At 39.1% G+C, this 230,686-nt stretch carries 213 protein-coding genes, 1 tRNA gene, 1 other RNA gene, 17 pseudogenes and 7 other annotated features (2 of these 239 cut by a window edge); of the genes and pseudogenes, 35 read left to right on the top strand and 197 right to left on the bottom strand.

The window, feature by feature from the left end:
• From alaS to cymR, 8 genes are all read right to left on the bottom strand, one after another.
• Nucleotides 1–1,650 carry the 5' portion of an alanine--tRNA ligase gene (gene alaS / locus NSQ61_RS01980; protein ID WP_340805774.1) on the bottom strand. It extends 987 nt beyond the left edge of the window, so 1,650 of the gene's 2,637 nt are visible here — the first part of the coding sequence; the start codon lies at nucleotides 1,648–1,650; its stop codon lies beyond the left edge, outside the window.
• Between the two features lie 72 nt (nucleotides 1,651–1,722).
• Nucleotides 1,723–1,929: a binding site (T-box leader), on the bottom strand.
• 49 nt (nucleotides 1,930–1,978) lie between these two features.
• On the bottom strand, nucleotides 1,979–3,040 hold the full coding sequence (locus NSQ61_RS01975; protein WP_339230370.1) for an AI-2E family transporter: 1,062 nt from the start codon (nucleotides 3,038–3,040) through the stop codon (nucleotides 1,979–1,981).
• A gap of 72 nt (nucleotides 3,041–3,112) precedes the next feature.
• Nucleotides 3,113–3,298, bottom strand: a complete 186-nt coding sequence (locus NSQ61_RS01970) for a hypothetical protein (RefSeq protein WP_094246265.1) — start codon at nucleotides 3,296–3,298, stop codon at nucleotides 3,113–3,115.
• 199 nt (nucleotides 3,299–3,497) lie between these two features.
• Nucleotides 3,498–5,873 carry an SF1B family DNA helicase RecD2 gene (gene recD2, locus NSQ61_RS01965; RefSeq protein WP_339196909.1) on the bottom strand — a complete coding sequence of 792 codons (2,376 nt, stop codon included), beginning with the start codon at nucleotides 5,871–5,873 and terminating at the stop codon, nucleotides 3,498–3,500.
• A gap of 21 nt (nucleotides 5,874–5,894) precedes the next feature.
• Complete coding sequence (locus tag NSQ61_RS01960) at nucleotides 5,895–6,548, bottom strand: tetratricopeptide repeat protein (RefSeq protein WP_063388167.1); 654 nt, start codon at nucleotides 6,546–6,548, stop codon at nucleotides 5,895–5,897.
• A gap of 81 nt (nucleotides 6,549–6,629) precedes the next feature.
• Complete coding sequence (gene mnmA / locus NSQ61_RS01955) at nucleotides 6,630–7,745, bottom strand: tRNA 2-thiouridine(34) synthase MnmA (protein WP_339210153.1); 1,116 nt, start codon at nucleotides 7,743–7,745, stop codon at nucleotides 6,630–6,632.
• A gap of 15 nt (nucleotides 7,746–7,760) precedes the next feature.
• Nucleotides 7,761–8,906: a cysteine desulfurase family protein gene (locus tag NSQ61_RS01950; RefSeq protein ID WP_063387988.1), complete on the bottom strand. Its 1,146-nt coding sequence runs from the start codon at nucleotides 8,904–8,906 to the stop codon at nucleotides 7,761–7,763.
• A gap of 18 nt (nucleotides 8,907–8,924) precedes the next feature.
• A complete protein-coding gene (gene cymR / locus NSQ61_RS01945; protein WP_063387987.1) occupies nucleotides 8,925–9,344 on the bottom strand; it encodes a cysteine metabolism transcriptional regulator CymR in 420 nt (139 codons plus the stop codon).
• A 135-nt stretch (nucleotides 9,345–9,479) separates the two neighbouring features.
• On the opposite strand from cymR, the gene NSQ61_RS01940 reads away from it, so the two are divergent.
• Nucleotides 9,480–10,757, top strand: coding sequence for a replication-associated recombination protein A (locus tag NSQ61_RS01940; RefSeq protein ID WP_340805773.1), 1,278 nt, complete (start codon nucleotides 9,480–9,482; stop codon nucleotides 10,755–10,757).
• Nucleotides 10,758–10,888: 131 nt separating this feature from the next.
• Here NSQ61_RS01940 and NSQ61_RS01935 read toward each other — a convergent pair whose 3' ends face one another.
• From NSQ61_RS01935 to NSQ61_RS01915, 5 genes are all read right to left on the bottom strand, one after another.
• Nucleotides 10,889–11,656 carry a tRNA threonylcarbamoyladenosine dehydratase gene (locus NSQ61_RS01935; protein ID WP_063387985.1) on the bottom strand — a complete coding sequence of 256 codons (768 nt, stop codon included), beginning with the start codon at nucleotides 11,654–11,656 and terminating at the stop codon, nucleotides 10,889–10,891.
• Between the two features lie 42 nt (nucleotides 11,657–11,698).
• Nucleotides 11,699–11,891, bottom strand: a non-coding RNA gene (gene ssrS, locus NSQ61_RS01930) — 6S RNA.
• Between the two features lie 66 nt (nucleotides 11,892–11,957).
• The gene (gene aspS / locus NSQ61_RS01925; protein WP_066250519.1) at nucleotides 11,958–13,733 is read right to left on the bottom strand and encodes an aspartate--tRNA ligase; all 1,776 of its coding nucleotides are present in this window, start codon (nucleotides 13,731–13,733) and stop codon (nucleotides 11,958–11,960) included.
• A gap of 15 nt (nucleotides 13,734–13,748) precedes the next feature.
• A complete protein-coding gene (gene hisS / locus NSQ61_RS01920; protein WP_063387983.1) occupies nucleotides 13,749–15,017 on the bottom strand; it encodes a histidine--tRNA ligase in 1,269 nt (422 codons plus the stop codon).
• Nucleotides 15,018–15,078: 61 nt separating this feature from the next.
• Nucleotides 15,079–15,297 (bottom strand) — a binding site (T-box leader).
• 59 nt (nucleotides 15,298–15,356) lie between these two features.
• Nucleotides 15,357–15,524: a hypothetical protein gene (locus NSQ61_RS01915; RefSeq protein WP_158640147.1), complete on the bottom strand. Its 168-nt coding sequence runs from the start codon at nucleotides 15,522–15,524 to the stop codon at nucleotides 15,357–15,359.
• Between the two features lie 139 nt (nucleotides 15,525–15,663).
• Between NSQ61_RS01915 and NSQ61_RS01910 the strand changes: the two genes are divergently transcribed.
• Entirely contained in the window at nucleotides 15,664–16,398 is a 735-nt protein-coding gene (locus NSQ61_RS01910) for an SH3 domain-containing protein (RefSeq protein ID WP_340805772.1), read from the top strand.
• On the top strand, nucleotides 16,323–17,336 hold the full coding sequence (locus NSQ61_RS01905) for an N-acetylmuramoyl-L-alanine amidase (protein WP_340805771.1): 1,014 nt from the start codon (nucleotides 16,323–16,325) through the stop codon (nucleotides 17,334–17,336). Before NSQ61_RS01910 ends, NSQ61_RS01905 begins: the two co-directional genes overlap by 76 nt.
• A 30-nt stretch (nucleotides 17,337–17,366) precedes the next feature.
• On the opposite strand, the gene dtd is transcribed toward NSQ61_RS01905, so the two are convergent.
• From dtd to NSQ61_RS01875, 6 genes are all read right to left on the bottom strand, one after another.
• A complete protein-coding gene (gene dtd / locus NSQ61_RS01900; protein ID WP_066250512.1) occupies nucleotides 17,367–17,807 on the bottom strand; it encodes a D-aminoacyl-tRNA deacylase in 441 nt (146 codons plus the stop codon).
• 15 nt (nucleotides 17,808–17,822) lie between these two features.
• Nucleotides 17,823–20,006 (bottom strand): RelA/SpoT family protein, encoded by a 2,184-nt coding sequence (locus NSQ61_RS01895; RefSeq protein ID WP_063387980.1) that lies wholly within the window; start codon nucleotides 20,004–20,006, stop codon nucleotides 17,823–17,825.
• Between the two features lie 226 nt (nucleotides 20,007–20,232).
• On the bottom strand, nucleotides 20,233–20,745 hold the full coding sequence (locus tag NSQ61_RS01890; protein WP_063387979.1) for an adenine phosphoribosyltransferase: 513 nt from the start codon (nucleotides 20,743–20,745) through the stop codon (nucleotides 20,233–20,235).
• A gap of 20 nt (nucleotides 20,746–20,765) precedes the next feature.
• Entirely contained in the window at nucleotides 20,766–23,144 is a 2,379-nt protein-coding gene (recJ, locus tag NSQ61_RS01885; RefSeq protein ID WP_094246271.1) for a single-stranded-DNA-specific exonuclease RecJ, read from the bottom strand.
• A gap of 524 nt (nucleotides 23,145–23,668) precedes the next feature.
• Nucleotides 23,669–25,891, bottom strand: a complete 2,223-nt coding sequence (gene secDF, locus NSQ61_RS01880) for a protein translocase subunit SecDF (RefSeq protein WP_066249528.1) — start codon at nucleotides 25,889–25,891, stop codon at nucleotides 23,669–23,671.
• 45 nt (nucleotides 25,892–25,936) lie between these two features.
• On the bottom strand, nucleotides 25,937–26,230 hold the full coding sequence (locus NSQ61_RS01875) for a post-transcriptional regulator (RefSeq protein WP_066249531.1): 294 nt from the start codon (nucleotides 26,228–26,230) through the stop codon (nucleotides 25,937–25,939).
• A gap of 99 nt (nucleotides 26,231–26,329) precedes the next feature.
• Here NSQ61_RS01875 and spoVB point away from each other — a divergent pair, with 99 nt between their 5' ends.
• Both spoVB and NSQ61_RS01865 read left to right on the top strand, forming a co-directional pair.
• Nucleotides 26,330–27,910: a stage V sporulation protein B gene (gene spoVB, locus NSQ61_RS01870; RefSeq protein ID WP_340734015.1), complete on the top strand. Its 1,581-nt coding sequence runs from the start codon at nucleotides 26,330–26,332 to the stop codon at nucleotides 27,908–27,910.
• A 123-nt stretch (nucleotides 27,911–28,033) separates the two neighbouring features.
• A complete protein-coding gene (locus NSQ61_RS01865) occupies nucleotides 28,034–28,423 on the top strand; it encodes a TIGR04086 family membrane protein (RefSeq protein WP_066249537.1) in 390 nt (129 codons plus the stop codon).
• Nucleotides 28,424–28,467: 44 nt separating this feature from the next.
• Here the strand turns inward: NSQ61_RS01865 and yajC are convergent, their stop codons facing one another.
• The 14 genes and pseudogenes from yajC to nadB all read right to left on the bottom strand — a co-directional run bounded on the left by yajC (nucleotide 28,468) and on the right by nadB (nucleotide 41,097).
• A complete protein-coding gene (gene yajC, locus NSQ61_RS01860) occupies nucleotides 28,468–28,737 on the bottom strand; it encodes a preprotein translocase subunit YajC (RefSeq protein WP_063387973.1) in 270 nt (89 codons plus the stop codon).
• Nucleotides 28,738–28,758: 21 nt separating this feature from the next.
• On the bottom strand, nucleotides 28,759–29,904 hold the full coding sequence (gene tgt / locus NSQ61_RS01855; RefSeq protein ID WP_063387972.1) for a tRNA guanosine(34) transglycosylase Tgt: 1,146 nt from the start codon (nucleotides 29,902–29,904) through the stop codon (nucleotides 28,759–28,761).
• 39 nt (nucleotides 29,905–29,943) lie between these two features.
• Nucleotides 29,944–30,972 carry a tRNA preQ1(34) S-adenosylmethionine ribosyltransferase-isomerase QueA gene (gene queA, locus NSQ61_RS01850; protein WP_063387971.1) on the bottom strand — a complete coding sequence of 343 codons (1,029 nt, stop codon included), beginning with the start codon at nucleotides 30,970–30,972 and terminating at the stop codon, nucleotides 29,944–29,946.
• A gap of 23 nt (nucleotides 30,973–30,995) precedes the next feature.
• Nucleotides 30,996–31,196 (bottom strand): DUF2905 domain-containing protein, encoded by a 201-nt coding sequence (locus NSQ61_RS01845; protein WP_063387970.1) that lies wholly within the window; start codon nucleotides 31,194–31,196, stop codon nucleotides 30,996–30,998.
• Nucleotides 31,193–32,194, bottom strand: a complete 1,002-nt coding sequence (gene ruvB, locus NSQ61_RS01840; protein ID WP_066249540.1) for a Holliday junction branch migration DNA helicase RuvB — start codon at nucleotides 32,192–32,194, stop codon at nucleotides 31,193–31,195. Before ruvB ends, NSQ61_RS01845 begins: the two co-directional genes overlap by 4 nt.
• Nucleotides 32,195–32,204: 10 nt before the next feature.
• Nucleotides 32,205–32,813, bottom strand: coding sequence for a Holliday junction branch migration protein RuvA (gene ruvA / locus NSQ61_RS01835; RefSeq protein WP_066249544.1), 609 nt, complete (start codon nucleotides 32,811–32,813; stop codon nucleotides 32,205–32,207).
• A 100-nt stretch (nucleotides 32,814–32,913) separates the two neighbouring features.
• Entirely contained in the window at nucleotides 32,914–33,423 is a 510-nt protein-coding gene (locus NSQ61_RS01830; RefSeq protein ID WP_235600442.1) for a BofC C-terminal domain-containing protein, read from the bottom strand.
• Between the two features lie 237 nt (nucleotides 33,424–33,660).
• Complete coding sequence (locus NSQ61_RS01825) at nucleotides 33,661–34,386, bottom strand: YebC/PmpR family DNA-binding transcriptional regulator (protein ID WP_144597700.1); 726 nt, start codon at nucleotides 34,384–34,386, stop codon at nucleotides 33,661–33,663.
• Nucleotides 34,387–34,496: 110 nt separating this feature from the next.
• Nucleotides 34,497–35,165: a YhcN/YlaJ family sporulation lipoprotein gene (locus tag NSQ61_RS01820; RefSeq protein WP_339230345.1), complete on the bottom strand. Its 669-nt coding sequence runs from the start codon at nucleotides 35,163–35,165 to the stop codon at nucleotides 34,497–34,499.
• Nucleotides 35,166–35,260: 95 nt separating this feature from the next.
• Entirely contained in the window at nucleotides 35,261–36,001 is a 741-nt protein-coding gene (gene nadE / locus NSQ61_RS01815) for an NAD(+) synthase (RefSeq protein ID WP_066249550.1), read from the bottom strand.
• Between the two features lie 1,158 nt (nucleotides 36,002–37,159).
• Nucleotides 37,160–37,307: pseudogene (gene safA, locus NSQ61_RS20200) on the bottom strand (SafA/ExsA family spore coat assembly protein); the annotation flags it as partial.
• Nucleotides 37,308–37,604: 297 nt separating this feature from the next.
• Complete coding sequence (nadA, locus tag NSQ61_RS01805) at nucleotides 37,605–38,717, bottom strand: quinolinate synthase NadA (protein ID WP_340805769.1); 1,113 nt, start codon at nucleotides 38,715–38,717, stop codon at nucleotides 37,605–37,607.
• Nucleotides 38,714–39,559: a carboxylating nicotinate-nucleotide diphosphorylase gene (gene nadC, locus NSQ61_RS01800; RefSeq protein ID WP_340805768.1), complete on the bottom strand. Its 846-nt coding sequence runs from the start codon at nucleotides 39,557–39,559 to the stop codon at nucleotides 38,714–38,716. The genes nadA and nadC overlap by 4 nt, the downstream gene beginning before the upstream one ends.
• A complete protein-coding gene (gene nadB / locus NSQ61_RS01795; RefSeq protein ID WP_340805767.1) occupies nucleotides 39,556–41,097 on the bottom strand; it encodes an L-aspartate oxidase in 1,542 nt (513 codons plus the stop codon). The genes nadC and nadB overlap by 4 nt, the downstream gene beginning before the upstream one ends.
• 154 nt (nucleotides 41,098–41,251) lie before the next feature.
• Here nadB and NSQ61_RS01790 point away from each other — a divergent pair, with 154 nt between their 5' ends.
• Both NSQ61_RS01790 and NSQ61_RS01785 read left to right on the top strand, forming a co-directional pair.
• Nucleotides 41,252–42,340 carry an IscS subfamily cysteine desulfurase gene (locus tag NSQ61_RS01790; RefSeq protein WP_063388165.1) on the top strand — a complete coding sequence of 363 codons (1,089 nt, stop codon included), beginning with the start codon at nucleotides 41,252–41,254 and terminating at the stop codon, nucleotides 42,338–42,340.
• Between the two features lie 22 nt (nucleotides 42,341–42,362).
• Nucleotides 42,363–42,902, top strand: coding sequence for a transcription repressor NadR (locus tag NSQ61_RS01785; RefSeq protein WP_063387960.1), 540 nt, complete (start codon nucleotides 42,363–42,365; stop codon nucleotides 42,900–42,902).
• Nucleotides 42,903–42,943: 41 nt separating this feature from the next.
• On the opposite strand, the gene pheA is transcribed toward NSQ61_RS01785, so the two are convergent.
• From pheA to NSQ61_RS01730, 11 genes are all read right to left on the bottom strand, one after another.
• A complete protein-coding gene (gene pheA / locus NSQ61_RS01780) occupies nucleotides 42,944–43,798 on the bottom strand; it encodes a prephenate dehydratase (RefSeq protein WP_063387959.1) in 855 nt (284 codons plus the stop codon).
• 22 nt (nucleotides 43,799–43,820) lie between these two features.
• Nucleotides 43,821–44,264 (bottom strand): ACT domain-containing protein, encoded by a 444-nt coding sequence (locus NSQ61_RS01775; protein WP_063387958.1) that lies wholly within the window; start codon nucleotides 44,262–44,264, stop codon nucleotides 43,821–43,823.
• Nucleotides 44,265–44,331: 67 nt separating this feature from the next.
• A complete protein-coding gene (obgE, locus tag NSQ61_RS01770) occupies nucleotides 44,332–45,627 on the bottom strand; it encodes a GTPase ObgE (protein ID WP_327856489.1) in 1,296 nt (431 codons plus the stop codon).
• A gap of 28 nt (nucleotides 45,628–45,655) precedes the next feature.
• On the bottom strand, nucleotides 45,656–46,204 hold the full coding sequence (locus NSQ61_RS01765) for a Spo0B C-terminal domain-containing protein (protein WP_340805766.1): 549 nt from the start codon (nucleotides 46,202–46,204) through the stop codon (nucleotides 45,656–45,658).
• Nucleotides 46,205–46,324: 120 nt separating this feature from the next.
• Complete coding sequence (gene rpmA, locus NSQ61_RS01760; protein ID WP_063387955.1) at nucleotides 46,325–46,615, bottom strand: 50S ribosomal protein L27; 291 nt, start codon at nucleotides 46,613–46,615, stop codon at nucleotides 46,325–46,327.
• Between the two features lie 12 nt (nucleotides 46,616–46,627).
• Nucleotides 46,628–46,966: a ribosomal-processing cysteine protease Prp gene (locus NSQ61_RS01755; protein WP_063387954.1), complete on the bottom strand. Its 339-nt coding sequence runs from the start codon at nucleotides 46,964–46,966 to the stop codon at nucleotides 46,628–46,630.
• 15 nt (nucleotides 46,967–46,981) lie between these two features.
• Complete coding sequence (gene rplU, locus NSQ61_RS01750) at nucleotides 46,982–47,290, bottom strand: 50S ribosomal protein L21 (protein ID WP_063387953.1); 309 nt, start codon at nucleotides 47,288–47,290, stop codon at nucleotides 46,982–46,984.
• 13 nt (nucleotides 47,291–47,303) lie between these two features.
• Nucleotides 47,304–47,379, bottom strand: a sequence feature (ribosomal protein L21 leader region).
• A gap of 51 nt (nucleotides 47,380–47,430) precedes the next feature.
• Nucleotides 47,431–48,897 (bottom strand): Rne/Rng family ribonuclease, encoded by a 1,467-nt coding sequence (locus NSQ61_RS01745; protein ID WP_130156087.1) that lies wholly within the window; start codon nucleotides 48,895–48,897, stop codon nucleotides 47,431–47,433.
• Between the two features lie 59 nt (nucleotides 48,898–48,956).
• Entirely contained in the window at nucleotides 48,957–49,823 is an 867-nt protein-coding gene (locus NSQ61_RS01740; protein WP_117016766.1) for a M50 family metallopeptidase, read from the bottom strand.
• On the bottom strand, nucleotides 49,816–50,610 hold the full coding sequence (locus tag NSQ61_RS01735) for a M23 family metallopeptidase (protein ID WP_066249572.1): 795 nt from the start codon (nucleotides 50,608–50,610) through the stop codon (nucleotides 49,816–49,818). Before NSQ61_RS01735 ends, NSQ61_RS01740 begins: the two co-directional genes overlap by 8 nt.
• Nucleotides 50,611–50,944: 334 nt before the next feature.
• Complete coding sequence (locus tag NSQ61_RS01730) at nucleotides 50,945–52,183, bottom strand: Nramp family divalent metal transporter (RefSeq protein ID WP_130156089.1); 1,239 nt, start codon at nucleotides 52,181–52,183, stop codon at nucleotides 50,945–50,947.
• A 406-nt stretch (nucleotides 52,184–52,589) separates the two neighbouring features.
• Here NSQ61_RS01730 and NSQ61_RS01725 point away from each other — a divergent pair, with 406 nt between their 5' ends.
• Nucleotides 52,590–53,141: a nitroreductase family protein gene (locus tag NSQ61_RS01725; protein WP_063387948.1), complete on the top strand. Its 552-nt coding sequence runs from the start codon at nucleotides 52,590–52,592 to the stop codon at nucleotides 53,139–53,141.
• 184 nt (nucleotides 53,142–53,325) lie between these two features.
• On the opposite strand, the gene minD is transcribed toward NSQ61_RS01725, so the two are convergent.
• From minD to NSQ61_RS01675, 10 genes are all read right to left on the bottom strand, one after another.
• Nucleotides 53,326–54,129 (bottom strand): septum site-determining protein MinD, encoded by an 804-nt coding sequence (gene minD, locus NSQ61_RS01720; RefSeq protein ID WP_063387946.1) that lies wholly within the window; start codon nucleotides 54,127–54,129, stop codon nucleotides 53,326–53,328.
• Nucleotides 54,122–54,826 carry a septum site-determining protein MinC gene (gene minC / locus NSQ61_RS01715; protein WP_082829524.1) on the bottom strand — a complete coding sequence of 235 codons (705 nt, stop codon included), beginning with the start codon at nucleotides 54,824–54,826 and terminating at the stop codon, nucleotides 54,122–54,124. The genes minD and minC overlap by 8 nt, the downstream gene beginning before the upstream one ends.
• 58 nt (nucleotides 54,827–54,884) lie before the next feature.
• A complete protein-coding gene (mreD, locus tag NSQ61_RS01710) occupies nucleotides 54,885–55,403 on the bottom strand; it encodes a rod shape-determining protein MreD (RefSeq protein WP_063387944.1) in 519 nt (172 codons plus the stop codon).
• Entirely contained in the window at nucleotides 55,400–56,284 is an 885-nt protein-coding gene (gene mreC / locus NSQ61_RS01705) for a rod shape-determining protein MreC (RefSeq protein WP_311066364.1), read from the bottom strand. Before mreC ends, mreD begins: the two co-directional genes overlap by 4 nt.
• Before the next feature lie 16 nt (nucleotides 56,285–56,300).
• Nucleotides 56,301–57,323 carry a rod shape-determining protein gene (locus NSQ61_RS01700; RefSeq protein WP_340734025.1) on the bottom strand — a complete coding sequence of 341 codons (1,023 nt, stop codon included), beginning with the start codon at nucleotides 57,321–57,323 and terminating at the stop codon, nucleotides 56,301–56,303.
• Between the two features lie 1,509 nt (nucleotides 57,324–58,832).
• Nucleotides 58,833–59,510, bottom strand: coding sequence for a RadC family protein (gene radC / locus NSQ61_RS01695; RefSeq protein WP_130156096.1), 678 nt, complete (start codon nucleotides 59,508–59,510; stop codon nucleotides 58,833–58,835).
• An 18-nt stretch (nucleotides 59,511–59,528) separates the two neighbouring features.
• A complete protein-coding gene (locus tag NSQ61_RS01690) occupies nucleotides 59,529–60,095 on the bottom strand; it encodes a Maf family protein (RefSeq protein ID WP_094246292.1) in 567 nt (188 codons plus the stop codon).
• A 199-nt stretch (nucleotides 60,096–60,294) separates the two neighbouring features.
• Nucleotides 60,295–61,230 (bottom strand): SPOR domain-containing protein, encoded by a 936-nt coding sequence (locus tag NSQ61_RS01685; protein ID WP_340734092.1) that lies wholly within the window; start codon nucleotides 61,228–61,230, stop codon nucleotides 60,295–60,297.
• A gap of 126 nt (nucleotides 61,231–61,356) precedes the next feature.
• Nucleotides 61,357–62,640 carry a bifunctional folylpolyglutamate synthase/dihydrofolate synthase gene (locus NSQ61_RS01680; RefSeq protein WP_340734093.1) on the bottom strand — a complete coding sequence of 428 codons (1,284 nt, stop codon included), beginning with the start codon at nucleotides 62,638–62,640 and terminating at the stop codon, nucleotides 61,357–61,359.
• A gap of 106 nt (nucleotides 62,641–62,746) precedes the next feature.
• The gene (locus NSQ61_RS01675; protein ID WP_340805765.1) at nucleotides 62,747–65,389 is read right to left on the bottom strand and encodes a valine--tRNA ligase; all 2,643 of its coding nucleotides are present in this window, start codon (nucleotides 65,387–65,389) and stop codon (nucleotides 62,747–62,749) included.
• A 53-nt stretch (nucleotides 65,390–65,442) separates the two neighbouring features.
• Nucleotides 65,443–65,665, bottom strand: a binding site (T-box leader).
• Between the two features lie 146 nt (nucleotides 65,666–65,811).
• On the opposite strand from NSQ61_RS01675, the gene NSQ61_RS01670 reads away from it, so the two are divergent.
• The gene (locus NSQ61_RS01670; protein ID WP_327847811.1) at nucleotides 65,812–66,003 is read left to right on the top strand and encodes a hypothetical protein; all 192 of its coding nucleotides are present in this window, start codon (nucleotides 65,812–65,814) and stop codon (nucleotides 66,001–66,003) included.
• An 18-nt stretch (nucleotides 66,004–66,021) separates the two neighbouring features.
• Here NSQ61_RS01670 and ysxE read toward each other — a convergent pair whose 3' ends face one another.
• The 8 genes from ysxE to hemA form a co-directional block, all read right to left on the bottom strand.
• Nucleotides 66,022–67,035: a spore coat protein YsxE gene (gene ysxE / locus NSQ61_RS01665; protein WP_340734095.1), complete on the bottom strand. Its 1,014-nt coding sequence runs from the start codon at nucleotides 67,033–67,035 to the stop codon at nucleotides 66,022–66,024.
• 73 nt (nucleotides 67,036–67,108) lie between these two features.
• The gene (gene spoVID, locus NSQ61_RS01660) at nucleotides 67,109–68,251 is read right to left on the bottom strand and encodes a stage VI sporulation protein D (protein WP_327847813.1); all 1,143 of its coding nucleotides are present in this window, start codon (nucleotides 68,249–68,251) and stop codon (nucleotides 67,109–67,111) included.
• A 133-nt stretch (nucleotides 68,252–68,384) separates the two neighbouring features.
• Nucleotides 68,385–69,668: a glutamate-1-semialdehyde 2,1-aminomutase gene (gene hemL / locus NSQ61_RS01655; protein ID WP_063387472.1), complete on the bottom strand. Its 1,284-nt coding sequence runs from the start codon at nucleotides 69,666–69,668 to the stop codon at nucleotides 68,385–68,387.
• A gap of 16 nt (nucleotides 69,669–69,684) precedes the next feature.
• Complete coding sequence (gene hemB, locus NSQ61_RS01650; RefSeq protein WP_144597681.1) at nucleotides 69,685–70,668, bottom strand: porphobilinogen synthase; 984 nt, start codon at nucleotides 70,666–70,668, stop codon at nucleotides 69,685–69,687.
• 3 nt (nucleotides 70,669–70,671) lie between these two features.
• Nucleotides 70,672–71,469, bottom strand: coding sequence for a uroporphyrinogen-III synthase (locus NSQ61_RS01645; RefSeq protein ID WP_094246299.1), 798 nt, complete (start codon nucleotides 71,467–71,469; stop codon nucleotides 70,672–70,674).
• Complete coding sequence (gene hemC / locus NSQ61_RS01640; RefSeq protein ID WP_063387469.1) at nucleotides 71,466–72,407, bottom strand: hydroxymethylbilane synthase; 942 nt, start codon at nucleotides 72,405–72,407, stop codon at nucleotides 71,466–71,468. Before hemC ends, NSQ61_RS01645 begins: the two co-directional genes overlap by 4 nt.
• Nucleotides 72,408–72,430: 23 nt before the next feature.
• Nucleotides 72,431–73,252: a cytochrome C assembly family protein gene (locus tag NSQ61_RS01635; RefSeq protein WP_339193181.1), complete on the bottom strand. Its 822-nt coding sequence runs from the start codon at nucleotides 73,250–73,252 to the stop codon at nucleotides 72,431–72,433.
• A 20-nt stretch (nucleotides 73,253–73,272) separates the two neighbouring features.
• On the bottom strand, nucleotides 73,273–74,610 hold the full coding sequence (hemA, locus tag NSQ61_RS01630) for a glutamyl-tRNA reductase (protein WP_339193182.1): 1,338 nt from the start codon (nucleotides 74,608–74,610) through the stop codon (nucleotides 73,273–73,275).
• Nucleotides 74,611–74,805: 195 nt separating this feature from the next.
• Here hemA and NSQ61_RS01625 point away from each other — a divergent pair, with 195 nt between their 5' ends.
• Nucleotides 74,806–75,279 (top strand): hypothetical protein, encoded by a 474-nt coding sequence (locus NSQ61_RS01625; RefSeq protein ID WP_063387466.1) that lies wholly within the window; start codon nucleotides 74,806–74,808, stop codon nucleotides 75,277–75,279.
• Between the two features lie 70 nt (nucleotides 75,280–75,349).
• Here NSQ61_RS01625 and yihA read toward each other — a convergent pair whose 3' ends face one another.
• From yihA to ilvB, 13 genes are all read right to left on the bottom strand, one after another.
• Nucleotides 75,350–75,934: a ribosome biogenesis GTP-binding protein YihA/YsxC gene (gene yihA, locus NSQ61_RS01620; protein ID WP_340805764.1), complete on the bottom strand. Its 585-nt coding sequence runs from the start codon at nucleotides 75,932–75,934 to the stop codon at nucleotides 75,350–75,352.
• Complete coding sequence (gene lon / locus NSQ61_RS01615; RefSeq protein ID WP_340805763.1) at nucleotides 75,931–78,255, bottom strand: endopeptidase La; 2,325 nt, start codon at nucleotides 78,253–78,255, stop codon at nucleotides 75,931–75,933. The genes yihA and lon overlap by 4 nt, the downstream gene beginning before the upstream one ends.
• 187 nt (nucleotides 78,256–78,442) lie before the next feature.
• Nucleotides 78,443–80,101 (bottom strand): ATP-dependent protease LonB, encoded by a 1,659-nt coding sequence (gene lonB, locus NSQ61_RS01610; RefSeq protein WP_063387463.1) that lies wholly within the window; start codon nucleotides 80,099–80,101, stop codon nucleotides 78,443–78,445.
• Nucleotides 80,102–80,302: 201 nt separating this feature from the next.
• Nucleotides 80,303–81,568, bottom strand: a complete 1,266-nt coding sequence (gene clpX / locus NSQ61_RS01605; protein ID WP_066249773.1) for an ATP-dependent protease ATP-binding subunit ClpX — start codon at nucleotides 81,566–81,568, stop codon at nucleotides 80,303–80,305.
• Between the two features lie 274 nt (nucleotides 81,569–81,842).
• Nucleotides 81,843–83,129 (bottom strand): trigger factor, encoded by a 1,287-nt coding sequence (gene tig, locus NSQ61_RS01600; protein WP_063387461.1) that lies wholly within the window; start codon nucleotides 83,127–83,129, stop codon nucleotides 81,843–81,845.
• 204 nt (nucleotides 83,130–83,333) lie between these two features.
• Entirely contained in the window at nucleotides 83,334–84,314 is a 981-nt protein-coding gene (locus NSQ61_RS01595; protein WP_339193186.1) for a tetratricopeptide repeat protein, read from the bottom strand.
• Between the two features lie 90 nt (nucleotides 84,315–84,404).
• Nucleotides 84,405–84,998 carry a 3-isopropylmalate dehydratase small subunit gene (gene leuD, locus NSQ61_RS01590; RefSeq protein ID WP_063387459.1) on the bottom strand — a complete coding sequence of 198 codons (594 nt, stop codon included), beginning with the start codon at nucleotides 84,996–84,998 and terminating at the stop codon, nucleotides 84,405–84,407.
• Between the two features lie 16 nt (nucleotides 84,999–85,014).
• Nucleotides 85,015–86,430: a 3-isopropylmalate dehydratase large subunit gene (gene leuC / locus NSQ61_RS01585; protein WP_340734101.1), complete on the bottom strand. Its 1,416-nt coding sequence runs from the start codon at nucleotides 86,428–86,430 to the stop codon at nucleotides 85,015–85,017.
• An 84-nt stretch (nucleotides 86,431–86,514) separates the two neighbouring features.
• Nucleotides 86,515–87,627, bottom strand: a complete 1,113-nt coding sequence (gene leuB, locus NSQ61_RS01580; RefSeq protein WP_063387457.1) for a 3-isopropylmalate dehydrogenase — start codon at nucleotides 87,625–87,627, stop codon at nucleotides 86,515–86,517.
• Between the two features lie 23 nt (nucleotides 87,628–87,650).
• A complete protein-coding gene (locus NSQ61_RS01575) occupies nucleotides 87,651–89,195 on the bottom strand; it encodes a 2-isopropylmalate synthase (RefSeq protein ID WP_339193188.1) in 1,545 nt (514 codons plus the stop codon).
• Nucleotides 89,182–90,240, bottom strand: coding sequence for a ketol-acid reductoisomerase (ilvC, locus tag NSQ61_RS01570; protein WP_257790183.1), 1,059 nt, complete (start codon nucleotides 90,238–90,240; stop codon nucleotides 89,182–89,184). The genes NSQ61_RS01575 and ilvC overlap by 14 nt, the downstream gene beginning before the upstream one ends.
• 13 nt (nucleotides 90,241–90,253) lie before the next feature.
• Nucleotides 90,254–90,772: an acetolactate synthase small subunit gene (ilvN, locus tag NSQ61_RS01565; RefSeq protein WP_063387454.1), complete on the bottom strand. Its 519-nt coding sequence runs from the start codon at nucleotides 90,770–90,772 to the stop codon at nucleotides 90,254–90,256.
• Nucleotides 90,769–92,493 carry an acetolactate synthase large subunit gene (gene ilvB / locus NSQ61_RS01560; protein ID WP_063387453.1) on the bottom strand — a complete coding sequence of 575 codons (1,725 nt, stop codon included), beginning with the start codon at nucleotides 92,491–92,493 and terminating at the stop codon, nucleotides 90,769–90,771. Before ilvB ends, ilvN begins: the two co-directional genes overlap by 4 nt.
• 87 nt (nucleotides 92,494–92,580) lie before the next feature.
• Nucleotides 92,581–92,832 (bottom strand) — a binding site (T-box leader).
• A gap of 540 nt (nucleotides 92,833–93,372) precedes the next feature.
• Between ilvB and NSQ61_RS01555 the strand changes: the two genes are divergently transcribed.
• The 3 genes from NSQ61_RS01555 to NSQ61_RS01545 all read left to right on the top strand — a co-directional run bounded on the left by NSQ61_RS01555 (nucleotide 93,373) and on the right by NSQ61_RS01545 (nucleotide 95,029).
• The gene (locus tag NSQ61_RS01555) at nucleotides 93,373–93,732 is read left to right on the top strand and encodes an MmcQ/YjbR family DNA-binding protein (protein WP_063387491.1); all 360 of its coding nucleotides are present in this window, start codon (nucleotides 93,373–93,375) and stop codon (nucleotides 93,730–93,732) included.
• A 750-nt stretch (nucleotides 93,733–94,482) separates the two neighbouring features.
• Nucleotides 94,483–94,662, top strand: coding sequence for a hypothetical protein (locus NSQ61_RS01550; protein WP_008880476.1), 180 nt, complete (start codon nucleotides 94,483–94,485; stop codon nucleotides 94,660–94,662).
• A gap of 34 nt (nucleotides 94,663–94,696) precedes the next feature.
• The gene (locus tag NSQ61_RS01545; RefSeq protein WP_035499421.1) at nucleotides 94,697–95,029 is read left to right on the top strand and encodes a hypothetical protein; all 333 of its coding nucleotides are present in this window, start codon (nucleotides 94,697–94,699) and stop codon (nucleotides 95,027–95,029) included.
• A gap of 656 nt (nucleotides 95,030–95,685) precedes the next feature.
• Here NSQ61_RS01545 and NSQ61_RS01540 read toward each other — a convergent pair.
• The 4 genes from NSQ61_RS01540 to NSQ61_RS20195 form a co-directional block, all read right to left on the bottom strand.
• Nucleotides 95,686–96,894, bottom strand: a complete 1,209-nt coding sequence (locus tag NSQ61_RS01540; RefSeq protein ID WP_034769956.1) for a cytochrome P450, cyclodipeptide synthase-associated — start codon at nucleotides 96,892–96,894, stop codon at nucleotides 95,686–95,688.
• A 21-nt stretch (nucleotides 96,895–96,915) separates the two neighbouring features.
• A complete protein-coding gene (locus tag NSQ61_RS01535; protein ID WP_340805762.1) occupies nucleotides 96,916–97,026 on the bottom strand; it encodes a tRNA-dependent cyclodipeptide synthase in 111 nt (36 codons plus the stop codon).
• A 7-nt stretch (nucleotides 97,027–97,033) separates the two neighbouring features.
• Nucleotides 97,034–97,612, bottom strand: coding sequence for a tRNA-dependent cyclodipeptide synthase (locus tag NSQ61_RS01530; protein WP_340805761.1), 579 nt, complete (start codon nucleotides 97,610–97,612; stop codon nucleotides 97,034–97,036).
• Between the two features lie 336 nt (nucleotides 97,613–97,948).
• The gene (locus tag NSQ61_RS20195; protein WP_081912311.1) at nucleotides 97,949–98,077 is read right to left on the bottom strand and encodes a tRNA-dependent cyclodipeptide synthase; all 129 of its coding nucleotides are present in this window, start codon (nucleotides 98,075–98,077) and stop codon (nucleotides 97,949–97,951) included.
• Nucleotides 98,078–98,289: 212 nt separating this feature from the next.
• On the opposite strand from NSQ61_RS20195, the gene NSQ61_RS01525 reads away from it, so the two are divergent.
• A complete protein-coding gene (locus NSQ61_RS01525; protein ID WP_034769954.1) occupies nucleotides 98,290–98,757 on the top strand; it encodes a MarR family transcriptional regulator in 468 nt (155 codons plus the stop codon).
• Between the two features lie 12 nt (nucleotides 98,758–98,769).
• Nucleotides 98,770–99,942, top strand: coding sequence for an MFS transporter (locus NSQ61_RS01520; RefSeq protein ID WP_328189306.1), 1,173 nt, complete (start codon nucleotides 98,770–98,772; stop codon nucleotides 99,940–99,942).
• 156 nt (nucleotides 99,943–100,098) lie between these two features.
• On the opposite strand, the gene NSQ61_RS01515 is transcribed toward NSQ61_RS01520, so the two are convergent.
• From NSQ61_RS01515 to NSQ61_RS01460, 12 genes are all read right to left on the bottom strand, one after another.
• On the bottom strand, nucleotides 100,099–101,268 hold the full coding sequence (locus NSQ61_RS01515; protein ID WP_339230019.1) for an ISL3 family transposase: 1,170 nt from the start codon (nucleotides 101,266–101,268) through the stop codon (nucleotides 100,099–100,101).
• Nucleotides 101,269–101,559: 291 nt separating this feature from the next.
• Nucleotides 101,560–101,636 (bottom strand) — tRNA-Arg (locus NSQ61_RS01510).
• Between the two features lie 125 nt (nucleotides 101,637–101,761).
• The gene (locus NSQ61_RS01505) at nucleotides 101,762–102,274 is read right to left on the bottom strand and encodes a metallophosphoesterase family protein (RefSeq protein WP_144597669.1); all 513 of its coding nucleotides are present in this window, start codon (nucleotides 102,272–102,274) and stop codon (nucleotides 101,762–101,764) included.
• Nucleotides 102,252–102,869 carry an XTP/dITP diphosphatase gene (locus NSQ61_RS01500; protein ID WP_066252188.1) on the bottom strand — a complete coding sequence of 206 codons (618 nt, stop codon included), beginning with the start codon at nucleotides 102,867–102,869 and terminating at the stop codon, nucleotides 102,252–102,254. Before NSQ61_RS01500 ends, NSQ61_RS01505 begins: the two co-directional genes overlap by 23 nt.
• Nucleotides 102,866–103,636 carry a ribonuclease PH gene (gene rph, locus NSQ61_RS01495; protein WP_063387450.1) on the bottom strand — a complete coding sequence of 257 codons (771 nt, stop codon included), beginning with the start codon at nucleotides 103,634–103,636 and terminating at the stop codon, nucleotides 102,866–102,868. Before rph ends, NSQ61_RS01500 begins: the two co-directional genes overlap by 4 nt.
• Before the next feature lie 104 nt (nucleotides 103,637–103,740).
• Entirely contained in the window at nucleotides 103,741–104,823 is a 1,083-nt protein-coding gene (locus tag NSQ61_RS01490) for a GerMN domain-containing protein (RefSeq protein ID WP_063387449.1), read from the bottom strand.
• A 101-nt stretch (nucleotides 104,824–104,924) separates the two neighbouring features.
• Nucleotides 104,925–105,743, bottom strand: a complete 819-nt coding sequence (gene racE / locus NSQ61_RS01485) for a glutamate racemase (protein ID WP_066252185.1) — start codon at nucleotides 105,741–105,743, stop codon at nucleotides 104,925–104,927.
• Nucleotides 105,744–105,753: 10 nt separating this feature from the next.
• On the bottom strand, nucleotides 105,754–106,188 hold the full coding sequence (locus NSQ61_RS01480) for a MarR family winged helix-turn-helix transcriptional regulator (protein ID WP_340805760.1): 435 nt from the start codon (nucleotides 106,186–106,188) through the stop codon (nucleotides 105,754–105,756).
• 236 nt (nucleotides 106,189–106,424) lie between these two features.
• Nucleotides 106,425–106,649, bottom strand: a complete 225-nt coding sequence (locus NSQ61_RS01475; protein WP_063387446.1) for a helix-turn-helix domain-containing protein — start codon at nucleotides 106,647–106,649, stop codon at nucleotides 106,425–106,427.
• A gap of 247 nt (nucleotides 106,650–106,896) precedes the next feature.
• Nucleotides 106,897–107,661, bottom strand: coding sequence for a succinate dehydrogenase iron-sulfur subunit (gene sdhB / locus NSQ61_RS01470; protein ID WP_063387445.1), 765 nt, complete (start codon nucleotides 107,659–107,661; stop codon nucleotides 106,897–106,899).
• Nucleotides 107,662–107,690: 29 nt separating this feature from the next.
• On the bottom strand, nucleotides 107,691–109,442 hold the full coding sequence (sdhA, locus tag NSQ61_RS01465) for a succinate dehydrogenase flavoprotein subunit (RefSeq protein WP_066247775.1): 1,752 nt from the start codon (nucleotides 109,440–109,442) through the stop codon (nucleotides 107,691–107,693).
• Nucleotides 109,443–109,478: 36 nt separating this feature from the next.
• Nucleotides 109,479–110,087, bottom strand: a complete 609-nt coding sequence (locus tag NSQ61_RS01460) for a succinate dehydrogenase cytochrome b558 subunit (protein WP_063387443.1) — start codon at nucleotides 110,085–110,087, stop codon at nucleotides 109,479–109,481.
• Nucleotides 110,088–110,388: 301 nt separating this feature from the next.
• Between NSQ61_RS01460 and NSQ61_RS01455 the strand changes: the two genes are divergently transcribed.
• Nucleotides 110,389–110,838: a YslB family protein gene (locus NSQ61_RS01455; RefSeq protein ID WP_066247777.1), complete on the top strand. Its 450-nt coding sequence runs from the start codon at nucleotides 110,389–110,391 to the stop codon at nucleotides 110,836–110,838.
• A gap of 59 nt (nucleotides 110,839–110,897) precedes the next feature.
• Here NSQ61_RS01455 and uvrC read toward each other — a convergent pair whose 3' ends face one another.
• The 12 genes from uvrC to zapA all read right to left on the bottom strand — a co-directional run bounded on the left by uvrC (nucleotide 110,898) and on the right by zapA (nucleotide 125,080).
• Nucleotides 110,898–112,670 (bottom strand): excinuclease ABC subunit UvrC, encoded by a 1,773-nt coding sequence (gene uvrC / locus NSQ61_RS01450; RefSeq protein WP_066247779.1) that lies wholly within the window; start codon nucleotides 112,668–112,670, stop codon nucleotides 110,898–110,900.
• Nucleotides 112,671–112,787: 117 nt separating this feature from the next.
• A complete protein-coding gene (trxA, locus tag NSQ61_RS01445) occupies nucleotides 112,788–113,102 on the bottom strand; it encodes a thioredoxin (protein WP_063387440.1) in 315 nt (104 codons plus the stop codon).
• Nucleotides 113,103–113,284: 182 nt separating this feature from the next.
• Nucleotides 113,285–114,265 (bottom strand): electron transfer flavoprotein subunit alpha/FixB family protein, encoded by a 981-nt coding sequence (locus tag NSQ61_RS01440; protein ID WP_063387439.1) that lies wholly within the window; start codon nucleotides 114,263–114,265, stop codon nucleotides 113,285–113,287.
• Nucleotides 114,266–114,295: 30 nt separating this feature from the next.
• Entirely contained in the window at nucleotides 114,296–115,069 is a 774-nt protein-coding gene (locus tag NSQ61_RS01435) for an electron transfer flavoprotein subunit beta/FixA family protein (protein ID WP_340805759.1), read from the bottom strand.
• A gap of 38 nt (nucleotides 115,070–115,107) precedes the next feature.
• Nucleotides 115,108–115,698 (bottom strand): TetR/AcrR family transcriptional regulator, encoded by a 591-nt coding sequence (locus tag NSQ61_RS01430; RefSeq protein WP_063387437.1) that lies wholly within the window; start codon nucleotides 115,696–115,698, stop codon nucleotides 115,108–115,110.
• Nucleotides 115,699–115,818: 120 nt separating this feature from the next.
• On the bottom strand, nucleotides 115,819–117,495 hold the full coding sequence (locus NSQ61_RS01425) for a long-chain-fatty-acid--CoA ligase (RefSeq protein WP_094246314.1): 1,677 nt from the start codon (nucleotides 117,493–117,495) through the stop codon (nucleotides 115,819–115,821).
• Nucleotides 117,496–117,657: 162 nt separating this feature from the next.
• On the bottom strand, nucleotides 117,658–118,917 hold the full coding sequence (gene ltrA, locus NSQ61_RS01420; RefSeq protein ID WP_340808025.1) for a group II intron reverse transcriptase/maturase: 1,260 nt from the start codon (nucleotides 118,915–118,917) through the stop codon (nucleotides 117,658–117,660).
• Nucleotides 118,918–119,602: 685 nt separating this feature from the next.
• Nucleotides 119,603–120,013, bottom strand: a complete 411-nt coding sequence (locus NSQ61_RS01415; protein WP_063387435.1) for a DUF350 domain-containing protein — start codon at nucleotides 120,011–120,013, stop codon at nucleotides 119,603–119,605.
• Nucleotides 120,014–120,036: 23 nt separating this feature from the next.
• Nucleotides 120,037–122,397, bottom strand: a complete 2,361-nt coding sequence (locus NSQ61_RS01410) for an endonuclease MutS2 (protein ID WP_066247785.1) — start codon at nucleotides 122,395–122,397, stop codon at nucleotides 120,037–120,039.
• Nucleotides 122,398–122,426: 29 nt separating this feature from the next.
• Nucleotides 122,427–124,145, bottom strand: coding sequence for a DNA polymerase/3'-5' exonuclease PolX (polX, locus tag NSQ61_RS01405; protein ID WP_327847822.1), 1,719 nt, complete (start codon nucleotides 124,143–124,145; stop codon nucleotides 122,427–122,429).
• 120 nt (nucleotides 124,146–124,265) lie between these two features.
• Entirely contained in the window at nucleotides 124,266–124,814 is a 549-nt protein-coding gene (locus NSQ61_RS01400; protein ID WP_063387432.1) for a CvpA family protein, read from the bottom strand.
• 8 nt (nucleotides 124,815–124,822) lie between these two features.
• Nucleotides 124,823–125,080, bottom strand: coding sequence for a cell division protein ZapA (zapA, locus tag NSQ61_RS01395; protein WP_340805758.1), 258 nt, complete (start codon nucleotides 125,078–125,080; stop codon nucleotides 124,823–124,825).
• Nucleotides 125,081–125,231: 151 nt separating this feature from the next.
• On the opposite strand from zapA, the gene rnhC reads away from it, so the two are divergent.
• On the top strand, nucleotides 125,232–126,131 hold the full coding sequence (rnhC, locus tag NSQ61_RS01390; protein ID WP_340805757.1) for a ribonuclease HIII: 900 nt from the start codon (nucleotides 125,232–125,234) through the stop codon (nucleotides 126,129–126,131).
• 127 nt (nucleotides 126,132–126,258) lie between these two features.
• On the opposite strand, the gene pheT is transcribed toward rnhC, so the two are convergent.
• From pheT to NSQ61_RS01375, 3 genes are all read right to left on the bottom strand, one after another.
• A complete protein-coding gene (gene pheT / locus NSQ61_RS01385; protein WP_340805755.1) occupies nucleotides 126,259–128,670 on the bottom strand; it encodes a phenylalanine--tRNA ligase subunit beta in 2,412 nt (803 codons plus the stop codon).
• A 14-nt stretch (nucleotides 128,671–128,684) separates the two neighbouring features.
• A complete protein-coding gene (gene pheS, locus NSQ61_RS01380) occupies nucleotides 128,685–129,719 on the bottom strand; it encodes a phenylalanine--tRNA ligase subunit alpha (RefSeq protein WP_063387428.1) in 1,035 nt (344 codons plus the stop codon).
• Between the two features lie 46 nt (nucleotides 129,720–129,765).
• Nucleotides 129,766–129,996: a binding site (T-box leader), on the bottom strand.
• A gap of 49 nt (nucleotides 129,997–130,045) precedes the next feature.
• Nucleotides 130,046–130,798: a TrmH family RNA methyltransferase gene (locus tag NSQ61_RS01375; protein WP_094246319.1), complete on the bottom strand. Its 753-nt coding sequence runs from the start codon at nucleotides 130,796–130,798 to the stop codon at nucleotides 130,046–130,048.
• A gap of 97 nt (nucleotides 130,799–130,895) precedes the next feature.
• Between NSQ61_RS01375 and sspI the strand changes: the two genes are divergently transcribed.
• Nucleotides 130,896–131,120, top strand: coding sequence for a small acid-soluble spore protein SspI (gene sspI / locus NSQ61_RS01370; protein WP_063387425.1), 225 nt, complete (start codon nucleotides 130,896–130,898; stop codon nucleotides 131,118–131,120).
• A 14-nt stretch (nucleotides 131,121–131,134) separates the two neighbouring features.
• On the opposite strand, the gene NSQ61_RS01365 is transcribed toward sspI, so the two are convergent.
• Nucleotides 131,135–132,220 (bottom strand): M42 family metallopeptidase, encoded by a 1,086-nt coding sequence (locus NSQ61_RS01365; protein ID WP_063387424.1) that lies wholly within the window; start codon nucleotides 132,218–132,220, stop codon nucleotides 131,135–131,137.
• 49 nt (nucleotides 132,221–132,269) lie between these two features.
• Complete coding sequence (locus tag NSQ61_RS01360; protein WP_063387423.1) at nucleotides 132,270–132,758, bottom strand: dUTP diphosphatase; 489 nt, start codon at nucleotides 132,756–132,758, stop codon at nucleotides 132,270–132,272.
• Nucleotides 132,759–132,880: 122 nt separating this feature from the next.
• Between NSQ61_RS01360 and NSQ61_RS01355 the strand changes: the two genes are divergently transcribed.
• Complete coding sequence (locus tag NSQ61_RS01355; protein WP_063387422.1) at nucleotides 132,881–133,291, top strand: hypothetical protein; 411 nt, start codon at nucleotides 132,881–132,883, stop codon at nucleotides 133,289–133,291.
• A gap of 277 nt (nucleotides 133,292–133,568) precedes the next feature.
• On the opposite strand, the gene NSQ61_RS01350 is transcribed toward NSQ61_RS01355, so the two are convergent.
• From NSQ61_RS01350 to infC, 4 genes are all read right to left on the bottom strand, one after another.
• The gene (locus tag NSQ61_RS01350; RefSeq protein WP_130156128.1) at nucleotides 133,569–133,760 is read right to left on the bottom strand and encodes a hypothetical protein; all 192 of its coding nucleotides are present in this window, start codon (nucleotides 133,758–133,760) and stop codon (nucleotides 133,569–133,571) included.
• Nucleotides 133,761–133,908: 148 nt separating this feature from the next.
• Nucleotides 133,909–134,268 (bottom strand): 50S ribosomal protein L20, encoded by a 360-nt coding sequence (gene rplT, locus NSQ61_RS01345; protein ID WP_063387420.1) that lies wholly within the window; start codon nucleotides 134,266–134,268, stop codon nucleotides 133,909–133,911.
• 34 nt (nucleotides 134,269–134,302) lie between these two features.
• Entirely contained in the window at nucleotides 134,303–134,503 is a 201-nt protein-coding gene (gene rpmI, locus NSQ61_RS01340; protein WP_063387419.1) for a 50S ribosomal protein L35, read from the bottom strand.
• 15 nt (nucleotides 134,504–134,518) lie between these two features.
• Nucleotides 134,519–135,040, bottom strand: a complete 522-nt coding sequence (gene infC / locus NSQ61_RS01335) for a translation initiation factor IF-3 (protein ID WP_222422773.1) — start codon at nucleotides 135,038–135,040, stop codon at nucleotides 134,519–134,521.
• 68 nt (nucleotides 135,041–135,108) lie between these two features.
• Nucleotides 135,109–135,239: a sequence feature (ribosomal protein L20 leader region), on the bottom strand.
• A gap of 179 nt (nucleotides 135,240–135,418) precedes the next feature.
• Between infC and NSQ61_RS01330 the strand changes: the two genes are divergently transcribed.
• Nucleotides 135,419–135,598 (top strand): H-type small acid-soluble spore protein, encoded by a 180-nt coding sequence (locus NSQ61_RS01330; RefSeq protein ID WP_063387416.1) that lies wholly within the window; start codon nucleotides 135,419–135,421, stop codon nucleotides 135,596–135,598.
• Between the two features lie 20 nt (nucleotides 135,599–135,618).
• On the opposite strand, the gene coaW is transcribed toward NSQ61_RS01330, so the two are convergent.
• From coaW to dnaE, 26 genes are all read right to left on the bottom strand, one after another.
• Nucleotides 135,619–136,422 (bottom strand): type II pantothenate kinase, encoded by an 804-nt coding sequence (coaW, locus tag NSQ61_RS01325; protein ID WP_327856511.1) that lies wholly within the window; start codon nucleotides 136,420–136,422, stop codon nucleotides 135,619–135,621.
• Nucleotides 136,423–136,477: 55 nt separating this feature from the next.
• Nucleotides 136,478–138,409, bottom strand: coding sequence for a threonine--tRNA ligase (gene thrS / locus NSQ61_RS01320; protein WP_066247800.1), 1,932 nt, complete (start codon nucleotides 138,407–138,409; stop codon nucleotides 136,478–136,480).
• Nucleotides 138,410–138,760: 351 nt separating this feature from the next.
• Entirely contained in the window at nucleotides 138,761–139,588 is an 828-nt protein-coding gene (gene ytxC, locus NSQ61_RS01315; RefSeq protein WP_063387414.1) for a putative sporulation protein YtxC, read from the bottom strand.
• Between the two features lie 86 nt (nucleotides 139,589–139,674).
• Entirely contained in the window at nucleotides 139,675–140,610 is a 936-nt protein-coding gene (gene dnaI, locus NSQ61_RS01310) for a primosomal protein DnaI (protein ID WP_327862620.1), read from the bottom strand.
• Between the two features lie 18 nt (nucleotides 140,611–140,628).
• On the bottom strand, nucleotides 140,629–142,023 hold the full coding sequence (locus tag NSQ61_RS01305; RefSeq protein WP_340805752.1) for a replication initiation and membrane attachment family protein: 1,395 nt from the start codon (nucleotides 142,021–142,023) through the stop codon (nucleotides 140,629–140,631).
• 45 nt (nucleotides 142,024–142,068) lie between these two features.
• The gene (nrdR, locus tag NSQ61_RS01300; protein ID WP_063387411.1) at nucleotides 142,069–142,530 is read right to left on the bottom strand and encodes a transcriptional regulator NrdR; all 462 of its coding nucleotides are present in this window, start codon (nucleotides 142,528–142,530) and stop codon (nucleotides 142,069–142,071) included.
• A 430-nt stretch (nucleotides 142,531–142,960) separates the two neighbouring features.
• Nucleotides 142,961–143,341 carry an adenosylmethionine decarboxylase gene (gene speD, locus NSQ61_RS01295; RefSeq protein WP_063387410.1) on the bottom strand — a complete coding sequence of 127 codons (381 nt, stop codon included), beginning with the start codon at nucleotides 143,339–143,341 and terminating at the stop codon, nucleotides 142,961–142,963.
• Between the two features lie 261 nt (nucleotides 143,342–143,602).
• Nucleotides 143,603–144,628 carry a glyceraldehyde-3-phosphate dehydrogenase gene (locus NSQ61_RS01290; RefSeq protein ID WP_063387490.1) on the bottom strand — a complete coding sequence of 342 codons (1,026 nt, stop codon included), beginning with the start codon at nucleotides 144,626–144,628 and terminating at the stop codon, nucleotides 143,603–143,605.
• Between the two features lie 152 nt (nucleotides 144,629–144,780).
• On the bottom strand, nucleotides 144,781–145,380 hold the full coding sequence (gene coaE / locus NSQ61_RS01285) for a dephospho-CoA kinase (RefSeq protein WP_094246326.1): 600 nt from the start codon (nucleotides 145,378–145,380) through the stop codon (nucleotides 144,781–144,783).
• A 20-nt stretch (nucleotides 145,381–145,400) separates the two neighbouring features.
• A complete protein-coding gene (gene ytaF / locus NSQ61_RS01280; protein WP_340805749.1) occupies nucleotides 145,401–146,045 on the bottom strand; it encodes a sporulation membrane protein YtaF in 645 nt (214 codons plus the stop codon).
• Between the two features lie 92 nt (nucleotides 146,046–146,137).
• Nucleotides 146,138–146,962, bottom strand: coding sequence for a DNA-formamidopyrimidine glycosylase (gene mutM / locus NSQ61_RS01275; RefSeq protein ID WP_063387407.1), 825 nt, complete (start codon nucleotides 146,960–146,962; stop codon nucleotides 146,138–146,140).
• Between the two features lie 62 nt (nucleotides 146,963–147,024).
• Nucleotides 147,025–149,655, bottom strand: coding sequence for a DNA polymerase I (gene polA / locus NSQ61_RS01270; RefSeq protein WP_327856513.1), 2,631 nt, complete (start codon nucleotides 149,653–149,655; stop codon nucleotides 147,025–147,027).
• Between the two features lie 89 nt (nucleotides 149,656–149,744).
• Entirely contained in the window at nucleotides 149,745–150,659 is a 915-nt protein-coding gene (gene hflC, locus NSQ61_RS01265; protein ID WP_340805744.1) for a protease modulator HflC, read from the bottom strand.
• Nucleotides 150,646–151,656, bottom strand: a complete 1,011-nt coding sequence (gene hflK, locus NSQ61_RS01260; protein ID WP_340805742.1) for an FtsH protease activity modulator HflK — start codon at nucleotides 151,654–151,656, stop codon at nucleotides 150,646–150,648. Before hflK ends, hflC begins: the two co-directional genes overlap by 14 nt.
• Nucleotides 151,657–151,863: 207 nt before the next feature.
• On the bottom strand, nucleotides 151,864–153,621 hold the full coding sequence (gene pnpS, locus NSQ61_RS01255; RefSeq protein WP_340805740.1) for a two-component system histidine kinase PnpS: 1,758 nt from the start codon (nucleotides 153,619–153,621) through the stop codon (nucleotides 151,864–151,866).
• Complete coding sequence (locus tag NSQ61_RS01250) at nucleotides 153,614–154,336, bottom strand: response regulator transcription factor (RefSeq protein WP_063387489.1); 723 nt, start codon at nucleotides 154,334–154,336, stop codon at nucleotides 153,614–153,616. Before NSQ61_RS01250 ends, pnpS begins: the two co-directional genes overlap by 8 nt.
• A 243-nt stretch (nucleotides 154,337–154,579) precedes the next feature.
• Nucleotides 154,580–155,518, bottom strand: coding sequence for a malate dehydrogenase (gene mdh, locus NSQ61_RS01245; protein ID WP_063387488.1), 939 nt, complete (start codon nucleotides 155,516–155,518; stop codon nucleotides 154,580–154,582).
• 95 nt (nucleotides 155,519–155,613) lie between these two features.
• Nucleotides 155,614–156,885, bottom strand: coding sequence for an NADP-dependent isocitrate dehydrogenase (gene icd, locus NSQ61_RS01240; protein WP_327856517.1), 1,272 nt, complete (start codon nucleotides 156,883–156,885; stop codon nucleotides 155,614–155,616).
• A gap of 96 nt (nucleotides 156,886–156,981) precedes the next feature.
• Nucleotides 156,982–158,100: a citrate synthase gene (citZ, locus tag NSQ61_RS01235; RefSeq protein ID WP_063387400.1), complete on the bottom strand. Its 1,119-nt coding sequence runs from the start codon at nucleotides 158,098–158,100 to the stop codon at nucleotides 156,982–156,984.
• Nucleotides 158,101–158,400: 300 nt separating this feature from the next.
• A complete protein-coding gene (locus NSQ61_RS01230; protein WP_340788129.1) occupies nucleotides 158,401–158,790 on the bottom strand; it encodes an FxsA family protein in 390 nt (129 codons plus the stop codon).
• A 136-nt stretch (nucleotides 158,791–158,926) separates the two neighbouring features.
• Nucleotides 158,927–160,687 (bottom strand): pyruvate kinase, encoded by a 1,761-nt coding sequence (gene pyk / locus NSQ61_RS01225; RefSeq protein ID WP_130156149.1) that lies wholly within the window; start codon nucleotides 160,685–160,687, stop codon nucleotides 158,927–158,929.
• A 49-nt stretch (nucleotides 160,688–160,736) separates the two neighbouring features.
• On the bottom strand, nucleotides 160,737–161,696 hold the full coding sequence (pfkA, locus tag NSQ61_RS01220; RefSeq protein WP_063387397.1) for a 6-phosphofructokinase: 960 nt from the start codon (nucleotides 161,694–161,696) through the stop codon (nucleotides 160,737–160,739).
• Between the two features lie 179 nt (nucleotides 161,697–161,875).
• Nucleotides 161,876–162,850 (bottom strand): acetyl-CoA carboxylase carboxyl transferase subunit alpha, encoded by a 975-nt coding sequence (accA, locus tag NSQ61_RS01215; protein WP_311066383.1) that lies wholly within the window; start codon nucleotides 162,848–162,850, stop codon nucleotides 161,876–161,878.
• Nucleotides 162,844–163,707: an acetyl-CoA carboxylase, carboxyltransferase subunit beta gene (gene accD, locus NSQ61_RS01210; RefSeq protein WP_066247816.1), complete on the bottom strand. Its 864-nt coding sequence runs from the start codon at nucleotides 163,705–163,707 to the stop codon at nucleotides 162,844–162,846. Before accD ends, accA begins: the two co-directional genes overlap by 7 nt.
• Nucleotides 163,708–163,899: 192 nt before the next feature.
• The gene (locus NSQ61_RS01205; protein WP_066247817.1) at nucleotides 163,900–165,132 is read right to left on the bottom strand and encodes an NAD(P)-dependent malic enzyme; all 1,233 of its coding nucleotides are present in this window, start codon (nucleotides 165,130–165,132) and stop codon (nucleotides 163,900–163,902) included.
• A 107-nt stretch (nucleotides 165,133–165,239) separates the two neighbouring features.
• Entirely contained in the window at nucleotides 165,240–168,578 is a 3,339-nt protein-coding gene (gene dnaE / locus NSQ61_RS01200) for a DNA polymerase III subunit alpha (RefSeq protein WP_339230295.1), read from the bottom strand.
• Between the two features lie 213 nt (nucleotides 168,579–168,791).
• Between dnaE and NSQ61_RS01195 the strand changes: the two genes are divergently transcribed.
• Nucleotides 168,792–169,130, top strand: coding sequence for a YtrH family sporulation protein (locus NSQ61_RS01195; RefSeq protein ID WP_063387392.1), 339 nt, complete (start codon nucleotides 168,792–168,794; stop codon nucleotides 169,128–169,130).
• Complete coding sequence (gene ytrI / locus NSQ61_RS01190; RefSeq protein WP_066247820.1) at nucleotides 169,127–169,630, top strand: sporulation membrane protein YtrI; 504 nt, start codon at nucleotides 169,127–169,129, stop codon at nucleotides 169,628–169,630. The genes NSQ61_RS01195 and ytrI overlap by 4 nt, the downstream gene beginning before the upstream one ends.
• Before the next feature lie 46 nt (nucleotides 169,631–169,676).
• Here ytrI and NSQ61_RS01185 read toward each other — a convergent pair whose 3' ends face one another.
• The gene (locus NSQ61_RS01185; protein WP_144597843.1) at nucleotides 169,677–170,615 is read right to left on the bottom strand and encodes a DHH family phosphoesterase; all 939 of its coding nucleotides are present in this window, start codon (nucleotides 170,613–170,615) and stop codon (nucleotides 169,677–169,679) included.
• A gap of 88 nt (nucleotides 170,616–170,703) precedes the next feature.
• Between NSQ61_RS01185 and NSQ61_RS01180 the strand changes: the two genes are divergently transcribed.
• A complete protein-coding gene (locus tag NSQ61_RS01180) occupies nucleotides 170,704–171,003 on the top strand; it encodes a YtpI family protein (RefSeq protein WP_063387389.1) in 300 nt (99 codons plus the stop codon).
• A gap of 47 nt (nucleotides 171,004–171,050) precedes the next feature.
• Here the strand turns inward: NSQ61_RS01180 and NSQ61_RS01175 are convergent, their stop codons facing one another.
• From NSQ61_RS01175 to NSQ61_RS01155, 5 genes are all read right to left on the bottom strand, one after another.
• Nucleotides 171,051–172,370 (bottom strand): CBS domain-containing protein, encoded by a 1,320-nt coding sequence (locus tag NSQ61_RS01175; RefSeq protein ID WP_066247825.1) that lies wholly within the window; start codon nucleotides 172,368–172,370, stop codon nucleotides 171,051–171,053.
• Between the two features lie 142 nt (nucleotides 172,371–172,512).
• Nucleotides 172,513–173,193 (bottom strand): metal-dependent hydrolase, encoded by a 681-nt coding sequence (locus NSQ61_RS01170; protein ID WP_340805734.1) that lies wholly within the window; start codon nucleotides 173,191–173,193, stop codon nucleotides 172,513–172,515.
• A 69-nt stretch (nucleotides 173,194–173,262) separates the two neighbouring features.
• Nucleotides 173,263–174,024 carry an SDR family oxidoreductase gene (locus tag NSQ61_RS01165; RefSeq protein WP_063387386.1) on the bottom strand — a complete coding sequence of 254 codons (762 nt, stop codon included), beginning with the start codon at nucleotides 174,022–174,024 and terminating at the stop codon, nucleotides 173,263–173,265.
• Between the two features lie 229 nt (nucleotides 174,025–174,253).
• A complete protein-coding gene (argH, locus tag NSQ61_RS01160; protein WP_063387385.1) occupies nucleotides 174,254–175,624 on the bottom strand; it encodes an argininosuccinate lyase in 1,371 nt (456 codons plus the stop codon).
• Nucleotides 175,621–176,826, bottom strand: coding sequence for an argininosuccinate synthase (locus tag NSQ61_RS01155; RefSeq protein WP_063387384.1), 1,206 nt, complete (start codon nucleotides 176,824–176,826; stop codon nucleotides 175,621–175,623). The genes argH and NSQ61_RS01155 overlap by 4 nt, the downstream gene beginning before the upstream one ends.
• A 172-nt stretch (nucleotides 176,827–176,998) precedes the next feature.
• Between NSQ61_RS01155 and NSQ61_RS01150 the strand changes: the two genes are divergently transcribed.
• The gene (locus tag NSQ61_RS01150; RefSeq protein ID WP_422386928.1) at nucleotides 176,999–177,295 is read left to right on the top strand and encodes a hypothetical protein; all 297 of its coding nucleotides are present in this window, start codon (nucleotides 176,999–177,001) and stop codon (nucleotides 177,293–177,295) included.
• 12 nt (nucleotides 177,296–177,307) lie between these two features.
• On the opposite strand, the gene NSQ61_RS01145 is transcribed toward NSQ61_RS01150, so the two are convergent.
• The 9 genes from NSQ61_RS01145 to sppA all read right to left on the bottom strand — a co-directional run bounded on the left by NSQ61_RS01145 (nucleotide 177,308) and on the right by sppA (nucleotide 185,942).
• A complete protein-coding gene (locus NSQ61_RS01145) occupies nucleotides 177,308–178,129 on the bottom strand; it encodes an EcsC family protein (RefSeq protein WP_340805731.1) in 822 nt (273 codons plus the stop codon).
• A 75-nt stretch (nucleotides 178,130–178,204) separates the two neighbouring features.
• A complete protein-coding gene (locus NSQ61_RS01140; protein ID WP_340805729.1) occupies nucleotides 178,205–179,659 on the bottom strand; it encodes an alkaline phosphatase family protein in 1,455 nt (484 codons plus the stop codon).
• A 310-nt stretch (nucleotides 179,660–179,969) separates the two neighbouring features.
• Complete coding sequence (locus NSQ61_RS01135) at nucleotides 179,970–181,160, bottom strand: acetate kinase (protein ID WP_063387378.1); 1,191 nt, start codon at nucleotides 181,158–181,160, stop codon at nucleotides 179,970–179,972.
• 364 nt (nucleotides 181,161–181,524) lie between these two features.
• Entirely contained in the window at nucleotides 181,525–182,514 is a 990-nt protein-coding gene (locus tag NSQ61_RS01130) for a class I SAM-dependent methyltransferase (protein ID WP_144597838.1), read from the bottom strand.
• Nucleotides 182,515–182,604: 90 nt separating this feature from the next.
• On the bottom strand, nucleotides 182,605–183,105 hold the full coding sequence (gene tpx, locus NSQ61_RS01125; protein WP_340805723.1) for a thiol peroxidase: 501 nt from the start codon (nucleotides 183,103–183,105) through the stop codon (nucleotides 182,605–182,607).
• Between the two features lie 101 nt (nucleotides 183,106–183,206).
• Nucleotides 183,207–183,674: a GerW family sporulation protein gene (ytfJ, locus tag NSQ61_RS01120; protein WP_066247839.1), complete on the bottom strand. Its 468-nt coding sequence runs from the start codon at nucleotides 183,672–183,674 to the stop codon at nucleotides 183,207–183,209.
• Nucleotides 183,671–184,375: a DUF2953 domain-containing protein gene (locus NSQ61_RS01115; RefSeq protein WP_063387374.1), complete on the bottom strand. Its 705-nt coding sequence runs from the start codon at nucleotides 184,373–184,375 to the stop codon at nucleotides 183,671–183,673. Before NSQ61_RS01115 ends, ytfJ begins: the two co-directional genes overlap by 4 nt.
• A 68-nt stretch (nucleotides 184,376–184,443) precedes the next feature.
• On the bottom strand, nucleotides 184,444–184,929 hold the full coding sequence (locus NSQ61_RS01110; RefSeq protein ID WP_063387373.1) for an RDD family protein: 486 nt from the start codon (nucleotides 184,927–184,929) through the stop codon (nucleotides 184,444–184,446).
• Between the two features lie 11 nt (nucleotides 184,930–184,940).
• Entirely contained in the window at nucleotides 184,941–185,942 is a 1,002-nt protein-coding gene (gene sppA / locus NSQ61_RS01105) for a signal peptide peptidase SppA (protein WP_063387372.1), read from the bottom strand.
• A 136-nt stretch (nucleotides 185,943–186,078) separates the two neighbouring features.
• On the opposite strand from sppA, the gene NSQ61_RS01100 reads away from it, so the two are divergent.
• Complete coding sequence (locus NSQ61_RS01100) at nucleotides 186,079–186,879, top strand: NAD kinase (protein WP_094246343.1); 801 nt, start codon at nucleotides 186,079–186,081, stop codon at nucleotides 186,877–186,879.
• A 53-nt stretch (nucleotides 186,880–186,932) separates the two neighbouring features.
• Here NSQ61_RS01100 and NSQ61_RS01095 read toward each other — a convergent pair whose 3' ends face one another.
• The 6 genes and pseudogenes from NSQ61_RS01095 to ezrA form a co-directional block, all read right to left on the bottom strand.
• Nucleotides 186,933–187,151 carry an alpha/beta-type small acid-soluble spore protein gene (locus NSQ61_RS01095; protein WP_063387370.1) on the bottom strand — a complete coding sequence of 73 codons (219 nt, stop codon included), beginning with the start codon at nucleotides 187,149–187,151 and terminating at the stop codon, nucleotides 186,933–186,935.
• A 92-nt stretch (nucleotides 187,152–187,243) separates the two neighbouring features.
• Nucleotides 187,244–188,461, bottom strand: coding sequence for a tRNA uracil 4-sulfurtransferase ThiI (gene thiI / locus NSQ61_RS01090; protein WP_117017222.1), 1,218 nt, complete (start codon nucleotides 188,459–188,461; stop codon nucleotides 187,244–187,246).
• Between the two features lie 2 nt (nucleotides 188,462–188,463).
• On the bottom strand, nucleotides 188,464–189,612 hold the full coding sequence (locus NSQ61_RS01085) for a cysteine desulfurase family protein (RefSeq protein ID WP_117017221.1): 1,149 nt from the start codon (nucleotides 189,610–189,612) through the stop codon (nucleotides 188,464–188,466).
• Between the two features lie 172 nt (nucleotides 189,613–189,784).
• Nucleotides 189,785–189,873 (bottom strand): annotated as a pseudogene (locus NSQ61_RS20190) (ATP-binding cassette domain-containing protein); the annotation flags it as partial.
• Between the two features lie 679 nt (nucleotides 189,874–190,552).
• A complete protein-coding gene (locus tag NSQ61_RS01075) occupies nucleotides 190,553–191,452 on the bottom strand; it encodes an aldo/keto reductase (protein WP_311067361.1) in 900 nt (299 codons plus the stop codon).
• A 504-nt stretch (nucleotides 191,453–191,956) separates the two neighbouring features.
• On the bottom strand, nucleotides 191,957–193,657 hold the full coding sequence (gene ezrA, locus NSQ61_RS01070) for a septation ring formation regulator EzrA (protein WP_340805718.1): 1,701 nt from the start codon (nucleotides 193,655–193,657) through the stop codon (nucleotides 191,957–191,959).
• A gap of 184 nt (nucleotides 193,658–193,841) precedes the next feature.
• Here ezrA and hisJ point away from each other — a divergent pair, with 184 nt between their 5' ends.
• Nucleotides 193,842–194,639 carry a histidinol-phosphatase HisJ gene (gene hisJ / locus NSQ61_RS01065; RefSeq protein ID WP_340805715.1) on the top strand — a complete coding sequence of 266 codons (798 nt, stop codon included), beginning with the start codon at nucleotides 193,842–193,844 and terminating at the stop codon, nucleotides 194,637–194,639.
• Here hisJ and refZ read toward each other — a convergent pair.
• Nucleotides 194,636–195,271 carry a forespore capture DNA-binding protein RefZ gene (gene refZ, locus NSQ61_RS01060; protein WP_063387364.1) on the bottom strand — a complete coding sequence of 212 codons (636 nt, stop codon included), beginning with the start codon at nucleotides 195,269–195,271 and terminating at the stop codon, nucleotides 194,636–194,638. The genes hisJ and refZ overlap by 4 nt on opposite strands.
• A 124-nt stretch (nucleotides 195,272–195,395) precedes the next feature.
• Between refZ and NSQ61_RS01055 the strand changes: the two genes are divergently transcribed.
• The gene (locus NSQ61_RS01055; protein ID WP_063387363.1) at nucleotides 195,396–195,875 is read left to right on the top strand and encodes a GAF domain-containing protein; all 480 of its coding nucleotides are present in this window, start codon (nucleotides 195,396–195,398) and stop codon (nucleotides 195,873–195,875) included.
• Nucleotides 195,876–196,020: 145 nt separating this feature from the next.
• Here NSQ61_RS01055 and NSQ61_RS01050 read toward each other — a convergent pair whose 3' ends face one another.
• Nucleotides 196,021–197,826: a sensor domain-containing diguanylate cyclase gene (locus NSQ61_RS01050; RefSeq protein ID WP_063387362.1), complete on the bottom strand. Its 1,806-nt coding sequence runs from the start codon at nucleotides 197,824–197,826 to the stop codon at nucleotides 196,021–196,023.
• A gap of 385 nt (nucleotides 197,827–198,211) precedes the next feature.
• Between NSQ61_RS01050 and rpsD the strand changes: the two genes are divergently transcribed.
• Nucleotides 198,212–198,814 (top strand): 30S ribosomal protein S4, encoded by a 603-nt coding sequence (gene rpsD / locus NSQ61_RS01045; RefSeq protein WP_063387361.1) that lies wholly within the window; start codon nucleotides 198,212–198,214, stop codon nucleotides 198,812–198,814.
• Nucleotides 198,815–200,252: 1,438 nt separating this feature from the next.
• Here the strand turns inward: rpsD and NSQ61_RS01040 are convergent.
• From NSQ61_RS01040 to NSQ61_RS01015, 7 genes and pseudogenes are all read right to left on the bottom strand, one after another.
• Nucleotides 200,253–200,576, bottom strand: a complete 324-nt coding sequence (locus tag NSQ61_RS01040; RefSeq protein ID WP_144597833.1) for a hypothetical protein — start codon at nucleotides 200,574–200,576, stop codon at nucleotides 200,253–200,255.
• Nucleotides 200,577–200,663: 87 nt separating this feature from the next.
• Entirely contained in the window at nucleotides 200,664–200,987 is a 324-nt protein-coding gene (locus NSQ61_RS01035; RefSeq protein ID WP_311066393.1) for a hypothetical protein, read from the bottom strand.
• Nucleotides 200,974–201,129 (bottom strand): hypothetical protein, encoded by a 156-nt coding sequence (locus tag NSQ61_RS01030; RefSeq protein ID WP_327856530.1) that lies wholly within the window; start codon nucleotides 201,127–201,129, stop codon nucleotides 200,974–200,976. Before NSQ61_RS01030 ends, NSQ61_RS01035 begins: the two co-directional genes overlap by 14 nt.
• Nucleotides 201,130–201,895: 766 nt before the next feature.
• Nucleotides 201,896–202,161, bottom strand: a pseudogene (gene tnpA, locus NSQ61_RS01025) (IS200/IS605 family transposase); the annotation flags it as partial.
• The gene (locus NSQ61_RS01020; RefSeq protein WP_130158291.1) at nucleotides 202,162–202,953 is read right to left on the bottom strand and encodes a hypothetical protein; all 792 of its coding nucleotides are present in this window, start codon (nucleotides 202,951–202,953) and stop codon (nucleotides 202,162–202,164) included.
• Between the two features lie 142 nt (nucleotides 202,954–203,095).
• Nucleotides 203,096–203,185, bottom strand: coding sequence for a hypothetical protein (locus tag NSQ61_RS20185; protein ID WP_420534713.1), 90 nt, complete (start codon nucleotides 203,183–203,185; stop codon nucleotides 203,096–203,098).
• Between the two features lie 26 nt (nucleotides 203,186–203,211).
• Nucleotides 203,212–203,478 carry a hypothetical protein gene (locus NSQ61_RS01015; RefSeq protein ID WP_327856531.1) on the bottom strand — a complete coding sequence of 89 codons (267 nt, stop codon included), beginning with the start codon at nucleotides 203,476–203,478 and terminating at the stop codon, nucleotides 203,212–203,214.
• A 116-nt stretch (nucleotides 203,479–203,594) separates the two neighbouring features.
• On the opposite strand from NSQ61_RS01015, the pseudogene NSQ61_RS01010 reads away from it, so the two are divergent.
• The 4 genes and pseudogenes from NSQ61_RS01010 (at nucleotide 203,595) to NSQ61_RS00995 (ending at nucleotide 207,117) form a co-directional block, all read left to right on the top strand.
• Nucleotides 203,595–204,734: pseudogene (locus tag NSQ61_RS01010) on the top strand (IS3 family transposase).
• A gap of 163 nt (nucleotides 204,735–204,897) precedes the next feature.
• A pseudogene (locus tag NSQ61_RS01005) lies at nucleotides 204,898–205,679 on the top strand (transposase); the annotation flags it as partial.
• Between the two features lie 383 nt (nucleotides 205,680–206,062).
• Nucleotides 206,063–206,569, top strand: coding sequence for a hypothetical protein (locus NSQ61_RS01000; RefSeq protein WP_327856370.1), 507 nt, complete (start codon nucleotides 206,063–206,065; stop codon nucleotides 206,567–206,569).
• A 110-nt stretch (nucleotides 206,570–206,679) separates the two neighbouring features.
• Nucleotides 206,680–207,117, top strand: a complete 438-nt coding sequence (locus tag NSQ61_RS00995; RefSeq protein ID WP_327856371.1) for a hypothetical protein — start codon at nucleotides 206,680–206,682, stop codon at nucleotides 207,115–207,117.
• A gap of 182 nt (nucleotides 207,118–207,299) precedes the next feature.
• Here the strand turns inward: NSQ61_RS00995 and NSQ61_RS20180 are convergent.
• Nucleotides 207,300–207,556, bottom strand: a pseudogene (locus NSQ61_RS20180) (IS1634 family transposase); the annotation flags it as partial.
• 79 nt (nucleotides 207,557–207,635) lie between these two features.
• Between NSQ61_RS20180 and NSQ61_RS00985 the strand changes: the two are divergent.
• Nucleotides 207,636–208,864, top strand: a protein-coding gene (locus NSQ61_RS00985; protein ID WP_327856373.1) for an IS3 family transposase whose coding sequence is annotated in 2 segments (ribosomal slippage) — nucleotides 207,636–207,924 and nucleotides 207,924–208,864 — 1,230 coding nt in all. Because the reading frame shifts where the segments join, the coding sequence is not laid out codon by codon here.
• Between the two features lie 349 nt (nucleotides 208,865–209,213).
• Here the strand turns inward: NSQ61_RS00985 and NSQ61_RS00980 are convergent.
• The 18 genes and pseudogenes from NSQ61_RS00980 to NSQ61_RS00900 form a co-directional block, all read right to left on the bottom strand.
• Nucleotides 209,214–209,630, bottom strand: a pseudogene (locus tag NSQ61_RS00980) (IS1634 family transposase); the annotation flags it as partial.
• Between the two features lie 468 nt (nucleotides 209,631–210,098).
• Nucleotides 210,099–210,398 carry an Imm8 family immunity protein gene (locus NSQ61_RS00975; protein WP_327856375.1) on the bottom strand — a complete coding sequence of 100 codons (300 nt, stop codon included), beginning with the start codon at nucleotides 210,396–210,398 and terminating at the stop codon, nucleotides 210,099–210,101.
• Nucleotides 210,399–210,417: 19 nt separating this feature from the next.
• Nucleotides 210,418–211,329: pseudogene (locus NSQ61_RS00970) on the bottom strand (RHS repeat domain-containing protein); the annotation flags it as partial.
• 351 nt (nucleotides 211,330–211,680) lie between these two features.
• Entirely contained in the window at nucleotides 211,681–212,166 is a 486-nt protein-coding gene (locus NSQ61_RS00965; RefSeq protein WP_340805704.1) for a hypothetical protein, read from the bottom strand.
• Nucleotides 212,167–212,259: 93 nt separating this feature from the next.
• Entirely contained in the window at nucleotides 212,260–212,496 is a 237-nt protein-coding gene (locus tag NSQ61_RS00960) for a hypothetical protein (protein ID WP_066246758.1), read from the bottom strand.
• Nucleotides 212,497–213,419, bottom strand: a pseudogene (locus NSQ61_RS00955) (RHS repeat-associated core domain-containing protein); the annotation flags it as partial.
• Between the two features lie 71 nt (nucleotides 213,420–213,490).
• Nucleotides 213,491–214,216, bottom strand: a complete 726-nt coding sequence (locus NSQ61_RS00950; protein WP_340805702.1) for an immunity 26/phosphotriesterase HocA family protein — start codon at nucleotides 214,214–214,216, stop codon at nucleotides 213,491–213,493.
• Nucleotides 214,217–214,220: 4 nt separating this feature from the next.
• Nucleotides 214,221–215,380 (bottom strand): annotated as a pseudogene (locus NSQ61_RS00945) (RHS repeat domain-containing protein); the annotation flags it as partial.
• Between the two features lie 223 nt (nucleotides 215,381–215,603).
• A complete protein-coding gene (tnpC, locus tag NSQ61_RS00940; protein WP_445659444.1) occupies nucleotides 215,604–217,181 on the bottom strand; it encodes an IS66 family transposase in 1,578 nt (525 codons plus the stop codon).
• A gap of 64 nt (nucleotides 217,182–217,245) precedes the next feature.
• Entirely contained in the window at nucleotides 217,246–217,602 is a 357-nt protein-coding gene (tnpB, locus tag NSQ61_RS00935; RefSeq protein ID WP_048622526.1) for an IS66 family insertion sequence element accessory protein TnpB, read from the bottom strand.
• Nucleotides 217,596–217,922, bottom strand: coding sequence for an IS66 family insertion sequence element accessory protein TnpA (gene tnpA / locus NSQ61_RS00930; protein ID WP_327848417.1), 327 nt, complete (start codon nucleotides 217,920–217,922; stop codon nucleotides 217,596–217,598). The genes tnpB and tnpA (NSQ61_RS00930) overlap by 7 nt, the downstream gene beginning before the upstream one ends.
• A gap of 252 nt (nucleotides 217,923–218,174) precedes the next feature.
• On the bottom strand, nucleotides 218,175–218,594 hold the full coding sequence (locus tag NSQ61_RS00925; protein WP_340805695.1) for a YxiG family protein: 420 nt from the start codon (nucleotides 218,592–218,594) through the stop codon (nucleotides 218,175–218,177).
• Nucleotides 218,595–218,613: 19 nt separating this feature from the next.
• Nucleotides 218,614–219,359, bottom strand: a pseudogene (locus tag NSQ61_RS00920) (RHS repeat-associated core domain-containing protein); the annotation flags it as partial.
• A complete protein-coding gene (locus tag NSQ61_RS00915; protein ID WP_340805694.1) occupies nucleotides 219,356–220,285 on the bottom strand; it encodes a hypothetical protein in 930 nt (309 codons plus the stop codon). The pseudogene NSQ61_RS00920 and the gene NSQ61_RS00915, both read right to left, overlap by 4 nt.
• 61 nt (nucleotides 220,286–220,346) lie before the next feature.
• The gene (locus NSQ61_RS00910) at nucleotides 220,347–220,778 is read right to left on the bottom strand and encodes a hypothetical protein (RefSeq protein ID WP_445659468.1); all 432 of its coding nucleotides are present in this window, start codon (nucleotides 220,776–220,778) and stop codon (nucleotides 220,347–220,349) included.
• Between the two features lie 69 nt (nucleotides 220,779–220,847).
• Nucleotides 220,848–220,898, bottom strand: a pseudogene (locus NSQ61_RS20175) (hypothetical protein); the annotation flags it as partial.
• Nucleotides 220,899–221,040: 142 nt separating this feature from the next.
• The gene (locus NSQ61_RS00905; RefSeq protein ID WP_044743943.1) at nucleotides 221,041–221,403 is read right to left on the bottom strand and encodes a YxiJ-like family protein; all 363 of its coding nucleotides are present in this window, start codon (nucleotides 221,401–221,403) and stop codon (nucleotides 221,041–221,043) included.
• 276 nt (nucleotides 221,404–221,679) lie between these two features.
• Nucleotides 221,680–222,405: pseudogene (locus NSQ61_RS00900) on the bottom strand (RHS repeat-associated core domain-containing protein); the annotation flags it as partial.
• 537 nt (nucleotides 222,406–222,942) lie between these two features.
• On the opposite strand from NSQ61_RS00900, the pseudogene NSQ61_RS00895 reads away from it, so the two are divergent.
• A pseudogene (locus tag NSQ61_RS00895) lies at nucleotides 222,943–223,096 on the top strand (ISNCY family transposase); the annotation flags it as partial.
• A 402-nt stretch (nucleotides 223,097–223,498) separates the two neighbouring features.
• On the opposite strand, the gene NSQ61_RS00890 reads toward NSQ61_RS00895, so the two are convergent.
• The 10 genes and pseudogenes from NSQ61_RS00890 to NSQ61_RS00835 all read right to left on the bottom strand — a co-directional run bounded on the left by NSQ61_RS00890 (nucleotide 223,499) and on the right by NSQ61_RS00835 (nucleotide 229,641).
• On the bottom strand, nucleotides 223,499–223,876 hold the full coding sequence (locus NSQ61_RS00890; RefSeq protein WP_327856379.1) for a DUF2750 domain-containing protein: 378 nt from the start codon (nucleotides 223,874–223,876) through the stop codon (nucleotides 223,499–223,501).
• Nucleotides 223,877–223,880: 4 nt separating this feature from the next.
• A pseudogene (locus tag NSQ61_RS20170) lies at nucleotides 223,881–224,545 on the bottom strand (RHS repeat-associated core domain-containing protein); the annotation flags it as partial.
• 52 nt (nucleotides 224,546–224,597) lie between these two features.
• The gene (locus tag NSQ61_RS00875; RefSeq protein ID WP_144597829.1) at nucleotides 224,598–224,945 is read right to left on the bottom strand and encodes a hypothetical protein; all 348 of its coding nucleotides are present in this window, start codon (nucleotides 224,943–224,945) and stop codon (nucleotides 224,598–224,600) included.
• A gap of 40 nt (nucleotides 224,946–224,985) precedes the next feature.
• A pseudogene (locus NSQ61_RS00870) lies at nucleotides 224,986–225,583 on the bottom strand (RHS repeat domain-containing protein); the annotation flags it as partial.
• 202 nt (nucleotides 225,584–225,785) lie between these two features.
• The gene (locus NSQ61_RS00865; RefSeq protein WP_327856380.1) at nucleotides 225,786–226,214 is read right to left on the bottom strand and encodes a YxiG family protein; all 429 of its coding nucleotides are present in this window, start codon (nucleotides 226,212–226,214) and stop codon (nucleotides 225,786–225,788) included.
• An 18-nt stretch (nucleotides 226,215–226,232) separates the two neighbouring features.
• Nucleotides 226,233–226,874: pseudogene (locus NSQ61_RS00860) on the bottom strand (RHS repeat-associated core domain-containing protein); the annotation flags it as partial.
• Nucleotides 226,875–227,521: 647 nt separating this feature from the next.
• Nucleotides 227,522–228,178, bottom strand: coding sequence for a hypothetical protein (locus NSQ61_RS00850; protein ID WP_327856382.1), 657 nt, complete (start codon nucleotides 228,176–228,178; stop codon nucleotides 227,522–227,524).
• A gap of 148 nt (nucleotides 228,179–228,326) precedes the next feature.
• The gene (locus NSQ61_RS00845) at nucleotides 228,327–228,488 is read right to left on the bottom strand and encodes a hypothetical protein (protein WP_327856383.1); all 162 of its coding nucleotides are present in this window, start codon (nucleotides 228,486–228,488) and stop codon (nucleotides 228,327–228,329) included.
• Between the two features lie 447 nt (nucleotides 228,489–228,935).
• Entirely contained in the window at nucleotides 228,936–229,169 is a 234-nt protein-coding gene (locus NSQ61_RS00840) for an Imm32 family immunity protein (protein ID WP_063387347.1), read from the bottom strand.
• Between the two features lie 58 nt (nucleotides 229,170–229,227).
• Nucleotides 229,228–229,641: a hypothetical protein gene (locus NSQ61_RS00835; protein ID WP_327857047.1), complete on the bottom strand. Its 414-nt coding sequence runs from the start codon at nucleotides 229,639–229,641 to the stop codon at nucleotides 229,228–229,230.
• 595 nt (nucleotides 229,642–230,236) lie between these two features.
• Between NSQ61_RS00835 and NSQ61_RS00830 the strand changes: the two genes are divergently transcribed.
• Nucleotides 230,237–230,686 (top strand): IS3 family transposase gene (locus NSQ61_RS00830; protein ID WP_445659443.1). Its coding sequence is split into 2 segments (ribosomal slippage): nucleotides 230,237–230,498 and nucleotides 230,498–230,686, totalling 1,158 coding nucleotides; it runs 707 nt beyond the window's last position; the frame shifts between segments, so codons are not numbered across the junction.

Below are 230,686 nucleotides of genomic sequence, written 5' to 3'. Positions count from 1 at the left end.
AACTGCTGCTCCTTTTGTCAAAACGCCTTTTTCGATGACAGCCCGGTGCAAGTGTTGGCCGTTCGGCGCTTTTTGCACATCTTTTACGTTTAAGACCACATCATCATTTTTGATGATTCCTTTGTCAGCAATTTGACCTCCGCTTTCAGCATAAAAAGGCGTCTCGTCCAATATAATTTGGACCTCTTCCCCGCTCTCGGCTTGATCGACTAATTCCCCATCTTTTATGATCACAAGCACCCGTGCATTTGCTTCTAGGGTATTGTAGCCGACAAATTTGCTTTCCTCTTTTAATTCCACAAGAATTCCGCTTTGCACTTGCATCGAGTCGACATCCTGTCTGGCTTTTCTTGCACGTTCTTTTTGATGCTCCATTTCTCGTTCAAAGCCTTCATAATCCAGCTCCATGCCTTCATCTTGTGCGTATTCCTCCGTCAATTCCACTGGAAAACCATATGTGTCGTAAAGCCGAAACACATCTTCGCCTGGAATTATTCGTCTACCCTGTTCTTTCTGCTTTTTGATTACATCCGCTAAAATGGCAAGCCCTTCATGGAGAGTCTCATGGAAACGCTCTTCCTCATTTTTAATTACCTTTTGAACAAAGGATGCTTTTTCTTTTACTTCCGGATAGTAATCGTTCATAATTTCCGCTACAACCGGAACTAATTCATACATAAACGGGCGGTCTATGTTGATCGTTTTTGCATACCGAACCGCTCTGCGGATAAGACGGCGAAGTACATACCCTCTGCCTTCATTAGAAGGTAGCGCGCCGTCTGCAACAGCAAATGTAACCGTGCGGATATGGTCGGCAATCACTTTAAAAGCGACATCTTTCTCTTTGTCGGTTCGATAAGCTTCCCCTGAAATCTTTTCGGTAGCTTGAATGATCGGTAAAAAGAGATCTGTGTCAAAGTTGGTCGGCGCATTTTGAATGACAGAAACCATTCGCTCTAAGCCCATGCCTGTATCAATATTCTTTTTTGGAAGAGGAGTGTAAGTTCCATCAGGATTATGATTAAATTGAGAAAAAACAAGATTCCAAACTTCCAAATAGCGTTCGTTTTCACCGCCGGGATAAAGTTCCGGATCATTTGGATCGTTTCCAAATTCTTCTCCACGATCATAAAATATTTCAGTATTTGGTCCGCTTGGCCCTTCACCAATATCCCAAAAATTCCCTTCCAAACGGATAATTCGTTCTTCCGGCAACCCGATTTTATTTTTCCAAATGTCATACGCCTCTTCATCTTCCGGATGAATAGTAACTGATAATCTATTTGGGTCGAAGCCAATCCATTTTTCGCTTGTTAAAAATTCCCATGCCCATTCAATCGCTCCTTCTTTAAAATAGTCGCCGATTGAGAAATTTCCGAGCATTTCGAAAAATGTATGATGGCGCGCTGTTTTTCCGACATTTTCAATATCGTTTGTTCGGATTGATTTTTGTGCGTTAGTAATTCTCGGATTTTCAGGAACAACCCTTCCGTCAAAATATTTTTTCAATGTTGCGACACCGCTGTTGATCCACAATAGTGACGGATCATCAACCGGAATTAAAGAAGCGCTCGGTTCAACCGAATGTCCTTTTTCCTTAAAAAAATCTAAAAACATTTGACGAACTTGTGCTGAAGTGAGCTTTTTCATGGCATTCCTCCTAAAATGTCTTCATTTTTCTCGCAAAATAAAAACTCTCGCCTATGTAAATGCTCTGATTTACACAGGGACGAGAGTTACTCGCGGTACCACCCTGATTATGAGCCAATTGCTCATCACCTTCATTTGCCGTAACGTGGCAATTTCGTCAGGTTTTGCCTGCACTCAGAATTAGCGTTCTGTTGCCCTTCATCTAGAGCTTCTTTCAGCCTCGGAAGCCCCTCTCTTTTAAGATGGACTGCAACATACTCGATTCGTCATCGCTTTCATGCACTTATTCCATGTCTATCACGAATTATAGACAAGGAAAAATCGCTTGTCAATGCGCTTTCCTCAGACGGATGATATGCAGCAATATCTCTTTCAGAACAGTGATAAAAGGCACAGCTAAAATTAAACCGATCACTCCGCCGATTTCTCCGCCCGCCAAGAGCGCCATAATAATCACCATCGGATGCATATGCAGGCTTTTCCCAACGATGAAAGGGCCAAGAATATTACTTTCAATAAATTGCAGCCCAAAAATGATGAAAAGCACTACAATTATTTTGTTAATGGAGAGCGTTGCAGCGACCATCAAAGCAGGAACCGCCCCGATAAATGGACCGAAATAAGGAATAATATTGGTCATTCCGATAATCGTCCCTAAAATTAACGGATATTTAATTTTAAACAGCCAAAACAAAATCGAAGCCGCCAGCCCGATCAGAAAACAAACAAATAGTTGCCCCCGCAAATAACTTCCGAGCGACTCATCGACGTTTTCTAAAAAACGTCTCCCTTCACGTCTCCATTTCTTCGGGGTGAAGTACCAAATGGCCTTTTTCATTTTCTCATAATCTTTCAACATATAAAAAACGAGAAAGGGAATGACACCAATAATAACAGCATAATCAATAATTGACTTCATGCTTGAAAGCATCCGTTCAAGAAAGGCAGCGACGGATGTTTCCATTCCAGCAATAAAAGATTCAATTCGATGATGAATTTCTCCAGGTAAATTGGTTGTTCCGTCATGAATTTTATCCGTCCAGCTTTGGTAATATTTTGTAAACATAGGGATATTTTCGGAAAGGTCTTTCATTTGTTCAACAAAAATTGGGACACCTTTATAAAAGCTAAAACCGACTCCTCCGAAAAAAATAAAATAGATGATGAGAATCGAACATGTTCTTGGAACACCTGAACGGTAAAGTTTTTCCACTACGGGATGAAGCAAGTAGGTAATGAAGACGGAAAGCATAAAAGGAATTAAAACAGCTTTTAACATTTTGAAAATAGGAAACCAAATGACTTTTAGCTGAAGAACCATATATACAAACAATGATAAAATGAGAAAAAAAATGATTCGGAAAAGCCATTTCCGCTCTCGCTCATTCATCCCGCATCCCTCCTCTTTTTATTTTGAGGAATGCTCACGAAAATATGCATGAAGGCGCCCATTTTAGGCGCCTCAAATCGCACGATCTTCTTCAGGAAACAAGTCATCTAAAGAACTTAGTGTTCCGTCTTCTTCTACTTGATGTGTGTGAATAATACCTTTTGTAACGGTAAGCTCAATAAAACAATGCCAACAATAATACTGATTGACTCCGATTTTTCCAATATCTTTGCTTTTACAATTCGGACATGTTAACAAACAGGGACACCTTCTTTATTCATTTATTTAATTATTTATTAATCCGGTATATTCTCGCTATGCACACTACTATTTGTTACCATTTTCCAAAAAATTATACGTCTCTATAAAGCATGCTTTTTTATGCTTAAACAATTTGTCCCCTGTTTGTAGCATCATCTGTCAATCGTTATCGATCTTATGGAAAGGAACAAATTTATTATCCTTCGCCCTCTTCCATAAAATCATATGGAGTGATGTTCTCCATCCCAATGTTGGCATCTTCTAGTGGAAAAGGAAGCTCCTCTTTCAGCTCGGCAAGTTCAGACGTTTTCAGCCTCTCTTTTAAGGTTGTCTGCCTCATCGACTCCTGATTGTTGTATACTCCCATTTTTAACGCTTCCCATTCTCCGCACATAATTAAAAATTGCTTGCTCCTTGTAACAGCTGTATAAATCAAATTTCTTCTCAACATCCGAAAGTAGCCTTTTACTACCGGCAAAATGACAATCGGAAATTCGCTTCCCTGCGCTTTATGGATGGAGCAGCAGTAAGCATGAGTAAACTGATTAAAATCTTGCTTCGTATAGGTTACTTCGATACCGTCGTAAGAAATGACCACCATATCTTCTTTTTCGACATTTTCTTTTGCGTAAAAAATAGAAACAATCTCCCCAATATCGCCATTAAACACGTTTTGATCAGGCTGATTGACGAGCTGCAGCACTTTGTCCCCAATTCGGTAAATAACGTTACCATGCTTGATCTCTCTTTTTTCTTTTGAAGGGGGGTTTAACATTTCCTGAAGCATTTCATTCAACTGATCAATGCCGGCAATCCCTCTGTACATCGGTGCCAACACCTGTATATCCTTCGCAGAATATCCTTTTTTCAAAGCGTTCTCAATTACTCTCGTTATAACTTCTTTTATTTGTGATGTTGTACAAGGAATAAACGATCTGTCTTGTGTCGTTTGCAAAAGGTTCGTTGGAAGAGTTCCTTGGCGGATTGAATGGGCCAAATCAATAATTGTAGATCCTTCTGCTTGTCTATAAATATCTGTCAGCGTAACAACTGGGATTCGTCCGGATTGAATCAAATCGCGAAGCACTTGGCCGGGTCCAACGGACGGAAGCTGGTGTTCGTCTCCGACAAGAACAATTTGTATGTCCGAAGGAAGCGATTTAAACAATTGATGCATGAGCCAAATATCAACCATAGATACTTCATCAACAATCAGAAGCTTTCCAGAAATCGGATGATCTTCATTGTGTTCAAACCCTTCTGAACCATTCCATCCTAAAAGGCGGTGGATTGTGACGGCAGGAAGACCGGTTGCTTCTGCCATTCTTTTTGCAGCTCGTCCAGTAGGTGCCACCAGTACAATGGGAAACGGCTCTTCCTTCTTTTGATATTCTTTTGGGTTCAATGAAAGGCCATGGAGGTTCGCATAAATTTCAACGATGCCTTTGATAACGGTTGTTTTTCCCGTTCCAGGCCCGCCGGTCAGCAAAAGAATCGGCGAATGAATAGCCCGCTGAATGGCTTCTTTTTGAGAGGGGGCATACTGAACATTCATTTTTTCTTCCAGTTTTCCTAACTCCAGCAAAAATTCTGATTCAGGAAACATATCTTGAAATTGGTTTTGGGTTAAAATTTCTTCAATGTTATTGGCAAGTCCCACTTCAGCATAGTAAAGAGAGGGTAAATAAATTCGATCTTCCTCGACGATAATTTTTCGATCTTCTTCCAATTCAAGAATGATTCTTTCAATATCCTGATCAGATATGTCTTCTCCATTTTGGGTGAGCAATTTTTTCGCTTTTTCCATCAGCTGAACTTTTGTAACATATACATGTCCTTCTTTTACAGCATCTTGTTCAATAGTGAACAAACAAGCCGCCTTCAGCCGGTCGGGATGATTGCCGGAGATCCCAAGCTCTCTCCCAATTTCATCCGCTCGAATAAAGCCGATCCCTTCAATATCTTCCACCAATTGATATGGGTTTTTTTGAATGATTTTAAGCGTATCCTCCCGATATAGCTGATAAATTTTCATCCCAAGTGCAGGCCCAATGCCAAGCTGATTTAATCCGATTAAAACCCCTTCTAAACCTTGATGTTCCTTCAGAGTTTCAGCCAGTATTTTGGCTTTTTCCTTTGAAAGCTTCTTCACTCTTTTTAATGAATCGGGATCCTCCAAAATAATCGAAATCGCATGTTCGCCCAGTTCATTCACGATCGCTTCCGCTGTTTTTTTGCCGATTCCTTTAAAAAGCCCGCTTGATAAATATTGAATAACTCCTTCTTTCGTAGTTGGAAGCTCCTTTTGAAAACGCTCGGCTTGAAATTGTACGCCGAATTTTGGATGGTATTTTTTCGCGCCAAAAAACGTATAGCTGTCATGTAATTGGAGAAGAGGAAAAAAACCCGTCACGGTCACTTGATCTTGCTCAAACTGTTCATTCGTCTCTTCAATTTTCACTTTAATAACAGTATAAAAATTTTGCTCATTCTGGAACACAATATGTTTAATGACTCCGCGAACAAAAGGAGTACTTTCCTCATGAAACAAACTCTCCTGTTGACCGCCCATCCTCTTTCCTCCTAATTTCGTTTAAATCATTTCTTCTAACAGCCTTTTCCCGTTGCCCGCAAGCAAATGATCCGGTTGAATGGAAAGCGCCATATCAAACATTTTTAAAGCTTCTTCTCTATTTTCTTCAAATGCGTACGCAACACCTAAATTATAATAAGCATCTGCGTGATGTTGATCGAGGTCGATCGTTTTTTCAAACTCTTTTTTTGCTTCTTGAATGTGGCCTGCTTGTGCTAAACATAAACCATATTGAAAGTGAGCGCTGGCGTCTTGTTCATCCAGCTCAACCGCCCGCAAAAAATATGGAAGTGCAAGACGGGGCTGTTCAAGCTGGTAAAGAGACATTCCAAGCATAAAATAGACATCTTTATGAGCAAGCCCATACTTTTCCGCCTGATCAAAAAATGTTTTCGCTTTATGATAATCTCCCGCATTATAATGAACGGTTCCAATGCCGTAATACGCAGTAGCCGTCCCTTTATCAATCTCAATCGCCTTTTCATAAAATTTCAATGCTCTTTCTGCATCACCTGAAGAGGCAAGCAAATTCCCAAAATTTACGTATAACACAGGGTCGTTTGGATTTTCTTCCAATGCTTCTGCAAAATATTTCGCTGCTTCTTCCCATTTCCCTTCTTTTATTGCTTCTAAAGCCAGTTGATTTTTATGCATCCATTTCATCCTTTCACATCCAAAGGCAAAGAGGCTGCGCCAAGTTAACAAATCTCATTCCGATCGGTACAGCTTAACTCTTTAACCGACATACCACAGTTTTTCGCCGTTGCGAAATACTTTATCGATAATGCCGCCTCCCAGACATTCCTCTCCATTATAAAAAACGACAGCTTGTCCTGGTGTAACGGCACGGACCGGCTGTTCAAACGAAATTTGTGCAGTTTGATCACCGATCATTTTCACTTTTACTGGCTGATCAGGCTGGCGGTAGCGAAATTTTGCGGTGCAAACAAGCTCATCTGTTGGTTTTACACCGGTTATCCAGTTTACATTTGTTGCGATAATGGAGTCTGAATATAAATGTTCATTATGAAATCCTTGTTCAACATATAAAATATTATTTTTTAAATTTTTTCCAACCACAAACCAAGGATCGCCATTTCCTCCTATTCCGAGTCCATGGCGTTGACCGATCGTATAATACATAAGCCCGTCATGCTTCCCTTTTACCTCACCAGACAACGTCTCCATTTTGCCGGGTTGAGCAGGTAAATACTGGCTTAAAAATTCTTTAAAGTTCCGCTCGCCAATAAAGCAGATGCCTGTTGAATCTTTTTTCTTTGCTGTTGCCAAGTTTGCTTTTTTCGCAATTTCTCTAACTTCTTTTTTTTCAAGATGCCCGATGGGGAACATGACCTTTGACAGCTGCTTCTGATTCAGCTGATTCAAAAAATACGTTTGATCTTTGTTTGGATCCTTTCCTCTGAGCAATTTGTACACACCATCGCGGTATTTTACCCGTGCATAATGACCTGTTGCGATATAGTCCGCGCCTAAGTCAGCTGCATGCTCCAAAAAAGCTTTAAATTTAATTTCTTTATTGCACATGACATCGGGATTTGGCGTTCTTCCAGCTTTATATTCCTCTAAAAAGTAAGTGAACACTTTATCCCAATACTCTTTTTCGAAATTCACTGCATAATAAGGAATCCCAAGCTGATTGCATACACGGATTACATCATCATAATCTTGCGTTGCCGTACATACGCCATTTTCATCCGTATCATCCCAATTTTTCATAAAGACCCCGATGACTTCGTACCCTTGTTCTTTTAGGAGCAAAGCAGTTACAGATGAATCTACTCCGCCAGACATCCCGACTACGACTCTTGTTTCATGCGGCGCCTTTTCCATCTCTCTCACCTCTTTCTATTTTGACGTTAACCTTTTAACAATCTCGGCTGTTTTTTTGGCAGCCGATTCAATTTGTGCCTCCGTATTTCCTAAGCCGAAGCTGAATCGAACCGATGAAGTTATTTCTTTTGAATTTTTGCCAAACATTGAAACGAGCACATGCGACGGTTCAACTGATCCTGCTGTACAAGCTGAGCCGCTTGATGCCGCAATTCCCGCCAAATCGAGGTTGACAAGAAGCGATTCAACATTTGTTCCCGGAAAGAAAACGTTTAATATATGAGGCAGGCTGTTGTCAATCGAGCCGTTCACAGCGAAGGAAATGCCCTCTTGTTCAAACACATCGATCATTATTTGTTTAAAATGCACATATTGCTCTGTTTTTTCCTTTCTTGTTTGTTCTGCAATTTTTGCGCTTTCCGCAAACCCGATAATCGCTGGAACATTTTCCGTTCCGGCTCTTCTCTTCAATTCCTGCTCACCGCCATGCATGCGCGGAGTGAATTTCACCCCAGCTTTTGCATATAAAAAACCGATCCCTTTCGGCCCATTTATTTTATGACCGGAAACCGACAGCAGATCGACATTCAGCTCGCGAACATCAATTGGAACGAGTCCGTATGCTTGAACTGCATCGGTATGAAAATACGCTTGATGGTTTTGTAATAAGCTTCCTATTTCTGAAATAGGCTGTAAGGCACCTACTTCATTATTTCCATACATGACTGTGACAAGAATCGTTTCATCTTTTAAAGCTTTTTTAAGATCCTCGACAGAAATAACTCCCGATTGATTGACAGGCAAATACGTAACGTGAAATCCGTTTTTTTCTAGATAGCGGCAAGATTGGAGGACAGCCGGATGCTCAATTTCTGTTGTGATAATATGGTTTCCTTTTTCTTTATTAGCAAGCGCTGTTCCAATCACCGCTAAATTATCTGCTTCTGTTCCTCCGCTAGTAAATATGATTTCTTTTGGGTCGGCATGAATACTTTTGGCAAGGAGCTCTCGAGCCTCATCCACTTCTCGTCTGCTTTCTCTGCCAAAAGAATGGATGCTAGACGGATTGCCGAAATAATCCTTCATAAAGGTTGTCATTTTATCCAAAACTGCGGGATGGACTGGCGATGTTGCCGCATGATCCAAATATATCCGTTCCAAAGTTAATTCCTCCCGACTTTAAATGTAAAACATGTAAGCGTCCTGCTCATTATCTCCTGTATGGCTTGCTAAATCATCAAGTGTCGTGTTGTCAAGAACGTCCTTCACCGCATCGCGGATTTTTAACCATAGATGCCTTTGAGCAGGCGGTTCATCTTCAATTCCTTCAACAGGGGTGATCGGTCCTTCCAACACACGGATAACGTCACCAGCCGTTATTTTGGACGGATCGTTCGCTAAAATATATCCGCCATAAGCTCCGCGAATGCTTTTGACAAGTCCGGCATTGCGGAGAGGAGCAATTAATTGTTCCAAATAATGCTCTGATAAATCATGAGATTGTGCAATACTTTTCAAAGATGTCGGTCCTTCTCCGTACTTTCGCGCCAATTCAATCATAATCGTTAAACCATAGCGTCCTTTCGTTGAAATTCTCACGTTTCTACACTCCTATTTTTTAGTTTTTTTCAAGATTTTCACCATCTTGGTTCTACTTTAAACTTTAGACATTATAGCATATTATTTTATTAGTGGGTAAATGAGATGATATGATTTTTATTTGGGAGCGATAAAATGGAACCTTTAGCGTATAGAATGCGTCCAACCAAAATAGAAGATATTATTGGACAAGAACATTTAGTTGGAAAAGGAAAGATTATTGAACGAATGGTGCGAGCTAAATATTTAAGCTCGATGATTTTATACGGACCTCCTGGAATCGGAAAAACATCTATTGCAACAGCAATAGCAGGCAGCACTAACACGCCTTTTCGAAAGCTGAATGCGGTTGTCCACAATAAAAAAGATATGGAAATTGTTGTAGAAGAAGCAAAAATGCCAGGGCAAATCATTCTCATTTTAGATGAAGTGCACAGACTTGATAAAGGGAAACAAGATTTTTTGCTTCCATATTTAGAAAACGGCATGATTATTTTAATCGGTGCAACGACAAGCAATCCGTATCATGCCATTAACCCGGCGATTCGGAGCCGCTGTCAAATTTTCGAATTGCACCCTCTTTCTCCAGATGACATTATGATTGCCCTGAAAAGAGCTCTTACAGACCCAAGAGGACTGAGCGACTTTCCTGTTCAAATCAGCGACGAAGCTCTAAGACATTTTGCCGAAAGCTCCGGCGGAGATGTGCGTGCGGCGTTAAATGGATTAGAACTCGCCGTTTTATCAACAAAGGAAGATGAGAATGGGAACATTTGCATTACGGTTGAAATTGCTGAAGAGTGCATGCAAAAAAAGAGCTTTTCCCACGATAAAGACGGAGATCATCATTACGATGTTTTATCTGCTTTTCAAAAGTCTATTCGCGGGTCCGATGTAAACGCAGCGCTTCACTATTTGGCCAGATTAATTGAGGCAGGGGATCTTTCTTCGATTGCAAGGCGTTTAACGGTCATCGCCTATGAAGATATTGGTCTTGCAAATCCGCAAGCGGGACCTAGAACTCTTTCGGCTATAGAAGCAGCTGAGCGCATCGGTTTTCCCGAAGCACGCATCCCTTTGGCCAATGCGGTGATTGAACTATGTTTATCCCCTAAATCAAACTCTGCTTATAAAGCGATTGATGCAGCTTTAGCCGACATTCGCTCAGGAGTGACAGGCGAGGTCCCTTCCCACTTGCGGGATGCTCATTATAAAGGAGCAAAGCAGCTTGGCAGAGGCGTGAACTATTTATATCCGCACGATTATGAATCAGGCTGGGTAAACCAGCAATATTTGCCTGACCCCATCAAGCATAAAAAATATTACAAGCCAAAAAGAACGGGCAAATTCGAGCAGGCTTTAGCGCAAATATATGAAAATATCGAGAAAAAGAAAAAAGAAAAGGACGAATAGGAAGCTTCGGTCATGTCCGTGTCATCTTGAAAATATAAATAGGATTGTCCAAAATGTCAAAACCCCATGGAAAACGTAAATAAAAGGGGGCGTCAATAAGCCGAAAAACGGCTTATTTGACACCCCATTTTTTAATCGTCGTCGCCGACACGATAAATTTTTATATCCTTCAGCAATTCATTAATCACATGACCAGCCATAATCAATCCGGCTACGGATGGCACAAAGGCATTTGATGACGGGGGCATTTTTGCTTTGCGGATCGTTGATTCGTTATTGCCGACTTCTTTTCTGACATCTTCTCTAATAACAACAGGGCGTTCATCAGAAAATACGACTTGAATTCCCTTTCGGATCCCTTCTTTTCGCAGTTTCGTTCGAATCACTTTGGCAATCGGATCTGTATGTGTTTTTGAAATATCTGCTACTCGGAAACGGGTTGGATCCGTTTTGTTGGCTGCCCCCATGCTTGAAATAATAGGAATATTCCGTTTCAGGCATTCCTTCATTAAATGAATTTTATAGCTGATCGTATCGCTGGCGTCAATCACATAGTCAGGGTTTAGCTTAAAAAAGTCTTCATACGTCTCTTCCGTGTAAAACATTTTTAATGCAATTACTTCACAATCCGGATTAATGTCAGCAATTCTTGCTTTCATTAAATCCACTTTCGGTTTTCCAACTGTCGACAAAAGCGCATGGATTTGCCGGTTAATATTCGTAATATCGACATCATCTTTATCGATCAAAATCAATCGCCCGATGCCTGATCGTGCAAGAGCTTCGACGGCAAAAGATCCAACTCCGCCAACCCCTAAAACGGCTACGGAGCTGTTTTTCAATTTATGTAAACCTTCTTTTCCAATCGCTAGTTCATTTCGGGAAAACTGATGAAGCAAAAAAAATCACTCCAATTTGTCAAAATTCAGTGTACAAACTAAAAAAGTCCCAATTGTGCCGTCGCCGTTTCCTTCGTTTTGAACCCGCTCTCAGCAGGTGGGTGCCCTGTTCTAAAGCTTTGTAAGTCCTCGTGCCATATGCATATGAGGCATTTACTCACTTTAGAAACTCCGGGCTCCCATTTAAATCGTTGTTCGGTCAAAACTAGGTGTACGACGCACACATCAGGACTTAAATTTTGAATAAAGAATATCATAATTAGCATGAGATTTCAAGATAAAAAACAAATAATGGAAATTATTACCTTGAGCTATGTTTCACTTCAAGATGCAGTTCATCCAATTGCTCTTTGCTTACTTGGCTTGGTGCCTCCGTTAACAAACAGCTCGCACTTGCTGTTTTCGGAAAGGCAATCGTATCCCGTAAATTTGTTCTTCCTGCCAAAAGCATTACAATCCGATCCAATCCTAGTGCAATTCCACCATGCGGCGGCGTACCGTATTCGAAGGCTTCCAGCAAAAATCCGAACTGTTCTCTTGCTTGTTCCTCTGTAAAACCAAGAAGTTTGAACATCTTTTCTTGAACGTCTTTTTCAAAAATCCGAATCGACCCTCCGCCAAGTTCATATCCATTTAACACTAAGTCATATGCTTGAGCCCGCATTTTGAGAGGGTCTTTCTCAAAGTACTCCAAGTCCTCACGAAACGGCATAGTAAACGGATGATGCAATGCATAATAGCGGCCGTCTTCTTCATTATATTCAACGAGCGGCCAATCCGTAATCCATAAAAATTCAAGTTTATCTTCTTCGATCAGCCCTAAATCTTTTCCTAGTTTTAATCTGAGAGCCCCCAACGAATCAGCAACAACATTCGGCTTGTCGGCAACAAACAGAAGCAAGTCTCCATTCTGTCCTTCAGCTGCTTGCAAAATACTATTTTGTTCATTTTCTGATAAAAATTTTGCAATTGGGCCTTTTACTTCATTTTCTTCTACTTTAAGCCAAGCCAAACCTTTCGCTCCATAATTGTGAACATACTCTTGGAGAGCATCTAGATCTTTGCGTGAAAATTCGTCTTTTTTTCCTTTTACATTGATTAGCTTTACTTGCCCTCCACCTGCAACTGCTTGACTGAAAACTTTGAAAGCGGAGTTTTTCACAATTTCAGATACATCAACAAGCTCCAGGCCGAATCGAACGTCCGGCTTGTCCGACCCAAAGCGCGCCATCGCCTCATCATATGGCATGCGTTGGAATGGAAGAGTAAGCTCGATTCCTTTCACTTCTTTTAACACATGAGCCATCATCTTTTCGGTTAGATTCATAATATCTTCTTGGCTCATAAAAGAAGTTTCTATATCTATTTGGGTAAATTCCGGCTGTCTGTCTGCGCGCAAATCCTCATCGCGGAAGCATCTTGCAATTTGATAATATTTATCAAATCCTGAAACCATTAGAAGCTGTTTGAATATTTGCGGCGATTGCGGGAGCGCATAAAATTCCCCCTCATGGACGCGAGAAGGGACAAGATAGTCCCGTGCTCCTTCCGGTGTGCTTTTTGTTAAAATGGGGGTTTCCACATCAATAAATCCATTTTCATCCAAAAAGTTGCGAATCGCTCTCGTAATTTGATGCCGCATTTTTAACGTTTCAAACATGACTGGACGGCGCAAATCTAAATAACGGTATTTTAAACGAACCTCTTCGGAAATGTCCGCTTTTTGATCCGCAAGTGAAAAAGGAGGAGTTTTGGCGCTGTTTAAAATGGTTACCGATTGAACAACCACTTCCACTTTTCCTGTTCGAATGTTCGGATTAATCGTCTCTTCCGATCTTTTCACCACTTCGCCTTCAATGTCCAATACATACTCGCTGCGGATTTTTTCAGCTATTTCTAACGCTTCCTTTGAAACTTCAGGATTAAAAACAATTTGGACAACTCCTGTCCGGTCGCGCAAGTCGATAAAAATAAGTCCTCCTAAATCGCGGCGTCTTTGCACCCATCCTTTTAAAACGACCTTTTCGCCGATTGCTTTTTCGGAAATTTCTCCACAATAATACGAACGTCCAAACATCCTACATACTCTCCTTTACTTTCTCTCTTTTATATACTCTGCAAGTCGTTCAAATGCCACCGCATCTTGTTCGCCTGTTGCCATGTTTTTTACGTTCGCCACGCCTTTTTCTAATTCCTCATCACCTATGATGATGACAAATTTGGCTTGAAGCCTGTCCGCTTGCTTCAGTTGTGCTTTCATTTTCTTATTTTCATAATCTTTGTCTGCAGAAATGCCGGCTTTCCGCATTTCCTGCAATAGAGATACCGACCGTTCCTTCGCCCGATCTCCCAGTGCCACAATATAACAATCTAGACCTTTTTCAATCGGAAGAGCGATGTTTTCAGCATCAATTGCTGCTAACAGGCGTTCAATGCTTAAAGCAAAGCCGATCCCCGGCGTGCTTGGCCCTCCGGCTTCTTCGACCAAGCCGTTATATCTTCCGCCGCCGCATAAAGTCGTAATCGCCCCAAACCCTTCCGCATTGCTCATGATTTCAAATGCTGTATGGTTATAATAATCCAATCCGCGGACGAGATTTGGATCGATTTCATACTCAATGCCAAGCTCCGTTAAATATTTTAACACTTGATCAAAATATTGCTTTGATTCATCGTTTAAAAAGTCAATGATGGAAGGGGCGCTTTTCATCAATTCATGCTCGCGGTCTTGTTTACAATCAAGTATTCTTAACGGATTTTGCTCAAGCCGCTTTTGGCAATCAGAGCAAAATTCTCCAATTCTCGGCTTAAAATGGTTGACTAAAGCAGCACGATGTGCAGCTCTGCTCTCTTGATCTCCCAAACTGTTAATGGCAAGCTTCAATTTTTTTAAGCCGAGCGATTGATAAAACGCCATCGCCAAAGAAATAACTTCAGCATCCAGCGCAGGGTCGTCCGAGCCGAGAGCCTCCACACCGAATTGAACAAATTGCCGAAAACGCCCTGATTGCGGTCTTTCATACCGAAACATCGGACCGATGTAAAAAAGCTTTACAGGCTGGTTCGGATCGGCGTACATTTTCTTTTCAACAAAAGCGCGGACGACTGCTGCAGTTCCTTCCGGTCTTAATGTTAAACTTCTTCCTTTCCTGTCGGAAAAAGTGTACATTTCTTTTTGGACAATATCGGTTGATTCGCCTACACCCCTTTGAAATAATTCCGTATGTTCAAAAATGGGGGTTCGAATTTCTTGAAAGCGATAAAGACGGCATATTTCCCTAGCTTTTTTCTCAACATATTGCCATCTTGAAGCCTCCGACGGCAAAATATCCTGTGTACCTCGCGGGATTTGAAAAGCCATTGTCGATTCTCCTCCACTTATAAAATAAATTCCATAAAAAAACCCGTCCCCTGACGATTCCCGTAGGGACGGGAGAGTCTCCCGTGGTGCCACCCTAATTGAAGCAATGCTTCCACTTAAAAGTTAACGCCTATTTACGTTTCCTCCTACTTTTACACCTTTCAGAGGAAAACCTCCGGAGTGTTCTTCACTAAGCGATCATGGGGAAAGGCTTTCAGCCTAAGGCCTTTCCTCTCTGTCCATGTGCATCCCAGCTACTTGTCTCCGTCATCGGTTGTTTATGTACGTTATTTTTAAATCTAGAATTTTATATTATCATACGAACAATACTGTGTCATGTCAAGAACGGCTGAGCCGATCACGGAGCTTTTTCGCCTCCTCTTGATTTAAACCATGCTCAAACGAAACCTCTATTAAAATATCCTGCATCGTACGATCACTGAAAGAAATACCAAACTGGTCATGAAAAATTGATGCGGAGAAAGAATGTTTTTCACTGGACCGCATATTTTTCCCCTTTCTTTTTCATCAGAATTTGCGTCTTAGTCTTCCCGTAAAAAAATGAAAAAATACTCAATGTAAAAAAGGAAATGCCGAAATAAAAATAGAAATAGTTTTTTGCATGAATGTGAAAGGAGCATGGCCATTGCGAAAAAAATGCTTTTTAATCGTTCTGTTGCTTTCACTGCTTTTTACTTCTACCGCTCCAGTTTTTCATTCAGCCCAAGCGGATACGCAATATGCAGTCATTAAGCAAGATAAAGTAAATGTCCGGACAGGTCCCGGTTTAAGCTATCCCGTAATGAAAAGCGTTCGGTACGGTGAAAAATACCCGATTGTCGCAAGGAAAGGAGATTGGGTGAAAATTCAATTAAAACAGGGCTCTTCCGGGTGGGTAGCCGATTGGCTTCTTTCAGTAGAAACCGAGCTTCAAAAAAAGGATTATGTCGTTTCTACGACTACCGGGTTAAGAATCCGTTCTGGCCCCGGGACAAACTATAAAGTTGTTGGACAGTTTCCTAAAGGGGAAAAAGCGCATGTGTTGATGAAACAGGGGAAATGGGTGAAAATTTCCTATAATGGCCGGCAAGGATGGGTCTCTTCGGCATATGTAGCTCCAGCAGCCAGCAAAACCCCTTCGAATCAGAAGCATAGCCTCGGTACGGTTACAGCCACTATATTAAATGTTCGTTCAAAACCAAATGCACAATCATCAATTACCGGCAAGCTGACAAAAAACATGAAAGTTGAAATCATTTCGGAACAAGGCAATTGGTATAACATTCGCTACAACAATGTGACGGGGTGGGTGTCGAAGCAATATATTACCAAAGCAGCAGCACTTCCCCGCAAAAAGGAAGGATTACAGCCAGTTCGTTAAATGTTAGAAGCGGCCCGTCTTTACACTCAAAAATTGTCGGTACCATTAAAAAAGGAACAGAGGTAGAAATCATAGGTGCAAACGGAGATTGGTATCAAATTAGATATGCGAAAAACAAAACAGGCTGGGCATCCAAAAGATATATCGAAGCTGGCTCAAAGAAAACAAACGGCGCTCAATCAGTTGTCCTTTTATACGACGGAACAAATTTGCGCAGTGCACCTTCCACTTCTGCAAAAATTGTTCAAAGAGGAAACAAAGGGCAGACTTTTCCAATTGTAGGGATTTATAATAATTGGTATAAAATTCAGCTCCGAAACGGTCAAACAGCTTATGTAGCAAGCTGGGTCGTCACAACAACAAGCGAAAACAATTCCAATAAAGGGACAAGCATACCGTCAAACGGTAAAAAAGTCATTATCGATCCGGGCCACGGAGGCTATGACAGCGGGACGATCGGTGTCAGAGGGACGCTGGAAAAACATTTAACCTTAAAAACAGCTAAACTTGTGTACAACAAATTAAAAAGAGCAGGTGTAAATGCAGTTTTAACTAGAAGCGACGATACATATATCAGCCTGCAATCCCGTGTAGGAATTTCTGTAAAAAACAACGCAAACGCCTTTGTGAGCATCCATTATAATAGCTCAATCATTCCAAGCGCAAATGGAATCACAACTTTTTATTACAATTCTACAAAGGATAAAGCATTAGCAAATGTAATTCACAAAGAGATGGTGAGGCATGTCAATTTAAGAAACCGCGGTGTTCAATTGGGAAATTATTTTGTGCTGCGTGAAAATAAACGTCCTGCTGCTTTGCTTGAACTAGGTTTTTTGAGCAATCCTATGGAAGAGTGGACAGTCAGCACAAACGCTTACCAAGAGAAAATCTCACAAGCGATTTATAAAGCGGTCGTCAAATATGTAAACTCATAAAAAAATCGTGAGCAGCTCGCTCACGATTTTTTATTTGCTTTCGATAATCAATGTTACTGGGCCAACATTTGTAAATTCAACAGCCATCATCGCTCCGAAAGAACCCGTTTCAACACGTACGCCTTTTTCTCTCAGTTTGTCGTTGAAAGATTCATATAGTTTTTCAGCAATATCCGGTTTGGCTGCTTGCATAAAATTTGGCCTTCTTCCTTTCCGGCAATCGCCGTACAGCGTAAATTGGGAGACGGATAAAACTTCGCCCCCAACATCTAAAAGAGATAAATTCATTTTCCCTTCTTCATCATCAAATATGCGCAAATTGGCTACTTTATCCGCTAAAAACTCTGCATCCTTTTCCGTATCCTCGTGTGTAACACCGACTAGCACCATTAAACCGAACTCAATCGAACCAACAACTTGTCCATCTACTTTGACATTTGCATTCCTTGCTCGTTGTACTACAACTTTCATCATGTATTTCCTTTCTTAATTCATAATTCTCCGCACTGAATATACATCCGGTATTTGCTTGATCCGATCCACAACTTTTTGAAGATGGCTGACATTTTGAATCGAAATTCCTAAATGGATGTTCGCTACTTTGTTACGGTCCGTTCTTCCCGAAATTGTCGTAATGTTTGTCTTCGTCTCTGTTACAGACTGGAGCACTTCATTTAATAAGCCGCGCCGGTCAAAACCTAAAATCTCAATTTCCACATTGTATTCCTTCCGGCCGTCCAGCTGATTTTCCCATTCCACTTCAATTAACCTGTCTTTTGCATCCTCTTTATTGACATTTGGACAATCAGACCGGTGAACAGATACCCCTCTTCCTTTTGTAATAAATCCGACAATATCATCGCCAGGGACTGGGTTGCAGCAGCGGGAAAGCCTGATTAACAAATTATCAATACCCTTTACAGACACTCCTGCATCACGGCGCTTCGGCCGCCTTGCACCTTGTTGAACCACCTTTTCCATCAATTTTTCCTGCTCTTCTATATCCCGCTGTTTGCGAATTTTTTCGACTAGGCGGTTTGCAACCTGTAAAGCAGTAATGCCGTTGAAGCCAACCGCCGCATACATATCGTCCTCATTTGAAAAATTAAATTTTTCCGCGACACGTTTTATATTTTCCTGAGTAAGGACTTCTTTCACATCAAAATCCATCGCTTTAATTTCTTTTTCAATTAATTCTTTTCCTTTTTCAACATTCTCCTCTCGGCGCTGCTTTTTGAAAAATTGGCGAATTTTATTTTTCGCTTGAGAGGTCTGCGTCAATTTAAGCCAATCTTGGCTCGGACCGTAAGAATGCTTCGACGTCAATATTTCCACTATATCTCCGGTTTTTAATTTATAATCAAGAGGCACTATTTTTCCGTTTACTTTTGCTCCGATCGTCTTATTGCCTATTTCAGAATGAATTCTGTAGGCGAAATCAATCGGAATCGACCCGGCGGGAAGCTCAATGACATCTCCTTTTGGAGTAAATACAAACACCATGTCAGAGAACAGATCAACTTTCAATGCCTCCATAAATTCTTCGGCGTTGGAAGAATCGTTTTGAAACTCCAATATTTCTCTAAACCAGCTCAGTTTTTTATCAAAAGATGTAATGCTTTTTCCTTCTTTATAAGCCCAATGGGCGGCAATCCCGTATTCAGCGATCGCATGCATTTCGTATGTGCGAATTTGAACCTCAAGGGGATCCCCCTTCGGACCGATGACAGTCGTGTGAATGGATTGATACATGTTTGTTTTCGGCATTGCAATATAATCTTTAAATCTGCCAGGCATCGGCTTCCAGCATGTGTGAATGATGCCAAGCACTGCGTAGCAGTCTTTTATGCTGTTCACAATAATTCGCACAGCCAGCAAATCATATATTTCGTTAAATTGTTTATTTTGGAGAACCATTTTTCGATAAATGGAATAAATATGCTTCGGCCGGCCGTACAGCTCTGCCTTTATCTTTACTTCTTCAATTCGCTTCTTTAAATCTTCAATTACCTCTTCAACATACTTTTCCCGTTCTGCACGTTTCTTTTTCATCAAATTGACAATTCGGTAGTATTGCTGCGGATTTAAATACCGCAAGGCTGTATCTTCAAGTTCCCATTTGATTTTTGAGATTCCGAGGCGATGGGCGAGAGGAGCAAATATTTCCAACGTTTCATTGGCGATTCTTCGCTGCTTTTCCTGCGGCAAATGTTTTAACGTACGCATATTGTGAAGACGGTCTGCCAGTTTAATTAAAATGACCCGAATGTCCTTCGCCATAGCGACAAACATTTTCCGGTGATTCTCCGCCTGCTGCTCTTCTTTTGATTTATATTTAATTTTTCCCAGCTTTGTTACTCCATCCACAAGCATAGCGACTTCATCGTTAAATTCTTGTCGAAGCTCGTCTAATGTCACATCCGTATCTTCCACAACATCATGTAAAAAGCCGCCTGCAATCGTTGTAGGATCCAGCTCCAAATCTACTAGAATCCCGGCAACCTGCACCGGATGCATAATATATGGTTCGCCTGATTTGCGATATTGCCCATGATGGGCGTTTTTTGCAAACTCGTATGCTTTTTTTATAAACTCTATATCGTCAGGCGGAAGATACTTCTCCGCTTTTTCGAAGATCTGTTCAGCTGTCAACATTTGTTCGTTTGCCATGGGATCACCTTTAATTGTATATACGTTATTGTTTTTATTATTAAATAAAATTAACAAACATGTAAAGAGAAGAATACGATCCTTTTGAAAAGGGGGAAAAAAAAAATAGAGCTGCTGCAGCTATTTTGCGAGTGGATGGAAAATATTACAACTTCTAAAGTTTTTCATTTTATTGTTTTAAAAAAAAGCACCCATTAAGAGTGCTTCATTTATAGATTTGCGCCGATTAATATTTAATCAATGCTAATATATCATAGCCTTCAAGCCTTTTTCTGCCCTCAAGATAAGACAATTCAATTAAAAAGGCAATGCCGGCAACCTCTCCGCCAAGCTGTTCCACTAATTTAATGGTAGCTTCAATCGTCCCTCCAGTCGCCAGCAAATCATCGGTTATTAACACTCGCTGGCCAGGCTTAATCGCATCTTTATGAATGGTTAATGCATCTTTTCCGTACTCAAGCCCGTATTCCACCTTGATCGTTTCGCGCGGAAGCTTGCCTTCTTTTCGAACAGGTGCAAAACCAACTCCGAGAGAGTAAGCAACTGGACAGCCGATGATAAACCCTCTTGCTTCTGGACCGACAACAATATCAATCTTCTTTTCACGCGCATATTGAACAATTTGGTCTGTTGCATATTTAAATGCTTCCCCGTTGTCCATTAATGTTGTGATATCTTTAAAAGAAATGCCCGGTTTTGGAAAATCTTCAACAATTGTCACGTATTTTTTTAAATCCATCACTCGTCCTCCTCGGTTGTTTACCATTCATGAACTTGTAAAAATTTATCGGCATCTCGTTTCAAGACTGCCTTTTCAAACCATTCCTTCAGTTCTTGATAAGAAGAATAGAGAAGCTGCTGTTCCAGTTTCATTTGATCCAGCTTCTGCTGATATGTTCCGGATTCTGATAAATCCCGTTTTTTCACCTTTTTGTTTAATGTAATCACACCATTGTTTATTGTAACAAATTCAAGTTCAAAAAACACCTTTGTCATAAAAAAGATCGTTTCTTTTGTCCAGCCACGGTATTTGGCTAAATCTTCCCCATATTTTTTGTAATCGAAAGAATTTTTTTTCGTTAAGAATGCGTAATACCATTTAAAATGCTCTCTTGTCGGCATTGTTTGAAAAAAGTGGTCTGCATGCTGATAAAAAATAGCATAAATTCTTTCAGGCATTCCTTGCTCAAATGCTGAAACAAGAAATTCGATTGCCGGGGGCATATCGAGAAATACAACATACTTATTGGAAACATCTATATTTTTGTAATCCTTTATTTCTGATATTATATGAATTTCATGAATGTACGGTTGATCTTTATATAATTTTATAGATTCTTCATGAAAGGCGATCAGCAATCGTTTTTCAGCAGGAAGTTTAGAGAGCAAAGCCTCCGTTCCTCTTGAACCTCGCCAATCAAAAAGCTGCCACGCTGGCACGGCAAGGTCTTGAAGCAATAGCTGCGGCTTTTTTACATAATTCCATTCGTTGATCGCAAGCTCACCGACAATAGAAACGTTTGCGAAAGGAGATATTTCTTCTGCCAATTCTCCCTGTCCAAAGCCGACGACATCTAATTCAAATTCCTTCTCCTCAATCTTCATTTTCAAATGATTTCCGTTTACCCCAATTTTTCTAACATCTGCCGCATTGACATTTTCTAGTAAAAAGAGCGGCTTCGGATTATCGACTCCGAAAGGGGCAAGCTTCTCCAGCTCTTCGACTGCTTTTATTGTGACATGCTCCAATGAACAGGCACATTCAATGTTTTTTACAGGAATAAAATCTTCATCTGAAAGCTGACTATTTGCAAGATCGATCATTTTTTGGCGCAGCTCGTCAATATGCTCTGCTTTCAGCGTCATGCCAGCAGCCATCGTATGGCCTCCAAAATGAGGGAGAAGCTCCCTGCATTCCGATAAGTTTTTAAATAGATCAAACCCTTGAATGCTTCGCGCAGACCCTTTGGCAAGACCTGTCTCACGATCAATGCTCAACACGATGGCAGGACGGTAAAATTTTTCGACCAATCTGGAAGCAACGATTCCGATCACTCCAGAATTCCAGTTTTCTTTTGCAACGACTAAAACAGGATTGTCTTCGATTGGAAAATTTTTTTCAATTTCCTTAATCGCTTCGTCCGTTATCTCTTGTACAAGCTTCTGCCTTTGTTTATTTAATTGATCGATTTCCTTAGCAAGCATATCAGCTTTTTCTTCATCATCTGTCAACAACAATTCAACGGCAGGATCGGCTTCTTTCAGCCTCCCTGCCGCATTGATTCTCGGTCCTAAAACAAATCCTATCGTTTCCTCATTTACGGAAGATTTGTCCACTCCAGCAATGGAAAGAAGCGAATTTATGCCAGGTCTTGTCGTCGTTTTTAATTTTTCAATCCCTTTTTTCGCAAGAAGCCGATTTTCTCCGTATAGAGGTACTAAATCAGCAATTGTTCCAATGGCTGCGATCTCTATCAGAGATTCTGGAACCTTGCCATAAAGGGCATGGGCCATTTTAAAAGCAACGCCTACACCTGCCAGCTCCTTAAAAGGATATGTTGAATTTGGCAATTTCGGATGAATGATCGCATACGCATCAGGCAAAACAGGCCCCGGTTCATGATGGTCTGTGATAATGAGGTCGATTCCAAGCCTTTTGGCTAAATCCGCTTCATTGATTGCCGCGATGCCGGTATCAACTGTTATAATCAGCCTGCATCCTTTTTCATGAATCATTCGGAAAGCATGTTCGTTTGGCCCGTATCCTTCTGAAAATCGATTCGGTATGTAAAAATCGACGTTTGCCCCCAATTCCTTTAATGCCGTCAACAGGACGGCAGTGCTGGAAACGCCGTCCGCATCATAATCACCGTATACGACAATCTTTTCACCAGCGCGGATTGCTGCAAAAATACGCTCACATGCCCGCTCCATCCCATCCAACAAAAAAGGATCATGAAATGAAGGTTCCTTTATATGTAAAAACTCTTTTGCTTCTTCAACATTTTGAATGCCGCGATTCACAAGTAATCGAGCAGTCAAATATGTAATATTCAAAGAGTCGATTAATGCTCGAACAGCCTCTTCGTTGGACTCATCCCTATATAAACGATTCCAACGAAATTTAGATCTCAGCATGATTTCACCCCTCAACTTCTCCTATTATACAGAACGAAATGAAATGTTTTCAAACACTATTTTTAAGGTTATGTTTCTTCATAAGAAAGAGAGGGGCTGTCCGATGAGTTCCTAAAATGAAGGAGTTTGGAGAAATACATTGTGAAGGACAAAAATAATCGAATAAAATTTGTAAATGTCCTTCATAGAAGCAATGAAGTCCAACTGGAATAAATTGTATGCACTGAATGTCCGTCATAAAACTTTTGGAGAACGTAATGAAGAAAGAGAGCATAAGAAAAGGGGGATGTCTAATAAGTCGTTTTTACGGCTTATTGACGCCCCCATGAATGTTTTAGAAACGTTGATATATCGGTGTTTATGATTTTTTGTTTTCAATGGCGATTTGACTTTCAAAGACAGCCCCTAAACACAAGATAGGAAAAATAGTCTGTCCGATAAATCCCTAAAATGAAGGAGCCCCAAAAAGTCAGTTAACCCTGACTTTTTGGACAGCCCCTTCGAACTTTTACAGCGGCTGTTCACTAGTTTTCTTTTACAGAACGTTTTTCAATTTGCTTCCATTTCCAAACGAGCCAAAGCTGGCTGGCGATAAACAAAGAGGAATAAACGCCTGCGATCAATCCAACCAACAAAGCAATCGAGAAATTTAAAATGGACGAGCTTCCGAATAAAATGAGAGCGACAACAGCAAAGATCACGGTTAAAACGGTGTTAATCGATCTTGTAAAGGTTTGCCGCAAGCTTTTGTTGACAATTTCCGCAAGCTGCTCAAATGTTTTTATTTTTTTCGCTTTTCCCATGTTTTCTTTTATACGGTCAAACGTAACAATCGTATCGTTGATCGAGTAACCAATAATCGTCAACACGGCCGCGATAAATGTAATGTCTACTTCAAGACGGGTAATGCTGAAAAAGGAAACGATAAAAAAGGCATCGTGCAATAGGGCAAGCACAGCTGCAAGCGCCATATAAAATTCAAAGCGGATGGATACATATATGATAATCCCAATGGAAGCAATTGCAACACCGATGAGAGCATTTCGCGCCAGCTCTTTTCCGACTGTTGGCGAAACCGTGCTTATATTTGGCTCTATCCCATACAGCTCTGTGAAATGTTCTTTTACATTTGAAATCGTTTCTTTATCAAATGCGCCTACAAATCGTACAACTGCTGTGCTTTTATCATTACCAGATAATACAATTTCATCCGGCTTAAGCCCGATTGATTTGAATTCTTTTTCGATTGTATCAGCCGATAGCGGCTCATTTGTCGCTAGCTCGACCCGCGTTCCGCTCGTAAAATCGATGCTTAGATTCAATTTAGCAACAAAGAGGATGATAATGCCTGCGACAATTAATACACTTGATAAAACGAAAAACTTTTTCCGATGTTTAACAAAATCAATATGATCAAAGCGAGTTGGGACATCGGTATCTTTATTCGTTTTCGTAATATCCAAAATATCGCTTTTCCTCACGCCAAACCAATGCGGCTTTTTGTCAAATGCCCGGCTCTCCACGAGCAATCCGAGCAGCAATCTGCTTAAATAAATCGCCGTAAGGAAGGATATAATAATGCTGACAATGAGCATTGTCGCAAATCCTTTTACAGAGCTTGTTCCAAAAATAAACAAAACAACAGCTGCGAGTATTGTCGTAATATTGGCATCAAAAATGGTTAAAAGCGATCTTTTGTTTCCTGCTTTAAAAGCAGATCGGACACTTTTTCCAAGCTTTAATTCATCCTTAATTCGTTCGTCTGTAATAATGTTCGCGTCAACTGCCATCCCAACCCCTAAAATAAGGGCGGCGATCCCCGGCAATGTAAGCACCGCATGCATCCAATTGTACACAACTAAAATGAGGTATATGTATGAAACAAGCGTGATAGATGCGATCAATCCCGGCAAGCGATAGTAAAAGATCATGAACAGCATAATGAGGCCTACGCCGACGTAACCCGCATAAATGGTTGATTGCATCGCTTGTTCCCCATATTTTGCCCCGACAGAAGTTGAATAAATTTCGTGCAGCTTCACTGGCAATGCACCAGCATTCAGCAAACTTGCTAATTGCTGCGCTTCTTCTACCGTAAATTGTCCTTCAATCGTGACCGTAGTCGTATCAAACACTTCATTTACGTACGGATCGGACAAAAATTTCGGATTCGCTTTTGCTGCTTCTTTTTTATACGAGTCGCCTTCTTCCCAATCAAGCCATATGATCAGCTTATTTTCAGGCGCCATTTTTACTATTTTCTCTGTCACTTCTTTAAATTTTTTCGCATCCTTTAGCTCAACGACAACGTTCGGTTTACCGTTTTGGTCAAATGATTGCTTGGCACCGCCTTGCACTAAGTCTGAACCGTTTAGTAATTCTTTGTCATTGACATCACGAAAGGTCAGCTCTGCCTGCGTCGACAAAATTTTCCGAGCTTCAGTCTGATCCGTCACGCCTGCAAGCTGAACGCGAATTCGGTCATTCCCTTCTATTTGGATATTTGGTTCGCTCACTCCAAGAGCATTCGCCCTTTTGTCCAGCGCTTCAACTGCACTTAAAAGGGCTTGACGGTCAATTTTATCTCCTTTATTTACCGGCTTCACTTCATATAAAACTTCAAAGCCGCCTTTTAAATCAAGACCAAGCGTAATGCCTTCTACGATTGGTTTTGTCGTTGCGCCAGTCAAACCTAAAAGGGCGAAAACAATGATAAAAAATGATATAATTCGGCCTTTTTTTGCCATGTTGATCCTCCTCAAGCTTATGTGCGAAACATCGCCTTATCATCTTTAGGTTAATTCTTTTAATATTTCTTGTCCTTCTTTACTATCTAACCATTTTGCATCTTTCATAAACTCAATGGTCGTATAATTCATGAAATCGGACACTTTCACTGACATAATCCCTTCTACTAACCGATGTACTCTGACACCCTCAATTTTTTTCCATTTTTTTCTTTTCAAAAAAGCCCACAATTCATCCTCTGTCATTTTATCGTATCCATACAGCCGGAATTCTTCGAGCTTGCTTTTCAAAAACGGCCTTAAATACTTGCGATAGGCATCTACCGAATAGTTCTCCACTTTTATGCTCCTTTCTTAAAAGGTTGTCATGCCTGTACTTCGAGTCTGCATATAGTAATTGTATATGATATCAAGTTTTTTGAGAAGGCAGGGAGAAAAATGCCGAAGCAAACCTTTTTAAAAGGAATGCTCATTTTAATGACGGCAGGCCTCATCACAAGAATTCTCGGTTTTATTAATCGAATTGTCATAGCCAGAATGATTGGAGAAGAAGGGGTTGGCCTCTACATGATGGCGATGCCTACGTTTGGCCTTGTCGCAGCAGCTACACAGCTCGGTTTGCCGGTTGCCATCTCCAAGCTGGTCGCGGAAGCGGATGCAATAGGAGACAGCAAAAAGGTAAAAAAAATACTGGTTGTATCTTTAACAATTACGTGCAGTTTAAGCATTATCATCGCACCGCTTGTGTTGTTTTCCGCCTCATATATTTCTGAAACATTGCTTACAGACCCAAGAACATTCTTTCCTTTGATTTCCATCACTCCTGTAATTCCTATTATTGCTGTATCCTCTGTTTTGAGAGGCTACTTTCAAGGAAAACAAAACATGACGCCTGCGGCATTCTCCCAGGTGCTTGAGCAAGCGGTCAGAATCGCCTTTATCGCCGTTTGTACAAAAGCTATGCTGCCTTACGGAATCGAATATGCAGCCGCTGGCGCCTTTGTTGCGGCAGCAATTGGAGAACTTGCTTCCTTACTTTACTTACTAATAGCGTTCCGTTTCAAAAAGCAAATTCGAGTGAGAAAATCGTTTTTCCGTTCGTTAAAAAAGGGAAAAGAAACATTCAGTCAGCTCATGAAAATTGCCCTGCCGACAACCGGCAGCCGATTTATCGGCAACATTTCATGGTTTCTCGAACCGATCGTTGTTTCACACAGTTTACTGATCGCCGGAGTTCATTCATCTTTAGCTACAAAACAATATGGGGAATTGACGGGGTATGCGCTTCCTTTATTAATGCTTCCCTCTTTCATCACTTTTTCGCTGTCAACATCATTAGTGCCCGCATTAAGCGAAGCGATTGCCCAAAAAAGGATTCGATTAGCAGAATATCGGCTGAGGCAAGCTTTAAGGCTCTCGCTTGTTACAGGCGGACTAGCAGTTGTTATTTTATACGTGTACGCTGAACCGATCATGATCTTTATGTATGGAAATGCTCAATCTGCCATCTATGTGAAAGTTATGGCTCCTTTTTTCATCTTTTATTATTTCCAAGGTCCACTGCAAGCAGCATTGCAAGCATTAAATTTAGCAAAAGCAGCGATGACCAACAGTTTAATTGGTTCCATTTTAAAAACAGCGCTCATTTTTGTTTTCGCAACTAGGCCGCAGCTCGGCATTATCGGCGCAGCTCTTGCCATTATAAGCGGGTTTATGATCGTTACTCTTCTTCATTATGCAACGGTGCTGAAAGTGTTTAAGTTCACAATTTATTTAAGAGACTATGTTCTATCTTTTGCAGCCATATTCTTAACAGGTTGGATCTCCTATCATATTTACGATATCTTATTGGAACAACTGCATTTGCTGCCAAAGTTAATGTATGCATGCATGATCACAACAGTTATTTACAGTCTGTTTCTCATCATCTTTCGACTAGTCGAAAAGGAAGAAGTAAAGCGAATTCCCCTAATCGGTCCGTATATAGCAATCTTTATTCCGATGCAGAAAAATCGTTAAAATCTATCCGTTTCATTCCTTTCACCCTGATCTGGCAATTTTAATTCTAAATCTTTTTTTTATGAATATGCTTGTATAAAAGTGATTACCCTTGTACGGGTGAACATGGGAGGAGATGAATGGATGATTGAAGCAAAGCGGTGGGGGAAAGCTGTATTTTACGGTGTTTTTACCATTTTGATCATTGCTTTGATTTCCAGTTTTCTTTTATCTATTTTATTACGATTTACTAGTTTAACAGAAGATTCGCTCTTTTGGGTCATCACATCTATAAGTTTTTTAGCCGTTTTTATCGGAGGTTTTATAGCTGGCGGAAAAGGTAAAGAAAAAGGGTGGCTTTTAGGCGGTGCGACAGCGGTTGCTTACACGGGAATTGTGTTGTTGTTTCAATTTTTAGGTTACGGAAAAACGCTTTCGCTAGAATCGCTATTATATCACGGTGGATTTTTAATCACTTCAATAGTTGGAGGAATGCTGGGAGTCAATATTTCGTCGCCAAAACGGCAGGCTTAAAAAGAAAAAGGCTGACATTTAAGTCAGCCCTGTTTTTTGTAGAACTATGATTGTTCTACGACTTCTCTCACAGCATTTCGGTCAAAAGTTAAGCGGGAGCCGTCTCCCGTACGGATGACGATTTTATCTTCATCCAATGAATCAACCGTCCCATGCAAACCGCCAATCGTTACGATTTTATCACCCTTCTTCAAGTTTGCCTGCATGTCACGGATTTGCTTTTGCCTTTTTTGCTGAGGTCTGATCAACAAAAAGTAAAAAATAGCAATCATCAGCACAAAAGGCAGCACTGTTGCTACAAAATTCTCCGACATTTCTTCACCCCTTTCTAAGCATTAAAAGTTTTTCGCATTTGGTTTATTGAATCCGTACCGTTCAAAAAATTCTTCTCGGAAATCTCCTAAACGGTCTTCACGGATTGATTCCCTAATCTGCTCCATTAATTTTATCAAAAAATAGAGATTATGGTAAGATGTTAATCGAATCCCAAATGTTTCATTGCTTTTAATTAAATGTCTGATATAAGCACGTGAATAATTTCGGCAAACGTAGCAATCACAAGATTCATCCAATGGACCGAAATCGCGCGCATATTTCGCATTTTTTACGACAAGCCGACCTGTTGATGTCATTAAGGTGCCGTTGCGCGCAATTCTAGTAGGAAGCACGCAATCAAACATATCAATGCCCCGAATCGCTCCATCTATCAGTGAATCTGGAGAACCGACCCCCATCAAATAACGAGGTTTGTCGCTTGGCAATAAAGGCACGGTAAATTCTAGCACACGATTCATCACTTCTTTCGGTTCACCGACAGAAAGACCACCAACCGCATATCCCGAAAAATCAAGCGAGACAAGATCGCGTGCGCTTTGCTTCCGCAAGTTTTCATATTCGCCGCCTTGTACAATTCCAAACATCCCTTGTTCATTTTCTCTTTTGTGAGCTGCTAGACAGCGTTCAGCCCATCTGGAGGTTCGTTCTACAGATTGTTTCATATAATCAAATGATGCCGGGTAAGGCGGGCATTCGTCAAATGCCATTATAATATCTGATCCGAGAGCATTTTGGATTTCAGTTGCTTTTTCTGGAGATAAAAACAGCTTGTCCCCGTTTAAATGATTGCGAAAATATACTCCCTCTTCTTCAATTCGCCGGAATTCGCTTAAGCTGAACACTTGAAATCCGCCGGAGTCGGTTAAAATCGCTCCATCCCAATTCATAAAAGAATGGAGACCTCCTGCCTCCTTAACGATATCTTCCCCTGGTCGGAGCCATAAATGGTATGTATTGCTCAAAATGATTTTTGCGCCAATTTCTTTTAATTCCTCCGGTGACATAGTTTTGACGGTCGCCAATGTTCCCACAGGCATAAACACCGGAGTTTCAAACGAACCGTGAGGTGTATGTACGATTCCAAGGCGGGCGCCTGTTTGTTTGCATGTTTTGATCAATTCATATCGAATAGGTGGCTTATTCAATGAAAGCCCCTCCTTTATTCAGTGTACCTCTATTCTGTTTCAAATAATCAGCATGGCATCTCCAAAGCTGAAAAAACGGTATTTTTCCTTTATAGCCTCCTCATACGCGCGAAGAATTGTTTCTCTTCCAGCCAGCGCACTGACAAGCATGATCAGAGAAGACTTAGGAAGATGAAAATTTGTAACGAGTCCGTCTATTCCTTTAAAATTGTAGCCCGGATAAATAAAAATGTCTGTCCAACCGCTTTCTTCGACAAATTTGCCTCCATGTTTTCCAGCAATTGTTTCCAGCGTTCTAGTTGAAGTCGTACCGACTGCGATAATACGTCCTCCCTTTTCTCTTACTTCATTTAATAAGCGGGCCGTTCCCTCTGTCATTTGATAAAATTCCGCATGCATTTTATGTTCTGTAATGTTTGTGCTGCTGACTGGACGAAATGTCCCAAGCCCGACATGCAGCGTTATAAAAGCGATATGAATCCCTTTATTTTTTATATTTTCGAGTATTTCATCTGTGAAATGCAAACCTGCAGTCGGTGCAGCTGCTGAACCAATTTCTCGGGAATAAACGGTTTGATATCGTTCTTTATTATCAAGCTGCTCTTTAATGTATGGGGGCAATGGCATTTCCCCAAGCTGATCCAAAATTTCCAAAAAAATGCCTTCGTATTGAAATTCAATGATTCTACCGCCGTGTTCAAGAGTTCCTACACATGTTCCTTTTAAAAGGCCGTTTCCGAAATTTAATGTTGTCCCTACTTTGACTCGCTTTGAAGGTTTTACAAGGGTTTCCCAAACATTCCCTTCTTTTTCTTTTAGCAATAAAACTTCCACTTTGGCCCCGGTTTCTTCTTTCACCCCGTACAATCTGGCCGGCATGACCCGCGTATCATTTAAAACAAGGCAATCACCCGGAGATACATACTCAATTAAGCTTTTAAATCTGCTGTGCGTAATATCTCCGCTTTTTTTATCAACAATCATTAATCTTGAAGCATCCCTCTCCTTCAACGGAGTTTGGGCAATCAGCTCCTCTGGCAATTCGAAGTCAAATAATTCGATATTCATCCTGTTCACCTAGCTTCTGTCCATTATTTAAACCGTCCTAAAAAAGAAAAAATGAACGTTAAAAGCAAACTAATGACAATGCATGTGACAATCGGAAAGAAGAAGGTGAAATTCCCTTTTTTTACCACGATATCTCCTGGCAGTCTGCCGACAACTTGCATAAATAAGCCGATAAAAAGCAAAATACCGCCAAGCACCATCAATAGCTTTGGAAATTCCGTCATCTTTTCGGCACCTCCATTTGAAAATGTTTATACACAAGATCTGTTACTATTCTTCCCCTCGGTGTTCGCCGAATAAAACCGATTTGCAATAAATACGGTTCATAAACATCTTCAATTGTGTGCGCTTCTTCACCGATTGTCGCTGAAATGGTCTCAATTCCAACGGGTCCTCCTTGGAATTTTTCAATGATCCCTAAAAGAAGTTTATGATCGATATGATCCAATCCAAGTTTATCCACTTGCAAACGCTCCAAGGCGTCTTCAGCAAGATGGGCGCTGATTTTTTCAAATCCGAGCACTTGCGCAAAATCCCTGACCCTTTTAAGAAGTCTGTTCGCAATTCTTGGCGTTCCCCGCGATCTTCTGGCTATTTCAACGGCTGCCTGCTCTTCAATCTCGATATTTAACAGATTGGCCGTTCGTTTGACTATCTTTGAGAGCTCGTGCTCTTGATAATATTCCAAGCGGCTTAACACACCAAATCGATCCCTTAAAGGAGCAGTTAATAAGCCAACTCTAGTTGTTGCACCAACAAGTGTAAACGGTGGCAGATCCAACCTGATCGTACGGGCGCTTGATCCTTTTCCAATGACGATATCTATACAAAAATCTTCCATCGCTGGGTACAAGACTTCTTCGATCGAACGATGCAGCCGGTGAATTTCATCAATAAATAAAACATCCCCCGGTTCTAAAGAAGTGAGAATAGCCGCTAATTCTCCCGGCCGTTCAATCGCGGGCCCTGAAGTATGGCGGATATTCGTCCCCATCTCATTTGCGATAATCGTTGCAAGTGTTGTTTTCCCGAGCCCTGGAGGTCCATATAAAAGAACATGATCCAACGTTTCTTCTCTAATCTTTGCCGCTTCAATAAATATTTTTAAGTTTTCCTTAATCTTTGATTGACCGATATATTGATCGAAAGATTGAGGACGAAGGCTGAATTCAAAATCTTTTTCTCCCGCTTCAGCTTCGCCTGCAACAATTCTTTCCTCCATTGCTATCACCTTATTTCAAAAGCAGTTTCAATGCTTTTTTCACATATTGATCAGTTGAGAGCGATTCACCTTCCAATGACGGCTTGATTTTTGCTATCTCTTTCTCACTGTATCCTAAAACTTTCAGTGCATCGATCGCTTCCATAAGCGAATGATTGCTATGTTTTTGGTCTGTTTGTACCTGATTAGCTAACATGTTGGAAGACGGTTCTGAAACGAATTCGACGAGCTTCCCTTTTAAATCTAAGATGATTTGCCTCGCTGTTTTCTTTCCGACACCAGGAAATTTTACTAAAAATGCTTCATCTTCATTTTCAATGGCCTCCACTACTTGCTTTGCATCCCCATAAGCCAGGATCGCCAGAGCACCCTTCGGACCGATTCCTGTTACGTTTAAAAGCTTGGAAAAGAGAGTCTTTTCTTCACGGCTTGAAAATCCGTACAGAGCGAGGAGATCCTCCCTTACATATTGATATGTATAAACTGTCACTTCTTTTTTTATATGTTTTTGATAGCTGAAAGGATTGGGAGTGAAAATTTGAAAGCCGATTCCGTTCCGATCGATCACAATTGAATCTATTGATATATGATCTACAACTCCGCGGATAAACTCAATCACTGCGTTCACCTCTCATCACTTAACCTATTTTAACATAAAGAACTCGCTCCGTCAGGGAAAGAACTGCAAAAATAAACCGATGCCAAAAGCATCGGTCCTTTTATTTGAATTCATCAGCAGAATAAGCTTTAAAGGTATTGATGACATTTAAATAATTCTCTTTATTTTTTACGGGAATTCCTCTTTTTAGTTGCAGGTGGCGATAGCTTTCCAGTTTTTTTATATCGATCTGGAAAAAAGACTGAATGACTTCATTGTCTGCGTCAGGCTTCCCGTTAAAAATCGACAAAGTCCCGTCTTCCATAATACCGAAAAAACCATTTGTTTTTAATAAAGGAGAGAGGTCATCAATTTGCTTTTGAAAGACAATTTCGTCGCCATCCTGACGAACAACCTGCCAATCTTGATATTTCGCAATTACATCTGCGATAGAATGATGATGTTCTGTTTTGACCTCTTCGCTCACTTCGCCATCAAGATAAACTCTTCTCAAGATGACTTCAACTGTCGAGGAATGATGATTCGCATTTGCGAAAGATGCTTCAGGATGGAAATGACAAAAAGCTAAGATCATCAAAGTATAACAAAAGAGGCAAAATACCTTTTTCACATGCCACCACTCCTGAACTTATAACACATTTGTTTTTATTTAGTGTAGCCATCATGAGAAGTTTTAACCCTTAGTCCTGATTCTTCATCTTATTACATATTATGGCAACTACCTTGTATATCATGGCATGCTTGTATATTAATACGTTTCAATTAGAAAAAGTAAAATGGATAACTTAACAATTTCATTTTTTTCGGCTGTTAGATTTTTTAATCGTTAATATCAATAAATTTTCAATCACTCATCTTCCTGCATATTATGGAAGACTTCTTGGACATCGTCGTCATCTTCAAGGACATCGATTAATTTGTACATTTTTTCAGCTGTTGTTTCATCTAGTTGCGTGTACGTTTGAGGAATCCATGTGATTTCCGCTGTTTCCAGTTTATATCCTTTTTCTTCTAAAGCGGTTTTTACATTATTCAAATTTTCAGGAGCGGTATAAATTTCAAACGCCTCACCAGACGCTTCTAATTCTTCTGCTCCAGCGTCAATTGCTTCAAGAAACAAGTCATCCTCTTCAATTCCGTTACCATCAATAACAATATATCCCTTTCGTTCGAACATATAGGATACACAACCAGTTTCTCCTAAGTTTCCTCCGTTTTTATTAAAGGCAGTGCGAACACTTGTTGCTGTACGGTTTTTATTGTCCGTCAGACATTTTACCATTACAGCGACACCGCCGGGGCCATATCCTTCATATGTAATTTCTTCATAGTTGGCTCCATCTTGGCTGCCGGTCGCTTTTTTAATTGCTCGTTCTATATTATCGTTCGGCATGTTGGCAGCTTTAGCCTTGTCAATGGCAAGTCTGAGGCTCGGATTCGCGTCAGGATCTCCTCCGCCTTGTTTAGCCGCAACATAAATTTCTTTTGCCAATTTCATAAAAATTTTGCCCCGCTTCGCATCTTGGGCATTTTTTCTTCTTTGAATATTTTTCCATTTAGAATGTCCTGCCATTCTAAAAATCCCCTCTCATTAACAAATCTCGATTTTTAATATAACATATTTTATTTAGCGGGAAAAATTGTTCTTCACAAAAGAAACAGGGAGGAGTTCTCCCTGTCTCGTTAGCGGTTATTTCCGTCAAAAGGCTCTGTTACTGCTTCTCCAATATCATTGAATAGACGTTGGATATCTTCCCCTACATCCGTACCGTTATTCAAGTTATTATTAATGTTTCGCACGCGAGTAAAAGTTTCCTCGTCTGTTACAATATGGATGCTTTTATTTCCAGCCAGTCTTGATACAACTCGTTTGGCTCGATTTTTTACGTCCTGTTCGTTTCGATCAGTTGTATTGATCGCTACTACAACCCTGTCATTTGTTACGAGCGTATCAACATCCTGCACGTTTTTGAGCCGGCTTACCTGATCAGAAATTCGTTCGGCTAATTGAGCATTATTCGAGCCCACATCCCGTAAATGATTATGATAATTGACATCGCTTCTTTGGAAGCCGTTGTTTCTTCTATCGTTGACTGTCAGCGAGCGGTCTCTATTGCGGTCATTTGCATCGCGGAGCATATCATTGTCATCCATTCCGCCGTCAAACATTTCAGTGATCGGTCCATCATTATCAACGTAATCAAAATTGCGATCCCGATCAGCTGAATAGTAGCCAATTGGTGCTGCACCATTTCGATCACGGTCATCCAATGCACCATTATTGTTGTTGCACGCCGCAAGACCAATTGTCATAAAAGAAAGGGCAATAGCTGCGGAAACTGATTTTCTCAATGAAAAAACCCCCTGAAAAACAATTTGAGCATAATAGCTCATCAATAGCTTGTTCTATCAGGGGAGGTTTATTGCTGTTAGTTCCCGGCAATTAATTAAAATTTTGGCGGTGCTGCCGCTAAATTTCGTTTATGCTCAGAACGTCTATGCAGCGCTTCAATGATTTCTTTATCTTTCTCAGGAATTTCCTCTCCCTTTAAAAATCTGTCAATCATATCATATGTTGTTCCCATTTCGTTTTCATCCGTTTGTCCTTCCCACAAACCGGCGCTTGGAGCTTTATTAATAATTTCATCCGGAACTCCTAAAATTTTTGCCATTTCCCTTACTTCGCCTTTTGTAAAATGTACAAGAGGAACAAGGTCTACACCGCCGTCTCCGTATTTCGTAAAATAGCCCGTATACCATTCAGCTGCATTATCTGTGCCAACAACCATGTAACGATAATTGTTTGCCACAGCGTATAATGTTGTCATTCTGAGCCGCGCGCGCGTATTCGCGTCGCCTAATCTTGCTGCTTCTTCATTCCAATCGTTTTTAGCTTGAATATTTTTTTGAATGGCGTGAAAAAGCGTTTCATGAGTTTCGGTCAAGTCGATCACCATATAATCAATGTTGCAGCTTTTCACTACTTTTAAAGCATCTTCTTGATCTTTCGGATTGCTTTTACATGGCATGATTAGGCCAAGCGAATGCTCAGGAAACGCTCGCTTAATGAGATGAGCAACTACGGCGGAATCTATTCCCCCGCTTATTCCGACAATTGCACCGTTTAATCCTGCGTTTTTTACTTGATTTTGAAGCCATTCGATTAATTTTGCAATTTTTTCCTGCATTATGTCATGCACCTTCCTTAGCATCATTTCTTTTTATTATCTATTGTATCATATTGTGTTTTACGAAAAATAAATCATGTCATGAAATTTTCAAAGAAAAAAGAGACGATTTTTATCATCGTCTCCAATAAAATTAATCTTCATCTTCTTCATCTTGCGGTGCAACGAACTGGTTATAATCATAGTAAGGCACAGCATAAGGGTAATGCGGTATTCCATATGGTACAAATGGAGCCGCTCGATATCCATAAGGTACAGGACCTCCGCAGCCGCAGTCATCCTGATGACTCGGAAAAGCTCCAGTATGAGGTATATTCTCTGCAAATTCTTGATTTTCCGCCGCCTCCGGGCTTACCCATTGACCGTGCGGCATTCCATAAGGTGCAGCATAAGGTGTCGGCGCCAATCCTGATCCTGGATATACAGGAGATACCGGATGGCATCCTAAGAATGGAAACGGTGGACAAAGAACAGGATATGGTACATATGGAACTACGGGTTGCGGACTGTATTGTATTGGTGAAACGTTTGGCGGAATGTTAGGTGCAACATTAGGCGGAATATTGGGCGGAATATTAGGTGCAACGTTTTCGTAACCATGCGCTTCATCATATTCATCATCATCAAAATCTTCGCCATATTGTTGTGGGCTTACAAATTGATTCGGGGCAGGGTTCGGAATATTTGGCCAGACAGGCGCGTAATAAGGCTGCCATTGGGCTCCATAATATGGATTGACATTCGAAAATTGCGGATTCGTCATATCTTTGTTGTCCTCCTCTTTATTTTCTTCTCCTTTACCCAAAACTTCATGAAACACATTTTCAGGCTTTTTCGGAAGCTGCGGTTTGGAATCTTTTGAAGCATAGGGATGCGTTGGAGCCTTTTCCGCTTCTTCATGGATATTCATCATCGGCATATTGAGCATAAAATAATTGCTTACATCAGTTTTTTTCGGATAGTAAGGCTGATAAACTTTTGGAACGGGAGGCACATATGGCTTAGACGGCTTCTCCTTTGCTTCCGGTTCCTCCGTCTCAATAGGAGCAACAGGTTTTTCCTCTGCAAAAGGATGTTCCTTTGCTTCCTTTTTAAAAGCTACTTTTGGCACTTCTTTCTTTAATTCATGTTTCACTTCCTTTTTAATTGGCACATCACCAGTTGGAATTTTTATTTTCATTCCTGGCATAATAAGATCAGGATTGCTCAATTGGGAATTCAACTTTTTTAACTCCTGGAAATCGACTCCATATTTTTGAGCAATTTTCCATAGTGTATCGCCTTTTTGAACAATGTGGATTTTCACTGTTTCCCCCTCCTGTGAAAACGTACTGCCTATACAACTTTCGAATCAAAACATTCATAAATCTTCTTCATCACAACTTATGCAAATTTTAGTGGGATTATGATTTAAAAATGAAGGCTAAGAAAAACGATCCTCTTTTTTAAAAGCCAATTGATATCGATATCAGTACACAGCTGCTGATTTATGCTGCAAAAATTACAAAAATAAAAATACCCGAGGAGGACCCCAGGCATTCAAATTGTTCTTCGTACTTTTGCTATCCCGCATGCATATGGGCAATTGCAATATTTTTCCTTTTTATGAGCTATGATCCAGCATGCGATTTAATGCAAGAACTGCATACTCTTTAATTGATTCATCCACAATGATTTGATTAATTATTTTTCCTTTATCGATTGATTCCAGCGCCCAAACTAAGTGGGGCAGATCAATTCGATTCATTGTTAAACACGGACACATATATGGATTTAAAGAAAGAATCTCTTTGTCGGGATTATTTTGTATTAACCGATTCACTAGATTCATTTCTGTTCCGATTGCCCACTTGCTTCCTTTCGGGGAGTTTTGAATCGTATCAATAATATATTTCGTGGATCCCGAATAATCGGCCATCTGAACAACCTCAAATGTACATTCAGGATGAACGATAATTTTCATGTCGGGATATTTACTGCGAATATGTTCAATATTTTTTACTGTAAATTTCTCATGCACTGAGCAATGGCCTTTCCATAAGATGATGGCGACATCTTCCCTTTTTCCATCATAATGCAGCTTTTGTTCAATCGGATCCCAGACAGCCATCTTATTAAGGGGAATACCTAGTTTAAAGGCAGTATTTCTCCCTAAGTGCTGATCAGGTAAAAACAAAATTCTCTTTTTTTGCTTCAGCGCCCAAGCCAGCATCGTTTCAGCATTTGAGGAGGTTACCGTTGCTCCGCCATTTTTACCGACAAAAGCTTTAATCTCTGCTGATGAATTGACATATGTTAATGGCAAAATCGTGTCGTCAAAAAGCTCTTGTAGCTTGCTCCAAGCGGCTTCTGTTTGTTTAATATTTGCCATATCCGCCATCGAACAGCCAGCTCTCATATCCGGAAGAATCACCTTTTGATAAGGCGATGTCAGCATGTCTGCTGTTTCTGCCATAAAATGAACACCACAAAAGACAATATATTCGGCATCTTTTGTTTCTTGCGCTATTTGTGCCAGCTTTAACGAATCTCCTGTTACATCGGCAAATTGGATCACTTCGTCTTTTTGATAATGATGACCTGGGATCATCAGTCTTGTTCCGAATTTCTTTTTAATTTCTGTCACACGTTTTTCCAATTCTTCCACAGATCGATGTTTATAATCTTCAGGCATCATTTCTGTTTTTGAAGCATCCAACAATTCAAAAAGATTCATAGCTCATTCCTCCCCGAAAAAGATAAACTAATGTCTATTGAAGGTGCTGAATGGGTAATAAACCCAAGCGATATAAAATCAACATTTGTATCTTTGTAATCCGCTAAATTTTTTAACGTAATTCCGCCTGAAGCTTCTGTGATAATATCAGGCGGAGTCATATCAACAAATTTTTTCACTTGTTCAGGCGGGCAATTGTCAAACATGATAATATCGGGATGTACTGAAATTGCTTCTTTCAATTGCTCTTCCGTTTCAACCTCCACCTCAATTTTTACCATGTGACCGACCCGATTTCTTGCCCTTTCAACTGCTTTTGTAATCGAACCGCAAAAGGCAATATGGTTGTCTTTAATCATCACCCCGTCATATAAACCAAATCTGTGATTATATCCTCCCCCTATGCGGACAGCATACTTTTCAAACATTCTCAGCCCAGGTGTTGTTTTTCTTGTATCACAAATTTTTGTATGCGTTGAATTTAACGTCAGCACCGCTTGTTTTGTCAAAGTTGCGATCCCGCTCATTCGCTGTAGCAGATTTAACACTACTCTCTCTCCTTGTAAGATGGAACGAATAGAACCTTTTATGACGGCAATCTTTTCCCCCGCTGTCAGCTCATGTCCATCTTTTACAAACATGTGAACTTCAAGGTTGGGGTTTAACATCGAAAAAGCGGTTTTCACCACGTTTTCTCCACAAAAAACTCCGCTTTGTTTTGCTTTTATGACGCCCGATCCTCGGTCGTTTTCTGAGAAAATCGCATCGCTGGACAAATCATTGTCTCCTATGTCTTCCATAAAAAATTGCTTCAATGCCTGCTCGAGTTTTATTTGATTCATGTTTCAACCGCCCCTATCCTTTGCTCGTTTGTTTGTACAATTCGTTTTTCCAGCCATTCAGGTTTTTCCCCTGGATAATCGATCCTGAAATGGCCGCCTCGGCTTTCCTTTCGTAAAAGAGCTCCTTTAGCTATTAAATATCCGGCTGTGATCATGTTAATCCGTTCGATTTCTTCAATTGAATAGCTTATAGCATTTAATGGAAAATATTTGACATATCGCTTCAGCCATGAAACAGCCCATGACAGTTCTCCATGCGTCCGTTCGATTCCAACCCATTTTGTCAATATTTTGCGTATTTCTCCTTTTTCTGGAACCTCTGTTTTTTCATGTTCGTTCCAATGGAAATCCCCAAAACTCTCCTGTGAAGACAGCCGCTGATCCAGTATAAATTTTGCAATCCTTTTTCCGAATACAAGACCTTCTAAAAGAGAATTTGATGCTAGACGATTTGCCCCGTGGACACCAGTACACGCCAATTCGCCTACAGCATAAAGCCGATCGATATTCGTTCTGCCGACTAAATCGGTTTCAATTCCGCCCATTAAAAAATGCATGCCAGGCACTACAGGAATTTTCTTCTCGCTCAAATTTACCCGATTTTGCCGACACATCTCAGCAATCGTCGGAAAACGTTCGGAAAAAAATTGAATTTCTGAAATATCCAAATAAACTTGATGTCCATCCCGATATTTACGATAAATTGCGCGGGCAACAACATCTCGAGGAGCCAAATCACCTAATGGGTGAATTTCGCTCATAAATCTTTGCCCCGTTTCATCGATCAATACAGCGCCTTCACCCCTGACCGCTTCAGAAATCAATCCTCTGCATGTCCCGTTTATATAAAGCATTGTTGGATGAAACTGTGTAAACTCCATATCGATCAGCCTGCATCCAGCCCGAAAAGCAATGGCAAGTCCGTCTCCCGTTGCGTTCGGATGATTGGATGTCCATTCATAAGCTTGACCGCAGCCGCCGGTTGCCAAAATAATATGGGAGGCTGTATAGACATGTATATTTTCATCTGCTGTTTTGGTAATAATGCCAACTGCCCTTCCGTCCTTTACAACGACATCACAAACAAACTGATATTCATTGATTGTTATCCGGTTTGTTATTTTTTTCAAAAAATGCTCTACCATTTTCCTTCCCGTCGCATCTCCTCCTGCATGGAGAATGCGGCGAAAGGAGTGCGCCCCTTCATTTCCTAAATCCACATTTCCTTGCTCGTCCTTGTCAAATGGAAAGCCCTCATCCATAAGGGATGAAATAATTTCCTTTCCTTCTTGTACGAGCAGCTCAACTGCTTCCTTTTTATTGTGGTAGCGCCCAGCATATAATGTATCTTCATAATGAAGGCAGCTATGATCATTTTCATGTATGGCACATGCAATTCCACCTTGAGCTAAATGAGAATTAGAACTAGTTTTCATCGTTTTTGTAATCATTAATATGTTCATTTTTTCACATAATTCGCTTGCAACCGTTAATGCGGCAATACCGCTTCCGACGATGATGACATCATAATGGGTCATCAACAACCCCCCTTGTAAATTTACACATGTCTTGACACATATATTTACACAAAAATACAATATTGACAAGAGGAATTTTTCACAAAATTTTTAAGGCTTGAATAGAGAGGGGCGAAAACAATTGATATACTTTGATTTTGCAGCAACGACCCCCATGAGTGAAAAAGCGATTGCTTCATACACCGAAGCGGCAAAATTTGCTTACGGAAACTCAAGCAGTCTGCATGATATCGGCGGCAAAGCGTATGAACTATTGACAGCGTCAAGGAAAGCATTTGCAGCGTTATTAGGAGGAGATCCAAACGGTGTTTATTTTACTAGCGGCGGTTCTGAAGGCAACATACTGGCCATCCAATCATTATTAAATAGCACGCCAAACAAAAAGCATATTATTGCTTCTTCACTTGAACATGCATCCATTGACCATTATTTGTCTTTATTGCGTGCGAAAGGATATGACATTACATTTTTAAAGCATGATCAAAATGGAAATATTTTAATGGAGCATCTTGAAGAAGAAATCCGTGAAGATACGGCCCTTGTCACCATCCAGCACGGCAATTCCGAAATCGGAACAATTCAAAATATAAAGGAAATTGGCTTGTTTTTAAAAAAGAGGAAAATATACTTTCATACCGATTGTGTGCAAACGTTTGGAAAACTGTTGATTCCCGTCGATGAGATGAATGCTGATGCCTATACATTTTCTTCACATAAAATTTACGGTCCAAAGGGCGTAGGAGCAGTGTATATTCATCCAGCAGCAAGCTGGTCGCCAGTGATTCCCGGAACAACACATGAGGACGGATTTCGTCCAGGCACTGTCAACGTTCCAGGCATTTTTTCCTTTGTCACTGCCGCAAATGAGTTTTATAATCAAAGAGAGAAGCATTTTAACCATTTCATCAAGCTCAAGCAGCATTTGATCAGCCAATTAAAGACACAGCTGCCCACGATAACGATTGTCAATGAAACGAAAAAAGAGGTTCTCCCAAATATTGTTGGTGTTGTCACAAACAGTTTAGAAGGTCAATTTGTAATGCTCGAATTGAACCGAAAAGGATTTGCGGTCTCAACTGGAAGCGCCTGTCAAGCTGGAAATAGTCATCCTTCTAAAACCCTTCTTTCAATCGGCTTTGACAAAGATTCCGCTCATCAATTTATTCGTATTTCCTTTGGAATTACAAATACAATCTCGGAAGTCGATGAGCTTATCAATGCGATTCTATCCATCGTTCGATAAGAGTTTTGAAAGGTTGGTGTTTATGGAAAAAATATTAGGGGACAAGCGGAGGGAAGTGATTCTCGAATGGTTAAAAAATGAAAATCGGCCGATCACGGGAGGGGAATTGGCCTCACGGACGAATGTCAGCCGTCAAGTCATCGTTCAAGATATTTCTCTTTTAAAAGCACTCGGAGAACCGATTTTAGCCACAAGTCAGGGATATATGTATTTAAAAGAAAGAACGAATGAGGCAAAAAAAGCGAAACGTCTTATTGCCTGCAAGCACGCTCCGGAAAAAACAAAGGAGGAATTGAACATTATTGTTGATTACGGAGCGACCGTAAAAGATGTAATCGTTGAACATCCAGTGTATGGGGACTTGACCGCATCGATTATGGTAAGCAATCGAAAAGAAGTAGATGAGTTCATAAAAAAAATCGAAACAACAAACGCCTCTTATTTGTCGGAATTAACGAACGGCATTCATTTGCACACCATTCTTGCCGACAATGAAAAAACTTTAAATGAAGTTTGTGCAGCTCTTGATCAAGCAGGATTTTTAATTCGTGACGATCATTGATTAATCAAGCCAGGCATCCTGCAATGGATGCTCGGCTTTTTTTATAGTTTATAAGCCGGAAAGCTTCCGAGAATCTTGACGCCGCAGCCTAAAGCCTCCAGTTCTTGGATTGCCCCGGGTATTAAAACATCATCCATTTTTGATTCTATATCTATAATAAACAAGTAATCTCCTAATCCCGTTTTCATTGGACGAGATTCAATTTTTGATAAATTCAGTTTTCTCCATGCAAATGCAGACAATACTTGATGCAGGGCGCCTACATGGTCTGTCGGCAACGTTACAACTAATGTCGTCTTTTCACCGACTTTATTATGGTGGTTATTTTCTATTTGAAAATCTTGATCCGGATGTAAAATAACAAATCGTGTATGGTTGTAATCATAATCGTGAATATTATATTTCACAATAGCTAAATCATACTCTTTTGCCGCCAACTCATTGGCAATGACAGCCATATTTTCTTCCGGATGTTGATGGATATATTCTGCAGCGGCTCCTGTCGATGTGGCATATTCGATCGAAACATCCGGCATATGCTCATGTAAAAATTTATGGCATTGTGCAATAGCATGTGAATGAGAAAATACTTTTTCGATTTTTTTCCAATCATCCTTCCTGCAAGGATGAACCATTAAATGCTGCTTGATTGGAACAACAATTTCACCGACAATATGCAGTGTATTTTCATGAATTAAATAATCAATTGTAAGATTGACCGACCCCTCAAGCGCGTTTTCAAGCGGAACAACGGCAATGTTTGTTTCTTGCTTGACGACTGCATCCATGACATGTGGAATCGTTCGGTAAGGGACTAGTTTTACATCGTTTTCAAAAAATTTTGAGACGGCCAAATGAGTAAATGTTGCTTTCGGTCCCAAATAGCTGATTTTCATCTGTATATCTTCCTTCCTAATTCTATGCACCTGAACTTAATAGTTCGACCTTTTCTACAAATTCTAGCTTCCGCAATTTTAATAATAAAACGTTCATATCTTCTTTCATTCCGTTCGTGTTTAATGATAAAGTCACATTGGCTCTTCCTTGAATTGGAATGGTTTGGTGAATTGTCAGCACATTGCAGCCTGCTTCAGCCACAACTTTAAGCAAATGCGACAGCGTTCCGGAACGATCTTCTAAATGGAAAAACAACGTAATGATTTTTTCTTTGACAACAGTATGAAAAGGAAAAACCGCGTCTCTGTATTTATAAAACGCACTTCGGCTCAAGTCAACGAGCTGCACTGCTTCTTGAACGGACGAGACTTTGCCTCGTTCAAGAAGCTTTTTCACTTCGAGCGTTTTTTTCATTGCTTCCGGCAGCACATCTTCCCTTACCAAATAAAAAATTTCGTCTTTCATCTACCGTCTCCTTTCCCACCCATATGCGATGAAGCATGAAGGACACAGATTTTATGTGCAAAATGTTTTATTCAATGAATTCAAATTCAAATTCCAGCAGCCTTACTGTATCCCCATCTTTTGCACCGCGCTCTCTTAATGCGTCGTCTACCCCCATTTTGCGAAGCTGTCTTGCAAAACGGCGAACGGATTCGTCTCTTGAAAAATCGGTCATTTTAAACAGCTTTTCAACTTTTTCACCTGATAAAATAAACGCTCCATCGCTGTCACGGCTGATGGTAAAGCTCGGCTTTTCATCCTTTAATGTATACACGACGCGATTCGGAGCAGATGTTTCCGTTTCGTCAAAGTAAAGAGGGAATTCCGGTGTTTTTTCCAGTAAATCGGCAATAGCAAATAACAGCTCGCGAATTCCTTGGCGTGTAACGGCTGATATTGGAAAAATGCTGACATTTTTGTCTTGCAGCTTTCTTTTAAATTGTGAAAGATTTTCAGCAGCATTTGGCATATCCATTTTGTTGGCGACAACAATTTGCGGCCGCTCCGTCAGCCTTAAATTATATTGTTTTAATTCTTCATTGATCGTCAGGTAATCCTCATACGGATCACGGCCTTCCATTGCGGACATATCAATGACATGAACGATGACTCTTGTTCTTTCAATATGACGCAAAAATTGATGTCCAAGACCTACTCCTTGATGAGCGCCTTCAATAAGACCCGGTAAATCTGCCATCACAAAACTGCGTCCGTCTTCGGTCTCAACAACACCTAAATTCGGCACTATCGTTGTAAAATGGTAGGCAGCGATTTTTGGTTTAGCACTTGATACAACTGATAAAAGAGTGGACTTTCCAACGCTCGGAAATCCGACAAGCCCGACATCAGCCAAAAGCTTTAATTCCAATGTTACATATCGTTCTTCGCCCGGCTCTCCTTTTTCGCATATTTCGGGCGCCGGATTCGTTGGCGAGGCAAATCGGGTGTTTCCTCTGCCGCCCCGTCCTCCTTTGGCAATCACGCTTCTTTGCCCGTGCTCGGTTAAATCTGCGATCACTTCTTTTGTATCATCATCTATTACAACAGTACCGGGAGGAACTTTCACAACAAGGGGGTCGGCATTTTTCCCGTGCTGATTTTTTGACATCCCGTTTTCGCCTTTTGGAGCTTTAAAATGTTTTTTATAGCGAAAATCCATTAACGTCCGGAGACCTTCATCCACTTCAAAAATCACATCTCCGCCCTTTCCGCCGTCACCCCCTGCAGGGCCTCCTTTCGGAACATATTTTTCACGGCGGAAAGCAACCATGCCGTTCCCGCCATCTCCGCCCTTCACATATACCTTCACTTGATCGACAAACATTGAGCTTCAGCCTCCTTTCATTGTTTCATCACGACTTACTGACCATCAATGTAAATTCATATGTATCAAAATGTATTTGTTGAACGGTGATTGCATCTGATTGGTACTGCTCTAAAAATGTTAAAAGAGTCTTATCATCCGTTAGTATACCATTAAAATCATAAAAGAACCGGACATTGTTTTCTGTTTTAAAGAGTTCTAATGTAATGGTTATATGATTTTCTTGTTTTTTATCAATATTTTGATTAAGGATTTGAAAAAGATCTGTTGTAAAATGGAACATTTCCTCATCTAGACCAGAACAATCCATCGCTTCCCCTAGCACTTCATAATCCAAAATGAGAAGGTGTCCTTTCCAGTTATATGTTAAAAGCAGCTCTGCAAAACTGGGCATGTTTAAATTGCAAAGTTTTGATTCTTGCTTTGCTTCCACGACAATTTCATCAATAATTTCCTTCACCCGATCGTATTTTTTTAATGATAAATGGCCTTTAATTAATTGCAATTTATTCATCCAATCATGTCTGGAGTGGCTTAATGCGTCAACAATACTCCATCTCTCTCTTTGATCAGCCATGGTTCCACTCCCATCAAGCTATCTTTTTAAACATGTACAAAAATTATATCAACTTTCCATTAAAAAAACACCGAAAAAGAAAACTCTAACCAAAAAGGCTAGAGTTTTTCAAGTGTTTGCTTATGCTTCTTTTGCTATCGGATACACGCTGACTTTTTTCTTGTCGCGTCCATATCGTTCAAAACGGACGATGCCGTCTACTTTCGCATAAAGCGTATCATCCCCGCCGCGGCCAACATTCAAACCAGGATAAACTTTTGTACCTCTTTGACGATAAAGAATGGAGCCGCCTGTAACAAATTGGCCGTCCGCACGTTTTGCACCTAATCGTTTTGCGATGGAATCACGTCCGTTTTTCGTGGACCCAACTCCTTTTTTCGATGCGAAAAATTGAAGATCCAATTTTAGCATGAGTGCCACCTCCTAATCTTTTTTTGTAACGATTCGAATAAACTTTCCATACCCTCGCTCGATCGTTTGTAATGAAACAAGCATTCCTTCAAGCAATAATTGGATTTTTTCAAATGAATCCGTGTCAACTTGATCAGGAACCTGTACGTGCAAAAATCCGCCTTCTTCCGATTGTTCAACATTCATATCGACATTGGCTAAAGCTTTGATCGCATTTACTGCTCCAAAAGAAACAGCTGAAGCGCCTGCACATACGATGTCCTTCCCGTGCTCTGCGAAGTCCGCATGCCCTTTCATTGTAAACGACCGGATGAATCCTTCTTTCGAACGATGGATGGTCACATGTATCATATGAAACAGCCTTTATTATGCATTAATTTTTTCAATGACAACTTTTGTGTACGGTTGGCGATGACCTTGTTTTCTACGGTAATTTTTTTTCGGTTTATATTTAAAAACGATAATTTTCTTACCTCGGCCATGCTTTTCAACTTTTGCCGTAACCGTAGCTCCTTCTACCAGCGGGTTACCTACCTTTACGTTGTCTCCTCCAACGAAAAGCACCTTATCAAAAGTAACTGTTTCACCTTCTTGAGCGTCTAATTTTTCCACATAAATGGCTTGACCCTCTTCAACTTTCACTTGTTTCCCGCCAGTTTCAATGATTGCGTACATATTCTGCACCTCCTATTTAACTAAGACTCGCCAGATTAGGGTGTCGGATAACCGAGCTTCTAACCCAAACTGAGCGGTTGTAGCACGGGTGCTACAAAAAACAATAACAAATTGATCTTAACAAAATATGAATGTATATGTCAATACATTTTGGAGATCCGTAAAGCCACTTCCTCTTTTGTTCCCCATTGGCGAATTTCGAATCCTTTTACATGATCGGAAGGACTGAAGAAAATCTTCATGCCTATTAGTTCTTCAAGCTTTTTTAAATGTTTCTCATATTCACATGTAAAAAAATCGCAAACTTCTGGGGCCGCTTCTACAAGGACGGCTTCGTCATCTGATCCAGCATGTTCAAGAAGGGTTCTTTCAAGTTCAAAAGCAATGCTTTCAACCGTCCTTTTTCTTCCTGTTCCGCCGCATGCTGGACATGGTTCGAGCAAAAGCTCGGAAAGAGATTTTCGAGTTTTTTTCCTTGTTAATTGCAATATATTTAATTCGGTAAAACCGATGACTTTTGTGAAAATGCGGTCCTTTTCCAATTCTTTTTGAAACAATCTCAAAATCCGGCTTCGATCTTCCTTCTCCATATCAATAAAATCGATCAAAATGATTCCGCTCAAATTTCTTAATCTTAACTGCCGGGCAATTTCTTTTGCCGCTTCCTCATTGGTTTTTAAAACCGTATCTCGGTACGTATTTTTCCCCGAAAATTTCCCTGTATTAACATCAATGACAATCATTGCTTCCGTTTCTTCAATTACGATAAACGCGCCGTTTTTTAGCCAAACAATTTTTTTCAGCGCCTTTTCGATTTCATGTTCGATTGCATAATAAGAAAAAATATTTTCGTTTTCGGAATAAAAATCAATGGAAAATGGGAACAAATCTCCGTAATTTTTTTTCAATTCTTTTACAGTGCTTATGTCATCAATGACAATTTCATCCAATACATGCGGTGAAATTTCAGCGATAATTTGCTCTACAAAACTTTCTGAACCGAATAATAAGCTTGGCACTTTTTTGCTTTTCAGCTGTTGTTCAAAACTGCTCAGCATGTCATCGAACCATTTTTTTATTGTTTGGTCATCCGCTCTTTCAGCAGCAGTTCGGAAAACGATGCCCCCTTTGTTTGAGCATAACGTTTCCCCGAGAAGCTGCAATCTTTTTCTTTCTTCCTGGGAAATAATTTTTTTGGAAATTGCTACCGAGCGGCCAAAGGGCTGATATACAAAAAAAGGGGATCGCAATTCAATATTCATTGTGACTTTAGGGCCTTTAAATTCTCCTGATTCTTTTACAACTTGAACGATTACCTCTTCACCTTGAGAAATAAAATGTCGGACATTTTTATTTTTTAATGCCTCATTCGTTCGGGACGTCTCAAAATATGACATAATGTCATTCCGGTGAAGATAGCCGTTTCTTCCCTGACCTAAATCAACAAAAACAGCCTCCATACCAGGAAGGACTTTTGTTACTTTTCCTTTATAAATGTTGCCGACAATCGTGTTTTTTTCTTTTATCCATACTTCCGCCAGTCGTCCGTTTTCCAACAATGCAATGCGTTCATCATCCGTTTTTTTATTTATAATTAATTGCCGCAACCCAACAACCTCTTTTCATGTATTGTTTCCTATTTCAATATCATGTTTTCCTGCAGGCGTCAATAAACGTACTGTAAATCGCCCATTTTTCTGTCCGTCTTTTTTTCCGAAAAAAAACTGTGCAGCAGCTCATTTTCATCAAGCTGAAAAAGTTTTTTTCCATCGTCCTCCACAATAATAGGGTGCTTGCAACCCCGCTGAAATTTCAGCAGCACGTGGTAAATCAAATCATCGCGATCAACAATGATCGGCTTTAACACTGTAAACGCTTGATGATTTCCATAATACCTTTCCATCAAGAAGCGAATATATACAAATTGTCTTTGTTTATATTCCGTATAAATGGAGTGGACGATAAAGGCTGCGATAATCCACCCGCTTAAAAGAGTAGGGTTAAAAAAAAGCAAAAAAAGGAACAAACATGAAAAAACAACTGCAGATATGCGAAGCATTTCCTTATGAGCAACTGAAAAAGGTTTTTGTTTGCTCAGCAAAATAAAAAGAAGCTTTCCTCCATCAAGGGGCCAAATGGGAACAAGATTAAAAAGGAAAATAGACATATTAAAAAAAATAAACATTTCATATGTAGAGTCGTTTATGAAATTCGCTTCCCAAAAAATCCATGCAGCTATTTGCATCCATAAATGCTGAATCGGTCCAGATATAACAACAAACAGATCTTCTTTCAAGGGACGATTTCCATGCTCCTCCATTTCCACTACACCGCCAAAAGGAAGAAGCTGAATGGACTTGATCCTCCATGAAAAAAAACTGGCGCAAACAGCATGCCCCATTTCATGAATAAAAACTATTGAGAAAAGGATGCAAAGAGCTTTAAATTGCGCTGTCATTGCTCCGATTGCAATCAACACCCAAAAGATAGGATGAATATGTATTTTCGACAATAAGGAAAAATATTTATTCAAATGAGATCACCTGACTCGGGTCAATAAATGTGTCGCCCTTTTTTATGGCAAAATAGTATGTTCCATGCTGGTTTTGGCTTTGCTTTACTTTGCCTACAGGTTTTCCTGTTTCGACAAAGTCATACAGCGCTACATTTAGCTCTTCCAGGTTCCCATACCAGGTTTCTATTCCATCAGCATGTTGAATCACCACAGTCAGACCAGTATCCTCCTTCTTTCCAGCTTCAATAACAATTCCTTCATTCATGGCCTCTACCGTTTTATTATTTGTTTCGATCATCACGCCTTGCCCGGTATCTTTAAAGCTCTGAAGCACCTTTCCTGATGCCGGAACCGCATATTGACTTTCTTTAGATCCACTTTCTTCTTTCGATTGTTTTTTCAAAAACGCTAATGGATTCCCAAATTGTTCTTCGTACCATTTGGAAACATATGCAAAGTTAAACTCCTTTTCCATCACATGGCTGACGAAATCTCTAGCTTTCAGAAATTCTGCCCGGTCATTTTTAAAAATAATACCGATCATCAGGACGATGCAGGCAGAGATTAGCAATTTTGTTATAAAAACGTCCGAACGGAACAATGGATGAAAATTTTTACTTCCTTCTGCCTCTACATAAAGAGGGGAGTCCGCGTCAACTTGCACGTTTTCTTGTGTGATTTGATTGATAAATGGAACAGATGTATCATCACTGCTGCTTGAACTGCTCGAAAGCATGCTGTTCATTCTTTTTCGTTTACGCTTTGCTATTCGTTTTTTTATTTCTTTTGCTCGACGATTCATCATCCATCATCCTTTTGCAATTTTGTACAAGTTTATGCCCTGTCCTTACCGTTTATGACAATAAAGCCATTTTGCATTTCTTAAAGCGATATCTAGGCAAATGTTTATCTTTGACCTTGATAAAGAACTTTTACCTACAACCTAGTAAGTAGGTTCTTCACTGTTTTCTGGTTCAAAGGAATACTGGATGAAGCAAAATAAAATATGGCGCTATCCGAGAAAAGCAAAATTTTGAAATCAAAAAGAAGACCACAAAATGCTTTTGTCGTCTTCTTTTTGAAATAGTAGTATATGGTGAATTAACACAAAAGCTAGACTGCCTTTTATTTGAAGCCGCTTAACGAAATAGGTTGACTAGTTCATTGATCGATAAAATGAAAAATAAAACAATATTTAAACTCAAAAGTACGTTGAAAAACCATTTATTTCGATCTTCCTTATGAGGAAGATGCTTTTTACTATTAAGCAAATAGATAAGGGTCAGCGCCAGAAAGGGCATAAATAGCGCACCAAGGGCACCATACAAAATAATGAGGCTCACAGGTTTTCCTATAAAATGCAAGAGCATTGGCGGGAATGTTAACCAAAAAACAAAAAATTTATAAGCTTTTGTCTTACTTAATTGTTCTTTATTCACATCATGTTTTTTAACTGTATAGACAAAATCAGCAAATAAATAAGAGACGCCATTCCAAACACCTAATACTGATGTAAAGGAAGCTGACCAAAAACCGATGAGAAATAAGATACGTACAGTTGGGGACAGCTCGTTTCCTAAAATGGTAGCAAATGATATGAGACCTTGCTCACCGTTAATGTTTGTATTCGTTCCATATAGTAATGCAGCCCCTAAAATTAATAAAGAAATTGTAAAAACTGCTGTAGTAATATAGGCAATCATGGAGTCAAATCTAACGTAGCGGAGGTAGGATCGATCCTTCCAATTGTTTTCCTGCAGCCAATAGCCATAAGACGCCATGGTAATGGATCCGCCAACTCCCCCAATTAATCCGAGTGCGTAAAGCAGTGACCCTTTCGGCAACGCCGGAACAGCAGTGTCCATGATATCAGAAAGTTCCGGCAGAACAATAACAGCTGAGCCGACAACCGAAATAAACATAAGTAGAATTAAAAGATTCATAACTTTTTCAAATAGCTTATATTGCCCCATCCATGTTAATAAAAAACCTAACAAACCGCTTATAACCGCCCATACCCATAAAGGCAAGACAGGAAATAATGCAGACAGAGCCAATGCACAAGATGAAGTCGCAGCCGCTCCATAAACAAATCCCCAAATAACCGAATAAACGCCAAAATAGCTTGTTGCCCATAATCCCATAGAATGCCAGCCTTCTAAAATAGTTTTTCCAGTCAGCAAATGATATCGGCCAACACCCTCATTTAAGGCAAATTTTAAAATAGCCCCGATAATGATTGCCCATAAAAAGACAAGTCCAAAATTTGTACCGGCAACTAAGGCAGCAACTAGATCACCGGCTCCGACGCCCGTTGCTGCGACAATTAACCCCGGACCAACGGCCGGCCACTTTTTTGTGGATTTGCCATGTTCCATCACTGTCACCTTCCATCTGAGATTTGAACGTAGAAATGAGTCATCTAATATTTCTTATGAATGATCTTTCTCATTAGGGAATATAAATGTGCATGAATCAATTGCTGGATGAACATATTTTCGCATCATGCTGTTATATCTAGTTTTAGCAATTGTTCATCCATGCGAAACTTTCTCATTTATAGTTCTTATGTAAAGAATTCATATTTTATTAATTGAATATTCTGTATTTTTAAGTCGATCGTTTTCATTGCTCTTGTATCAGCTGTTTGAAATGATTTCTCGCACCTGTCTCCTTCCCTTTGTAAACGATTACGACTGTAGAAATAAACATTTACATATCACTTCAATTTTGAAATAATTCTAATTGAAAATCATTATTATTAAGGAGGCATCAGAAATACCAATGGAAACATACAAAGTAGCCAATATAATTAAAGAGCGTCGATCGATTAAAGAATTTAAGAAAGATCCAATCCCTAAAGAAGTAATATGTGAATTATTAAATACGGCTGTTTGGGCTCCTAATCATGGATTAAGAGAGCCATGGCGGTTCGTGCTGTTTATGAATGAAGGAAAAGAAAAATTAGTTGCTGCTATTGCACAAGAAACGAACAATGGAAAAAATATCGATCGATTACGAGAAAAGCTGCTGCCGATTCCAGCACATTTATTGGTAATCATGAAAGAGGATCCGCGTCAAAAGCAGTGGGAGGAGGATTTAAAAGCGACAAGTGCATTAATCCAAAATTTTCAACTAGCTGCATGGGAAAAAGGTATTGGCGTTATATGGAAAACAGGTGCTTATATTTATTCACCATCTTTCCGACAAAAAGTTGGAGTAGAACCAGGAGAAAAAATTGTCGGCCTTCTACATATTGGCTATCCTGCCTCAATCCCAGAACCAAAACAGCGGACAAACGCAGAAGAAAAATTGACGATTATTGAATCATATTGAAAGGGAAAAGATTCAAGAGGAAATATTTTGTACAGCCTTCAAAAAATCTCCCACCTCAAGAGATAGAAGAAAAAAACGATCAGCAGGTGGGAGATATATCAGTGTGATGGCAGTGATTCTAATGTGTGCAAAGAAAAAAGCTAATGCTTTATTCAAGGAAGTGTGATTTTTAAATTGATTAGGATTAAGCACGTACTCCAAAAAATTTTTTGATTTTTGCGATAACACCTTTTTCAGGCTCATCTAATGATTGAAGCGGAACCGCTTCACCTAAAATTCTTCTCGCAATATTGCGGTAGGCAATGGAAGCACGATTGTCAGGGTTCATTACAATCGGTTCACCATTATTAGACGCTTTTATTACCTCATCATCATCAATTACAATCCCCAACAAATCAATAGAAAGATGGCTGACAATTTCATCGACATCCAGCATATCACCGTTTTTCATTAAATGATTTCGGATCCGATTAATAATTAATCGTGGCGGCTCAATATCTTCCTTCTCCAGCAAACCGATAATTCGATCCGCATCTCTCACAGCGGAAACTTCTGGTGTTGTCACGACAATCGCTTGATCCGCACCGGATACGGCATTTTTATATCCTTGTTCAATCCCGGCAGGACAGTCGATAATAATATAATCAAAATCTTGTTTTAGCTGATCAATTAATTTTTTCATCTGCTCAGGTGTTACGGCAGTTTTATCGCTAGTTTGCGCTGCAGGCAGCAAATAAAGAAAATCATTAAAGCGTTTATCTTTTACGAGAGCTTGATGAATTTTGCATCGTTCTTGGACAACATCAACTAAATCATAAATAATCCTGTTTTCCAATCCCATGACAACATCGAGGTTCCGCAAGCCGATATCTGTATCAACTAGACAAACTTTCTTTCCCATAATGGCAAGGGCTGTACCAACATTTGCAGAAGTTGTTGTTTTGCCGACCCCGCCCTTGCCAGAAGTGACCACAATTGCCTCACCCATTCATTATTCCCCCTTCAAGCCTAGTTAAATTGGGTCTCAGATGAGCTAATTGTTGAATCCGTTCAATAATGATTGTCCCATTTTCATCAATATATGCGCATTCCATATCATTTCGAAATGATGGCTCCTTCTGATCGGGTGGCCTACTTAAAATATCGGAGATCCTCAGCTGTGTCGGCTTCATCAAGGAGGCGGCAATCACTGCATTTCGATTCCCTTCAAAACCAGCATGAGCTATGCCTTTTAAAGCCCCCATGACAAAAATATTGCCCGTTGCCATGACTGTCCCGCCAGGGTTGACATCTCCTATCAGCAACAAATCCCCTCTAATTTTCAACACTTGCCCAGAACGGACGACTTTAGCAACTGAGATAACATCTGCTTCCTCTTTCCACTTCAACGCCTCTTCCTTTGAGATGACATTTGAATCAATTGCATCGACAATTAAATTTCTTTTTTTTCTTATTACGTCTTTTATTTTCTCTTCTTGTTCCTCCGTCAAAAAACGATTTCCAGCCTTTATCGTCACCCTGATCATCGGTTCATTTTCCTGAACATACTGCCTTTTGGAGAGCATCGAATCCAGTTCATTCACAATATCATGAAACGAACAGGAATCATCTAAATATAATGTCAATCCATCCTTTGTGCCTTTAATCGTTACATAATATGGTCTTTGAGCTTTCACGAAGTTCACCCCAACAAAAATCTATTTCGACAGCAATAACAAAAACTCCTCTATCAAACTTTAAAACTTAATCGTTGTGTTCACCTATTTTCAAGCCCAAAACGAATTTCTTTAAAGGATAGATTAACACACAAGCTAATACAAAATTCAGAGCAAGTGTCGGTAGCAGGCGATCAATTGTAAACAATTGCAGAGGAACAGCTGTCATCCCGATTAGTAAATAAATACCGTATGTGAAAAATTCAAGCAATGCAACGGAAAGCTCAGTTAAAAAAATTAAAACAAAAATATTGGGATTGAGCACCCGCAAAGCTTGCATCACTAAATATGCCAAGGTCGGAAATGCGAAAGCATATATGCCGATAACTTGCGTGTAAACAACATCGAACAATAAACCGAAAACAATTCCATAAATGACGGCAATTTTCCGAGAGCCGTACGCCGCCAAGATGACAATCATCAATAGTAAAAGATGGGGAACTGCCACTTGATGATCTGAAAGAAAAGGGATCGGAACAAGATCAACGATGATGCTTTCCAATACGAAAATAAACATAACCATTACGGGGAGGAAAAATGTTCTCAAGAGTCTTCCTCCTCTTCCAATTGATTGATATCAACTGTTGGAAGAACCCGCTCGATGATCATGACACGATCTATATCATAAAAGTCAGCTGATGGGGTTATATAAGCTATCTTTGTTAATCCGTACGAATCAAGTTCGACTTTTTTTACTTTTCCGATCACTAAACCTTCAGGAAACACTCCGCCAAGGCCAGAAGTCGCTACAATTTGATTTTCTTTTATTTGGGCATTTGATTCAATGATGTTCATTTCAAGAGCATTTTCCTGCTCACTGTAGCCGACAATGAGGCCGAATACCTTTCCGTTATTCGTATGAACCATTGCTGAAATCCGGTTTTTTCTGTCGGAAGCACTTAAAAGCTGAACGGTGGACGTAAATTCAGAAGTATTTTTCACTTTCCCGATCAATCCTTTTGCCGTTATAACCGCCATGTCTTTTTTGATTCCGTGCTGTTCGCCTTTATCAATTTTGATATAATCATGCCAACGATCAGGATTTCTTGCGATGACTGTCCCTTGGATCGACTTATATTTTCTTATATCGTTATCAGCAGATAATTTTAATTCTTCTTTTAATTGTCTGTTTTCCTGTTCTAATTCCTGCAGCTTTTCCTCCAATTGAATATAATTATTCAGTTGTTTGCGAAGCAGCTCGTTTTCTTCGTATGTATTTTTTAAATGATTCAAATTCTCAAAGAAGCCCGCAATATATTGTGCGGGCTGATGAAATACCTTCTGGACTAGTCCAACCGAATCTTGAATAAACTTCTCCTGCCACGAAAGATTGCGGTCTTCCTTTAGGGAAAAACCAATCAATGCCACCAAAATAATGATCCCGACAAGGAGCACAATTAATCGTTTATTTAGAAAAAATTGTGGCATGATTTACACCTCTAACTTATCTGTGGTCTTTTGCACGATTTTTGAATAGGTGGATATGTTCAAGAGCTTTTCCTGTTCCGACCGCTACACAATCAAGAGGATTTTCCGCAATGATTACAGGCATTTTTGTTTCGTCGCTTATAACTTTGTCTAAATTGCGAAGAAGGGCGCCCCCACCCGTTAAAACAATTCCTCGATCCATAATATCCGCCGCAAGTTCAGGCGGAGTTTTTTCCAAAGTAATTTTTACAGCATCTACGATCGCATAGACAGTATCGCGTAATGCCTCTGAAATTTCTGTCGCAGTAATTTCAATCGTTTTCGGAAGGCCTGTTAACAAATCTCTTCCGCGAATTTCCATGTTTTCAACACCTTCCGGAGCGCTTGCAGAACCGATTTCAAGCTTCACCGCTTCCGCTGTCCGATCACCAATCATTAAGTTGTAGGTTTTACGGATATAGTTAATGATGGCTTCATCCATTTCATCACCGGCAACACGGATAGATTGGCTTGTCACAATTCCGCCGAGAGAAATGATGGCAACTTCCGTTGTTCCCCCGCCGATGTCTACAACCATGCTTCCGGTCGGTTCCCAAACTGGAAGGTTGGCTCCAATAGCAGCCGCAAATGGCTCTTCGATCGTATACGCATCTCTAGCGCCTGCTTGTCTCGTTGCATCAATGACCGCACGTTCTTCAACCGCAGTTATTCCCGAAGGAACACAAACCATCACATAAGGTTTTCGCGAAAAAATACCTGCATTTTTTGTTGCCTGTTTTATGTAGTATTTCATCATCGTAGCAGTCGTTTCATAATCAGCAATCACTCCGTCTTTCATTGGTCGAAGTGCTACAACATTTCCAGGCGTACGCCCGATCATATTTTTTGCATCATTACCAACTGCAACAATTTGCTTTGTATCAGTTTGCAAAGCAACAACAGATGGTTCACGCACTACAATACCTTTTCCCTTCACAAACACTAACGTATTGGCTGTCCCTAAATCTATTCCAAGGTCTCTCGTACCAATTCCAAACATAGCTGTTGTATCTCCCTTTCTTCCAAAATAAATACGTTTTTATATTCATGTAAATGTCTAATCATTATTGAAAAAACCCATAAATTATATTATAACGTAATTTTTCAAAAAAAAAAGTGCTATCAATACCCTGCGTAAAATAAAAATTTGCGAGGTATTTTTCATGAAACTTGATGAAAAGCTGATCATTGTGTTGGACGCCTCAAAAATTTTTACTAAAAAATTTTCCTAGTGGAGAATAGAGGATGAAAAATAGATGTCACAGCATATACCGCCCGTATGAAAACCTTGATTTAATTTATCCATTGAGAATAATAACTTAAAAATATTACAAGTCCATACAAAAAATATTATTTTATGTTTACAAATCCCCCCTTTGCACTCTTTATTAGCGACGGTTTAGAATGTCATAAAAAATAATGGTTTTTTCAGTTGATTGTGTTTCAATTCAAATGACTCCAATAAAGTATTACATAACAATTCTGCCGAAGTTTCAAGTTCATCTATTATTGAAAATCACTAAAATATGAGCTTTTTCTCCAACTTTGGCTCTTCTTATGTCGCAAACCCTTTGTAATGCGGACATCATTTGGAGCCCGCGAGGCCGTGCAAATGTTTTTTGAAATTCCTTTTATCATGCACTTATGCGTTGTAATAACGTCACTGCCCCGCTTCAAGCAGCTTTTTATCGTACTTTGCGAGACTGGTCAGTATGTTATATACCGTTGTGCTGTCTCCCATCTGTCCCCCTGCAAATTCAGCAAGACGGTGGTTGTTCGCATTACGTGTCTAGAAGCGCAAAAATCTGTCCGAAAAAGCGCTAGCAGTTCAGAATCCAAAGCTATTAACTGTAATACGTGTTAGGATTGATTTTAAATGAAGGCATACTTTTTCACCCATTTATAACTCGGGAAAATAAGTTTTTTAACCATATAAAGTGTGTAAAAATAACTCCTTTTTCGCAATGACAAAATTTTGGGTGAAATGTAATGATTATACATATAAGTGGTTTTCATAAAACTTTGTTGCTGGAACTGAGGTAGAATGACTAGAGTAAAATGAATTGTTATTTTTCAATAATAAGTTAGCTGGTCTGATGCAGTTGCCAAAAAAAGAACATCAATACAAATTCAAGTGCACAATCACATAGGCAGCAGTGCGACGAGGATCTTAACTTCAGAAGTCTGTAATCTTAAATGAAAACATGCTTCCTTACAATTCATTATAAAAGACAGGAGCATCATATGAGTAATATAAAATAGAACCTTATATATGAAAGTTTTCCAATAAAGTAAAGGGATGCTATTGATTATATATCAAGCCATTCTCCATCAGCAATAGATATTCAAAGATAAAAATTCATAAAACTGCGAATGTCATTTTTAAGCTTAAAAAATTGGAAGTCATTTATCAATAATTTCATAGATCTAATCTTCACACATCATAAAAAGAGGTGCACTTCATATCCAGTGCACCCCAACAATTGACATAGAACCTTTTAAAAAAACGTTATAAATATCCCTTTTCTTTTAAACTGACGTATTTACGCTCTCCGATTATGATATGATCTAAAAGTTCAATCCCGATCAACTTTCCGCATTCGGACAAGCGCCTCGTGACTTCGATATCCTCTTTGCTTGGGGAGGGATCTCCTGATGGATGATTATGGATACAAATAAAAGATGCAGCTGAACATTTCAATGCCTCCTTGAAGACTTCTCTTGGGTGAACAATTGATGTATTTAAACTGCCAATGAAAATCGTTTGCTTATGCAGCACTTGGTTTTTTGTGTTTAAATATAAACCTACGAAATGCTCTTGTTTTAAAAAGCGCATTTCTTCCATGACATAATTGGAGGCATCTTGCGGAGAACGAATGACATACCGATCTTCGTATGCGAGCTGATGAATTCTTTTTCCCAACTCTAATGCTGCTATAATTTGCACCGCTTTTGCTTTTCCAATGCCGGGTATGCCCATAATTTCCTGAACTGACGCCTCTTTTAACATTCTAAGACCGCCGAATGTTTTTAAAAGCTTATTCGCCAGTTCAAGCACTGATTCTCCCTTTGTCCCTGTTCTCAATAAAATTGCCAGCAGTTCATGGTTGGAAAGGCCTTTTGGTCCGTTGTGTATCAATCGTTCCCTCGGTCTTTCTTCTTCTGGAAAATCTCGAATAGCGAGCATATCTTTCCCCCTTGTTTGTTACCAGTGAAATCCAAAATTTTTTAATTCTCTGTACAGTCTTGAAACAGGAAGACCGACAACTGTAAAATAATCGCCATCAATTTTTTTCACTAGCAATGAGCCGAAATGTTGAATTCCATAAGCACCCGCCTTGTCCATCGGTTCGTTTGTCTCAATGTATTCCAGGATTTCATCGTCTGAAAGCGGCCAAAAAGTAACTTTTGTTGATTCAGAAAATGTTGTATGCTTTTCACCATGAATAATCGAAACTGCTGTTAAAACAGTATGTGTTTTCCCAGAAAGTGATTTTAACATGTAATAGGCGTCACGGCGGTCTTTCGGTTTTCCTAGTATTCGATTTTCGAGGATCACCGCCGTATCTGCTCCGATGACATATGCATCTTTATACCTTTCGGCTACATGAAAGGCTTTTTGAAAGGCAAGTTTTTGAATGGCTTTTTCGGGTTCAGCTTCTTCGTCCAGCCTCTCTTCCAAATTGCTTTCAATCACAGCAAATGGTATTCCTAACAGCTTGAGGAGTTCTTTTCTTCGCGGAGAGCTTGATGCAAGTATGAGGCGTTCCATTTTTATTTCATCCTTTCAACCAATACTATCCGTATGTTATCAAAAAAGGCTTTTGCAAACAATTTTTCAAAAAAGAATTATCTAATCGCCATTAATAAAAACATTTATTCAATTTACAGAAAAAACTACATTATCTAAGGAAAACTGCTTGTGAAAATAAAAAAAGAAAACGAATGCTCGAGCAAACGCTTTCCCGTTATCAAGAAAGTTTTTCAAAAAAATCTAGCAGCGACTGCTGCAGGCTCCATAGCTGTTCATTTGCCGATTTTTCTGTTTGCAGTTTTTTTACTGCTGCCAAAATTGAATCGTCTTTTATTTGACCAGCCTCATTTAATAATGACTCTACTTTCTCTTGTTCCGGGGCGGTTCCATTCACAAAAGACGAAGACAGCTTCAGCATCTCCTCAACGACCGTTTTTGTTTTTTCGTTTTCCACCTTTCCTTCCCATTTCATCTTTTTCACAAACGTTTCAATTTGATGTGATTCAGCCATGTTTTTCAACTCTTCTGCTGTCTTTTTATCCAACGCTGCCCCAACGAATACGTAATGATCGCCGCCTTGTGAAACGATAACAGAAGGCAATCCTTTAGCCTTTATCTGCCCGCTGACGGTTTCCGCCCCTTCTTTTTTTGTAAATTTTCCGGCTTGTACCATATAAACTTCAAAAACGATGTTTTCCGCACCGCTTGGCGCTGAAGCATTGCTAACGTTCTGTCTGTGAGGAGACTTTGACACATCCTTCAATTCAGATGATACAGGCATTGAATCGTTTGAAATAAATTGCAGGGCTAAAACCCCAAAACTCAGTCCAAGAATAACAGCAAATATGATCGATATCACATAATTTTTTATTTTAGGAGGCAGCGTTCTGCTATGGTTCTTTGAGAAGGCTATTTTCGGGTTTTCTTTCTTATCCTCCTCATCATCCGGCAAAATCCAAGGAAAAGATGTCTCCTCTTCGTTCTTATCCTCTGATGCTGCCATTTCTTTTTCAGCCTTCACCTTTTCCTCCCAGCTGGATACTTTTAATTGTTTGCCAGTTTCACTTGGTTCAGCAGAAACATCCGTATCGTTGGAAAAATTGTTTTCCTGACCGTTGATTTTAATGGTTATTTTCGATGATGGCTTGTCCAAAATGATCACCGCCCTTTTTATGCTGGACAAACTTTTTTTTTATGCTAACATATGTAAAATAAAAAAGAACGAGACATTTGTCGCCTCGTTCATAATTGTTGTCGTTATTTTTCGACATCCTCGTACTCATGAGCTATGTTTTATATGTTTTCTCACTTCACCGATAAAATAAAGGGAACCTGTAATAATGAGAACCGTTTCGTCATCCATTGTGTTGATAATCTTTTCATAGGCAAGCTCCCAATTGTCTTCATACTCTTTATCCTTCATGTCGCAAGCCTCGTATAATTCTTTCGCATCAGCTGCTTTCGGGAAATGAAAGGTTGTAAAAATGATTCGATTTGCTATTTGTGCAGCCTGCTCGATCATTTCTTTATATTGCTTGTCCTTCACACAAGAAAATAACATGATGATTTTCTTATCAGGGTAAAACTTTTGTACAGTTTCTTTCAACGCTGCCATTCCTTCCGGATTATGTGCTCCGTCCAAAATGACTCTCGGTTTTTCCTTTACTTCTTCAAACCGCCCTTTCCAAAAAGTGCGCTTCAGTCCTTCCTGTATATGCTCCTCCTCAATGATAAACGAATAATAAACTCTTAAATAATCAAGCGTCATGACACTCAGTGCAGCATTGATCGCTTGATGGTTTCCTTTCATCTGTAATGAAAGGCTGTTATATCGTTTAAAGGGGGTTTGTACAAAAAATTCATCAAAATCTCCTGCGTGAAAATCCCTAGTAAGCCAATAATGCTTTGCTTTTTTTTCTTTTGCAACACGCTCAATGACATCAAGGGCTTCCTTTTGTTCCACAGCTGTAATGACAGGAACTCCGTTTTTAATAATGCCTGCCTTTTGCTCTGCAATCTCTTCTATCGTTGAGCCAAGGATGTTTAAATGATCATGTCCAATCATTGTAATCACTGAAAGAATAGGATTCGCAATATTCGTAGAATCCCATTTTCCCCCGAGTCCTGTTTCTAATAAAACAACATCCGGCACGTTGATTTTACCAAAATAATAAAACATCATCGCAGTAATGACTTCAAACTCTGTCGGTGCTCCAAGCTCCGTTTTCTCAAGCTCGTCAACAACCGGTTTGATCACATTGGATAGCTGCAATATTTCCTCTTCAGAAATGGGATTGCCATCTATCGTAATTCGTTCATTGAATGATTCCAAATAAGGCGAGATGAAAGCACCTACTTTATATTCAGCGGCTTTTAACACCTCTTGCATAAAAGCAATCGTTGATCCTTTCCCGTTTGTTCCGGCTACATGAATGAAGCGGCATCTTCTTTCCGGATGATCAAGCTTTTCCATCATCCATTCCATTCGCTGGAGACCAGGCTTTATTCCAAAGGTTAGGCGGGAATGTATCCACTTGAGTGCTTCTTCATATGTTTGAAACATATAAATTCCCCTCCTTGAACTCTCGAACATTTTCAATGAATTTGAATGGCCGGATGTATCATAAACGTTTTGATGGAAGAAAATCCGGGGCATACCCGGATTTGTTTTAGCCTTTCAGCTCCTGAAGTCGTTTTAACACCGCCTGCTGTTTTTCTAAATAGTCCTTTTCTTTTGCCCTCTCTTCTTCTACGACTTCTTTCGGTGCTTTTTTAATAAATCCTTCATTGGCAAGCTTTTTCTGAACGCGCTCGACTTCTTTATTCCATTTCTCTAATTCTTTTTCAAGCCGTTTGATTTCTTCTTCCACATTAATGAGTCCTTCAAGAGGAAGAAATACTTCTGCCCCGCTCACAACAGCTGTCATAGCCTTGTCAGGAGCTTCAATGTTTGTATCAATTGTTAATGAGCTAGGATTGCAAAATCTCTCTAAATAGCTGCGGTTTTTCTCCAACTGGTTTTTAACTTCTTCACTATGAGCATGAATGATCATATTCACCTGCTTCTTCATCGGCGTGTTCACTTCAGCGCGAATATTACGGACTGAGCGAATCACATCAACTAAAAGCTTCATTTCGTTTGCAGCTTTTTCATCAGAAAGCTCCTGACGTACAACCGGCCATGATGCAATTGTAATCGATTCTCCCTGATGAGGAAGGTGCTGCCAAATTTCTTCTGTTATAAACGGCATAAAAGGATGAAGGAGTCGCAATGTTTGATCTAACACATATGCCAAAATGGAACGAGTTGTCTTTTTCGCTTCCTCATCATTTCCGTACAGCGGAATTTTTGCCATTTCAATATACCAGTCGCAAAAATCATCCCAAATAAAATTGTACAGCACCCGACCGGCTTCGCCAAATTCATATTTTTCCGCAAGTCTTGTGACAAGCTCAATCGTTTCATTTAACCGTGTGAGAATCCATTTATCTACCACTGATTTTTTTCCGTTTAAATCAATTTCTTCATATGTTAAACCGTTCAAATTCATCAGTACAAAGCGGGAGGCGTTCCATATTTTATTGGCAAAATTCCACACGGCTTCTACTTTTTCAAAGCTGAATCTTAAATCCTGCCCTGGGCTTGAGCCGGTAGCTAAAAAGTAGCGCAAAGAGTCCGCACCGTATTTGTCAATAACATCCATCGGATCGACGCCATTGCCTAATGATTTGCTCATTTTTCTTCCTTCTGAATCGCGTACAAGTCCATGAATCAAAACATCTTTAAACGGTCTTTTCCCAGTAAACTCCAATCCTTGGAAAATCATCCGTGAAACCCAAAAGAAAATAATGTCATACCCGGTAACAAGGACATCTGTCGGATAATAGCGTTTATAATCTTTTGCCTCTTTATCAGGCCAGCCCATTGTTGAAAACGGCCATAAAGCAGAGCTGAACCATGTATCTAACACATCTGGATCCTGCTCCCAATTTTCAATATCTTTAGGCGGCTCATGATCAACATAAACTTCGCCTGTTTCCTTATGATACCAAGCTGGAATGCGATGTCCCCACCATAACTGACGGGAAATACACCAGTCGCGAATGTTTTCCAGCCAATGCAAATACGTTTTTTCAAATCGTTCAGGAATAAAATGAACTTTCCCTTCTGTTTTCTGAAGGTTCAAAGCAGCTTCGGCCAAAGGCTTCATTTTCACAAACCATTGAGTTGATAAATACGGCTCGATAACTGCTCCGCTTCGTTCACTATGGCCTACGGAATGGATATGCTCTTCAATTTTAAATAAAATTCCTTCCTCCTGCAGGTCTTTCACCAACTGCTTCCGGCATTCAAAGCGATCCATTCCTTCATATTTTCCCGCTTTTTCATTCATTGTCCCGTCTTCATTCATGACTAATATTCTTTCTAAATTGTGGCGGTTTCCGATTTCAAAGTCGTTCGGATCGTGTGCAGGAGTTATTTTTACTGCTCCTGAACCGAATTCCATATCGACATATTCATCTGCGACGATCGGAATTTCCCGTCCTGTTATTGGCAGCTTCACTGTTTTTCCGATTAAATGCTTATACCTATCATCATCAGGATGAACTGCCACTGCTGTATCCCCAAGCATCGTTTCCGGGCGAGTGGTCGCGACTTCAATATATCCGGATCCATCAGCCAGCGGATATTTTAAATGATAAAGTGCCCCTTTCACTTCTTTATAAATGACTTCGATATCGGAAAGGGCTGTTTTTGTCACCGGATCCCAGTTAATAATGTACTCTCCTCGGTAAATAAGACCTTTTTTATAAAGCGATACAAAAACCTCTCTTACAGCTTTTGAAAGACCTTCATCAAGGGTGAACCTCTCTCTTGTGTAGTCAAGACCTAGGCCTAATTTTGCCCATTGTTTGCGAATATGGTCTGCATATTCTTCCTTCCATTTCCATGTTTCTTCTACAAATTTTTCCCGCCCGAGATCATACCGACTTTTCCCTTCTTCGCGCAGTTTTGCTTCCACCTTGGCTTGTGTGGCGATTCCCGCATGATCCATCCCTGGCAGCCACAAAACATCGTACCCTTGCATTCGCTTCATTCGGGTAATAATATCTTGAAGAGTTGTATCCCATGCATGTCCAAGGTGAAGCTTACCGGTGACGTTTGGCGGAGGAATAACGATCGTGAAAGGAGTTTTCCCCTCATCATCTTTTGCTTCAAAAAATTTTCCCTCGAGCCAAAATGCATACCGATCCTCTTCAACCGTTTTCGGATCGTATTTTGGGGAAAGAGTGATTTGTGAATTCGACATATTTATGAAAACCTCCTTATTTTCATTCTAAAATATAAAAACTCCTTCCATCCTAAAAGGACGAAAGGAGATGTTTTCGCGGTACCACCTTTTTTCACAGATACGTCTGTGCACTTCTTTCAGGTAACGGCTAATGCCGGCTCCCTTTACTAAAAGCTTTCAAGGAAGCTGCTCCAGGGCGACTTTCCAACGGGATCTCCTAGGAAATCTTCCAGCTTGCGATTTCCCTCTCTGGAAGGAGTCGTTCGTTGTACTACTCCCCTTCAACACATTTTCACAAACTATATAAATTTCTATATTTAATAGTACTAAAAAATTGTTTTTTTCGTCAATATTTTCCCCATCTTCCTTAACCTTTAAACAAAAATCACAAAATGTTCTTTATTTCATAATATAAATTAACAAAGTTGAAGGTGATCAACATGAGAAAAAAAATAAAACCATACTATATTCAATCGTTTATTAAACAATTCCGATCTACTCTTGAACAGTTCATCGTTCCTTTAATGATTTTTCAGGGAATTCGAACAATCCTTTTACCAACTATGTTTGATATTATTTTATTAGCCATTTTACTATTTCTAGCAGCCGCGTTGTATATGGAACGGGGTTAAAGCTGACAGATCCCCCATTCATTCTGATGCCAATGAATCGTTTTCTAGTTTTTCATTCCATTTTAAAGCAATGTACCCGGTATTTTTCATTTGCCAGTATGCTCTTAACAGCTGTTTGCAATATTCTAATTCTCCCTTTTCGCTTTTCTTTTTTTGATATTGCCGGACAAGCTTTAATAATTTGGCTGGATAAGATAAATAGCTTACCAACAGCAATCTCTCAGTTTTTGTTAAAGGAAGCACTTTTTCGTAATCTGATATATATTGCACATTTTGATCACTAACGGTTGGTTCCGCTTCGGAGAGGTTCATAAACATTAAGAAAAGGTCATAAATTGGAGTAGCAAATGCTGCATCTTCCATATTAATAAAATAAATTTTCCCTTTTGGATCTAACAGAAAATGAGATAAGGAGACATTTACTTTGTTCAGTGCAATTCGCATGTGAGGGGATTGCTTTATTTCGTTATACCACTCATCAAGCTTCGCTTCAGCAAATAAGATGGCTTGCCTCGTTTCAAAATAATAACTGAAGACCGCCAATTCAAAAGGCGACATATACCATTTTTTTTCGATTTGTTCCATAAATGCTTCCAGCAGGTTGAAATTTCTCTTCCACTTGTTCTGAATCTGTTGATACACTTTTTCGAGCTGAACTTCAGGTATGTTGATTTCCTGTTTTGTTTTTTTATGGAGTTTCGCTAAGTGGTAAAAAAGGATTGAGGCATTTTTTTCATCAACGATTGAACCTTCCATCCAAGGCATTAAATAAAACGATTGCGTTGAGTCATTAACAAACACATTTCCGTTCGTTGTCCTATAAATCGGCACGATTCCTAAATATGGAAAGTCGTGAAAAATTGAATATAATTTTAGAATGTTTCTTTGCTTTTTAATCGTTGTTCGTTTTAAAGCATATGTTCTTTTTTCACAATGAATTTTCAAGACATTTTTTGTTTTTTTCTCTAAATAAATCGGTTTGATTGGATAATGCTGCAAAATCCTCATGGCCGTTTTCAGATCATCGCTCATCTTCCCACTCGCCTTTAAAGAAAATAAAGAAAAGCTTGAGCTGGTTTGATCCCTCTCAAGCCGCTTGCAAAAATTACGTTTGTTGTGTTTCAAGAACCGGGATATATAAAATGTCTCCTTCACTAATCTCTTTATCATGGTGAAATTGATTTACTCGATTGAGCTGCTGGAGCGTAATGTTGTAGCGTTCGCAAATATTTTCGAGCGAGTCTCCCTGCTGGACAATGTACATTCTTAATTTAGAAAATTCTTCTTCTTCATTTTTCGTAAACAATTTTGTTAAATATAAGGTGTTATCATTTTTCCTTACAGATTCTTTTTCTTCATCGTCTTTTTCGACATAATTGGAAATTTTATTGATCACTGGCTTTTCTTCTTCAATGCGGCCTTTCTCTTCCAAACTGACTTGATTTTTCTTCGCTTCAACAGTGAATGTATCGTAATCCGTTTCCGTTTCTTCTTCTCTCTTTAATGGCATCATAAAAACAATGTCTGCCGTCTCTTCATTGTCATCCTTTTGAACAGCATCACGATCATGTTCGATTTGCTCATTTTGATCGCGTTCGGCTGTATCGAATTCGAAATATTCATTAAGACTTTTCTGTTCATTGTCTTTTTCAATATTTTCCGCTTTGTTGATTGGTTCATCGTTGAAACGATTTTCTTTGATCGTTGATTCGGTTTCATCTTCTTCCCTTTCATCAGACTGTCGAACGGATGAGATTTCCGCTTCAGCATCTATGATCTCGTCCACTTCATTTGCAGCAGTTTCTTCCGCCTGCTCTTCTCGAATTCCGTAAATGGATAGATCAGCTATAAGCTTTAAACCATTTGCTTCCGGAAAATCATAATCAAATGATTCAATCGCCACAAACACCTCTTCTAAATTGGCAATTCTTTTTTTCGGTATTGTAATATCGACCGGAAGCTCGTGTCTAAATTCCATTACACCGTCATTTCTCGCTTCTACATTTTGTATATAACGGGCGATGGAGGAGGTTTGAAGAAGTTTATCATTCTGTTGCTCCTCTCCATCGAATTTGTATTCTCCGGAAAGCTCTAGAGCACCTTTTATCGTTACATATCCATCATGTTCTTCAATTGAGATGTCAGGTTCCAGTGAAATGGACAATAGTTCAGAAGGTTGAAAATGATGGCGAAACAAGACCGATTCCTCTACCGAAAATCGTAAAACGGACGTTTCTTCAATGGACATGCGGACTTCCTCCTTTCTCCAATCAATCTAATTTATCGTGCCATTAAAGATGTATGAAGGAGGATGACAAAATATGCACGGGAAACAAAAATAAAAGGACCAGCTTCAATCAGAAGCTAGTCCTTTTAGCTCGTTATCTCAAAACCGAAAAAGCTTTTTCACATGCTTCTATTGTTTTTTCAATATCTTCATCCGAATGCTCTGTTGACAGAAACATTCCTTCAAATTGGGAAGGAGGCAAGTAAATGCCTTCATCCGCCATAACACGATAATACTTTGCAAAAAAATCAAGGTTTGATGTTTTTGCTTTTTCGTAATTGACAACATCTTCATTTGTAAAGAAAAATCCGATCATTGATCCCGCTCTATTAATTGTATGAGGGATTTCATATTTTTGAGCAGCTTTGCGCAATCCTTCCTCTAATTTATCCGCTTTTCTTTTAAATTCTTTATATGTGTCTGGTGTAAGCTGAATGAGTGTTTCATATCCGGCTGTCATCGCAAGCGGATTTCCTGAAAGTGTCCCCGCTTGATAAATAGGACCGACAGGAGCGATTTTTTCCATGATGTCCGCCCGTCCGCCATAGGCGCCGACTGGAAGTCCTCCTCCAATGACTTTTCCTAAACATGTCAAATCCGGAGTCACTCCAAAGTATCCTTGGGCGCAATGATAGTCAACGCGAAAACCGGTCATCACTTCGTCAAAAATCAGAAGCGATTCGTATTGTTTGGTGATCTCGCGCAAGCCTTCTAAAAAGCCTTCTTTAGGCGGTACAACACCCATATTTCCGGCTACTGGCTCGACGATCACGGCAGCTATGTCTTCGCCAAATTTTTCAAAAGCAAAGCGGACGCTCTCTAAATCATTATATGGAACAGTAATCGTATGCTGGGCAATTCCTTCCGGCACCCCTGGACTATCCGGAAGCCCTAATGTGGCCACTCCTGATCCAGCCTTAATGAGCAGCGAATCTCCATGGCCATGATAACATCCTTCAAATTTTAAAATTTTATTTCTTCCCGTATATCCGCGGGCAAGGCGCAATGCGCTCATTGTCGCTTCCGTACCAGAGTTCACCATCCGCACAATTTCAACGGAAGGAACCCTCTCCACAACAAGCTCCGCCAGCTTATTTTCAATCAAGGTCGGCGCCCCAAAGCTCGTTCCTTGCTCCGCTATTTTCTTTAATGCTTCAACAACTCTGTCATTGGCATGTCCTAAAATTAACGGTCCCCATGAAAGAACATAATCAATATATTCGTTGCCATCAATGTCATACACTTTAGAACCTTTTCCGCGCTCAATAAAGATCGGATTCATTTGAACGGATTTAAACGCGCGCACAGGGCTGTTGACCCCGCCGGGCATCAATGTCTTCGCTTTTTCAAATGCTTTTTTCGAACGTTCATATTTCATGAAATGAGCCCCCTTTTCAATAATCAGACTGTTCATCTAACCAACGGGCAACATCTTTTGCATGGTACGTAATCATTAAATCCGCGCCGGCTCTTTTCATGCTTGTAAGCATTTCAAGGACAGTGCCTTTTTCATCAATCCATCCATTTTCAGCTGCCGCTTTAATCATTGAGTACTCGCCGCTTACATTATAAGCAACGACAGGAAGGTTAAAATGATTTTTAACATCACGGACAATGTCTAAATAAGAAAGCGCCGGTTTCACAATTAAAAAATCGCATCCTTGTTCAACATCTGCTTCTGCTTCCCTTAATGCCTCCAGCCTGTTAGCCGGATCCATCTGGTACGTCTTCCGATCACCGAATTTCGGCGTGCTTTCAGCTGCTTCCCGGAACGGTCCGTAAAAAGCACTGGCATATTTGACCGCATATGACATAATTGGAATATGAACAAATCCTTCTTCATCAAGCGCTTCCCGAATGGCTGCGACAAATCCATCCATCATATTGGATGGAGCAATTATATCCGCCCCGGCTTTTGCCTGGCTGACAGCTGTTTTGGCTAATAATTTTAACGAAGCATCATTTACAATTTGCCCGTTTTCCACAACTCCGCAATGACCGTGATCAGTATATTCGCATAGACAAGTATCTGCGATAACGACAAGATCAGAATGCTGCTGTTTAATTTGAGCGATAGCCCGCTGCACGATGCCATGATCATGGTATGCTCCTGAACCGACTTCATCCTTTTCATGAGGAATGCCGAATAAAATAACTGATTTAATTCCCAGCTTGACAACTTCTTCAATTTCTTCATTTAACAGGTCCAATGAAACTTGAAAAACTCCCGGCATCGATTGCACTGGATTTTTTTGATTTTCTCCTTCGACAACAAAAATCGGATATATTAAATCTTCTTTATGAAGGCGGGTTTCCCTGACCATAGCCCGCAGATTAGCTGTATGCCGCAATCGTCTGTGCCGTGCAAAATTCAGCATGATCTATTCCTCCCTTTTTTCTGCGTATGTACACATTTTTTCCAGCATTCCATCAATTGTATATTTTTCCGGCATAATGCAAGTACACTTTATTTTATAAGACAACAATTTATCTCTTGTTATCGGTCCGATGCAAACAAACACAATATCCCGAACCCTGTTTTCCAGCCCGTTTCTTTTGACAATTTGCATAAATGCAGAAGCTGTGGAAGAACTCGTCAGCGTAATAAAATCAATCGTTTTATTTTCAAGCAAATGCAACACTTCTTTTTCATTTTCCAACAATTGTATTGTTTCATAAACAACAAAATCAAAGAAAAAAATCTTTTTTTCTGTTAATACTTCACGTAAATAAGTGCGTGCCAAATTCCCGCGGGCAATTACTATTTTGCTGTCTTGCCGAACATGATCGATTAATTCTTCCGCTAAGCTTTCGGCACGAAACTCTTCAGGACATAAAGATACCTTCCATCCTATTTTCTCCGCAGCTTTTTTTGTCTTTATACCGACACAAGCAACGTTGACGTTTTTCAGATCTTCTAATTCCAATGACAAGTCTTTTACATGTTCGGAAAAATATTGAACGCCGTTTGCACTAGTAAAAACAATCCAGTCTTTAGATGTTAACTGTTTTAAAACGGGGAGGGCATTGAAATCCGTTTCTGTTTTCCTCGTTGCAATTAACGGAACTTCTATAGGACAGCCTCCCGCCGCTTGAATTTTCTTTGAGAATTCGGCAGCCTGGCTGTTCGCTCTCGTCACTAACACATTAAAACCATTCAATGGTTTTTCAGCACTCATTCATGGTTTAGCTCCTTTCTCACTTGTTCGACCAGCTCTTTGGCGCCTTGAGACGATAGAAGTGCTGCCATATCCTTTCCAAGTAAATTCGGATCTTTTCCAGTTTTCGTCTCTTTATATACCGTTTTTCCATTCGGAGATGCAACAAGTGCTGTCAACACAATTTCTTCATTTTCATCAACTTGAGCTAAACCGGCAATAGGCACTTGACAGCTTCCTTCCATATCATGCAAAAAAGCCCGCTCTGTCAAAACGGCTTTCTCCGTCCGTTCGTCATTTAGTTTTCTTAAAGCTGCAAGCAGTTCATGATCATCTTCTCGGCATTCTATCGCCAAAGCTCCCTGACCGACTGCAGGAACGCACATATCAGGCGGTAAAAAGTACGCTTTTTCCAATTCGTCTTTCCAGCCCATTCGTTTAAGACCTGCTGCTGCTAAAATGATTGCATCATAATCGTTGCCTTCCCGCAGCTTCTTTAGACGCGTATCAATATTTCCGCGAATCCAACGGACGGTTACATCGGGGCGGACGGCTAAAATTTGGGCGCTCCTTCTTAAGCTGCTCGTTCCAACAACAGCGCCAGCTTTCAAATCTCTTAAAGTTTGGCAATCCTTCGAAATCAAAACATCGCGGTAATCTTCTCGTTTAGGAATGCAGCCGATCGTCAAGCCATTCGGCAAGACAGACGGCACATCCTTCATGCTGTGCACGGCCATATCAATATCACCGTTTAGCATAGCCTGCTCAATTTCTTTTACAAAAAGGCCTTTCCCGCCTACTTTTGAAAGAGTGACATCAACTATTTTATCACCTTTTGTGACAATTTCTTTTATTTCGAATTCAAATGGGGCTCCAAGCTCTTTTAATCTCTCGATCACCCAATTTGTTTGGGCGATTGCTAACCGACTTCGCCTTGACCCGACAATAATTTTTCGCATAAACATCCTCCTGAGCACATGCATTAATGGAAATTCGATAAGCTTCCAAATAAAAAGAAATTAACTAACAGCACTAAAAATGAGGCAACGTTTAAAAAGGCAATTCTTTTCCATTGCCACTCTTTTACTACTCTGGCATACAAATAAAAACTGTATATGCCTAAAACAGAAAATGAGCCGATCACTTTTGCATCATACCAGTTCAAATTTGGCACCTTTAAATAAGCCCATATTATTCCTAAAATGAGAGCTAATAGCAATATAGGTACACCGATCATATTTAAAACATATGTCATATAATCCAGTTTTGCCAAATCTTGAATGCGATGAAGCCTTTTCCCCCATTTTTTCTTTTTTAATAAGTTGTGCTGTATCAAATAAAGAATGGAAAAAACAAATGAAAGCGAAAACGCTCCGTATGATAGTATCGCCATCGTGATATGGATCAATAACAGTTCTGAAATTAACCTGCTGGATACTTCAGTCGATACTGCCTCTGAAGGAGCAAACGTCCGGATGGCCATAATGATAAAACCAATGACATTCGTAAAGAAGACAATAAAATCGACTCGAAGCAGCCGATTGATCACAAGAGAAAGAGTGACCAATACCCATGCATAAAAATAAAGACCTTCCGCTATGTTTAAAACCGGAAATCTGCCCGTTTGCGCCATTTGCGAAAATAAAAAAAAGGATTGTAAAACCCAGACAATAGAAAGTAACCAGAAGGCTATTTTGTTTGCCTTCCGGTTATGATGCAAAAAATCTATAAAATATAAGAAAACGCTCAATGCATATAAAACAATCATCAATTCGTTTAATCTAATGATATTCCAATCAAACATATAGTAGTTTTTCCTTTCACTTACATTTCAAGTGAAACATTTTTTGAATGCGTTTTTAATTGAACGGAAGGAGTTTGTTCTATTAATTCTTCATCTAAATCTAAATTAAAAATCTCTTTAAATAAATCCAAAGATTGTTCGCCATTTGGAAGAGCAGCCAGCTCTTTCACTTTTAATATCGGATCTCTCAACATTTGATTGACAATGCTTTTCGTATGTTTATTTAATATTTTTCTTTCGCGTTCTGTCAAATTCGGCAGCTTCCGTTCAATACTTTTCATTGTTTCCGATTGGATAAGAAGAGCTTTTTCCCTCAATGCAGCAATAACCGGAACAACCCCTAATGTATTCAGCCATTTCGAAAACTCCAAGACCTCTCGCTCGATCATGATTTCAATTTGTTCAGCCGCTTCTTTTCTTTCCTGCAAATTCGCTTCGACAATTCCTTCCAAATCATCGATGTCATATAAAAAAATGCTGTCTATTTCACTCAATGCAGGATCTAAATCGCGTGGAACCGCAATATCCACCATCAGAAACGGGCGGCCTTTTCTTAACTTTTCAACATCTAACATCATGTCTTTCGAAATCACAAAACTCTTTGCACCTGTTGAACTAATTAAAATATCTGCCTCAATAAGCGCACACTGAAGCTCAGACATCATTTTTGCTTGTCCGGAAAAACGCTTCGCCAATTCATTCGCCTTTTCAAATGTGCGGTTCATAACCGTAATTTGTTTGACTCCGCTGCCATGTAAATTTTGTACGGCAAGCTCTCCCATTTTTCCTGCGCCTAAAATAAGCACATGCTTGCTGGATAGGTCGCCGAAAATTTTTTTTGCCAATTCTACGGCAGCATAGCTGACGGAAACAGCATTTGAACCGATTTCCGTTTCCGAATGGGCTTCTTTAGCCAATGTTACTGCCTGTTTAAACAGTTGATTAAAAATCGTTCCGATCGTGTTATGTTCTTGAGCTAATAAAAAGCTTGAACGGACTTGTCCTAAAATTTGCGTTTCGCCTAAAATCATAGAATCCAGGCCGCATGCCACCCGAAACAAGTGCTGGACAGCCTGTTCATTTTCAAAGTATTTTAGATACGAATCGAACTCCTCAATGTCCATATTGAACCATTCAGCTAAAAATGCTTTTATATAATAACGCCCTGTATGAAGCTGATCAACAACTGCATAGATTTCTGTCCGGTTGCAGGTGGAAACGATCACGTTTTCCAAAATGCTTTTTTCATTCTTCAACCGTTTCATTGCAGAAGCTAAATCATTGCTGCTAAAACTCAACCTTTCGCGAATTTCAACAGGGGCTGTTTTATAATTTAACCCAACAGCTAAAATATGCATCTCCGACCCCCCAAAAGCAAATACATACTGACTTTATTATAACAAAATATCGACAAAAAAATGTGAACAGTATATGAAACTGTATGATATGATGATAAAGTAAGAAACAGATATAAATTATATTAATTATTACATTAAAAATATTATCAAAAAAGAGAGCCGGAATCAAGTCATCAAAACAGAGGTGATCGTTAAGTGCGTTGGACGTTTGTTGCTATGATTATGCTGGAGATCGGGCTTTATTTCTTGTTGAAAAATTTCGATCTCTTTTTCAATATGAACATGAACACTTTGCCTTTCTTTTTTATCATGTTTGGCATCGCCTTTATGGTTCAGGCAAAAGCGGAAAAGGATGACCAAGCAATCGTTCCTGCCGTTCTGCTGCTTGGCCTTGGCATCCATTTTTTATGGGGAAAATCATTCCCGTTCTGGCCTGATGATTTAACCGCAATGATCTGGATCATTGCCCTTGCTTTCATTATTCGGTCTGCTCAAGCAAAAAGCGGATTTGCACAAGGATTTATCCTTCTTTTGATCGGAAGTTTCCTTTACTATTTTCCTTCCGCTTTGACATCTTTTATTCAAAAGAGCGTTTCCAATTGGCAAGCCTTTTGGCCGATTCTTTTTGTTATTGCAGGTTTGTATTTATTGTTTTTCAGAAAAAAATAAAAGGAAACAGCTCGAAGCGGTTAAGCTTCTCGAGCTTTTCCTTCTGTATCCAGCCTAAAGCAATTTCATTTTATGATAGGAATGGATAAATGGCTGACCATGCATCCTCTTTTCCGTAACCAGTTTCTGCTGAAAAAAGAATAAGCGGATCATTTTTTTCCATTTTTAGCGTTTCCTTCACTACTTTTAAGTGTTTTTGCCATTTTCCTTTAGGAATTTTATCCGCCTTTGTGGCGACAATTACAGCAGGAATTCCATGATATTTTAAAAATTCGTACATCATGACATCATCAGATGTAGGTGCATGGCGGATGTCTATGATAAGAATACATGCTTTAAGCTGTTCTCTTTTGAGCAAATACGCTTCGATCATTTTCCCCCATTTTTCCCGCTCCCTTTTCGACACTTTGGCAAATCCATATCCGGGAACATCAACGAAATAAAATTGATCGTTAATTAAATAAAAGTTTAACGTTTGCGTTTTCCCAGGCTTTGAAGAGGTTCTCGCCAAATTTTTTCTATTGATCATTTTATTAATAAACGAAGATTTCCCGACGTTAGACCTTCCTGCCAGAGCGATTTCTGGAATATCGGTTGATGGATATTGATCAGATTTAACCGCACTTATGACAATTTCTGCTTTTGTTACCTTCATTCTTTTTCTCCTGCCAATGCATGTTTTAATACTTCATCCATATGTGAGACAAGAACAAAAGTCAATTCTTTTCTCACGCTTTCTGGTATATCATCTAAATCCTTTTCATTTTCCTTCGGCAAAATAATTTTCTTTAAACCGGCACGATGGGCGCTTAATGTTTTTTCTTTTAAACCGCCTATCGGCAGAACGCGACCTCTTAAAGTAATTTCACCTGTCATTCCGACTTCTTTTCGAACCGGTCTTCCAGTTAATGCTGAAATAAGCGCCGTTGCCATCGTAATGCCTGCAGACGGTCCATCTTTTGGAACAGCTCCTTCAGGCACATGAATATGGATATCATATTGTTCGTGGAAATCTGGATCTATCTTTAGTTCTTTTGTTCTAGATCGAATATAGCTGAAAGCGGCTTGAGCCGATTCCTTCATGACATCTCCGAGCTTTCCGGTTAAAATCAGCTTGCCTTTACCCGGAGAGATGGACACTTCAATGGACAGCGTATCGCCGCCGACCGTCGTATATGCGAGACCGGTCGCCACACCGATTTGATCCTGCAATTCTGCCTGACCGTATCGAAACAATTTTTTGCCCAAAAAGTCTTCAAGAGTTTTAGCGGTTACAACAATTCTTTTTCTTTCACCTGTTACAATCGTTTTCGCTGCTTTTCGGCATATTGCTGCGATTTGGCGTTCTAACCCTCTTACCCCTGCTTCGCGCGTATAATAACGAATTATATTTAAAATTGCTTCTTCTCTTATTTGCAAGTGACCTTTTTTCAGTCCATGCTCTTTTAATTGTTTTGGAAGAAGATGATCTTTGGCGATATGAACTTTTTCTAATTCGGTATAACCGGCAATTGTGATAATTTCCATTCTGTCGCGCAGCGGACCTGGAATAGTTGCTAAATTATTGGCTGTCGCAATAAACATGACTTTTGATAAATCATATGGCTCTTCAATATAATGATCGCTGAAATTATGGTTTTGCTCCGGATCCAGCACTTCAAGAAGAGCAGCTGAAGGATCACCGCGAAAATCGCTGGACATTTTATCAATTTCATCCAGCAAAAATACCGGATTAATCGTTCCCGCTTTTTTCATCCCTTGAATGATCCGACCCGGCATCGCACCGACATATGTTCTTCTATGGCCTCTTATTTCCGATTCATCCCGAACGCCGCCAAGAGAAATTCGAACGAACTTTCTATTTAATGATTTTGCAACAGAACGGGCAAGAGATGTTTTCCCAACGCCAGGCGGTCCCACTAAACATAAAATAGGGCCTTTAAGCGAATTTGTTAATTTTTGCACTGCTAAATATTCAAGCACCCGTTCCTTTACTTTATCTAGTCCGTAATGCTCTTCATTTAAGATCACTTCCGCCAGCTTTATATCCAGTCTGTCCTCTGTTGCCTTGTTCCACGGCAAGGAAATAAGCCAGTCTAAGTAATTGCGGATCACCGCACTTTCAGCGGATGTTGAAGGGATTTTTTCATATCGGTTGAGCTCTTTCATAGCCGTTTTATAAACATGTTCCGGCATTCCCGATTTTTCGATTTTTTCAGTCAAATCTTCTATTTCGCCCGTTTTCCCTTCCTTTTCTCCGAGCTCTTTTTGAATGGCCTTCATTTGTTCGCGCAAATAATATTCTTTTTGCGTCCGTTCCATTGATTGACGGACCCGCTGGCCTATTTTCTTTTCAAGCTGCAAGACTTCCTTCTCATTATGGAGCATTTGAATAATTTTATTTAATCTTTCTTTCACATCAAATGTTTCTAATATTTCTTGCTTATCTTTCAGCTTGATCGGCAAGTGGGAAGCAATAATATCGGCCAATCTTCCCGGTTCATCTATATCCAAAACGGTTGCAAACGTCTCACTTGAAATTTTTTTAGACATTTTTATGTATTGCTCAAAATATTCAAGCGCAGTTCGCATCAAAGCTTCTTCTTCAACATCTTTTTGAAGCGGTTCTTCATAAGTATCAACTTGTACAGAAATATATGGTTCCTTGCTTTCAAAACTTTTGATTTCGCCTCTTTTTTGTCCCTCGACAAGCACTCGAATGGTGCCGTTCGGCAGTTTGAGCATTTGCTTAATTTTCGTCAGCGTTCCAATATGGTATAAATCATCCTCTTTTGGATCATCTATTGAAACTTCCTTTTGTGTTGTTAAAAATATCATATGATCATCCATCATCGCCTTCTCAAGCGCCTGTACAGATTTATCGCGTCCTACATCTAAATGTAGCACCATCGATGGATAAACTAACAAACCTCGAAGCGGTAGGAGGGGGACGATTCTATTCTCTTTTTTCGCCATATTTTTACACCTCCATCATGTGAAAAATAGATTATACAGCGTCCTTGTTCAATTCTATCCTATTCTTTCTGCACTGTCTATTTTCAAACTTATCTTTATTGAAAGGAATAAATAACTGCCTCAATAAAAATAAAGGTTCAGTGCCACGGCCTGAACCCTGTTAGGCATTTGGAATAAAGACGCTGCTTTAAACCGATTTTTTCTCTATGATTGTCTCTGGATAAATTTGCTCCGTTGGAGGATTGATGAGCGCACAATCTAACACTTCCTGAAAGCTTCGAACAGGAATAATTTCAATGTCTTCAATCGTTTTTAAAATTGACTGCATATTCTCCTCTGGTATGATCACTTTTTTTGCACCTGCCATCTTGGCAGCTTTTATTTTTGGAATAATTCCGCCAATCGGTTTTACATTCCCATGAATGCTGATCTCTCCAGTCATCGCTACGGTATTATCAACAGGAATTTTGTGGATGGCAGAAAAAATGCCGGTTGCCATCGCTATTCCTGCACTCGGTCCATCAACAGGTACCCCGCCGGGAAAGTTTACATGAATATCATAATCATGGGCATTAACTCCCATTGATCGTAACACTGTTATGACATTTTCAACGGAGCCTTTGGCCATGCTTTTTCTTTTGATGGATTTTCCGCGGTCGCCAATGTTTTCTTCTTCTACAATACCTGTAATGTTGATCGTTCCTTTTTCTTTTGCCGGAATAACCGTCACTTCCACCTCTAATAAAGAGCCGCTGTTTGGTCCGTAAACAGCAAGACCGTTCACCAGTCCAACTTTAGGTTCATTTCCAATTTTCTTTTCATATTTTGGTGTAAGCTGGCTGGAATGGACAATCCATTCAATATCTTCGACTTTCACTTCATTTCGGTCCTCGGTGATGGCAATTCCAGCAGCAATTTGCATCATATTGGCAATTTCTCTTCCATTGCGGGCATAAGAAGTTAAAATGGATATTCCTTTTTCTGAAATTTTTACATTTACTTTTTCAGCCGCTTTCCGAGCAACGACCGCGAGTTCATCGGCCGTTAAATCTCTAAAAAATACTTCAAGGCAGCGCGAGCGAATGGCGGGCGGTATTTCAGATGGTGTTCTTGTAGTTGCCCCGATCAAGCGAAAATCAGCCGGGAGACCGTTTTGGAAAATATCATGAATATGACTTGGAATTTGAGAATTTTCTTCACTATAATAGGCGCTTTCTAAAAAAACTTTTCGGTCTTCAAGTACTTTTAACAGTTTATTCATTTGAATGGGATGGAGTTCGCCAATTTCATCAATAAACAACACGCCGCCGTGTGCATGAGTCACTGCTCCTTGTTTCGGCTGTGGAATTCCGGCTTGTCCCATTGCCCCAGCACCTTGATAAATGGGATCATGAACAGAACCTATTAAAGGATCAGCTATTCCCCGTTCATCAAATCTCGCTGTTGTTGCATCCAATTCAACAAAAACAGCATTATGTTGAAAAGGAGACTTTTTATTTCTTTTCGCTTCTTCAAGAACGAGCCTTGCAGCAGCCGTTTTTCCTACACCAGGAGGTCCGTAAATAATAACATGCTGGGGATTCGGCCCGCATAAAGCCGCTTTTAATGCTTTGATGCCATCCTCCTGTCCGACGATGTCAGAAAAGCTTTTTGGACGAATTCGTTCTGAAAGCGGCTTTGATAATTGGATAGCTCTCATTTTTCTCAATTGTTCCATTTCTTTTTTCGACTCGCGGTCAATGGAAATTTTTTGCGTCCGCTGATTCCGCAATAAATTCCAAAAATAAAGACCGACAATGACTCCGAAAATTAATTGTATGAAAAGGGCAATCCCTGTCCAGTTCATCCTGAGTTTCCTCCTCAACAAATGTTTATCCCCTATTATCTCCTTTGCATATACGGATTAAACATATGTTGAGGACGGATTTTCATGAAAAGAAGGATCGAGTTGTATGAACTCGATCCTTCTTATTTTTATGAGAACAACTATCCTTTTACAAAACTAAACTGCTGCAAATTCAGACTAAAAAGCCCGTCAAAACGTGTCTTATGCGGAAGTTTTCGTATCTTCATTTATAATGGTTCCATCATTTGCAATCAGCTTCGGAGGAATTTTTTCTCTTACAGTGTTTGCCGTGATGACACATTTTGTAATATCATCACGAGACGGCAATTCAAACATCACATCAAGCATAATGCCTTCAATGATAGAACGAAGGCCGCGCGCACCTGTTTTTCGTTCAATTGCTTTTTTCGCAATTTCTGATAATGCTTCTTCTTCAAATTCCAGCTCAACGCCATCTAGCTCGAGCATTTTTTGATATTGTTTAACAAGCGCGTTTTTCGGTTTTGTTAATATTTCGACAAGTGCTGCTTCATCAAGCGGTTCAAGGCTGGCAATGACAGGCAAACGCCCGATAAATTCCGGAATTAACCCGAATTTTAATAAATCCTCAGGTAGCACCTTTGAAAGCAGTTGCTTTTGATCAAGCTCTTTGTTTCGGCTATCTGCTCCAAATCCAATGACCTTTTGCCCTAATCTGCGCTTGATGATTTGCTCTATGCCGTCAAATGCTCCGCCGCAAATAAATAATATATTAGTCGTATCGATTTGGATAAATTCTTGATGCGGATGTTTTCTTCCGCCTTGTGGAGGAACACTTGCTACAGTTCCTTCCAAAATTTTCAGAAGTGCTTGTTGGACGCCTTCACCAGACACATCTCTTGTAATGGATGGATTTTCTGATTTTCTAGCAATTTTGTCAATCTCATCGATGTAAATAATTCCTTTTTCCGCTTTTTCCACATCGTAATCAGCAGCTTGGATTAGCTTCAGCAAAATATTTTCAACATCTTCCCCAACGTATCCAGCTTCCGTTAGCGACGTTGCGTCAGCAATTGCAAATGGAACATTCAAAATGCGTGCAAGCGTTTGTGCAAGCAGCGTTTTTCCGCTTCCTGTCGGCCCGATTAACACAATATTACTTTTGGACAGCTCAACATCATCAATTTTATTGTTTGAATTAATCCGCTTATAATGGTTGTAAACTGCAACCGCCAAAGATTTTTTTGCCTGCTCCTGCCCGATTACATATTCATCTAGGATGCTGAGAATTTCTTTCGGTTTCGGAACATCCTTAAATTCAGCCTCTTCTTCTGTGCCAAGCTCCTCTTCTACAATTTCTGTGCAAAGTTCAATACATTCATCGCATATATAGACGCCAGGACCAGCAACCAGCTTTCTCACTTGATCTTGAGTTTTTCCGCAAAACGAACATTTTAACTGTCCCTTTTCATCGTTAAACTTAAACATGATATCACCCCTTAATTTCCTTCATTGCCTCCCCACCCATATATAAACCGCACGCATGAATCGGGGAACAATGCTTTTCAAACAAAAGAAAAGTATGTATCGCATTTTATCATAAAACAAAAGAAAAGCGGTAATGAAAAGTATGTATAGTTATGTGACAATTATTATGTACAGTTTCGAACGATTTAACGCTTTTCATTTTATAAAACAAGGCACGATCAAATCGCGCCTTGTTATCAACTTTATCAAAGATCATGATGTTCCTGTAACTATATTATGCAACATCTTTTCTATTTTCTACAAGAAAATCGACCGCTTTTTTAATTTTTAAATCTTCTTTTATTCCTTCTGTTGAACCGAGTGCTCTCTTAACGCTTTCAACTGGCATATTGTACATGTCAGCCATTTTTTGCAGCTCTTCATTTACTTCTTCTTCTGTCACATCAATGTTTTCAGCTTTCGCAATTGCTTCTAATGTTAAGTTATATTTCACGCGCTTTTCAGCGTCTTTTCTCATTTGTTCACGCAATTCTTCTTCGCTTTGGCCAGAGAATTGGTAATACAGTTCTAAGTTCAAGCCTTGCAATTGCAAGCGTTGTTGAAATTCATTCATCATTCTTTCAAGTTCATTGTCAATCATCACTTGCGGAATGTCCACTTCAACATTTTCTGCAGCTTTTTCAACAAGTTCATCACGAAGTTTATTTTCAGCTTGTGTGTTCTTTTGCTCTTCTAAACGCTCTCTAATTTTCGCCTTTAATTCTTCAAGTGTTTCAACCTCATCGTTTACATCTTTTGCAAATTCATCATCCAATGCAGGGAGTTCTTTCGTTTTGATTTCATGAATTTTCACTTTAAAGACAGCCGGTTTTCCAGCAAGCTTTTCCTCATGATATTCTTCAGGGAACGTTACTTCTACATCCTTTTCTTCGCCTGCTTCAAGCCCGATCAACTGATCTTCAAAACCAGGGATAAATGTGCCGGAGCCGACTTCCAAAGAATAATTCTCAGCTTTTCCGCCTTCAAACGCTTCGCCGTCAACAAAACCTTCGAAGTCGAGGACGACTGTATCTCCCTCTTCCACTTTTCCTTCTTCTTTCACAACCAATTCAGCATGCCGTTCTTGAAGCTGTTTTAATTCGTTTTCCACATCTTCATCCGTAACGGTTGTATCTTCTTTTTGGACATCCAAACCTTTATATTCGCCAAGTTTCACTTCTGGTTTGACCGTTACTTTAGCCGTAAAAATAAGCGGTTTATCTTTTTCAATTTGTTCAATATCAATTTCAGGACGGTCTACCGGTTCAATTCCAGCTTCTTCAACCGCTTTTGGGTAAACTTCTGGAAGCAAAATATCAAGCGCATCTTGATATAGCGCCTCAACACCGAATCTCTTTTCAAAAATAGGGCGCGGCACTCTTCCTTTGCGGAATCCTGGAACAGCTACATTTTTTACAACTTTTTTAAATGCTCGATCCAGCGCTTCTTTAAATGTTTGTGCATCTACTTCAACGGTTAAGACTCCTTCGTTTTTCTCTAATTTTTCCCATTTAACTGACATTTGTTTCCCTCCAACAATCTATAAATATTATTCGTGAGTACACGATAAAAATTTTTTATATGCCTTGTCCGTAAAGAAACAAGCCATAAAATAAATATGTCAAAAAAGGATAACCGGCACCAATAGCAAGAAAGGTGCATACAAAAAATATACATTTTACAACCATTTTATTATACCATAGGATTCAATCCTTTCAATAGGACTCTACCATCTAATGTTTGAAATTTCTTCAATTTGTCTAATTTTATCGCAAACTGAAATAAACTCAGCACTTTTTATGTTGTAAATCCGCTCAACTTCCGTCAGCTTGATGACGATCCCAAAAATTTCGTAGCCAACGTAATGAAGCGCTGCTGCCCAAATATTTGCATTTTCCGGTTTAGGATGAAAAGGATACATGACATATAAATGACGAATCCATATATCTTTTACAGCTTCGAAAAGGGTTGGATTTTCATTTCCTAAAAAATCGTCCAAAAGATTGAGCACTTTTTTGGCAAACGTCATTTCTAATAAATCTTGAAGATGGATAGGATTTACAGCGGTAGTTTCCCCGAATTTCTCAACGGTCATTATTCGTGCTATTTCATGATCTCGCAATATTTGCAGCAGCATTGTTTTCACAACCGGATGGACCGTTTTTGACTGAAGCATCTCTTCAATCGTATGTAAATTTTTTTTAACATTATTATTATTTTTGATCGAATGTATGTAGGAAATTTGCTTGTCCAGCCTGCTGAAAAGATCATCGTCATTCGGTTCTGGACTGATTTGCTCTTCGCTCATCCTCCGGCTAAAATGAAGCAGCTTGTAAAACTGTTCTGCATGTGCTGCCGGAAGTTTATTTTCTTCCAAAACCGCTTCAATCGTCGTTTTTACCTCATCATATTGTCCAAGCTGTACTAAAATCGTTAAATACATCTGCAATATTTCAAAATAATTTCCTTTTGCTTCGTGAAGCATTTTTTTACAAATTTGTTTTGCTTCCTGATATTCTCCAAGCTCCATTAAGCATAAAGCAATTCCTATTTCAATATCAGGGTGATTTGAATTCCAAGATCTCGCCTCTAAAAAAAGGTCGAGCGCTTGTTCAAATTGTTTATTATGTAACGCATTCATTCCTTTTTCAATCAATCGTTCATTAAGTCGGGGAAAGGGAATGATTTTTCCATTCGCTTTTTTCATTGTAGAAAACCTCTTTATGATTTTGCTACAAGTTTACCAGCTGAGCAACGAGAAAACAAGAATCAAAAGAAAAAGCGGAGGATGCAATCATCATCCCCACGCTTTTGCCTTTTGTTCAAATTGGCTGATCTGCTCTTCATATAATAATGTAAATCCTATTTCGTCGCGTCCATTTAAAAGCATTTCCTTCCAATGCTCATTAATGTCAAAATGAAACTCAAATCCTTCTTGATCAAATACTTTTTGCTGCTCTAAATCAATCGTGCATTCGTACACATTTCCTTCCGCTTTTTTGAGCAATGTTTCAAACACTTCTTCATTGACCCGTATCGGCAGGATTCCGTTTTTTAAACAGTTTTGATAAAAAATATCTGCGAAGCTAGGCGCGATAATTGCGCGGAAACCAAAGTCTGCTAAAGCCCATGGAGCATGCTCTCTTGATGAACCGCAACCGAAATTTTCGCCAGCTAGCAAAATTTGTGCGCCTTTGTAGACTGGCTGATTTAACTCGAATTGTGGATTTTCCTCACCATTATCTAAATATCTCCAATCAAAAAAAGCAAATCTTCCATAACCTGTCCGTTCAATTCGTTTTAAAAATTGTTTCGGAATGATTTGGTCCGTATCCACATTTGTTCTATTTAATACTGCAATATGGCTAGTTAATGTTGTAAAAGGCTGCATGCTGCTTCTTCCCTCCTCATTTTACTGCTTCAAGCTTCTCTGTCCGAATATCAACAAACTTACCATAAATTGCTGCCAGTGCTGCCATTGCAGGACTCACTAAGTGAGTTCTTGCCCCTTTCCCTTGACGTCCTTCAAAGTTGCGGTTGGAAGTAGACGCACATCGTTTTCCAGGAGGCACGACATCGTTATTCATGCTTAAACACATGCTGCATCCAGAATCTCTCCATTCAAAACCAGCATTGATGAAAATTTCATGCAATCCTTCTTGTTCTGCTGCTTGTTTTACTTTTTGGGAGCCTGGAACTACGATCGCTTTCACATTTGGAGCAACCTTTCGTCCTTTAATTACATTCGCCGCTGCACGCAAATCAGTTAGTCTTGAGTTTGTACATGATCCAATGAATACATAATCGATTTCAATGTCTTGAATGTTCGTTCCCGGTTCAAGTCCCATGTACTCATACGCCCGTTTGAAGGAAGCTGCTTCATTTTCATTGCGTGCATCCTCAAGTGTCGGAATCGAATGGTCAACAGGCAGCACCATGCTTGGATTTGTACCCCAGGTAACCATCGGTGCGATGTCTTCCCCGCGGATTTCAATCGTTTTATCAAATGTAGCTCCTGGATCAGATCTTAAAGATTTCCAGTAAGCAACTGCTTTTTCGAACTCTTCCCCTTTCGGAGCATATTTTCTTCCTTTTATATAATTAAAGGTTGTTTCATCCGGAGCTATTAAACCGGCGCGGGCACCTGCTTCGATTGACATATTGCAAATAGTCATCCGTTCATCCATTGATAAGCTTTCAATCACTTCACCCGAATATTCAATAACATAGCCTGTACCGAAATCAACACCAAATTTTCCAATAATGTAAAGGATGACGTCTTTGGCCGTGACTCCTTCTGACAAAGATCCTGTCACTTTCACTTGCAAAGTTTTCGGACGGTGCTGCCATAATGTTTGAGTGGCCAAAACGTGTTCTACTTCACTTGTTCCGATTCCAAATGCCAGCGCCCCAAAAGCGCCGTGTGTCGATGTATGGCTGTCTCCGCATACAATAGTCTTTCCTGGAAGAGTAAGCCCTAATTCCGGACCGATAACATGGACAATTCCTTGATCATCGCTGTCTAATCCTGCCAGAGTAATTCCAAATTCTTGGCAGTTTCTTTCTAAAGCACTTATTTGGTTTTTAGCTACATCATCTTCAATGACAAAGCGGTTCACGGTTGGGATATTATGATCCATTGTGGCAAAGGTGAGATCAGGACGTCTCACTTTCCGTCCGTTTTGTCTCAATCCTTCAAAAGCTTGCGGTGATGTAACTTCATGTATGAGATGAAGGTCAATATAAAGCAGATCCGGTTTTCCCTCTTCCCTTACGACCACATGATCATCCCAGATTTTTTCTATTATGTTTCGAGGCTTCATTTTCTTTTTCCCCCTATTTCCTGTTTTGTATCTATTAAGAAAACGGTGAGCTTCTCCTCCCGGAAAAGCCCACACCCCCCCATTTTATTCGTAGGAATCGATAATATTTAATAGTGCATAATCGTTCGCAAGCACTTCTTTGATTTCTTCCACCATTTCAGTTGTATGAATAAATGCACCTTCATTATTTGTTAAATCTCTCGTGCACTTTCCGGAATCCAACACGTGTTTAACCGCTTTTTCAATGGCTCTAGCTTCTTCATGAAGATCAAAGGAATAGCGGAGCATGAGCGCACCAGATAAAATCATTCCGACAGGGTTTGCCAGGTTTTGGCCGGCAATGTCAGGAGCCGATCCATGCACTGGTTCATATAAGTGCAATCCACTGTTTGATAAGCTTGCTGAAGGAAGCATGCCCAACGATCCAGTAATCATGGATGCTTCATCGCTTAAAATGTCACCGAACATATTTTCCGTCACAATCACATCAAACTGGCTTGGCATGCGGATCAATTGCATGGCCGCATTATCAACAAGCATATGCTCCAATGTGACATCAGGGTATTTAGAAGCCAATTCTTCGGCAATTTCACGCCAAAGCTTGCTAGTTGTAAGCACGTTTGCCTTATCAACAGACGTTACTTTTCCTCGGCGTTTTTGCGCCATTTGAAAAGCTGTTTCCAAAATGCGTTCAATTTCTTTCCGTTTATAAAAAAGCGTGTCAACCGCTGCTTCTTCTCCGTCTGAAACGATTCTTTCACTCGGTTTCCCGAAATAAAGTCCGCTTGTCAATTCGCGTACAATCACCAAGTCAACATCTTCTATTTTTTCTCCCTTTAACGGAGATATTTCTTGAAGGGCTTTATAAGTTTGAACAGGGCGGATATTTGCAAATAAGTCCAACTCTTTTCGAATGCCTAGCAATCCTTTTTCCGGACGGAGTTCAGGAAGATTTTTATCCCATTTCGGACCGCCTACAGCTCCTAATAAAACCGCATCGCTTGAACGACATAATTCAATCGTTTCTTCAGGAAGAGGTGTCCCGCACTTATCTATCGCTTCTCCGCCAATTAAGCCGAATTCAAATTCAAAATCATGTTTGTAATATTGTCCAATAGCCTTTAAAACCTCAATAGCTCCGTTCGCTACTTCTTTTCCAATGCCGTCTCCCGGCAAAACAGCGATTTTTTTCTTCATCACGTTCCACCCCTTTCATGATTTTATACAGTCGCCTGATGTTTTTCCTTCGCTGTATGTTTGAGTAATATCGCCCTGTTGACAGCATTTAGATAGGCTTTGGCAGATGCTTCAAGCACATCCTGGGCAATGCCGCGTCCTCCCATTTCAATTCCGTCCACGTTAACTTTTACATATACTTGCGCTAACGCATCGCGTCCTCCTGAATTAGATTGGATTCGGTAGTCCAGCAAAGTGACGGACTGCTTCAAACAGCGTTCTAACGTATTGTAAATAGCTTCTACGCTTCCATTTCCTGTCGCAGCCTCTTGAATTTCCTCGTTTTCTTTCGTTTTCAGCGTCACAGTGGCAGACGGGACTCCAGTCGTACCATATGTTACCTGCAGCGCACAAAGTTCATATGTTCCTTCTTCACCTGTTAATTGTTCTTCTAATACAAGAGCTACAAGATCATCTTCCGTCAATTCTTTTTTCTTTTCAGAAAGTTCCTTAAAAGCAGTGAATAAACGATTTGTCGCTTCTTCATCCATTGTAAAGCCTAATTCCTTGAGCTTTACCCGAAATGCGTGACGACCAGAATGTTTTCCTAATACTAAACTGTTGGACTGTACCCCAACAAGTTCAGGAGATATGATCTCATATGTTGTTTTTTCTTTCAGCACACCGTCTTGATGTATGCCAGATTCATGGGCAAAAGCGTTTTTCCCGACGATCGCTTTGTTTGGCGGAACTATCATTCCTGTCAATTTGCTCACTAAATCACTTGTTCTCTTAATTTCATTTAAGCGGATGTTTGTTTCAACTTTGTAATAGTCTTTTCGAATGTACAGAGCGACAGCCACTTCCTCTAAAGCTGAATTGCCCGCACGCTCTCCAATTCCGTTAATCGTACCTTCAATTTGTCCTGCTCCATGTTCTACAGCGCTGAGAGCGTTCGCTACTGCCATTCCTAAATCGTCGTGGCAATGAGCGGACAAAATGACTTGATCAATGTTTTTCACATTTTGTTTTAAATATTCAAATATTTTGCCATATTCAATCGGAGTGATATAGCCTACAGTATCAGGAATATTGATGACTTTCGCGCCGGCTTCAATCACTTTTTCAACAATTTCCGCCAAAAAATCGAGTTCAGTGCGGCAGGCATCCTCTGCAGACCATTGTATAATAGGAAAAAATTTCGCTGCATATTTGACGGATTCTACTGCACGCTCGATCACTTGCTCCTTCGTCATTTTCAATTTATATTCCCGATGAACAGGCGATGTTGCAATAAACGTATGAAGTCTTGGCTCCGCCCCGTCTTTCAATGCTTCCCACGCCGCATCGATATCTCCTTTAACAGATCTCGCCAATCCTGTAACAGAAGAATTTTTGATTGTTCTGGCAATTTCCTGTACTGAGCGAAAATCTCCTGGAGAGGAGGCAGGAAAGCCTGCCTCAATAATGTCCATTCCAACTCGTTCCAGCTGTTTTGCGATTTCTAATTTTTCTTTTAAGTTTAGGTTTACTCCAGCGGATTGCTCGCCATCTCTTAAGGTTGTGTCAAAAAAGTTAATTTTTCGCACCAGTTACCACCGCTTCCTTATTTTTAGGCTTTACAAACGGCATCATGTCTCTTAACACTCTTCCGACCTGTTCAATTTGATGCTCATTTTCACGATTGTTGATCGCGTTAAACTGCGGTCTTCCTACTTGGTTTTCCAAAATCCATTCTTTCGCAAATTTTCCAGTTTGAATATCATTCAATACAGCTTTCATGTTTTCTTTTACATGCGCATCGATTACGCGCGGTCCAGATACGAAATCACCCCATTGAGCTGTATCGGAAATGGAGTATCTCATGTTGGAAAGTCCGCCTTCATACAGTAAATCCACAATTAATTTTAGTTCGTGCAAACATTCAAAATATGCAACTTCAGGCTTGTAACCTGCTTCAACAAGCGTTTCAAATCCAGCTTTCACAAGGGATGTTAACCCGCCGCAAAGCACTGCTTGCTCACCGAAAAGATCCGTTTCTGTTTCTTCTTTAAACGTTGTTTCAAGAACGCCGGCACGTGCGGATCCGATTGCTTTTGCATATGCTAAAGCCAATTCTTTCGCTTGACCTGTTACATTTTGCTCAACAGCAATCAATGCCGGAACCCCAGCTCCTTCAGTGTAAGTTCTTCGCACAAGATGACCTGGGCCTTTAGGTGCAACTAAAAATACATCCACATCGCTTGGCGGAACAATTTGATTGAAATGAACGTTAAATCCATGGGCAAATACGAGAGCATTTCCTGCTTTTAGTCCCGGCTTCACTTCATTTTCATAAAGTTCTCTTTGCTTTTCATCCGGAACAAGCACCATAATAATGTCTGCTTCTTCAACAGCTTCACGAACTGTTTTAACTTCCAATCCATCCTCTTGAGCTTTTTCAAATGATTTACCTTTTCTAACGCCAACTACTACATCTACGCCGCTTTCTTTTAAATTTAAAGCATGCGCGTGACCTTGAGAACCATATCCTAAAATCGCTACTTTCTTCCCTTCTAATACAGCTCCGTTAATATCTCCGTTATAGTATACTTTTGTCATTTGTACATCTCCCTTTCTTAAATGTTTTACTATATTTAAAAATGTATTAGACGATTGAAAAAGTTTTTTCGGACTGCTGCAGCTTTTGTGTACCGCGAGGAAAAGCTGTCAGTCCTGTTCTTGCTATTTCCTTGATGCCGTACGGTTTCAATAAGTCAATCAGCGCTTCAATTTTGTTCGGCTCACCTGTTACCTGTACGACAACGCTGTCTCTGCTAACATCAATGATCGATGCGCGAAACGGTTCGATCACACCGTATATTTCCATTCTTGTCGATGGATTTGCAACAACTTTAATTAATGCTAGTTCTCTTGCAACAATTGATTGATTTGTGATATCCATCACTTTCAACACATCAATTTGCTTATTTAATTGCTTTGTAATTTGTTCAACTTCTTTTTCTTCTTTAACATTTACAACAAATGTAATTCGCGAAACGCCTTCTATTTCCGAATGGCCGACAGAAATGCTTTCGATATTATAGTGTCTTTTCGTAAACAGGCCAGTAATTCGGTTTAAAACTCCTGATCTATTCATGACAGTCAGCGTAATGATTCGCTTCATTTCTTTATCCCCACCATTTCATTCAGTCCTTTGCCAGGAGCAATCATTGGATATACGTTTTCTTCCGGTGCTACGACGATTTCAATCAGCTCCGGCTCTCTGTTTGCAAAGCTTTTTTCCAACACTGTCTTAAGATTTTGATGATTTTGGATTCTTACTCCTTTTATTCCAAACGCTTCTGCCAATTTAATAAAATCAGGCTGCGTTTGAAAGACGGAATGAGAATAACGTTTTTCATAAAAGAGTTCTTGCCATTGGCGAACCATACCGAGCGAATTGTTGTTCAGAACGATTACTTTGATTGGCAAATTGTGCTCTTTGATTACCGCAAGCTCTTGGAAGGTCATTTGGAACCCTCCATCACCCAATATCGCGACAACCGTTCTGTTGCGGTCAGCAAATTGCGCGCCGATAGCTGAAGGGAGTCCAAAGCCCATCGTTCCAAGTCCGCCCGATGTCACCCATCTGTTTGGCGAATTAAAGCGATAATATTGCGCAGCCCACATTTGATGCTGGCCTACATCTGTTGTAACAATTGCTTCTCCTTTTGTTTGTTTATAAATTTCTTCGATCACTTCTTGAGGTTTGATTTCATTTTCAGATTTTTCATACCATAATGGATATTCTTTTTTATATTCAGCAAGATGCTGAATCCACTCTTGATGATCGCCTTTATTTCCTTCCTGCTCGATCAAAAGCTTCAATACTTGCTTCGCGTCGCCGACAATCGGAATTTGTGTGGGAACATTTTTACCAATTTCGGCAGGATCAATGTCAATATGTGCTACAGTTGCATTAGGCGCAAAATGTTTAAGATTTCCTGTCACTCTGTCATCAAAGCGGGCTCCGATGCTAATCAATAAGTCGCATTCATAAAGAGCCATGTTAGCCGCGTATGTTCCATGCATTCCTGCCATTCCTAAAAATAGAGGATGATCCGCTGGGAAACTTCCTAATCCAAGTAGAGTGTTTGTGATCGGAATTTGCTGCTGTTCAACATATTCTCTCAGTTCATTCGCAGCATTGGCATGAAGAACGCCGGCACCAGCTAAAATCACCGGTTTTTTTGCACTGCTGACCGATTCCACCAGCCTGCGGATTTGCAAGTAATTCGGCTCTAATTTCGGCTGGTAGCCAGGCAATGACAATTCCATATCATATTCGAAATTGCCTTCCGCCTGTGAAATATCTTTTGGAATATCGATCAATACAGGTCCTGGTCTTCCAGTTGTTGCGATATGAAACGCTTCTTTAACAATTCTCGGTAAATCATTTATATCCCGAACTTGATAATTATGTTTTGTAACGGGCATGGTAATTCCGATCACATCTGCTTCTTGGAAAGCATCAGAACCGATCACAGTTGTTGCTACTTGCCCTGTAAAGACGACGAGCGGCAAAGAATCAATTAATGCATCCGCAAGCCCTGTCACTAAGTTGGTTGCACCAGGTCCTGAAGTGGCAATGACGACACCCGGTTTTCCGGATATACGTGCATATCCTTCAGCAGCATGGATTCCTCCTTGCTCGTGTCTTGTTAAGACGTGAAAGACTCCAGAATTATATAGCTTATCATATATTGGCAAAACGGCTCCACCGGGATAGCCGAAAATGACTTCTACATTTTCCCTTTTTAAGGCTTCGATGAGCATTTCCGACCCCGTCATGGTTGTTGTTGTACATTTGGTTTTCAACTCATCCAACTGTACATTCGCAGTCATGAATATATCCTCCTTTTAAACAGATGTGATAGAATTTTTAGATAATGAAAAACCTTCCCGCCCCTATGAAACCCACTTATAGCAGGCCAAAGGGGCGAGAAGGTTGAATTCCCGCGGTACCACCCTTCTTCGTGATCAAATCGATCACCTCATGAACGGAATATCCGTTCTTTTCCTAACGAGTGCATTGGGATGCACCCGGCCAATCCTACTCGCTGTCCGCTTTCGAAAAGGCACTCGGAGGCGAGTTCATCCTTGGTGATAACGCCGGTTTTCAGCTCCCCCGGCTCTCTGGAGTTATCTTAACCAAAGATTACTAATCCTCTTCATCGTTTTCATCTATAAATTTTTACATTCAATTCTTCTACGAAAATTTATGTTTGAGCCTTATAATACGCTGATTTTTCAAAAGTGTCAACACCATTTTTATGAATTATTTGATTATTTTTATGAAACAGTTTTTTTGGTAACGTTTACAAACTCATTATTTCAACATTTTATAATACAATGAAAATTTTTTATGCTCTAAATTGAAATAAATATCGATTCCAAGCCATTAGGCAAAATGTGCGTAATATTTTATTTAAATTAATTTGAATAGCCAACGTTTTCAACAAATGCGGCAAAAGAAAAAACATCCATTTTATTCGAAATTACACCAGTTTTTCTTAAAGGCTCGGCAACCCGAACACTTCAGAAAGAGGGCTGTAATCTGTTTTAAACAGTAATGCAGCATATGTATGTTCTAAAACCTTGAACGTTATTCGATTTTAAATAAAAGCCCTTCACTTGAAACGAGCAATTTCGGAAGAAGGAAAAAAGACAAAGTATGTTGTATAAAAAATATTTGGAACAATATATGGTGGAGGAGATTATATGATGAACAAACAAAAGCTTGAATCTTTCTGTCTCAAACTTCCCGGTTCTGTTCATGATTACCAAATTGATTGGGAAGCAGACCGATATAAAGTGGGAGGCAAAATATTTGCGATTATAGGATGTGATTCTGAAGGAAAGCCAATCATCACGTTAAAATGTGATCCGCATCATTCTGAACAATTAAGAGAAAATTACGATGGCGTCATTCCAGGCTACTATATGAACAAAAATCATTGGATCTCAATATATTTTAACACGAACATCCCGGAGGAAATTTTGGAAAACCTGATTTTTCGTTCCTACGAACTTGTTTTTCAAAAATTGCCGAAGAAAATACAAAAGCAAATAAAACTGCAATAACTTAGGAAATAATGACATTGCTGTTTTGGGCGTCACTTATTAGATGTGAACTCCTCCTCAGTGAAAAGCCTCAAATCTTTTTAAATGGAGCTTAGAATTGGATTTGCATCCACGGATTTCGCTTATACACATGCTAGTCTTTTAATGCATAGAAACCATAGGCCTGCAGCAATAAATTTTTAAACATTGAAACGATAAAAAGCAGAGCAAGCTAAATCCTTACTCTGTCTAATAAACTGTATTAATTATTTTTTTAAATTACTAATTGTTCAAACTCTTTATCAGAAAAGCAAAAATTAAAAGCTCATAAATATTGACATATCAATATCTATGAGCATTATGTAATAAATTCATCCTATTCAAAATTAACATAAATGGCGTCCCAACAGGGATAACAACCACATCACAAAATTATTGATATTTCAAGGATGAATAGACATGCTCGTTCATCCCATGCAAAATTTGTGCAAAATTATTTTCAGCTGCTATCCCGTACAAAAAAGGCGGATTCCTCCGCCTTTTTTAATTGCACTTTTGAAAAACTCGTGCATCGCAGTTGGTACAACCATGATTGGCAGTACATTAAAAGATCGGATTATTCAGCCAACAAAAAAAGAATTTTCTGATAATATAATGTGTATTGTAATGTTTCTTTAGTGTAGTTTTTATCTTCCTAAATTTAGGTAAAAATCACTTCTGTAATAACTTAACAAAATAAGTTATAATTACCTTTGAAGGAGGTATACCTTTATGAAAGCCAATGTAATCATCAAAGCGATCTTATCAGCGACACTGACGGCAATAGGCTTTTTATTGCTGGATTATTTATTTGTGGGATTTGAAGACAGAAATATGGTCATCCAATTTATCCTTTATTTAATTATAACCCACCTTATGATGTTTTCTATTATGCGTAAAAACTATATATAAAGTTAGGACGTAAAATAGTGAAAAAGATATCCCTTTGTGCAATGACTCTAGTATTAGTACTTGGTTTACATCAGAAGAAGTACAAGCTAAAGGGAACTCTCCTTATGTCGGACAGATTAAAATTGTCACATATAAAGTTCATAAGTCCAAATTAAAAAGATATTATCAAGCATCCAAAATTACAAACCAGACCCTTGAATATGTTAATGAGTTTGTTGCCGGCGGACTAGGAGCAACAGCAAAAAATTTCCTTCAAAGAGGACTTATTGCGTTAGGAACATACAGTCTAGCAAAAATAATAGGACTTGGCTCCAAACCCCAAATGAATGAAACTAAAAAAATCTTAGAACGAATGAAAAAGGGATAAGCTAATTATCTGATTGTTAAGTAAAAATATCGTTATTCCTATATAAGTGGTTCTGGAACAAGATAGTATCCATATGGAAAAGCTGATATAAGTTACTCCAAGTAATGCCTCTCCAAAAACAGATAATGAGTTGTCCGAAAAGTTAAGCATCTCTCGTTTTAACTTTTTGGACAATCCCCTTATGTAAGTATCCTTTATCTCCATCATCTTTTTTATAAAAAAGGGATACTTCAAAATCCAGGATTAACCATCCGAACCTTCGAAATCAAACTAAGCACAGCCACGAGACTCTCCAGAATGAATATATATGCTCTTTTATTCCATACAAAATTCTGTTTGGCTGCTATTTCAAGCAAAAAAAAGCAGAGAAATCCGCTTTTTCTCCTTCCAACATTTCGTTCTATCCTGCCTATACGATCTACACAAAATTGAAGAAGATATGAAAAAAGAAGAGAGAGCTAAATAGCTTTCTCATTTTTATATGCAAACAAATAAGCTCTAAGGTAAAGTGAAAATAACATCAGATTCAGGAAAGAGAAAGTTGATTTGATTTCCAAACAGTATGATAAAGCCAAAAAAGAGTTGTCCGAAAAGGAACAACTCTTGATTCTATAAATTTATTGATATATTTGAATCTCAGAAAAGTCTCGAGTTCACTATGTAGTGAACTTTAAAACTAAAGAAACTGGACCTCTAGTATATAATCCTTTTTCTTCATACGAAAAAGACTCGTCCAACTCAATGTTTTTAAAACTGTCTAAAATAATATTTGCTACAAGTTCTAATTGCATAAGCGCTAAGGAAGCCCCTACACAAGTATGTGTTCCATACCCAAATGCTAGATTTTGTGAGTGACTAGTGAAAGCTTTATTATCTTCAATGCTTCTATAAATATCAAATTTATCTGGATTTGAAAAGGCTTTAGGATCCCTATTAGCAGCACCAATCATATTTATAATTACTGCATTTTTAGGAATCAAAACTCCTTTGATAGTCACTTCTCTAGAAACTTGTCTAGGAATAAATTGAACTGGAGGTTTAAAACGCAATGTTTCATTAATAGCATTCTTCAAAAGCTTGCGATTATTTTTTACATCCTCGAATTGTTTTGGATTTTGAAGTAGATTGTAAAATAGCAAAGCTAAAGTTTTATCGACAGGTTCAGTTGCAGCCAATAAAATATTCAATGTTAGGGCAAGAATCTCCTGAGAAGTCATTTTTATGCCATTAAATTCTGAACGTTGTAGTATAGATATTAAATCGTTTCCAGAAGAGTCTTTTTTACTTTCTATGATTGGAAGTAAATATTTTTCTAACTGTTCACTGCACCAAAAGCAATACTCAATTTCTTCATCAGAGAGATTGAAAGAAGTAATAAATTTTGCTATGCCTTTGTGCCATTCGGCAATTTGCTCTTGATCCTTTTTATCTAAGCCCAACATATCCATTGTTGATTGAACAGCAAATATCTTGCCAAAATCATTTACTAAGTCTATTTTTCCACGATTAAGATAAGGTTTTAAGACTTCAATAGCATTTTGTTTGAATAAAGAAAGTAATCGTTTGAGATTTTCACCTGTGAGCCCTTTCATTATCATTTTCTTTTTTTCTTTATGCTCTTTTCCAGTCATTTGGGCTAAAACTCTATCACGCATAACTGGTTGAGCTCGTTTCGCTAACGTTTTAGTAGTAAATATTTCTTCATTTTCTAAAACATATTTTACATCTTCATAATTACTAACAAAATAACAGTCAATAGATTCTTCATAAAAAACAGGCTCTTGTGTTCTAAAATAAGGGAAAAACTTGTAAGGATCTTTTGAGTAAGCTTCTGAAAAAATACTTATTTTACTTTGTTGCAGCATATATAAAACTCCTTTCAAATATTAATTAATTTGTTTCAAGATGATATAGCCTTGGTTGTCACTCATCTTAATATAAAATTCTGAATTTTTTATTTTCTCTCCTAATTTCCATGGTCTATGATATGCAAGCACGGACTCTTTATAGCCTAGAATTGAAGCACCCTGATAGAAAGAAAGGTAGTTCTGCTAATACGTATTTTACAGCGTGAAATAACATATTATCTGTAATTTCTATATCTTCCATATTTAAAGACTTCGCTCGGCTAGAAAGTGCATCATGAGACATTGCCAAACAAGATTTCCTAAATTTTTCATCTTTTTCAAAGTAATAAATTACGTTTTGATAAACTTCATTATAAATTTTGTTGTTTTTAAAATCTGAAAAAGTATATATATCAATCTCTCTACCATTTTTCCTTAATGCTTCTTCGCTAAAACGGAAATGACGTCTGATTTCCTTTCTGACTTTTCTTTCCGCTTTTGTTGTAGGAGTTCCGAGGGCTTCAAGTAAGTTCTTAGCTTCATCTCCAGCTAATAAAACGGTCACATTTTTAAAATTTTTTGATGACCAATCAATAAGTTGGTGAATATAGTTTTGTGAAAACTTACTGTTAAAGGGACTGATACCTAAAAGTATGTGAGTCTTATTCTTATAAATTTTCTCACAATTTCTAGATAGTGGAACAACATAGAACAAATCTTTAATAACTTGTTGCATTTAAAAACCCCTTTCCCCAATTATAATTAACCAGTTAATATTAACCGGTTAATATTAACTGGTTAACGATAATATAACACACCCCAAAAATATTGTCAAACATTATCGAATTGAACAAATTATTATTCGAACCCCCTTGACAACACACGAAAATTCCTTTAGTATTATTGTTAACCAGTTAACAATAAGATAGAAAGCACTAAAGGGAAAGTTTTAAAAGCATCCATCACAAGAATTCATCACAACTAGAGAATCGATCAGAAGAACTGAATCGAGTGATAATAAGAATGTATTGTTTGGCGTTTCATGGATATTGACACAATTTCACATTGTTGTTTATCTAACCCGTTGATGAATATAGTTTTGGGAAAACTTATTGTTAGAGGGACTGATACCTAAGAGCATGTGAGTCTTATTCTTATAAATTTCCTCGCAATTTCTAGATGGTGGAACAACATGGAACAAATCTTTTAATAACTTGTTGCATTAAAAAAACTCCTTTCCCTAACTATGATTAATAAGTTAACATTAAACATTTAACATAATATAACACAACTCAAAAACATTATTGAGTTATGCGAATTATCATTTAAATATTTTTCCTTTATTTCTTGACAACACGTAAAAATTCCCTTACCATTATTGTTAACTGGTTAACTATCGTAAGGAGGATAAAAATGGAAAGCACTAAAAAGAAAGTTCTAAAAGCATTACAAGAATTCATCACAACTAGAGAATCGATCAGAAGAACTGAATCGAGTAATAATAAGAACGTATTGTTCGGTGTTTCATGGACATTGACACAATTTCACATTGTTGCCCTTCTGAAAGAAAATGAATTAATGAATAATACAACCTTAGCTAAAGAACTTAATATATCTAAACCAGCGGTAACTAAAGCAACAAAAAAATTACTGGAGAAAGGTATTATTAAGGAAAAACAAAATGAAGGAAATAAAAAAGAAATTTTCTATGTTTTAACTGAAAAAGGGGAAACAATGGCCGCAATTCATGAGAAGCTGCATAAGGAGGCTGAAGAACAATATTTATCACTTTTAGATAACTTCAATAAGGAACAACTTGAAACAATCATATTATTTTTAAATACGCTTACTAATCATTTGAAAAATGAAAATATGAAGTAGGAGGGAAGAGCTTTGGATAAAGCCCTTCAACAAAAAAGCAAAGTTCTGGTTCTTCTCCTAAGTATTTCAGCTTTTTTTGCGTCATTAAATCAAAATATTTATTCCCCTTTGATTCCTCTTATTCGAGATACTTTTGACACAACGATTTTTTGGGTGGATTTAACAGTTAGTGGTTTTATCTTTATTATTTCTATCATGCAAGTAATATTAGGAACATTTATTGATTCTGCTAATCAAAAAAAGTTAATGATCACTAGTCTTTTGATTACAAGTATCTCAACCTTATTTTGTGCATTTACAACAAATTTTATGGTATTTTTTGTTGCACGAATGTTTCAAGCCATCGGTACAGGAATGATTCCGTTGATTGCAGTGAATGTCATTGCATATTTATTTGAAGGGGCAGAACGGGGCGATGCAATGGGAACATATCAAATCTTATTGACATTAGCCCCCGCACTTGCGCCGATCTTGGGAGGATTCATTGGACAATACTACAATTATTCAGGTGTATTTTTATTTCTATTTGTCATTTCAATGACATTGTTGATTTTTTTAGGATACAAACTTCCAACATTAAATAGTAAACAATTATCCGATAATAAAAATAAAGCTCAAACACTTCTAAAATATCAAATTTTATGGGCAAATAAAAAAGGCATGAGTGTTATCGGAATTGGTTTTTTCGTCTTTCTGGTATATTTTTCAATATTGACATATTTACCTGTTTTATTGCACGATCACTATCAAATATCTTTACAGATTATCGGATTATTATATTTGCCTTTGACAATTAGTATGATTATAGGTAGTACCCTATTTAAAAAGTTACAAAGAAGATTTAATTTAGAAAAGTTATATCGTGCAATTTTATACTTAATGCCATTTTTCATTATATTATTTGGTTTAATGATGAAAAAGAACATTATCATATTAAGTATTATTTTATTCATTTATGGTGTTTTACTAGGATTCTCTCCACCATTATTTTCAACAATCATTAGTAGTCAATATACAAATGAAAAAGGATTGGCATTAGGAATATTTAATTTTGTACGATATTGTGGAATGGCAATAGGAGCAGGAATTGTCGGAATTAGCTTTCTGAGTTCCTCTTCCTTATTTCTTATTCTAGGAATCGTGTTTTTAGTGATTTCGTTCATGATTAATCAGATTTTAAAATAAAAAATGGTTTCTTCATCCTTTATTTACAATAAAAACTGAAGGCGGATTAATCCGCCTTTTTCTTCTGCTGTTTATATCGGACCTTTTCTAATCGGTTCTATGTCAATTGTTGGGGTGCACTTGATGTGAAGTGCACCTCTTTTATATGTATGAAAGTTAAATAAGTGAGCATAATACCTTATTTCTAAGTCGTTGAAAGTTGCGAATACCATAAGACATTCGTTTAATGACTTTCATTTTATTGTTAATCCCTTCTAAATAACCGTTAGTGTAGGGATACATAAACGAATTGATGATTTCTTTCTCCCAGCTTTTAAAGGTTCGTTTCATGTACTGATATTCGTCCAGTCCTGATTCGTCAATCGCTTGATACAGTTGTTCTAAGTTCAACCTTACATTGCGTTCATTGCTTTGTGTCATCCATTTTTTAAAGACTTCTTTCACTTGGTAAGCTTTCTTTAAATCGGGGGACAACTCTAAATAATATTGCAGGAGCTCCTGTTCTCTTGTGGTTAACTTCTCTTTCGGTTTATGTAAGAGAAAACGTAACTTTTTCATCGATTTTCGATCTTTGTCTTGGAACGACTTTTGTACTCTCTTTCGTACTCGTTCAAGTGCCCAGAAGTTATGACGAGCATAATGGAATTTGTCCACGATGATAATTGGATTTTGAAAGAGTTGTTGAGCCAATATTTTATACGGCTGCCACATATCCATGACCACCATTTGAACACGATGAGTCGGTAAAGAACGAAAATAATCTTTTAGCGTGGACAACTTACGGTCTTGAATCACATCAAATACCTTGAAGCCTCGAGGGTCTCCGATGACACATTGATATTTTCCTTTTTCGGTTGTCCCCTTAAACTCATCAATGGCTAAAATTTGTGGTAATGAGTGGTTCTCATAAGTATAATAACGGTCAAACCATCGAATCACCGTTGAGTGTCCCAATCCAAGCTCTTTCGCCACTTCCTTAAAATTGGCCGTTCTCACTTTGATAAGAAGGGCTTGAAGGACACGTATCGTATGACGTTGATAGCGCTCTAAGAAGGGATATCGTTCATAGAAACGCTTTCCACAGGATGTACATTTATAGCGACGCTTTTTTAGAATGAGATACGTATACATTTCGCGAAATTTGACATCTCGAATCTTCTGCAGGCGATAATCATGAATAGATCTTGTCCTTTCCCCGCACTGAGGACAACTTTGATGACAAGGTTTGGTTTCGATAAAAATTTCTAGGTGCGTATCCGTTTCTACAATATTTGACACAATGACATTTTCTAATCCAATCAGTTTTGTGATACAATAGTCTTGCATTTACGAAGTCTCCTTTTAAATGAGGTTTGGTCACTTTCATTATAAAAGAGAGCACTTCGTAAATGCTTTTTTATTTTATGAAATTCTTTACCCCAACATTTAGTATAGAACCTTAAATTACTAATTGTTCTAAAGCATGTTCATTGTATTTATTAAGATCTACAATATCAAACCCGATAAAATGTTCAAACTCTTTATCAGAAAAGCAAAAATTAAAAGCTCATAAATATTGACATATCAATATTTATGAGCATTATGTAATAAATTCATCCTATTCAAAATTAACATAAATGGCGTCCCAGGAGAGATTCGAACTCCCGACCGACGGCTTAGAAGGCCGCTGCTCTATCCAGCTGAGCTACTGGGACATTGGATAATTTTTTATTATTTTTTCGAAAGACAATGTTTATTATAATTTCATGCTAAAAGTATGTCAACTACTTTTTTAAAAAAATTTTTTGAGGGAGAAAAATTCTCCCTCAAGGAAGAGTGGTTAAGCAAATTGGAATTTAGTGGACAAGTTTGAAATTTTCTCTCCATGAAGATTGTAAAAATCTACAATTGCTTGGCCATTCATCAATTCTAGTATAGCATAAGTTTTTTCATTTCTCATCCTCGGAAGGAAAATACTTCCTGGATTAATAAACAATTTCCCGTCTACAAGCTCGGCTCCGGCTATATGCGAATGGCCGAAACAAACAATGTTCGCTTGCGCTTCCTCTGCACGATATTTTAATTTCATTAAAGTCGTTTTGACAGAATATAAATGGCCATGGGTGATAAAAAAGCGATAGGTTCCGATTGTTTCAATGATTTCATTCGGGAAGCTTCCAAGGAAATCGCAATTTCCTTTCACGATCAACATATCTTGAATTTGTTCCGCTCCATCATTCAGCTCTGAATCACCGCAATGGATGATTGCTTCTACTTCGTTTATATGCCTTTTCTTAATTTCCACAAGCTCATCCGTAAGACCGTGACTATCACTTATAATTAAAACTTTCACGATTAGCCTCTCCCCAATCGCCTATTAATTTTTCTAGTTTCTTCAAAGCTTTTGCACGATGGCTGATTTCGTTTTTTTCGAACTGCTCTAGTTGAGCCATCGTTTTTTCTTTGCCGTCCACAAGAAAAATAGGATCATATCCAAAGCCATTGTCACCGCGAGGTTCAGTTGTAATTTGTCCTTCACACACACCTTCCACCGTCATCGTTTCAAGGTCTGGAGCAGCAAACGCCAAAACACATATGAACCTTGCTTTTCGATTTTCAACGCCTTCCATTTTTTTTAAAACCTTTTGAATATTTTTTTGATCATCTTTTTCATTTCCTGCATATCGGGCCGAATAAACCCCCGGTTCGCCATTTAAAGCATCAATCGAAAGCCCGGAATCATCTGCAACAACGGGTTTATTAAGCAATTGGCTGATTGTCTCCGCTTTTAGAACAGCATTTTCATAAAAAGTTTGGCCGGTTTCTTCAACATCTGGCAAATTCGGATAATCCAACAGTGACTTGACCTGTATTCCTTTTTTTTCTAACATCGCGCGAAATTCTTCGATTTTCCCTTTGTTTTTGGTGGCGATCACCAATTCTTTCATGAGCATCCCTCTTCCCGCTGATCCCTGTTATTGATAATTTTTGCAGTCCATTCCCCTAATGCCGCTTTTTGTTTTTCGATTAGTTCCAAAATTCCTTTTTCAGCATATTCCAACAGTAAGTTCAGCTCTTCTTTTGAAAACGTGGATTCTTCCCCAGTTCCCTGCAATTCAACAAAATGGCGGCTTGATGTCATAACAACATTCATATCAACTTTTGCCGCTGAGTCCTCTTCATAATTCAAATCTAAAATGACTCCGTGTTCAGGAACGATCCCTACAGACGTAGCTGCTAAAAAATCTGTTACTGGATATGTATCTAGTACACCGTCATTGAATAATTTACCGAGAGCGAGATTTATTGCAACATAAGAACCTGTTATGGAAGCCGTTCTCGTTCCCCCGTCCGCTTGAATTACATCGCAATCAATCCATAATGTTCTTTCACCCAGTTTCTCCAAATCAACTACTGCACGCAAGCTTCTTCCAATCAGCCGTTGAATTTCCATTGTCCTTCCGGAGATTTTTCCTTTTGATGCTTCCCGGACCGTTCTTTGAGCCGTTGCACGCGGAAGCATGGAGTATTCTGCGGTAATCCATCCTTTCCCTTCACCTCTCATAAAAGGAGGGACACGGTCTTCTACACTTGCGCTGCATATCACTTTTGTATCTCCAACCGTTATTAAAACAGACCCTTCCGGATGCTTCAAATAATCCGTTACTATTGTGACTTCTCTTAACTCATCTTGATTTCTGCCATCAAGGCGCATTGTTTTCCCTCCTACCAACTGCAATGTACGAAAACATGAAAGAAGAGGCAGCTATCATGCTCGCCTCTAAAGTCTCATTCTTATAGTATATCAAAAATAGATGTTTAAAAACTACCTGTGTTTACATTTTCAGGTCTTGACACTGGCTCTGACAAACTTTTTCCATCTTCATTCACAAGGTCTTGCTTGCCGTTCACTTTTAGTGCTACTTTTTCTATTCCTTCCTGCTCCGTCAATGTAAGCACAAGGGAGTTTATAACATGATTGGAAACGATCTTTTTCTCCTCATCATAGCTTCCATAAATCGCTTCGTTGAAGTTTAAAGTGACTTGACCGTCTTCATATTTTGGCTTTTCAATCAGCTTCACTTCAGACTGAAACTCGCTTAATAATCCGCTTGAACGGTCTGGACCTTCAACTAATGCGTTAACAGCAGCTACGACTTCGTCTTTTTCTTCATTGCTGATCCTCTTTGTCACGGGAACATAATATACGTTATCCCCTTCTTCCCCAATATAATACACGGTTAGAGGATGAGTATCCGTAATATCAACAGCATCGCTCGTATCAATATTGATGCCGTCTTTTCTAGTCGTTCCTTCGCCGATTGGGGTTCCGTTTACTGGCATTTCTTTCAGTTCATGGCCGTTCACCCAGAGCTTTACTTTATTAATATTTTTAAATTGGGTTAATGTCCATGTAATTGCCTGCAAAATTTTTTCTTCATCTTCCGGCTTGTAGTTAGTAAATTCATTTGAGAAATCTACAATAGCCGTTCCGTCTTTAATATCTACTCCTTTAACAACTGTATCTTCCGGCAATACCGCACGGAACCCGTTCGGGAGAATGTTTGAAACGGGCCCTCCAGCCACTAAATATTCAACGGCTTGTTTGGCTACTTCCTTCGTGTTAGGCAGCTCCAATGTTTGTGGAACGACCATTCCGTTTTTGTCAATTAAATACAGAACTCTTTTCACCGTTTCCTTTGAGGATTCCTCTTTGTCGGACGTTGATTTCTCTGAGTCTAATTGCTGATCAAGCTGATCCCCGTCCTCCAAATAGGTAATATCCTGCGGCGGATCTATTTCTTGTTTTGAACTCTTGCTTCCAAATGAAGAACACCCTGAAAGCAAAACAAAAGTAGCCAAAACTGCTGCTGTCACATTCACCCATCTGTTTTTTGGCATAACAATCCCTCCTAAGGCAGTTTGTACTACTATGTATACGAGCATTGAAAAAAAATAGACCAGCTCCAACCAAAAATTCAATGGACAAAAAAACAGCTTGCTCATTTAGAGCAAACTGTTTTCGTTAAAGTTATACTTTCTACATGATCAATGTGATGACCGAACCATTTTGAAGCAATCTTTTGAAACATTTGTTTCGACCCAGTAGTTAAAAATTTGTGGTTTTTATTGCCATCCTCTTGGTTTAAACAATGATGAAAGGATAAAATAGCGCTCACTTCCCGGGCTGTTTCATCTCCCGAGGTGATTATTTTTACGTCTTTCCCGATATATTTTTGAATTAAAGGCCGTAATAGAGGATAATGTGTGCATCCTAAAATAAGCGTATCAATTCTCTTTCCTTTAAAAGGAAGTAAAGATTCTGCAACAATATATTCCGCCCGTTCACCTTCAAATTCGCCGCTTTCTACTAACGGCACAAACTCAGGGCAAGCGAGACTCTCCACAATGACGGAACTATTAATCGTTTTGAGCGCACGAACGTACGCGCCGCTCGATATAGTTCCTTTTGTTCCGATTACACCAATATGGCCTGAGCGTGTAGCATTTATGGCAGCTCTTGCCCCTGGTTGAATTACACCAATCACAGGGATATCAAGTTGTTCTTGAATTTCTTTTAATACAACTGCTGTTGCAGTATTACAAGCAATGACAAGCATTTTGATATGAAAGTTTGAAATTAAATAGTTGGTCAGCTCCCATGTAAATTGTCGAATTTCCGTTTTCGGCCTCGGGCCGTACGGACATCGGGCGGTATCACCCAAATAAATTAATTCTTCTTTTGGAAGCTGCCTCATCAACTCTTTAACAACAGTTAATCCACCAACACCTGAATCAATAACTCCAATTGGTCTATTCAAAAAATCGCCTCTATTCTTTCATTTCTTGTTGCAATTTTGCTAATAGCTTTTCCAATTGAACAATTTCTTGATCCGAGAAGTTTTTCAAAACTTCTCTTAAATTTTCTTGCCGCTTCGCTAATGCAGCCTCGATAACGCGTTGTCCATTTTCAAGCAATTGAATCCTGACTAATCGACGATCCTTTTCGTCTTTCACCCTTTTAACAAGGTTGTTTTTTTCCATTCGATCAATTAAATCCGTGATCGTGCTGCATGCAAGATACATTTTATTTGAAAGTTCTCCAATTGTCATGTTTCCTGATTCATTCAATAACAGAAGCGCGTCAAATTGCGGAGGAGTAATCGAGTAGTTGCTTAAAATATCACGGCCCTTCTTTTTTAAAATCGCAGCTATGCAGCGGAGGGATTTTTCTATTTCTTCAACAGTATTGAAAACGTACGTCATAACGGGGAACCCTTTCTTTCAAGATTAACAAATAAGATCAAATCTATTTTCCATTTTTTTATGTAAAATTTCAAGCATAGCCGTATTTTCAAAATGTGGAAAGACGAATTTTTTCAAAAGTCACAAGCCTTTTTAAGAAGCCAATGATTCATAGAAAAAGAGTAAAACAAACTCTTTCCTTATCAATCTAAAAAAGGCAGCCGACGGCGAAGTTCCACTAAGGCTGCCTCTTCTGTTTAAAGCTTTAGTTCTCCCATACGAAGAAGTTCTACGACTGCTTGTGAGCGCCCTTTCACACCTAATTTTTGCATAGCATTTGAAATATGGTTCCGCACCGTCTTTTCGCTAATGAAAAGTTCACTGGCTATTTCTCTTGTAGTCTTATCTTGCACTAATAACTCAAATACTTCTCTCTCTCTCTTTGTTAGCAGCGGCTTTGGCTGAAAATCCTTCTCATTCAAGTATTGTAACCCTCCTTGCAGATGAGAGCCAGTCGACAGGATGGATTTAAAAATTGTCACCATATAGTATGATCGCAAAAAGATGACCGTGACAAGATTCATAAAAGAAAGGTGCATTTTAGGCGAAAAGAAGCTTTTTTACGTTAAAGGGACTCGTTTGAAGGAGGAAATGTTCGAGAAAGATTCAACCGTTTCTAAAATTAGGAACACCTTGACATAGCAAGGTGTTCCTTTTTCACGATATACATCAGCTGTCAATATAGTCGCTTCCGAACATTTTACGAAATGCGTGAACAGTTGTTTCTCTATTTAATGCTGCAATCGATGTTGTAAGCGGAATTCCTTTTGGACAGGATTGAACGCAGTTTTGGGAATTTCCGCAGTTCGCAAGTCCGCCGTCGCCCATAATAGCTTCCAAGCGTTCTGATTTATGCATCGCGCCTGTCGGATGAGCGTTAAACAAACGAACTTGTGATAATGGCGCTGGACCGATGAAGTTCGATTTGCTGTTTACGTTTGGACAAGCTTCAAGGCATACGCCGCACGTCATACATTTTGAAAGCTCATATGCCCATTGGCGTTTTTTCTCAGGCATTCTTGGTCCTGGTCCTAAGTCATACGTACCGTCAATTGGTATCCATGCTTTTACTTTTTTCAAAGAGTCAAACATGCGGCTGCGGTCTACTTGAAGATCGCGAATAACCGGGAATGTGCGCATCGGCTCGAGACGAATAGGCTGTTCCAGCTGATCAATAAGCGCTGTACATGATTGGCGGGGCTTCCCGTTAATGACCATTGAACAAGCACCGCATACTTCCTCTAAACAGTTCATATCCCATGTAACAGGCGTTGTTTTTTCGCCTTTGGCATTAACAGGATTACGGCGAATTTCCATTAAGGCCGAAATAACGTTCATATTCGGACGATATGGCACTTCAAATTCTTCTTGATATGGTTCCGTGTCTGGTCGATCCTGTCTAGTGATAATAAACCGCACTTTTTTTTCACTCATTGTTTACTCCCCCTTTTCTCCCAGCTTTTTTAATGTTTCTTCGTATAGTCACGCACACGAGGCTTAATGAGTGATACATCAACATCTTCGTAGTGGAATTTAGGAGCTTCCTTCAAGCCGGCAAACGTTGCCATAGTTGTTTTGAGCCACTCTTCATCATTTCGTTCCGGAAATTCTGGTTTATAGTGAGCACCTCGGCTTTCATTACGGTTATAAGCCCCAAGCGTAATAACCCGAGCCAACACAAGCATGTTTCTCAACTGGCGAGTAAAGCTTGCGCCTTGGTTGCTCCATTTCGCAGTATCGTTAATATTAATTCTTTCCCAACGTTCCATAAGCTCTTGAATTTTTTCATCTGTTTTTAGAAGTTTATCATTGTAGCGTACGACTGTAACATTATCCGTCATCCATTCACCAAGCTCTTTATGAAGAACGTAAGCATTTTCGTTTCCATCCATTTTCAGGATTTCGTCCCATTTGCTTTGTTCTTCTTTTACGCGTGCATCATATAATGTGGATGGTAAATCATCAGCTGATTTTTCCAATCCATTCATATATTCAACAGCTTTTGGTCCTGCAACCATACCACCGTAAATTGCAGAAAGCAATGAGTTTGCTCCAAGCCGGTTCGCACCATGCTGAGAGTAATCGCATTCACCAGCTGCAAACAAACCAGGGATGTTTGTCATTTGATCGTAATCGATCCATAGACCTCCCATAGAATAATGGACGGCAGGGAAAATTTTCATCGGCACTTTTCTTGGATCTTCACCCATGAATTTTTCATAAATTTCGATAATACCGCCTAGTTTAATATCAAGCTCTTTTGGATCTTTATGAGAAAGATCAAGATATACCATGTTTTCGCCATTAATGCCTAATTTCAAGTCTACACATACATGGAATATTTCTCTCGTTGCAATATCACGAGGAACAAGGTTTCCATATGCCGGATATTTTTCTTCAAGGAAATACCATGGTTTTCCGTCTTTATATGTCCAAATTCTTCCGCCTTCGCCGCGTGCAGACTCGCTCATTAATCGAAGCTTGTCATCTCCAGGGATGGCTGTCGGATGAATTTGTATAAATTCCCCGTTTGCATAATAAGCTCCTTGCTGATAAACGATAGAAGCAGCCGATCCCGTATTAATCACAGAGTTTGTTGATTTACCAAAGATAATTCCAGGTCCTCCTGTCGCCATTATTACGGCATTCGAACGGAAAGCTTGAATCTCCATTGATTTTAAATCTTGAGCAACGATGCCGCGGCAGCGTCCTTCATCATCTTGTATGATTCCCAAAAACTCCCAGCCTTCATATTTCGTCACAAGACCTGCTACTTCGTGACGTCGAACTTGCTCGTCCAATGCATATAAAAGCTGTTGTCCAGTTGTTGCTCCGGCAAACGCTGTCCGGTGATGCTGTGTTCCTCCAAAACGACGGAAATCCAACAATCCTTCTGGTGTACGGTTAAACATAACACCCATGCGATCTAAAAGGTTAATAATTCCCGGTGCTGCTTCACACATCGCTTTAACCGGTGGCTGGTTAGCCAAAAAGTCTCCGCCATAAATCGTATCATCAAAATGGATCCACGGAGAGTCTCCTTCTCCTTTCGTATTTACCGCCCCGTTGATCCCTCCTTGAGCACATACTGAATGGGAACGTTTTACAGGTACTAACGAGAATAAGTCAACAGACACCCCGGCTTCCGCAGCCTTTATAGTTGCCATTAAGCCAGCCAAGCCGCCGCCGACAACAATTAATTTTCCTTTACTCATTTTTTCGCCCACTCCCTTGAACGCAATTTAGTTAGATTAGACAAACGCAAAAATGGCACGAAGACCTACGATTGAAAGCAACACAAAAATACCTATTGTCACATAAGTTGAGACTAGCTGAGATTTTGGAGTAACCGTAATTCCCCAGCTGACTGCAAAAGACCATAGACCGTTGGAAAAATGGAAAATCGCTGAAAGAACGCCTACTATGTAAAACACTAAACTAACAGGATTGCTTAAAATGGATTCCATCATATCAAAATTAACTTCAGCCCCAAACATCGCGGCAATACGAGTTTCCCATACATGCCATGCAATAAAAACAAGGGTAATAATACCAGTTACGCGTTGAAGCAGGAACATCCAATTGCGGAAATAGCCAAAGCGACCTACATTGTTTTTTGCTGTGAAAGCAATATAAATCCCATAAATGGCGTGGTATAACAGAGGAAGGAAAATAATGAAAATTTCCAGAAAATAGCGGAATGGTAAATTTTCCATAAAATGCGCTGCGTTGTTAAATGCTTCTTCGCCCCTTGTGGCGAAATGGTTGACAGTCAGGTGTTGAATTAAAAATACGCCAATCGGTACAACACCTAAAAGTGAATGTAGTCTGCGGTTTGCAAATTCTCTGTTACCAGACATATGCGTTTACCCCCTAATCTTAATAAATTAAAAGATTTCTTAAAATCTCCTGCTCCCCCTGCTTGGCATGTAAAAATCCGCCGACAAAATATGACGAAATCTTAAAATAATAGGACAAATTCATTGTACTCCCATAAAGTAGTACCGTCAAGAAAACGTCTACAAAAGTATTATTCGGTAAAATCATTTTTTCTGATCGGAAAATAGAATATTTCCCGTATCCGAAATTGATTTTATAAACTCTTTCATCTTATGTGAAAGCTGATATAATATAATTGTTCGCTAGAAAGAGGGGAAACGATTGAAAGAGCTGTCATATCACGATCAATTAAAAGAATTAGAAGAAATAACCTTACATCCTTTTAGCGTTTTGCTGCTTCGCGACTATTTACTTCCTGATCTTCTAGGAAAAGAGCATCATTCCATTTTGTATTGGGCAGGCAAACAGCTAGCTCGAAAAATTCAATTATCTACTTTAGAAGAACTTATATCTTTTTTTTCATCAGCCGGATGGGGCGATCTTCATATTATTCGCCAGAAAAAAAACGAAATGGAATTTGAATTAACAGGCCGATTGATCGAAAAAAGGATGAAGCTTTTCAAAGATTTATCATTCCAACTAGAAGCAGGATTTATCGCGCAGCAAATCGAATGTATGAACGGTGTCGTCACAGAAGCGTATGAACAGATAAACAAACGCTTAAACAAAGTTATTTTCATTGTAAAATGGGATGAAAAAGATAAAATTTAACAGAATGAAAGGGCAGTAGGAGGATTTAAAAGCTTCCTCCTATTTGTTTTATTACATCGCTATTCGCTGAAATATTGTAAAATGTTTTGTGCTGTTTTTTCAGGCATTCCTGCCTGTTTTAGCTCTTCAAGCGATGCCTTTTTAATATTTTCAACGGAACCGAACGATTTTAACAGTTGTTTTTTGCGCTTAGGCCCTATGCCGGGGATTTCATCTAATACAGACTTAAACGTATTCTTTTGGCGGACTTGTCGATGAAACGTAATGGCAAAGCGGTGCACTTCATCTTGAATGCGCTGAAGCAAATAAAATTCTTGGCTGCTTCTTGACAATTGAACAGCAGCTTCCCGGTTGCCAAGAAGCAAATCGCTCGTTTTGTGCTTTTCATCTTTCACAAGCCCGGCAACAGGAACGTCAAGTCCCAGTTCGTTTTCTAATACATCCATAGCTGCTTGTACCTGTCCTTTTCCTCCATCAACAATAATAAGGTCCGGCAACGGCAGCTCCTCCTTCAGCACTCTAGTATATCGCCTGCGAATTACTTCCCTCATCGATTCATAATCATCAGGCCCGCTGACTGTTTTTATTTTAAACTTTCGATACTCTTTTCTCGCAGGTTTTCCATCTATGAAAACAACCATAGCCGAAACAGCGTCCGCGCCTTGAATATTGGAATTGTCAAAAGCTTCAATCCGATGTGGTGTAGGAATATTCAACTGCTTTCCTAAATTTTCAATTGCTTTGATCGTCCTTTCTTCATCTCGTTCAATGAGTGAAAACTTCTCTTTTAACGAAATTTTTGCATTTTGATAAGCTAGCTGTACGAGATCTTTCTTTTTTCCTTTCTTTGGTTTGCTGACCTGTACTTGTACTAAAGCTCGAACCATTTCCTCATTGACATCTTCCGGAATGACTATTTCTTTCGGAAGAAAATGGTCGTTCTTTGCGTAAAATTGACCAATAAATGTTAAAAATTCCTCCTCTGGCTCTTGGTACAGAGGGAAAATGGACACATCCCGTTCTATCAGTTTTCCTTGCCTGATAAAAAATACTTGGACGCACATCCATCCTTTATCGTAATAATAAGCAAATACATCGCGATCAATAAAATCATTGAGAACCATTTTTTGCTTTTCCATTGTTGCTTCGATATGCGCGATTTGATCCCGATATTCTTTTGCCCTTTCAAATTCAAGATTTTCTGCACATTTCAGCATTTTTTCTGTTAATTCTTTTTTGATCTCCTTATATCCGCCATTTAAAAAACGGATGATGCTTTCCACCATTTGTTTGTTCGTTTCTTCGGAAACTTCGTGAACACAAGGCGCAAGACACTGGCCCATATGATAATAGATGCAAACCCGGTCTGGAAGCGAATTGCATTTTCTCAAAGGATACATGCGGTCAAGCAGCTTTTTTGTCTCTCTCGCAGCTTGGACGTTTGCATACGGTCCAAAGTATTTTCCCTTATCTTTTTTTACTTTTCGCGTGACGATCAGCCGCGGATGGCGCTCGGAAGTAATTTTTATATACGGATAGCTTTTATCATCTTTTAGATTGACATTGTATTTCGGTTCATGTTTTTTAATTAAATTCATTTCTAATAGAAGCGCCTCAATATTCGAGGATGTTACGATATATTCAAAATCGGCAATTTCTTGAACGAGTCTTAACGTTTTTCCGTCATGTGATCCAGTAAAGTAGGAACGAACCCGGTTTTTCAATACTTTTGCCTTTCCAACATAAATGACGGTTCCGTTTTTGTCCTTCATTAAATAACAGCCAGGCTTATTCGGAAGAAGCGAAAGTTTTTCTTTTAAATGCTCATACATCGGTAAAACACTCCAACTTATTCTAATCTGTGCTGGATTTATTCAGCCGTTTTCATTTAAAAGCAAGAAGGCGCTCCAAAAGGTAACTTTCGAGAGCGCCTCTTTTTATATTTTATATTACAAATGTTTGTTAAGCAATTGCGCTAAAGCTTCTTTCGGCTGGTAACCGATCGCTTTATCCACTGCTTCACCATTTTTAAAGACGATTAACGTCGGAATGCTCATGACTCCGTATTGACCGGCAGTTTCTTGATTTTCATCCACGTTAAGCTTAACAATTTTTACTTTGTCACCAAGTTCTTGATCCAATTCTTCAAGGACTGGGGCAATCATTTTACATGGACCGCACCAAGGCGCCCAGAAATCTGCCAATACTACACCCTCGCTTGTTTCTTGGGAAAAATTCTGGTCAGTAACGTTTACAATTGCCATCTTAATTCCTCCTAATTCACTTTTTCTATGTGAAGTATACCATGTTCTTTCGCTTGAAGCGAATGTTTTGATCTGCAACTATTTTTTCATATTTTTTGTATTTTATGTACGTCGTGACCCGTCTCCACTTATACTAGGAGGAATGGATTTGTTCAAAAAAATACGAGTCCATTCAGGACACGTTAAGAGGAATGGATTTTTAATTTTTTAAATTCTTCCGTAAGCATTGGCACAACTTCAAATAAATCTCCGACAATACCGTAGTCTGCGACGTTGAAAATGTTCGCTTCCGGATCTTTATTGATTGCAACAATTACTTTAGAATTCGACATTCCCGCTAAATGCTGAATGGCTCCAGAAATTCCGCAGGCAATATATAAATCCGGTGTAACGACTTTTCCCGTTTGTCCGATTTGCAGCGAGTAGTCACAATAGTTTGCATCACAGGCACCGCGTGACGCCCCTACTGCTCCTCCGAGCACAGATGCCAATTCTTTTAGCGGTTCAAACCCTTCTGCACTTTTTACCCCTCTCCCTCCGGCAACGATCACCTTTGCTTCAGATAAGTCAACGCCTTCCGCTGCATTTTGGACAACCTCACGCACGATCGTGCGCAGATCTTTTATTTCTACCGATATGGAAGCAACTTCTCCGCTCCTTGATTCATTTTTTTCGAGAGGTGGAATATTGTTCGGACGAACGGTCGCAAAAATAATCCCATCCGTAATGATTTTTTTCTCAAAAGCTTTTCCTGAATAGATCGGTCTTGTGAAAACAACGTTACCGCCCACTATTTCTACAGCGGTAGCATCAGAAATAAGACCTGCGTTTAATTTAGCCGCTATTTTTGGAGATAAATCTTTGCCTAATGCCGTATGTCCGAAAATAATAGCGTCAGGCTTTTCACTGTCAATGATCGCCATGACAGCTTGTGAATACCCGTCCGGACTATAATATTTCAATTTTTCATCTTCCACGATGACAACCCTATCCGCTCCATAATAAATCATGTCATTTGCAAGCGTTCTAACGTTCTCTCCAATTAATCCGGCGACCACCTCTCCGCCTTCGGATATTATCTTGCCGGCTGCAAGCGCTTCAAATGATACGTTCCTTAAAAATTGATCCCTTATTTCTCCCAATACGAACACTTTTCGAGCCATTTTTTCATCCCCCTGCTATATTCGTCTCCACTAAATAACTTTTTCTTCTGATCTCAATAAAGAAACAAGTTCCTTCACTTGATCCTGCAGTTCCCCTTGCAATATTTTTCCTGCTTCTTTTTTAGGCGGCAAATAAATTTCTAACGTTTTTGTTTTCGGCATGACATCTTCTTCTTCAAGATCTAAATCATCAAGCTCCAACTCTTCAAGCGGTTTTTTCTTTGCCTTCATAATTCCCGGCAAAGACGGGTATCTCGGTTCGTTTAAACCTTGTTGGGCAGTTACTAAAAGAGGGAGTGTTGTTTCAATGATTTCCGAATCCCCTTCAACATCTCTCACAATTTTCACGTTTTTTCCATCTATTTCAACATTTGTGATCGTTGTGACATACGGAATGTCAAGAAGCTCCGCCAAACGGGGGCCTACTTGGCCAGATCCTCCGTCAATGGCAACGTTTCCAGCTAATATAATGTCCGCTTCTTTATCCTTCAAAAATTCATATAGAATTTTTGCTGTTGTAAATTGATCTCCATCTTCCAAATCTTCCTCAATATTTATTAAGACAGCTTTATCGCATCCCATCGCAAGAGCCGTTCTCAGCTCTTTTTCGCTTTCTTCTGATCCTACTGTAACAACAGTTACTTCTCCGCCATGAGCCTCCTTAAGCTGCAGCGCTTCTTCAATGGCATATTCATCATAAGGGTTTATGATGAATTCTGCATCATCCTCGGAGATTGATCCGTTTTCAATTAAAATTTTTTCTTCTGTGTCAAAAGTTCTTTTCATAAGGACAAAAATATTCACCTTTCCCATCCCCTTTTTAAAAATTGATCATTCTCTTTTTATGAATGATTGCTTTTAAATCCGTTAATTAACAGCTCAGGAATTTTTTCTGCAATTGCGAGGAGATCGTATTTTTGATCTTTCATTACCCACGTTGTCGCCGTTTCGTCCATCGTCCCAAAAATCATTTGTCTTGCCAGCCTTAAATCCAAATCTTGTCGAAACTCTCCCGTTTTTTTTCCGAATTCGATCACTTCGTCTATTACTTTCAAATATTCTTTAAAAATTTCATTTATGCGCCGGCGCAATTCTTTGTTTACTTGCCGCAATTCCAATTGAAGAACCACTGCCAAATTCCGATCATGAACTAGCATTTGAAAATGCTTTTCGATCAGCGCAAACAATTTTTCTGCAGCAGTCTGCTTTGCATCAATGCTTTTTTTCACTTCAGCGATATGATTCATCAATCTTTCTCGAAAAAGGGAGATTAAAATATCCTCCTTGTTTTTAAAATACAAATAAATCGTTCCATCTGCTACGCCCGCCTGTTTGGCAATTTTCGAAACCTGAGCGGAATGATAGCCGTTCTCCGCAATGACGACAATAGCTGCATCAATGATTTGTTTATATTTTGCCTTTTTTTCTTTCAACGTGTATCTTCCCTTCAAAATGAATGAATGGTCATTCATTTATATGATATTTAGATTAAGCCTTTTTGTCAAGCATTGAGGGAAGTTTTTATTCTCGTTCAAAACCGATAGATGTCCGTTTTATATTTTTCTTTCTTCCTCTACTAGTTTTCTTCTTAAAATTTTTCCTACTGCTGTTTTCGGAAGCTCGTCGCGAAATTCGTATTTTTTCGGCACTTTGTACGGGGCAAGATGTTTTCGGGCGAATTGGTCAAGCTCTTGCTCCGTAAGCTGTGCTCCTCCCTTTGGTACAACATAAGCTTTCACGGTCTCGCCTCTGTAAGGATCCGGAACACCTGCAACGACAACCTCTTTAACCTTTTCATTAGCATACAACACTTCTTCTATCTCGCGGGGATAAATATTGTACCCGCCAGCAATAATCATATCTTTTTTACGATCGACAATATAAAAGAATCCGTCTTCATCCATATAGCCGATATCTCCTGTAAAAAGCCATCCGTCTTTGAAAACCGCTTCCGTTTCCTCTCGGTTGTTCCAGTAGCCTTTCATCACCTGCGGTCCTTTTACAATAAGCTCGCCGAATTCGTTTACATCTGCAAATCCTTCTTTTTCAGCCGAATAAATGGCTGCATGCGTATTGGGCCAAGGGATGCCAATGCTTCCTTTTTTCTTGACATCTGAATAAAATAAGTTTGCATGCGTAACGGGAGAAGCTTCCGAGAGTCCATATCCTTCAACAAGCTTCCCGCCTGTTTCTTTTTCAAAGCGCTCCTGAATTTCTACCGGAAGAGGAGCCGAACCGCTGATACAATATTTAACCGAGGACAAGTCGTATTTTCGCAAATCTTTATGATTTAAAAGAGCAACATAAATCGTTGGCACTCCTGGAAAAAGCGTTGGCTTTTCTTTTTCAATCGCTTTCAAAATTTCGGTTGAATCAAATTTGGGGATTAAAATCATTTTAAAACCTTCCATGATCGATAAATTCATTACAGTCGTCATGCCATATACGTGAAAAAAAGGCAAAACTCCTAGTATGGACTCTTCTCCTTTCCTGCATTTATACATCCAGGCAGCACACATTTTCGTATTGGAAATTAAGTTTTCATGCGTCAACATCACCCCTTTAGGCGTCCCTGTCGTCCCTCCTGTATATTGCAAAAGGGCAATATCTTCTTTCGGATCAATATTTACTGTCAATTCTTTAGCAGGCGATGTTTTTAAGATCTCTGTCCATACATGAACACCATTTGCTGCGTTTACCTTTATTAAAAGATTTTGCTCCTTCTTTTGAATGAGCGGGTATAGAAGATTTTTTGGGAAAGGCAAATACTCTTGGATCTTTGTTATTATGATATGTTTGATATTTGTGAGAGATTTCAATTTCGAGGCTTTTGGATAGAAAAGATCTAATGTAATGAGATGTGTAGCACTGCTGTCATTCAACTGGTACTCCAGCTCTGATTCTGTATAAAGAGGGTTCAATTGAACGACTATTCCGCCTGCCTCCAGAACTGCATAATATGCAATAACTGCCTGTGGACAGTTTGGAAGCATAATCGCTGCCCGATCCCCTTTTTCAAACCCTGTTTGCTCCAAATAATTAGCCAATTGAAGCATCTGTTCGTATAGCTTGCGGTACGTAATGTTCTTTCCAAGAAATGAAACGGCTGTATGATTCGGAAACTGATTAGCCGTATCTTGAAAATATTTGGAAAGCGGCTTATTCTCCCAAGAGATATTATGCGGAATTTCCGAGGGATAAAAATTGAGCCAAGGTTTTTGACATTCCATTTATCTCCTCTCCTTTGAAAAATAATGATGATTTTATTTCATTATATCAAAATAAAATTCAGAAATATAATTATTTTTAGAATTTTAAATCGAGTAGGAGGGGGTGACTAACCCCCGACCTCTCACACCACCGTACGTACCGTTCGGTATACGGCGGTTCAATTAAGTATGACGTAGTGCTTGATATCTTTCGAATAGACTTCTTAACCCTCGACGCTTCCAATAGGAGTTGTCGAGGGTTTTGTGTAGAATGGGACTGCAGGCAATCCGCCAATATTTCTTGCGTGTATTGCCCCATTCGAATGCTTTATGGCTTGGAACCCCTAATCCTCTGAGTTTCCGAATTCTTGTTTTCGGGGTTTTCCATTCTTTCCACAAACACATCCGAAGCCTTCGTCTAATCCATTCATCAAATTCTTTGAACTTACTTGGTGTTTCTGCCAAGGCAAAATATCCGCACCATCCCATTAAATACTTGTTCAGTTTCTCAATCCTTTTCTCCATTGGATACGGTTTCGATCTTGATGTAATTTCACGGATCTTGTTCTTCAAACGTTTCACACTTTCGTTCGCAATCCGTACCTTTGGAGTCTTATTGAGTGTGAAGCTGAAACCGAGAAACTTCCGTTTCCAAGGACGGTCTACCGCCGATTTCTCTCTATTTACCTTGAGCTTTAACTCCTTCTCTATAAAGTTCGTAATGGAGTTCATGACACGAATTCCTGCTTTCTTTGTTTTCACATAGATGTTACAGTCATCCGCATACCGAACAAACTTATGTCCACGTTTCTCAAGCTCCTTATCCAATTCATGAAGCATGACGTTTGATAAAAGTGGACTAAGCGGGCCGCCTTGAGGCGTTCCCATGTCCGTTTCCATTACCACTCCATTGATCATCACGCCTGATTGAAGATACCGGCGAATTACCTTCAGTAGAATTCGATCTTTGATCGTTTTCGCCAAGATCCCCATCAGTTTGTCGTGATTCACCTTGTCAAAGAATTTCTCTAGGTCTATATCGACTACCCAACGATATCCTTCTTTGATATAACCCTTTGCTTCCCTAACCGCATCATGTCCCCTTCTACCTGGGCGGAAACCATAGCTATGGTTCGAGAAGGTCGGATCAAAGATTTTCGTCAACACTTGGGCAATCGCTTGTTGGATGAAACGATCCGTCACGGTAGGGATCCCTAGAAGCCTTACTCCACCGTTCGGTTTCGGGATTTCGACTCGACGGACGGGTAAGGGCTTGTAGGTTCCTTCTCTCAACGACTGTCGAATGGAGTCCCAATTTTCGTAGAGGTGTCTTCGTAGGTCTTTTACGGACATGCCATCTACTCCGTGACCTCCTTTATTCTGTTCGACTCGTTTCAGTGCCGCCAGGAGATTTTCCCGTGACAAAATCATTTCCATCAACATTGATATCCTCTCCACGTGAACGAATTCTTCTATTTGTGCCATCTTCTGCTCCACCCTCTTGAAGTCCCCCGTGGGATTCACCACTTCCTCCTTCAAGTAAGTCCTATCGGATTGTCTGCTTCCACACAGAAGATGAACGCCTAGCGATTCGTTCTCCTTAATTGTTCAGTCCTTCCTCTTCCATCTCGAGCTTGAAAGAGTACTATGACTTCTGCTGACTTCTGACTGTTCAGCTATCTATCACTAGATAGGTTACCAAGGTTACTTGGCGTGCCAGCCAGACCTCCCCGGGTAAGAGTGTAATCTTTCCTTCCATCCATCTGCTTCATTTACTTTGTATCACCTTCGGCAGAAAGGGCTTTGTTTTGTTGTGCAAACTCACCCAGTGATACCTAGCCTCATATGAAGTTCGTGTTCCTCAGACCGGAAGTTTGCCGCTCGCTTCCTTCAGATTCCGCGTCACCACGGACACCCTTGCGTTAAGCTAACTGCTACTTCTGCCTTCGCAGCTCGGGACTTTCACCCTATAGATTACACCCATGCCGGGCGCACACAAGAAAAAGCGGAGACCTTTTCTTTTCTCCGCTTTTTCAAGCAAAAAACACCATATAAATAATACCGATCGCAATAAACAGACCGCACAAACCAAATAAAATTTTAGCCAGCGTTTCCATGTTCCCCTCTCCTAATTTGTAATTCCTGCTCCGATTACAAAGGACAAGCCTATGGATATGACCATTGAGATAAAGCCAACTGCACGGTTATCCTTTTGAATTTCATCATCAATATTAAATTTAGGAGTCAGAAATTCAAAAATAAAATATCCGATTAAGAGCAAGGCAAATCCGTAAAAGCCCCAGCCAATCATTTCAAAAAGACCGTCATGCTGTTCAATTGAGAAGCGGAAAACGTTTGAAATCCCGAAAATTTTGCCGCCTGTTGCCATTGCAACAGCCACATTGCCTTTTTGGATTTCTTCCCAGTTTTTATATTTCGTCACCAATTCAAAAATGACTAAAAATAAAACCCCGCACAATATGACAACACTATAATTAGCAGCAGTTTGAACATATACGTTTTCCCAAAACAGATTCATGTTTACTCTCCTTAAAGAAAAGTTTATTTGAACTCCACAATCGTAACACCTGTTCCGCCTTCATTTGCTTCACCGAAACGGACGTTTTTAACAGCGCGGTGGTTTTGCAAAAATTCCCGCACCCCTTTTCTTAAAGCGCCCGTCCCTTTGCCATGAATAATGTGCGCCCGCGGATATCCTGCGAGAAGACAATCGTCAATATATTTTTCAAGACGGATGAGCGCATCTTCATATCGCTCTCCCCGCAAATCAAGTTCTAATGAAACATGAAAATCCTTCCCTTTTACTGTTGCGAGCGTTTTTTCTCCCTCTTGTTTCGGGCTGCCAATATATTCAAGATCTTCTTCTTTTACTTTCATTTTCAATATTCCAATTTGTACAAGCCATTCACTTTCATTTGCTTTTTCAAGCAGATGTCCTTTTTGATTTAAGTTGATCACTTTTACCTCATCGCCGGGGCGCAGCTGCTTTTTGCTTTTTTGTTTTTCAGATTTTTGTTCAGTATTTATAAATTCAGGCGCTGCATATTCAAGCCGCTTTTTTGCTTCTATTAATTCATGCTCTTTAATAGCTGAACTGTGCTCTTTTTGCATGTTTTTCAATTTTTGAATAATCTGATCTGCTTCTTTTTGCGCTTCTTCCAGCCTTTTTTTCACCATTTCCTCAGCTTCTTGATATAGGCGGTCTTTCTGCTTATTAAATTCAATGATTTGTTCTTGTAGTTCTTTATGAAGTTTTTCTGCTTCTTTCAGCGTTTTTTCAGCTTCCATCCAATCCTCTTCAGCACGTTTTTTGCTTTCCTCAAGGGAGGCAATCATTGCATCCGTTTTGGATCTGTCAGCGCTCATGAACGATTTGGCGCGCTCAATAATTTCTTTGCTCAATCCAAGCCTTTTTGATATTTCAAACGCATTGCTTCGGCCAGGTACACCGATCAACAATTTATACGTCGGCGATAATGTGTCGACATCAAACTCAACGCTTGCATTGATCACGCCCTTACGGTTAAATCCGTATGCTTTCAATTCGGGATAGTGGGTGGTTGCAACAACTTGCGCTCCTCTGTTTAAAGCTTCATCCAAAATTGCAATGGCTAGAGCGGCACCTTCCCCAGGATCTGTACCTGCCCCAAGTTCATCAAATAGTACGAGTGAGCGATCATTAAGTTCCTGTAAAATTTTGACGATGTTCACCATATGAGAAGAAAATGTACTCAAATTTTGTTCAATTGACTGTTCATCCCCAATATCTGCGTAAACTGCCTCAAATACCGGCATTGTAGATCCTTCTTCAGCAGGGATTTGCAGACCTGATTGCGCCATTAGTGCGAGCAGTCCAATTGTCTTCAGCGTCACCGTTTTACCGCCGGTGTTTGGACCGGTAATGACAATCGATTGAAAATCTTCCCCAAGTTCAATTGTATTTGGCACAACGGTTTCAGGGTCAATAAGAGGATGGCGGGCTTTATACAGCTTCATAATGCCACGATCATTTATATTTGGCTTTGTAGCCTTTAATTTTTTAGCATACAATGCCTTGGCAAACATAAAATCGATTTCACCCATTACAGTGATATTATGAATGATTCCCTTGCTTATGTCAGCAACCATTTTCGACAATTCCGTTAAGATCCGTTCAATTTCGCGCCTTTCCTTAATCCGCGCTTCATTTAAAGAGTTGTTCGCTTCTACGATAGCCTGCGGCTCAATAAACAGAGTTGCTCCTGAGGAAGATTGATCATGGACGATTCCTCCGTAAACTCCTCTATATTCTTGTTTGACAGGAATGCAATAGCGGTCATTTCGAATCGTAATAATGGCATCCGAAAGATTTTTTTGTGCAGATGGGGAGCGAATGATCGATTCCAGCTTTTCGCGAATACGAGCCTCCAGTGTACGGATTTGACCTCTTATCGCTTTTAATTTATCGCTCGCATCATCAACAATTTCCCCGTCATCGCGTATGCAACGTTGAATTTCTTTTTCTTCTTTTAAATAAATTCCGATTTCGCTGACCAATTGTTCTAAATGAGGAAGTGAAACCTCCTCTTCTTGAGTCAACTTTTCAATAAATTGCTTCATTTGTCTTGAAGCATATAACACGGCAGAAACAGCCACAAGCTCTTGCGGACCTAAAGTTCCGCCTATTTGCGCACGCTTTACACTCGGCCGTATGTCGCTTAATCCTCCGAAAGGGGCAGAGCCTTTCAATCGGAGCACTGTTAGTGCTTCATCTGTCTGCTCCTGCCTCTTCAGTACTTCGTTGATGTCTCCTGACGGCATAAGCTTTAACGCTTTCTCTTTTCCTAAAGAAGAAGAAGCATGCTCTTTCAGCTGTTCTCTTATTTTATTAAATTCCAAAACATGTAACACTCGTTCCTGCAACTTCTCAAAACCTCCTGACAGTTGAATGGTCAGTCTTTCTTTTTTAAAAATTGCTTTAATTGTTCAACATCCCACGTATTCACAACGTCATCCGGCTGAATGAAAGCTTTTCGCGCATACGCAACCCCTATCTCCATATGTTCTAGCATGTTTATGCTGTGGGCATCTGTATTAATCACAACCTTTACACCGTATTCCTTCGCTTTTTTCAAATGTTCTACACATAAGTCAAGCCTGTTCGGATTTGCGTTCAATTCTAAAATAGTATCTGTTTCCTTTGCAAGTTCTAAAAGCATTTCTATATCAACATCGTATCCTTCTCTTCGCCCAATTAACCTTCCAGTCGGATGAGCGATAATATCAACATGGTAATTATATAGGGCTGCTTTCAGCCTTTTCATAATTACACTCTGCGGCTGGGAAAAGTTCGAATGGATCGATGCAATAACTATATCTAGCTCTTTTAGACAATCGTCGTCATAATCAAGTGTACCGTCCGGCAAAATATCCATCTCGATTCCTCTGAAAATCGTAAAATCAGAATATTGTTCATTCAACATGTCAATTTCTTCTTTTTGTTCTTTCAGCTGCTCAGGAGTCAAGCCGTTGGCTACTTTTAAAAATTGCGAGTGATCTGTAATCGCGATGTACTTGTAGCCTTTTCTTTTAGCAGCCTCAGCCATTTCCTTGATTGAATGAGCGCCGTCGCTCCATGTTGAATGCATATGGAGATCTCCCTTTATTTCCTCGAGCGAAATAAGATTTCCTTTGTATTTTTCCACTTCCTCCCCATCTTCCCGAACCTCTGGCGGAATGTAGGGAAGCTGAAAGTGTGCATACAGCTCTTTTTCTGACTCAAATGTGAGCACTTCTCCGGATTCTATTATTTCTACGCCGTATTCGCTTATTTTTTCTCCTCTTTCCTTCGCTAGCTGGCGCATTTTTACATTATGCTCTTTTGAGCCTGTAAAATGGTGCAAAGCCGAAATGAATTCCTTTGGGTGCACGATGCGAAAATCGACCTGAACCTTGACATCAAACTTGAGTTCAATCGATATTTTCGTATCGCCTTTCGCAATGATTTCAGTTATATTCGGCATTGTTAAAATGTAATCTCGCACAGCTTCTTTATTTTCCGCCGCAATAATAAAGTCAAGGTCTTTTATCGTTTCTTTCATTCTTCTTAAGCTTCCTGCGCGAGAAAAGCGAACTATTCCGTTTCCTTGTCCTTTTTCTAAAAATTTCTCTATTTTTTCTGCAATCGGCAGCATATAAGCAAGAGGCAGTCGGCCCGGTTTTTTATTCATTTCATCGATCGCAGCCAATATTTTTTCTTCCGTTACTTTTCCAAAACCTTGTAAACTTTGCACTTTATGTTCTTCACAGGCTTTTTTTAAAGAATCGATGTCCACAACACCTAAATCCTTGTACAATTTTGCAATCTTCTTTCCGCCCAGCCCTGGCAATTGAAGAAGAGGGATTAACCCTTCAGGAACTTCCTTTTGCAAGGTTTGCAGCGTTTTTGACTCGCCGGTTTTTATGAATTCTTCGATGACTGCACTCGTTCCTTTCCCAATCCCACTGATTAAAGTAAAATCGTGGATGTCTGATAGGCTTCTCGCATCCCTTTCAAGGGCATTGGCAGCTTTATAAAACGCGGAGATTTTAAAAGGGTTTTCGCCTTTTAACTCCATATATACCGCAATTTTCTTTAACAGGCTGACAACATCCTTTTTGTGAACCGTCATGTTTTACGTCACCTCTTGAATCTTAAACAATATAAAAATCACCTGCTATTGAACTATTTAATAGAAACAGAGAAGGACGATGGGGGTCTAAATAAAGATGTTTCCATCGTCCCTTTACGTCTAACTTCCTTTACCGAAATAGCCGATCCAAAGATCGTGAATTTTATCAGATAAGACAGGGGTATGATTGACAATTAAATCAGCCAGCAGCGATTTATCGATAAGATTTTGAATTTGCTCGGCTGGAATGAGCGCTGCCAAAAAAAGCAGAATGAATAAAATGAGGTAAGTTTCCGCAAAACCTAAAACCGCACCCAGCAAGCGGTTGATTTGCTTAAGTATTGGAAGCATCGCAACAAAATCAAACATAGATCCGATGATGTGAAGCGCTATTTTTGATCCGATAAACAAAAGCACGAATGCAACTCCGCGATAGTAAGCTTCCTCCAAATGGCCCCCTGTCAATATAGATAGAGCAGCATTTGAATCTCCTATATTTGGATACGGTACCCATAATTCCAGTTTAGGAGCAAGATCGTCAAAATATGTTCTGGCAATTATGAAAGACACTATAACACTTGATAAATAAACTACTTGGAGAATAAATCCCCTTTTAAGGCCAGTGAGCAATCCGAATACTAAGAAAAATAAAATGATCAAGTCAAGCATTTTAAATTTCAATCCTTTTCTTGAAGTTGCTTTTCTAGTTCTTCAAATTTCTCCTTTAATTTGAGATAATCATGAACAACATTAACCGCAGTTAGTACTGCCAGCTTGTTTAAATCTAGAGATGGGTTTTTTTGACTGATTTCCCGCATTTTTTCGTCAACAATTGAAGCGACAAGCTTCATATGATTTACGCTCTCATTTCCAACAATCGAATACTGCTGTCCATATATATAAACAGTCGCTTTATTTTTAGGTTGATCAGACAAAGCGAATCCTCCATCCTCTATGAAAAAATATCGCAAAATGATTCAAAATCCTAATCATAATCATAACATGTTTGTCGAAAAGATGGAAAGAAGAACAAAAGAAAGGGTACAATAATATAGCATCCATTTTAGGAAAGCGAGGCGTTTTTTATTGTCCAATATCGTCATAAAAGTTGATCATGGGGGAATTCAAACTTTGAAAGATTTTTATAATCCTTTCATTATAGACAGAACCCCTCCAGGTGCCGTCTTTTCTGCCAAATTGACAAACTGTACGATCACTGCTTACAAGTCGGGAAAAGTGCTTTTTCAAGGATCTGCCGCTCAGCAGGAAGCAAACAGATGGGAAAAAACAGCAAAAACAGCCCCTTCTCAAACAGAGGATGAGCTTCAACAGATGTCAGTCATCGGCTCTGATGAAGCAGGAACGGGGGATTATTTTGGACCGATCACGGTTGCTGCAGTATTTGTCCCTAAAGAAAAAAGAAAACTGGTTCAGCAGCTTGGAGTAAAAGATTCAAAGGCTTTGACAGACAAACAAGTTTTTTCAATCGCCAACACTTTAATAGAGACAGTTCCGTACAGCCTCTTAATTTTGCGCAATGAAAAATACAATCAATTGCAAAAATCTGGAATGAACCAAGGGAAATTGAAAGCTATCCTTCATAATCAAGCGATTCATCATTTACTCAAGAAAATTTCTCCTGATAAACCAGAAGCTGTGTTGATCGATCAGTTTGCAGAGCCGAATGTTTACTTTCAATATCTTAAAGACCGGGATGTTCCGTTTAAAGACATAACCATCTTTAAACCGAAGGCGGAGCATATACACATATCTGTCTCTGCAGCATCCATTATCGCAAGATATGCTTTTTTAAAAGAATTAAACAGCTTATCCAACGCAGCCGGATTTTATTTGCCAAAAGGAGCCAGCCATACTGTTGATGAAGCTGCTGCCAAATTAATAAAGGAAAAAGGGAAAAACACACTTGGCAAAATGGCAAAGCTTCATTTTGCCAACACCGAAAAAGCTTTGAATCTATTGAATTGAAATGACGAATCCGGAAATCTTATTTTCGGAGGTTAGCAGGACCAATTTATGATTTCAATAAAAATGAAGGTGCTATCTGCACCTTCATTTGTTAGCTGGAATTATTTTAGGGATTTATCGTCCTGCGTTAGCTGCGAAGAACTGCTGAAAATTTTTCCTCTACCGCCTTAATTACTTTTTCATGAGCTTTTGCTGCTTCCTCATCCGTCAATGTTCGTTCAGGATCGTAGTAGCGGATTGAAAATGCGATCGATTTTTTCCCTTCTCCCAAACGTTCTCCTTCATACACATCGAAAATGGAAATCTCTTTTAACAGTTTTCCGCCCGCTTCCCGGATCGTTTCTTGAAGCTCGCCAGCATGCACATGCTGATCAACGACTAAGGCGATATCCCTTGTAATGGATGGGAACCTTGGAATCGGCGTATATATGACTGGCTTAGCTTCATATTGAATGAGATCGGCTAGCTTCAGCTCAAAAACATATGTTTCATCTAAATCATACTCTTTTTCAACTTCCGGATTTAATTCGCCGACAAATCCGATGAATGATCCGTTTAAATAAATATCTGCCGTTCTGCCGGGATGCAGCCCTTCACGTTTTGCCTGTTTATACTCAATTTCATCCAACAGTCCAAGCAGATCAAATAAACCGTCTAAAATTCCTTTCACAACATAAAAATCAACTTTTGTTTTTTCCCCTTGCCATGGGTGATAAACGTAGTGACCCGTCATGACGCCTGATAAACGTTCTTTTTCCAAAGGCTTTTCTAAAGCATCGTCCGAAATGAAAACAGAACCAATTTCATAAAGATGAATATCATCGATTTGCCGCGCTTTATTATATTTTACGGACTCAAGCAAATGAGGAAGCAGGCTTAAACGCAAAACACTCCGCTCTTCACTCATCGGCAATGCTAATTGAGTAAAGCTTGACGTCTCCAGCGTAAATTGTCCCGCCTTTTCTTTGCTCGTTAACGAATATGTGATCGCTTGATAAAGCCCGGCGCCTTCCAAAAATTTTCGCACTTTTCTTCTTTTCAATTGATAGTCTGTTAATGCTCCGGATGTTGAAGATCCTTCAGGCAATGTTGACGGAATATAGTCATATCCGTAAAGGCGGGCTACTTCTTCAATTAAATCTTCTTCAATCGCAATATCGCCTCTTCTTGTCGGAACGGTTACTGTAAAAAGACCGTTTTCTTCAACGGTTTCAAATTGCAAGCGGTCAAAAATTTCTTTTATTTCATCTACTGCAATGTTTGTCCCTAAAACGTTGTTAATTTTCTCAGCGGAAATGGTGATCACTTTTTTCTCGATTGAAAAATCATGAAATTCTGCTTCACCTTCTAAAACAGTTCCGGAGGCGTATTTTGCGATCAATTGTGCTGCCCGCTCTGCTGCAGCTTTTACCCTGTTCGGGTCAACTCCCTTTTCAAATCTCAAGCTCGCTTCACTTCTAAGTCCGAAATCCTTCGACGCTTTTCGGACAACACTGCCTTTAAAATAGGCGGCCTCAAGCAAAACGGTCGTCGTATCGTCTCTTACTTCAGAATCGGCCCCTCCCATTACACCAGCTAATGCAACAGGTACTTTGCCATTTGTGATCACAAGGTGATCGCTTGTAAGCTTTCGTTCTTGATCATCAAGGGTCACGATCGTCTCTCCGTCATGTGCGCGGCGAACGAGTATTTCCTTTGATCCGAACCGGTCATAGTCAAACGCATGAAGCGGCTGGCCGTATTCTAATAAACAATAGTTTGTAATATCGACGACGTTGTTATGCGGTCTGATTCCGGCTTTTATTAAGCGCATTTGCATCCATAAAGGGGAAGGGGCAATTTTGACATTTTTAATAATTTTAGCTACATAGAATGGATTATCTTCTTTTGCTTCAACATTCACAGTAATATAATCAGTTGCTTTTTCTTCGGCAGCCTCATAATGAACTTCCGGCTTTCGAACCTCTTTCTTTAAAATTGCTGCAACTTCATAGGCAACACCGATCATGCTTAAACAGTCAGAACGGTTTGGTGTAAGACCTAATTCAAGTACATAATCGTCCATAAACAGCTGTTCAATCGCATTTTTTCCAACTTCAGCATCACTAGGGAAAACAAAAATGCCGTCAGAAAACTCTTTTGGGACAAGCTTTCCTTCAATGCCCAGCTCTTGCAAAGAACAAATCATACCGTTAGATTCTTCACCGCGCAGCTTTGCCCGTTTAATTTTGAAATTGCCCGGCAAAACCGCACCAACTTTGGCTACCGGCACTTTTTGACCTTTTTCAACGTTTTGGGCGCCGCATATAATTTGCACTGGTTCTCCTTCTCCGATGTCAACTAAACATTTGCTTAATTTTTCTGCATTTGGATGCTGTTCTTTTTCAAGCACCTGTCCAACTACAACATCTTTTATTCCTTCATTAACAGCTTGAACATTTTCAACTTCAATGCCGCTCTTCGTTATTTTTTCAGCCAGCTCCTCAGGGGAAATGTCTAGATCGACATATTCAGAGAGCCATTTGTATGAAACGAACATGAGAAAACCTCCTTTTAAGCTTGTTTAAACTGTTTCAAAAAACGCACATCGTTTGTATAAAAATGACGAATATCATCAATTCCATATTTCAACATGGCAATCCGTTCCGGTCCCATTCCAAATGCAAAACCACGGTATTTTTTCGAATCGAATCCCGCCATTTCCAAAACGTTTGGATGAACCATCCCTGCTCCTAAAATTTCAATCCAGCCTGTTCCTTTACATACATGACAGCCTTTCATGGAGCATTTAAAACAGGATACATCGACTTCCACCGACGGTTCAGTAAACGGGAAAAAGCTCGGACGCAGACGAATTTGCCTGTCTTCACCGAACAGTTTTTTCGCAAACACTTCGAGCGTTCCTTTTAAATCGCTCATGCGAATGTTTTCATCCACAACGAGCCCTTCAATTTGCGTAAATTGATGGGAGTGCGTTGCATCATCTGTATCACGTCTGTATACTTTCCCTGGACAAATGATTTTTACAGGACCTTTCCCTTTATATTTTTCTAGCGTTCTCGCCTGAACAGGAGATGTGTGTGTGCGCAGCAAAATTTCATCAGTTATGTAAAAGGAATCTTGCATATCCCTTGCCGGATGGCCTTTCGGCAAATTGAGCGCTTCAAAATTGTAATAATCTGTTTCAACTTCTGGACCTTCCTCTACTGTGTATCCCATGCCGATAAACAAATCTTCAATTTCTTCAATGACCGCTTGGAGAGGATGATGGTTTCCTGTTCGAACCGGTCTGCCTGGAAGGGTAACGTCAATCGTTTCTTGCTGTAATTTTTTCTCGATTTCTGCTTTTTCGAGTTGTTCTTGCTTACTTGTTATTTCCCCGGCAATCACTTCCCGAATTTCATTTGCTAACGCACCTATTTTCGGCCGTTCTTCTTTCGAAAGCTTTCCCATTCCTCGAAGAACTTCGGTAATCGGTCCTTTTTTTCCAAGATATTGAACGCGAATATTTTGCAATTGTTTTAAATCCGTTGCTTCCCGTACCTTTTGCAACGCTTCATCGCGAAGCTTTGTTAATTCTTCCTGCATGTAAATTCCTCCTTTTTTTTAAAATAAATAAAAAAACCCATCCCAAAAAAGGGACGAGTTGAATTTCGCGGTACCACCCTTATTAACAAAGAAAGAATCTTTGTTCACTTCATTATCATAACGGCACAGCCGGAGCGCCTTTACATGCTTCCGCATGGTCCTGGCGTCAACTCTGGAGGTGAATTCGTTTGCCTCTACCATAAAAATGCTTCCAGTCTACGGCATTTTCTCCCTAAATGGCGACCTGCAAACTACTCTTCTCCGTCATCGTTATTCCTTTATTCAATTGCTTTTAATTATAAAAAAAAGAAATTAAAGGCGCAACATTATTTGCGAAGATGGTACATGAAAATAGCTGAAGCAACGGCAACATTTAATGACTCCGCTTTTCCATAAATCGGAATGTGTAAATTTTGATCCGTCATATCCAGCAGCTCTTTTGAGACCCCATTTCCCTCATTTCCTACAAGGAGGGCAAATGTTTCAGATGGAGGGATCTCTTTATAGAAAACAGCATTTTTTGTTGAAGTTCCAAATACAGGAATTTCCTCTTCCTTCAATTTGCTTATAATCTGTTTTAATGACGAATTGACCACAGGCAAATGAAAAATTGATCCTTGTGTCGCCCGGATCGTTTTACTATTGTACAAATCAACCGTCCCTTCACCTAAAATCACAACATCCATTCCAGCCGCATCTGCAGTACGAATGATCGTACCGAGATTTCCTGGGTCTTGAACCGCATCTATTAACAGCCATTTTTTGGCGTTCAAATCGATTTCCCACCTAAGCTGCTTACAAACAGCCATGACACCTTGCGGGGAATCCGTTTCAGACAGAAGCGAAAACACCTCTTTGGAAACAATCGTTGTCGGAATAGTACCTTCGAAAAAATGATTTGGCAGCTTCGCTCCGTCTAAAACAATTAACTCTTGAACAATTGATTTGTATTTGAGAGCTTCCTCGATTAAATGCAAGCCTTCAATTAAAAACAGCCCGCGCTCTTCCCGTTTTTTTCTTGATTGCAGCTTTTTCCATTCTTTTACTCTTTCATTTTTAGTTGACGCAATCCGTTTCAATGATGGTGTCTCCTTCAACTGATAGTTCATTTCATATACATATTATAGAAAACAAAAGAAAAAATAAAGAAGAATGAAGAAAAACGAGGTGAAGGATATGAATTTTGATTTGCGCAATGCAGTCATTGCCAACATATCGCAAAATTCAAAAGACGAGCTGAGAGAAACGATCGTTGATGCCATCAATAGCAAGGAAGAAAAAATGCTTCCAGGGTTAGGCGTGTTATTTGAAATTATCTGGAACCATTCAAGTCAGCGTGATCAGCAGGAAATGGTTGAAACACTTGAACAAGGATTAAAAGAGACTGGAGCTGGGAAATAACCAGCTCCTGCTTTTTAGTTGTACGTAATGTTTTCAACCGTTTTTTTGTCGAGGCGTTTAATGACTTCTGTCAATAATTGAACCGTATGTTCAAAGTCTTCGCGATGAATCATCGCAGCGTGTGTATGAATGTAGCGCGTTGCAATCGTAATGGAAAGCGTTGGAACACCATTTCCTGTTAAATGAATCGATCCGGAGTCTGTACCGCCACCCGGCATAGCATCATACTGATATGGAATGCCGCATTCTTCAGCGACCCCTACGACAAAATCGCGAAGCCCTTTATGGGAGACCATAGAAGCATCATATAAAATAATTTGCGGACCTTTCCCCATTTTTCCCATCGCTTCTTTTTCGGAAATGCCTGGAGTGTCGCCGGCTATTCCGACGTCTACGCCGAAAGCAATATCAGGCTCAATATAATGGGCTGATGTGCGGGCTCCTCTTAATCCTACTTCCTCCTGAACGGTTCCTACACCGTAAACGACGTTCGGATGGTTTACCCCTTTCAGCTTTTTCAAAACTTCGATCGCTATTGCACAACCGATGCGGTTATCCCAAGCTTTCGCCAAAAGGATTTTATCATTTTTCATAACGGTGAACTCAAAATAAGGCACAATTTGGTCGCCGGGGCGAACACCAAATTCCATCGCTTCTTCTCGGCTGCTGGCGCCAATATCAATAAACATGTCTTTGATCTCTACAGGCTTTTTTCGTGCTTCTGCCGGCAAAATATGCGGCGGCTTGGAACCGATGATGCCGGTCACATCTCCTTTTTGGGTGACAATCGTCACTCTTTGTGCGAGCATAACTTGATTCCACCAGCCACCAACAGGCTGAAAGCGAATGAACCCTTTATCATCAATTTGCGTAACCATAAAGCCGACCTCATCAAGATGGCCCGCGATCATAATTTTGGGTCCGCCTGATTCTCCTTCTTTTTTGGCAATTAAACTGCCGAGTCCATCCGTTTGGATATCATCCGCATAATCTTTTATGTACCCTCTCATTACTTCTCTGACTTCCCGTTCATTGCCGGCGATGCCTTTCGCGTCTGTTAAATCCTTTAACATTTTCAATGTTTCATCCCATTTCTCCACACTGAAACCTCCTTTAATTTATATTCTTCATTTTTTCCAAACGGAATTGTTAATATCCTTGATTTTGTCTAGCATGATTGACTTCATTTTTCGCCATGTATGCTGAAATAATATCTTCCTCTGAAAAGCCCAGCGCAGAGCCGAGTGTAACATAGTCGTTAAATAAATCGATATACGCTTGGACAGACAAATATTCACTGAATTTTGCCGTTTTTTGATAAACGTTTAAAAAAAGATCGGTCAGGCTTTTATCGATTTTTCTTGCTTTCATTTCCGGCAGTTTTTCAATATACAATTCATGGCCGATCGACAATAAAAAATGAAGGCCGTCTACATACTCTTCCAAAATAACCTCTCTGTCGGAAGGCGGCTTAACGCTCCAAAATTTAAAGCAGCGCGTTTCATTAGCCAATTCGCCAATTTCGACAAGCAAGGCTAAAACTTTTCTCTCGATCAGCCTTTCTTCCTCCAAACCGTGTTTCTTTTCAATTTTTTCATCCAATTCTTTTTGCATTTTATATAACTGTTCAAAATCCATTTTCTCAACCCCTAAAATATATCTAAAAAAATTATAGCAAATGTGATCATTAATGAAACCCCTTCAATTCCTTTTTCGTAATGTATATGTATGAATATGACCTTCGGGGAGGTTTAAAGTAAATGATTGTCATCCTTCTTCGTCTTTTCATAATTGCTGCGATTATTTTCCTAATTTATTCATTCATTAAATATTTATTGAACCCGAAGCGAAAGTTAGAATTGGCTCATGAGCAAAAAAAATTTTTCTTTCTTGATGATAAAGAAAATGTCCACAAAAATTTTTTGTTAACGCATAAAGGAGTTTTATTTGAAGGGGAAAAATATTTAGGCACGACTGAAACTTCTTTTGAAGTTATCTCCGTTTTTATTTGGACATCTACTCCAAATAAGTTAAGGGGGTTTACAAAAGAAGATTTTCAATTTATAGAATCGAAAATAAAAGAAGCATATCCTTACGCCAAAATCGACTGGAAAAGTCCAATTAAAGAGTTTTTGAATCGGAACGAATCGGAATTCCCGACACTATCTTAAGACAGTAAAAAAGAATGAGCAGCTTGACATTCCCGTTCAAAATTGACAGCGTTAAAAGACTATGCGGTTCATGACTGGACGATCATGGTGTCGCTTTTTTGATCAATCTATGCAACATTTCTGATTTAAAAAGAAAATAAGCATTCTGAAGGCAGTTCCCATTGCGGGAGCTGCTGTTAGCTTCCATTTCTATTTTTATCCCATTACCTTTTCTCTTCCTCTATGAAATTTTGTAAAACAGCTCGGTAATTGATTATAATTTTTCGAAGTCTCCTTTTTAATTGGGTTTGGTCACTTTCATTATAAAACAGAGTGCTTCGTAAATGCTTTTTTCATTTTGATGATATTCTTGATCCCAACATTTAGTATAGAACCTAAATTTTTTGCATCGGCCTAAAAAACCCTTGAACTTTTGACTTTTTTCACTGTTGAGAAACGTAAAGCCATAATCGTTTACCTTTTCAGCCATATAAAAATCCCCTCCAAATAGAAGTGCAGCATCCGCGAGTCATTGCGCAGATTTTTTACACGTCTACTTAAAGGGGATCAATAATGTGCTGTTCAATTATGTCCAGCCCAAAGGGCAATGTACGTTTATAGGTGGCTTGCTTTTTCGATTACTTATTTAATTCAGCTTTAGCTGTTTCGGCGAGTTGTGCAAATCCTTTTTCATCATTTACTGCTAAGTCAGCAAGCATTTTTCTGTTTACTTCAATGCCAGCAAGCTTTAAACCGTGCATGAACCGGTTGTAGGAAAGACCGTGAATGCGCGCAGCAGCATTGATTCTCGTAATCCAAAGCTTACGGAAATCGCGTTTTCTTTGGCGACGGTCACGGTATGCATACATTAAAGATTTCATTACTTGCTGGTTAGCAACTTTATATAAACGATGCTTCGAACCGTAATAACCTTTTGCAAGCTTAATAATTTTTTTGCGGCGTCTGCGTGTCACTGTACCGCCTTTAACACGTGCCATAATGCATTCCCTCCTAAAAAATCGAAGTTAAAAATTATTTTATATTGTCAAGCATTTGATGAATACGTTTAAAGTCACCTTTGCTTACTAATGCTGGTTTGCGAAGTTTGCGTTTTTGCTTTTGAGTTTTGTTAGCGAATAAATGACTAGTAAATGCATGAGACCGTTTCAAATTTCCGTTCCCAGTTTTTTTAAATCTTTTCGCAGAGCCGCGATGAGTTTTCATTTTAGGCATAAAAGGATCCTCCTTCTATTTCTTTTCGTTTTTCGGTGCTAGCACTAGAAACATGCTGCGCCCATCCATTTTCGGCTTCGTTTCAACAGAACTGATGTCAGCGCATGCTTCAGAAAATCTTTCTAGAACTCGTTGGCCGATTTCTTTATGGGTAATCGCTCTTCCTTTAAAGCGGATCGATGCTTTCACCTTGTCACCCTTCTCCAAAAATTTCCGAGCATTGCGAAGCTTTGTATTAAAGTCATGCTCTTCAATTGTTGGGCTTAGGCGGACTTCCTTCACATTAATAACTTTCTGCTTTTTACGCGCCTCTTTTTCTTTCTTTTGCTGCTCGAAGCGGTATTTTCCGTAATCCATGATGCGAGCAACCGGCGGTTTTGCATTCGGAGCAACAAGAACGAGATCCAAATTGGCATTTGCGGCAATATCAAGCGCTTCTTGCCGTGATTTAATGCCTAACTGATTACCGTTTTGATCGACCAGTCGAACTTCACGAGCGCGGATGCCCTCGTTTACTAACATATCTTTGCTAATAATGAGCCACCTCCAAGATTTTATAAACAAAGTGCACGTTCGCCTTGACAGAGCTTATACATTCGTTTATGCAAATAAAAAACGCGTAGACGCACACTGCACCCACACGTTGAATACACGAACTTTTTGTCCAATGTATAAACCTGTCAACAGCAACGATGTGCGTCAATCAGGTGAGAAGCGGGTGCTTCTGCTTGTTCTCCTTGACTATAATATTCTACCATGGCAAAGCAGCTTTGTCAAAACAACATTTCTTCAAAAACGATACCATTTTAAACTATTCAAACAGAAAATGCAAGAGTCTATTTGAATGAACATACATAAATCGGAATGGAGTGGACATGATAATCAATATATCATATAACTATTGGAGTGATCGAAATGGATGCAAACCGCGTAAAACAAATTTTATCCTCGCCCGCTGATATTGAAGTTCTCTATAACGGAGCTTCCGTTTGGATTGATCAGCTAAATGAAGATGGAAAAACAGCAACCGTTCATGTAAGAGGTCCGTTTAAAGAACGTACGGTTGTAGATATTTCTGAGCTTGAAGAAAAATAATTCCTCCATTGTTTTAAACATTATTGATATAAAATAGCTCCCAATGCTCCGGTAAAAGAACCGTTTGATAAAAATATGCTTTGCAGACCTGTCATGGAATCAAAGCTTTGGATGATTTGTTGTAAAGGAGGGTTTTGCGAAATTGCAGCTCCAACATAGACACACGTGTCCACTTGATGAAGCTCGGCACATTGCTTTGCCAAAAGAACGATCGTTTCACCAATCAATTGAAATAACGCTGCAGCAGCATCTTTTTTCCGTGCTCTCGATAAATCCGGATTGCCAAAATTAGCAGCGGTTAAATCTCCTAAAATTGGAGGAGCCTCTTCTCCATACAAATCTTTTACCAACAAATCAACATGGCTTCGATCACCTTTTTTCGCCAAATCAACGATTTGATAAAAATTGCTCTCCTGCAAAATGAGCCGGCTTAAACCGGAAATAACACCGCCGCCGATACCGCTACCAAGCAAACGCTCATAACGCTCGCCCTTCATAAGGAAAAAAGATGTTCCCGTTCCAATGCTGACGATTAAAAAATCGCTCTTTGGCTCCTTTCCTTCTTCTACTAAAAGCTCTCTTGTTCCTATACAAACTGAATCAAATTCTGGAATAAAGGTCACATCAGCTCCGGTCAATTTTTCTTTTACTTTTGCAGCTCTGCCTCCTGTTATTCTATAGCGGGCAGCCGGCTTCAATCTCTTCATCCAAGAAAGAGCTTGATCCATTTCATCAATTGGAAACCATTTATACCGATATCGCCCATGTTCAACATAAGCAATTTTTAATAAACTTCCCCCTGCATCAATTCCTACTATTTCCATCCGTACACCCCTCGCTTATGTTTCAAAAAAAGGAAATCAGCAAACGCCGATTTCCTTATTTTCTCCCTTCTTTTCCAACAGATACAGCAAATGTCTCCAGCGGCATGGATTCTGATTTTTGTTCTCCATACTTTCTGACATTGACCGTCTCATTTTCTGCTTCTTGATCACCGACAACGACCATGTACGGGATTTTTTGCATTTGTGCCTCACGAATTTTATAGCCGATTTTTTCATCCCGAATATCGACTTCAACACGCAAGCCTTCTTGCTGAAGACGCTGTTCTACCGTTTTGGCATAATCAAGATGCACTTCCGGCGAAACAGGGATGACTTTCACTTGCACAGGTGCAAGCCAAGTTGGGAAGGCGCCTTTATATTCCTCAATTAAGAAGGCAACAAACCGTTCCATCGTTGAAACAACTCCGCGGTGAATAACAACTGGCCGATGATGTTTGCCGTCTTCGCCAACATATGTTAAATCAAGCCGTTCCGGAAGGAGAAAATCTAGCTGAACAGTCGATAATGTTTCATCTTTTCCTAAAGCCGTCCGCACTTGTACATCCAATTTCGGTCCGTAAAATGCCGCTTCACCTTCCGCTTCATAATAATCCAGCCCGAGTTCGTCCATTGCGGCTTTCAGCATCGACTGGGCCTTTTCCCACATTTCATCATCATCATAATATTTTTCTTTATCCTCAGGATCGCGGTAAGATAATCGGAACGAATAATCTTTTATACCAAAATCCTCGTATACCTCTTCAATAAGGCGGACAACTCGGATGAATTCGTCTTTAATTTGATCCGGCCGCACGAAAATATGCGCATCGTTCAACGTCATCCCGCGAACACGCTGCAGCCCTGTCAATGCCCCTGACATTTCGTATCTGTGCATTGTTCCAAGTTCTGCAATGCGGATCGGCAATTCCCGATAGCTGTGAATTTCATTTTTGTAAATCATCATATGATGCGGGCAGTTCATCGGACGCAATACAAGCTCTTCGTTATCCATCTTCATTGGCGGAAACATATCATCTTGATAATGGTCCCAATGGCCGGAAGCTTTATAAAGATCGACGCTGCCGAGAACAGGTGTGTATACATGCTGGTATCCGAGTTTAATTTCTTTATCAACAATATAGCGTTCGATAATCCGGCGGATAGTTGCACCTTTTGGCAGCCAAAGCGGCAAGCCTTGTCCAACCTTTTGAGAAGTGGTAAACAGGTTTAATTCTTTTCCAAGCTTGCGATGATCCCGCTCTTTCGCTTCTTCAAGCATGCGGAGATGTTCTTTAAGCTCTTCTTTTGTAAAAAATGCTGTACCGTATATGCGTTGAAGCATTTTGTTTTTGCTGTCTCCACGCCAGTAGGCGCCGGCTACGCTGAGCAATTTAAATTCCTTTATTTTTCCGGTAGAAGGAACGTGGACTCCTCGGCATAGATCGAAAAATTCTCCTTGCTCATATATGGAAATGATTTCGCCTTCCGGAATATCATCGATAAGCTCAAGCTTTAAATGGTCGCCGATTTCCTCATACATTTTTTTTGCTTCATCGCGGCTTACTTCTTTACGAATAACCGGCAAATTTTCGCCGACAATTTTTTTCATTTCTTTTTCGATTTTAGGCAAATCTTCGTGTGAGATCGTTTCATCCATATCGATATCATAATAAAAACCGTTTTCAATGACGGGCCCAACTCCCAATTTTACATTTGGGTAAAGCCGTTTAATCGCTTGCGCCATTAAATGTGCTGTACTATGTCGTAAAATTTCTAACGCTTCTTTTGTATCAGGCGTCAAAATTTCAATCTGGCCGTCTTGTTCAATCGGGGTTTTTAAGTCAATAAGCTTTCCATTTATTTTACCTGCAATGGCTTTTTTCTTTAATCCAGGGCTGATGGATGCAGCGATTTCTTCCGTTGTTGTTCCGTACGGAAATTCTTTTACAGAACCGTCTGGAAAAGTAATTTTAATGGCTTCTTTCATCTTCTTTCCTCCTTTGTTTTTTCTTGCAAAAATAAACACCCGTCCCTAAAAGAAGGGACGAGTGTTGTATGTAAAACCCGTGGTTCCACCCTAGTTCCCGCTCAAAACTTTGCGCGGCTCATTTTGATAACGGAACAATCCGCCAGCTATTACTTGGCAAAAGCCGTTCACAGCTGAAGTTTAGAGGTGGTAAGAGCATTACACGAGTTAGGAAGGTTTCAGCCTGTGCCTTCCCTCTCTTTGAACTGTGATAATACTCCCGTGTCCTCATCATAACCTTTTCGTGATGAATGATTTCAACCGTATTATAGACTGATTCGCCACCAAAAATCAAGGAGTACTGAAAGAAACTTATCGTTTTTGAAAGCTAGCCCTTGAAAAAAATCGAACCCGTTCCTGAAAGATGTTTTGGATCGTTTGAATCATTGCTTCCTCCTGTTGATCGGAGTATATATAAATTTCTAAAGGAGCAATGGATACAAGCGGGGCCAGCAAATGGGAATCAATATACATCGGGTGGCGATAAATAAATTCCCGATCAATCCACTTTTTTAATTCCAGCTCTTTTATTTCGATGAACTTTTCATTAAACACTTGAAAGGAAGTATCATGCAAAATATGAATCGTTGATAATTTCGGTTTTTTATTGAGAACATATTCCCGCAAGCTTTGAATAAAATTTTGGTATTCCTGCTCCATTTTATACTCTTCAATGGAGAGACCGACATATTCCGAAAGTCTTGATAAATAATCAGACAAGCGGAATTGAATAAATGATTCTATAGAAAAAGATTGGTTTGGCCGAAGGAAATTCGTTAAAGCAGAAATAATTAAGTTTTCTCTCGGCTCAAAATGTTTGATCATTGGAATTTCCGCCCGCTCTCCTTCCAAGATCGATTGAGCAATATGTAAAATTTGCTGTTTTTCATCTTCATCCTCAAAATAAAATTGTTTTTCAATTATAAAAAGAAGGAGACGGGGCTCTTTCACATTTAGAAAAAAATCAACAAATGATGGTACGAGCACATCAGATATAAATGTTTCCCAATCATCTGTTTCACATGTTAATACTGTGCCGTTCAGCAAGGCTGCTTGGAAATCAAAGTTTTCCTTCTCTGTATTAAGCAATTGATGCAGATAAGAAGCTTCTTTTTCCGTTTGAAAAGTTATTTCCAGCAAAAAAAGATCCCCCCCTTTATATAGCAAGTCCTGTTTCTATATATATGGGGGGATGGCATTATTTAGAAGTGTTTGCTGTCCAGCGGTTATTCTTGTCTGCGATTTTTTCCTTTCAATTCCACGGGAATGGCCAAAAAACGAATCCTTTCCATAATTCTTTTTGCCTTTAGCTGTTCTATTTCGCCTTTTTGTGAATAAGTCAGGTGGTGTTCCAATTCGCTAAAATTAAAGTTGGATGTAAAAAAGGTCGGTAAATTTTCAAGCATGCGGAATTGGAGAATCGAGCCTAAAATGTCGTCTCTCATCCAGCTCGACATCGATTCAGCACCAATATCATCAAGCATTAATACCGGAATTTTTTTAACCGCATCAATCTTTTCATTCAGTGAATGATCTTGAAGAGCGCTTTTTAACTCCCTGACAAACTCCGGAACATATACAAGCATGGAAGGAACGCCTTTTTCCGCCAGCTCATTCGCGATCGCTCCAAGAATAAATGTCTTTCCCACGCCGAAGGAACCGTATAAATACAATCCTTTTAACCGATCATTTTGACCGTATTGCTCAACAAAATCTTGCACGAGAGACACTGCCTTTAGACGGTTTGGTTCGTTTAAATCAATATCCTCTAGGTGTGCATTGAGGATTTCCTTTGGTACATACATGCATTTAATGAGCGATTCTTGTTTTTTTCGAGCATCATATGCTTCTTTTCTCGGGCATTTATCATATTTCAGGTCGATTGTTTTTCTTTCAATAATTAATGTAGGGTGATATCCTTTTAAAATATTTTTGCACTCATCTAAATTTCGGCATTCACGGCAAAACTTGCTCTGCGTTACAAATTCATACAGTTTGCCTAAACTGCGGTCAATCATATTTTCATCGATTTGATCTTTATGCTTTTCTAAAAATAACCTGACATCTTTGTCCGATTTTATTTGCTGTTTCAAGTTCAAATACGTTTCCCGAAACCCTTTGCTGTTCATGAATTGTTTTAAATGATTTTGCAGGGATTCCATCTTCCTCCCTCCTTTCGCCTAGTCCTTCTGTTTATTTTTATATTTTTTAATCCGCTCCTGCAGCTTTTGTTTTTCTTTTTCAAACGCTTCCGGATCGATGTTTTCTACCTGTTGATTTTCGTTTTCCAAAAGCCATGAAGGGAGTTTTTCTTTTCGAACGATTTTTTTGCTGTCAGTCTTCTTATCCTTTGTTTCCGCCCAAGTTAAATATTTCTTATGTTCTTTTTTCGCCACATCCACTGCATCCTTCACAGTTTTAATTCCTAATCGAGCCCAGTGGCTGGCAATTTTCTCAACATACGCTCTTGACAATCTCATATTTGTTTTTAGCAGGACATAATAAATTAAAACGTTGACAACTCCGGGAAGCAGCTTTTGCTGAAACATGACATCTTCAATAATTTTCAAATCCGCTGCGGACGGTTCAATACCGCCTGAAATATCTTTTAGAAACTGTCTTGGAGAGATGGATTCAAGCTGTCGAATTAATTCCTTATCTTTTGACTGTTCAATTTCTTCGTCTTTCACCCGCTGATTCAAAGGCTGAAGCCTATCAACAAGCTCTGGAAGACGGTTGCCGTGATTCAGCTTATACCAATCCCTCGCCCATTTTCGCAGCTCGTCTAAATTAATTTGCTCATCATGATCCAAAGAACGGATGACCAGATTTTTCATTTCAATTGGATCAATTCCATAAACATATGCTAATTTCTCAACAGCTTCCTTAACCGCAGGCGTGATCGCTTTTTTGGGCACAATATGCTCTGATAAACCGGCATAAAACAATTGAAAATCAAAGGACTGGTTTTGAATCGAAATCGGTTCTCCAGGCGCATGATCAAAAAGCTCCTGATCGTTTTCCTCAGGTTCCATTGCAATATTGGCTGAAAGCTCAGATGGGTGGATCGATTGGTATACTTCATGAAATGATCTTGTCACATCTTTGGCGTTGCTATCAACCGATTTATCGGAAAAATAGCTTTTCAATCTTTGGTACACCGTTTTTCCAACTCTGTTATATAAATATATGTTCAACATTCCATCATAAAAAAATTGTTTGGGGGAAAGAGGTCGTTGAAGTTCATAAATATATTTTTTCGGTTCGCTTTCATCGACAAGGTATGTTTTTAAAAGACCTATTCCTTCTAATTTCAAACGGTCATGATAAATTTCATTTAATGGGGATTGAGTAACTGCCATTAAAAAATGGTGGGTCGATTCCGTCCCCCAAAGACGGTTTTGTTCAAGTTCGCTCCAAAGCGTCATGTATAAGTTTAACGTTCTTGGCCCGATTAAAGGCTGGTACAGTAATGTAAGAACTTTTCGGTCAAATTCATGAATCAAACTGCTCGTACATTTCACAACGTAGCGATCAACAGGCAGCAGCTCTTTCCAGTGATGATGTCCAATCATTTTTTCAAAACCTTCCCAAATAGCATGTCATAATCTCGCAGCTCTTTATGAACGTTCTTTTTTGATCAGTTCTTTCAATTCCTCAATAAAGACATTTATATCTTTAAATTGCCTGTAAACAGAAGCAAATCGAACGTATGCGACTTCATCAATTTCGGCTAGTCTGTCCATCACCATTTCGCCGATCGTTTCGCTTGATATTTCCGATGTACCTAGATTTCTTAGTTCTTTTTCAATATCATGCGCAGCATCTTCCAATTTTTTCAAAGAAACCGGTCTTTTCTCACAAGCTTTAATCATTCCGCGCAAAACTTTTTCCCTGCTGAACTCTTCACGTGTTCCTTCCTTTTTCACAACGATGAGCGGAATTTCTTCCACTTTTTCAAACGTTGTGAACCGATATTGACATTCCTCACATTCCCTTCGCCTCCGAATTGATCTCCCTTCATCGACTGGACGCGAATCTAAAACACGTGTTCCAAAATGGTGGCAGGAAGGGCATTTCATATCACCAGCTCCAATCTTTTTAACTAAATCAAAAAAGCTCTACCTACATCTTATTAAATAGCATTGGATCAGACAAGAAACTTTCAAGCTCTTGTATTTTTGTTATAGAAAATTCGACTGAATGAAATGGATTTCTGTCAGTCCGGTCCAATCAAATGATGTTCGAACCGCCAAACAGTGATGGCAGCCATGCCAATAAAAGCTTTTTTATTTTTGCATCACTACAATGAATGATTTTAAAAACATCAAAGCCTCTTTTTCATAACGGCTTTGCAGGGGGTAGAATAACTCGATCCTTTGAGGCCGCAAATAAGATGCCTCTAAATACCATTCAATATGAAATATTATTCTTTATTATAATATAAAAAGAGGTGCAGTAAAAAGCTGACACCTCTTTGCATTTCCATTCAAATTTTATTCTGTTTTCACTTTAAAGTGCTTTTGCTTGCCCCTGTTTGATTTGAACAGGACCCATACCGCGAGGAATTTCAATATTTTCGCGCGTTTGAGCACCTAAAGCTTCAGAAATGTAATCCGCTGCAATATTTGGATTTAAATCACCGCAAGTGTACACATCAATGCTAGCATATCCATGCTCTGGAAAACTATGAATTGTTAGGTGTGACTCTGAAATGATCACAACTCCGCTTACACCTTGAGGCGCAAACTTATGAAACGCAACCTCCCGGATTTCAGCACCTGATTTTAATGCTGCATTTACAAACGTTTTTTCAATAAATTCCAAGTCATTCAACTTATCAAAGTCGCATCCCCACAGCTCAGAGATAACGTGACGTCCCATTGTTTCCATAGCCATGGATCCCCCTTTATAAATTTTTATGAATTCTTCGCACTCTGGTATGTTTAACTACCACGGGGGAAAGTTAGTCCAAAGAGGTCCTAACCCTTTAAGTAGCCACATTACCTTGCGTTTAAGAAGTTCACGAAAAATAGTATATATGGTTTGATTTGTTTTTGCAACATACTTTGTCAAAAATTTTGCGCTAAAAAAAGTATCCAAACAAAAAGAAGAAGAGGGTCAATCTTTGTAAAGATCAACCCTCCCATCATTTTATACAGCTGCGGCCAATTTATTCAATTTGCTTGCTACAAGTTTTGCTAAATCCACAACGCGGCAAGAGTAGCCCCATTCATTATCATACCATGCAAGCACTTTTACCTTTCTTGTTCCCATAACCATTGTCGTTAAACCGTCGACAATAGCAGAGTGCGGGTTTGTGTTGTAGTCAACTGATACGAGCGGTTCTGAAGAAAAATCTAATATCCCCTTCAGCTTTCCTTGAGAAGCTTGGATAAACGCTTCATTTACCTCTTCAACGGTCACATCGCGTTTTAGATCTACAACAAAGTCTACGAGGGAGACGTTTGGTGTAGGCACTCTTAATGCAAGACCGTGCAATTTTCCTTTTAATTGTGGTAAAACTAAGCCGATCGCTTTTGCTGCACCGGTAGTTGTCGGAATGATTGATTGGGCGCACGCTCGCGCTCTTCTTAAATCTTTATGCGGATTATCAATATTTCTTTGATCGTTCGTATATGCGTGGACAGTAGTCATTAAACCATATTCAATGCCAAACTGTTCATCAAGAACTTTTGCAACAGGCGCTAGACAGTTTGTTGTGCAAGAAGCATTCGAAATAATGACATGGTTGTCAGGATCATATTGTTCTTCGTTTACACCGATAACAATCGTTACATCTTCATTTTTTCCAGGTGCTGTTAAAATAACTTTCTTCGCCCCTGCCTCAACATGCATCATCGCTTTTTCACGGGAGTTGAATTTTCCTGTCGCTTCAATCACTATGTCCACATCTAGATCTTTCCAGGGAAGTTCAATAGGATTTCGATTGTTCAAAAGAAGCACTTTATGGCCATTTACAATTAAATGATCTTCTTTTGGAATGACTTCTCCTTCAAATTTCCCATGGTTTGTATCGTATTTAATTAAATGAGCCAATGTTTCTGCTGGATAGCTTGCATTGATTGCTACGATATTCAAATCTCCTTCTAAAATTGCTTTTCTGAATACCATTCGGCCAATTCGGCCGAAACCGTTAATGGCAACCTTAGCACTCATGTGAATATCCCCTTCCGGAATTATGTTACACTTTTTATCTCCTATTCTGTTAATTAGTATATCATATTTATAAAATAACGAAACAATTATTTTAATCGTTTCTTAAAAAATATATACTAAAAATAAAAAAAACCGCTCTATTCACGAGCGGATTAACCAATTCCCCAATTCATGAGAATGTTTTCCAATTGCTGTTCCGTTTCTTCTAATGTTCCATCATTGTTGATTACTGCATCGGCAAATTTTACTTTTTCTTTCAAAGGCATTTGTGCATTGATGCGTGATAAAGCTTCTTCCTTCGAAAAATTATTCCTTTTCATTAATCGTTCCAGTTGATTTTTTTCTTCCGTATAAACAACAATCACTTTATCCACTAAATGCTTCAAATTGCTTTCAAATAGAAGGGGAATATCGAGAACTACTGCTTTCGCACCTTCTGAGATCAATTGTTCCTGTCGCCTTTTCATTTCCAGCCTGACCTCAGGATGTACAATACTGTTTAGCTTCTCCCGCTTATCTTCGTTTTGAAATACAATGGAGCCTAATCGAGCTCGGTTGATCGTTAAGTCTTCGTTTAATATTTCCTTTCCGAAAGCATTTACGATCTCTGTATATGCTTTTTTGCCGACTTCTACCACTTCTCTTGCAATTAGATCTGCGTCAATAACTGGAATGCCTCTTTTTTTAAGCATTTCAGACACAGTGCTTTTTCCGCTTGCTATGCCTCCAGTTAATCCAATAATCATTGTCATATCATCATTCTCCTTTATCCTTACATGGCCCAAACACCGATCATTATTAATAATAAACCCGGGATAAATGAAAACTTTTCAAAAAACGAATAGGATGAAGCAAATCGGCCGGATTTCATTCCAATATAAACAAACATCGTGCTCATACAAGTGACGAAAATAGCTGTTAAAAAAGGTTCATATCCTGCTAAAGCCGCACCGATTCCTGCTCCGAATGAATCGAGCGAAAGAGCGATTCCAAGCAGCAAAGCTTCCACGCCTGTAATCTCGCCAGATCGATCCATATCAACTGCAGCAGGCTTTTTCAATATATGAATGACAATGCCTAACGATTTTAATTCCATATTTAAAATCGTTTTTTCACTCTTTTCCTCATCTTTCTCATCCTCTGATTCATTGTTGCGGAAAAAGGAATATAACACAAACATGCCAAGCAAAATGAAAATAGCTCCGCCAAGCCTATCCGTAAAATAGGGAGGAAGAACACTTTGAGCTATTTGTCCGGCCATCATCGCAGCGAGCAACACAATCGCCGAACAGCATGAAATAGTGATAATCGATTTAATTGGAATTTTTACTTTACGCAAACCGAACGCTAAGCCAACAGAAAAACTATCAAGACTGACTGCCAACGCCAATATAAAAACCGATCCGATTTCCGTCATTTATCAAATGCCCCTTCTTTCCTTTTATTGCTAACATAGTAATATGAAAACCGCCTAAAATGTGTTCGCTTCAGAAGGTGGCATAAATCTTTCTACACTTGGCAAGATGAACAAAAATGTGTGCCTCTTCCCCCAATTTTTATTTTTTGGATAGGGCTTCCGCAAATTTTACATTGTTCTTTTTCTCTTGCATAGACAAATAAGTCCAGTTGAAACATCCCGATTTGCCCTTGTGAATTGACGTAGGATCGGACAGTACTTCCTCCTTTTTCAACTGCTTCCTTCAGCGTTTGAATAATTTCCCGATGCAATATTTTCACTTTTTCCGCTGTCAAATCTTTTGCCAGCCGCTCCGGATGAATGCCTGATCGAAACAATACTTCATCAACGTAAATGTTTCCTAATCCCGCCACTATTTTTTGGTCAAGCAAAACCGTCTTGATGTTTCTAGAGGTAGACTGAAGCTTGCTCATAAGTCTTTCAGCAGTAAATTGTTCCGAAAAAGGCTCCATCCCTAACTGGGACAAAGGAGGATGCTTCTCCTCCTCGCCCTTTTGATACAGATGCATAGTGCCAAATTTGCGAACATCCCGATATCTTAATTCCGTTTCATCTTGAAAGCGAAAAATGACATGTGTGTGAGGTTCAATGGGCTTTATTTTTGGATACAGTCCATATCTTCCTTCCATTCGTAAATGTGATACAAGAACATATCGATCTAAATAAAATTTCAAAAATTTCCCTCTTCTTCCGATTTCATTGATTGTTTCCCCTTTCAAAACGCGGCAAAACTGCTCTGCGTCTTCGGGACGTTTGATGATTTTCGGCCATGATACGATAACTTCATCGATGACTTTTCCTATGACAAGCTCCCTTAATGTTTTTCGAATCGTTTCTACTTCAGGAAGCTCAGGCATTATGTTCACCCCTTATCTCCACTCGAAAAAGGCGGGGGAGCTTCCCTTTCCGCCTTTTCAAATTATTTCGCTTCATACCACGTAGAACCGTAAGAATAATCAACCTTTAACGGCACTTTTAGCTGAATGGCATTTTCCATTACTTCCGGAACAAGCTTTTCTAAAATTTCAATTTCATCCTTTGGCGCTTCAAACACCAATTCGTCATGAACTTGAAGCAGCAGCCTCGTTTGCAAATTTCGTTTTTCAATTTCTTGCGCCATATCGATCATCGCTTTTTTGATAATATCCGCTGCACTTCCTTGAATCGGAGTATTCATGGCTGTTCGCTCGGCAAAGCTTCTGATATTGAAATTTCTGCTCGTAATTTCCGGAATATATCTCCGACGCTGCATTAGTGTCGTTACATAGCCTTTTTGCTTCGCCTCTTGGACTATGCCATCCATATATTCTTTAACGCCTTTATAAATTTCAAAATATTTTTTAATAAATTCACCAGCTTCTTTTCGGGTAATTCCTAAGTTTTGCGACAATCCGTAATCGCTGATTCCGTAAACAATCCCGAAATTAACTGCTTTTGCCTGTCTTCTCATGTTGGAGGTCACTTTATCTTCTTCGACATGGAACACATCGATCGCCGTTTTTGTATGAATATCAAGATCTTGTTGAAACGCTTCAATCAATTTTTCATCTCCAGATATATGCGCAAGCACTCGCAGTTCAATCTGGGAATAGTCCGCAGCAAAAATGACCCAATCTTTTTCAGAAGGGATAAATGCTTGACGAATTTTGCGGCCTTCCTCAAGGCGAATCGGAATGTTTTGCAAATTCGGGTCTGTGGAGCTTAATCTTCCGGTTTGCGTTAATGCTTGATTAAATCGGGTGTGGATTTTATGCGTATCACGATGGACAACCTTCAGCAGCCCTTCAATATACGTTGATTGAAGCTTTCCGAGCTGCCGGTAATGCAAAATTTTCTCCACAATTTCGTGCTGTCCTCTCAATTTTTCTAAAACGTCCGCAGAGGTCGAATACCCCGTTTTGGTCTTTTTCAAAACCGGTAAATTGAGCTTTTCAAATAAAATCGGCCCAAGCTGCTTCGGAGAATTAATGTTAAATGACACTCCAGCTAGACGATGAATATCCTTTTCTAATTGCTTCAGCTGTTCATCAAGCTCTTTTCCCATTTCTTTCAGACGGTTGACGTCTATCTTTACTCCTGTTGTTTCCATGTCAGATAAAATGGCTGACAGCGGAAGCTCCAATTCGCTGAATAAATGAAATTGTTCATTTTCTTCTAATTCTTGTATTAATAATTCTTCCAGCTCATAAATGGCTAACGCTTTTCTGGCAAGATGTTCGCCTAAAATGTTTTCATCAGGGATATGACGTTTAGCGCCTTTTCCGTAAATCACTTCATCCTTTTGAACTAAATGTTTATTTTTTGTCTTGGCAAGCTCGGCTATGTCGTCAATCGTTTCAGACGGGTTTAAAATGTATGCGGCAATGAGAACATCAAACTCAATACCTGCTAAATCAATGTTTCGCCAGCGCAGCGCCACAATTGATTTTTTCGCATCATACACCACTTTCCGCTTTGTTTCGTCCTTCACCCATTCTATGAACTCTTTTGAATGTAGCGCAATTTCGGCTGGAATATAAAAACATCCATTTTCGTTTGCGATAGAAAACCCGATGATTTCTCCAGTATGATAATTTTCATCAATGATTTCCACTAAAAGAGCTGCCTTCTCTGATAAAACCTTGTCTGACAGCTTTTCAACTTTTTCGAACTTAATCGTCGGCATTTCATCCGCTTCTTCATTCTCATGCTCTCCCATTTTGTCTAGGAGCGATTGGAAGCCTAGTTCCTTAAAAATTTTCACTACTTTTTCTTTGTCATAGCCTTTATACTCAAGGTCTTGAATTTTTATTTCGACAGGAGCTTCACAATGAATTGTCGCAAGCTGTTTGCTCATTAATGCTTGCTCTTTATAGTTTTGTAAGTTTTCCTTTAATTTTTTTCCATTTACTTCTTCAATTGAATTTAAAATATTTTCGACTGTCTCAAACTGTTTCAGCAATTTAATCGCGGTTTTCTCTCCAACGCCGGGCACACCTGGGATATTATCTGATTGATCGCCCATCAATCCTTTCAAATCAATAATTTGTGCCGGGCTTAGCCCATACTTCTCTTGAATCGATTCGGGCGTGTGCGGTTCAACATCCGTAATTCCTTTTTTCGTAATGGAAACGGTCGTTTTTTCAGTTGCCAGCTGTGTTAAATCCTTATCTCCGGAAATAATTTTCACTTCAAAATCTTGCTTCTCAGCTTGTCTCGCAACTGTTCCAATAATATCATCAGCCTCATAATTTTCGAGTTCATATGTTGTAATTTTGTAGGCATCAAGCAAATCCCGTATAAATGGTAGCTGCTCCGACAATTCAGGAGGGGTTTTTTGCCGAGTTCCTTTATATTCTTTAAAAGTTTTATGCCGGAACGTTGTTTTCCCTGCATCAAATGCAACAAGAATATGTGTCGGTTTTTCTTCCTCCAGTACTTTTAACAGCATATTTGTAAAGCCGTAAATTGCATTCGTATAAATCCCCTTATCATTATTTAAAAGCGGCAAAGCGAAAAACGCTCTGTAAGCAATACTGTTTCCATCAATTAAAACTAGCTTCTTTGTCACTACTACTAGCCTCCTTCAACTAAAAAAGCCATGCCTTCCTTCTATTCTACCATTACTTTCAGCAGAAGAAAAAACATGGCTTATTGATTTTATTCTGTTTCTCCCATTAATATTTTGGCGTATGGAGAATCGAAAGGGAGAACGATGACTGTTTCACCGTCGATTGTTTTCTTGTAGGATTGAAGTGTTCTATATAATTCATAAAATTTAGGATCTTTTGAATAAGCCTGGTTATAGAGCTTCGCCGCCTCCGCCTCTCCATGACCGCGGATGGTTTCAGCTTGAGCTTCAGCTTTTGCCAGCATTTCTTTTACTTGTCTGTCCGTTTCAGCAACAATTCGATTTTTCTCTGCATCCCCCATCGATAAATATTCTTGGGCTTTTGATTCCCGCTCTGATATCATCCTAGTAAATACCGATTTTTCATTTGCTTCCGGCAAATCCGTCCGTTTAATTCTTACATCAACCACCTTAATGCCGAAATGATTTTGTTCAAGCAGGTTATTAACAATATTTGTGATTTTGTCATTGAGGCTCCCGCGGGAAGACTTTTCATCATTAATAATTTCATCATAATTCAGTTTTCCAAGCTCCGATCTCACAGTGGAAAAGATAAATTCCGACATTTTTGCCTCTGCATTGACAACCGTTCTTGCATTGGCGATCATTTCTTTCGGATCTTCGATTCTCCAAACCGCATAGTTGTCAATTAATATTCGTTTTTTATCCTTTGTATTGATTTCCGCTTCCTCCACATCATACGTTAATTGATGCTTTGGAAGACTTTCAACTGTTTGTATGAAAGGAATTTTTAAATGGAGGCCGGGCTTCTCTATAATTTTTACAACTTCGCCAAATTGGCGAACGACTTTATATTCATTTTCTTTCACAACAAAAACGTTGCTGAATAATAGTAGCAAACACGCAAATAAACCGGCTATAACAGACCCTAGGCGTATGTATTTCTTCCATTCAAAATTAATTTTCTTTTCAATCTTGTCCATTGTTTTCACCTCTTTTTTGCGTGTTCTCACTCGATTGATCAGCTTTTTGCTGACTTTGCTGATCATTAGGCAGCACTTGCTGCATAGGCTGAACAGGAAAATACTTCATTGTATTTCCATCATCCTTCATAATGTAAATTTGCGCATTTGGCAGCACGCTGTCTATCGTTTCTAAAATTAGACGTTTTTCTGTGATTTCTTTTGAATCTTTGTATTCATTGTATAAAGAATTAAATAGTGCGACTTCCCCTTTCGCTTGTTCAATTCTGGACGCTCTGTCCCCTTCAGCTTTGGAGATGATTGCATCGCGCTCACCTTCTGCCTCTTTTGTTCGTTTATTCCTGTATTTATTGGCTTCGTTTATTTTCGTATTCATCATTTCTCTTGCATCCGTAACGTTTGTAAACGCCTTTCGAACTTCTTCGTTCGGCAAATCAACATCCTGCAATTTGACCGCAATGATTGAAATGCCAATATCATACTTTTTCATCAACGAGCTTAATAATTCTTGCACTTGAGCTTCAATTTCCACTTTTCCGCTCGTTAAAGCATTGTCAATTTTTGTGCTTCCAATAATGCTTCTTAACGAAGCAGATGTTGCATCCCGCAAAATTTCCTTTGGATTTTCAGCATTGAACAAATATTTTGCCGGATTCGTTATTTTCCATTGAACGACCATATCTGCTAACACAATGTTTTCATCGCCTGTAATCATTTTTGTTTCCTTTGGAAAAGACTCAACTTTTCCATCTTTCTCTTTATATCCAAATTGTAAACTGAATGTTTCTTTGGATAGTTTTTTTACCGATTGAATCGGCCATGGCCATTTAAAATGAAGCCCAGGCTCAGTTATACCCTCTTCCACTTTTCCAAATGTAGTAATAACCGCTTGTTCCGACTCGTCTACAGTATACCAGGAAGTAATCGCAACAAGACCGAGAATGCTGATCAGAAAAATAAATCCAATAATTGTTAATAATCTTCTTATGCTTACCATTATATCCCCCCATCTCTGTCTATTTATTATTTCATACGAAAAAAGTACGATTTTGTTTCATTTAAAAAACGCAGCCATAAAAAAAAGACGGAAACGTAATTGTTTCCATCTGCAAATGGGCTCCTTGGATGAAGGGGTTTTCGAATGACATTTTAGCAATCAAATGTTAACTTAGCATAAATTGGATGTAAATCTTATGTTAAACTATTAATTGTATCTTTGAAAAGTCACAGTAAAAGTCGTTCCAACACCAACGGTGCTTTTGACTGTCAAATTTGCTTGGTGTGCTTCTACTAAATGTTTTACGATCGCAAGCCCTAAACCAGTTCCACCTGAGTTTCTGCTTCTAGCTTTATCAACTCTATAAAAACGCTCAAAAATTCTAGGAATTTCCTCTTCTCTAATTCCAATTCCGGTGTCTTGAACAGAAATGGCTACATCATCATGTCCAGCCTTAACAGAAAGGGTCACTTTTCCGCCAGCTGGCGTATACATAATTCCGTTGCTGGCTAAGTTTATAAAAATTTGCTTTAGCCGATGAGGATCGCCTTCAATAAAAACAGGCTCGTCTGGAACATCCAATATAAAATCAATATTTTTTTCTTTCGCTTTTCTATCTAGCAAATGATGAATTTCTTTTAAAAACTCGTTTACATTGCATTTTCTAAGCTCCAGCTGAAAGCCCTGCTGCTCGATTTTTGATAAATCTAATAAATCTTGAATTAAAGATTGCATTCGTTCGCTTTCTTTTAAAATGATGGATAAAAAAAAATGCAATGTTTGTTCATCTTTCATGGCGCCATCCAACAATGTTTCAGAAAACCCTTTGATGGAGGTGATCGGTGTTTTTAATTCATGAGATACATTTGCTACAAAATCTTTTCGTATTTGTTCAAGCTTTTTCAATTCGGTAATATCGTGAAAAACAAGAACGACGCCTTTCCATACTTCGCTTTTTCCAATGATCGGAGCACCGTAAACTTCAAAATGCTTTCTTTCGATGTTAACAGGAAGCATAATATGCTTTCTTATATTTGATTCCGTCAAAAAAATTTCTTCGACCATTTGAATAATTTCTTTATATGCGATCGCTTCTTGGTAAGATTTATATAAATAATCCTCTTGATTAATTTGAAAAATTTCTTTAAACGCTTTATTCATAAGGCTAATATAGCCACGTTCATCAATGAAAATAAGACCGCTTCCCATGTTTTCAATCAATGTTTGCAGCCTTTCCTGGTGCAATTCCTGGGTTCTTGTCATGTCTTGGAGGTTGCGTGCCAAAATGTTGATGGATTTGCTCAACATACTCGTTTCGTCGCCTGATGTATTTTCATATGTTCTCGCTTTGTAATTTCCTTTTGCAAGCTCCATCGCCACTTCTGTCGCCGATTCGATCGGTTTCGTATACTGCTTCATAATGCGGGTGCCAAAAATTAAAATGATCGTTAGTGCCGCAATAAGACTCCCTATAATGAAAAACCAAATTTCTTTATTCATTGCTTCGAAATATTTGATGGAAGTCCCGAAAACTAAAAATCCCTTTCGTTCATCTTGTTGAAAGATGGGAATACCGTAAAATAACAAATCAGCTTGATCGAGATCTAGGCGAAATCCTTCCTTTGCATTTCGGTGGTTGGTCAAGATCAGTTCTGATAATCTTTCGTCGCTTTGATGAAAGCTAGGACCTGTTTTAAAAACGATGTTTCCGTCCATATCCATAAAAAGAAGGAGTGAGTTTAACTTTTCGCTCATTTCCTCCATTTTATGCTTCATTTCGGTAGAACCTATCTTTTCATTCTCAATGACCAGCTTGATCAACTCGGCTTCTTTTTTAAATTGCTTCTCATAATTGATGAAGTAAAACGATTGAAATAATTGTCCTAAAATAAATCCAAAACCAAGCAGAACAGTAATAATTAATGCTGTAAACGCAAGAAGCAGTTTTGAACGGAACTTACTCATTTAGCTTTGGATCCTCCAGTTTGTAGCCTAGACCTCTGATCGTTTTAATATATTCAGGCTTTTTCGTATTCCGTTCAATTTTTTCTCTTAAATGGCTGATATGAACATCCACTATTCTTGTATCACCGGCAAAATCATAATTCCAAACAGCGCTTAATAACTGATCCCTTGTCAAAACTCGGCCTTTATGTTTCGCAAGATAAAGAAGCAGTTCAAACTCTTTCGGTGTAAAGTCAAGTCTTTCTTGTTCAAAATAAGCTTCATATCGTTCAGGCATAATTTTTAAATCACCGATAATAATGTTGTTTTCTTCCGCTTCTTTTTTTACATGCATGTGAGCATCTTCTGATCTGACACGCCGCAGGATTGCTTTTACCCGAGCGATAATTTCTCTTGGACTGAACGGTTTTGTCATGTAATCGTCCGCCCCTAGCTCAAGCCCAAGCACCTTATCAAATTCATCATCTTTTGCCGTAAGCATTAAAATGGGCGTCATCACTTTGCGCTGTCTAAGCTGTTTACAAATTTCCATACCGTCTATACTCGGGAGCATTAAATCAAGCACAATTAAATCCGGCGCATCTGTAATTGCTTTTTCAAATCCTTCGCTTCCATCCTGAGCAGTAATGACTTCATAGCCTGCTTGTTCAAGATTATACTGAAGAAGAGTGACAATCGATTGTTCATCATCCACTACTAATATTTTTTTACTCATAAAATCCTCCAATAATTTTCTCCTACTGTTCTTATTATTCTTTATTATTATTATAGTCCACGAAGCAGAAAGAACCAATACAAGAAAAGCTGCTTTCAGAAGATTTTAAAGAATTGATAGAAACATGATGGAGCGGTTTTGAAGCAGAAATTGAAAAAGCGGACGAATTTTCTGTGCAAACTTTCTTTTTTCTTTTATAAGAAAAAGGAGGAACATAACATGTCCTCCTTTTTCTATCGTGCACTATATTAATGCTTTCATAACATTTCTTACAGATTCTGCAGATTTTTCCAAAGCTGCTTTTTCTTCATCCGTCAGTTCAAGCTCAATAATTTGCTCTAAGCCATTGCCTCCAAGAATTGTTGGAACGCCTAAATAAATACCTTCAAAACCGTATTCTCCTTCTAAATATGCAATGGCAGGCAATACGCGGCGCTGATCTTTAACAATCGCTTCCACCATTTCTACAAGAGATGCGGCAGGTGCGTAGTATGCGCTTCCGTTTCCAAGCAGGTTAACAATTTCTCCCCCGCCTTTTCTTGTTCTTTCAACAATCGCATCCAAGCGCTCTTTCGGAATTAATTTTTCTAACGGAATGCCCCCTGCGTATGAATAGCGAACTAATGGCACCATGTCATCTCCGTGGCCGCCTAACACAAATCCTGTAATGTCTTTGACTGATAAATTCAATTCTTGAGCAACAAATGTGCGGAATCTTGCGGTATCTAAAACTCCAGATTGACCGATGACGCGGTGTTTTGGAAATCCGGATTCTTTATAAACAGTGTAAGTCATTGCATCAACTGGATTTGTCAGCACAATGATAATGGAATTTGGGGAATATTTTACAACTTCTTTTGTGACGCTTTTCATTACTTTTTGGTTGGTCTGCACTAAATCGTCTCGACTCATTCCAGGTTTTCTTGCAATTCCTGCCGTGATCACAACAATATCGGAATCAGCCGTTTCCTCATAGTTTGATGTTCCGATAATGTTCGCATCAAATCCAAGAACAGGGCTTGATTCAAGCATGTCCAACGCTTTCCCTTTTGTCGGATTCTCTGCTTGCGGAATGTCAACGAGCACAACATCTCCCAGCTCTTTTTTTGCCAGCAAAAAAGCTGTTGTCGCACCAGTAAATCCAGCACCAATGACAGAAATTTTCTTTCTTTTAATCGCCATTTCAAGCATCCATCCTCTCTTTTATGTAAGTGATTTTTCAAAAATGAATCTAAATGGAGAGCTACTTCGTAAAGAAGCAGCTCTCAGTTCCTTGTTTAATCCATGTTTTTAATCAATTCATTGCCGAATTCAGAGCATTTTACTTCCGTAGCTCCGTCCATGAGGCGTGCAAAGTCATAGGTGACAACTTTTGAAGCGATCGTTTTTTCCATTGCTTGAATGATTAAATCAGCTGCTTCTTTCCAGCCTAAATGTTCGAGCATAAGCACTCCAGAAAGAATTACGGAAGATGGATTCACTTTATCAAGTCCGGCGTATTTTGGTGCTGTACCGTGTGTTGCTTCAAAAATCGCATGCCCTGTCTCGTAGTTAATGTTTGCTCCTGGAGCAATACCGATTCCGCCTACTTGTGCAGCCAAAGCATCCGAAATGTAGTCTCCATTTAAATTCATCGTTGCTACTACATCAAACTCGCGCGGACGAGTAAGAATTTGCTGTAGGAAAATATCTGCAATTGCATCTTTAATAATAATTTTTCCAGCTTTTTCTGCTTCTTCTTGCGCTTTGTTAGCCGCTTCTTTTCCTTCTTTTTCAACAATGCGGTCATACTCAGCCCATGTGAATACTTTATCGCCAAACTCTTGCTCAGCCAATTCATATCCCCAATTTTTAAACGCGCCTTCTGTAAATTTCATAATGTTCCCTTTATGAACAAGGGTGACAGATTTTCTTCCGTGTTCAATTGCATAGTTAATGGCCGCACGGACAAGCCGTTTCGTTCCTTCTTCAGAAATAGGCTTAATGCCGATTCCGGACGTTTCAGGGAAACGGATTTTGTTTACTCCCAGCTCTTTTTGTAAAAATTCAATGACTTTTTTTACTTCTTCTGTCCCTTTTGCATACTCTATGCCGGCATAGATGTCTTCGGTATTTTCACGGAAAATTACCATGTCTGTATCTTGAGGACGTTTTACAGGGGAAGGAACTCCATTGAAATAACGGACAGGTCTTAAGCACACAAATAAATCCAGCTCTTGGCGAAGAGCAACGTTTAAAGAACGGATTCCTCCACCTACAGGAGTTGTTAACGGACCTTTGATCGCAATCATATACTCGCGTATCACATCAAGCGTTTCTTGAGGAAGCCATTCCCCAGTCTCTTTAAAAGCTTTTTCACCAGCAAGCACTTCTTTCCAAACGATTTTCTTTTCGCCATTGTATGCTTTTTCTACAGCTGCTTCCAGCACTTTTGACGCAGCTCTCCAAATATCAGGACCAGTGCCGTCTCCTTCAATAAACGGAATTATAGGATCATTTGGAACGTTTAAAGTACCATTTGTCATTGTAATTTTTTGACCTTCTGCCACAATCATTACCTCCTAAATATGTATTCTCTATTTGTGTATAAAAGCATGGCCATGCTTAACAGGGAAGAAAAAGGAATCCCTTTTCTATTTTACCTGTTAGCTGCGCTTTTCGATAGGGATAAATACTTGTTTTTCTGGTCCTGTATATTCCGCACGAGGACGAATCAATCGATTGTTTTCATATTGCTCTAAAATATGGGCTAACCATCCAGATGTGCGGCTTATTGCAAAAATCGGCGTAAATAAATCATGATCAATACCTAAGCAATGGTATACAGACGCTGAATAAAAATCAACATTCGGCGGTAAAGATTTTTCAGATGTTACGATTTCCTCAATTTTAGTTGACATTTCATACCATTTCGTTTCACCGGTGATTTCTGTTAGTCTGCGGGACATTTCTTTTAAATGTTTGGCACGAGGATCCCCTTTGCGATAAACTCGATGACCAAATCCCATAATTTTTTCTTTGTTTGCTAATTTTTCGCGAATGTAAGATTCTACATTTTCAGGTTCACCAATTTCTGTTAACATTCGCATAACGCGTTCGTTCGCACCGCCATGCAACGGTCCTTTCAATGCTCCAATTGCCGCAGTAATTCCGGAATAAATGTCCGAAAGCGTTGCCACACATACTCTTGCAGTAAATGTCGAAGCATTCAATTCATGGTCTGCATGAAGGACGAGCGCTTTGTTGAAGGCTTCAATGGAAGTTTGATCAGGTTCTTCACCTTTTAACATATATAAGAAATTAGCGGCAAAGCCTAAATCTGTTCTCGGTTGAACAGGCTCCAATCCTTTGCGGATGCGGGCAAAAGCAGCGACAATTGTAGAAATTTTCGCCTGCAATCGAATTGCTTTTCGATAATTTGCCTCATCAGACATGTTGTCCGCTTCTTCGTCATACAATCCAAGCAAAGATACAGCTGTTCTCAAAGCTGCCATCGGATGTACTTTATCAATCGGATAAGTTTTAAAATGTTCTAATATTTCATTCGGTATCGACGCATTCTCAGCAAGCTGCTTTCTTAATTCCTCTAATTGCTCCTTATTCGGAAGCTTTCGATGCCAAAGCAGGTAAACAACTTCTTCAAAGCTTGCGTTTTGAGCTAAATCGTCAATATTGTAACCAACATATGTCAATGTATCATCAATAATAGAACTTATTGATGAAGTTGTGGCTACCACGCCCTCTAGTCCACGCGTTGCTGTCATGGCTATCTCCCCTTTACATAAAATTTTCAACTGCAATTCAAATAGAAATAAACAAAATTCATAAAACTTTCATTTTTTCACAAAAAGAAAATGCTTTCATTTCTTTTGTGAAATATTTTTTATCAGTGAAATGATCACCAAACATATGAATTAAAAAATACACCTCTATTATAAACAATTATCAGACTTTTGTGAATCAGATAAATAAGATATTTTTTACGGAATTCTTTTTTTTAATAAAAAAATCTTATAGAATTGAATAAGAATTACTTATTTCAGCATAATAAATCTTTTATTGAATTATGGCCGAATAATATGGATCGTATGTTTATCAATCCATTTTTTTATGAATTGAATAAGAAAAGGCTTTACCCAATTTCTTGTGATTGGAAATAAAAGAAACAAACCGACGATATCCGAAATAAATCCCGGCGTCAATAGCATGATTCCTCCGACTAAAATAGCCATTGCATCCAAAATGGCATTGCTTGGAATGCGCCCATATTGAATTTCCTTTTGAAGATTTCGCACAGCCTGAATTCCTTGTTTTTTCGCCAAATAAGCCCCAACAAAGCCTGTTAAGATAATCAATAGCACAGTCGGAAGCACCCCGATCGTCTTTCCAGATAAAAGCAAAACCCCTATTTCACAAGCCGGTGCAACAATAAAAAAAATCAATAATGCTCGCATATGCTATCTCCTCCATATATAAAATACCCGTTCCCTACTCTTTACTATACAAAAGAGAGATGTAAAATACTCGTTTCTTAATCTTTACTATACAAAAAAAGAGAAGGAACTGAAATCCTTCTCCTTTCAATCAAAATTATAGAACGCTCGCATGTCCTTTATATATCATCCCTTGTATTGCATCCACAGTGACTTCCATACCATCCTTCAAAATTTCTGTTGCATTTTCTACCCCGACAATGACTGGAATGCCAAGGCTCAAACCGACTACGGCCGCATGGCACGTTAAGCCGCCTTCTTCCGTAACAAGTGCAGCTGCTTTTTCAATCGCTTCCATCATGTCTTTGTCGGTTCCATTCGTAACGAGAATTGAACCTTTCACCATTTTCTCAACAGCTTCTTTACTATTCTTTGCAACGATAACCTTTCCAAACGCCGATGCTCGTCCAATCCCTTGACCTTTTCCTAAAACATCGCCAACAACATGGACTTTCATCAGATTTGTGGAACCTGTTTCTCCTACAGGTACTCCGGCTGTAATAATCACTCGATCTCCATGTGTAATAATTCCAGTGTTTATAGATTCACGCACAGCTATGTCAAGCATTTCATCTGTTGTTGTAGCAATTTGTCCTATTGTTGGATGCACACCCCATACAAGGGCAAGCTTACGGCATACTTTACTGCTGGATGTTACTGCAATAATCGGCGCTTTTGGCCGATATTTCGAAATCATTTTGGCCGTATAGCCGCTGACTGTTGGCGTGATAATGGCCGAAACGTCCAAATTTATCGCCGTATAAGCTACTGATTGTCCAATTGCATTTGTGATCGTTGAATCAGCAACTTTCGTATGTTTCGTTAAGGCTTGGCGATAATCTAAAGCTTGTTCAACGCGGGAAGCAATTTTATGCATCGTCTCCACTGCTTCTACCGGATATAAACCGGCAGCTGTCTCGCCTGAAAGCATAATTGCATCGGTTCCATCAAAAATAGCGTTTGCTACATCGCTGGCTTCCGCCCGGGTAGGTCTTGGGTTTCGCTGCATCGAATCAAGCATTTGAGTAGCAGTAATAACAGGTTTTCCTAATTGATTGCATTTGCGAATCAGTTCCTTTTGGACAAGCGGAACATCTTCAGCGGGAATTTCTACTCCTAAATCTCCTCGAGCAACCATTAGCCCGTCGGAAACTTCCAAAATTTGATCAATATTGTCAACGCCTTCTTGATTTTCTATTTTCGGGATAATTTGAATATCGTCAGCTTGGTGTTCCTCCAACAGTTGACGAATTTCCAATACATCGGAAGCGCGGCGAACAAATGATGCAGCGATAAAATCGACTCCCTGCTCAATGCCAAACAAAATATCTTTTGCATCTTTCTCCGTAATTCCAGGAAGATTGACACTAACTCCAGGAACATTGACTCCTTTTTTATTTTTCAAAATTCCGCTGTTTAATACCTTCGTTTCAATTTCCTGTTTTTCTTTATCAATCTTTGTAACTTCTAAACCAATTAATCCGTCATCAAGCAATATTTTAGAACCAACGGAAACATCATTGATTAATCCTTTATATGTAACCGAAATTTTTTCTTTCGTGCCGACAACCTCTTCCATTGAAATAAGAAGGCGGGATCCTGCTTCTAATTGTATCTCCCCGTTTTCCATTGTATGCGTTCGAATCTCAGGGCCTTTTGTGTCCAATAATATTGCAACACTTTTGCCCAAGCGCTTCGCTGCCTCCCGAATGTTTTGAATTCTCGCTTTATGCTCCTCATGATCTCCATGCGAAAAATTGAGCCGTGCCACATTCATGCCGGCCTTGATTAGTTTTTCCAACATTTCGATGCTCTCGCTTGCAGGACCTATTGTACAAACAATTTTCGTTTTTCGCATAAATTGGCATACCTCCTAAACATTATGAAAACGATCCCATGTTCATACTTTATATAGAAAGTTCTTTTGAAAGCTTGTACATTGACTTATCAACCGTATGAGGCTGATCCAAAATTTCTAAAATGTCATGATCCACAAGCTGATTATTTTGGATGCCTACACATCGTCCGCCTTTACCATTAAGAAGCAGTTCCACCGCATAAGCGCCTAGTCTGCTTGCCAATACTCTATCAAATGCGGTAGGCGATCCGCCGCGTTGAATGTGGCCTAATACAGAAACACGCGTTTCAAAGTTTGTCATCTCTTTGATCTTTTGGCCTATTTCGACGCCGCTTCCCACACCTTCAGCGACAATAATAATACTATGTTTTTTCCCTCTTTCATGACCTCGTTTTAATCGATCGATGATTTCCTCTATTTTGAAATCTGCTTCCGGAATTAAAATGGTTTCCGCACCTCCGGCAAGCCCGGACCATAAAGCAATGTCACCGGCATCCCGACCCATTACTTCTATTACGTATGTACGCTCATGGGAAGTAGCTGTATCACGAATTTTATCAATTGCTTGTATCACCGTATTAAGTGCTGTATCAAAACCGATCGTATAGTCAGTTCCAGGTATGTCATTGTCGATGGTGCCCGGCACCCCGACGCATGGATATCCATGTTCAGTCAACTTTTTCGCGCCCATGTAGGAGCCATTTCCGCCAATAACGACAAGTCCTTCAATCCCGAATTTCTTCAATTGTTCAATTCCTTTTTTTTGTCCTTCGATTGTTTTAAATTCTTCGCACCGTGCCGTATACAGCATCGTTCCACCGCGATGAATGATGTCACCTACTGAACCAAGTTCAAGCTTTTGAATTTTTCCCGAAATAAGACCTGAGTAACCATTATAAATTCCATAAACTTCTAATCCATGAAAAATTCCTTTGCGGACAACGGCACGAATTGCAGCGTTCATGCCAGGAGAATCGCCGCCGCTCGTTAAAACGCCGATTTTTTTCATAATTTCACCTCTCTTGGACTGCTCAAACAAAGCTTACATAAAATAATGATCATATTATCTGATAATCGCTGAGCATAGTAAGCTTAGAATAGTTAAATTCTTTATTATTATACACAAAAAGAAGCGATGCGAAAGATAAAAATAAAAAAATAACGTGCGGCTCCATCAAGGAGCGCACGTTACTGCGTATTTGTCACTTGTTCGTCAATAACGGCCCCAATACTTTTAAATTTTTCGTACCGATGCCTGATCAGCTCTTCTCCGCTCATATTGGTCAATTCTTTTAATGAACGTTTTAAAGCCTGTTCAATGTGTTTAGCTTGCAATTGGACATCCCTATGTGCCCCGCCTTTTACTTCCGGAATGATATCATCAATGACACCAAGCGCTTTTAAATCTTGGGCAGTGATCTTCATTGTTTCTGCCGCTTTTTTAGCTAAGCCGGCATCCTTCCATAATAGGGCGGCAGCCCCTTCGGGAGAAATAACTGAATAAGTAGAATTTTCCAACATATATATATGATTTCCTACTCCTAATGCTAATGCGCCGCCGCTTCCTCCTTCTCCAATGACAATACATATAATTGGAACAGAAAAACCGGCCATTTCAAACAAATTTCTGGCAATTGCTTCACTTTGTCCCCGCTCTTCTGCTGCTTTTCCTGGGTAAGCTCCTTTTGTATCGATAAATGTTATAATAGGGCGGTTAAACTTGTTCGCCTGTTTCATAAGGCGCAATGCTTTACGGTAACCTTCAGGATGCGGCATACCAAAATTTCTTCGGATATTGTCTTTCGTATCTTTTCCTCTTTGCTGCCCGATTACCGTTACAGGGATCCCATGAAATTTTGCAACGCCTCCTACAATCGCTTCGTCATCACCAAAATATCTGTCTCCGTGGCATTCGAAAAAATTTTCAAACAACAGCTCAATATAATCAAGCGTTGTAGGGCGATTCGGATGGCGTGCGATTTGGACGCGATTCCACGGGGAGAGGTGATCATATATTTCCTTTTCTAAATTTTTTAGTCTTGTTTCCAGCTTTTCAATTTCAGCCGACAAATCTACATCCGCCGTTTTTGTAAATTCCTTTAATTCATGAATTTTTTTCTTTAATTCTATAATCGGCTTTTCAAATTCCAGTTCTCCTACCAATCTACATCCCCCTTTGCTTGGTGTATATCCAAGAGGTTGATTAACGTATCCCGCAGTTGGTGGCGGTGCAATACAGAATCAAGCTGCCCATGCTTCAGCAGAAATTCAGCAGTTTGGAAATCTTCCGGAAGCTCTTCTCTGATCGTTTGTTCTATGATTCTGCGCCCTGCAAAACCGATTAATGCACCAGGCTCGGCAAAATTGTAGTCACCTAAAGAAGCGAAGCTAGCCGATACTCCCCCTGTAGTCGGATGGGTCATAACCGAAATAATGAGTCCGCCTTCATCACTGAATAATTTTAAAGCAGCGCTAGTTTTCGCCATCTGCATTAAACTGAGGACGCCTTCTTGCATACGAGCACCGCCTGAAGCTGTGAAAATAATAAAGGGGATGTTTTTTTTCTTCGCTTTTTCAATTGCCCTTGTAATTTTTTCGCCAACTACCGAACCCATGCTCCCCATGCGAAAACTTGCATCCATAACGGCAATCACTACTGGAAATCCGCCGATTGTTCCTTCGCCTGTCACGACAGCTTCATTTAGCTTCGTTTTCTCTTTGTCTTTTTCTAGCTTTTCTAAATACCCTTCAAAATTAAGAGGGTTTTCAGAACGCATATCGCTGTCATATTCTAAAAAGCTGCCATGATCTAAAAGGCTGGCAATTCTTTCTCTCGCTCCCATTTGAAAATGGTAGCCGCAGTTGTTGCACACTTTTAAATTTTTTTCAATTTCTTTTGAGTACATAATCTTTTTACATTTTGGACATTTTGTCATAATACCTTCAGGAACATCATATTTTGCATGTCCGGAAGGGATCGATGCATATTTTTTCTTTTTTGAAAAAATGTTTTTTATCAAAATAGAACCTCCCTTTTTGGCTGAATAATGTCTTCATTGCAAGGGATGACACCTTCAATCAATCTTAAATCTTCCGGATCTTCTTCCTATATCTTTTGAGAGGTATTCAAATATTATAAATATATCATATTTTTCTTTCTCCCAACAGCAGAGAAGAGAGGTTTCTCATTCTTTCGCCATTTGTAGCCGCTTTTATTTTCCAATAATAGCAAGCTTTCTTGTTTTTTCCGCAACTTCTTCCGGATCTACTTTTATGCGTGCAACACCTGTTTCCATTGCCGTTTTCGCAACAGCTGCAGCAACACATGGTGCAACCCTAGGATCAAACGGCGCCGGAATAACATAATCAGGACGAAGCTCATCTTCCTTAATAAGAGAAGCAATCGCTTCAGCAGCAGCCATTTTCATCTGTTCATTTATATGTGTTGCTCTTACATCCAATGCTCCACGGAAAATCCCTGGAAATGCTAAAACGTTATTCACCTGGTTAGGGAAATCTGAACGTCCTGTTCCAATGACTTTTGCTCCAGCTTCTTTCGCATCGTCAGGCATAATTTCCGGATCTGGATTGGCCATAGCGAAAATGATCGGATTATCCGCCATTAATTTTACCATTTCTTTTGTTAGTGCTCCTGCGACTGACACACCGATAAAAACATCCGCTCCTTCGATTACATCGGCCAAAGAGCCCTCTAAGCGATCATGATTTGTATATTTAGCCACTTCAGCTTTTATGCTGTTCATTCCGTAAGGGCGTCCATCGAAAATGGCTCCTTTTGAATCGCACAAAATAATGTCACGAACACCATAGCGATATAATAATTTTATAATAGCTATTCCAGCCGCTCCTGCTCCGTTTGCGACAACTTTAATATTTGACATCTCTTTGCCGACCAGCTTCAACGCATTTAATAAACCAGCGACAGTTACAATGGCGGTTCCGTGTTGATCGTCATGGAAAATCGGAATGTTCGTTTCCTTTTTTAAACGCTCTTCAATTTCGAAGCAATTTGGTGCGGCAATATCCTCCAAGTTTATGCCGCCAAAAGTCGGCTCAAGAAGCTTTACTGTCTCAATAATTTTTTCCACATCTGTCGTATCTATACAAATGGGGAACGCATCGACACCTGCAAAGCTTTTAAATAAAACAGCTTTTCCTTCCATGACAGGGAGAGCTGCCTCCGGTCCGATGTTTCCAAGCCCTAAAACGGCTGTTCCATCAGAGACAACCGCCACCATATTCCCCTTCATCGTATACTCATACACTTTGCTTTTATCATCATAAATTGCCTTGCACGGCTCAGCCACTCCAGGAGAGTATGCTAAACTTAAATCTTTTGCATTTCGTACCGGAATTTTTGATTTTGTTTCAAGTTTTCCCTTCTGAACACTATGAATATGTAATGCTTCTTCTCTTAATGACAACCTTTATCACTCCTTAACAACATGGATAATCGTCAAAATGGAAAGACCACTTTTTAGATATTTCTAAAATATTATACATGCAATCCGTTGTAAAGAAAAAGACATGTTTATTCTCTCAAGGCGACATTCCTTTCTCCGAGCAATGCCCGCAATCGATTCAAACATTGTTCAGACGGTTGTACACCAAATGTTTCGGGAAGCTTGACCGCTTTCTTTTTTCGTTCATGGTAAATAAATACAGGTATGCTGCCTGGATAATCCTGCAATACTTTTTTTATTTCGAGAAGCTTTTGTTTCTCTGATGCTTCATCTGCAATTTTTAAAAATAAAGCACGCTGCCGTTTAAATTCCGAGATGTCTTTTACGTCTTGAATTATATATTGAACATGTTCATTTCTAATTTCCGGTTTTCCGGTCAACAAATAAACATTCCCTTTCTTTATTTTTCCGCTGAACTTTGCGTATTCATTAGGAAACAAGACCGCTTCTACATCCCCGCTTTGATCGCTTATATTGAGAAAAGCCATCGCCTGGCCGCTTTTTGTGCGAATTGCCTTTACGTTTGTCACATACGCGCCCACATGAACTTTTTTTTCAATCCATTGGGATAAATCCATTAATCGAACTGCCCCCAGCTGCTTCAAAACCGAATCGTAAGGCTGAATCGGATGGCTTGATAAATAAAATCCTAATGTTTCCTTTTCGAATTTTAATTTTTCTTCAATGGTGAACGGTTCTACTTCCACATACTTTGGTTTAATCGCAGCAAGATCGTCAAGCGGAAAAACGATTTGCTCTTTTTCATCCATTTTGAATAATTCTGCATGCTCGAGCGCAACATCTATACTAGCAAGCAACGTTGCCCGATCTTGCCCAAAATCATCCATCGCGCCAGAAAAAATGAGCGCTTCTATTGTTCGGCGATTGACTGCCTTTGAAGACATCCTGATACAAAAATCAAACAAATCTTCAAAAGGCTTCTTTTTTCTTTCTTTTGCAATTTCTTTCATGGCGGCAATGCCAACATTTTTAATCGAGGCAAGTCCGAATCGGATAGATCCGTTTTCCACTAAAAAAGAAAAACCGCTTTTATGAATGGACGGTGGCAGGATTGTAATTCCCATTTCTGAAGCTTCTCGAACATATTGCGCTAATTTTTCTTGATTTCCTCCGATGCTCGACATTAACGCAGCCATAAAATATAAAGGATAGTGGGCTTTTAAATAAGCAAGCTGATAGGCAATCATGCTGTAGGCAACAGCGTGGCTGCGGTTAAAACCGTAGTTGGCAAATTTAACAATGAGATCGTATACTTTATTCGCGGTTTTTTCGTCGTATCCTTTTTTTAAACAACCTATAATAAAGCGATTTCTGTTTTCATCCAAAATCGTTTTAATTTTTTTGCCGACGGCCCGTCTCAACAGGTCTGCTTCCCCTAACGAAAAACCGGCCATTTTCGCTGCGATTTCCATTATTTGCTCTTGATACACAATGACTCCGTATGTCTTTTCTAAAATAGGCTGCAAATCTTTATGCAAATATTCTACCGGCATCCGGCCGTGCTTCCGTTCGATATAGACAGGAATGTTTTCCATCGGTCCTGGACGATACAAAGCATTAACCGCAACCAAATCTTCCAAATTAGTAGGTTTTAGCTTTTGTAAAACTTTCCTCATTCCTTCTGACTCAAATTGGAACACACCTGTCGTATTTCCTTCCGATAAAAGGGAAAACGTTTTTTCATCATCATAATTTGTAAAGTGGACAGAGAGCTTTGTTCCCTCGTAACGTTCAATTAAACGTTTGATATCTTCTATTAACGTTAAATTTCGCAGACCTAAAAAATCGATTTTCAACAGCCCGATTTCTTCTAAAAAATCCATTGAATATTGTGTTAAATATATATCGTGATGACCATTTTGAATCGGAATGACTTCAGTCAGCGGATGATCGCTTAGCACCACTCCCGCAGCATGCGTCGATACATGGCGCGGCAAGCCTTCCAGCTTTAAAGCCGTTTCAAAAATTTCCTTTCCTTTTTCCATTGAATGAAGGATGTTTCGAAATGCTGCCGATTGTTCAAATGCTTCTCTTAAAGTAATTCCGAGCTTTGAAGGTATGTGCTTTGCGAGCACATCCACCTCTTTATTCGAAGCTCCAAGCGCTTTTGCCACATCTCGAATAGCAGCTTTGGCCGCAAAAGTACCGAAAGTGATGATTTGAGCCACATGCCCTTTTCCGTATTTTCGCGCAACATATTCAATCATTTCATCCCGTCTTGTATCCGGAAAATCAATATCGATATCTGGCATAGAAACACGTTCAGGATTTAAAAAACGCTCAAACAATAGATTATAGCGAATTGGATCTACATTCGTAATATCTAGTACATATGCCACTAAAGAGCCGGCTGCTGAACCGCGGCCTGGACCGGTTACAATACCTTTTTCATGCGCGTATTTCATAAAATCCCAAACGATTAAAAAATAATCGCTAAAATTCATTTTTTTTATAACAGACAGCTCATACGAAAGCCTTTTGACATACTCGTCCGAAGGGGATGTTACTTTTTTTCTTAATCCTTCAAAGCACAGCTGTTCAAGAAAATCATCGCTGCTCAATCCTCCAGAAAAGGGGTATTTAGGCAATTTTGTTTTGCCTAATTCTATTTCAACATGGCATTCGGAGGCGATCCGAACAGTATTCTCAATGGAATCAGGAAAGTTCGCGAAATTGTTTATCATTTCCGCCGGGGATTTTAAATAATATTCGCAAGCAAACGCTGCGTCTTGTTCTTCTACAGTCGTTCCGTCTTTAATCGCCAGCAAACAGCGGTGTGCAAATGCATCATCCTTTTCAACATATAAAACATCGTTCGTTGCGACAATCGGAACTTTGATCGTTTCTCTCAGCTCCGCAATTTTTTCATTTAATTGCTGCTCTTCCGGCAAGCCGTGATTTTGTAAGGATATGTAAAAAGAATTGGGATCGAGCATGCTTTGAAAAAACTCCACCGCTTTTCCTGCCTCTGCAATCTGTCCGTTTATAAGCAGCTGCTCAATCAAGCCTTGTCTGCCAGGTGTGATCACAAAAAGATCCCTGCTGTATTGTTTAAAAAAAGAAAGCGGAAGTCCTTTCGGAAACTTTGTTTGCAGCAAACTGCTTAATTTAAGCAAATTGCGGTATCCGCTGTTATTTTTAGCAAGCAAAACAAAAGGATACGGTTCGTTTTTTATGATAACGGTAGCAGTTAAACCGAAAATCGGTTTAATCCCGTGTTCTTTACAAATTTTATAAAAAGAGAGCGCTCCATACATGACATGATGGTCTGTCAAGGCTAGAGCTGTTTGACCAGTTTTTTTCGCATAGCGGACAAGCTTGTCCAATCCCGCAGCACTAGTCAGCAAACTATAGGCGCTCTTCACTTGTAGGTGAACAAAAGGCAATGAAGACCCCACCTTTTTTCAATGATTTCTTAAAACAATTATAGTCATTGTTTTCAATGAAAGACAAACTTCATACTTTTATCTTCCCATCCATATACATATAAAGAAAGAGAATAAAACAAGCCTTTTCACTGCTTGCTGAAACCGGCTATTTAGCAAGTTTATTATAATCATATTTCACCAATGAACGGAAGAAAGGATGGTGGAAGCTCAATGGAAACAGATACTTTTATTGCAACCTTTATTAAAGTGTATTTTATTGCGTTAGGAGTCATTTTCGGCGGCTCGTTAATCGGCGGTATTGGCGCATATATTACAGGCGATGCTCCTCTCACCTCCATTTTCAGAATGGCAAACAAATTGAAAATTTGGGCTCTTGTTGCAGCTATTGGAGGGACGTTTGATGCGTTTTACAGCTTTGAACGAGGGATTTTTGAAGGAGCGACAAAGGACATTGTGAAACAGATTTTGTTAATCATTTCCGCCATGGGTGGTTCTCAAACAGGCTGGCTCTTAATCTCTTGGTTCACACAGGAGCATGTTTCGCAATGAGAATCCCGCCTTATTATAAAAAGCCTTCATGGCAGCGTTTTTTTGCCGGAGTTGCCGTAGGAGCTCTTATTAGCTGGGGGTTTTTTCTATATTCCTTTGGCTATTACCAAGAAAAACAAGTAAAAATCATTTCAACGCAGCAAGAAACGATCGAACAATTAAAAAATGACATTCAAATTTGGCAGAGGGATTACAAAGAGCTAAATAAGAGAAACTTAGAATTATTGACTGTACAGGATGTCAAAATCGAAATTAAAAATGCGGAAAAATATAAGCTGGATGAATTAATGAAATATTCGATTGAAAATACGATCAAAAACGATTTAGCTGATTTAATTGCAAAAGATATTGACAGTGTTGTGAAAACAAGGCATTTAATTGCCAAAACGATTGAAAATAGAAAATATAAAATAGATGACAAAGAATACAACGCTACTGTCGTGGAGCTTGTCATTACACCGACCATTATTGTTGAAGTAGAATTGAAATTGAGCAAATAATAATGGCAACTTTTCTCCTATTATGAGGAGGGAAAAAGCGCCCTCCTTAAGATGCTTTACATAAAGCGACCAGCTCTTGAATGATTAGATCCGCAGTTTCCCAGCTGTCGATCGTAGCTCCGGCCGCAAGCGGATGGCCTCCGCCTTTAAAGCGTTTTGCAAGCTCATTGATCACGATTCCCTTCGAGCGGAATCTGACCCGAATTTCGTTGTTTTCCTCGACAAACAGCACCCACGCCTTGATCCCTTCAATATTTCCTAAAGCACCGACGAGCTGTGAAGCTTCGGAAGGAGTGACGCGGTATTCGTCCAATAGTTCTTTTGGAAGCTTTATATAAGCGGCCCCTGAATCAGTCAAAACGAAATTTTGCAGGACGTAACCGTTCAGCTTCGCCACATTAAGTTTCGTTTTATACATTTCGTCGTATATTTGCGTAAATGAAAACCCATAGTCTATAATCTCGCTTGCATATTGGAACGTTTTTTTCGTCGTATTTGAAAACAAAAATCTTCCTGTATCCCCAACAATTCCGGCATAAATGAGACTGGCTGCTTTTTTCGATAACGTTAAGCCTTGATCTTTGCCAAATAGATAAAATTCATAAATCATTTCGCTGACAGAGCTGGCAGATGTGTCTACCCAGACTATATCTCCATAAGGATCTTCATTTGGATGATGATCGATTTTGATCAATTTTTTCCCTTTATCATATCTTTGATCGCAAATTCGTTCTTGGTTAGCTGTGTCACATACGATGACGAGCGCTTCTTGATAGACGTCATCTTGAATTTCATCCATTTTGTATAAAAACGTTAAAGAAGGCTCATCGTTGCCGACTACATATATGTTTTTTTCAGGAAACGATTCTTTTAACAATTCCGCAAGCCCGCACTGAGAACCGTATGCATCAGGATCCGGCCGGACATGTCTATGTATAATAATCGTATCGAATGCTTTTATTTCATTTAAAATCTGTTGTTTCATTTCAGCTCTCCTTTATCATCATAAATGTTTTATTTCATCATTTACTAATGGTAAAATGATATACGATACTTAGATGGAGGTTGACATCATGCCTGTTTTAGCTATCCTAACGGTCATTTCTTTATCTTTTTATGTTTTTTACAAAATCAAATATTTTCGCACGAAACGTCCGATGGAAAGAAGCTGGATTTCATCTAAATCTAGCATTTCTCTAGGATTGTTTGTCTTCTTTTTCGGATTAAACCAAATGTTTTTAAACCGATCCACTGTTGCGCTCATCGTCGGTGTTGTTTTTATTATAACAGGTTGTCTGAGCATTTGGGCAGGATATAAAGCTTACAAATATTATTTGCCTTTGGCAATCAAAGAAAGCGAAAATGCCCGCTAAGAAAATTATATGGAAGAGACTGTCCTTATTTTTCAGACAGTCTTTTTTTAATTACGATCCATGATTTGCACCATTAACATAGCTTTGCCGACTAAAGTGTTTTCGTGGAATACTTCCACATCAATTTTCCCGAATTTTCGACCCACGTCTAATATTTTCGGATGAATTTCAATCATGCTTTCCATTTGAACAGGTTTCAAAAAATAAATCGTCATATTCTCAACGACAAGCTCGCCTTTCTTTTTTTGTCTCAAATGATAATTGGCCGCTTCTGTAACTAGAGTTGTGAAGGCACCGTATGAAATGGTACCGAACTGGTTTGTCATTTGCGGTGTTACTTCACATTTAAAAATGTTTGATTCTTTTGCTTCATCAGAAAGATTGATCATCTGCCTCGTGATGATGTCATCAATTTTTTCACCTGTGTGCGGCTGCCGTTCAATTGAATGGAGAGCCTTTAAAACGTCCTGTCTGGAAATCATACCTGATAGGCGGCCGTTTCCGTCCACAACAGGCAATACTTCAATTCCTTCCCAAACCATTATTTGCGCAGCTGAAGCGACAGATGTTTTTCCTGTAACGGTTATCGGACTTTTTGTCATCACTTTTTCAATGGATGTTTTTCGATCTGACGTCATAATATCCTTTGCCGTGACAATTCCAACAACCTTCAAACCTTGATCAATGACCGGGAATCGTCCGTGTCCAGTTTGCCGGTTGTATTCAAACCAGCGTTCAATCGGATCATTCGGGGTTAACGTGACAGTTTTTTCTAACGGGGTCAAAATGTCTTCCACTAACACGATTTCCTTTTTGATCAGCTGGTCATATATCGCTCTGTTTATCATCGTAGCCACTGTAAAAGTATCGTAGCTAGTGGATATTATCGGGAGCTCGAGCTCATCCGCCAGTTTTTTTACATAATCATCTGTGTCAAATCCCCCGGTTATTAAAACGGCGGCTCCTGCTTCCAAAGCCGACTGCTGAGCTTTTGTCCTGTTGCCGACAATGAGCAAGTTTCCAGCACCTGTATATCTCATCATCGCTTCCAATTTCATGGCGCCGATAACGAATTTATTTAATGTTTTATGAAGGCCGGCCCTTCCGCCTAACACTTGTCCGTCGACAATATTGACAACCTCCGCAAATGTCAGCTTTTCAATATTGTCTTTTTTCTTTTTTTCAATTCGAATGGTGCCGACCCTTTCGATTGTGCTGACAAAGCCTTTATTTTCCGCATCTTTAATCGCACGATAGGCAGTTCCTTCACTGACATTCATAACTTTGGCAATTTGTCTGACTGAAATTTTATCTCCGACGGGCAGAGACTCAATATAGTTCAAAATTTGTTCATGCTTTGTCGCCAATTTCTTCCCTCCTTTTAAGTTACAAGATTGGCGAATTCTTCAAACATTTACTTATTTTTTCCTAAAATTTACTGTTTAGCAAACAAATGCTTGGAACTCATAATACGTAAAATGAACGGCTAAAAGCCGTCCATCAAAAATCTCACAGTTCGATTGTTTCTCCTGGTTTCAATAGGAGACCGACACCGTCTGGAAGCTTGGAAACAAAATCTTCAGGGTTTTGCTGGATCACTGGGAACGTGTTGTAATGAATCGGCACGACTTTTTTAGCTCGAATCCATTCTGCTGCTGTAAGAGCATCCTCCGGCCCCATTGTATAATTATCGCCAATCGGCAAAAAGGCTAAATCAATTTCATTGCGTTCTCCAATTAATTTCATATCAGAAAACAATGCTGTATCGCCTGCATGATAAATCGTTTTGTCCTCAGCTGTCAACAAAATTCCTGCTGGCATGCCAGTATACACAATGGTTTGGTTATCTTCCGTATAGCTGGAGCCATGGAAAGCCTGAGTCAGCTTTACTTTTCCAAACTCAAACTCGTATGCTCCCCCGATGCTCATTCCATGGGTTTTAATCCCTTTCCAGCTCAAGTATGTAGCCAGCTCTGCAATCGCCACGACTAACGAATCATTTCTTTTTGCAATCTCAACCGTATCCCCTACATGATCATTATGGCCGTGTGTCAACAAAATGACATCTGCTTTCACATCTTCTACCTTCAAATCGGTTTGCCCGTTCCCATTAATGAACGGATCAATGATAATGTTTTTCCCATTTGTTTCAATTTGAACGATGGAATGACCGTGAAAGGAAACCTTCATAAAAAACCCCTCCTTTTTGAATCTACTTTCATTTTACTGGAAACTTATGCTTTTGAAAACGTTTTATCGTTATTGATGAAATCGATGAATGACATTAGCGGCTCCCGTCGCTTCAATTATGGCGCCTGTAATAAAATCTGACTGTTCATCGCACAAAAAGGTTATAATTCTTGCGATATCTTCCCCTGTACCTGATCTTCCAATCGGCGTGTTCACGTCAATATGTTTTCTAGCTTCTTCAATGGTCGCCTCTTTCATTTCCGCCGTAATGTTTCCTGGACAAACCATATTTGCTGTGATGCCGTTTTCCGCCTCTTCAATAGCAATCGTTTTTGTCAAAGAGACTAGTCCGGTCTTAGCCGCGCTGAACGCCGAGCGGTGAAGCCAGCCTGAAGCATCCCCGGCACCTTGGAAGCCGTAGGTAATGATTCGGCCATACTTTTGTTTCCTCATAATCGGGATTGTTCGTTTCACTAAATGAAACACCGAGCTTAAATTTCCTTCAATCATTTCATACCATTCCTGATCAGAATAATCAGCAAGCTTTTTCCTCTCAAATATATACGGACCCGCATTATTAACTAAACAGTCAATACGGCCAAAGCACTGATAAGTTTGATCAATCAGCCGAATTAAATCTTCCTTTTTCGTCACATCACATCGTATAAACAGCAAACGGTCGCGCATAGAAGCATATTTTTCCTGCAGTTGTTCAACTCCTGTTTGATTATTGTGATAACTGACCGTCACGCTGTACCCCTTTTCCAAAAATAATTCGGTCACCTTACGTCCAAGACCTCTTGAGCCTGCCGTAACAATTGCATGGCGCACCCATCAATTCCTCCCTTTATTTACTACAATCATTTTACAATAATTTTTTAAAATGCAAAAACGGAATAGCTTCCACGATTTTTATCAGCAAGAGGTTGGAATGCAAGTGCAAGGCGGCCTTTCCATACAAAAAAGCGGGCACAATGAGTACCCGCCTGTTTCAGCTTATGCGCAGAAGACTGATTTTTCATTGAAGGTCTTTATTCAATTAAAACAAATGGAGTTGGATTTATATAATCGCCTTTGCTTTATTGATTTGCTCCTTTACTTCCTTAAATCCGGTTCCACCTAAGCTGTTTCGTTTGTTGACCGCTTCGTATGGGTTCAGAACTTCATATACATCATTTTCAAACAGAGAGGATGCTTCCTTATACTCTTCTAATGGCAAGTCAAGTAAATAGATTCCTTTTTGAATGCATTTATATACAAGTTTTCCGACTACTTCATGAGCTTCGCGGAATGGAAGACCTTTTTTCGCCAAATAGTCAGCAAGTTCAGTAGCGTTTGAAAAATCCTGCTTCACCGATTTTTCCATCTGCTCTTTATTTACTTTCAGCGTTTCAATCATTCCCGTCATAATTTGCAAACAGCCCTCTACTGTTTTTACAGTATCGAACATGCCCTCTTTATCTTCCTGCAGGTCTTTGTTATAGGCAAGAGGGAGACCTTTTAAAACCGTCAGCAAACCGACGAGATTGCCGACGACGCGGCCGCTCTTCCCTCGAATTAATTCCGCCATATCCGGATTTTTCTTTTGTGGCATGATGCTGCTGCCGGTCGAATAAGCGTCATCCATTTCAACGAACTGGAATTCCTGCGAGCACCATAAAATTAATTCTTCGCAAAATCTTGAGAGATGAATCATCAACAGCGAGCTGTTGCTCATAAATTCAACAATAAAATCCCTGTCGCTCACCGCATCCAGGCTGTTTAAATAAACTTCATCGAAGCCTAAAAGCTCAGCCGTATATTTCCGGTCAATCGGAAAGGTTGTCCCAGCTAATGCGGCAGCGCCAAGCGGACTGATATTAATCCGTTTCAAAGATTCTGTAAATCTAGATTTGTCACGCTCAAGCATCCAAAAATAAGCCAATAAATGATGGGCGAATGAAACCGGCTGCGCCCGCTGCAAATGTGTATATCCCGGCAAAATCGTCTCAATATGCTGTTCAGCTTTGTTTACAAGCGCTTTTTGCAATTCTCTGATCAGTTCCACAATGGCTTCAACATGTTTTTTTAAGTATAGATGCATATCGGTCGCCACTTGGTCGTTGCGGCTTCTTGATGTATGCAGCTTTCCGCCGATCGGTCCGATTTCATCTATTAACATTTTTTCAATGTTTAAATGAATATCTTCATATTGAACGGAGTATTCAAGCTCCCCATTTTTTGCTTTTTCCAAAAGACGGTGCAGCCCTTTTTCAATCGCTTCTCCTTCCTCTTTTGTTAAAATGCCGCACTTGGCAAGCATTTTAACATGGGCGAGGCTCCCTTGAATGTCTTCCTCTACGAGCTGTTTGTCAAACGTGATCGACGCATTGAATTCGTCGACCCATGCTTCGGGCGTCTTTTGAAAACGGCCGCCCCAAAGTTTTTTCATATTGTCACCTTCTTGTTTTTCACGATGCTGTTCACCGCTGTTGGAAGGCCGAACAGTTTAATAAAGCCGACTGCTGCTTCATGATCAAATGAATCTTCTTGCGTGTAGGTGGCCAGCTTTTCATCATAAAGCGAGTACGGAGATTTTCTTCCTTCAACAATTGCGTGCCCTTTATACAATTTTACGCGCACTGTCCCTGTTACATATTTTTGAGTTTCTTTCAAAAATGCTTCCAATGCGCTTTTCAGCGGAGAGAACCAAAGACCGTTGTAAATAAGCTCGGCAAGCTTTTGTTCGATCAGCGGTTTAAAATGCGCTACTTCTTTAACCTGTGTTAAATCTTCCAATTCTTTATGCGCTTTGATCAATGTCATAGCCGCAGGGCATTCGTACACTTCGCGCGATTTAATGCCGACAAGTCTGTTTTCCACATGATCGATTCTGCCGACGCCATGTTTTCCAGCGAGCGCATTCAGCTTCAAAATTAGTTCATCTAACTGCATTCTTTGACCGTTCACTGCTACCGGTACGCCTTGTTCAAATTCAATTTCGATGATGTCCGCTTCATCCGGTGCATTTTCAATGGAAGAAGTCAGTTCATAAGCATCCTCAGGCGGTGCAGCCCATGGATCTTCTAAAACTCCGCATTCATTGCTTCTTCCCCATAAGTTTTGATCGATGGAATATGGGCTGTCAAGATCAATCGGAATTGGAATGTCATGCTGTTTCGCATATTCAATTTCCTCTTCACGCGACCATTTCCATTCCCGAACAGGTGCCAAAACCTCCAGCTCAGGATTTAACGCTTTTATGGAAACTTCAAAGCGCACTTGGTCGTTTCCTTTTCCGGTACAACCGTGAGCAACTGCGACAGCGCCGGTCTTTTCCGCTATTTCCACTAATTTTTTGGCAATGAGCGGTCTTGAAAGAGCGGAAACAAGAGGATATTTACCTTCATAAAGGGTGTGTGCCTGAAGGGCGATCAACGCATATTCTTCCGCAAACTCTTTTTTCGCATCTATAATATAAGATTGTACAGCACCGACTTTTAGTGCTTTTTCTTTAATAAACTCTAAATCCTTCCCTTCCCCAACGTCCAGACAGCAGGCAACGACGTCGTATCCTTTTTCTTGCAGCCACTTGATGGCGACAGATGTATCTAAACCTCCAGAATAGGCCAATACTACTTTTGGTTTTGACATGTTCATTCTCCTCTCCGATGTATACAAAATGAATAAAAATACTTTTTTATTCATAAAAATGCAATCATTAATTAAAAATGTAACAGTTTTGCTGACTTTTTTCAATAGTTTTTTTAAAAAAGCATTATTTGTTTATGATATAATTTGCATAATAAAAAATGGAGGAATGGAAATGTTTGAATATAACGAAAGATTGGGGATTCCTCTTCCTGCATTCAGCAAGCATTGGGAGGAATATCCAAATGAGGTTCAACAGCAAATTTTATCGGATTGGGAATGTATACGTGGACAAATCCCTGACCGCATTAAACATTTAGAAGCGATAATAAATAAAAAACAAGAGCAGTTGAATGACGAAGAGGATTTTGATCTTTCGTGCAGACTAAATGAAGAAATCAGTGAGATTGCTTCCATCATCAATGATTTATGGCTTTGGTACCGGATTGATCCGCATATAACAAAAGCTTGAGAAATTATATTTTCATCTCAAGCTCATCCCTTCATAATGATGTCTATATTGATAAAATTTATGTGCAAACTCAATGGCCACTTTCATAGAACGATAGCGAATGCCGCCTCCGATCATTAAGCTTAAAATCGGTTTTCCCCGAATTGTTTTATATTTGAATGTTTGCACGGCAATGCATTTTAAGATTTGGTTTACAGTTTGATGGTTGACAAATGGTTCGTTCTGCTCATAAAAATAAGCATCATCTCCATTTTGTAATTCCTCTTTTAGTTGATTCCACGCTTCAAATTTTAAATGTTTCGGCATTAAAGAGCCGTGAAAAACCTTTAGAGACAGCATCATTTCATAAGGGGACGAAACTTCATAACCATACGCAAGAGATAATGTTTGCACAGCCCGCATATGAAAAATTATTTGCAGCACAATATCTGCACTTAGCGAAAAAACACCACCGGAAGATGCGATTCCTCCTTGAATAAAGGAATACAGCCGCTGCTTCGCCATTTCCTTCTCAGCCAATTGATAGCATTCTTCTAAAGGGAGCTTTTTTAAATCAGTGATCGTTTGAACTTGATCGGAAATAACACGTGCAAATGAGAGGATCCGCTTCCGTGTTTCTGAATAGAAGATCGAGCTTTGCAAAATCGAATGCATATGAAACAAAACGTAATCGACCTTCTCAAACATTTCTTTTTGAATATGCTCAGGAAGGTCATTCAATCTTGTTTCCAGCCATTTGTCAAATGGAAGCGTGCATTTACATGCACATTTTTCCAACTCTTCCTCCCAGCATTTCATTTGATTTACCCAGCTTTCTTCCAAAATGGCCCCCAAAAATGCACCGCCTTTCTTTTTAAACAAATGCTCGCAAATATACAATGATATTATACCACGGAATTGATATAACTCTTAAGAGTCGAGCATTGATAAAATCCAATCCTTTACATCTATCATCCGATTATACTTCGGCAATCGCTCTGTCCCTGAAACGATGATTGCTGCTAAAGAGTCATGCTGGTGTAAACCGCCATGACTCGCACCGCCCACATGCACTGGAGATGACCCGTACTTGAATTCAAAGCCAGGATAAGCGCTAATCATAAGAAATTGTCCTTTATGTGACAAAGCGGCTGCATGTAATCTTGCCAGCGCATCCGGATATTCACCGTACTTAATTCGGCTTCCTTCCGTGAAAATATCCAACACTTCAATGTCTCCGTTTAAAGTCCACATACTTCCATACGGATCTTCCCATTGACCTCCTTTTTTAAACATCAGCATTCCTTCCCGTCGCCCTGAAACAACTTTTATTTTTTCCTCCTCCCGCCAAGCGATGACATCAATGCGTGCATCTGTTTTCAAAATGTTTGCAATTTCTTCAAGCGAATGGTTCGGCTGTAATAAATATACGAACGCCATGCGTTGATTGACCGCAAGTACGATATCATCATCCTTCCGTACACCTTTTGACAGCTTGGTAATACGATATGAGCTGAGTAGCTTTTCTAAATGGATCAGAGGATTTTGATTTCTCGGGCGGACAACCGCTTGGCCGTTATCGCCCATAATGATCCAAACATTGTTCTTCAGCGCTTCCTCCCATGAATGAAAGCTGTCTAACACTTTTTGCAATTCACGATCTGTTTTTACGATTCCTGACAGATCCTCAACTCCTTTTTTATGTATAATTTGATCCATATCAGGAAAATAGACCATTGTAAAAGGAGGCAAAGAATGATTTTTAATAAGATAAATAAGCTCCTGAGCAGAAAATCGATTATTAAAGCCAAATCTTTGCCAGAAGTGTCCATACTTTGCAAATGGGTTTTGTTTAATGAAGGAGCCGTAAGTTAACAAATCCGGCCCCTTAACAGCAAGGCTTCTATGAAAAGTAGGCAGCAAAGATAATAAAAACGGAAGCTGCATTACTTTTTCCTGACTTCCTCGATAGAGAAGTCCATTAATAGACGCGGAATTTTTCCCCTTTTTGCTCAGTTCTTCAAAAATGGTTGCGGCCTTTTTGTTTAAATGCTCATGATTTATATTGTACAGCGGATCCTTTAATGAAGTTGCGAGCCCCAGCTGTAAAAGCTCAGATGCATTTGTTCCATAATTAATAAGACGCTTTTCTTCATCATGAAACCAGACTAATCCTGGAACGTGATGCACATCTGAGTAATGCCCGGTAAGCAGACTGCTTTCCACATTGACGGACATCGTCGGAAAAGGACTGATAATTTCTGAAGCAGTACCATGCTTCATGAAAAAGGCGAAAGCCGGCGCCATTTTATTGTCTACTGCTTTTTTCAAAAAAGGGAGCATGAGAGTATCGATAATCAACAATATCACATTTTTGTTAGCCATTTTGTTCCATCCTCATCGTTTATTTGCTATTAGAATTTGTCTAGAAGGTGAAAATCATGCAAAAAACTCCGGTTTTTTAAATCGGAGCAATATTCAACGCTATTATCATTCTCATCCCCCCAATCATCACTTAAGAAATGTTGGAGGGAATGAATCATTTTAGTTCCCATGCATCGTTCATCATATAAATAGATTATTTCCACTTTTTATTGGTAAAAAAAAGCAACCTCCGTTCATATCCATTTCGGAATATGAAAAAAGGTTGCGTTGGTTATGAGTTCAGGTTTTGCTGTTATCCATCGGCAAAACCTTATAAATTCGCTATTCTCATTACATCTCTTGCAATCATCACTTCTTCATTTGTCGGTATAACTAGAACTTTTACTGGTGAGTGTGGATAGTTAATAAACGCTTCTTTTCCACGTACTTTGTTTAAGGCAGGATCCCAATAAACGCCCATAAATTCCAATCCCCGCAGCACTCGTTCGCGGACAACGTCACTGTTTTCACCAATGCCGGCGGTAAAGATAATCGCATCCACACCGCACATCCGCGCCGCATAAGATCCGATATATTTATGAATGCGGTCAGCAAAAACCGCCAATGCCAATTCGGCGCGAGCATTCCCCTTCGCTGCAGCATCTTCGATATCGCGCAAATCGCTTGAGAAACCGGATATTCCTAAAAGTCCGCTCTTTTTATTTAATACATTAATAACTTCATCAGCAGTTTTACCTGTTTTTTCCATGATATATGGGATAAGCGCTGGATCAATACTTCCGGAACGAGTTCCCATCGCAACACCTTCAAGAGGCGTAAATCCCATCGATGTATCGATTGATTTTCCGCCTTCAACTGCTGCAATGCTGGCACCATTTCCTAGATGGCAGGAAATAAGCCGCAAATGCTTTAAAGGTCTTTCAAGCAATTGAGCTGCCCGTTCCGTTACATATTTATGAGACGTTCCATGGAAGCCGTATTTGCGAATTCCGTATTTTTCATAATAATCATATGGCAAACTGTATAAGTAAGATTGTTCCGGCATCGATTGGTGAAAGGCAGTATCGAACACCGCTACCGCTGGAACGTCCGGAAGCACCTTTTGGAAGGCGCGAATGCCAAGCACATTGACTGGATTATGCAAAGGCGCCAAATGAGAGAGTTCTTCAATTTTCTTTAAAGTTCCATCCGTAATAAGCGCTGAGTCACTGAAGATCTCTCCTCCATGTACAACCCTATGACCGATTCCGTCAATATCATTTAACGTCCGGATAATTCCATATTCAGTTAATTTATTTAGCACAAGCTGTACCGCTATTGAAAAATCGGTAATTTGACAACTTTCTTTCTTTTCTTCTCCGTTAACATATATCTTAAAAAATGATTGGTCCAAACCAATCCTTTCAACTACCCCTTTTGTTAAAACTTCTTCATTCGGCATTTCAAACAATTTAAACTTTAATGAAGAGCTTCCAGCATTTACAGCTAAAATCTTAGGCATGTATTTTCATTCTCTCCTTCTTTTTGTTGATGAAACTTTTTTAAAAATTCCTGCATGTGACATAGAAATTAGCAAAATATGTGAAACACCAGACTTGTCTAATTTTAAAAAGAGAGATGATCGCTCTATACATTTAAACATTGATAAAGCAACATTTCAAGTGAAAAATAAATGTTTATCTGTATACAAAAATTTCTAAAAATAAAAAGCGCTTCCATCCACTTCCTAAATGAAACGGAAAGCCACTATTCGCTAAAACCGAAGATTTCTTTTCTCTAGTTTAGTTTTTATGAAAAATAGAAGAAATAAACCGAATCCTAAAAAAAAGGCGACATGGCTGTCACCTTTTAGTGTCTTCATCTTTTCATTTATTTGTCCGGAGCCACTCATCAATTTGATCCATAATCGAAGCAAGAGCTTTTTTATTCGAAAATTTCGGTAGATCAACAAGCATAACCCGTTTGGGCGGTACAATTCCTTCTCCCTTTTTTTGCAAAATAAAGATGCTTTTTCGACTATTTTCCGATTTAAACATGGAGCGCGGGAGCTGCAACAGGCCTTGGATCACTGTATTTTCTTTTAAATATCGATTCAATTTTGGAGCTTCAGGCGTCTCAAAAAGATGGTTTGGTATAAGGAAAAACAAATAACCGCCTTCTTTTGTATAGCGGATGCTCTGCTCAATAAAAAGATGATGGGCGTAAGAATGGCCTTCATCAGCCTTCAATTCAAAATGCTTTGCGACGTCATGATCGGGATAATAGCCGACTGGCAGGTCGCACACCACCGCATCCACAGGGTCGATAAAAAGGTTTTTTAAGCTATCCTGATTATAAAAGTCAATAGAATGCTTCTGCAAATTTGCATTCACATAAGCGATTTTAACTAACAAATCATTTATATCGATTCCAATGCTTTCAACTTGCTTTGCTTCCAGTTGGTTTAAGACAGCCGAGAGTAAATTACCCGAACCTACAGCAGGGTCTAAAATCATTAAATTTTTTTCATCTTGAAAAAATTTTTGCACAAGATAGCCGAGCAATATGCAAACACTGTCAGGGGTCATTTGGTGGATTTGCTGATTATCTTCCTTTAATCCTTTTAAAACAGCGAGCTGAAAAGCTCTCCGAATTTCTTCATTTGAGTAGTGATCCAAATGAAACGTCCGGTATATATTGTTCAGTTTTTTACTTGTAATTTCGCTAATGGAATCTTGAACTGCAGTTCCGTGAAACAGGTTTTCTCCTGTATTCGCTACCGCTTCAATGTATGTACAATTCATTTCGTTTTTAATGATTTCTGCCGTCTCATTAATGAGTGAAAACAGTTTTTCAACATTTGAAAATCCTTGCATAAAGGCTTCCTCCTTTAAGCTCGTCACATCCTTTCATTTTAGCGTTTCATTGTTTTATAAGCAAGAAAAAAAGGACCTTGCATCAGGTCCTTAATTTGCTGCTTTTGCAGCTTCAATCGCCGCTTCATAGTTTGGATGATTTGTCGCCTCGCTGACATATTCTACATATGTTACATTATTGTTTGAATCAACAACAAAAACAGCGCGAGCAAGCAGACGCAATTCTTTGATTAATACTCCGTACGCCTGTCCGAAAGAAGCGTCGCGATGGTCAGATAACAATTGTACATTTTCAATTCCGTTCGCACCGCACCAACGTTTTTGCGCAAAAGGAAGATCCATGCTGATTGTTAAAATTTTAACATTATCCAGCTTGGAAGCTTCTTCATTAAAGCGGCGTGTTTGTGCATCACATACGCCAGTATCGATCGAAGGAACAACAGAAATGATTCGGACCTGCCCTTTTGTATCAGCTAAAGTAACTTCCGACAAATCATTCGCAAGCACTTTGAAATCAGGCGCTTTATCTCCAACCTTCACTTCATTTCCTAAAAGAGTTACCGGATTTCCTTTAAATGTTACGTTTGCCATTTTATCCCCTCCAAATCTATGTATAGTTTAACTATAGCTTGTTTTTGAAGACTTTTCAAAGAAAAAGTGTTTGAAAATTTCAAAAAGCTGCCAAAGCAGCTTTAAATGTCAAAATCAATTTTTTCTTTTTCATTGTTATCGTCTTGTATATGTTTTTTCTTTCGAAACAGTTCTTGAATTTTTTCTACCGTTTGAGGGGTTGCATCTAAAATTTTTTCATAAAGATGGGTATTTTCATCTAAATGAAGAATTTTGATTCCATTTGTTCCAACAATAAGAAATGCGATTGGCGTAATCGATACACCGCCTCCGCTTCCTCCGCCGAAAGGAAGTTTTCCTTTTTCACCTGTAGTGCTGCTTCCATAAGGACTGCTTGAATGTTTTTCACCTGTCGGTCCGTAAAATTCACTGCCACCTGCCGCAAATCCGAATCCCACTTTTGAAACGGTTAGTATAACACTCCCATCAGGAGTTTCAACTGGATCGCCAATTATGGTATTGACATCGATCATTTGCTGCAAGTTTTCCATTGCCGTTTTCATTAACCCTTGAATCGGATGATCGCTCATACTTTTGCCTCCTCTAAACTATGTTCATTCTTCTTGTTTTTCTTGGCAAACGGTAAGTTTCGCCATAATGCTGTTTTTGATCTCGACCATTTTACGAGACGCAATCCTGCTATGATAGCATTCCCAAGTCGGAATTGCATCATACATACAAATGTCGTTTTCAAAACCATTCGGTTGAAATTAGGAAAGATTGAAACAACTGGATAACCTATTAATGTAAAGTATCGGGAAGCGAAATAAATAATAGAGCTTTTCATCCCCCATAGTGTACCCGCCGACATTCCTGTTGAAGCAGCTTCTCCCGTTCCGATTTCAGTACGCCATTCCCATTTCACAATCCGAACCTTCTTCAAAAATTTCCGAATAATAAAGGAAAAATGGATAACATTTTCCAATATTTCTTTAAAATTTTGCAGCTTCTCAAACAGCTCTTCAGGAGTCACTTTTTCGGACGATTTTTGAGTTGAATGTTTCGTTTCTTTTTCTTGTTTATAAACAATATTTGGACCTTCTTGATCCAGTTTTATAAAAGGGATTTTGATTGTGTAGCGAATAAGGCCAAAAAACAATAGAAATGTCACTCTTAACCGATCGTCATATTTATCGTGTTTATATGAAAGTACAATCGTTAATTTTGTCATTGCAACAAGAAGCACAAATATCAAAAATAGGAAAAAGACTATTGCAAGCCAAAATGGCATAATTTCACATCCTTTCAGTGAACCATTATCACCTCTCTATAAAAAAATAAACCTGCCTTTTCGGCAGGTCATCTTGAAAACCGTTCATCATGAATAACTGTTGTATCGCTGAATAAATCGTGCAATCCTTGTTTCTTTTTTGTAAAAGCAACGATCAAATATCCAATCCACGTAACCTTGGAGATGTACCGTCCGATCCATTCCCTGAAGAAAACATCGGTCCATGTAAGCTTATCATTTTTTAAAGATATAACACGCAGGCCAAAAACCATTTTCCCGAGCGTTTGTCCTAAAAACTTCGTCATAAGAATAAAGTAGGAAAAGAAAAACAAGGCGCTTAAAATTCGATAAGGTGAAAAAATAAAATCGCTTTTTTCCAATCCGATCAGTAAAAAAAGCGGATTGGCAACAATTCGGATGACGCTTGAAACAACAATGAGGTCAAGCAAGTATGCCCAAAACCGCATCCAAAATCCCGCAAAGTGATAAGAGATGTCTGTTTGAACCTCACGCTTTTGTTCAATTTGATTTATTTCTTCAAATGTTCCATCCATGTTGGCACCTCCTACTCCGAATATAAATACATCAGGCGGGGAGAATTCGGTTGTGAAAACAATTTGTATAGTCCCTGCATTTCCAGATCTTTAGAGATCACCTTCCCAGCCATCATGGAAAGGAACGATTCAAATCCAAAGCTCGATTTATATTTGAATACATATGGATCTGATAAGTCTAAGTCTTTTTTCATCATTTCCACCGCATCATCAAAATAGCCTAGCTCGTCAACTAAATGGAGCTGCTTCGCCTGCCGGCCGTCATAAATTCGTCCATCGGCAATTTTCCGCACTTCCCCTTCATCCATCTTTCTTCCTTGCGAGATTACGTCTACAAAGCCTTCATAAGCGTTATTCACCATTTTTTGAAGAATTTCTCTTTCCTCTTTTGTCATATCTCTTGTTGAAGAAAAAATGTCTTTATATGGACCGCTTTTGATCGTTTCTACTTTCACCCCAAAGTTTTTTGCCAATTCACTGTAGTTTATTCCTTGCATAATGACCCCTAGCGAACCTGTCATCGTATCCGGTGCTGCAATAATTTTATCGGCAGGAGTTGAAATATAATATCCTCCTGAAGCTGCCATGGTTCCCATCGAAACATAAATCGGCTTTTTCGCCTTTTCTTTAACTTCCATTAGTTTTTTATGAATTTCTGCACTTTCCACTACTCCCCCGCCAGGAGAGTTGACTCGCAAAATTATTCCTTTTACGCTTTTATCCTCGCCGGCCTTTTCAATCAATTTCAAAAATTCTTTATGATTGTAGCCTTCACTGGCAAAAATCGATGTAACATCTTCTCCCGTATCTTGAATCACTCCATTTACTTCCAGCACCGCAATTTTTTCATCCGGCATTCCTTCTTCAAGGACTTCCTCGGAAAACTGCGATTCAAAAAAATTCTCAGACAATTTTTCTGCATTTGAAACAGCCATAGAAGTAAAGCTAATGATCATCGAAAAAACAAATAATGCTGCGGCAATTCCTAACGCAGCCCACCTTTTTCCACTCAAGATGTTTACCTCCTTGATTCAATTTCACCTTTTTTGACATGTTCCATTATAAAAATGTTAAACTATATATCATAGTGTATTTTAACATTTATTTATATAATTGTGGAGAATCTTCCAAAAAGAGGAGGTTTTTTTGATGGATCCACGCCGAAATATCTACTTCTTTTACAAACATAGCGATCACCTTGAACAGAAAATAGCTTCGTTGATTGACTTGGCGAAGCAGTATGATTTTCGTCCTGTTGAAGATTGGAGACATGCGAACATTATCGTAGCAATCGGAGGGGACGGAACATTTTTGCAAGCGGTTAGAAAAACGCAATTTCGCGACGACTGTCTGTACATAGGCATCGCAACTGAAGGGCATATCAGTTTTTATTGTGATTTCCATATAGATCAAAAAGACAAATTAGTTGAAGCTTTTCAGCTGGAAAAGGTCGAGGTAAGAAGATATCCAACCATCGATGTCACCGTCGACCATGAAGTAAAGATTTCCTGCTTAAATGAATGCAGTGTCAGATCAGCAATTATTAAAACATTTGTTCTGGATGTATTTATTGATGATATGCATTTTGAAACGTTCCGAGGCGATGGAATGATTATTGCCACTCCAACAGGGAGCACAGCCTACAATAAATCTGTGAAGGGAGCTGTCGTCGATCCGCTCATAGACTGTTTACAAGTAACTGAACTTGCATCTTTGAACAATAATCTATATCGGACGTTAGGATCCTCTTTTATTTTAAGCGGAAATCGAAAGCTTACATTAAAAGTAGTGCAGGACGGCAACGATTATCCGATTATCGGAATGGACAACGAAGCTCTAAGCATTCGTCATGTCAACCAGCTGGATATTGAATTAGGAAAGAAAAAAATTAAAACTGTTAAATTAAAAGATAATTCTTTCTGGGATAAAGTGAAAAGAACCTTTTTATAAAATGAAAATGAGCGAAAAGGATCACCTTTTCGCTCAAAAGCCAAAATATTCATTTATTGAAATGTTCCGCCACCGCCAGATAGTTGCTGCTGAGCAAAAGATACAAGCCGCTTTGTAATTTCTCCTCCAACGGAGCCGTTCGCGCGGGATGTAGTATCAGGACCTAAGTTTACACCGAATTCTGATGCGATTTCAGTTTTTAATTGCTCAAGTGCTTGTTCAGCACCAGGAACTAAAATTTGGTTAGAGTTGCTAGATCTGTTTTGAGCCATGTGTCATTCACCTCCTTGTGGATATAGAATGTGAAAAAACACATGGCTTCATGCATAAAACGAAATGGTAATTGTTTTGAACTTGTGGAATATTATAGTAAATTTTCAAAATCCTCTTCTATTTTTTCTTGTATATCATGTTTTCTTGGAAATTCAATTGTTACTGTTTCCTCAATCGCCTTCTGAATGAGAGGTTGAAAATCTACATAGCTTTCAAGCTTTAATATTTTCTCCCTTTTCGGCTTCGTTTTCGGTGAAGCTGGTGTAAAAATAGTACAGCAGTCTTCATAAGGTCTGTTTGAAATCTCAAACGTATCAATTTTTTCGGCAATTTCAATGATTTCATTTTTATCCATTGAAATTAAAGGTCTCAGTATAGGAGTTGTCGTCACTTCATTAATAGCATACATGCTCTCAAGCGTTTGGCTTGCTACCTGCCCTAGACTTTCGCCTGTTACAATGGCTAAGGCGCCTCGGTTTTTCCGAATTTCATCGGCAATTTTTAACATCATTCTTCTAGTCGATGTCATTGTATAATTTTCTAATATTTTTTGCTGAATGGTCACTTGAATTTCTGTAAACGGAACGATGTGAAGCACGATTTTGCCGCCAAATTCGGTTAATTTTTCTACGAGATCCATAACCTTTTGCTTCGCTCTTTCATTCGTATATGGAGGGCTGAAGAAATGGATCGCTTCAATCTCCAAGCCTCTTTTCATTGACAAATACCCAGCGACAGGGCTGTCAATTCCTCCAGAAAGCATCAGCATCGCCTTTCCGCTTGAACCAACCGGAAGCCCTCCCGCCCCTTTAAAATCTTTGCACATTATATATGTGGCATGCGGACGGACTTCTACGCGCACGTTTATGTCCGGATGATGAACATCTACTTTCAAACCGTCAGTATGAATAAGTATATGCCGACCAATTTCATAATTGAGTTGGTCTGAAGTTAACGGAAACGATTTATCTGCTCTTTTGGCCGACACTTTAAAAGTGTCTCCGTTTTTATACAATTGCTTGACTGCCTGTAAAGCCGTGTCCTTTATGGCTTCGATGTCGCTTTTCGTTCTGATTGCCAAACTGAAGGACTGTATGCCAAAAACTGTTTGCAATTTTTCCGCTACCTTTTCCCCTTCTTCTCCATTTAATTTGATAAAAAGGCGATCTCTGTTCGCTGTATACTCTAAAGACGAAAAGGAAGACAATGCAAGTTTTATATTGTTTTTCAAATGGTTAATAAAATGTTTACGATTTTTTCCCTTTAAAGACATTTCACCATATCTGACTAAAATATGATCATATTGCATGTTTATAACCCCATTATATTTTTTAATTTTTGTATAGATGATGGCAGGACGTCAATCAACGGCTTGACATCATCGATCGTCTGCCCAATTGAAAGGCTTATGCGGATGGCGCTTTCGGTGATGCTGCTTTTTTTGCCCATCGCCTTCAATACTTTGCTTTCTCCCTTTTTCCTTGAAGAACAAGCTGAAGTAGTGGAGACATAAATATTCTCCTCTTCAAGCATATGAACTAGAACTTCCGCTTTTATACCAGGTACAGAAAAGTTGATAATATGAGGGGCGGAAGATTCCTTTGGTGTGTTGATAATAATGCCATCTATTTTTTCAAGCTCATTTATAAGATAGTTTTTCGTATTAATCAGACGATCGATCTTCTCTTCATAGTCGTTGAATGCCAGCCTTAAACCTTTCGCTAGGGACACGCTGCCCGCTAAATTTTCAGTGCCTGATCTAATGCTTGCTTCCTGGCCACCCCCTGATAAAAGAGTGAGAATTGGTGTATTTTTTCTAATGTACAACACTCCTGTACCGTTTAGGGCATGAAATTTATGGCCAGATATTGTACATAAATCAATTCCCGCTTTTTTTATATTTAAAGGAACCTTCCCGACTCCTTGCACGTGATCGACATGATAAACGATGTTCGGATAGTTTTTAAGTATTTCGCCAATCTCTTCAATTGGCTGAATCGCTCCGATTTCATTGTTGACATGCATAACGGACACTAAGATTGTATCGTTACGTACAGCCTTTTGTATGTCAGCTGGAGACACAATGCCATTTTCATTTACAGGAATCCACGTCACTTCAAACCCGAATTCTTTTTCAAGCTGTTCAAATGCTTCGCTGACAGAAGGGTGTTCAATTACAGTCGTAATCAAATGCTTTCCTTTATGTCTTTGTGCAAAAGCCGCGCCTTTAATCGCCAAATTATTTCCTTCCGTTGCTCCAGACGTAAATATGATTTCCTGTCCGCTTACACCTAGCAAATCGGCTACTTGTTCTCTTGCTTTTGTTAAAAGTCTTTCCGCTTGAACACCCAAATGATGAAGAGATGATGGGTTCCCGAAAAACTTTTCCGCCACTTGCCGGTACGTATCAAGTACATCAGGGTAAGGCTTTGTAGTTGCACTATTATCCAAGTAAAGCATCGGTTGTATACCCCTTTGAATTATATTTTCTAACACTTTGCAATGCAATATTAACATAAGTAAATTGAAATGAAAAAGAAAAGATCATAACATAAACGGGCTCATTCAGACGAAAGCCTTTGTCCACGCACGTAAGCCGCTTTTTTTGTGAATTCAACAACGTCATCTTCGATCATCGTCGTCTTCCCGCATCCGCCGATCCCAAGCAGCGTGTAAAACTTCCCGCGTTCAATCTTAAAAACTGACATCATCAAGCACGACTAACCTCGCTCAAAACGGAAGATTTCCCCTTTCTTCGTCAGTCGTTCCCCATTTCTTGAACCGCAAATAAAATTTGAGATCAATCTCTTTCTCATTCCTATCAATCACTTTTAGAACACAGAGTAAAGAAATAAAAAAACTCGTTACTCCTCTAGCATTTTGCTTTAGAGAAACGAGAATTAGCTGATTTTCTCAGCTGTTCATTATGCCATAAAAAGTTGATAAAAGCATCGGCTTCTATTTTTCAAAATAACCGGACTATCGTGAATTACTTTTTAAGCAGCTCATAAAACGCCTATAGCGCAAAGCGTAATGTCGTTCCAAAAGACTGCCGGAATCCTGCCACAGCTGCCAGCAGGTGCAATAGTTTAAGCCGCTGATGATTCGCTTCTTGAATCCGTTCATTCATCATGTCCTTTAGCTGCCCTTTTTGTATGCTCCTTGCCTGCCTGAGCTAAATCGGGAAACGTCAATCCTTGAAAAAAAGTTTTCATTGACTGCCTTCGTTTCTATTTCCTTTTAATGAAGGGGCTGTCTAATAAGTCGTTTTTTCGGGTTATTGACCCCTTTAATGTTTTAGAAACTTTGATATATCGGTGTTTATGATTTTTTGTTTTCGATGGGAGCTTGACTTTCTGGACAACTCCAGCGTATTACCGAATATTGCTTCAGCAACATGTTAAATGATATCCAAAGGCACTTTTTTACGAGGTTTTGGAAATGCCTCATCAAGTCGGTTCAAGTCTTCTTGGGTTAATTCAATAGCAGCAGCTTCAGCATTCTCCAGCACATGCTGCTCTTGTCCAGCTTTTGGAATAGCAATGACATCATCCGTGCGTATCGTCCAAGCAAGTGCAATTTGTAATGGTTTTACATTATATTTTTTGGCAATTTCATTAACAGTTGGATCCGTCAACAACTGCTTTCTTAATGTACCTCCTTGGGCAAGGGGGCTGTACGCCATAATCGGTATATGATGTTCCCGGTGCCAAGGCAGCAGATCAAAATCAATTCCTCTCGAACCTATATGGTATAACACTTGGTTTGTCGCACAGTTTGATCCGTTGAGCGTGTTCCATAGCTCTTCCATATCGTCTGTGTCAAAATTGGAGACTCCCCATCTTAATATTTTTCCTTCTTTTTGCAGCTTTTCCATACCTTCGATTGTTTCTTCTAAAGGAATGCGGCCTCGCCAATGTAAAAGATATAAATCTAAATAGTCCGTCCCCAGCCGTTTTAAGCTGTTTTCACATGCAACGGAAATCTTGTCTAGTCCTGCATTATGCGGATACACTTTAGAGACTAAAAACACATCATCTCTGCGCCCTTTGATTGCTTCGCCGACTAAGCGTTCAGAAGCGCCATTTCCGTACATCTCAGCAGTGTCAATTACTTTCATGCCCAATTCTATTCCAAGTTGTAAGGCTTTTATTTCTTTAGCTTTCTCCTGTGGCTTATCTCCCATGTACCATGTTCCTTGACCTATGCATGGAACAGTCGTACCATCAGGCAGCTTCACTACTCGTTTTTCAACATGACTTCTTATTTCCATGATTTTATTACTGTCCAATAATCCCATCCACTCTCGACCCTTTCCGTTATATTGTGAAATTCCCATTCTATAAAATTCCGCTTTCATACCTCAACCGTCTTTTCGACTTCAAAAATATGTACGTGCTTTCGAAACTTGTTTTTAGTGTTTGTTTAATTGCTATTGTTTCCCTTTTACACCTTTATAACAAATGTGGCAATGAATTACAATAAAAAAGCCCTTCACAGCGGCAAGCGCCTAGAAGGGACAAATAAAAATAAGGAAAGGGCGATTTGCAAAATCATCCGGCTGTGGAATTTCATTATCTTATAGATAACAAGCTCTGCAATTGTTCATGTTTGTACGAGTGGAGTTTCAATTTCTTATAGGTTTTCTCATGTTAAGTGAAAAAATATGCTCTCCAAACCGACATTTCGCACAGCATTATTGCTTCAACTCCTCATAGTTAAATAAAAATGCTTACTGACTATAGTCCAATATGGAAGCATGGGCAATAAAAATGCCCGTCTTTCAAACGAAGACAGGCATAAATCATAGATCTTTCAATTCATTTTCAACAAGCTTCTGTATTCTTTCCATCGCTTCCGAATCGATTTCCTCTATGGCAGCAGCCGCTTGCTCCAAAGATTTGCTGTATTCATAATTTCTGAACAACTGTTCAGCTTCTTTTAATTTTTTATCAAGGCCCGAATACGTGCTGCGGTATCGATTACCGTATTGTATTAATCTTTCGACTAAACAAACTTGGGCAATGATCTCATCTGTGTTTTCTTTTAATTGTTCGATGATGCTCACAGCATCGTTTAAATACGTTTGGACTCGATCCATATCGAGCGGAATTTCTTCAAGCGCATTGCTGACCTTTTCAAACGATTGCTGAGCAGTTTGTAATTGCTCCACGAAGCTTTCCGGAAGGCCGGGAATGTTGTTTTTTCGAATCGCCCGTTTAATCTCAGCCATCATTCGCTTTAGTTCTGCTAATTTGTCGCGCGCGTTTAATTCATCCTTTCTCAATGCCTGAAGCATCGAATGCCATTCGTTGTATTTTTCCTTTGCTTGATCAATTTGCTTATTAAAACTTTCCAGTTCCTCCTGTAAAACGGAATACGCAATATTGGAGTTCTCTATGCTTGCCAAAATATGCTTGTAATGATTTTTCAGTTGGTTCATCAGTTTATCCAACTCTTTTAGCTTGTCGACATCATCATTTGACAGCTGGTAGCTCTGCTGTACAAGACTGACTTGTTCTTTTAAATCATTTTTTTCCTCTAATAAAGATTGCAGCTTTTCCCCGGTTTTTTCCGCTTCTTGTCTTACATATTGGCTCGCATACACTTCCTTCTCAAGCATTTCATAAATGTTATCAATCGTTTCTTTTATGGAATCAAGACCCATTTTCACGTCTTCTGTCTCTGCTTCACTTAGCTTCTTTTTCAAGCCCTGCATTTTTTCCTCAATATGCGAAATTTCTTTTTCCACTTCCAAATGCTCAAGCTTGTAGCCATCCTCGAGCAGTTTTTTATACCCTTCTTTCAATTCGGAAATCTCGTTCGGCACAATCATTTGACATTCAGTTAAAAGCTTTGGAATCTCCTCTACTTTTAATTGGAGTGCTTCAAGCTTCTGTTTTTGTTCATCCAAAATTTCCTTCGCTGTTACGTAATTTCCTGAGTTCATTTCCTCATCAAATTTTTCCATTGTATGTAACATTTCATATAACTCTTTTTCCAGCCGTTCATACGCAGTTCCAAATGTATGGCGATGGGAGAGCAGTGTTTTTTTCAACTCTTTTAGCTGTTGTTTGACTGCTTCACCTTCTGTCTTATTATTGCTTTCTGTTGCAACAAGATCGTTAATGTGCTGAACAATGCCGGCTATTTGTTCTTCTATTTCTTTTAAAACCGATTCAATATGTAATAAAACTTCTTTTGACTTTTTAAAGCGGTATTTTTCAGCATATTCCTCCGCTTCAAACAGAAGCTCTTCCACCATCGGAAGCCTGCTAGTGACGATATCGTCCCAATCTTTTCGCCAGCGTTCAAACAATTCTTCTGTTTCTCCACTCATTATTAATTCTTTTACTTTGGACAGTTCATCTGTTATGGATTGATTCATAATGTCTATTTTCCAAGCTTCAAGACGGTCTACTTCTTTATAAATATTTTTTCGAAATCCATAACCGATTCCAAATAGAAGGAAAATCAATAAAATTAATACAATCACAACTTCCATTATGAGCCCCCTCGGTCCGTTTCACTTTCTTAAAGGGTATGTATATTTTAAACGACGTTGTCGAAAAAACTTTCAAAAGAAAATAATGTGTTCTCAATGTATTTATGATACCATGATAACGACATTTTTTGAGCAAAATTTTTAATTTTTTCACATAAATCTCGACAAACTTGAGGTGATTTCTATGAAAAAAGATGGACATGTTCACACCCCTTTTTGTCCCCACGGTACGGACGATTCATTTGAATTGTATATTGAAACTGCCATAAAAAAAGGATTTTCTGCTATAACCTTTACAGAACATGCTCCATTGCCGGAAGGGTTTGTTGATCCAACTCCCGATAAGGACAGCGCAATGCCCTTCAGTGATATCGACCGCTACTTGTCTATTTTGCTAGACTTAAAAAAACAATATAAACGCGATATCGATATTCATATCGGTTTAGAAGTAGACTATATTAACGGTTTTGAAAGAGAAACAGCGCAATTTTTGGACAAATACGGTCCTTTTCTTGATGACAGCATTTTGTCCGTACATTTTTTAAAATTAAATGGACAATATTATTGTGTAGATTTTGATGAACATACGTTTCAAAAAATGGCGGAGCTTTCAGGCGGCATCAATCATTTATACGAATTATATTATGCGACAGTATTAAAAGGGGTTGTTTCAGATCTTGGAAAGTATAAGCCGAAGCGGCTTGGACATATTACGCTAATACACAAATTTCAAAAGCTTTTCCAAGCCACATTTGATGAAAAGCCTTATATTGAACAGATTTTTGCTGAAATGAACAAAAGGGGGATGGAACTCGACGTCAACACTTCCGGTTTACGAAAAGCCTTTTGCGGAGAAATTTACCCGCCAGAGGATATTATACAAGCGGCCAAAAAACAAAGCATCCCTCTCGTTTATGGTTCTGATGCCCATAGCGCGAAGGATGTAGGCAGCGATTTTCCACTTTTTGAAAAAATGGTTTAGTCATTTGATTGTTTTTCGTTTTTCTGAAAAAGTATTTGTTCCAGCCATGAAACCAGCTGTTTACTATATTGCTTGACAAAATATTCTTCGTACGGATTAATATGTAAAACTTCATACATGTATTGAGGCTGTAAAAACGGCATATTTATTAAGCTTTTGAATTGTACTAAAAAATGGGGAATGTCTACTTGTTTAAATTGGTTCGCTCGCATCCCTCGTTCAAGCAGGTTAAGCAAATAATATTTTTCTTTCGCTAAATAAGTCATCATCACCTGGCGAATGAGAGTCGAATCAAGCGTTACTTCTCGGTGGACAAAACGGGCAAGCCGGCGGTTTTCATATTGATAGCGGAGAAGTTCTTCAACGATTGCCATAAGAGAGAGTTTTGGAGATTCTGTACATTTTTGATAGCATTGATCGATTACGTCTAAATAACCTTCATAAAACTTGGACACTAAATGTTCCAATAATCCGTTTTTTCCTTTAAAATAGTAAGAAATATGGGCGATATTTGCATTGGCCCGTTTGGCAATTTCCCTAACCGATGTTCCGGTGTAACCTTTTGTATTAAAAAGGAAAATTGCTGCATCAACGATATTTTCTTTCGTAACAGTGTTCGTTTTCGTTTGCAAGTGGATCACTCCTTTTGTTGATGGCTGTTAGAAGTTTTCTACCCGCAACGATATTTTCCTGCTATAATTTCTCGACAAAGTTCGTACTTACTTGTCATTTTGAAAAAGAAAGTGAGGAATTTCCATGTTTGTCGTCGAAAGTTATAATGGAACAAAAGAAGAAAATTATGAGCTTGTGTTAAAACAGCTTACAGCATTGATTGAAGAGGAAAAAAATGTCATAGCGAATTTAGCTAATGCATCCGCCTTGTTGAATCAATTTTTGTCAGAAATCAATTGGGTTGGTTTTTATGTAAAAGACGGAGATGAGCTTGTTCTCGGACCTTTTCAGGGGCTGCCGGCATGCGTCCGAATTCCTATTGGCAAAGGTGTATGCGGAACGGCTGCTTTCGAAAAAAGAACGGTGAGAGTGGCTGATGTAAATGAGTTCCCTGGACACATCGCCTGCGACGCGCGATCACAATCGGAAATCGTTGTCCCGCTTATTAAGAACGATGAGGTAATCGGTGTGTTAGATATTGACAGCCCGATTAAAAACCGATTTGATGAAATAGACCAAAGATATTTAGAAAAATTCACGAATATTCTTACAGAATACCTTTAATAGCCTTGTTTTTCAAACGCCGGAAGTCGTGAACAGGTGGAAATGAGCATTCAACTTTTGAACCCTTTCAAATGATATAAAAAAGGGTCCCTAGTTACGATCTGTCAAACGATTTTAACAAATCAGAGCAATACCTAGGAACCCTTTATGCTCTTTCTTGGTCTAAAACCGATACTTGATTTTTTCCATTGCGCTTTGCCTGATACAAGGCATCATCTGCTCTTTTAAAAAGAAGGGCAGGCGAATCATTTTTATGGGCTGCATCCCAACAGGAAACACCGCATGAAACTGTTACAGGCGGTTTCGTTGATTTCCGCACAGCTGAAACAATTCTGTTTGCCACTTCACATCCGATTTTTAAACCCACTTTAGGAAGATAAATGGCCAGCTCTTCTCCGCCCCATCTAGCTCCTACATCTTCCTCCCGTATGTTGTTCCTTATAGTTTTAGCAATTTGAATAAGCACTTTATCGCCTACTTGGTGGCCATACGTATCATTGATTTGTTTAAAATTGTCTACGTCTATTAAAATTAATGTGCCTCTTTGGTCTTCTTTAAACGATTGATGAACAACCTCGTCAAAATATTTTCTATTAAAAAGATTTGTAAGCGGATCTGTGATCACGAGCAATTCCAGCTTTTCCCGAAGCATGGAGTTCGTAAAGGCGAGTGTAGAATGAGACACAAGCGATTCCATTAATTTGTACATATCAAACGTGAAGGAATACGGTTCTTTACGCAGCACAACAGCAAATCCGATGATTTTTTCACTGTCGATCATCGGAACAGCCATTATTGATTTATAAACGGCTTCCCCGAGAATGGAATTGGAAATATCGCCAGTGAATACACTATTTTGCTCCAATATATTTTGTGCAACCCAATCAACGTAAGCCTTCGATTCATCTGAATGGAAAAACGATGTACTTTCTGAAAGCATGTTCCATTTTTTATTTTCATCAAAAATAAAAAAAGCGGCCTCATCTGCAGAAAATGAACGTAGCATTCTTTTAACCATGTATTTCATCGTATCTGAAATCCGCAAGTTTTTATTAATTTTTCGAGCCGTATCATTAATGAGCTGCAAATCGTTTACATGCTGCTTCGACTGTTCATACAGCTTGGCATTTTCCAGCGCTTTGCCGCCGGCCTTTGCCACTTTTTCGATCATATCGATTACGTCATCGATTTGTTCAATATGAAGTGGGATATGTACATCAATTAATCCATACACACCCTGTCTACCTGCAATCGGGACATAAATATAGAGCCCGTTTGACGAGCTTCTTACGACCATATCGCCTTTCAAAAAGGCTGTCATAGCTTCCTCATACTGATCTATTTCCTGCTCCAAATTTTTCACAGGAATTTCATGTCCTAATGAATAATCCATTGGCAAAACGAAATGGCATAATAGGTCGGGATACATTTGCCTCAAAGTGTTATAAAGCTTGTTTAACACTTCTTCTTCTTTCATAATGGAATAAAGTTCATCAGTTAATAAAAACAATTGATAATATTTTTCTTTAAGCGTTTTTTGCAAATATAATTTTTTTCCGTGAAAAAACATGGCAAAACATATTTTAGAAATTTTTTCTAGTTGTTGATTAGAAAGTTTGTGAAGTACACGGCCTCCTCTGAATTCCAACAGCATTTTTGGAGAGGATTCTGCCGAATACTGCAAAAACAATCGTCCTTTTTCTTTGTAAACTACAAATTGTTCATCGTCTTTGAAGCTAAATGATTTCGAAGCACCTTTTACATCGTCATTGCTCGAGTATTGGCATAAAAAAAGATTCGAACCGATCTCTTTCCAAATCGACACATTTTGAAGATTAAATGCTTTGATTAAAATGGCAAACATTTCATTAATAAATTCATCGAAATGCTGTCTGTCCGAATCATTCATAAGTAATCGGAAAAATAAGTTTTCAAAATGATCCCAATCCATACTCCACCACCTATAACCGGGAAAATAGACCTTATTACTTTAATAGTATTATAACATGAAGCACAATTTTTTTTGTGAAATAATTGGTATTTTTTTCACAAAAAATAGAAATAAATGTGTGAAGTTCGTCGGATTAAATATTCCTTTTCGCTGACAGCAAAGGAAATAATCTTGACACCGCTCATTTAAAATCATATAATGATCGTTGTGTAAAATATAGCAGCCTAAGGATTCGACAATTATGATGTCATTTTGTTCCTCAAATCTGAGGTGTACCGTGTAACTCTCTGCTGCTGGAGCGAAGGTACATGAAAACAAAATGTGCATAATTGAGAGAATCAGTCTGTTTGTATTTTACAATCGAAAATACAAAAGGAGGAGCAATATGTCTCGTTATACAGGTCCTACATGGAAAATTTCCCGCCGTTTAGGCATTTCTTTGAGCGGCACAGGCAAAGAGCTTGAAAAACGCCCGTATGCACCTGGTCAGCATGGTCCAGGCCAACGGAAAAAACTTTCTGAATACGGCTTACAATTGCAAGAAAAACAAAAGCTTCGCCATATGTACGGAGTTAACGAACGTCAATTCCGCAATACTTTCGTAAAGGCGGGCAAAATGCCGGGTATTCACGGTGAAAACTTCATGATCCTTTTAGAGTCTCGTTTAGATAACATTGTTTATCGTCTTGGCTTGGCTCGCACTCGCCGTCAAGCACGCCAATTGGTTAACCACGGCCATATTTTAGTGGATGGAAGCCGCGTGGACATTCCATCTTACCAAGTAAAACCAGGCCAAACGATTTCTGTCCGTGAAAAATCCCGCAACCTTCAAATCATTAAAGAAGCGGTTGAATTAAACAACTTTGTTCCTGAATATTTAACATTTGATCCGGAAAAGCTTGAAGGAACATACACTCGTCTGCCTGAACGCTCTGAATTGCCTGCGGAAATCAACGAATCGCTCATCGTTGAGTTCTACTCTCGTTAATAAAATTAGATTGTATAATTCAGTATTTAAAAACCCTGAAAACCTTGAGAAGAAAGGATTTCAGGGTTTTTTTGTTTCAATTTAGGTTTGATCACAATTTGATCATAATGTATTATTTTGGGGCAAGTGGGGCAGCTTTTGGAGCTACTTTTTATAAAAATGCGGACAGATGCTGAATTATTTTTATATACACGAAAGTACCAAAATGAGATTTAGAGCCTGTGGAAATCCTTGAAATCGTATCAGTAAATTCAGATCTATCACGATTCATAAAATGTATGTGCATAGTAAAACGTTTTTATAACTTAAAATTTTCCCTATTTTTAACTAATTCTTTTTACTCACATAAAATACACGGGACATTTGCTCTATTGAATTTAAATTGTTTAGTTTTGTGCCTGCATAGCATATCGTTGCAGAAAAAAGCTTGAAGACTCACTTCTTAAAACAAAAAAAGGAATTGAGTGCATAATGAAGAATATTTATATACGGCAATATTCTATTAGATTTATTTGTAAAATCCCAATAACGAATGCTTTCACAGCTGGTGAAATAATATCGATTAACGATCTTCTAATGAAATAGATGCTGATACATCGGATGACGAAGCAAAATTTGAGGTAGGAATTTAGTTCTTTACTCAAATTTAAAATTAAAAGTTGATGATGAGTAAGAAATCAATTTTTTAAAGGGTCTGCCTGATGAGTCCCTAAAATGAAGGATTTTGAAGAATTACTACTGTGAAGGACAAAAATAATTGAATAAAATTTGTAAATGTCCTTCATAGAGGCAATGAAGCCCAACAAGAAGCAATTATATGTGCTGAATGTCCGTCAGAAAACTTTTGAAGAACCAATTCAGAAAGAGGGAGCATAAGAAAAGTCCTTCATAAGACTTCTGAAGGATATAAAAAGATAGAAAAAATGGTCTGCCCGATAAGTCCCTAAAATGAAGGGGCTCGAAAAAGTCAGTTAACCCTGACCTTTTGGACAGCTCCTAGTTTCTTTAAATATTACAGTATTTCACGCAGGGGGGGACGATATATTGGATGATTTTAATTTGATTATATTCTTATGGAGAACTTCATTTGTTATTTCAATAATTACATTTATAATTGGTTTACTCCATCGTTCTTGGCTGTTTATGCTTATTAGTACTGTAACATTTTTACCAGTTGCATATTATTTTCTCGGTGCGTTAAACGCATGGCGGTTAGTTGGATATATACCAATTTTATTATTTTCACTTACAGTCCTGTTCTGGTTTCTTAAAAAAAGAAATAAAAGCGGAGAGAAAATAAAACGATAAGATCTTCCTCTTCAACAAAAGTATTTGAATAGATAAATGAAAAGATTGACCATAAAATTTGGCCAATCTTTTTTGCATAACCGTGTTATGAAAAAACAAGTGGAATATTGAAAAATCCAAGATTTAACATTCAATTGTCTTTCCTTTTCCCAAAGCCTACCGCAAGTCCTAGAAAAATATACGCATAGGACAGGATGATTAATTCCAAAAAGCCAAATTTATGAAAAATAAGCGAATCCGGAGCTTTTTCATCGATATAATCCCCCTTGCCAACCATATAAACCCCGACCAAGAGATAGATCACAATGGATATTGCCAAAAATAATTTACCGAATATAGTAAAACGAAATTTAGAAACAACTAACGCAATTATCATCCAATATCCTAATCCAAGTAAGACTAAAAAAATTGAAATATAATATGGCTCGTAAACAGCCAATTCACTAATTTTCATTGTTATCGTTCTCCTTGATTCCTTTATTATGGATTACATCCTTATATCCCGTCTCCACGGCTCCAAATTCCTTGGGGATTTCCAATTTCAATTCTCTTTCCTTTTCCCAAACCCTACTGCAAGTCCTAAAAAAATGTACGCATAGGACAGGATGATTAATTCCAAAAAGCCAAATTTATGAAAAACAAGCGCATCAGGTGCCTCCTCATCGATATAATATCCTGTTCCTACCATATAAGCTCCGACCAATAAATAAATTACAATGGATATTACCAAAAAAATTTTACCGGAAATCTTAAATTGATATTTGGAAATAGCTAATCCTATTAAAAATAAATAACCTAAACCGAGTAAGATCAACAAGATGGATATATATGTAGGTTCATAAACACTTGGTTCAATAACATTCATAATCATCTACACTCCTTCTCACAAACAAAAGTGTTCCATCATTCTCTAAGTTTGGGGCATCGACAGAAACCGATAGCTCCGAGCCCGCTTCTTGATCGTCTATGTCAATTTTCACTTCAAATCCATCTTGCCGAGAGATCACCTCTTCCCCCTTCTCCGCAGTCGGAACTGTTTCTAAATCTTCAATTAAATCACAGGGCAATTCGTCATATATACAGGCGATGATAATTGTCTGAAGATTACTTTGTGCATTTACTGGAAAACTCGTATAAAAATAAGGACAAAAAAGTGCAATGAAACCAAACAAATATTTTTAATTTTCATACAATTACCTATATAACTAGTATTTTACAATTAAAATAAAATTTGACAAGCTTTTCTTTATTAAAAAACCCACTCCCAAAGAGGGTGGAATGCTATGGATGAAGGTTATTCTTGCACATGTATTGGACATGCACTGTTAGTATTTAACTGTAGATGAGTGAATTCCATTACATTTATTACCATCTTCAAAAAGTAAACAAAGATACCCTTATGCCACTCGTAACTGGTGTTTAATGGAATCTAGTGGCACTCCTCGTTGAGCTTCGTAATAAATAAACTCAATGAGATTGTGAATTTTTCTCGATCTCACACTCGCAAGACCGGTTGAAAAATCACTTAAATATTCTGTCATGCAATAGATATACGTAAATTGTACGATGACCCAAAATCGTTTAATGCCTCGCTCATGTCGGGGCTGTCTAATAAGTCGATTTTCCGGCTTATAGACGTCCCTTTAATGTTTTAGAAATGTTGATTTTATGATGTTTCGTTTTCAATGGATTTTGACTTTCTGGACAGCCCCTAAAAGAGTATGAAAGGTTCGCCAACTGCACTTCTCTTCCGGCAACCCTCAAATGGTTACTTTTTATCTCTTTCCCCGTGAACGGATCTATCTTATTTGATCTGTAACTATATCATCCTGTATTTGATTCCGTATATATTCTTCAATTACTTTCTTATTTCTTCCTACCACATCCACATAAAAACCTCTGCACCAAAATTTTCTGTTGCCATACCGATATTTTAAATGTACATGTCTATCAAATATCATTAAACTGCTTTTCTCTTTTAAATATCCCACAAACGAGGAAACATTCATTTTTGGCGGGATATTTACTAACATATGAATTTATGAAGAAAGATACGAAACTTTATTTACTTTCCATATAAGCTGCGTTTCTTTTTCTAAAAAAGTTACAACCCACCCAAAATGATGTAAATGATCGGTAAATGTTACCTTATGATTTAGTGTCCATGTTAAATCCCCTAAATATCTCCAATAAAAAGATTCGTGTGGTCTGTCTACTCTTACCAATCTTTCTTTTTTTAAAACCTTATTTCCTTTTTGACGTTTTATTTCTAAATATATATCTACATAAGAGACTTCGTGTTCACATATAATGCTACATATATATCTACGATTAGGGCTGCTCTTTTTCTTATAGATAAATGTATTTTTGTAATTTAATTCTTTTATCTTGTTGTATATTTCACGAAAAATTTGCTTATCCCATCCTCGCTCATCAGCAAGTTTTTCCATACCCTCTTGTAACACTTCTAATACCATTTTCTTTTTTTCCAAGTCATCCGTAAGAGAGAAGTATTGATTATAATCCATTTCAACATAAACAGTAATAAAATCGGGTACCATTTCCATTTCAATTTCTTTCTCGCTTAATTTAGATAGATCCGGTACGCATTGAATGATAACCCCCTTTTCCCCATCTGTATGAATTTCGGGCAAAAGACGAGTATAAAGTGATGTAATACATCTTGTTTCATAATGAAAGATGGCGGACTTGCTTTGCCTATAATCGGTAAAGGGGCTTGTCTCACCAGTATCATAGTCAACTATTACAGTATGATCAAAATAGTTTATATCACTTGGAATAGAAAGTTGAATATCCCTTATAACAGTCATTTTTTCACTTCCTTTTATTAAATTTATGGACGATAGTGAAATGGAGGTGATAATTTGTTGTTAGGCTGGATTCTATTAATGTATTCCTTATGCCTTTTTTTCCATCTCAGTGCATTATACCTACCACGTATGTTAGTTTTTACTATTCGTGAAGCATACCGATCTTCCTGTATTGCCTATTCCACTTTCTAACTTGTCTTTCAGCGCGATATGATTTTCCCTTTTTAGAAATCCTTCCACTACTAATACCAACTTTAACTACTTTATTAGTTTTTTATCATAAATTTCATATCCATGATGTATCGCAGAATTTCTTTTACGATTCGAATGATATTTTTTTGAAATTTTTTTATACTTCTTGTAGACCTTATAAATCTTATAAGCTCTATAAGCCCCCATTCCAGCTATAATAACAATATGAGCATAATGCCCATCCGGATCGACCAGCATCACCGGGTTGTTGTTTGCATACGTATAGCCGTTCTGCGTCAAGATATCGTCCGAATCTCCCAGATCAGGGTCCATGGACAAGAACACGCCATGAGTTGGATGGTAGTATCGGGCGATCAAGTAGTGATGTTAGACTAAAAAGTAGACACAGATTATTATAGTAATAATAGACTGAAAAATGAGGTGTCTACATGACAAAAAAACAAAGGCGGTACGAGGAAGACTTTAAGCGTCAAACTGTTCGTTATATTTTGGAGGAAGCGAAATCCGTTGCACAAGTGGCTCGTGAGCTCAAAATTAACGAAAATACTCTTCACGGCTGGATGAAAAAATATAAGCAAGAACCTGAAATAACAGAAACCCAAACTTTTCGATCCGAAGACCACGAAGTTCGTGAACTGAAGAAACGTATTCGGGATCTGGAGGAGGAAAACTCCATCTTAAAAAAGGCGATGCACTTCTTCGCGAAAGACCATCGGTAAAATATTCATTTATCCATGAGCATCGCTTCGATTACCGATTGGAGAAGATGTGCGAAGTATTGAAAGTTTCTCGAAGCGGTTATTATAAATGGCGTGATCGTCCCAAAAGTGCTAGACAAGAGCGTCGAGAAGAATTGACGCAGGAAGTGCGTCGTGTGTATATCGAATCTCGCCAACTGTATGGGAGTCCAAAGGTTGACAAAAAGCTTAATCATGAAGGCATTAAGGTTTCACAGAAGACGGTTTCCCGCATAATGAACAAAGAGGGAATGAAGTCTCGTACCGTGAAAAAGCATAAGGCTACCACTAACTCAAAACATAACCATCCGGTCCACGAAAATGTCTTAAACCAACATTTTACTGTTACGAAACCAAATGAAGTATGGGTAGCTGATATCACATACATTCCAACGGATGAAGGTTGGCTTTATCTAGCTAGTATTATGAATAGTCGGCTGGCATATAGAGTGTTCAATGAAAAAGGAGCTAGTGTTAAGTGCTTTAAAGCAAGCCTATCAGCGTCAACAACCACAAGGTTCTATCCTCCATCACTCTGATCGAGGGAGTCAATATGCTTCAAATGACTATCAAGCTAAGCTAATGGAATACGGAATGAAATGTAGCATGAGCCGCAAAGGAAATTGTTATGACAACGCTTGTATTGAATCATTTCATGGGGTTATAAAAAAAGAACTAATCTATCAGACTCGTTATAAAACAAGGGAGGAAGCAAAAAAGAGCATATTTGAGTATATAGAAATATTTTACAATAATAAACGTATTCACTCCGCAACAGAGTATTTTTCGCCATCTGAATACGAACGTATGTACTATAAAAAGGGAGCTTAATGAACATATTAATAGAATAGTTAGACCCGAAAATTTACCTTTTAAAAATAATTAGGACAACGTCGTAATTATTTTTAAAAGGCCACCAAGCGATAGCGCGGTAGCTGCGAAAAAAAATCTATAAATTTTTGTGTCTACTTTATTGACCTAATATCAGATTGCAGGGCGGATTGAAAACGTCATTCAACGTTATTTTCCAGAGTTTTTCGATGTGTTTGGAGATTGGAAAGGGAAAGCCGCCTTTCATACCTTGTGTATGTTTCCATTTCCTTCTGATATTCAAAAGTTGACACCAGAAGAAGTACTACAAAAATGGAAACCGCATGTACAGCGTGGAGTTGGGATTAAAAGAGCAACCAGACTCGTAGAGGCAGCGAACAAGAGCGTTGGGATTGAGGTCGGAATCCAGTTCGCTAAAAGAGAATTGGATTGTCTATTGGATCAATATCAACTTTACAAGACACAGTTAGCCCAATTAGACGAGGAACTAGAAGGCATGGTTGAAAGCATACTAGGTGCGAAGCAAATGACGAATATCCCGGGACTCAGTCATACGACCATCGCTTTGTTCTTTGCGGAAGTAGGGGATTTGACCAAGTACAATCATCCGCAACAATTAGTCAATCTGGCAGGGCTTTCGTTAAAAGAACACAGTTCGGGCAAGTATAAAGGGCAGACGAAAATAACGAAAAGAGGTCGCCATCGCTGCGAAAAGCATTATACCTAGCCATTCGCCCACTGGTTGCCCATAATCCTGTGTTGAAATCCTTGTACCATTACTATACCAATCGACCAGACAGGCCATTAAAGAAACAACAGTCACTGATTGCCTTGTGTTGTAAACTATTACGCGTGTTATTTGCCATAGGAAAGAAACAGTGTGAGTTTGATGGATCAAAGCTATTACAAAGATTACCTCAATTAAACGCATTACAGGTTGCTTAAAAACCTTTATCTAACGACTTATGATTCTGACAAACACCAATAGTGCAGAGTTTGAGTATATTTTCACCATTCGGGCCTGACCCTGTATAGGAGCATATCCAACTTCCACCTCATGGATACGCAGGACAAAGGAATGTATGGAACTTATCATCCAGTGATACATGGGAGAGTAGCGACCATGAGAAGTGTGGAGACTTCTAGCACGGTCATACAGTATATTACAGATATTGTAAATCTGTTCGATAAGACGGACACTACCATGTAAATATATTGAATTAATATCCACTAACATGAGGTGAAGAAGCTATGGAAGTTAGTGAAATTTAAAGAAAACGTGAGAATTCTGAAGAAAATTAAAGTTTATAGAGGGAGTGACAGTTTATATGAATTTTAAGGAAATCCATCAAAGGTTTATAGAATCGGGATTGCCGTATAAGTATTCCATAGATGAAGTAAGCAATATATTAGAAAAGAAATATCAAGCTAAAAAAAGAGATCAAGAGGATTTTCAAGACTTAAACTCGGATCCCTTTGTAAATCGTCAAAACATCGTGTATTGTTATACGATTGACGATGAGGAAGTGTTGAACAATATATTGTCTCAGGAGGAAAAGAAAGAAAGAGACTATATTAAAAAGCAAATATTAAATGACCAAAAGCTTAGCCAAGAAGAAAAAAATCAAATCATAAAAGATGAAACTGCTATTAACATCATAATTGAATCGGATGATCAAAAATTTATAAGTAACTTTACCATTCAAGGTAGTTCCAATCAAATACTCAATGAATTCATCATTTTTAAAGGTATTAATGAAGAGGACTGCGTTCTTGGAAATGAGGAATATGAATATTTCCTTAGAGCATTAGTTCGTGGAGGGTACATTAATTAATTAAATTAAAAACGCAACTTTAATTAGTTGCGTTTTTGATTTTAACAGTATACAACTTGATTTTTTAGATATAAATGGTATATACTCCTAATTTCGAAAGGAATGAACTTATGACTCAACGGTATTTTCTTTCATCGAAATACCCTTTACCTACTGGTACATTCGGTAGAAAAGAAAAACAAGTAACGAAAAACATTAATTTTTTTGGGTCGGATTTGGATTTTACAGCTATTATTGTAAAAAAAATAAAAAAAGCTGAAAGGCCTGTTCATCTCAAAAACCCTTATTGTGTTACCATCACTCCTGAAGGAGGGCAATTTAAAAATGGTTCTGATACCGATATAAAATGCTTAAAATTACTCTTTGACTATATCACAGAAGCAATTAAGCACTCCTTTTATATGGAACTTTATACCACATGGTACGGGGAAGAAAATGATCCTGTATTAAAATATACAGAGTTAAAATTAAAGGATTTAATTTCACCTTTGCAATTAAATATAGAGGACAGAGAATATCTTATAATAACAAAAAAAGATTGGAATTAGACAACTTTACTTTACTTATTTTTCCAAGTACACAAAAAATGGAGGCTTCTTACATTAATGCAAGAAGTTTTTTATCGATTAAATTCCTTAGCGTTTAACTCAAGTTTGACAGAGTACACTAAAAAAAAGCCCGAAAATACTGGTGTTTTGGACTTTACCCACAACACGTACCACTACACTTGTTAGTGGCACGTGTCTTTTTCTAATACTCTAGGAGGCGCTTGTGTGACAAGTGCTTCAAATGCTAGATTTGCTTGACCTTGTAATTCTGTACGAACGATTTGCTCTTCACCATTCACGCGTATTTTCGAGGCCTTCATCTGGCTTACATCATGCAAAATACCTTTACACTTGTTTGGCATCCTATTTCTTTTAGCTTATAGGCCAAAAAGGATTCCATGACAAGCGCAAGGAAACAAACCATGATATGGCCTCGAATCTATTTAGCCCCTAAATGAACTTGGACAATAAGAGTAAAAAATAATATACTGCTTAATGTACCAAGGAGGCTAAACAACATGACACGAACCAAACACTCCAAGGAGTTTAAATTACAAGTCATCAAAGAGGCACAGGAGACAGGCAATAACAGCCTTGTTGCCCGCCGTTATGAACTGAATTCCAACAGGGTATCCCGTTGGGTTCGGGAATATAAAGATGGTAAATATGGTGATGTTGATGTCACTGTTTTGCCGGACCTTGACCCGAAAGAAATATCCAAGGAAAATGAAAAGCTCAAAATATTGCTTGGTGAAAAAGACCTTGAAATCGCGATTTTACGCGACATGATAAAAAAGAAAAACCCTCACTTGCTGAAAAAATTGAAGTAGCCGACAACTGGATCCAAAAAGGCTATTCCATTTCCAAGGTGCTAAAGATTATAGGGATTGCTCGTTCCACCTACTATTATCAAAAGAGCTACCGCGTGGAAGAGAAAAAAGTGAGTGAGGGGCGTCCGGCACCAGGTTATTCCTTCGCAGAAGACGGGCGAAAAGTATCAGACGAACAAATCAAAGAATTCCTGCTGGAGGAAATTGCTGGCGATGGCTTCAACTATGGCTACCGCAAGCTGACCAAGAGGCTTCGCCGCGAATATAACCTTGTCCTCAACAAGAAGAAAGTCAACCGTCTGTGCAAAGAGCTGGGTATTCTACGGCCGCAGCGCAAAAAGAAGGCCCAACCCCCTAGGAAGCTGGCACGAAACCGTACGGTAACAGACTCAAACCAGCTATGGGAAGCGGATATCAAATACGGCTACATCGAAGGGGAAGACCGGTTTTTCTTCGTCATGTCCATCATCGATGTATATGACCGTGGAATTGTCGCCTATCACAACGGATTCAGCTGTACAGCCAAAGATGCCGTCCAAGCACTTCAACAGGCATTGTTAAGACGGCAACAATTCAGCGCAGAGATCAAACCAGTGATTCGAACAGACAATGGGCCACAGTTTGTTTCCCATACTTTTGAGGAATTTTGCGAAAAATACCAGATCGAACATGAAAGGATTCCGCCGAGAACACCGAATATGAATGCCCATATTGAATCTTTTCATCGAATCTTTGAAGATGATTGCCTTTCAAGGTGGCAGTTTGAAACCTACGCGAAGGCCTATGAAGCCGTCACGGATTTTATGGTCTTCTACAACGAAAGACGGATGCATTCAAGTATTTTGGACCTGTCACCTCAGGAGTTTTACGAACAAAACAAGCAAAATAAATTGGAAATCGAAGAGGTTCGCGTATGATCGATTCATGAGGAGTCAGGGCCGACAGGAATCCCTTGTCCGGCTGCGAAAAGAGCCACAGCGCAGCTGCTTGCCATTGACCGCAGCGCCCGATTGTGAGGAGGCGATGGAAGGGGTCGGGGCCCACCAGCGAATACTTAGAATCGGTTTGTCCGTGTTAGCATTGGGCGCATGAAGAGCCCTAAAGGCTGTTTTTTTAGCGATCTTGCGCCGATCCCCCAACACGGACAAAAGCAAGGTCAATGGTGGCGGACAAGAAGCGTAGGGTTCATAATCAAGAAAAAGAGAGCTATTTTAAGAAAAAGATAGACTAAGAGTAACTATGTCCAAAACTCGGGGGTTAATCCGGAATACGAGATTCCACTCGATGGTACATCGGGCGAAGTTCTAGATTCGACTTCAGGTTACGAAAGAATTGTTCCACTCTCCACCATTCTTTATAGGCAAGTGCTGCCTCTCCATCCGTTAATGACGAGTTGGTACGAATGGCGTACTTTCCGTCAAACTTTTCGTCATTGGATACCTTCTCTTCATCAATTTTGGCCGATGCTTTTTCTATCGTTAAAAACTTGGAATACGCACGGTTTTTGACGAGTCCAGATGGACCGAGTTCATCAAGCTTCGATTGAAGGTTTTCTAACACGACTTGACGACTCGCTTGATCACGTTCTTCAGCGTCCGGATTGTAACAGAGTACATACGTTTCGCCATCGATTTTCTTTGACTTCACTTTTAGATTCGGGAGAACCTTCTCATATGGCCCACGGTGTTTTCTGCAAGAAAAAAATACAGAGTGTTGCAGTATATCTTTATCAAAATTTTGAATAAATATACATATATGTGATCTATCCATCAAGGGCTTGACATGGATCCTCTATACCCATGATTCTTTAGCCAAGCGCCAGCTTCAACAGTTTTGGCAAAACCAAAAAAGGTTATCATGGCTCCTCCTCCATGTAAAGCCCCATTGCATATCACTGCATAAGGATTTTGCAATTCTCTGCACTTTTATTTTGCAAAAAACATCGTGAGCTCTAAACAAAAATTTTTCATAAAAAGGCTTCATCAATATTCTGTGTTTTTGTCAAGATGGGTTTGAAAAATTCTATCTTTAAAGTACCCCTACGTTAACAAGACGACATATTAGGAAAATAGATTGGATTTGTATATCTAAAAAATTCCCAATTATACTTCGTTTTAGTTTTCATACTCCCAAATAGCGTACCGACTAATACTAAAGCTGTTTCGTTCCACGTTTTTCTTGAACAATGGGCAAGTATTTTTTGAGACGATTCTCTACACTTTTTATATTAAAGTCTTTCATTATAAACAATCCTCTAGCTATCTCCAATCCTGACTTTTCCACCATATCCCCTAACCTTTTTGGACTTGTAACATAAATAGTAAATACTTCAGCAGAATCTGAGTCCCCCTTGATACCAATATCCGCTTCAATTTCTATCCAAAAATCATCAACCTCCTCTCCCCAGTCTTCATCCATTATCGTTAAACAAAATAATTCAGGAATTATCATTTATATGGCTCCCTCCATGCTAAAGGTGTGCATTTCGTAACTTATATGTCTTTTTGTTGATAGGACTCTTATAAAATTCCTCAAAATTCGCTTGATATACCCTTCTTGTTTTCTTATACTGCATTCTAAATACTTTAGATTTATCTTTACTTCTATATCCTATCCATTTACCATTTTTGTAAAGTGGCTTAGCCCCTGGTCCACCCCATGCTTTCCCAGCCTTTTTTGCTAGTCTCTTACTTACTCTACCTACTTCTATAGTAGTGTTACCTTTTCCATGCTTAGCCGCCAGTAAAATCTTCATAATCTTGGCTGTTTCTTTTGCTTTATAAATTCTATACGCTTTAAAAGCAGCACCACCAACAAGCCCTACGCCTACTGCAATCGCCGCCGCTTTCCAACCGCCTTTTTTAAAGGCCTTATACCCATCATACGCCGCAAATCCCGCATTAATCGCCATCCACACAAAATGCCCATCCGGATCCACCAACATGACTGGGTTGTTGTTCGCATACGTATAGCCGTTTTGTGTCAGGATATCGTCTGAATCTCCTAGATCTGGATCTAACGACAAGAACACGCCATGAGTTGGATGATAGTAACGGGCGATCAAGTAGTATAGCCCGGTCTCTTCATCATATTGGTATCCGGCATAGCGATACGGGTTTTCTTCTGCCATCCCACCTGATTGGGAAAGAATCTTGCCCCATGTATCGTATTGATAGCGCGCGGCAATGTTTCCTTGGGCATTGGTTAAGGCGATGACATCGTCATGCGCGTTATAGTGGTAAAAGTAGGTGGCACTACCTTTTTTCATCGCCAACAGCTGCCCGTTTTCTCCGTATACATACGATTGTACCACCGTTCCGCTCGCATCGGTTTCATACAAGACATTGAGGCTGTCGACTTGGTAATGGTGATAGTTAGTGATTTTTCAGTTGTGTATAGTTAAACATAGGGATCTTTTTCAGACTTATTTTGTGCGTACAAGATAACTCAAAAAATTATCATTGCAGGGGTTTCGGGGATAATGTTTTTTGGTTGTAACAATCGGTTTATCCGGTACTCCGCCCATGTAAAAAGCCTTAAGAGAATAATTCTCTTAAGGCAATATTAAGATAATAACTCTATAATAACTCTTTTCACAATACTTAATAACCACTTTTATAATTTAAAAATAGTTTGTCTTTAACGTCTTTTGGAATAGTGAAGTTTTTATAATTAAGGCCAATCCAATCAGTAACCTCATTATCAATTGGTCTCCAATTATTTAATATCGGATTTAAGGAGTCCTTATACATTTTTCACTGAATGCAATAACGCAAACCTCTTTTTCTCTTTCTGCCCATATTCCCCACTTCATTGAAGGAGAAGCCCATACTACAGTATAGGAATTAACAAATATGGAGTCGGCTGAACTATCTTCTGGACTGAAATTCAAAATATCCAAGTATTGATCAGGGGTAATACTTATTTCTAACTTAACCCAATTAAAATAACCGAACTCTTTAAAATAATAGGTTATTGGATCAGGATCAAGTACAGCCATTATGATAAAATCATCATTTGTTTTATTAGCTAATTCCCTGATTCCACTCCAGAATTCGTCTGTCATAATGAAATCAAATTCTTTAAACAAGTAATTTGTAAACTCTTTATGAAATACTTGGTTTGGTAAAGAACTATTAGAAATAAAAATTGTATTTATAAGATTTTTGAGATTCTCAAATTCCCTCATATTATCAATAAATTTATTTTTATATTCCATTATTTCGCCCCTAACCTTATTTTTAAAGTATCTTTTTACCATTGGGACTATAAATCGTAAATCTGAGAAATTTCACCTTTTAAACAGACATACTTACATAAAACACCTTCCAATTTCATCTATTAATCTCTCTAATTTTATCCCCAGCTCATTTGGTTCATCATCATTTAATCCTTTTTCCAAAAACTCTTCATTTACAATATCTCTCAATTCGTTACCTAAAGTTTCATTTATATTAATTTCATTATTTAAAACCCACAGAAGGTCGGGTCTACGGGATTCCAAGCATTCTCTTAATAAAAGTAACATATCTGCGCTTAGCTTTAACATTTACTTCCTCCTTATACCTTTTGAGCCCTTTGCGTAAGTAGTAATTATTTTTCCGTTCTTATTTAGAACTACAACCGCATTCTTACCCACATATTTCGTTCTTCCTCTCGACTGTTGAACCACTTTCTTTGGGTTTCTAGTTGCATCTAGAATAGCTTTAGGAGCCACTCCTCTACCACCATCTCTTTGCATAGCCTGTGCTAAACCATGTTTAGTATATCCTGTTATTTTTCCAGCTACAGCCTTTCTAGTAACTTTAGCAAAATTTAGAGCCCGTCTAGCTTTATACACCCTATACGCAATTTTGGCACCTTTAAACGCCGCACCACCAACAAGCCCTACGCCAACGGCAATCGCCGCCGCTTTCCAACCGCCTTTTTTAAAGGCCTTATACCCATCATACGCCGCAAATCCCGCATTAATCGCCATCCACACCCAATGCCCATCCGGATCCACCAACATCACCGGATTGTTGTTCGCATACGTATAGCCGTTTTGCGTCAAGATATCGTCCGAATCTCCTGGATCAAGGTCCATGGATAAGAACACGCCATGAGTTGGATGGTAGTATCGGGCGATCAAGTAGTAGAGTCCAGTCTCTTCGTCATATTGGTATCCGGCGTAGCGATATGGGTTTTCCGCTGCCATATCCCCCGATTGGGAAAGAATATTTCCCCACGTATCGTATTGATAGCGAGCGGCAAGGTTTCCTTGGGCATCCGTCAAAGCAATGCATCGCCATGGGCGTTATAGTGGTAAAAGTAGGTGGCACTACCTTTTTTCATCGCCAAGAGCTGGCCGTTTTCTCCGTATATATACGATCTTACCACATTTCCGCTCGCATCCGTTTCGTACAGAACATTCAAGCTGTCGCCTTGGTAATGGTAGTTTGTAATTACGCTATTAATGTTCTTTTGAATTCGTTAACTATCTTCACTGTATAATAAAAAAGGTTATCCCTTAAATCATGGGATAACCTTAAAGAAGCTAATTACTATTTTCTCGTTTGCTTTTCATAGTAAGATTTTACAAGCATTTCCACTATATTATTACTACCAATCAGACCAATTGGATTTTTTATTTTTTCCCCTTCCTCTTTAGAAATAGGCTCTAATTCTGCTATTGGTGTATTCGCATCCCCTCGACTCACAAAATATTCCTTGCCATTGTAAAACACAAAATCAGGTAACTCATATTCTTCAGGATTGAATTTTCCTTTAGACAATTTCCCAATAATTTTCCATTCTTTATTAACGATTCCATATATTCCACTGTTAATAGTATATAGAACAGAAAGTTTTTCAAATTGATTACTAAAGTTTTTTATATCTAATATTTCATTAGTGAAGATATCAAAATATTGTATATAAATGTCATCCTTTAGACCTTCTCCTTTTACTACTAAACCATAAGCATATTTTTCAATTTCTTTAAGCGGGATTGCAAATACAATGCCTGGTTCAATGTTAGGAACCTTTTTTCTCTTTTTCAACTTAAATTTTACATCGGAGATTTCCATTTCCTCCAATTGTTCGGCTATATTTGAATCAAGTTGTATAGCCTCCATAATCAATGCTTCTAATTCAGCCACCGTTGGTTTTCTTTCTAAATCTTCTTCATAAATTTTTTTGATTTCTAATAGCGTATCACTTAACAAATCGATTGCATCATCACTTAAAATAATTGTTTCCTTGTTCTTTATGCTTTCCCAGAGTGACATACAATCACCAACCATATCTTCTTATTACTTCTTTATAAATCCTTCTAGATTCGCTCATATATTTTCTATACTTTTTATTTCTTTTACTAATAGGTCTTATCTTGTTTCTAAGCTTACTTTTTCCACCGTGTTTCAAATATAGGCGGTGTTCTAATCCACGCGCTTGTCCCCAGGTCAGATTGCTAGCAACTTCTTCAAAATCTAAATTAGAATGGTTTTTACTATGGACATATCTTCTCTTCTTAATATTTTTAGTTCTTCCGACATATTTTACTACATTTCCTTTCTTTAAGACATAAACAGAGTGTTTTGCCGCTTTGAGTCTTCCTCCACCAACAAAACCAATAGCTGCAGCAGTTGCGACACCTTTCCATCCTTTTCCTGACTTGTACGCCTTATACCCGTCATAAACCGCAAACCCTGCATTGATGGCCATCCAAACAAAGTGCCCATCCGGATCCACCAGCATCACTGGATTGTTGCTCGCATACGTATACCCGTTTTGCGTGAGTATGTCATCGTCATCCCCCGGGTCGGGATCTAAAGATAGGAACACGCCATGCGTTGGATGATAGTAACGGGCGATCAAGTAGTATAGACCCGTTTCGTTGTCATATTGGTATCCTGCATATCGATATGGGTTTTCCGCTGCCATATCCCCCGATTGGGAAAGAATCTTGCCCCATGTATCGTATTGATAGCGCGCGGCAATGTTTCCTTGGGCATCCGTCAAAGCAATGACATCGCCATGGGCGTTATAGTGGTAAAAGTAGGTGGCACTACCTTTTTTCATCGCCAAGAGCTGGCCGTTTTCCCCGTATATATACGATCTTACCACATTTCCGCTTGCATCGGTTTCATACAGAACGTTGTGGCTGTCGCCTTGATAATGGTAGTTGGTCACAACCCCATTTACTTTCTTTTGAATGCGCCGGCCATCTTCATCGTATTTGTAGGTGACAAACGGCGTGCTTTCTCCTTTTCTTGTAACGGAAACCAATTGATCGGCTTCGTTCCATTCATATCGATACTGGCCGTCTTCCAATCGGTTGCAGTTGGCATCGTACCTCATCGTTTCGCTGCCAAACCGAATAAGCTGATTGGCCCGTTATAATCGGCATTTGTCGTCGTCGACTGTCCATCCTTTGTTTTCGCAACTTTCTTTCAACTAATTAAATCCGTCATAAGTATAGTTGTTGTTCATTGTAACTAAAGGCTGTTTAAACGAACCTATGTCTTCAAAGGTTAATCTAGCTAAAATTAGGCTAAACGATGTTTATAAATAATCCTCAAAAATTTAACTATAAAAAAAGGGGGTGATTCCCCCTTTTAAACGTAAGCGTAAAGTAATCCCCACCTGTATTCAGATGGGGATTTCATGTATGCTTTATTTAGATTTTTTAGGAACACAGCATTCCTGCGGAAGCGTCGGTGACCATGGCAGGAATTCAGCTAATTTTGTTTTATCTGTCGTATCTATATTGGGAAGCTCTTGAAACAGATAGCTAAGGTAGTTGAATGGATCCAACTCGTTTTCCTTGGCTGTCTCCACAACACTATAGATGATCGCACTAGACCTTGCTCCTTTTGATGTATTACTGAAGAGCCAGTTTTTGCGACCGATCACAAAAGGTTTAATTGACCGTTCCCCGCGATTATTATCGATCTCCAAACGGCCGTCCTCTAAAAATGCCTCCAACCGCTCCCATTGGTTACGACAATACTTGATCGCTTTGCCAAGTGCGCTTTTTGGCAGTACGCGCGGCATTTGCTCTTTAAGCCATGACAAAAAAGCCTCAAGCACGGGTTTGCTGTGCTCCAGCCGTGCTTGATAGCGCTCCTCTGGACTTGCATCTTTAAGCTTGCGCTCAATTTCAAAAAGTTTATTGCAATAGGCCAGACCTTCCTTTGCTTTGACGGTGGAAGTGCTCGCCGATTCAGGCAGTGCCTGCAGGGCTTCTGTGAATTTGCGGCGGGCATGGGCCCAGCACCCGACCAATTTCACATCGGGGAGGACGTTATAACCCGCATACCCGTCCACATGCAAATATCCCCGGAAGCCGTCCAAAAAACGGCGTGGGTGCTTGCCTGCACGGGTTTGCTGGTAATCGTATAAGACGATTGGTGTATCCCCGCGACCGGTACGATAAAGCCATATGTAGGAAGTCGATGTCGCTGGCCGGTCCGGTTCAGACAGGACCTGCAAGGTTGTCTCATCCGCATGCAGACGATCCTTCTGTAGGAGGTGCTCATGCATCTCATCGTAAATGAGGCTAAGCCAAGTTTGAGCCCCATAAATTGTCCAATTGGCCAGCGTTTGCCGAGGTATGGACACGCCAAAGCGTTCCAGTTGTTTCTCCTGGCGATACAGGGGCATACCTTCTATGTATTTTTGTGTCATGGTATAAGCCATTGACGACGGAGACGCTAGGCTTCCAGGGAAAACAGGTTCCGGCATCTTCGCTGTCACAATAGGTGTGTTCAGTTCATGACGCTCACAGTGACGGCAGCTATATACATGACGCACATGTTCGACTACTTTCACTTGGGCAGGAATGACTTTCAATTCCTTGCGTACTTCTGTGCTCATTTCATGCATGGCACCGCCACAGCACGAACAGACCTGTTCCTCATCAGACAAACGGTATTCGATCGTCTCTGTAGGCAGGTTTTCAAGCATGCGTTTGCGTTGGCCGTGTTGTTTCTTGCGTCTATATGTCATCGTCTCAACGGTAGGCTCTTCCATAGCTGGATCAGCCGTGGACTCGGCTTCGTTGAAAAGGGAGAGCTGGTCCGGATGGGTCTTCTCGCTGGAAGCTCCGAATCGGCGTTGCTGGCTGAGGCGGAATTGTTCCTCATACCATTTTAATTTCGCTTCCAACTCTTCCTTTTCCATTTGGAGCTTTTCGTTGAGCGCTTTGTAATATTCAATTGTGCCTTTTGAAGTCTGCGCTGATTTTTCCATATGTCCAGTATACGGAAAAGAATCCAACTTGCCTAGTATCGAATTCTTTTTTTATTTATTTGTTTTATAGAAGGATGCGTGCCTTCACTTCCTGATGCGCTTGTTTTTGTTCGATTGGCAAGCCGTCCAGCAGCCAGCGCAGCTGGCGTGAACTGATAGACATGGGCGCTGTATCATTCTCCGACGGCCAGTGGAACGTCCCTTTTTCCAGACGGCGATAATGAAGCCAGAAGCCGTTATGTTCCCATTGAAGAATCTTTAACTTGTCCCGTTTCCGGTTACAAAACACGAATAAGCACGGAGAGAAGGGATCGAGTTCAAAGCATTCCTGTACAATAGCGGCCAGTCCGTCAATCGATTTGCGAAGATCCGTACTGCCACGCGCCAGATAGACACGTTCAAACGGGGAATTCATCAACATTGGTGTTGCAGCACCCGAATCACATCGGTTAATAGATCCAGATTGGCACCGGGCCGTACTTCAACGGAGATCGCATCAACGTGTAAAAAGATCGGACCTTGACCTGAAGAGGGCAAGGATTCTTCTACCTGAACAGCCAGCCACTGCGTCTGGACAGGCGTTTCAGTGCAACTGCCACCGCGGGAGAACTGCCTCACCCAATAGTACATTTGGTGAGTTTTGATTCCTTGATCCCGGCACCACTCCGCTATACTCTGTCCACTCTCTTTCCAGGCATCATATCGTGCTTTCCATTCTATTCTTTTTTCTTTTAGGGTCATGGCAAAACCTCCCGAATCATTCTAAGAAGATTATCACACGGATGACCTATGATCGGAATGTGGGTTTTATTTGACGCTTACTTTTAAACGATAAATTTCCCTCTCATATTTAAGTTTTTAATTTCTTTCTAATAAAATTCTGTCAATACCATCTGAAGTTGAAGTAATGATTAACTCTTGTAGAGTACAACAAAAAATTTTTCGTGCTCTTCTAACAAAATAGCCATCCTCAATTCAAAATCAAATAATAAATTATTTTTTTATATTTATTATTTTTCCATCTAAAGAAATTTTTCTTGTCTCAATCAACAAAATTGAATCCCAAATTTCTATTATAATATTTACTTTAGAATGATATTGTTTACTCCATTCCTCCTCATTTGGTAAGCAAAAATGTAGTTCACCTAAAGGTTCGTTTTGATAATGGATGGAGGTTAACTCCAAAAAATCCACTTTTTCCCTATCATAAAAATTAAATCTAAATCCTTCACTATCCTTCACAAAGTAAAATGAAGAAACATCAATAAAAGCTATTTCATGAAATTTTACAACCTTATCATCCGTAATCTTAATCTTAAATTTTATAATGTCATTTAGTAAGTCTACTTGTGTATCTAAAATTTCAGCGCCCCATAGCTTATCAAGTATTTTCTGTATATCAGCGTTCCCCATATTACTCCTTCTTTCTGTTCTAATATTTTTTATTTAAAATACGGCTTATTTCTTTATAAGATTTCCTTGAAAGATTAATATGTGTGTGTAGCCTATCACTACTTTTGTTGCCATACCTATCGAATGAACCATATTTGGAATGACTTATTCGATAATATGCTTTCTTTCTATTACCAGAGCCAGCATTCATCACTCTAACCCGATAGGAGTGCTTTCCATCAGGAATTGATACTTTCCATCCATTGCCCTTAGCTCTTTCCAAAGTACCTCCATGTTTTTTTGCAACTTTTTTCGCTAGCCTATAAGTTCTTGAAAATTTACCTGCTTTATATGCTCTATATGCAATTTTGGCACCTTTAAACGCAGCACCACCAACAAGCCCTACGCCTACTGCAATCGCCGCCGCTTTCCAACCACCTTTTTTAAAGGCTTTATACCCATCATACGCCGCAAATCCCGCATTAATAGCCATCCACACAAAATGCCCATTCGGATCGACCAACATGACTGGGTTGTTGTTCGCGTACGTATATCCGTTTTGTGTGAGGATATCGTCCGCATCCCCCGGATCTGGATCTAGGGATAGGAACACGCCATGCGTTGGATGATAGTATCGGGCGATCAGGTAGTATAGACCCGTTTCGTTGTCATATTGGTATCCTGCATAGCGATATGGGTTTTCGCCAAGGAGCCGGATTGGGAAAGAAGGTTCCTCCACGCATCGTATTGGTAACGGGCCACGATGTTTTCTTGTTGCTCATTTAGAGTGTGAATCGTCTATTTCTTTCGTTCAATTTCTTTATTGTGATGTTGATATCGTCTAACAGTGCACTTTCACTTAACCATTTCCAAAATTTCCTTTTTGTTAAATACTTTTTTTCCTCAACAATTCTTTTAAGTCTTGATGCATCATCAGTATTTCCATATCTACCTATTGCAAGAATGGCATGATCCTTTAGTGTTGTATTAAAATCACCCGTTAAAATTTCAAAGAACTTATTTACTACATCTCTAGTAACTTTATCCTTAGGAAATTTTTCCGCGAAAGCAAGTAGAGTAACGGCACTAAAAACACGCTCAAATTCCTCACTAAAGAGATCTTCTATTATAACTTTTGATGCTTCTGGATGATCAAATGAATGATAAATAGCCTCTGCTAATGCTTTATGAGAATAACTGGAATCTGGTTTTCTGTACTCCTTAATTATTTCTTCTAGTCCACATATTATTTGTAATTTTGCTACCTTGATTTGTTCCAGTACCTCTTTGTTATTCGTCTTGATTTTGTCTAATTCTCTTATAGCATTGTAATCGCCAATTGTTCCTATCATAGCTATATCTGCGATTAAATCCGTGCCGCTTTTTTTAGATAAATTGTGAATTTTTCTTTTTAATTGAGTTTCTTTACCCTCTAAAAAATCCAATACACTTTCTGCATAAGCTTTAACAAAAAATATCTCTGTCTCATTTTCAAGAATAGCTCTCAGAAAAGGGATTACACTACTGTCATTTAATAATTTCAATGTTTCTAATATTCCAATCTTGCCATTAGGATCTACTTTATAAAAGTATTTTTGTAAGATAGTAATTATGTCCCTTCCCATCTTAGCTAAATCTTGAGCAACTATATCTATATTATGCTCATTAAAATTATTAACTAAATTTCTAACCGTCTCCTCATATTGATTCATATTTTTCACCCCTAAAACTATCAAAGAGGGACACACTCTAAGTGTGTGTCCCAAAATATCTTTAATAACTTGCCTTAATTATAATCCATGCGCCGGCTTTCTTATAATTCTTGAGTTGCCTTTTTACATAGTTTCTTTTCCAAGAACCTTTTGGTTTTAACTCAACGACAACCCTTCCTCTAAAAAATTGAAGGTCTGGACGTTTTTTAGTACCTCTTAATGGTTTATCATATTTGCCTCCAGGAACAACTCTTTTCATAGCTTTTGTCCATGCTTGGTGCGCGGCTCTCCCTCTAACATATGTAGGACCCTTAGTAATATTGTAAATATTTCTTGCAACCTTAGCTGCACGGTAAGCACCTGAACCTATTCCACCGATAGCACCTAAACCAGCTCCTATTGCAACAGAACCCCACAACTTCCAACCTTTGAGACCTCTACTTTTTGCAGACTTATACGACGATACTCCTCCGATTAACGCTCCTACTGCCATCCACACCCAATGCCCATCCGGATCGACCAACATCACCGGATTGTTGTTCGCATACGTATATCCGTTCTGCGTGAGAATGTCATCTGCATCCCCTGGGTCTGGATCCAAGGAAAGGAACACGCCATGCTCTGTATGGTAATAACGGGCGATTAGGTAATAAACAGGGTGTCCCAAAAATGATCACTTTTGGGACACCCTCTTTCAAATTCTTTAAATTTCAACAAATATTAATGAAAAAATTAAAGTATAGAAATATTAAACCTTAGTATGATTTAACGACTTCTAAAAGTAATTCCCGAACCCTTTCGTGAACTTGTAATTCTTCGGAAAAATGGGGGAATTTGTTTAAATATTTCCTTAAAGGTTCGTAATAAGGATACAAAGCAAAAAAATCTTTATACAACAATTTTCTTTGATACCTAGGTATCTTTTTATGAGCAAGGACATAACTTAAACTTCCACTTATTAATGAACAAAAGCTGTCAAAGTCCCCTGTCAAACAGTATTTATCATTATCTTTAAAAATGGTATTTTCAATTCTTTCTATATCTTCTGAGGGAAAATCATTGTTTAATAATATACTCATTTTTTCAAGTTCTAATATTACATCGTGATTAACCTTCATAAATTGTTCACCTCTTTCTCTCTTTAACTATGTTAAAAATGATAATATTCATATTTCTACTTTTTCTTGAGTTTCCAACCGTTATGCCAAAATGTCACTATTTTCCCTCTTTTGGTATAATAACCTCCAACCTTTCCTTTCTTAATTCTATATCCTTTTTTGCCTGTAGATAGTGTCACTTCTTCTCGCAAATGTTTATTTGAACGATAGAATGCTCTCGCTAGTTTTGTGTATCTTTCTGGACTATAGGAGCGTCCCTTTCTAACGACATGTTTGTTATGATGATGCTAGCGATTCTATACTATTTTTAAAGGTACCTTTATACCAAAACCGTGCGAGACCCTTTGCTGCTTGTGCTGCTCGAAATGCCTTAAATGCAGCACCACCAACAAGCCCTACACCTACCGCAATCGCCGCCGCTTTCCAACCACCTTTTTTAAAGGCCTTATACCCATCATACGCCGCAAATCCCGCATTAATCGCTATCCACACAAAATGCCCATCCGGATCGACCAGCATCACTGGATTGTTGTTCGCGTACGTATAACCGTTTCGTGTGAGGATATCGTCCGAATCTCCTGGATCAGGGTCCATGGATAAAAAACACGCCATGAGTCGGATGATAGTATCGGGCGATCAAGTAGTATAGACCCGTTTCTCGGTCATATTGGTATCCCGCATATCGGTATGGGTTTTCGTCGGCCAAGGAGCCGGATTGGGAAGAATCTTGCACCATGTATCGTATTGAAAGCGCGCGGCAATGTTTCCTTGCACATCTGTTAAAGCAATGACATCGCCATGGGCGTTATAGTGGTAAAAGTAGGTGGCATTGCCCTTTTTCATCGCCAAGAGCTGACCATTTTCCCCGTATATATACGATCTTACCACATTTCCGCTCGCATCGGTTTCATACAAGACGTTCAGGCTGTCGCCTTGGTAGTGGTAGTTCGTCACAACGCCATTCACGTTCTTTTGAATGCGGCGGCCGTCTTCGTCGTATTTTTATAACAAAAAGAGATTATACCCGAAATTCCGGTATAACCTCTGACCAAGAAACACTTTAATGCCGTTCTTGCGATTGAATCATCGAGTGTAGCCAAAAGATCGCTTTCTCTTTTTTTAAATGCTAGGCTTCATCTCTAATTTATAAGGTTTTAACTCTCTTTTAATAAAATCTTATGAATATCCTCGATGTTTGAGGTCGTAGGGAGCATATACGGAGTATTTCCAAGGCTGATGAAAAGTTTCTCATCATGATTTGGCTAACATGCTTCAAAAGTGAAAACTAGTCCACTAGAGTTAAAATAATAGTCTTCTTCTAAAATGTTTATTGCAAAATAAAAATGCAGAGCTTTGCAGAGAATTTGGCTTATGCCAACTTTACATGGAGTGGTGGGCGTGATAGCCTTGTTAGGCGAAGCCAGCCCTTGATATTGCTGGCTTTCTGGCTTTTTAATCACGCCCACAGAGGCTTCATGTCAAGTTGCAATTCTCTGCACTTTTCTTTGCAAAACTCTGTATTTTTTCTTTGCTAAAAACAGCCAATGGCTGTTTGGGCTTCGACGGGAGATTGAACGGGTATTTAACGAGTAAAGAGTAATGGGATGGAGCCCCCCCATGATATGGATTTCATCGATATTTACTGCATGTGTTATGTTGCATTCTTATGCATAATTTCGAGTTTTTACTCTAGTTTTGCAACACCATCGAGCATATTCAACCTCCACCTCATGGATACGCAGGACGAAGGAATGTGTGGACCATCATCTAGTGATACATGGGAGGGTGAGCGACCATGAGAAGTGTGGAGACTTTTAGCACGGTCATACGCAGTATTATAGATATTGTAAATATGTTCCGTAGGATAGGTCTTAACATGTAAATATATTGTATAAATTCAAGTAATATATTTTATTTATATGAGGTGGCAAAGCTATCATGTGTTTGCGAAATTTAAAAAAACGTAAGAAATCTGAAGAAAATTAAAGTTTATAGAGGGAGGTTCTAAAAATGAATTTACAAAAAGAGCGGCAGTTACTGAACTGCCGCTCTTTTACCCCAAAATTTTACTATAGATAACGTTGCTATCAAAAGTCTAATAATTTTCTAATTCACCTTCTAAATCTCCTAACAAAACTTCAACTTCCATTACTGCGGAATCATAACCATTCCAAAAAATCGATGGTCTATATCCATCTTCTTTTATCCTAGGAAGCCATTCATTCATAAACTCATCGAGTTCAATTAGTTCAGGAGTATATCCTTCCCATTCTTTGGCGGCACAATATTGAGCAAATTCTCTTTTAGGCCAAAAAGGAATTAGTAGATTGCCATTATCATCCTCAGTCATTGCCCAACCGTCTTCGTAGAGTCCCCATACCTCTCCCCAATCGACCACTTTTTTTATAAAGTATTCATACCTTTTGTTAGCTGGTAAGTTAAGAACAGAGTAAAATTCTTTTTCATTTATCATGTTTTTACCTCCTTCTTCCATAGCGATCATACTTGTGCTGAGTTCTATGATTTCTTATTGTTTGTATATCACTGTGTTCGTACCCGTATCCTTTTCTTGCCTCATATCCACGTCTATGAGCTAACTCATATCGAATTTCACCACGTAAAGCTGATGATAATTTATCATCATTTGCTAATTCTCTTAAACGTGCTTGTTTACCTCTTCTACCACTAGCAAAAAACTGTAAATCCAACCTTCCAGCCCGTCTAACTTTATACACCCTATACGCAATTTTGGCACCTTTAAACGCCGCACCGCCAACCAGTCCCACGCCAACGGCAATCGCCGCAGCCTTCCAACCACCTTTTTTAAATGCCTTATACCCATCATACGCCGCAAATCCTGCATTGATGGCCATCCAGACAAAATGTCCATCCGGATCCACCAACATCACCGGGTTGTTGTTCGCGTACGTATATCCGTTTTGTATAAGGATATCGTCCGAATCTCCTGGATCAGGGTCCATGGATAAAAACACGCCATGAGTTGGATGATAGTATCGGGCAATCAGGTAGTATAGACCCGTTTCATGGTCATATTTGGTATCCCGCATAGCGGTAGGTTTTTTTCTTCTGTTTCCCGAATTCTAAGATGGTTTCCCCATACCTCGTAATTGAAAAGGCAGATTTCCCCTAGCTAAGAAACCTGCCTTTCTCTCTTATAAAATTTCTTACATAGTCTACAACTTCTTATCTTTTTGAGGTGGATTTAAAAACATATCATCATCAATGTCATATCCTTCTGGAGCCCAATAAGTTTCAGGATAACCATATTCATTAAACAACTTCCTCAAATACCTTATCGTTTCACTCCATGTCAAAAAAGTAACAAAACTATAAGGTGGATCTCCTTCATTATTCCATACTGCCCAAGTTCTATTTGGCAATTCAGTAACATACCATCCCCCGTCTTCTGGAATATGAAACATAAAGAATGTATTATCACTAGCCTCAGACCATGTACGATAGCCAAGCTCTTTAGCAAACTGTTCATATTTGCTAAAGAAAATCTTTTTAAAAAAATTCATTTTTTCCCTCCACATATAAACATTTTACAAAATATATAAGCTATTTTTTCCTGTTCTTCACTTTCCATATTGTAATCCTCCAGGCTTCTCCACTTCTATAAAATTTACCTTTAAAATGAGGATGATTTTTAGTAAACTTGTTACTTTGTAAATGATAACCATGGTTATTATGCGGAGGATGGAGTTCTATAGATCTATATTTCCTTTTACCTTTATTATTTTTAGTAGAATAAAGAACTCCCCAATATCCTTTACTCGAATCGTTTGCCCCCTTTATCCGTCCTATTTTGTAAATTTTAAAGCCTGTTTTCTTTATCTTTTGAAATATGTCTTTAAATAATTTAGCCCTGTGCCTATCCGGATCGACCAACATCACCAGGTCGTTGTTTGCATACGTATACCCGTTTTGCGTGAGGATGTCATCGCCATCCCCCGGGTCGGGATCTAAAGATAAGAACACGCCATACGTTGGGTGGTAGTATCGGGCAATCAGGTAGTATAGCCCCGTCTCTTCATCATATTGGTATCCTGCGTAGCGATACGGGTTTTCCGCTGCCATATAAGAAGGTTCCCCCACGCATCGTATTGATAGCGCGCGGAATGTTTCCTTGCGCATCCGTCAAAGCAATGACATCGCCAAGAGCTGCCCGTTTTCCCCGTATATATACGATCTTACCGCGTTTATGTAACGAAAAACAGATACAAAAAATACGACATGAGTCCGGTTGAATACCGATCTCTTGCCGCATAAAAGTCACTCTTTTATATGTGTTTACTTGACAAATACTAGTTTATAGTACGAAAGACGCCGTTTTTCCAATATTAGTAAATTAAAAGCTTTTAACTTTGATTTTTAAGTGGATAATCTACTAGAAACTCCTCCCCATTAATCACTATACTTTTCGCTTCAATAAATAATAGTGCCTCCCAAAACTCAAGTACAAAATTAGCCGAAGAAAAATATTCGTCAACCCATTGTTCTTTTGTCGAGCTAATATGAATTTTACCTATGCCATTTTGATAATAGTCAATTGAAGTTAGTTCAATGTAATCCCCATCTTCTGGATTAATAGGATTTAAGCGGGAATCTCCGGAATTTTCTACGAAATAAAAAGAAGAAACACCCTTAAATACAATCTTATAATATTCCTTATTATCACTTAATTTAACGTTTAGGCTAATCGTATGAGATAAAATATCTATATGAAAGCTTTCGACTACGGTAGCCCACATTTCATTTAATAAAGCAATTAATTTTTTCAGATCCATATTCATTACTCACCTCATCTATCTCCTGTATTTACTAATCGCTCTCACAATTTGTTTATAGGATCTTCTTGATACATTAATATGTGTAAGTTCTCTATGACTAGACCATTCACCGTTTAGCTTCAAAGAGCCTCGACCATCTTTACTTATTCTAAAGTACGGTTTATTACGTATTCCACCCTTATTCATAACTCTTACAACTAGGGGCTTTCTACCATCTGCAATAGTTACCTTCCATCCATCTCCCTTAGTTCTCCCTAAAGTTCCACCAAATTTTTTTGATACTTTTTTCGCTAAAGGATAAGTTGTTGAAAATTTACCTGCTTTATATGCTCTATATGCAATTTTGGCACCTTTAAACGCAGCACCACCAACAAGCCCTACACCTACTGCAATCGCCGCCGCTTTCCAACCGCCTTTTTTAAAGGCCTTATACCCATCATACGCCGCAAATCCCGCATTAATCGCCATCCACACAAAATGCCCATCCGGATCCACCAACATCACTGGATTGTTGTTCGCATACGCATACCCGTTTTGTGTCAAGAGGTCATCCGCAACGCCCGGGGCGGGGTCGAGCGACAGGAACACGCCGTGCGTGGGATGGTAGTAGCGGGCGATCAAGTAGTATAGACCCGTTTCGTTGTCATATGGGGTACCAGTTGATTAACAAGCGGGAATTATTTTACACAAACTCTTCCTTTAGGAAAACGGCTGCCCGAAATGTCCAATCACAACATAGGCAGCCATCATTTATACTTACTTATACAATAATCATTTTGGCGGTTTTTTCTCCATTAGCTTAAGTCTCTCTATTTTTTAATAAATTTAATTGTCTACGTATTATAAAGAAATCATTATAAATTTCGAACACTCAACATAGTAATTATTACAATATCCTTTATCTTTTTAGATAATTAAAAAATATTAATCACTTGAATTTCAGAAATAATATCTTTTAATTTTTCTTTACCGATTAGTGTTTATTTATAAGATGCTCTAAATTTTTATATACTTGATGTTTTAAATCATAGTACTGTGTAAGACAAATGCCTTTTTGAGTATCAGTGATTGAATAACGTTCGCCCTTATAAGTGAATTCTATTTCATGCCCTATCTTTAGAATCCCTATTAATTGTTCGAGATTCATCTTCTATCTCTTCATTTCCTTCTACCTTTATTCAAAAGTATGTCGCATTGCCTTTTTCCTAAGAGTAAAAAATCAGAAGGACGAATTATGTCCTTCTAAAAAAATTTCTAACTGCCCAAGTGTGAAATATTACTTAACTATATCCATAAAATACTCTTTATAATACTTCTGATAATTTTACAGGGACATATCGCTTTGAATATTTCTCGTAAAGGGCTATCTCATCATCGCTTATCCACTGTAAATGACCTAAAAACCTATCATAAATAAGTTCATCCGGTTCAGTTGATACTATTTCTTTTTCATGCAATACTTTACCATTTCTATCTTTAATCACTATCTTTAGTGTAAAATCATATAGATCGTGATTGCAAATTACCTCAGCTTTATATTTTCTATTTGGACTAAATTTTGGTTTATCCCATATAAATTCATTAATATAGTTTAACTCCTTTACTCTCTCATAAGCTTCTTGAAAAGGATCAGGATCCCAATTTTTCTCCCTAATAACGAAATCGAGGCTATTTTTTAACAGTTCTAAAATTTCTACTTTCTTCTTGTTATCTGGATACTTGAGAAATTCTTCAACATTATATGGTACTAAAACTTGACAGAAACCATCAAAACATTCTAATAGTTTTATTTCGGGATAATTACCACAATGGAAATTTAATTGCCTACAATCAACAGTTTTATATTTTTTATCAAAGACTCTTTCATACAATTTGGTCATGCATCTAGTTTGAAAGGAAAAGCTTTTTTTAACATCAGTTATCCCTTCTTCGCCTAATAACAGAAATGTTTTTAGTAACATACCTTTCCTCCTTTTTTTATGCAGTTAAGGTCTGACGTGAAGATACATGTTGCCCCCAGCCTTTCTCACTGCATAAGCTCTTCCTCTTTCCCACTTTAGGGCATTCTCTCTTCCATAAATATTTCTCTTAACAATTCGTGCATAATATCTACTGATTCACCGCATTATAATCAGCCGTGATCGTCGTCGACTGTCCATCCTTTGTTTTCACGACTTTCGTCCGTTTCCCGAATCCATCATACGTATACTCGATGGTCGTTCCATCCGGGCATTGTTCGGTCTCCAACTGATCGAGTTCATCACTCGACACGTGCCTAGCACCTTAGTCAAAAAATTGGTGCGCATGGCGGGGGAAATGGAGTATTAACACCGAAGGGGCCGAATCCGCTCCTTCGGTGTTTCTTCTTTTCATCCGTTCATCAGGCGTACTAGAAATAGTTATCCGAAAAAATGTGCAAAACGTTTAGAAACACTGTACAAAATCCGAAATACTCCGCAAAAAATTTGCACATGATTTCCGAAGCTGTCCGAAATAATTTGAAAAAGGGATTCTGAAATCATATGCTAATTTACAAGTATGGTCTTAAAAATTTACAACACTAAACTTGACGGGTATGGGACACATCCCCCTATTCATTCCAAATCCATTTCAGAGATACTCCATCTATCTTGCATTACACAAAATTCTTGACGGTACCAGTTTGATTCAGTGCTACACTTCATAAAAAAGAACTTACTTTCTCAAGGTATGATGCGATTAATCGCCCCAGTGAAAGATTTTCACATGATGTATTAAAATATTATCCTTTCCTTGCTGTTCTTCTGTTAGCTCCTCTCCTCCCCAACTTGGTGTCATTAAATGAAGTCCTTGCTTATGCTCTAAAAGGATTTCAATTTGTTCTTTTAAGTATCTCAAGCCTTTTTCATTTGCATGGATTTCAAGTTTTTCTCCATCACTGTCATATTCAAAGGATAATAGATGTTTTTGCAATTTATATACCTCCAAAGCTATTTTAAAAAGTATTTTTTCTTTTTTCTTTTGCTACCCTTTAACCTATTGACATCAACGTGTGGAGGCTCATAACCTTTTTTATAGTGTCCCCCTTATCTAGATAGTAGGAACGTCTTGTTTTAGGATTTACATATCCACCCTTACCATTTAATGGGTCTGAACCTCGTTTTTCAAAACCTTTTTTTATAAACATGTCTTCTATCTCTTTGAAAGTTTTTCCTTTAAATGGGTTACCTAATCCTTTTAAAAACTTTTGAGCCCGTCTAGCTTTATACACCCTATACGCAATTTTGGCACCTTTAAACGCAGCACCGCCAACCAGTCCCACACCAACGGCAATCGCCGCCGCTTTCCAACCGCCTTTTTTAAAGGCTTTATACCCATCATACGCCGCAAATCCGGCGTTAACCGCCAACCAGAAAAAATGCCCATCCGGATCGACCAGCATCACTGGATTGTTGTTCGCATACCCATTCTGTGTAAGAATGTTATCCGCATCCCTTAGGTCGGATCTCTTGAAATAACTCTCACCGTTTCTAGATAGTAATACCGTTTTTTGAGATTCTATAAATTGGCTTCACCGTCATAATTGTATCGTCGCACATATCCGAATAGTGTTCAGATACAACTATGTTCCCCAAAACAAAAAGAACTTTCCTTCAGAGATTTCGTCGCTCCTGTTTTGCTCACAATGCGAACTACATCACAGCAATGGTTCGTCACATAAAAGGAATGTGTCACCGTTTGAATTCACAAGGATGTTTGAGTTTCTATTCACCCACTTTAACTTCTAAACCTCTTGTCTATTGCTATTAACGGTATGGATTCAGTTTTAAGTGAATTTAGGATTTCGCCAAATCAATTTGAAATAATTTAACATAGCAACCCTCATTTAAGTAACTTTAGTCTAATGGAATTACTAATTCCCTATTAGATGTAATACTCTCGAACTTGTAAGAACCCTTATTAAATTTAATATCTTGATGTTAGACTAAAAAGTAGACACAGATTATTATAGTAATAATAGAGAAAAATGAGGTGTCTACATGACAAAAAAACAAAGGCGGTACGAGGAAGACTTTAAGCGTCAAACTGTTCGTTATATTTTGGAGGAAGCGAAATCCGTTGCACAAGTGGCTCGTGAGCTCAAAATTAACGAAAATACTCTTCACGGCTGGATGAAAAAATATAAGCAAGAACCTGAAATATCAGAAACCCAAACGTTTCGATCCGAAGACCACGAAGTTCGTGAACTGAAGAAACGTATTCGGGATCTGGAGGAGGAAAACTCCATCTTAAAAAAGGCGATGCACTTCTTCGCGAAAGACCATCGGTAAAATATTCATTTATCCATAAACATCGCTTCGATTACCGATTGGAGAAGATGTGCGAAGTATTGAAAGTTTCTCGAAGCGGTTATTATAAATGGCGTGATCGTCCCAAAAGTGCTAGACAAGAGCGTCGAGAAGAATTGACGCAGGAAGTGCGTCGTGTGT

This window comes from Aeribacillus sp. FSL K6-1121 (assembly GCF_038003725.1).
Lineage (GTDB): Bacteria > Bacillota > Bacilli > Bacillales > Aeribacillaceae > Aeribacillus > Aeribacillus composti.
Note: the sequence above shows the minus strand (reverse complement) of the source record. Positions and strands in the feature narration are given on the sequence as shown.

What these genes read in the sequence shown, in the direction of transcription:
- NSQ61_RS01540 (WP_034769956.1), bottom strand. Translation starts at nt 96,894, where the DNA reads ATGCTGCAACAAAGTAAAATAAGTATTTTTTCAGAAGCTTACTCAAAA.
- NSQ61_RS01940 (WP_340805773.1), top strand. Translation starts at nt 9,480, where the DNA reads ATGGAACCTTTAGCGTATAGAATGCGTCCAACCAAAATAGAAGATATT.
- minD (WP_063387946.1), bottom strand. Translation starts at nt 54,129, where the DNA reads ATGGGTGAGGCAATTGTGGTCACTTCTGGCAAGGGCGGGGTCGGCAAA.
- lonB (WP_063387463.1), bottom strand. Translation starts at nt 80,101, where the DNA reads ATGAACTGGACAGGGATTGCCCTTTTCATACAATTAATTTTCGGAGTC.
- NSQ61_RS01595 (WP_339193186.1), bottom strand. Translation starts at nt 84,314, where the DNA reads ATGAAAAAAGCGAATGGAAAAATCATTCCCTTTCCCCGACTTAATGAA.
- mreC (WP_311066364.1), bottom strand. Translation starts at nt 56,284, where the DNA reads ATGCCACAATTTTTTCTAAATAAACGATTAATTGTGCTCCTTGTCGGG.
- NSQ61_RS00925 (WP_340805695.1), bottom strand. Translation starts at nt 218,594, where the DNA reads ATGGGGAACGCTGATATACAGAAAATACTTGATAAGCTATGGGGCGCT.
- NSQ61_RS01525 (WP_034769954.1), top strand. Translation starts at nt 98,290, where the DNA reads ATGGAAAGCACTAAAAAGAAAGTTCTAAAAGCATTACAAGAATTCATC.
- pheT (WP_340805755.1), bottom strand. Translation starts at nt 128,670, where the DNA reads ATGTTCGTTTCATACAAATGGCTCTCTGAATATGTCGATCTAGACATT.
- coaW (WP_327856511.1), bottom strand. Translation starts at nt 136,422, where the DNA reads ATGGAAATAGTAGGAATTGATGCAGGGGGAAGTTTATTAAAAATTGCT.
- mdh (WP_063387488.1), bottom strand. Translation starts at nt 155,518, where the DNA reads ATGGCGATTAAAAGAAAGAAAATTTCTGTCATTGGTGCTGGATTTACT.
- ltrA (WP_340808025.1), bottom strand. Translation starts at nt 118,917, where the DNA reads ATGTTGATGGAAATGATTTTGTCACGGGAAAATCTCCTGGCGGCACTG.
- spoVB (WP_340734015.1), top strand. Translation starts at nt 26,330, where the DNA reads ATGCCGAAGCAAACCTTTTTAAAAGGAATGCTCATTTTAATGACGGCA.
- hflC (WP_340805744.1), bottom strand. Translation starts at nt 150,659, where the DNA reads ATGGACAAGATTGAAAAGAAAATTAATTTTGAATGGAAGAAATACATA.
- NSQ61_RS00850 (WP_327856382.1), bottom strand. Translation starts at nt 228,178, where the DNA reads ATGTTACTAAAAACATTTCTGTTATTAGGCGAAGAAGGGATAACTGAT.
- NSQ61_RS01140 (WP_340805729.1), bottom strand. Translation starts at nt 179,659, where the DNA reads ATGGCTAACAAAAATGTGATATTGTTGATTATCGATACTCTCATGCTC.
- NSQ61_RS01515 (WP_339230019.1), bottom strand. Translation starts at nt 101,268, where the DNA reads ATGCAAGACTATTGTATCACAAAACTGATTGGATTAGAAAATGTCATT.
- NSQ61_RS01645 (WP_094246299.1), bottom strand. Translation starts at nt 71,469, where the DNA reads ATGAGTGCTGAAAAACCATTGAATGGTTTTAATGTGTTAGTGACGAGA.
- NSQ61_RS01635 (WP_339193181.1), bottom strand. Translation starts at nt 73,252, where the DNA reads ATGTTTGATTGGAATATCATTAGATTAAACGAATTGATGATTGTTTTA.
- NSQ61_RS01250 (WP_063387489.1), bottom strand. Translation starts at nt 154,336, where the DNA reads ATGAGTAAAAAAATATTAGTAGTGGATGATGAACAATCGATTGTCACT.
- NSQ61_RS01150 (WP_422386928.1), top strand. Translation starts at nt 176,999, where the DNA reads ATGTTTGAATATAACGAAAGATTGGGGATTCCTCTTCCTGCATTCAGC.
- NSQ61_RS00960 (WP_066246758.1), bottom strand. Translation starts at nt 212,496, where the DNA reads ATGTTAAAGCTAAGCGCAGATATGTTACTTTTATTAAGAGAATGCTTG.
- recD2 (WP_339196909.1), bottom strand. Translation starts at nt 5,873, where the DNA reads ATGGGCGGTCAACAGGAGAGTTTGTTTCATGAGGAAAGTACTCCTTTT.
- sspI (WP_063387425.1), top strand. Translation starts at nt 130,896, where the DNA reads ATGAATTTTGATTTGCGCAATGCAGTCATTGCCAACATATCGCAAAAT.
- NSQ61_RS01170 (WP_340805734.1), bottom strand. Translation starts at nt 173,193, where the DNA reads ATGAAGGTTTCCTTTCACGGTCATTCCATCGTTCAAATTGAAACAAAT.
- nadA (WP_340805769.1), bottom strand. Translation starts at nt 38,717, where the DNA reads ATGAATCTTTTTGAATTGTTGGATGCTTCAAAAACAGAAATGATGCCT.
- dnaI (WP_327862620.1), bottom strand. Translation starts at nt 140,610, where the DNA reads ATGGAATCCCTGCAAAATCATTTAAAACAATTCATGAACAGCAAAGGG.
- NSQ61_RS00875 (WP_144597829.1), bottom strand. Translation starts at nt 224,945, where the DNA reads ATGAATTTTTTTAAAAAGATTTTCTTTAGCAAATATGAACAGTTTGCT.
- ysxE (WP_340734095.1), bottom strand. Translation starts at nt 67,035, where the DNA reads ATGAGCGATGATCTGAAAACGGCCATGAGGATTTTGCAGCATTATCCA.
- coaE (WP_094246326.1), bottom strand. Translation starts at nt 145,380, where the DNA reads ATGACAATGATTATTGGATTAACTGGAGGCATAGCAAGCGGAAAAAGC.
- NSQ61_RS01305 (WP_340805752.1), bottom strand. Translation starts at nt 142,023, where the DNA reads ATGATTGGACATCATCACTGGAAAGAGCTGCTGCCTGTTGATCGCTAC.
- NSQ61_RS01085 (WP_117017221.1), bottom strand. Translation starts at nt 189,612, where the DNA reads ATGCTTTACTTGGATAATAGTGCAACTACAAAGCCTTACCCTGATGTA.
- NSQ61_RS01790 (WP_063388165.1), top strand. Translation starts at nt 41,252, where the DNA reads ATGAGTGAAAAAGCGATTGCTTCATACACCGAAGCGGCAAAATTTGCT.
- NSQ61_RS01000 (WP_327856370.1), top strand. Translation starts at nt 206,063, where the DNA reads ATGAATTTTAAGGAAATCCATCAAAGGTTTATAGAATCGGGATTGCCG.
- NSQ61_RS01400 (WP_063387432.1), bottom strand. Translation starts at nt 124,814, where the DNA reads ATGCTTGACTTGATCATTTTATTTTTCTTAGTATTCGGATTGCTCACT.
- speD (WP_063387410.1), bottom strand. Translation starts at nt 143,341, where the DNA reads ATGGAAACAATGGGACGTCACGTTATCTCTGAGCTGTGGGGATGCGAC.
- NSQ61_RS01110 (WP_063387373.1), bottom strand. Translation starts at nt 184,929, where the DNA reads ATGGATGGAACATTTGAAGAAATAAATCAAATTGAACAAAAGCGTGAG.
- nrdR (WP_063387411.1), bottom strand. Translation starts at nt 142,530, where the DNA reads ATGAAATGCCCTTCCTGCCACCATTTTGGAACACGTGTTTTAGATTCG.
- NSQ61_RS01765 (WP_340805766.1), bottom strand. Translation starts at nt 46,204, where the DNA reads ATGGCTGATCAAAGAGAGAGATGGAGTATTGTTGACGCATTAAGCCAC.
- pfkA (WP_063387397.1), bottom strand. Translation starts at nt 161,696, where the DNA reads ATGAAAAAAATCGGCGTTTTAACGAGCGGCGGCGATTCTCCTGGCATG.
- NSQ61_RS00975 (WP_327856375.1), bottom strand. Translation starts at nt 210,398, where the DNA reads ATGATAATTCCTGAATTATTTTGTTTAACGATAATGGATGAAGACTGG.
- tnpA (WP_327848417.1), bottom strand. Translation starts at nt 217,922, where the DNA reads ATGACCCTAAAAGAAAAAAGAATAGAATGGAAAGCACGATATGATGCC.
- hisJ (WP_340805715.1), top strand. Translation starts at nt 193,842, where the DNA reads ATGAAAAAAGATGGACATGTTCACACCCCTTTTTGTCCCCACGGTACG.
- NSQ61_RS01865 (WP_066249537.1), top strand. Translation starts at nt 28,034, where the DNA reads ATGATTGAAGCAAAGCGGTGGGGGAAAGCTGTATTTTACGGTGTTTTT.
- NSQ61_RS01350 (WP_130156128.1), bottom strand. Translation starts at nt 133,760, where the DNA reads ATGGCTGAAAAGGTAAACGATTATGGCTTTACGTTTCTCAACAGTGAA.
- NSQ61_RS00915 (WP_340805694.1), bottom strand. Translation starts at nt 220,285, where the DNA reads ATGAATCAATATGAGGAGACGGTTAGAAATTTAGTTAATAATTTTAAT.
- clpX (WP_066249773.1), bottom strand. Translation starts at nt 81,568, where the DNA reads ATGTTTAAGTTTAACGATGAAAAGGGACAGTTAAAATGTTCGTTTTGC.
- mutM (WP_063387407.1), bottom strand. Translation starts at nt 146,962, where the DNA reads ATGCCTGAGCTTCCTGAAGTAGAAACGATTCGAAAAACATTAAGGGAG.
- NSQ61_RS01730 (WP_130156089.1), bottom strand. Translation starts at nt 52,183, where the DNA reads ATGGAACATGGCAAATCCACAAAAAAGTGGCCGGCCGTTGGTCCGGGG.
- radC (WP_130156096.1), bottom strand. Translation starts at nt 59,510, where the DNA reads ATGCTCGCTATTCGAGATTTTCCAGAAGAAGAAAGACCGAGGGAACGA.
- NSQ61_RS01555 (WP_063387491.1), top strand. Translation starts at nt 93,373, where the DNA reads ATGAACAAACAAAAGCTTGAATCTTTCTGTCTCAAACTTCCCGGTTCT.
- NSQ61_RS01460 (WP_063387443.1), bottom strand. Translation starts at nt 110,087, where the DNA reads ATGTCTGGTAACAGAGAATTTGCAAACCGCAGACTACATTCACTTTTA.
- mnmA (WP_339210153.1), bottom strand. Translation starts at nt 7,745, where the DNA reads ATGGAAAAGGCGCCGCATGAAACAAGAGTCGTAGTCGGGATGTCTGGC.
- hflK (WP_340805742.1), bottom strand. Translation starts at nt 151,656, where the DNA reads ATGGTAAGCATAAGAAGATTATTAACAATTATTGGATTTATTTTTCTG.
- NSQ61_RS01480 (WP_340805760.1), bottom strand. Translation starts at nt 106,188, where the DNA reads ATGACGTACGTTTTCAATACTGTTGAAGAAATAGAAAAATCCCTCCGC.
- NSQ61_RS01130 (WP_144597838.1), bottom strand. Translation starts at nt 182,514, where the DNA reads ATGCAAGGATTTTCAAATGTTGAAAAACTGTTTTCACTCATTAATGAG.
- NSQ61_RS01845 (WP_063387970.1), bottom strand. Translation starts at nt 31,196, where the DNA reads ATGACGGAATTTCCAAAGCTATTGATGGTGCTTGGCGGTATTTTGCTT.
- NSQ61_RS01115 (WP_063387374.1), bottom strand. Translation starts at nt 184,375, where the DNA reads ATGCCATTTTGGCTTGCAATAGTCTTTTTCCTATTTTTGATATTTGTG.
- aspS (WP_066250519.1), bottom strand. Translation starts at nt 13,733, where the DNA reads ATGTTTGGACGTTCGTATTATTGTGGAGAAATTTCCGAAAAAGCAATC.
- NSQ61_RS01690 (WP_094246292.1), bottom strand. Translation starts at nt 60,095, where the DNA reads ATGGAACGCCTCATACTTGCATCAAGCTCTCCGCGAAGAAAAGAACTC.
- NSQ61_RS01290 (WP_063387490.1), bottom strand. Translation starts at nt 144,628, where the DNA reads ATGAGTGCTAAGGTTGCCATTAACGGTTTCGGCCGAATTGGCCGAATG.
- NSQ61_RS01330 (WP_063387416.1), top strand. Translation starts at nt 135,419, where the DNA reads ATGGATGCAAACCGCGTAAAACAAATTTTATCCTCGCCCGCTGATATT.
- NSQ61_RS01895 (WP_063387980.1), bottom strand. Translation starts at nt 20,006, where the DNA reads ATGGCAAACGAACAAATGTTGACAGCTGAACAGATCTTCGAAAAAGCG.
- rplU (WP_063387953.1), bottom strand. Translation starts at nt 47,290, where the DNA reads ATGTACGCAATCATTGAAACTGGCGGGAAACAAGTGAAAGTTGAAGAG.
- hisS (WP_063387983.1), bottom strand. Translation starts at nt 15,017, where the DNA reads ATGGCTTTTCAAATCCCGCGAGGTACACAGGATATTTTGCCGTCGGAG.
- rph (WP_063387450.1), bottom strand. Translation starts at nt 103,636, where the DNA reads ATGCGCCTTGATGGCAGAAATCAAGATGAGTTAAGAGAAGTCACAATA.
- NSQ61_RS01035 (WP_311066393.1), bottom strand. Translation starts at nt 200,987, where the DNA reads ATGAATGTTATTGAACCAAGTGTTTATGAACCTACATATATATCCATC.
- thrS (WP_066247800.1), bottom strand. Translation starts at nt 138,409, where the DNA reads ATGAAAGAAGCCATTAAAATTACTTTTCCAGACGGTTCTGTAAAAGAA.
- tnpC (WP_445659444.1), bottom strand. Translation starts at nt 217,181, where the DNA reads ATGGAAAAATCAGCGCAGACTTCAAAAGGCACAATTGAATATTACAAA.
- argH (WP_063387385.1), bottom strand. Translation starts at nt 175,624, where the DNA reads ATGAAAAAACTTTGGGGCGGCCGTTTTCAAAAGACGCCCGAAGCATGG.
- yihA (WP_340805764.1), bottom strand. Translation starts at nt 75,934, where the DNA reads ATGAAGGTAACAAAAGCAGAAATTGTCATAAGTGCGGTTAAATCTGAT.
- tig (WP_063387461.1), bottom strand. Translation starts at nt 83,129, where the DNA reads ATGTCAGTTAAATGGGAAAAATTAGAGAAAAACGAAGGAGTCTTAACC.
- lon (WP_340805763.1), bottom strand. Translation starts at nt 78,255, where the DNA reads ATGGCGAAAAAAGAGAATAGAATCGTCCCCCTCCTACCGCTTCGAGGT.
- NSQ61_RS01100 (WP_094246343.1), top strand. Translation starts at nt 186,079, where the DNA reads ATGGATCCACGCCGAAATATCTACTTCTTTTACAAACATAGCGATCAC.
- nadE (WP_066249550.1), bottom strand. Translation starts at nt 36,001, where the DNA reads ATGCAGGAAAAAATTGCAAAATTAATCGAATGGCTTCAAAATCAAGTA.
- NSQ61_RS00890 (WP_327856379.1), bottom strand. Translation starts at nt 223,876, where the DNA reads ATGATAAATGAAAAAGAATTTTACTCTGTTCTTAACTTACCAGCTAAC.
- NSQ61_RS01040 (WP_144597833.1), bottom strand. Translation starts at nt 200,576, where the DNA reads ATGAAAATTAGTGAATTGGCTGTTTACGAGCCATATTATATTTCAATT.
- NSQ61_RS01725 (WP_063387948.1), top strand. Translation starts at nt 52,590, where the DNA reads ATGGAAACATACAAAGTAGCCAATATAATTAAAGAGCGTCGATCGATT.
- NSQ61_RS01755 (WP_063387954.1), bottom strand. Translation starts at nt 46,966, where the DNA reads ATGATACATGTGACCATCCATCGTTCGAAAGAAGGATTCATCCGGTCG.
- NSQ61_RS01360 (WP_063387423.1), bottom strand. Translation starts at nt 132,758, where the DNA reads ATGGATTTTGAACAGTTATATAAAATGCAAAAAGAATTGGATGAAAAA.
- ilvB (WP_063387453.1), bottom strand. Translation starts at nt 92,493, where the DNA reads ATGACTGCGAATGTACAGTTGGATGAGTTGAAAACCAAATGTACAACA.
- leuC (WP_340734101.1), bottom strand. Translation starts at nt 86,430, where the DNA reads ATGAAGCCTCGAAACATAATAGAAAAAATCTGGGATGATCATGTGGTC.
- ytfJ (WP_066247839.1), bottom strand. Translation starts at nt 183,674, where the DNA reads ATGAGCGATCATCCGATTCAAGGGTTAATGAAAACGGCAATGGAAAAC.
- NSQ61_RS01075 (WP_311067361.1), bottom strand. Translation starts at nt 191,452, where the DNA reads ATGGGATTATTGGACAGTAATAAAATCATGGAAATAAGAAGTCATGTT.
- NSQ61_RS01675 (WP_340805765.1), bottom strand. Translation starts at nt 65,389, where the DNA reads ATGTCGAATTCACAAATCACTCTTTCCCCAAAATACGATCCGAAAACG.
- leuD (WP_063387459.1), bottom strand. Translation starts at nt 84,998, where the DNA reads ATGCAGCCTTTTACAACATTAACTAGCCATATTGCAGTATTAAATAGA.
- NSQ61_RS01195 (WP_063387392.1), top strand. Translation starts at nt 168,792, where the DNA reads ATGGAAACAGATACTTTTATTGCAACCTTTATTAAAGTGTATTTTATT.
- NSQ61_RS01530 (WP_340805761.1), bottom strand. Translation starts at nt 97,612, where the DNA reads ATGCAACAAGTTATTAAAGATTTGTTCTATGTTGTTCCACTATCTAGA.
- NSQ61_RS00905 (WP_044743943.1), bottom strand. Translation starts at nt 221,403, where the DNA reads ATGAAGGTTAATCACGATGTAATATTAGAACTTGAAAAAATGAGTATA.
- NSQ61_RS01915 (WP_158640147.1), bottom strand. Translation starts at nt 15,524, where the DNA reads ATGCGGTCCAGTGAAAAACATTCTTTCTCCGCATCAATTTTTCATGAC.
- NSQ61_RS01050 (WP_063387362.1), bottom strand. Translation starts at nt 197,826, where the DNA reads ATGGATTGGGATCATTTTGAAAACTTATTTTTCCGATTACTTATGAAT.
- sdhB (WP_063387445.1), bottom strand. Translation starts at nt 107,661, where the DNA reads ATGAGTGAAAAAAAAGTGCGGTTTATTATCACTAGACAGGATCGACCA.
- NSQ61_RS01155 (WP_063387384.1), bottom strand. Translation starts at nt 176,826, where the DNA reads ATGTCAAAACCAAAAGTAGTATTGGCCTATTCTGGAGGTTTAGATACA.
- hemB (WP_144597681.1), bottom strand. Translation starts at nt 70,668, where the DNA reads ATGCTGAATTTTGCACGGCACAGACGATTGCGGCATACAGCTAATCTG.
- hemC (WP_063387469.1), bottom strand. Translation starts at nt 72,407, where the DNA reads ATGCGAAAAATTATTGTCGGGTCAAGGCGAAGTCGGTTAGCAATCGCC.
- NSQ61_RS01680 (WP_340734093.1), bottom strand. Translation starts at nt 62,640, where the DNA reads ATGTTTCAAACATATGAAGAAGCACTCAAGTGGATACATTCCCGCCTA.
- NSQ61_RS01490 (WP_063387449.1), bottom strand. Translation starts at nt 104,823, where the DNA reads ATGCCAAAAAACAGATGGGTGAATGTGACAGCAGCAGTTTTGGCTACT.
- uvrC (WP_066247779.1), bottom strand. Translation starts at nt 112,670, where the DNA reads ATGTATGAGCATTTAAAAGAAAAACTTTCGCTTCTTCCGAATAAGCCT.
- recJ (WP_094246271.1), bottom strand. Translation starts at nt 23,144, where the DNA reads ATGCTGAGATCTAAATTTCGTTGGAATCGTTTATATAGGGATGAGTCC.
- NSQ61_RS01230 (WP_340788129.1), bottom strand. Translation starts at nt 158,790, where the DNA reads ATGCGAGCATTATTGATTTTTTTTATTGTTGCACCGGCTTGTGAAATA.
- NSQ61_RS01020 (WP_130158291.1), bottom strand. Translation starts at nt 202,953, where the DNA reads ATGACTGTTATAAGGGATATTCAACTTTCTATTCCAAGTGATATAAAC.
- thiI (WP_117017222.1), bottom strand. Translation starts at nt 188,461, where the DNA reads ATGCAATATGATCATATTTTAGTCAGATATGGTGAAATGTCTTTAAAG.
- ezrA (WP_340805718.1), bottom strand. Translation starts at nt 193,657, where the DNA reads ATGGAAGTTGTGATTGTATTAATTTTATTGATTTTCCTTCTATTTGGA.
- pyk (WP_130156149.1), bottom strand. Translation starts at nt 160,687, where the DNA reads ATGCGAAAAACGAAAATTGTTTGTACAATAGGTCCTGCAAGCGAGAGC.
- NSQ61_RS01500 (WP_066252188.1), bottom strand. Translation starts at nt 102,869, where the DNA reads ATGAAAGAATTGGTGATCGCCACCAAAAACAAAGGGAAAATCGAAGAA.
- NSQ61_RS01785 (WP_063387960.1), top strand. Translation starts at nt 42,363, where the DNA reads ATGGAAAAAATATTAGGGGACAAGCGGAGGGAAGTGATTCTCGAATGG.
- NSQ61_RS01890 (WP_063387979.1), bottom strand. Translation starts at nt 20,745, where the DNA reads ATGGATTTAAAAAAATACGTGACAATTGTTGAAGATTTTCCAAAACCG.
- rpmI (WP_063387419.1), bottom strand. Translation starts at nt 134,503, where the DNA reads ATGCCTAAAATGAAAACTCATCGCGGCTCTGCGAAAAGATTTAAAAAA.
- NSQ61_RS01185 (WP_144597843.1), bottom strand. Translation starts at nt 170,615, where the DNA reads ATGAAACAACAGATTTTAAATGAAATAAAAGCATTCGATACGATTATT.
- NSQ61_RS00965 (WP_340805704.1), bottom strand. Translation starts at nt 212,166, where the DNA reads ATGGAATATAAAAATAAATTTATTGATAATATGAGGGAATTTGAGAAT.
- spoVID (WP_327847813.1), bottom strand. Translation starts at nt 68,251, where the DNA reads ATGTCCATTGAAGAAACGTCCGTTTTACGATTTTCGGTAGAGGAATCG.
- rpsD (WP_063387361.1), top strand. Translation starts at nt 198,212, where the DNA reads ATGTCTCGTTATACAGGTCCTACATGGAAAATTTCCCGCCGTTTAGGC.
- NSQ61_RS01095 (WP_063387370.1), bottom strand. Translation starts at nt 187,151, where the DNA reads ATGGCTCAAAACAGATCTAGCAACTCTAACCAAATTTTAGTTCCTGGT.
- pheA (WP_063387959.1), bottom strand. Translation starts at nt 43,798, where the DNA reads ATGAAAATCAGCTATTTGGGACCGAAAGCAACATTTACTCATTTGGCC.
- NSQ61_RS00995 (WP_327856371.1), top strand. Translation starts at nt 206,680, where the DNA reads ATGACTCAACGGTATTTTCTTTCATCGAAATACCCTTTACCTACTGGT.
- ruvB (WP_066249540.1), bottom strand. Translation starts at nt 32,194, where the DNA reads ATGGAGGAAAGAATTGTTGCAGGCGAAGCTGAAGCGGGAGAAAAAGAT.
- NSQ61_RS01670 (WP_327847811.1), top strand. Translation starts at nt 65,812, where the DNA reads ATGAGAAAAAAAATAAAACCATACTATATTCAATCGTTTATTAAACAA.
- dtd (WP_066250512.1), bottom strand. Translation starts at nt 17,807, where the DNA reads ATGAAAGTTGTAGTACAACGAGCAAGGAATGCAAATGTCAAAGTAGAT.
- ilvN (WP_063387454.1), bottom strand. Translation starts at nt 90,772, where the DNA reads ATGAAGCGAATCATTACGCTGACTGTCATGAATAGATCAGGAGTTTTA.
- NSQ61_RS01735 (WP_066249572.1), bottom strand. Translation starts at nt 50,610, where the DNA reads ATGATGAATCGTCGAGCAAAAGAAATAAAAAAACGAATAGCAAAGCGT.
- yajC (WP_063387973.1), bottom strand. Translation starts at nt 28,737, where the DNA reads ATGTCGGAGAATTTTGTAGCAACAGTGCTGCCTTTTGTGCTGATGATT.
- NSQ61_RS00950 (WP_340805702.1), bottom strand. Translation starts at nt 214,216, where the DNA reads ATGTCACTCTGGGAAAGCATAAAGAACAAGGAAACAATTATTTTAAGT.
- NSQ61_RS01180 (WP_063387389.1), top strand. Translation starts at nt 170,704, where the DNA reads ATGCCTGTTTTAGCTATCCTAACGGTCATTTCTTTATCTTTTTATGTT.
- NSQ61_RS01425 (WP_094246314.1), bottom strand. Translation starts at nt 117,495, where the DNA reads ATGGAATGTCAAAAACCTTGGCTCAATTTTTATCCCTCGGAAATTCCG.
- tpx (WP_340805723.1), bottom strand. Translation starts at nt 183,105, where the DNA reads ATGGCAAACGTAACATTTAAAGGAAATCCGGTAACTCTTTTAGGAAAT.
- ytaF (WP_340805749.1), bottom strand. Translation starts at nt 146,045, where the DNA reads ATGACGGAAATCGGATCGGTTTTTATATTGGCGTTGGCAGTCAGTCTT.
- NSQ61_RS01055 (WP_063387363.1), top strand. Translation starts at nt 195,396, where the DNA reads ATGTTTGTCGTCGAAAGTTATAATGGAACAAAAGAAGAAAATTATGAG.
- hemL (WP_063387472.1), bottom strand. Translation starts at nt 69,668, where the DNA reads ATGAAATATGAACGTTCGAAAAAAGCATTTGAAAAAGCGAAGACATTG.
- NSQ61_RS00865 (WP_327856380.1), bottom strand. Translation starts at nt 226,214, where the DNA reads ATGGATCTGAAAAAATTAATTGCTTTATTAAATGAAATGTGGGCTACC.
- hemA (WP_339193182.1), bottom strand. Translation starts at nt 74,610, where the DNA reads ATGCATATTTTAGCTGTTGGGTTAAATTATAAAACAGCCCCTGTTGAA.
- NSQ61_RS01775 (WP_063387958.1), bottom strand. Translation starts at nt 44,264, where the DNA reads ATGAAAGACGAAATTTTTTATTTGGTAAGGGAAGATGTGCTGCCGGAA.
- NSQ61_RS00910 (WP_445659468.1), bottom strand. Translation starts at nt 220,778, where the DNA reads ATGGCAGTAGGAGCGTTAATCGGAGGAGTATCGTCGTATAAGTCTGCA.
- nadB (WP_340805767.1), bottom strand. Translation starts at nt 41,097, where the DNA reads ATGACCCATTATGATGTCATCATCGTCGGAAGCGGTATTGCCGCATTA.
- leuB (WP_063387457.1), bottom strand. Translation starts at nt 87,627, where the DNA reads ATGAAGAAAAAAATCGCTGTTTTGCCGGGAGACGGCATTGGAAAAGAA.
- pnpS (WP_340805740.1), bottom strand. Translation starts at nt 153,621, where the DNA reads ATGAGTAAGTTCCGTTCAAAACTGCTTCTTGCGTTTACAGCATTAATT.
- secDF (WP_066249528.1), bottom strand. Translation starts at nt 25,891, where the DNA reads ATGGCAAAAAAAGGCCGAATTATATCATTTTTTATCATTGTTTTCGCC.
- rplT (WP_063387420.1), bottom strand. Translation starts at nt 134,268, where the DNA reads ATGGCACGTGTTAAAGGCGGTACAGTGACACGCAGACGCCGCAAAAAA.
- NSQ61_RS01135 (WP_063387378.1), bottom strand. Translation starts at nt 181,160, where the DNA reads ATGCCTAAGATTTTAGCTGTAAATGCTGGAAGCTCTTCATTAAAGTTT.
- NSQ61_RS01825 (WP_144597700.1), bottom strand. Translation starts at nt 34,386, where the DNA reads ATGGCAGGACATTCTAAATGGAAAAATATTCAAAGAAGAAAAAATGCC.
- queA (WP_063387971.1), bottom strand. Translation starts at nt 30,972, where the DNA reads ATGAATATCGAATTATTTGACTTCGAATTGCCAGAGGAGCTGATTGCC.
- NSQ61_RS01975 (WP_339230370.1), bottom strand. Translation starts at nt 3,040, where the DNA reads ATGAATGAGCGAGAGCGGAAATGGCTTTTCCGAATCATTTTTTTTCTC.
- obgE (WP_327856489.1), bottom strand. Translation starts at nt 45,627, where the DNA reads ATGTTTGTCGATCAAGTGAAGGTATATGTGAAGGGCGGAGATGGCGGG.
- NSQ61_RS01415 (WP_063387435.1), bottom strand. Translation starts at nt 120,013, where the DNA reads ATGAATCTGTTTTGGGAAAACGTATATGTTCAAACTGCTGCTAATTAT.
- NSQ61_RS01355 (WP_063387422.1), top strand. Translation starts at nt 132,881, where the DNA reads ATGATTGTCATCCTTCTTCGTCTTTTCATAATTGCTGCGATTATTTTC.
- ytrI (WP_066247820.1), top strand. Translation starts at nt 169,127, where the DNA reads ATGAGAATCCCGCCTTATTATAAAAAGCCTTCATGGCAGCGTTTTTTT.
- citZ (WP_063387400.1), bottom strand. Translation starts at nt 158,100, where the DNA reads ATGACAGCAACGCGTGGACTAGAGGGCGTGGTAGCCACAACTTCATCA.
- NSQ61_RS01440 (WP_063387439.1), bottom strand. Translation starts at nt 114,265, where the DNA reads ATGGCTCGAAAAGTGTTCGTATTGGGAGAAATAAGGGATCAATTTTTA.
- rpmA (WP_063387955.1), bottom strand. Translation starts at nt 46,615, where the DNA reads ATGCTAAAATTGGATCTTCAATTTTTCGCATCGAAAAAAGGAGTTGGG.
- NSQ61_RS01015 (WP_327856531.1), bottom strand. Translation starts at nt 203,478, where the DNA reads ATGGACCCTGATCTGGGAGATTCGGACGATATCTTGACGCAGAACGGC.
- trxA (WP_063387440.1), bottom strand. Translation starts at nt 113,102, where the DNA reads ATGGCAATTGTAAACGTTACTGACCAGAATTTTTCCCAAGAAACAAGC.
- sdhA (WP_066247775.1), bottom strand. Translation starts at nt 109,442, where the DNA reads ATGAGTAAAGGAAAATTAATTGTTGTCGGCGGCGGCTTGGCTGGCTTA.
- NSQ61_RS01700 (WP_340734025.1), bottom strand. Translation starts at nt 57,323, where the DNA reads ATGTTTGGAATTGGTACGAGAGACCTTGGAATAGATTTAGGGACAGCC.
- pheS (WP_063387428.1), bottom strand. Translation starts at nt 129,719, where the DNA reads ATGCAGGAAGAATTAACAAAGCTTCGCGATGAAGCGTTGCAAAAGGTA.
- NSQ61_RS01960 (WP_063388167.1), bottom strand. Translation starts at nt 6,548, where the DNA reads ATGCATAAAAATCAACTGGCTTTAGAAGCAATAAAAGAAGGGAAATGG.
- nadC (WP_340805768.1), bottom strand. Translation starts at nt 39,559, where the DNA reads ATGAATCAAATAAAACTCGAGCAGGCATTGAAGCAATTTTTTATGGAA.
- tnpB (WP_048622526.1), bottom strand. Translation starts at nt 217,602, where the DNA reads ATGTTGATGAATTCCCCGTTTGAACGTGTCTATCTGGCGCGTGGCAGT.
- polX (WP_327847822.1), bottom strand. Translation starts at nt 124,145, where the DNA reads ATGACGGTTCACAAAAAGGATGTTGTCAGCCTGTTAAAGAAAATTGCG.
- NSQ61_RS01550 (WP_008880476.1), top strand. Translation starts at nt 94,483, where the DNA reads ATGAAAGCCAATGTAATCATCAAAGCGATCTTATCAGCGACACTGACG.